Genomic DNA, 183,498 nt, shown 5'->3' on the forward strand with positions numbered 1-183,498 from the left:
GCGGCGGGGGGGGGGGGGGGGGGGGCGCCCCCGCCCCCCCCCCCGCGCCCGCGGGGGGCGCCCCCCCCCCCCGGCCCCCCCCCCCCCCCGCCGCGTTCACTTCTTCTTCACGGTCAGCTTGATCGCTTCGAGCCAGGCCCCGTTGTCCAGGGTGCCGGCGAAGACGAACTGCTTGTGGCCTTCGGGATCGGAGCGGTCGTTGCCGCAGCTGTCCCCCCAGCTCCGGCCGCGGACGTGGCTGGACTGGCAGATCTGACCGTCACCGACGTTGATCGCGAAGCCCGACAGGTTGGCCGCGTCGTTCTTCGAGCTGCCGATGTAGTTGTCCTTGTTGTCGGTGATGACGGCCGTCCACTCCTGGTACTTGCCCTTGTCCGACTCGGGGTCGTTGACGAAGGCGTTGGCGGCCGAGCCGCCGACGCCTGACACCGCGAAGTTCAGGGCCTTGATCGGCAGTTTCTCCCCCACCGTGCCGGCCACCGCACCGTCACACACGGGTTCCTGCCAGCCCTTGCCACCGACGAAGGCGCGGTAGCAGATGTGCCGACCGGACGGATCCTCCTTGGCGAGTTGCCGCACGGCGGTGGCGGCGGTGACCTTCGGCGGCGGCTTCTTGGCCTTGTCGCCGCCCCCTCCTCCGCCGTCTCCGCCGCCGCCCGGCTTCTCCTCCTTCTCGCTCGGCTCGGGTTCTTCCTTGCTGGGCTCGGGGGCCGGTGGGGGCGCCGAGGCCGGCGGGCTCGGTGCGATGACGTTGCCGGCGTCGGCGAGCTGCTCGGTGGCCTTGGACTTCACCGCCGGCTTGTACGCGATCCACAGCATCACGAAGACGATGGCGAGGGTGAGGGCAAGCCCGAGCGCCGTGGCGAGCCAGCGGGGCAGGAAGCCGCGCTGGTCGTACGTCCCCTCCACCGGGAGGGGGTCGGTCCCGGAGCGGTGCAGGGACAGCGTGTACGGCCGCTGCTCGGCGGCCCCGAACCAGATGATGTCCCGCGGCTTGAGGGTGGCCGCGACGAACACGGCCCGCCCGGGCTCGATCTGGACGTTGCTCGGATGGATGTCGTACGACAGCTGGTCGCCGTTGTCGCTGCCGCTGACGGAGGCGGTCACCTTGGTGTTGCCGAGGTTGTCGATGGCGAGTCGGGGCCGACCGCGCAACCGTCCCTTGACGATGGGCGGCACCAGGTCCGCCCGCACCTCCGTGAAGGGGGTGATCGTCAGGTTGCCCTCGGGGACCGTGGTGGCCTCGGGGTGTTCCGTCGGCGTGATCCGTACGGCGTAGGGATGCGGTCCGGCGGTGGCGTCGGGGCTGCGCGGTGGCGCGAACGTCAGCTCGACGGTGCCCGTCGTGCCCGGATACAGGCGCAGCGTCGACGGTTCGACCGTCGTCCAGGGCGCGACGGTGCCCACCGGTTCGAAGCGGTATTCGTCGACGATGTCGCCGGTGTTGCGCAGCCTTAGCCGCACGCGTGTACTGCCACCCGGGTCGACGGTGGCGGAGGCGGGTTCCAGGGATGTCCACAAGCTCACGCGACGACGTTACGGAGGGGGCGCCGCGCTGTCGCAGGACTGCGGGCAGAGTCCTCGTGCCCGAAGAGGCAGCACCGACGGAGGGCCGGACGGACCGGCCGACCGGGGTGCCCGTACAGGCACCGCCGAGGGCAGGGGCACTGCCCCCGGTGGAGCACCCATGGGCGTTTCGCCCGGGGCCCCCGCGCGTGAGGCTGTTGGGCGGTCCAGTTCGTGCACCCCCTAGGAGAGCTGAGCATGCCGTCCTATCTGTCGCCCGGCGTCTATGTCGAGGAGGTCGCCAGCGGATCCCGCCCCATCGAGGGCGTGGGCACGTCCGTCGCGGCCTTCGTGGGGCTCGCGCCGTCCGGCCCGCTCAACGAGCCGACCCTGGTGACCAACTGGACGCAGTACGTGGCGGCCTTCGGTGAGTTCACCGACGGTTATTACCTCGCGCACTCCGTCTACGGCTTCTTCAACAACGGCGGTTCGGCCGCCTATGTGATCCGGGTCGGTGGCACCGCCGGTGGCGCCGACGCGCAGGGCGCGGCGCCGGCCGCGGTGGCCGGTGGCGACGCCAGGGCCGCGCTGCCGTCGGGGGAGCCCCAGCAGCTCGGTACGTTCACGGTGACCGCGATCGCGCCGGGCGCCTCCGGCCCGCTGAGCGTCGAGGTCGCGGACGCGGACGGCGAGGGCCCGGCCGATCGGTTCAAGCTGATCGTGAAGGACGGCGACAAGGCCGCCGAGCAGTTCGACGTCACGGCGAAGAAGAGCAGCCGCGCCTACGTCGTCACCCAGGTCAAGGAGCGCTCCCGGCTCATCGCCGTGACCGAGGCGGCGCCGGCCGGGCAGCTGGCCCGACCCGACAACCAGACGGTGGCGCTCGCGGCTCCCGCGCCGTCCCCCGTCGCGTCGGGCGGTCGGGCCGCCGGGCCCGGCGAGGCGCACCCCGGCCCGGCCCAGTACCTCGGCGACTCGGCGGACCGCACCGGCTTCGGCGGTCTGGAGGCCGTCGACGAGATCTCCATGGTCGCGGTGCCGGACCTGATGGCCGCCTACCAGCGCGGGGCGATCGACCTCGAAGCCGTGAAGGCCGTGCAGCTGGGGCTGATCGCGCACTGCGAGCTGATGGGCGACCGCGTCGCGATCATCGACCCGCCGCCCGGCCTGAATGCCCGTCAGATCCGGGTCTGGCGGCAGGAGACCGCCGGGTACGACTCCCGGTACGCGGCGCTGTACTACCCGTGGATCAAGTCGTTCGACCCGGCGAGCGGGCAGGGCCTGATGATTCCGCCGAGCGGTCACGTCGCCGGCATCTGGGCCCGCAACGACTTCGAGCGCGGGGTCCACAAGGCGCCCGCCAACGAGGTGGTGCGCGGTGCGGTGGACCTGGAGCTCCAGATCACCCGCGGCGAACAGGACCTGCTCAACCCGATCGGCGTCAACTGCATCCGCGCCTTCCCCGGCCGCGGCATCCGCGTGTGGGGTGCCCGCACCCTGTCCTCCGACCCGGCCTGGCGCTACCTGAACATCCGCCGGTACTTCAACTACCTGGAGGAGTCGATCCTGATCGGCACCCAGTGGGTGGTGTTCGAGCCGAACGACCACGCCCTGTGGGCCCGGATCCGGCGCAACATCTCGGCGTTCCTGGTCAACGAGTGGCGCAGCGGCGCTCTCTTCGGCCAGCGCCCCGAGGAGGCGTACTACGTCAAGTGCGACGAGGAGACCAACCCGCCGGAGTCGGTCGACGTCGGCCGGGTCGTCTGCGAGATCGGCATCGCGCCGGTGAAGCCGGCCGAGTTCGTGATCTTCCGGCTGGCCCAGTTCTCCAGTGGCGGCGGCGAGTTGGAGGAGTAGGCCGGGTGCCGACTCCGCACCAGCTTCCCACCGCGCCACCGTCCGTACCCACCTCCCAGATCGTCACGAGGACAGCGAGTAGATGAGCCTTCAGCCGGGCGACGCCCTCACTTCACACAATTTCGGCCTCCAGATCGACGGCGTCATGGTCGAGTACCTGGCCGAGGTCAGCGGCCTCAGCATGGAGCAGGACGTCATCACGTACCAGCAGAACTCTCCGAACGGCAAGAACGTCGTGAAGAACCTGCCGGGCGTGAAGAAGAACGGGACCTGCACGGTCGTGCGCGGCATGACCCAGTCGGCCGCCTTCACCCAGTGGATCAACCAGTCGATCTCCGGCCAGATGACCACGGCCCGCAAGAACGCCTCCATCATCATGATGGACTTCGAGAACAACCCGGTGAAGCGCTACAACCTGCGCAACGCCTGGTGCCACAAGATCGACGCCAGCACGGTGAAGGCGGGCGAGGCCGCCGCGCTCACCGAGACCGTGACGATCGCGTTCGAAGAACTGGTCATCGAGTAATGCGGCGTACGGCTGCCAGGGCCGGGAGCGCGGTCACGTACGGCGGTGCGGACGCGCCGGGCGCGGCTGCGGAGGCGGGTGCGGGTCCGGCGCAGGACGGCTCCGTCCCCGGCCCCGCGCGGTCGGCGCCCGAGCCGGTGCACCAGGAGGCGCTGCGCACCGAGTTCCCCTTCCAACTGCCCCGCGGGTACGTCGACGAGTCGGGCACCGTCCACCGGGACGGCGTGATGCGGCTGTCGACGGCGCGGGACGAACTCGTGCCGCTGCGCGACGTGCGGGTCCAGGAGAACCCGGCGTTCCTGTCGGTGGTGCTGCTGGGCCGGGTGATCACCCGGCTCGGCACGCTGCCGCTGGTGCACGACGGGGTCGTGGAGCAGATGTTCGCCTCGGACCTGGCCTTCCTCCAGGACTTCTACCGTCAGATCAACGCCGAGGGCCACACCCGCGCGGCCGTTCAGTGCCCGCACTGCTCGGAGCCCTTCGAGGTGGAACTCGGCGGGAGCCGCCTGGGGGAATCGTGACGTACGCGACCGACCGGCTGCACGAGGAGATCGCGTACGTGGCCTACCACTTCCACTGGAGCCTGGAGGAGATCCTGGACCTCGAACACGGCGACCGCCGGCGCTACGCGGGCGAGATCGCGGCTCTGGTGACGCGGGCCGGGGCGGAGGACTGATCGGTGGGCTTCCGGGACATCCTGCGAAGGCGGCGCAACGAGCCGGAGCCGGGCAGCGGTGACGCGTCCGGCTCCGGCGCCGCCGGTGCGCCGGCGGACGATTCCGCCGCACGGGGCCGTGGCACGGTGACGGCGTCGTGGCTCGGGCTGGCGCCGATCCAGCGCGTGACGGGGCCGGGGCGGGCCGCGGTCGCCGACGCCGGGTTCGGTGGGCGGCTGCCGACCTGGCAGAACCCGTCGTTCCTGACGACGGCCTCGCACGCGGTTCTCGACGGCACGTCGAGCGCGGTGCTCGGCGAGGGGCTGCGCTCGTCCACCGCCGGGCCCGTGTCCGGGCTCGAAGGCCGAACGGGCGCCCTGCCGTTGGCTGGGCAGGCGCCGCCGGTGCAGCGGCCCCCTGCGGTGCGGATGCGGGCGCTCCCGCCGAGGGGGCCGGGGTCGCACGCGCAGGGGACGGCGGCCGTCCAGCGCGCCGCGCGGGCGCAGGGCGGGCCCGTGGTGACGGCGGTGCCGTCGCCGTCCGCCGGAAGCGGTTCGCGCTCCTCCGGTACGACGGGGAGTGCGGCGGTCTCCAGGAGTGCGGGTGCTGTGCGTGCCGTGGCTCGTACGGCTGCGGCGAGCGCCGACGCGGCACGCCCGGCGGGCAGCACGCCGGCTGCGGGGGTGCCCATCGCCCGTGCGGTCGGGCGTACGGCTCCGGCCGGCGCGAACACCGTGCATACGGCTCCGGGCAGTGCGAGCGTTGTCCGTACGACGGGCGGCACGGGTGCCGTACCGTCGGTCGGGGCGCTTCCCAACGGGCCCACGGCTACGCCTTCTTCGGCAGGAGCGGGCGATGTGCCCGGTCCTGCCCCTGCGGTCCAGCGGGCGCGGGCGAACGGGCAGGTGCCGGCGACTTCCGTGGGGGCGCCGTCCGGGCACGGGTCGGCTTCCGCACCCGCGTCTGCGGCGCCGCTCCCGGCGCCCACGACGAACGTGGACTCGGCTCCGACGCACGCGTCCTCCGGGTCCGCTGCGTCGGCGGTCCCTCCGCTGACGCGGCCCCTGCCGGGGCCGCGGTCTTTGGTCACGGCCAAGCCGGTGCAGCGTCGGACGCTGCCGGTGGCCCGCAGGGCTGCCACTCCCCCGCGCGGCGGGGCGGCCAGGACGCCTTCGGCCGGCGGCCGGCGCAGCGGGACGGGCTCGTCGCCGGCACCGGCGACGCCTGCGGGGAAGGACACACCAGACCTTCCCTCCGCCTCCGCCAGTGGCGGGGTCGCGGCTCAGCACCTGCCGCAGGACGTACGGACCGTCGCCAGCAGCACCCCGGGCACCGATGGTTCTGGCGACCGTGGCGTTTCGACACCGCGTCCGACGAACACCCCCAGCCCCGCCGGTCCGGTTGATCGGATGGGCGATGCGCGGACGACCAGCGCTGCGGCCAACAACTCCCCGACGCCCACCGCCGGCTCTTCCACCCCTTCGGCCGCTGGCTCGGGAGCTGGCGGCGACATCCGTGTGCAACGAGCGGTCACCGGGCCCGGCAAGGGCTCTGGTTCCGGCGTCAAGGCCGGCAAGGACGGCACGGGTGCGCCTCGTGTCGATGCCGGTCCCCCTGCTCACGTCCGTACGACGAAGGCAGCGGAGCACGGCACGGGTGCGCCCCGAAAGGGCCTGAGCGCCCCGAGCACACCCACGTCGTCGCGTGACGTCCCGCCCTCCCCCGCTTCTGAGACGAGCGCGGCGGCACCACGGCACGGCAGTGCCGACAGCGGGGCGAGCAGCCACCAGGCGGCTGCGCCTTCCGCCGCTGCGTCCCGCCCGGCGCCCGCGGCAACGCCGCAGCAGCCCGTCCAGCGGCGTACGGCTCCCGGCGCTCATGCCCAGCACCCGCCTGCCGCCCCCGCCACGCCCGCTTCCGCTCCGGGAGTGCCAGCATCGCGCCCCGCGCCGGTGACTGCCCCTTCCGCCGACACTCCCCGTACGACGAACGCCGCGCCCCACCACCCCGTCCAGCGCCACGCCGCGCCGGACACTGCCGCCCAACAGCCGCCTGCCGCCCCGGCGAACCACCCGCCCGCGCCCCCCGTCCCCGCTTCGGAATCACCGACGACGCGTGCTGCCGAGGCATCCGGCGGTGACGCCGTGACGACCGGACGGGTGCGGGCCGGCGGACAGCCCAACACCGCTCCACAGGCGCCGCGTTCCACCGCACGGTCCGACCGGCCGGCACAGCCCGTCCAGCGGAAGGCGGTCGGCGCGTCCGCCGCGCCGACGTCCGCGGCCGAGCCCGTGGAGCAACGGTCGACCGCCTCCACGTCCGGGTCCGGTTCCGCGCCCGTGCAGCCGTCGCGTCCGCCGCAGTCGTCGGGACCCACGGCCCGAGGGAACGACGCGCCTGCCGCGCCGGTCCGTGGCCTCTCCGGTGCGCCGTCTCCGGCGCCCGCGCGTCGTCCGGGACTGGGCGCCCCGCTGGCATCACGGCCCGCCGACGCCGCACGCCCGCCGTCCCGGCCGGGCGCCTCGGCCGAGCAGTCCGGTACGCCCTCGATCCCGACTCCGCAGGCCGCCGCACCCGTACGGCCCGCGCCCGCCCCGGCCGCTCCGGCCGCTCCGAGCCAGAGCACCGTGCAGCGTCGCGCCGTTCTCGGCGCTCCCTTCGCGGGAGGCCCCGCGGCCCCCAACGTGCCGTCCGCGCCGGCAACACCCGGTGCCCAGCCGGTCCCCGCAATCCCAGCGGTGACCAGTCCCGCCTCGTCGCAGGTGCCCGCTCCCGTACGGCCCGTCTCGTCCGCGCCGCCGTGGGAAGCCCCCGTACGGCCCTCAGCGCCAGCAGCCAAGGCGCCGGGCGCTCGTCCCGTGACGCCCGCCTCGCCCGTGCTCCTGCGGCGTGCGATGCCGTCGGCCGCCGCGCCGACGGCCCCGTCCCGCCTCCCGGTGGCGCCGCTCGTGCCGCCGCGGGCTCCCGAGTCGGCGCCTGCTGCCGCCCCCACCGGGCCCGTCGTCCAGCGCTACCGGAAGAGGCTCCCGGCGCCCGACCAGGCCCCGGCGACGAGTACGCCGGCCCGTGTCGCGCCCCCGTCGCCGCCCCCACCCCCGGCGCCGATACCCGCGTCGACGAGCCAACCGCCGCCGCCCACTCGTTCCGCGTCGGCCGTGTCCACCGCATCGGCCGGACCGCCGCCGCCCGAGTACACGGAGGTCCCGGCCCACACCTGCGACCCCCGGCAGCTCACCGACTTCCAACTCGACGAGCTGGTGCACCGGATCATCGGTCGGGTGACGCGACTGGTCCGCACCGAGTTGCGGATGGACCGCGAACGCGTCGGCAGGCTCCGCGACTTCCGCGACTGACCGACCCCCGCCAGCCACCGACCGGCCGTTCACGCGGCCCCGCCCGACCCGTTCGACCCGCCGCCCCGGCACGACAGAAAGGCCCGCACGATGTCCCGCAAGGACCCGGGCTCCACCATCTGGTTCTCCCTCAGCATCGACGGCGAGAGCCTCGGCGCCTTCAACGGGTGCGAGGGCCTCGCGTCGCAGGTGGAGATCGAGCACCGCCAAGAGGGCGGCAACAACGGCTTCGTGTGGGCGCTGCCCACCCGCGTCACCTTCTCCACCATCCGGCTGACCCGCCCGCTCACCCCGGACACCGCCAAGGTGGCCCGTTGGATCTCGTCCCTCCAGACCGGCATCAAGCGGCCCACCGCGCAGATCGCGGCGCTGCGCGCGGACGGCTCCGAGGTGGCCCGCTGGGGACTCATCGACGTGCTGCCGGTCAGCTGGACCGGGCCCACCCTGGACCCGGCGAGCCCGGCCGTCGCGACGGAGGTCCTGGAGATCGCCCACCACGGATTCACGGACTGAAAGGCGTTCGGCAGACATGGCGAAAGGCGCCAAGGGCGCGGGCAAGAGCCTTGTGCGCGCCTCGCTCGCGATCCACGAGCCCCCCACCGGCGAGAGCACCTCGCCCGGCGGGGTCATCAAGACGTTCAACTTCGACTTCAACCCGGCGCAGCTGTCGCTGTCCCGGCGCGCCGAGTGGAAGACCACGCCCACGCAGATCGAGCGGACGGGCCCGCTGCCGGAGTTCATGGGCGCGCTGCCGCGCGAGATGAACGTGGAGATCTTCCTGGACTCCTCCCAGAAGCCGACCGGCAACACGGTGCTGAAGAAGGTGGAGTCGCTGCTCAGCTGCTGCGAGGTGACGCCCAGGAGCATCGCCGCCAAGCAGCCGTCACCGCCGTGGGTGGTCTTCCAGTGGGGGTCGTTCTCGACGGCGCGGTTCGTCGCGTACGTCGGTTCCGTGGACGTCGACTACTCCCTCTTCGGGACGACGGGCGTCCCCATCCGCGCCACGTGCCGGCTCCAGCTGCACGAGATCCCGAGCGCGACCGCGGGGCAGAACCCGACGTCGGGCGCGCTCACCGCGCAGCGGGTGCACCGGGTGGTGGCGGGCGACTCGCTGCTGTCGCTGGCGTGGCGGGAGTACGGCGACCCCGGCGCGTGGCGCTCGATCGCCGAGGCCAACGGCATCGACGACCCCGCGCGGCTGCCGACCGGCGCGGAGTTGGTGCTGCCCGCCACCGAGGAGGTGCGCGGCTGATGGTGCGCTCCGCGTTCTCCACCGTCGTCGACGTGAAGATCGGCGGCGCCAAGCTGCCGCCCACGTACTCCCGGGCCCTCGTGGACAGTTGGGTCGACCAGGGCGCCGGCGTGCCGGCCGCGTTCCGGCTCACCTTCCGCGACCCGCACCGGCTGATGCTCGGCAAGTTGGGCGTCACCTTCGGCACGAAGGTGGTGATCGCGCCGGTCGCCGACGGGCGGGGCGCCACCGATCCGCTGCTGACGGGCGAGGTCACCGGGCTGGAGGCCGACTACGACGGCACCGGCACGTTCACCGTGATCCGCGGGTACGACGCCGGGCACCGGCTGCTGCGCCAGCGCCGGGTGACCGCCTACCGCAACCAGAGTGCGTCGGACATCGCCCGCAAGCTCGCCGGGCAGGCCGGGGTGCCGGTCGGGAAGGTGGAGTCGACGAAGACCGTGTACGACTTCATCAGCCAGTCCAACGTCTCCGACTGGGACTTCCTCGGCCGGCTCGCCGACGAGAACGAAATGGTGATGTCGGTCGATGCGAAGGGCCGGTTCCAGTTCGTCCGGCCGAAGCCGTCGTCCGGTGCGCCGTCGCCGCAGACCGACGGCGACAAGAGCCCCTTCGTGCTCCAGGGCGGGCACGACATCCTGCGGCTGCGGGCCGCGGTGACCGCCGCCGACCAGGTCGGCACGGTCGAGGCGCGCGGCTGGGACGTCACGGCGAAGCGGAAGCTGACGGCGACCGCGCGCGCCGCCTCCCATCCGGGGATCTCGATCGGCTCGACTCCGGGCGAGGCCGCCGGCAAGTTCAAGAAGGGCAAGCTGGTCGGCACCGGCACGCCGTACGACCGGCAGACCGAGGTGCGGTTCGCCGCCAGTGCCCTCGCCGACGACGTCACGTCCTCCTTCGCCGAGTTGGAGGTCGTGGCCCGCGGGAATCCGAAGCTGCGGCCGGGCGTCCCGGTCGCGCTCGCCGACGTGGGCAAGCCGTTCGAGGGCAAGTACACCGTGACCTCCGTCCGGCACGTCTTCGGCGACGGCAAGCACTACGAGGCGTGGGTGACGGTCAGCGGCCGGCAGTGGCGTTCGCTGTACGGGCTGGCTTCCGGGGGCGGGGAGGCGGTTCCGCGGCTGCCGAGCGTCGCCAACGCGCTCGTCACCGACGTCCAGGACCCGCTGCGGCAGGGCCGGGTGAAGCTCCAGTTCCCGTGGCTGGACGACACGTACGTCAGTGACTGGACGCGGACGGTGCAGTTGGGCGGCAAGGCCGGCGGCGGGATCTTCCCGCTGGACGTCGGCGACGAGGTCCTGGTCGGCTTCGACCGGGGCGCGCTGGACCATCCGTTCGTCATCGGCGGGCTGTACAACGGCAAGGACGTGCCGACCCCGGTGCGCGACGTGCCCCTGCACGACGGGCTGCGCAAGCAGGCGTCCCGGCACACGGTCTCCGACCGGCAGGGCAACCGCTTGGACCTGCTCAGCCAGCGGACCGGCGCCCGCAAGCAGGGGGTGCGGCTCGCGAGCGGCAACGACCGACTCGTCGTGAACCTGGACCGCACCAAGACCGAGATCACCGTGGACAGCAAGGGCAAGGTCACCATCAAGGGCGGCACCTCGGTCTCGGTGGAGGCGGGGCGCGACCTCACGCTGAGCGCGGGGCGCCGGCTGACCATCAAGAGCGGTGGCGTCCTCGACATCCAGGGGCGGGGCCTGGTGAACGTCACCTCGCTCGCGGGCCCGGTGATGGTGGACGCCAAGGGCGCCCTGAGCATGAAGGCGATCGGCGCCGCGACGCTGAGCGCCGGCGGCAGCGTGCAGGTGAACGCCATCGCCAACGTGACCATCACGGCCGTCACCGTGCCCATCACGGGCGTGGTGACCGTCAACCGCCGGCCCATCGTGTGAACGGGCGGCACCACCCATCGGGAAGGCAGGTACGCGGCTGATGGCCGAGCAGTTCGTCGGGTCCGGCTGGTCGTTCCCGCTGCGCATCGGACCGACCGGCGGGATCGCGCTGGTCAGCGGGGAACGGGAGATCGAGGAGGCGATCCGGCTGGTCCTGTCGACCGCGCCGGGCGAGCGGCCCATGCGGCCCGACTTCGGCTGCGCGATCCACGACCTGGTGTTCGCCCCGGTCAACGAGCAGACCGCGGGTCGCATCCAGCACGAGGTGCACCGCAGCCTCGACCGCTGGGAGCCGCGCATCGAGGTCGACGACGTCTCGGTGACGGCGGGATCCGAGCACAGCGTCCTCTACATCGACGTGCGGTACATGATCCGCGGCACCAACAACCCGCGCAGTCTCGTCTTCCCCTTCTACGTCATTCCGTCCCACGACGAGCCGGACGGCCCCGGTGCGGCTGGTGCGCCCGGCCCCGCTCACGAAAGCGACCGCTGATGGCCCTGCCCTCCCCGAACCTCGACGACCGTCGTTTCCAGCAGTTCGTCGACGACGCCAAGCGCTACATCCAACAGCGGGCCCCCGAGTGGACCGACCACAACGTGTCCGACCCGGGCGTGACGCTCGTCGAGACGGTCGCCCACATGGCCGACCAGATCGTGTACCGGCTCAACCGGGTGCCGGAGAAGAACCACCTGGCGTTCCTTGACCTGGTGGGGATCACCCTGTTCCCGGCGTCCGCCGCCCGTACGGACGTGACCTTCTGGCTGTCGGCGCCCCAGGAGGACCCGGTGGCGGTGCCGGTGGGCACCGAGGTCGCCACCGTGCGCACCGAGACCGAGGAGGCGGTCGTCTTCGCCACGGAGCGCGCGCTGACCGTGGTGCCGAGCCAGTTGCACCACCTGATGGTGCAGCGGCGGGGCGAGCCGGTGGCGGACCGCACGTCCGACCTCGTCGAGGCGGGCAAGGACGTGCCGTGCTTCGCCGAGCCGCCCGCCGTCGGCGACTGCCTGCTGTTCGGTCTGTCGGCGGCCGTTCCGGACTGCGCCGTCGTCCTGGAGTTGGACAGCACCGTGGACGGCGTGGGCGTGGACCCGCGGCAGCCGCCGCTGGTGTGGGAGGCGTGGACCGCGGACGGCTGGCGCGCCTGCGAGGTGGACCGGGACGGCACGGGCGGGTTGAACCGGCCCGGCGAGGTGGTGCTGCACGTGCCCGGCGGGCACGTGCTGTCCCGCAACGCCGGCCGGGAGGCCGGCTGGCTGCGGTGCCGCGTCACCGAGCCCCTGGCCGGCCAGCCGTTCTACACCACCTCGCCCACGGTCCGCGCCGTGGAGGCGTTCACCATCGGCGGCACCACCCGGGTGGTGCACGCCGAGACGGTCCGCGACGAGGCGCTCGGCGAGTCCACCGGGCTGCCGGGGCAGCGGCTGCGGCTGGCGAACGCGCCCGTGGTCGGCGACGACCCGCCCGTGCTGCTCCAGACCGCCGACCACGACGGCTGGCAGGACTGGCGGGTCGTGCCGCACTTCGCGGCGTCGGGCCCCGACGACCGGCACGTCACGCTCGACGCCACGACCGGTGAGATCGCCTTCGGCCCCGCGGTGCGCGAGCCGGACGGTTCGCTGCGCCAGTACGGCTCGGTCGCCCCCAAGGGCGCGCCGGTGCGCGCCCGTCGCTACCGCACCGGCGGCGGCCGGGCCGGCAACGTGGCCCGCGGCGCGGTGCGGATCCTGCGCACCTCCCTCCCGTACGTCTCCGAGGTCGTCAACCGGGAGGCCGCGCGCGGCGGCGTGGACGGGGAGACCGTCGAGGAGGCGAAGGTCCGGGCGCCGATCACGCTGCGCGCCCAGGAGCGGGCGGTGACGCTGCGCGACTACGAGGAGTTGGCGCGGCGCGCCGCACCCGAGACGGCGCGCATCACCTGTCTTCCGGGCGACGAGGGCGAGCACGGGGCGCACGCCGTGCGGGTCCTGGTGGTGCCGCAGGCGGTGCCGGACCCCGGTGGGCGGCTGCGGTTCGAGCAGCTGGTCCCCGGGGACGCGCTGCTGGACCGCGTCACCCGCTTCCTGGACGAGCGCCGGCTGATCGGCACGAGGTTGGCCGTGGGGCCGCCGTACTACCAGGGCGTCACCGTGGTGGCCACCGTGCACGCGTTCAAGGGCGTCGACGTCGACCGGGTGCGCCGACAGGCCCATGACGCGCTCTACCGGCACCTGGACCCGCTGGTCGGGGGTGCCGGTAGCGAGGGGTGGCCGTTCGGGCGGCCCGTGCAGGCCGGTGAGGTGTTCGCGGTCCTCCAGCGCGTGCCGGGCGTGGAGTTGGTCGACCAGGTGGTCCTGCACCCCGCGGACCCGCTGACCGGCAAGCGCGGCGAGGCGACGGACCGCATCGACCTGTCGCCGCCGTCGCTGGTGTTCTCCTTCGACCACCGGGTGCGCGTGATCGGGGACGGTGCCTGATGAGGTCGTACCACCCGGCGGGAGGCCCGGCATGAGAGGTTCGATCGACGGCCTCGGCTCCCCGTCGCCGATCGGCACGATGCTGCCCGCGGTCTTCGCCGACGACGAGCTCGCCCAGCGGTTCGTCGGCGGGCTCGACGAGGTGATCGCGCCGATCCACTGCGTCCTCGACTGTCTCGACGCGTACTTCCGGCCGTCGCTCGCGCCGCCCGACTTCGCCCGGTGGCTGAGCGACTGGGTCGGCGCGGAGACCGACGGCACCGAACCCGAGCCGATGCTGCGCGCCGCCGTGGCTGCCGCCGCGCACCTGCACCGGATCCGCGGCACCCGGCGCGGGCTGGCCGAAGCGATACGGCTCGTGTTCGGCACCGAACCCGAGATCACCGAGAGCGGGGCGGCGAGTTGGAGCGCCCGCCCGCTCGGTCCCGTACCCGGTGAACCGGTACCGCGGCTGCACGTGCACCTGCGACTGCCCAACCCCACGACGGCGGACCACCACCGCTTGGAGGCCCTGGTGTCCGCCGCCCGTCCCGCCCACATGCCGTACACGGTCCAGGTGACCGCCGGCGAAGTCGTCGAAAGGACTTCCACGACATGACGACCCCTCGGAACTGCCCTGCGTGCGAGACCCGCGTGGAGGTGGGCCAGTCGTTCTGCGACGCCTGTGGGGCCGTGCTGAGTTGGACGGACCGCAGCACGCCGACGACGACGTCCGAGGCCCGATCCGGCTCCGCTTCCGCTTCCGGCGCGGGTGCGGGCTCCAGTCCCGCTTCCGGTTCCGGATCCGACGGCAACTGGGACGCTTTCGCCCGGCCGGGCGGCGGCGCGGGCACCGGCCGCGCGCGGTGGGACCGGCAGACGGCCGGTGCGGCGGCGCACGGCGGCCACGCCGACGACGCGGCAGCGACGCCGGCGAACCGGGCGCAGCCCCCGTCCGAGCAGGCCACCTTCCCGGACGCCGGGCTCGCCCCGACGGACGACCACAACCCGCAGGCCACCGACGCCCTCCGGGACGCCACCCCGCAGGCTCCGCCCGTGGACGGGATCACTCCGACGGTGCCGAACCAGGCCGCGGTGCCGCCTGCGGCCGAGTCGCCGGACGCCGACCGCGCCCGCCAGCTCCTCGTTCCGCTCTCCGAGCCGGAGCGCGGCCCCGCGCCGGATCCCGTCGCCGCCCCGGTCCTGCCTGCCCGGCCGCCCGCGCACCGCCCGCAGGACGTCCGCGCCCCCGGCGAGCAGCGGGGCCAGGACGGCGGGACGCCGTGTCCCTGGTGCGCCACGCCCAACCGGCCCGACCGGCAGTACTGCACCCGGTGTGCGATGCCGATGGCCGGCGCCGAGCACACCCCGGGGCCCCTGCCGTGGTGGCGCCGGCTGACGCGTCCCGGTGAGCGCGAGGCGCCGTGGGCGGGCGACCGCCCCCGGCCCCGGCGCACCTTCGACCGGGTGTTGTCGTGGCTGGGTGCGGCGGTCGTGCTGGGGCTGCTGATCGTGCTGGTCGTCAAGCTCCCCGACGGGATCCAGGCGACCCGCGACCACTTCGCGAAGCGCGCTCCGCTGACCCCGGACCGGATGAAGGCGTCGCTTTCCTTCCCGGACCACGGGCCGGAGTTGCTCATCGACAAGGTGAACAACACCTGGTGGGCGACCGGGCGCGACGGATCCAACAAGGGGGAGTGGATCGAGGCGCAGTTCGACCGGCCCACCCGGCTGCTGGACGTGGTCATCACGCCGGGCATGTCCACCCGCCAGAACGAGATCTCCAAGGCGGCGCTCCCCCATCGCGTGGAGGCCCGCATCACCACGGCCGACGGAAAGACCACGTCCCGTTCCCTCGTCCTCGACCAGGGTGCGGGCCCGCAGTCCCGGAAGTTCCGGGTGGGCGAGGTCACCGCGGTGCGGTTCATCATCGAGTCCGCTCACCACCCGGGGGCGAAGAAGCACCTGGCCATCGCCGAGGTCGAGTTCTTCGGCCCGTCGCAGTCGGGTTCGCGCTAGGGAGAGTTCCGGGCCCCGGCACCAGTTCTCACGGTGTCGGGGCCTCGGTCATGAAGTCGGCGATCAGCGCTGCCGGGTTGGCGTCCGAGGTCAGCGCGAACATCGCGTCCGGGTCGAACATGTCGTACAGGACTACGGGGACCGGGCGGCCCAGCGCCGCCACGATCCGCCCGCTGTCGTGGAGGTGCCGGGCGGCCCCGACGCACACCTCGTGGAACCAGGCGCCGAGCGCTGTCGACGCGGAACGTCACCGCGTGGATCCCGACGTCCGCCGGAAACCCCGCGACGACCTCGCCGGCGGCCTGTTCCACGTGTTCCCGGAACGTCGTCCGCACCGTCATGCGCCCCTCCTCGATCAGGGCCGCGAGCCCAGGGCCTGTCTTATGGATCTTGCTATGCGGGTGCCGCCCCGCTCTGGGCGGCCTTGAGGTGGCGCGCGGTCAGCCGGGAGCCGGACTCGCGGCGGGCGGCGCGGCGCAGGAGGGGGATCGCGAGGAGGAACCCGAGGACGGCCCAGGCGGTGAGCACCAGGGCGACCGCGGGCAGCTCCCAGGAGCCGGCCGCTTCGGCGGCGCGTGCGGAGTCCGGCAGCAGCGCCGAACGCAGGCCCTGCGACATCCACTTGAGCGGGAAGACGGAGACGACCTGCTGCACCGGCGTCGGCAGCGAGGAGAACGGGAACACCGCTCCGGAGGTGAACAGCAGCGCCATCACCGGCAGCATGATCAGCGCCAGCGCCTCGCGCGGGTTGGGCAGCACGGCGCCGATGGCGGCGCCCAGCGGGACGACGGCGAGCAGCCCGAGCGTGGTGACCCACAGCAGCGTCAGCCAGCCCGCCGGGTCCCTCGGCAGCGGTCCGTCGGCGATCAGGGCGGTGGCCGCCAGGAGCAGGGCGAGGGTGCCGACCGCCATCGCGACCACGAGCAGACACTTGGCGACGAGGTAGGCGGGGATGCCGCCGGGCGTGGCGCGCATCCGCAGCAGGACGCCCTCCTCCCGTTCGGTGACGAGGATCTGGGGGAGGTTGATCAGCCCGATCTGGAACAGGAGGTACGCGGCGAAGCCCGCGAGCACCAGGTGGGACATCGGGGTGCTGGTGCCGGACACGTCGCCGTCGACGACGGCGGCGATCACCACCGCGACGACCACGTTGCTCAGATGGCCGAAGACCTCCTTCGGATTGCGCAGCAGGTGTCCGAGTTCGATGCCGCCGCGGTTGGCGCCGATGTGCCAGAAGCTGCGTCGTGGCGCCTTGGTCCCGTCGATCTGCCGCGCCTCATCCGCCCCGCTGGTCACGTGCGTTCCCCTCATTCGGCTCGTGCCTCCTCGTCCCCTGCCCCGGCCCCGGCCCCGGCATTGCTTTCGTCCTCGCGGTGCACCATGTGCAGATAGGTGTCCTCCAAGGTCGGACGACGGACCTCCAGATCGGGGATCGGGCCGTCCGTCTCCCGGTGGAGTTCCCAGACCAGTTGGGAAGGGTCCTCGGTGCGTTCGCGGCGGGACGTGCCGTCGCCGGCCGTCCAGCGGACCTCGGCCCGGGCAGCGGCCCGCCGGGCCAGCTCCGCCGGGGTGCCGCAGGCCCTGATCCGTCCGTTGACCAGCATCGCGATGGTGTCGGCGAGTCGTTCGGCCTCCACCAGGTCGTGCGTGGTGAGCAGGACGGTGACGCCTTCGAACCGGGCCAGCCGTTCGACCAGGAGGTGGAACTCGTGCCGGGCCTGCGGATCGAAGCCGGTGGTCGGCTCGTCCAGGAAGAGGAGTTCGGGGCGGCCGACGATGCCGAGGGCGACGTCCAGCCGTCGGCGCTGGCCGCCCGACAGCAGCTCCACCCGCTGGTCGGCCCGGTCGGCGAGGCCGACCATGGCCAGCAGTTGGGCCGGGTCGCGCGGATCGGGGTAGTACGTGGCGAAGTGCTTCAGCAGCTCGGCGACCCGCCAGCGGCGGTGGTCGCGCCAGGACTGGAGGACCAGTCCGATGCGACCGCGCCAGGCGTCGTCGCCGCGCTCGGGGTCGACCCCGAGGACCTCGACCTCGCCGGCGGAGCGGCGCCGGAAGCCCTCCAGGATCTCGACGGTGGTGGTCTTGCCGGCGCCGTTGGGGCCGAGCAGGGCGAAGACCTCGCCGCGGTGGATGTCCAGGTCGATGCCGTGCAGGACGTCGCGGTCGCCGTACGCCATGGTCACGCCGCGCGCCCGGACGACGTGGCTGCCGGTTCCGGTGGACGCGGCCGGTATGGATCCGTTGCCGAGCGCGGGCGCCGTCATCGGACTTTCTCCGCGTGCGGTTGGGGCGGCACCGGGGTCGCCGTCGGCACTCCGGCGCCCTCGACGATGGTCTTCAGCGCGGCGACGTGTCCTGCGAAGGCGGTGCGACCGCGGTCCGTCAGCCGCACCTTGGTGCGCCGCTGGCGACCGCCGCCCTCCTTGTGGATCTCCAGGTACGCGGCCTCCTCCAAGGTGTGCAGCTGCTTGGAGAGCGCGGAGTCGCTGAGCGAGAGGCTGTCGCGGATGAAGGCGAAGTCCGCCCACTCGGTGGCGGCGAGCAGGGCGACGACCGACAGCCGGGTGGCGGGGTGGATCAGTTCGTCGAAACCGGTGGGGGTGCTCATCGGCCCGCTCCCTCGTGGCTCGTCCACCCGGCGCTGCGGCGCACCGAGCCGATCGCCCAGCGGCTCGCCGGCCGGACGAACAGCAGGAACACGACCGCCGAGACGGTGGCCTGGATCAGGCTGGCGGCCATCGGCTCCAGGGACTCGACGAGCCGGCCGGAGCCCACGACCGTCCCGCCGGTGACCACGGCCGCGGCGACGAAGGTGACACCCAGGCGCCAGTTGCCGTGGGAGCGGTACAGCTGCATCCGGCTCCTGCGGAAGTGCAGCACGGCCAGTCCGCCCAACAGCGCGACGTACGTGGCGAGGACCAGCCCGGCGCCCCACGGGGGCAGGTCCAGGCCCAGGCTGGCCAGGAAGGCCCACATGATCGCGGCCGTGGCGTACGTCGCACGGGGTCCGCCGGACGACGTCCGCTCGAACTCGTCGTACACCCGCTCCTGCGGCACCCTGATGCGCTGTAGCGCGCGCCATGCCTGCTCGGCGTCCACCGATGTGCTCACGTTCGTCGCCTCCCCTGGATCTTCGACTTTCCCATCAGGAAAGCTACCTTTGACTTTCCCAGTGGGCAAGTCGGGGGGCGGTTTGCCGTCAGGGAGCGGCCCGGCGGGAGGTGACGTGGAGGGAGCCGAGCAGGTCGAGCGCGTGCGCGCTGGAGCTGTCGGGTTCGGCCTGGTACACGACGAGCTGCTGGCCGGGAGCGTCCCGTACGTCGAAGGTCTGGTACGTGAGGGCCAGCGGGCCGACGTCCGGGTGGTGGAGGTGCTTGGCGTCCTGTCTCTTGCCCAGGACTTCGTGGCTGTGCCACAGGCGGGCGAAGTCGGGGCTGCGCTCGGTGAGGTCGTCGACGACGTCCCGCAGCCGCGGATCGTCCGCGGTGCTGCCGGCCGCCTGGCGCAGATGGCCCACGGCGCCGTGCGCCGCATCGCTCCAGCGGGTGTAGAACCATCGGCCCTCCGGGGCGAGGAAGATCATGCGGGCCAGGTTGTCCGCCTTCTCGAAGGGCGAGTGCAGGGCCTTCGCCAGGGCGTTGGCCGCCAGCAGGTCCAGGGCCGGGCCGATGACGAACGCCACGGTCCGCGGGGAGCTGTCCACGAGTTGCCGCAGCGCGGGGCTGACCCGGTCGGCGGTGGGGGCGCAGCCGCGGCTCGGCGCGACCCCGGCCAGCCGGAACAGATGTGCGTGGGCGTCGTCGTTCAGCCGTAGGGCCCGGCCGAGGGCATCGAGGACCTGGGCCGAGGGGTGGCGTTCGCGCCCCTGTTCCAGGCGGGCGTAGTAGTCCCCGTTCACCCCGGCCAGGACGGCGACCTCCTCGCGGCGCAGCCCGGCGACCCGGCGTGCGCCGTGGCTCGCGATGCCGACGTCCTGCGGGCCCACGGCCGCCCTGCGCGCGCGGAGGAACTCTCCCAGTCTGTTGTCGTCCGTCATGCCGTGAAGGCTAGGGGCGTACGGGCCGGTCTGCCTGGACGCAGCGCACCCAGGCACGACACGGCCTTGGGCGGCCCGCCCGCTTCCTCCGAGACTCGGTGCGCCGGCGCCTCCTGGGCCTCCGGCACCCTTCTCCCCCTCCCGAGAGGAAGACCCGACATGACATCGGCAGCCAAAGTCGTCGCCGTCACCGGAGCGAGCAGCGGCATCGGAGCGGCGACCGCCCGCCGGCTCGCCACCGACGGCCACCGCCTCTTCCTCGGCGCGCGGCGCACCGATCGGCTCGACGCGCTCACCGGGGAGATCACCGCCGCGGGCGGCAGCGCGGCCTTCCAGCGGCTCGACGTCACCGACGCCGCCGACGTCCGGGGCTTCGTCGCCGCGGCGCGCGACCGCTTCGGCCGGGTGGACGTGGTGGTCAACAACGCGGGTGTGATGCCGCTGTCGCCGTTGGCGGCGCTGCGGGTGGACGAGTGGGACCGGACGATCGACGTGAACGTGCGGGGCGTGCTGTACGGCATCGCCGCCGCCCTGCCCGTGATGCGCGCCCAGGGCGGCGGGCACGTCGTGAACGTCGCCTCCGTCGGTGCGTACGAGGTCTCGCCCACCGCCGCGGTGTACTGCGCCACCAAGTTCGCCGTGCGGGCGATCTCCGAGGGGCTGCGCCAGGAGTCCGGCGGGGACGTCCGGGTCACCCTGGTGTCCCCGGGCGTGACCGAGTCCGAACTCGCCGACGGCATCGCCGACCCCGACGCCAAGGCGGCCATGGCGGCCTACCGCGCGGTGGCGATCCCCGCGACGGCGATCGCGGACGCCATCGCGTACGCCGTGGCCCAGCCGCCGGAGGTCGACGTCAACGAGATCGTGGTCCGCCCCTCCGCGAGCGTCGCCTGACGACTCCGCCCCTGCTGTGCCGGGGTCACTCGGGCCCATCGGCCGGGGGGCGGCGCGCGTCGCGTCGGAAGCGGGCCGGTGGCGCGCCCCTGTTGCGGCTGAACGCCCGGTTGAAGGCGTACACCGAGGTGTAGCCGACGGAGCGGGCGACGGTCTCGACCGTGTCGTCGGTGTCCCGCAGCCGGCGCGCGGCGAGGTCCATCCGCCACTGCGTCAGATACGCGCCCGGCGACTGCCCGGCCGCGTCCTGGAAGCGCCGGGTGAGCGTGGAGCGCGACACCGTCAGCGCACGGGCGAGCGAATCGGTGGACCAGGGCCGTTCGGGCTCCTGGTGCATGCGGGACATCGCGTCCGTGACGAGCGGATCGGCGAGGGCGCCGAGCCAGGTGCCCCGGGTCAGCTCGGGGTGCCGGCCCAGCCAGCAGCGCAGCAGGTGCACGAGGACGACGTCGACCAGCCGGTCGAGGACGACCGCGGTGGCGAGTTGGGGGTCGGCCGTCTCCTGGGTGAGCAGCCGCACGGTGCCGTCGAGCGCGGTGCTCGCCCGGCTGCCGCGGATGTGCACGATCGACGGCAGCAGGGTGAAGACGTGCAGCGACACCACGCGGTCGTGCCGGTAGGAGGCGCCCAGCAGATGGGTGCGCGGCTCGCCGGCGCCCAGGCGCAGGGCTCCTCCGGTGCGCCGCAGTTGGTCGGCGAGGGCGACGTCGCAGAGCTTCGGGGTGCGGCCGGGGTCGCTGGCGATGTTGTGCGCCACGCCCGTGGGCAGCAGGACGACGTCGCCGGCCAGCAGTTCCACGGGCGCGACGGCGCGGCCGTCGGCGCCCGCCACGGTGAGCCAGGCGCTGCCGGCGGTGACGGCGTACAGCACCGCGTCGGCGTTCTGCGCCCAGGAGACGGCCCAGTCCTGACGGCCGTCGATCCGGAGCGCGACGGTGCCGCGCACTCCGGCCACGGAGAGGGCATCAGCCAGTACGTCCATCCCACGAAGCCTAACGGCCCTGATGACCGCCCAGTCTCCATTGGATGACACAAACAGACAAAGATGTGGACAGCATGGGCATCGAGATGAGCACCGTCGGCTCCCTACGGTGAGTACCCGGACGCCAGTAGCGCTACCCGGGCCTCACCTTCGGACGGCGCGTCCGAGCGGTCCGTCCAACGGACCCGCACGACCTCGAACGAAGTCGAACGACCTCGTATGAACTGCATGAACTCCAAGAACTCCATGAAGGGGAACACCATGCCGCTCGCTGAAACCGGCTTCACCGCGCTGCGCGTCTCCCGGCACGGCGCCGTCGCCACCGTGACGCTGGACCGCCCTCCCGTCAACGTCCTCGACGCGGCGATGGTGCGGGACCTGTTCCGGGTGACCCGCACGGCCGCGGACGACCAGGACCTGCGCGTGCTGGTCCTGGAGTCGGCCGATCCGGAGTTCTTCTCCGCCCACGCGGACCTGCGGTGGATGTTCGAACCCGAAGAGCTGGTGGCACTCGCCGACGACGAGGGCGACCCGGGACTCAACCCGTTGCAGCAACTGCACGAACGCTTCCGTACGCTGCCGCAGATCACCGTGGCGAAGCTGCGCGGGCGACTGCGCGCCGGCGGCGTCGAGCTCGCCATGGCCGCCGACATGCGCTTCGCGGCCCGCGACGAGACGTGGCTCGCCCAGCCGGAGACCCGCATGGGCATCTTCCCCGGCGGCGGGGGCACCCAATACCTCACCCGGCTCGTCGGGCGCGCCCGGGCGTTGGAGATCGTCCTCGGCGCCGAACTGTTCGACACCGACCGGGCCGAGCAGTACGGCTGGATCAACCGGGCCGTCGAGGCCGGCGAGCTGGACGCCTTCGTGGACGCGCTGGCGCACCGGATCGCCGCGCTGCCGCCGGGTGTCGCGGAGGCGGCGAAGGAGGCCGTCGACGCCGCCGAAGCCAGCGGCCCCGTACCGGACCTGACCGAAGAGGCCCGTGCGCACGCGAGGGTCTATCCCGCGCCGCGCGCCGTCGTCGAACGCATGGAGCGGGCCCTGGCCGCCGGTGCCCAGACCCGGGACGGCGAACTCGCCCTGGAGGACCTCCTCGACCGGGTCCCCTACCGCGGGTTGTGATCCGCCCCGGTGGCCGGCCCGCTGGAACGGCCCACGGGCCGAACGGACGCCCGGGCGCGCGCCGACGGACACCCCGGGCGTCGGACCCGGCCCGGCTTGCGACCGGCCCCAGGGCGCGGGAGATTGGCCTCAGGGCGCGGCAGGAGGAGATCCACGTGCTCGGAGCAGACGTCGACACGGACGTGCTGGTCGTCGGCGGCGGGCCGGTCGGGCTGACCGCCCGGGCGCTGCTGGAGCGCTGGGGCGTACGGGTGTCGTCGGTGGAGCGGCACGGCGGCCTGTCGCCGTTCCCGCGGTCCCGGCTGATCAACGTGCGCTCGATGGAGATCTACCGGCAGCTCGGGCTCGCCACCGAGATCGCCGCGGGCGCCTTCGCCCCCGAGTTCGGCCGGATCCGCTTCCGCGACACCATCGCCGAGCCCGACTTCGCGACGGCGGCGATGGTCGGCATCAACGCGCCCGTGCCCGAGAGCCCCGCGGTCGGCGTGGTCACCTCGCAGGACCGGCTGGAGCCCGTGCTGCTCGCGGCGGCCGAGGCGCCCGTACGGTTCGGGGTCGAGCTGCTCGACCTCGCGGAGGACGGCGACGGCGTCGTGGCGCTGCTGGTCGACCACGGCAGCGGTGCGCAGCTGCGCGTACGGGCCCGGTACGTGCTCGCCGCCGACGGCGCGGACTCCACCGTCCGGCACCTGTTGGGCATCGGCACCACCGGCCCGGGCTCCCTGGGGTCCTTCACCACGGTCGTGTTCCGCGCCGAACTCGACCGGTGGTGCGCCCGTCACCCGGCCGGCGTCTACTTCACCGCACGGGGACTGTTCGCGCCGCTGTACCCGGAGGGCGGGTGGGCCTGGTTCGTGCCCACCCCCGACGACGCCGGGGACGCCGACTGGTCCGACGTCGTCGCGCACGCCCTCGGGCCCGGCGCCGGCGTGCCGGCCGAGGTCGTCCGCGTCCAGCACTGGGTGATGAACGCGTTCGTCGCCGAGGGCTTTCGGCGGGGCCGGGTCGTCCTGGCCGGGGACGCGGTGCACGCGGTGCCGATCGTCGGCGGGCTGGGCATGAACGCCGGCATCGCCGACGTGCACAACCTGTGCTGGAAGCTCGCGGGCGTCCTGCGCGGCTGGGCCGAGCCGCACCTGCTGGACTCCTACGAGATGGAGCGGCGCCCCGTCGCCCGGCGGACCCTCGACCAGGCGGTGGCCAACACCCGTCTCCTGCTGGACGCCCAGGAGCGGCGCCGCGAGCAGCTCGCCGCCCGGGCCGCGGCGCCCAGCACGGTGGAACTTCCCTGGTCGGAGCGGTACTTCGCCCAACTCGGGCTGGTGCTCGGCGTCGCTTACCGCTCCGACGCCGTCCTCCTCGACGACGACGCCCCACCCGCGCCCGCGGGCACGGACTACGTGCCGTCGGCCGCACCGGGCCACCGCATGCCGCACTTCTGGCTCGCCCGCGACCGCTCCACGCTGGACGCCGTCGGCACGTGGTTCACCGTCTTCACACCGGATCCGACGCTCTGGGCGCAGTACGCCACGGAGCCCTGGCCGCTGCGCGTCGAACCGCTGCCCGCGGAGCTCGAAGCCCCCTGTGGCATCGGCCCGCACGGCGCGCTGCTCGTGCGCCCCGACGGCCACGTCGGCGCCCGCTGGCGCGATCGCCCGCTCGACGGCGCGGCGCTGCGCGGCGCCCTGGCTGCGATCACCGGCGCGACGGACCACGGCGGGCGACCGCTGTGAACGGCCGGTCGGTGGGCGCACCGGTCCCGGGTATCACCGACGCGCTGCCCGCGTGCAGGGCAACCATGTGCCGGCGAGAAGAGTCCCCACCACCATGAGCGCTCCCGACCCACACGTCACTGCCTTCGCCGAGATCTTCGGCACACCACCGGCCGGCTTCGCCGTCCCCGTCGACTGGGACGCGGTCGAGCACTGGCTGGGCACGCGGCTGCCCGCGGACTACAAGGCCGTCGCCTCCGCGTACGGACCTCTCGACATCGGCGAGCGCCTGTGGCTGCACGTGCCGTGCGCCCGGCCGGGGTGGTTCGACTACGGAACCTGGGTGCAGCAGAACCGTCGCGCCGCCCCGGGCGTGCTGCCCTTCGGCGAAACCCGCACCGCCGACACCCTGTACTGGGACACCACCGCGTCGAGCGACCCCGACCGGTGGCCCGTCGTGATGCACTGCCAGGACGACGCGAACGCGGGCCGTGACCCCTGGCGGCGCTTCGACGGGCCGCTCGTCGCGACGCTGGCAAGGTTCGTCGCCGACGGGCTGCGGCCGGTCGTCGCGCGTAGTGCGATGCTCGCCGAACTCGAAGGGACCGCGTGGACGCCGCCGCCCCGGCGGCCGGAGCCGACGCCGCAGCAGCGGGCCGCGCTCGACGCCGGCAGCGGCCTTGCCGCGCTGACCGCCCTCGTCCCCCCGCCGGCGGCGCCCGAGCTCGGGGAGCGCAGTTGGGACTGGCTGTACGAACGGCTCGGCACTCGGCTGCCGGGCGAGTACGTGCAGCTGATGGAGACGTACGGGGCGGGCTGCTGGGCCGGCTGGCTGCGCGTCAGCGACCCGCTCGCCGAGGACGAGTACGCGCTCGCGCCGTGGGCCGAGTGGAACGCCAAGGCGTACGCGGAGCTGCGCGCCGATCACCCCGAGTACCACCCGTTGGCGGTCTGGCCCGAGCCGGGAGGGTTCCTGCCCTTCGCCGACTCCATCGACGGCGACCAGCTCTGCTGGCTCACCGAGGGCGCCGACCCGGACGCCTGGCCGCTGATCGTCGTGCCCCGGCACGCCGACCAGGGTCCGCCGCTGCCGGACGGCGGCCTCGTCGACACCCTGTTGGAGTGGCTGCGGGGCCGGCTCGTGACCGACGGGCTGCCGCCGCTGCGGCATCCGCACGAGGACCCGCTCGACCACATCGGCTTCGAGCCGTTCAAGGAGGATCCGGACGAGGACGGCTCCTGATCCGACGGGGGACGTACGAGGTCAGGTGCCGAGCCCGCGCTCCCAGCGGACCTCACCGTCGTGCCACTGGTCGGTGGGTGCCAGTCCGGCGGCACGGGCCACCGCCGCGGAGGCGTGGTGCCCGGGGTGGATGTGCGCGATCAGCGTCTCCACGGGCCCTTGCGCAAGGCTGTCGGCGAGGGCCCGGGCCGCTTCCTGGGCGATGCCCCGGCCCTGCCACGGGACCCCGACGAGCCAGGCGACCTCGGCGGTCCGGTCGACCACCGTGGCCTGCACGGTGCCCACCAGGCGGGCCTCGTCCTCCAGCCGGACGACCCAGTTCAGCCACACCTCGGCCGGCCGGGGCGATCCGGCCGTCATCCGCCCGTAGCGGGCCCGCAGTCGCTCCGGGCTGTCGGGCTCGCCCCCGATGAACTCGTGCAGGCGCCGGTCGGCCAGCACGTCGGCCATGCCGTCGGCGTGCGCCACCCGCAGCGGCCAGAACGTCAGCCGGGCCGTCGGCGGGATGGCCGGTCCGGTGCTGCGCCAGTCGACGGTGTCCACGGTGGTTGCCTCCCCAGGTCGCGGTGAATCCGCGTCATCAGCGTGCCTCAGCTCCCGGGGTCGCAACCGCCCTTGTGGCCGTGCTCACCCCCGGGCGGCACACGGCCCTCGCCAGCACCGCGCCGCACGCCACCGGCGGCGATCGCCACGTAAGCACCCCGGTGCCCCACCCTTCGCCGGGTCGGACGGCGGCTGCGGCGAACCGTCGGATTCCGGTCCCGGCCCGGCAGGGGGCGGTCCGCTGGCGAGAAGTGGACGTACCCATGTCCGTGGTCGCGTGGAAGACTTCCCGTCTGTGTCGTCCGGCGCCGGCGCACAACAGACCTGGGAAATCCCCCAACGAACCGCTGTCGACCTCGGTGGGTCCCACCGTTCCCCGGCGGTCTCGGCCGTGCGACGTGTGCATCCTTGCGACGCCCCGCCTCCAGGGCGTCGTACGACGAAACAGCGGGGACGTGCTGCCGGTGAGCCCGCGGGCAGTCGGTGGAAGGGCCCTTCGGAATCCGTCTCGCGCTCCGGATGAAGCCCTGCCCGGCGGCTCTGCCGCTCCCCGTGACGATCCTTCGCCGACGCGAGCGGCGCACTGAACTCCAGGTGGCCCGACGACTCGACGGGTGGGGCCGCGCGAAGGGACAGACGCCCATGGATCTGAGACGAGTGGCGGCCGGTCGACTCCCCACCCGCCGGCTCGACCGCCGCACGTGCCGGGTGGCCGGGCGGCTGAGTGCCGACGGCGTCGGGTCCGGCGAGCCCGCGGGCGAAGACCTGCAACTGGTCGAGCGGGCGCGCAGGGGGACGTGGTGAGCGGCGTACGACCGCCGTTGCCACTGCCGTCGCCGGAGGCGAGCTGCCGGCAGTACCTCCGGGCCGTCCGCCCGTTGCAGAGCGAGGAGCAGCACCGCACCACGAGCACCCTGGTGGAGAAGTTCCTCGCCGGGGATGCGCCGCTGGTGCACGAGGCGCTGGCGACGTGGGGGCGGACCACGGGGTCCGGCTGGCTGGCGCCGCTGTGGGCCGAGGCGTATCTGGAGGACCGTCGTCCGCTGCCGGCGCACCAGAACGCGGCGGGCGTGACCGAGCAGGCCCTGCGACCGACGGGGGTCGACCACGCCCGGTGGGTCGCGGCAGTGGCGCTCGCCGCGGTCGAGTACGCGGAGCGGGAGGTGGCCGGCGCCGGTACCGAGCCGGCGCTGACCCGAGCGGCCCGGCTGCCGGGAATCAAACGCGACACGGTCGTCGACCACCCCGGATCCGACCACTTCGTGGTGTTGCGCGGCGGCCGGGTGCACCGCGTGCAAGGCGGCGGCCTCGGGGCGCTGGCCGAGGTGATGCGGAGGATCCTGGCGCTGCCGCCGGCCGCTGGCGCGCCGATCGCCGCGCTGACGTCGGCCCGGCGGGCGCAGTGGGCGCTGTGGCGGAAGGTGCTGATCGACGAGGGCGGCCCGGGCGCGTACGCCCTCGACGCGGTGGAGAGCGCCGTGTTCGTGCTCTGTCTGGACGACGCGCGGGGGCAGAGCGCCGCTCGGGCCGCGCACCGCGTCATGGTCGGCCGCCCCGCCGATCGATGGCACGACAAGTCCTGGCAGATCGTGCTCGACGACGACGGGCGCATCGGCTTCACCGCCGAGCACTCCCGCGGTGACAACGCCAGCTTCCACCGCTTCGCCGCCCACATCCGGGACAGGTCCCCGACGATCGCGGTCTCGGCGGACCTCGGCCGGTCGGCCGTTCACCACAGGGAACTGCGCTGGGACGTAGGCCCCGGGCTCCAGCGGGCGGCGCACCGGGCGCAACGGTTCGCCGTCGCGCAGGGCGACGCGTTGACGACGGTCGCCGAACACGTGCCGGGCACGGGCAGGACCGTCAGCGGGTACGCGAGCGACCTCGTGGTGCACGTGGCGGCGCAGCTCGCCCACGTCGCGCTGCGGGGCAGGCCGGGTGGGGCGTACCAGCCGGTGGACATGGGGCGCTACACGGGCGGACGCACCGAGGCGATGCGTCCGGTGTCGCCGCAGCTGGTGGAGTTCGTCCGTCTGAAGGGCGAGAAGGCGCCCGACGACGTGCTGCGCGCGGCCCTGCGGCGCACCGCCCGCGAGCACCACCGCCGGCAGCTTGAGTGTCTGCGGGGCGCGGCTTCGGAGCGGCACCTGTTCGCCCTGGAGGTGTTCTGCGTCCACCTGCTCGGGCACCGTGCCGAGTTGTTCGACGACGCCGCCTGGCGGCAGCTGCACTCCGGCCTCGACGTGTCGACGACGTCGGTGCCGACGATGGGGGTCGTTCCCTTCAGCCCCGGCTCGGCCTCCGGCTACGGCCTGGCGTACGACATCGGGGCGAACGACGTCCTGTGCACCGTAACCACGCAGAGCAGCAGTGCCACGGACTTCGTGTCCGCACTGGCCGAGGAGATCGGCACCGTCACGGCGCTGGTGCGCAACCGGAGGTGACGAGCTTGTTCACCGAGCACGACACGGAGAAGTACTACGACCACCAGGACGATCTGTACCGATCGGTCTGGGATCCGGAGGGAGCACTGCACTACGGGTACTTCCCCGACCTCGGTGCCGCCCCGGCGGGGGGCCCGGCCGAGCAGCTCGTCGCCGCGTTCCGCGACTGGGACGAGGAGTTGCTCGCGCGCAGCGGGATCGACGAGGGTTCCGCCGTGCTGGACGTGGGGTGCGGGAACGGCACCACGTCGGTGTGGTTGGCGCGGCGGACCGGCTGCCGGGTGACCGGTGTCGACCTGAGCCTGGTCCGGGTGACCAACGCCGAGCGGCTGCGGGCGGCGCACCCCGAGGCGCGGGTGGCGTTCCACAAGGCGTCCGCACTGCACCTGCCGTTCCCCGATGCGTCGTTCTCGCACGTGTGGAGCCAGTCCACCCTGTACCACGTGCACGACCGGCCGCGGGCGCTCGCCCAGGTGCACCGTGTGCTCCGCAACCGCGGCGCGTTCGTCTTCGACGACCTCGTCACCCCGCGGACGCCCGTCAGCCCGGCGGCGCGCCGGCACGTCTACGACCGGTTGCTGTGCGAGCCGTCGTTCAGTGCGCACGGCTACGTGGAGCACCTGTCGGCCGCCGGGTTCGAGGTGGTGGAGGCGCGTGACCTGAGCGCGCACCTGCGGCGTACGTACGAGTTGTTGGTGAGCCGGGTGGCCGCGTTGGCGCCCGAGCTGACGGTCCCCTACCAGGCCATGATCGACGCGGTCGACGCGGGCGACGTCGGGTGGTCCTGCTTCACCTGTCGAAAGGCGGCCTGACGTGGCGAAGAACGTGGACGACTTGCTGTCGTGGATCTACGAGCCGGTGGAGCGCGGCGTCCTCGCGCGCAAGTACGACGCCTGGGCGGCAACGTACGACGACGACCTCGGGGCCGGGTACCGCGTCTCGCCGGTCGCGGCGGCCCGCGCGCTCGCCCGGGCGCTGCCCGACCCCGCGAGCCGGGTACTGGACGCGGGCGCGGGCACGGGCCTGTGCGGTGCGGAGCTGTACGAGCTGGGGTGGCGCAACGTCGAAGCGGTGGACCTGTCCGCGCGGATGCTCCAGGAGGCGCGCCGCAAGGGGGTCTACCGTGCGCACCACCGCTGTGACTTGGAGGAGGACGCCGCGTTCTTCCCCGCCGGGAGCTTCGACGGGGTCGTGACGGCGGGCGTGGTGACGCGAAGCCACGCCGGGCACCGGGCGGTGCGCACGCTCGACGGCTGGTTGCGGCCGGGCGGGGTGGCGGTGGTGGCGATCCGACGGGACTACCTGGAGTCGCAGGCGGAGTTGCGGGAGGTGTTCGCGGCGGTGCCGTGGGACCTCGAAGCGGTCGACACCGTCACGATCTTCGACGCCACGGAGATCGACGTCCGCACCTACCGCAAGCGGGAGTCGGCGCAGGCCGGCGCACGGGCGGCGGGCTGAACTGCACCGAGGCGCAACGGGTCCTCCCCTCCGGCGTCCCCCGCGCCGCTCCTCCGCCGCTGCGCAGGGGTGCCAGAGTGGGTGGCCGTCTCCCGTCCGATGTTCAGACACGTCCGTGGGAGGACCGCATGTCCCAGTCCAGCAGCGGAGCCGACGCAGGGCCTCGTACCGGTCGCCCGACGTTCGTCCTGGTCCACGGTGGGCACGCCAACGTTTCGGTCCGGTCGTCCTCGTCGGCTCCGGCGCCGGCGCCGGCGCCGGCGCCGGCGGGGCGACGATCAGCGGGGTGGGCAACGAGGTGCCCGAACTGCTGCACAACATCGTGTACGCGTCCGCCTGGTGCTGTGTGGAGCTGCCGAGCATGTCCGCGTACCTGAAGGCCACGGGCCATCCGGGCGACCCGCTCCCGATGATCAACTGGCGGACGGCCGATCCCGCCGTCCTCGCCGAACTGAAGCACGGCCTCATGGGCAGTTCATTGGATCAGGTCGGTGTGCGGATGTTCGGAGGAGGTCGGGCAGACGTAGATCTGCATGTTGTCCGTGCTGCCCACTTCCACCCCTGTCGGCTGCGCGGGGTCCTGTCCCGCGTAGTGAGGGGCAGCCGCGGCGGCCTGGTCTTCCTGCGGTGCCCAGCCGGGGCTTTGGTCGCCGTCCCACTCCCGGGAGGCGATCGTCAGCAGCGGGACCATCTGCGCCTCGCACACGGCGCAGTAGCGACGGTTCGGGTCGGTGCGGCCCCACGGGGGCCAGCCACCGACCTTCCAACCGGGTGCGTTGCCCAGATGGGTGGAATAGAACTCGCGCGGATACTCCGCGTAGGAGCTGTCGACTTCGGCCGCCTGCCACCTGTTCCAGTCATCCAGGATCAGCTGCAGCTCCGGGCTCAGGTCCAGGCTGTTGGGATAATCGGTGATCGTTTCTGGTGCCAGCACGCAGGGCTCCGGCACGTACCCCGGATGGTCTGCCTCGTAGGGTTCCGGTGGTGAGGCAAGTATGTCGCCGACTTCTGCGGCCGACCGCCAAAACAGCGCGGTCGCCGGTTTGCAGTCCGGTTCGTGCTCGTACGGGCACCAGAGGATCTGCAGCAGATCAGCCTGCCCAGGCGGCTGCAACAAGGGTATGTCACGCAGGAAGAGCTGGGCGACCGGCAACATCGGAACCGGGCATTCGGCGGGCCCGGGAGGTCCGGCGTCGAAGCGTTCAGCCAACCACGCGGCATTGCGCTCCTGGAGCACCTCCTCCTCGGACGTGAACACGGGAGGCCGGCCTTCAGGGCGCCACCGGGACTGCAGACGCCTCCGCAGCCGCACTTCGGTCGGGGACTGGCGGAATCCCGTGTCCACGTGCAGGTGCGCATCCTCGCAGTGCGGCCATGGCTCCTGTGCCGGCCACAGCAACGGGCCGCCGATCGAGCTGTCCCTGACCGAAGGCGACCCCGGCCGTGGGTGGAGCCGCATCGCAGGCCGCGCCAGGGGAGCCAGCTCGGGAAAGACCGCAGTCACATCCACAGGCCGCGGCGGAGTGGTACGCAGGAGAGCCATGCCGGTGATCCTGCCACCCGTCACCGACAGTCCCTGTCGCCTCGACCCGCGCCACCGCGCAACTGACGGCAACGCCCACCAACCCGTCCCCGATGACAGCAGGCAGACCAGGCCAGACCGAGCGGACCGACGAACGGACCAGCTGCGGACGGTCGTCACGTCTCGACGCGCTGCGCCAAGCCGTCCATGAGGAGGGCCAGCCCTGTCTCGAAAGCCGACTCCTGGTCGATCGCCGGGATGACCGGGTGGTCCGTGTCGGCGCCGAGGCCGGCGTCCGCCTGCTCCTCCAGGACGCACCCGACCGTGTAGCGGCTGGCGGCGAGCATCGCCATCTGGGCGTCCCGCTCGGGCAGACCGGATGCGAGCAGGAAGTCCATCTTGCGGGCGATCCGGTCGAGGTCTGCCCCGCCAGGCGTGCTTCCGGCATGCAGCCGCGCGCCGTCGCGACGCATCAGCAGGGTCCTCCGGAAGCTGCGCGTGTTCTCAAGGAACCAGTCCCGCCAGTGATCAGCGGGCTGCGGTAGCGGAGCCGCCGCATGGGGCGCCATGGCAGCGTCCGCCATGGCGCTGAGCAGCTCTTTCTTGCTCCGGAAGTGGTAGTAGAGCGACGGCTGCTCAACACCGAGGCGCTTCGCCAGCTGCCGGGTGCTGACAGCGTCCAGGCCGACCTCGTCGAGCAGGTCCAGCGCTGCTGCGACGACGGCTTCGCGGTTCATCTTCACTTTGACAACCTATCGGTGATAGGTGACGCTGCAAAGCGTGTCTATCGTCGATAGAAAAAGTGTGCGCCGTGGCGCACTGGCCGGCGAGATCAACGAGCGTCCCCGTGGCCTGCCCAAGAGCAGGCGGGCCGTCGACGCCGCTCTCTCACGACACTGGCCCGCCTTCCGCGCATCCCCGACCCGGGTGCTCCGTGAGGCGCAGTCCCCGCCCCGCTCGTACTGCCGTTTCAGTACGCCGCAGTGTCAGCAGGTGCGGGACGACGAGGACGCCCCCGGTCACGAACGCTGGAGGCATGGCTCCGGCCCCTGCGTTCACGCAGCTCACACGGCCGGTGCACAGCTCTTACCGCCGCACCTTCCTAGCCTCTCGACTGGAGCACCTCCTCATGGCTTCGTTGCTCTACCGACTCGGTCGGTTGTCCTTCCGCAGGCGCCGCTACTTCGCTTTGTTGTGGGTGGCGCTCCTGGCGGCGTGCGCCTTCGCCGCGGTGTCGGCGCCAGCAGCCGAGGACAAGGGTTTCTCGGTGCCGGGCACCGAGTCGCAGAAGGCCTTCGACCTGCTCGATGAACGCTTTCCCGGCCAGAACTCCGAGGGCGCCGACGCGCGGATCGTCTTCGCCGCCCCCGACGGGCAGAAGGTGACTGCCGGCGACACCAGGGCCGCGGTGGACAAGGTCGTCGACGAAGTCGCCGGCGGTCCTCAGGTGAAAGAGGCCCTGAGCCCCTTCAAGGACGACGCCGTCAGCAAGGACGGCACCACCGCATACGCGTCCGTCACCTACGACGCTCCGAGTGAGAAGCTGACCGAGGGCACGAAGAAGGCCCTCATGGACGCCGTCGAGAACGGCCGGAACGCGGGTCTGACCGTGGAGGTCGGCGGGTCGGCCGTGGATGCGGGCCCCGAGTTCGGTGGCATCACGGAGCTGATCGGCCTCGGTGTCGCAGCGGTGGTGCTGCTCATCACCTTCCGTGCGCTGGTCGCCGCCGGTCTGCCGCTGGTCACCGCGCTCGTCGGGCTCGGCGCAGGCATCTGCGCGATCATGGCCCTCGGCCTGCCCACCACGACGATCACCCTGGCGCTCATGCTGGGGCTGGCCGTCGGTATCGATTACGCCCTGTTCATCGTCTCGCGCTACCGGGCGGAACGAGCCGAGGGGCACCCGGCTGAGGAGGCCGTCGGCCGTGCGGTGGGCACCGCGGGATCCGCCGTCGTCTTCGCCGGAGCCACGGTCGTGATCGCTCTGGCCGGACTGTCGGTGGCCGGCGTGCCGATGCTGACCGAGATGGGGCTGGCCGCCGCCGGGACCGTCGTGATCGCCGTGTTGGTCGCGCTGACGCTGCTGCCCGCGCTGCTGGGCTTCTTCCCCAAGGCCGTCCTGCCCCGCGCACACCGCGCAGCACGGCAGCCGGCCGCCGCGGCGAAGGCGAAGGAGGCCGCGGGCAGCCGGTGGGCCCGCTTCGTCATCCGCCGCCCGGTGGCATCACTGCTGCTGAGCGTCGTGGGCCTGGGCGCCGTCGCCGTCCCGGCCATGGATCTGCAGCTCAGCCTGCCCGGCGACGAAGCACAGCCCACCTCGACCACCCAGCGCCGCGCCTATGACGCCCTCGCCGACGGATTCGGCCCCGGCTTCAACGGGCCCCTGACCGTGGTCATCGACGCCAGGAAGGCCGACAACCCGAAGGCCGCCGTTGCGCAGGCCGTCAAGGCCCTGAAAGCCACCGACGGCGTGGTGGAGGTCTCCCCGGCCGTGTTCAACAAGGCCGGCGACACCGCCATGGTCTCCGCCGTGCCCAGCACCGGCCCCAGCGCCACCGCAACCAAGGACCTGGTCAGGACCATCCGCGCCGAAGCGGACGGGGTGGCGGCCGACACGGGCGCATCCATGCTGGTGACCAGTCAAACGGCGATGAACATCGACGTCTCGAACAAGGTCACCGCCGCGCTCGCCCCCTACCTCGCGGTGGTGGTGGGTCTGGCCGTCCTGCTGCTGATGGTCGTGTTCCGTTCGGTGCTCGTACCACTCAAGGCAGCGCTGGGCTTCCTGCTCTCGGTCGCCGCAGCATTCGGCGTGATCGTCGCGGTGTTCCAGTGGGGATGGCTGGCGGACCTGCTCGGTGTCGCACACACCGGACCCGTGATGAGCATGATGCCGATCTTCCTGATCGGCGTGGTCTTCGGACTGGCCATGGACTACGAGGTCTTCCTCGTGACCCGCATCCGGGAAGCCTTCGTTCACGGCGAACGGCCCTCCCGGGCCGTCGTCACCGGATTCCGGCACAGCGCCCGCGTCGTCGTGGCCGCCGCCGTCATCATGATCGCGGTGTTCGCCGGCTTCATCGGCATGACCGACTCCATGATCAAAATGATGGGTCTCGGCCTGGCCTCCGCCGTCTTCTTCGACGCCTTCGTCGTCCGGATGACCATCGTCCCCGCGGTCCTCGCCCTGCTGGGCCGCACGGCATGGTGGCTGCCGCGCTGGCTGGACAAGGTGCTCCCGGACGTGGACGTCGAGGGCGCGAAGCTCACCCGGCGCCTCGAAGCCGATCCCGTCCTGCCGGCCCAGACCGCACACCGGGAGCAGTCAGCGCACGTATAGCCCTCATCGCGCCGCCGGGCTCCCTGTGCCGTCACGGGCAGCCCGGCGGCGCCCCGCGGCGGGGCCGGCCGTCGACACCCGAGCCACAACGAAGCAACGAACGCCCAAGGAGCCCGCGTGATCGCCGAACTGCGGCTGTGGACCCGCGGCCGTCCCCGGAGGGCCGATGCCACCCTCGCCGTGGCCCTGTTCACCATCACGGCAGTCACCACCGCCATGGACCCGCCACCCCACTTCGCGCACTGGCCGCCGCTGCCCGCGGCGGTCCTCGCCGCGGTCTCGGCCACCGTCTTCCTTGCGCACCGCAGGTTCCCGCGCCTGACGGTCACCGCAACCACCGCATGCAGCGCCGCCCTGGGCGCGATGGGCCCCTGGCTGGGCTACGAGTTCGGCTCCACCATCGCCGCCACACCCATGGCGGCGCTGTATTCCCTTGCCATGCGCACCGACCGACGCACCGCTGGCCGCGCCACCGGCGCCTGCGTCCTTGCCCTACTGACCGCCTCCGTCATCTGGGCACCGGACGACACACGCGTCCAGCCCGAGCAGGTCGGACTCGTCGGCTTCACACTCCTGGCCAGCGCCGTGGCCGACTCCACCCGCAGCCGACGCGACTACGTCACCGCCGTGGAAGCACGCGCCGAACTGGCCGAACGCACCCGCGAGGACGAGGCCCGGCTGCGGGTCAGCGCCGAGCGGATGCGTATCGCCCGGGAACTCCACGACGTTGTCGCCCACCACATCACCCTCGCCCACGCCCAGGCCGCAACCGCCGACTACCTGCTGGCCGCCAAGCCCGACCACGCGCGGCACGTGATGAGCAACCTCACCCCCACCCTGGTCTCCGCGCTCAGCGAACTCCGGGCAACCGTGGGGCTGCTGCGCCAAACCGGCGATGCCAACGCCCCGGCGGACCCCGCACCCGGCCTGGCCCAGCTCCCCGCGCTCCTCACCTCCTTCGAGCACGCCGGCCTGACCGTCCACCTCACCCGCGACGGCACTCAGCAGCCGCTGTCACCGGGCGTCGACCTCACCGCCCACCGCATCGTCCAGGAGGCCCTGACCAACGTCACCAAGCACGCCCTGACCACGACCGCCTCGGTCCACCTCGCCTACGCCGGCCGCCTCCTGACCCTCACCGTCAGCGACGACGGGCAAGGACAGCCCCAGACACGCGCAGCGGGTTACGGCCTGATCGGCATGCGTGAGCGGGCCCAGGCCGTCGGCGGACGCCTGCTGGCCCATCCGAAGCGCGGCGCCGGATTCGAGGTCATCGCGGAGCTTCCGACCGACGCTCCCCATCCCGCGAGTCTTCCGCCCACCGACCACGAGGACAAAGAGGACCACGAATGACCATCCGGGTGCTTCTCGCCGACGACCAGGCACTGCTGGCCGGTACCTTTCAGATCCTCATTGACGCCAGCGACGACATGGACGTCGTCGGCGTCGCGGGAGACGGCGTCCAGGCTGTTGCACTGGCCCGCGCCACCACACCGGACGTCGTGGTCATGGACATCAGAATGCCGGGCCAAGACGGCCTGGCCGCCGCAGAAGAGATCACGGGCGACCAGGCCCTCACCGACACCCGCGTCCTCGTTCTCACCACCTTCGAGACGGACGAGTACGTGACCAGAGCGCTGCGTGCCGGCGTGAGCGGCTTCCTGGGCAAGGGCGTCGGACCCGGTGAGCTCCTCAGCGCCATCCGCACCGTAGCGGCCGGGGACATGGTCCTGTCTCCCGTCGCGACCCACGCCGTGGTCACCCGCTACCTAGCGAGCCCCGACCCTCTGGCCGCAACGCCCCACGCGTTCGAGACCCTCACCCCCCGCGAACGCGAAGTCCTGGCACAGGCCGCCACAGGTCTCACCAACGAAGAGATCGCGGAACGCCTGTACGTCAGCCCGCTGACCGTACGCACCTTCATCCAGCGCATCATGACCAAACTCAGCGCCCGCCATCGCGCCCAACTCGTCGCCATCGCCTACCAAACCGGCTTCGTGCGCGTGCACCAGCCGCCTCAACCGGGTACGAGCACATGCCCCTCCAGCGATGAGTGGCCCCATGCGACGCCGCTGGTCCACGAAGCACCGGGGCACGCGGGGAGGCCGGGCGGCTGGTGGCCCCGGGCCTCATACCGGCGGCGGGAACCGCGTCGCGAGCACGGCCGCCTGGATGCGGCGCTCCACGCCGAGGGTCGCCAGCAGCCGGGAGACGCGGTTCTTGACCGTCTTCTCCGACAGGTGCAGCCGGCGCCCTATCTCACGGTTGGTCAAGCCGTCGCCGATCAGCGCCAGCAGTTCCCAGTCGCGCTCCGTCAGGCCCTGCGGCCGGCCGTCGTCGGCCGGGGCGGCGGGCGCGCGCAGGCTGTCCATCAGCCGGGCCGTGGTCGCCGGGTCCAGCGTCGACTGGCCCGAGGCCACCGTCCGTACGGCCGCCAGCAGGTCCGACCCCTTGATCTGCTTGAGGACGTACCCGGCGGCGCCCGCCATGATGGCGTCGAGCAGCGCGTCGTCGTCGTCGAACGAGGTCAGCATCAGACAGGCGATGCCCGGGACCTGCGACCGCAGCTCCCGGCAGACCGTGACCCCGTCGCCGTCGGGGAGCCGGATGTCGAGGACGGCGACGTCGGGACGGAGCGCCCGGCCGCGCGCCAGGGCCTGCCCGCCGGTGGCGGCCTCGCCGACGACCTCGATGTCGGGCTCGGCGTCGAGGAGGTCGGTCACCCCGCGCCGGACGACTTCGTGGTCGTCGAGGAGCAGGACCCGGATGGGGCGCTCGGCGGAGAAGGCTCTGACAGCGGTCACGGCGGTGGCTCCTGGGGAAAGAACGGTGTCGCTCCACGAGCCTGCCGTGCGCGGGCCCGTGGCGACAGGGGCCGAACGGCCCCCGTGGCGGCTGGCGGTGGCGAATCAGTGGGCGCGGCTGGAGCCGTACAGGTCCAGCAGTCGGCCGCGCGCCGCCTGGAGGCGGTGGGCCAGCACCGCGCCGACCCACATCGCGACCTCGTGGCCGAACCAGGGGTCGGCCTCGCACATCCGCCGCACCCGTACGGCGTCGAACTCCAGCGCCCGCACCGGGGTCATCGCCTCCGCTCCCAGGTGCCACACGGCGGGCGGGAACATCCACGACCAGCCGACGAGTTCGCCGTGGGACAGCGACTCCAGGACGGGCGAGCGGCGGCGGCCTGGCACCTTGATGTCGAGGGTGACCAGTCCGGTGCGCACCACCCAGAAGCGGTCCGCGCGGTCCCCTTCGTCGAAGAGGCGCTCGCCCTGCGCGAACTGAACCTCGTAAGAGGCGTCCGTCAGTTGGGAGCGGTGCTCCGTCGACAGGGCGCTCATCGTGGTCGTCGGCGTGCTCATCGGGGGTCCTCCTCGGTGGCGGTGCCAAAGCGGCCCCTTCAGGATCTCCGCGGGCCACCGGGTGCCGCAGGGGCCGAGCGGGCAGCGACCGGGGCCGAACGGCCCTGCCGCGTACGCTCGTTCGGATGGACGATACGGTGCACGTGCCCCGCGACCGGGGGCGGCGGGCGGCGGGAGAGGTGCGGGGCGGCATGGGCGACCACGACGGCGAGGGCCCCCGGCGGCCCCGGCTGCGCCTCGACGAGCTGCTGGACGAACTCCAGTCGCGCATCGACGAGGTCCGCGGGTCGCGCGACCGCCTCGACGGGCTGCTCGACGCGGTCATGTCGGTGGGGCGGGGGCTGGACCTGACGCAGGTCCTGCACGGCATCGTCGAGGCCGCGGTCACCCTGGTGGACGCCGAGTACGGCGCGCTCGGCGTGATCGGGCCCGGCACGGGCGGTCAGCGACTGTCCCAGTTCCTCACCGTGGGCGTCGACGAGGAGACCGTCGCAGCGATCGGCGCCCCGCCGCAGGGGCACGGCCTGCTCGGGGAGCTGATCCGCCGTCCCCAGCCGCTGCGGTTGGAGGACCTGTCGACCCATCGGGCGTCCGCCGGCTTCCCGCCCGGGCATCCGCCGATGCGGTCCTTCCTCGGCGTCCCGGTCCGGGTGCGCGACGAGGTCTTCGGCAATCTGTACCTGGCGTGCAAGCGCGGAGGCGCCGCCTTCGACGCGGAGGACGAGGCCGTGCTGTCGACGCTGGCCGTCGCCGCCGGGTTCGCGGTGGAGAACGCGCGGCTGTACGAGGAGGTGCGGCTGCGGGAGCGGTGGCTGGCGGCCGGGTCGGAGGTCACCAGCGCGCTGCTGTCGGGCGCGCCCGAGGCGGAGGTCCTGGAGGCGATGACCGGGCACGCCCGCGAGATCACCGGCAGCGCGTTGGCGGTGCTCCAGCTGACCGGCGAAGGCGGGGCGCCCAGGACGGCCGTCGTGCTCGGCGAGGGGGCCCGCGCCCACCGGGACCGGGTGCCGCCGCGGACGGGGACGCTGGCCGCCGCGGCACTCGCAGCCCGGGCCGCCCTCACCACGCCCGACCTCACCGACGATCCGCGGGAGAGCGCCGGGGCGCAGCGGTGGCGGGGCTACGGACCGGCCGTCGCCGTCCCCGTCGGTACCGACGGCGGCGAGTTGGGGGTGCTGTTGCTGGTCCGCCGGGCCGGTCGGCCGCCGTTCACGGACGCCGAGACCGCCCCGCTCTCCGGTTACGCCGGGCAGGCCGCGCTGGCGCTGGAGCTGGCGGCGCGGCGGCGCGACGCCGAACGGATGGCGCTGCTCGCCGACCGCGACCGCATCGCGCGCGACCTGCACGACCTGGCGATCCAACGGCTGTTCGCCACCGGGATGACCCTCCAGAGCACCCGCCGCTTCGTGGACCGCCCGGAGGGGGTCCAGCGGCTCACCCGGGCCGTGGACGACCTCGACGACACCATCCGGATCATCCGCTCCACGATCTTCGGGCTGCGCGAGCGCGAGTCGCCGCAGGGCGCGCAGGGCCTGCGGCGGCGTGCCGTGCACACCCTCGAACAGTCCGCCCGCACCCTCGGGTTCGCGCCGGCGCTGCGGATGGAGGGCCTGATCGACACCGACGTGCCGACCACGGTCGCCGACGAGGTGCCCGCCGTCCTCACCGAGGCCCTGGCCAACGTCGCCCGGCACGCGCGGGCCTCGCGCGCGGAGGCCGCGCTGATCGTCCGCGACCGGGCCCTGACGGTCGAGGTCACCGACGACGGTGTGGGCATCGCGCCGCCGACGGGCCGCCGACGCAGCGGCCTGGGCAATCTCACCGAGCGTGCGGAACGCCTCGGTGGCACGCTGACGGTGGGGCAGCGCACCTCGGGCGGCACCCGGCTGATCTGGCGCGTACCGCTGCCGGCGCATCGCTGACGGGCCGTTACGGCGACACCCGGGCCGTAAGGGGTCGCGGCCGGCCGCGACCATCGCCGATGGTGGTTCCCACGTCCGCTGGTCCGCGTCATCCGTCGGTGAGGAGCCCCATGCGCGCAGACGACTCGATCCCCCTCGGCCGGACCGGTCTGACGGTCAGCAGGCTCGGCCTCGGACTGGCCTCCATCGGGGGGCTGTTCCGGGCGGTGCCGCACGAGCGGGCCGTGGAGACCGTGCGCCGCTCCCGGGAACTCGGCATACGGCTCTTCGACACCGCCCCCGTGTACGGCTACGGGCTCTCCGAGACCCGTACCGGTGCGGCGCTCGGCAGCGAGCGGCGCGACGCCTACGTGCTGTGCACCAAGGTGGGGCGACTCATCGAGCCGGGCGGCCCGGACACCCAGCCGATCTGGGCCGGCGCGCCCGCGGGCCTCGGGGCGCGCCTGGACTATTCGTACGGCGGCGTCGTCCGGTCGCTGCACCAGAGCCTGGAGCGGCTGGGGCTGGACCGCGTCGACGTGCTCCACGTCCACGATCCCGAACAGGACTTCCCGCGCGCCGTCGGCGACGCCTACCGCGCCCTGGACGACCTGCGGCGCGCCGGGGTCATCGGGGCGGTCTCCCTCGGGGTGAACCACGCCGACGTGGCCGTGCGCTTCCTGCGCGAGGCGTCGGCGCCCGGGCCGGACTGCGTGATGTTGGCCGGCCGGTGGAGCCTGCTCGACCAGTCCGGGCTCGACGCGCTGCTACCGCTGTGCCAGGAGCGCGGCGTGGCGGTCCTGGCCGCCGGCGTGCTCCAGTCCGGGCTGCTGCTCGATCCGCGGCCGGGCGCGCCGCACGGGCACGAGCACGTTCCGCCCGCGTTGGCCGCCCGGGTGCAGGCCGTGCACGAGGCGTGTGCGCGCCACGGCGTACCGCCGACTGCCGCGGCGCTCCAGTTCCCCTTCACGCACCCCGCCGTGGCGGCCGTCGTCGTCGGGGCGCGCTCACCGGAGGAGATCGAGGATTCGGCCGCTTCGCTCGCCCGCCCCGTTCCCGACCGGCTGTGGTCGGACCTGCGGGACGCCGGCGTCATCCCGTGCGGCTCGGGGTGAGGGACCGGGCGTCAGGTGCGTCGGTGCGCCAGTAGGTCGTCCACTTCGGCCGCGTAGAGCAGGGCCGGATCGAAGCGCATCCCGGTGAAGTGGCCGGCGAGTTCCAGGGACAGCAGGCCGTGCAGCCGGGTCCAGAAGGTCAGGGCCCGATGGACGGTCGCGGCGGGGGCGGGGTGGTCGTCGGCCCACTCGCGGTGCCTTTCGAGGTGGACGGCGAACGGCGCCCCGTCGCCGTCCCACTCGTGCGCGGCGCACGCGTCGAGCAGGGTCGCCATGGTCTCGGACGCGACACCGGTCAGCTCTTCGGGCGCGCGGTAGCCGGGGACCGGGGTGCCGTAGATGAGGAGGTAGCGCTGGGGATCGGCCAGGGCCCACTCCCTGAGCTCGTACGCCAGTCGGGCCAGGTCGGCGCCGGCGGACCGGGCCGCGCGCAGGGTGCCGGCGAGGCTTCCGTACGCCTCCCGGATGAGTTCGGTGATCAACTCGTCGCGGCTGGCGAAGTAGCGGTAGAGCGCGGGCCCGCTCATGCCCATCTGTTTGGCGATCGCGTTGAGGGAGAGCGCGGACGCACCCGCCGTGGCGATCTGCTGCCAGGCGCGTTCCTTGACTTCCGCGCGCACCTGGGCCCGGTAGCGCTCCCGCGGGGTCTTCGTTCCCGGCTCCGTCATGGACCGCCCCACCCTCTCAGCTAGAGCTCAAAAGTTTCGCTAGAGGGTATCACTCAGCCACTTGCCTCACCGCGCGACATCACGTTATAACTTCTAACGTACCGAAGAGCTTCTAACGCAATGGGCTGACGAGCCCTCAATGCCCGCCCTTCGTCCATCACTTGACCAGGAGACCGTCATGTCCTTCGTCCGCAGCCGCAGCGCCCGCGCCGCCCTCCTCACCGTCCCCTTCGTTGCCGCCGGCCTCCTCGGCACGGCCGTCGCACCTGCCGCAGCCACCCCCGCCCAGCCCGCCGGGTCCCTCACCTGCCGCGGGGAGGGCGTCGATCCCGAGGCCCCGGTGCGCTACCGCACGGAGACCGTGATCGACGCCCCGTTGCACGTCGTCTGGAAGCTCCAGACCGACGTGGAGCGCTGGCCTTCCTGGCAGCAGCACGTCACTTCCATGGACCGCCTCGACGACGGCCCGTTCCGGAAGGGAACGGCGTTCCGGTGGACGACCCCGGTGCCGCCCAATCCGGTGACGCCCGCCCCCAGCCTGGACATCACCTCGACCGTGGAGCAGATCAAGCGGAACTCCTGCATCCGCTGGACCGGTCCCGCGGTCGGCGAGGGGCTGCGCATCGACGGCGTGCACGTGTGGACCTTCACCAAGGTCCAGGGCGGCATCCGGGTCAGCACCGAGGAGACCCATGCCGGCCCCTTGGTCGAGCAGAACGTCTCCTTCGCGACGGAGGTCCTGCGACAGGGCCTCGAAGGATGGTTGCGCGATCTGAAGACCGCCGCCGAGTCCCGCCCCGGCTGCCCCCGCCGCTGACCCGCTGAACTCGGCCCCGCTGCCCGGAATCCGCCGTTCCCTGGGGGACGCCCGTGGGATCCGGGCATGATGGGGAGATCCGGATTCGAGGAGGCAAGAGTGGCCGACGGTGTCCAGGGGACAAGCCCGACGATGCGCCCCACGGTGCATGAGACGTACGGGCCAGCCGATCTCAGCCGTGAACCGATCTTCGGCGGCGGTTTCATCAACTTCGGCTACTGGCGGGCCGTGGACCTGACCCGGCCGCTCGGCGAGCAGGAGCGTGTGCGCAGCCAACAGGACCTGTACCGACACGTCTTGGACACCGTTGCGCTCACCGAGCACAGCAGCGTGCTGGAGGTGGGCTGCGGGCTCGGGATGGGCTCCGCCCTGGCTCTGGAGGAGTACGGTCCCGCCGCGGTGACCGCCGTGGACATCCACCCCCAGCAGCTCCAGCGCGCCCGTGAGACGCACGTGGACCTGCTGCGGCGGGAGCCGGGACGGCTGCGGTTCGTCCAAGGGGCCGCGGAGGAGATCCCGTTGGAGGACGGCGGGTTCGACGCCGTCGTCAGCGTGGAGGCCGCTCAGCACTTCCCCGACCTGGACGCCTTCGCACGGGAGACCTCGCGGGTGCTGCGTCCCGGCGGGCGAACGGCCGTGACCAGCTTCTTCACCGTGGACGACGCGCCCGCCCGCCCGGAGGAACTCGCGGGCCTCCTCGACACGTTCGCCAACGGCCTGGACATCGCCCGCCCGGTGTCCGCCCTGGCGGACGCGTTCTCGGCGGCCGGGCTCACCGATGTGCGCGTCGAGTCGATCGGGGCGCAGGTGTGGCCGGGGTGGGACCTGTGGCTCAGCCGCTGGTGGGCCCCGGACACCTGGCCGCGGAACTTCCTGCGCGCCTTCGAGCGGGGGATCCTCGACTATCACGTGGTGACGGCCACCCGCTGACCCCGCGTGCGTTCGTCAGCCGGGGATGGCCCCGACCAGTCCCCCGTCGACCACCAGGTCCTGGCCGTTGACGTAGGACGCGTCCGACGAGGCGAGGAAGGCCACGGCCGCCGCGACCTCCTCCGGCCGACCGAACCTGCCCGTGACGACCCGTCCCGTGATGACCTCGGCCTCGGCCGGACTCAGCGCGTCGGCCGGGTACATGGGCGTCTCGATGTACCCGGGGCTGACGGAGTTCACCCGGATCCCCCGCGGAGCGAGCGAGGCGGCCAGGGTCCTGGCCAGGTTGTGCACGGCCGCCTTGGTCGCCGAGTACACCGTGAGGGCGCTGTTCCCACGGTGCAGGGTCCAGGACGCGTTGATGACGACCGAGCCGCCGTCCACCAGCAGCGGCAGCGCCCTTTGGACCGTGAAGAAGACCCCCTTGAGGTTGACGTCGACGGCCTGGTCGAAGTCCTCCTCCGTGATGTCCTCGAACGCACGGATCGTGCCGGTGCCGGCGTTGGCGAAGAGGCTGTCCACCCGGCCGTGCCGATCCCGGACGAGGTCCATCAGCGCCGCGATCGCACCCAGGTCACCGGTGTCGGCGACGGCGCCGGTGGCGTTCGGGCCGAGTTCCTCGACGGCGGCGTCCACGCGGTCCCGGGCCCGGCCCGTGATCACGACGCGGGCGCCCTCCGCGATCAGCCGGTGCCCCGTCGCCAGGCCCATCCCGCTGGTGCCGCCGGTGATGAGGACGGTCTTCCCACTGAAACGGTCCATGCCCCTGCCCCTTGTCGCCGTCTGCCCGGTGCCGCGGATGACGTGGCGCGCCCGGCGCCAGTCGGACGGCATGCTACTGATCGCTTGATCATCACGCCGTGAATCGACCGCGGTTGCGGTAGCGGCCCACATGAACGGCAAGGCGGCCGGGCAGGGTTCCCTGGTGCTCCTGACACCCGAGACGACGCGAACCTCCGAGCACGTCTGGTCCCGCGACTTCACCCTCTTCTTCGTGGCGCGGACGGTGTCCGTCCTCGGCGACCACATGCTCATACCGACGACGATGACGGTCGCCATGCTCCAGGCGGGGCACGGCGTCAACGGCGTCGGGTACGCCCTCGCCTCCCACACGGCGCCGCTGGCCCTCTTCGTCATCTACGGCGGCGTCCTCGTGGACCGGTTCACACCGGTGCGCGTCATGATCGTCGCGGACGTGCTCCGGCTGGTCCTCCACGCAGCCCTGGCGCTCGCCTTCGCCACCGGCGACCCCCCGCTGTGGCTGGTCCTCGGTCTGCTGGCGCTGAGCGGGGTGAGCACCGCGGCCTTCCAACCCGGCTACGCGAGCGTCATCCCGCAGATCGCCAGCGACGTCCAGAAGGCCAACGGGGCGATCCGCGTGGCGGAGTCGCTGATGACCGTGGCGGGCCCCGCCACCGCGGGGCTGCTGCTCGCCTTCGCCTCCGTCCCGGTCGTCCTCGCGATCGACGCCGCGACGTTCGCGATCAGCGCGGTCTGCCTCCTCGCCCTGCGGTTGAAGATCCCGCGCTCGCCCCGACGCACCACCATCCACCGCGACCTCGCCGAGGGCTGGCGGGAGTTCCGGGCCCGCACCTGGCTCTGGGGCGTCATCGTGATCTGGATGTTCTACCAGGTGACGGTGAACGGCCCCTTCCTCGCCCTGGGACCGAGCCTGATCACCACCTGGCACGGCGAGGGCACCCTCGGCCTCGTCCTCGCGATGTTCGGCCTGGGCAGCGTCTTCGGCGGGCTCGTCGCCATGCGGTTCAAACCGGTCCGCCCGCTGCGGGCGGGCGCCGTCGCGCTGCTCGGCACGGTCTTCAGCCTGCTCGCGGTGGCCCTGCAACTGCCCCCTGCGCTCATTGCGACCGGCTACGTCGTCCAGGGGGCGGGGGCGGCGTTCTGGATCGTCATGTTCCACACCAGCGTCCAAACGAAGATCCCGCCCGACGTGCTCGGCCGGGTGCACGCCTACGACGTCGCCGGTTCGCTCGTGATGAGACCGGTGGGGCAGGTCGCGGTCGGGCCGGTGTCCACGGGGGTCGGTGCCGAGCCGGTGCTGTTCTTCTCCTCGGCGATGCTCGTGGTCACCGTCGGCCTGCTGCTCGCCGTACCGGCCATCCGCGGCCTGCGAAGAGCCGACGCGACCTAGGAACCGGCGACGGCACAGAGGTACGACCGGTGGCTCCCGGGCCGCGCGGTCCCGCTCGCGGTCGCGACGCTCGTACCGTGCAGTCGGACCGGCCCCGTGCCGGTCCCCCGGCTCTGCCATTCTTGCCGGGTGCAGACTCCAGCGCCCATCACCCCCGACGCCCCGGCCCCGGTGTCCACCCCGCTCCTCACCCAGCAGTGGCTCGACCTGTGCTTCGTGCACTGGGCAGTGCCGCCGGACGCGGTGGCGCCGCTGCTCCCCCGCGGCACCGTCCCCGACACGTACGACGGCGTGACGTACGTGGGCCTCGTCGCGTTCCGCATGCACAAGGTGGGGTGGCTCAGGCTGCCCGGCGTGCCGTACCTGGGGTCCTTCCCGGAGACCAACGTCCGGCTGTACTCGGTGGACGGGCACGGCCGGCGCGGCGTCGTCTTCCGGTCCATGGACGCCTCCCGGCTGATACCGGTGGTGATGGGGCGCGTGGGGTTCCGGCTGCCGTACGTGTGGTCGCGGATGGCGGTCCGGGCCGTCGGCGACACCGTCACGTACACCAGCTCGCGCCGCTGGCCCGGGCCGCGCGAGGCAGCCAGCCGACTGCGGGTGCGTCGGGGTGAACGCATCGAGGAGCCGACCGAGTTGGAGCACTTCCTCACCGCGCGGTGGGGAATGCACAACGGGTTCTTCGGCGGGGCGTCCTATCTGGCGAACCACCACCCGCGCTGGCCCCTGTACCGCGCCGATCTGCTCCACTGTGAGGAGAGCCTGGTCACGGCCGCGGGGCTGCCCGCGCCCCGCGAGGCCCCCGTCAGCGTCCTCTACTCCCCCGGCGTGCCCGTTCGGCTCGGCGTTCCCGATCGCCGGCGGGCCACGCCCGCGGCGTGAGGGGACGTTCCGTCAGCCGAGGACGAGCGGGACCCGCAGACCCGCCTCGGCCAGTGCTGCCCCCTCCTCTGGTGTCGCAGTGCGCCGGCCGGTGCCGACGAGCAGGGCGTCCTCGTCGGCCCAAGACGTCGGGAAGGCCGCCCCGGCGATCTCCTCCAGCAGCGCGCGGGCGCCGGCCAGCGCATCGGCGGGCGGCCGGGGCGCCTTCGGCAGGTGCGCGACCAGGTCCAGGTGGTGCAGCGTCCACTCCATCACGTACGCGTGGAGGTAGTCGCCCGCCGTCAGCACCACGTCACGGGTGCTCACCCGTAGGGCGGGGTCGGCGAGTTCGGCGGCGCGGCCGGCCGCCGAGCCGACGTCGTCGAGGTGGAACTTCAGCAGCCAGGACTCCCCGTACGCGGCGGCCAGCCGTACGGTGAGCGCGTCGAGCGGGTCGTCACCGCTCGGCGACTCCCCGGCGACCTCCCAGTACGTCGCCGCGTTGCGTGTCACCGCGGCGTCGGTCGGGGTCACCAGGGTGATCAGGACGTCCTGGGCGTCGACGACCAGGTGGCACACCAGGTCCCGCACGAGCCATCCGGTGCAGCCGGACGGGCGGGCGAGGTCCTCGTCGGCGAGCTCGGCGACGGCCGTCCGCAACGCCGCCCACGAGCGTAGGAAGAGATCCACGCCCGCACGCTAGCAGCGGCGACGGCCGCCGACCGAGAGGCGGTGCGCTACTCTCCGCTGCCCGGACGGACGCGGGCCAGCACCTGGTCGACCAGGTCACCGGTGGGCGCTTCGCCGTCCAGGAACACGGTGTCACCGGGCAGGGCGTCGACCGCGGCGACGCACGACGCGATCTGCTCCTTGCACCAGCTGCGGACCTTCGCCTCCTGCTCCGGGTCGCCCGGAGCGTGGATCCGGTTGTCGATCCGCGCTTCGAGGACCTGCGGGGAGACCTTCAGGAAGAAGTGGTGGGCGGCGATGCCGCGGTCCCGCAGCCCGTCGAAGATCTCCGCGTGATACCCCGGGTCGACCAGGGTCATCGGGACCAGCAGGGGACGGCGGTACTCCGCCACCAGCCCCGCGGCCAGTTCGACGACCTGTCGTCGCCACAGCCGCAGGTCCTGGAAGTTGCCGGTCGGCACCGGCACGATCTCCCGCAGCAGATAGCCGACCTGTTCCGGGTCGTACACGAGGGCTTCGGGCCAGTGCGGTCGCAGCGCGTCCACCAAGGTGGTCTTCCCGCTGCCGAACGCGCCGTTCACCCAGACGATCACGTCGCTGCCTCCCATGTTCCTGCCTCCCTCTTCCGCGGCGGACTCCCCCGTTCCGCGGTGGCGTCCGTCCGCGCCCCAGCATGCCGGACCGGTGTGCCGGGGCGCGCATCAACTCGTCCGGCGTTGGATCCGCCAGAGGCCGAAGGCGGTCAGCAGCGCGCTGAGCACCAGGTAGATCGCGCTCTCCAGCCCTTGGAAGATCCAGTAGCGGCTGCCCGGGTGATAGCGGACCTCGACGTGCAGGTCGTGCTTGGCCAGGCACACGGCGGTGTCACCGAAGGTGCCGTCCGCACCGGTCTTGGGCGGGCTGTCGAGGCAGTCGCCGAACGTGGCTTCGTCGAGCGTCGCGCCGTTCGCGGTGCGCAGCGGGCTGGTGTCGGCGATCCACGCGTCGGGGGCGTTCGGGATCCGCACCCCGTTGATGACGGCTCCGCCGGCGATGCTGCCCAGGTTCTTCGCCCCGTTGATGGCCTGGACCGTCATGGGGAGTTGGGCGGTTTGCGGCGGCATGAGGTCGGGCCGTACGACGTTGGGGAAGAAGAACTGGAAGGCGATGAAGCCGACGAGGGTCACGGCCATCGCGGGCAGGGTGCGCCGCAGGAGCAGTCCGCTCACCGTGCCGACGGTGAAGGCCAGCGCGGCGTAGCCGAACGGGACGACGTCGCGGGCACCGAACTCCACGGCGCCGAAGCGGTTCTCGGCGATCTCGTCGAACGGGTGGGCGGCCCAGGTCAGCAGGGCGGCGGCGGTTCCCGTGAACACCACGGCCGCGAGGCCCACGACGAGGACCTTGGTGAGCAGCCAGCGCCGTCGGGTGACGCTCTGGTTCCACACCAGTCGATGGGTGCCCGTCTCCAACTCCCGTGCGATCAGCGGCGCGCCCCAGAACGTGCCGATGACGGCGGGGACGAGGCCGAGTCCGGCCGCGACGAACAGCAGGGGGTTCTTGTGGGCGCTCTCGAACTGGTCCCTCGCCCGGGCGCAGTCGCCCCCGTCGTCGCAGGTGGCGCGGTAGGCGTCGAAGCCGTCGCGGATGTCGGCACCCAGGTAGGTGAGGAACGCGGCGATGACGAGCAGCGCGCCGAGACCGAAGAGCGCTTGGGCGCGGAACTGCCGCCAGGTCAGCCAGATCATCGCCGGCCCTCCCCTGCGTCGGCGGTGACGGACCGGGCGGCGAGCGCGCCGGTCGCCCGGGTCAGGTATCCGAGGACGAGTTCTTCGAGGGGGACGGGTTCGACCGGGTGCGCCGCCCACTGGGGCCGGCCCGTGGCCCGCACCAGGGCGGTGGTGTGGGTGGTGCGGTGTTCCGCCGAGATGACCTCGATCCCGGCGGGCAGCCGGTCGAACCGGTGGCGCGGCGCCACCAGCCGGGCGTGCCGGGCCAGCAGGTCGCGGGTGTCGCCGGCGAGTTGGACCCGTGCGTCGCAGAGCACGACGAGGTGGTCGCAGACCTGGGCGATGTCGCCGAGGAGGTGCGAGGACAGGATGGCGCTGGCGCCGAGTTCCTGGACGAACTCCATGAGGTGGTGCAGGAACCCCTTGCGGGCCAGTGGGTCGAGGGCCGCCGCCGGCTCGTCGAGGATGAGCAGTTCGGGGCGCTTGGCCGCGGCGACGGTCAGCGCGAGCTGTGCCCGCTGGCCGCCGGAGAGCTGTCCGGCCCGCTTCTTCATGTCCAGCCCGACCTGGCGGATGCGGCGCTCGGCGAGTGCGGCGTCCCACGCCGGGTTCGTCTTGGCGCCCAGCTCAAGGTGTTCTTCGACGGTGAAGGAGCCGTACACGGGGGTGTTCTGGGCGACGAAGCCGACCCTGGCGAGGTGGGCGGCGCCTGCGCCCGGGCGCGCGCCGAGGACGGTCAGCGAGCCCGCCGTGGGCTCGATCAGTCCGCAGGCAAGGTGCAGCAGCGTCGACTTGCCGGCGCCGTTCGGTCCGACCAGGCCGATGACGCGGCCGGCGGGGACGGTGAGGTGCACATCGTTCAGGGCCGGTGTGCCGCGGCGGCCGTACGACTTCGTCAAGCCGTCGGCGTGCAGCGTGGGCGGGTGTTCTGGGTGTGACATGCCCTGAATCCTCAGGGTTCGTCCCGGTGGTCGGCACCGGCCTCACGGACGGTTCCGGCGCTCGGGGACCGTACTTTCGACCGGTTCGCGACGCGGTGCGCCGCGTCAGGCGGGGTCCGTGTCGACAAAGCGGTTCTCCCAGGCCCAGGCCGCCACCTCGACCCGGTTGCGCAGCCCGAGCTTGGCCTGGATGCCGGACACGTGCCCCTTCACCGTGCTCAGCGAGATGAACAGTTCGGAGCCGATCTCCTGATTGGTGCGCCCCCGTGCGACGGCCCGGACGACTTCCATCTCCCGGCCGGTCAGGGGCGGCGGCTGCCGGCTGCCCGAGCGGGGCCTGGGAGCGTCGTCGTTGAGGTGGCGCAGCAGTCTGAGGGTGATCGACGGCGAGACCAGCGCCTCCCCGTTGTGGGCGGCGCGGACGGCTTCGATCAACAGGGCGGGCCCGGCGTCCTTGAGGACGAAGCCCACCGCGCCGCCGCGCAGCGCCCCGTACACGTACTCGTCGAGGTCGAAGGTGGTGACGACGATGACCCGCAGCGGGTCGACCGCCTCCGGGCCGGCGAGCGCCCGGGTGACCTCGATGCCGTCGAGCGCGGGCATTCTGATGTCGACGAGGCAGACGTCGGGGCGCAGCCGTCTGGCCAGCGCGATCGCGTCGGCCCCGTCCGCCGCTTCCCCGACGACGGTGATGTCGGGCTGGTCCTCCAGGATGAGGCGCAGCCCGCGGCGGATCATCGCCTGGTCGTCGGCGATGAGGACCGTGATGGTCATGGGGCGGGCTCCCTGGTGGGGACGGGCAGGGTGGCCCGTACGGACCAGCCGGGGCCGGGTCGGGGGCCGGCGTGCAGCGAGCCGCCGAGCGTCTCGACGCGTTCGCGCATGCCGACCAGTCCGTAGCCGCCGCGCGGGCGGGGGCGGGCGGGGTGCGGCGGGGCGTCGTCGACGACCTCGACGGCGACGCCTTCCCGGGAGCGGGCGACGTCGACCTCGACCGTACGGGCGCCGGGTGCGTGGCGCAGGACGTTGGTGAGCGCTTCCTGGACGATGCGGTACACGGTGCTGGTCACTTCGGGCGGCCAGTCGGCGGCGCCCTCGGGCGTGCGCAGGCGCACCTGCGGGCCCTGTCGGGCGAACCGTTCCACCAGCGCGCTCAGCTCCTCCGGGCCGGGCGAGGCGGGCGCCGCGTCGTCGGTGTCGCGCAGCAGCCCCACGACGCGGCGCATCGCGACCAGCGCTTCCGAGCCGGCGGCTTCGATCTCGGCCAGCGAGTCCGGGACCTTCCCCGGGTCCCGTCGGGCCACGACCTGGGCGGCCTGGGCCTCGATCAGCATGCCGGTGATGTGGTGGGCGACGACGTCGTGGAGTTCCCGGGCGAGTTCGAGCCGCTCCGCCCGGCGCACGCCGTCGGCGGTGGCCCGTGTTCGGTCGTCGTGGGCGCGGGCCCACAGGCCCACCGCGACGGCCGTCAGCCAGCCCACGGCGGTGATGGCCGCCACCGAGGACGACGGTCGGGCCGCGAGTTGTCCGGCGATCAGCGGCAGCCCGGCGGCGGCGAGGACGGCTGCCCGCGGCGCGGACAGGGTCCTGACGGCGGATCCGACGAGCACCGCGAGCCCCAGGGTCATCGCGGGCCCGGGTTCGGCGGGCAGTCGGACGTCGGGCAGGAGTCCGACGAGTACGGTCACGGCCGCTACGCCGACGCCCGCGACCGCCGTCCGCATCAAGGCGCGGTGGCGCAGCAGCGCGAGGGCGCACACGACCACGGAGGCGACGGTGCCGAGGAGCCAGTACGCGGCTCCCCAGCTCTCTTCCACGGCGAGTGCTTGGAGGGCGATCGCCGCCAGGAACAGGGCGCCGAGCGCGACGGCGGGGGCCTTCGCGGCCCACCGGTCCACAGCGGTCACGCCGATCAGGCTAGCGAACGCAGGGCTGCGGCCAGCTTGGTGCCGGGTTCGCCGCCGGGCGTCGCCGCTGGCGGTCGGGGTGGCCGTTGCGCGTTCGTCATGGTGATCAGGTTAGGGAGCGGGGCCCGGTGGCGGACCGGCCGAAAGTACGGAATCGGCCGCCGACCGCCCTGGCTGACGGCGGCCGGTCGGGGTTCACCAGCGGATGGCCGTGAAGTCGATCGGGCGGGGCTGGAGCAGTTGTGTGCGGTGCGCCAGCGCCCGCAGCCGACGGGACATCTCGTCGGCCGGCAGGCGCCGTCGGTCGCCGTGGCCCGGCAGCACCCACTCGAACCGCAGCTGCGGCGCCACCCTCGCCAGGGAGGCGGCCAGTTCTTCGATGGAGTACCAGGTCACGCTCTCCGCGACGGCCAGGTCGTCGGTCGTGCGCGACCAGTAGAAGCTGTCGCCGCTGAAGCAGTACCGGCCGTCGGCGACGTACAGCACGCTGCCCTCGGTGTGGCCGGGCAGCGGATGGACGGTGACGCCTTCGGCGATCTCCTTCGGCTCGGTGCCGTCGAGGACGCGGTCCGCGTCCGGCGCGGCGTCGATGTCGCCTTGGTGGATCCACAGGCGGGCACCGTAGTGGTCGGCGTAGCGACGGCCGTGTGCGGCGTGGTCGCGGTGGGTCAGCAGCACGTCGGTGACCGGGCCCCTGACCGCGTACCGTTCGGCGAGCGACGTGCTCCACCGCGGCGTGTCGATCATCATCTGCGTGCCGTCCGGGCGCCGGAGCAGGTACGCGTTGGCGCCCGCGGTCTGCGGGGAGTTGTGCCCGCACAGCAGCACGTCGTCGTCCAGGGCCAGCGGGAAGGGGTCGTCGGCCGGGTCCAGCCGACCGGAGGCGGGGCGGATCGAGCGGGTGTGGCAGGCGAAGGCCGCGGCGTGCAGGAGCCGGGTCTCCGCCTCGTCCACCGGTAAGCGCCGCACCTGCGACTTCCCGTCGACCTCGACGAGCACTTCGGGTGCGAGCTGCCGGGCGACGTCACAGTTCGTACAGCGGTCGTCCACGTACCAGCCGTCCACGGGGGCCTCCTCACGAGTGGTGGGCGCCCCCGGGCGGGGCACCCAGCCACCCATATCCCACGTGCGGGCGACCGCGGTAGTCCCCGGTGCCCCGTCGGCCCTCAGCTCTGGAGCAGTTTCAGCGTCTGCGCCCAACTGTCCGAGCGCGCCTGTTCGTTCGCGACCCGGGTGCCGCCCATGTTCATGAGCGCGCCATGCACCGGGTGCTTGAAGCGCAGGCCCTTAGGGAGGTTCGGCGGCATGCCGAGGGAGTGCCCGGCGTCGTCGTAGGTCAGGGATCGGTGCTGCTGGCCCGACGCGCCGCGCTGCTCGGCGATCCTCTTCACGGAATCCGCCGTCGGCCACAGTCCGTCCTCACCGCCGGCGACGGCGAGCACCGTACCGCGCACCCGGTCGAGGGGGATCGTGATGTGCTCGATCGCCTTGCCGTCCTTCGTCCAGGCCGGCTCTCTCCCGATAGGGAACCCGGGGTTGGTGTTCTCGCTCGGCGAGAAGAGGACGACGTCGTGGACCAGCTCAGGGTGGTACTGCGCGAGGAGCTGCGCGGCCTCGCTGCCGCGCGAGGAGCCGATGACGGTCGGCCGCCGTACCGGAGCGCCGGCTTCCTTGTGCAGCAGCCGGGCCGCGGAGGCGAAGTAGCCCAGCTCGATCCGCCCCAGGTTCTCCGGGCGCTCGGGGCAGCCGAAGTAGCACAGGGCGAGCACGGGGTGCCCTCGGGAGGCCCACACGGCGGCGGAGTACGGGTCGCTGGGGCCGCCTTCCGAGCCGCCGAGGTTCAACACCGGCGTTCGGCGCTCCTGCCCGGGTGCCGGCAGGTACAGCGTGCCGACCACCCCGTCCTTCGCCGCGGTCAGCGACCGGTGGGTTACGCCCTCGCGCAGCCAGGTGCGGGTCAGCCGCTCGACCGCGACCTGTTCCCCGTCGGTCTCGACGGCCAGGTCCACCTCGTACGAGGACTGGTCCTGCGGCCATTTGGGGGCGAAGAACGACTCGTCGGGGTCGCCCTTCGCGGGCTCCATCGACCAGAACAGGCCCATGCCGTCGGCCTTCTCGTACGTGCCCGAGCGCGGCCGGGCGCGGTTCAGGTCCACCGTCCCCTTCTTGTCCGCGGCGAACTCGGCCCGACCGGTCCACTTCATCCCTTTGTAGTCCGTGGCCTGCGAGGTCACCCTCACCTTCTGGCCCGCTTCCAGACCGGTGACCTGGATCCGCACGGACTCGTCGGCGAGGGCCGCCTTCTTGTCGACCCGGAGCTGTACGTCGCTGTTGTCCCGGTCGCCGTCTCCGCTGCTGCACCCGGCGGCGAACAGCAGCGCGAGCCCGGCGGTGGCGGCAACAGCCCGTAACCTTGGTGTCGTCATCTCTGCTTCTCCCCCTGCGTGCGTCGCACCGTCTTCCGTTCCTCGCACGAGCATGCGTGACGGCGACGGCGGGTTCATGGGGCGTTTCCGGCAATGTCCGGCCTCGGAGACTGCCGCACACCGGTGAGTTCCGTGGTCCGCAGCGGTCTTCATACGTGGAGGGTCCCGCTTCGGCCGCCCGGGGTGGCGGGCCCGTTGACCGCGCGCACAGCGCGCCCGAACGCCAGGAGAGTGCAATGCCCCGGATCATTCCGAACCTGTGGTTCGACACGCAGGGCAAGGAAGCCGCCGAGTTCTACTGTTCGATCTTCCCCCGCTCCCGGATCACCCGGGTCATGCACTACGGCGAGGCCGGGCCGCGGCCCGCGGGCACCGTGCTGACCGTGGACTTCGAGCTCGACGGCCAGCGGTACACGGCGATCAACGGCGGCCCCGAGTTCACCTTCACCGAGGCGGTGTCGCTGCTGGTCGAGTGCGCGGACCAGGAGGAGGTGGACCGCTACTGGCGGGCACTGACCGCGGACGGCGGCGAGCCGGGGCAATGCGGCTGGCTCAAGGACAAGTACGGACTGTCCTGGCAGGTGGTGCCGCACGGTCTGGACGAGGTGCTGAGCGACCCCGATCCGGCTCGCGCGGACCGCGCGATGCGGGCCATGTTCACCATGAGCAAGCTCGACCTCGCGGCGATCGAGGCAGCGGCGGACGCTCCTTAGGCGTCTCCCCTGGATGGGACGGGCCCTAGCCCCAGGTCAGCGGGTCGAGGTGGAGGTAGAAGCGCTGGCGTTCAGCGTCGAGCGCGATGCCGTAGTGCTCGGCGAACGCCTCGTCCGCGGCCCGTGCTTGCCGTTCGTCCGGCCAGGTGTCCCGGGAGTTGGCGAGCAGCAGGGAGATGTCGGCGTAACGGTCGGCCCGGCCGAGGCGGCCGAGGTCGATGAAGCCGGAGACGCGCAGGGTCGCGGGGTCGAGGACGATGTTGGGCAGGCACAGGTCGCCGTGGCAGACGACCGTCTCGGCCGCTTCCTGGGCGAGGCGCTCGTCCAGTTGGGGCGCGAGTCGGGCGAGCAGCTCCGTGCCGGGGGTGTCCCGCTGCTCCTGAGGGAGGAAGTCGGGGTTGACGGCGCCGCGGGCGACGACGTCGCGGGCGGTGGCGAACACGGCGGTGAGGTCGCGGGCGAAGGGGCACCGCTCCGCGGGCAGGTCGTGCACCTGGCGTACGGCTTCGGCGATCGACCGCCAGGCCGTCCACAGGTCCGCTGCCGGCACCCGGTCCGCGGGCACTCCGGGGACCGCGCTGGTCACCAGTACGGCCGCGGTTTCGTTCGCGCGCCAGTCGAGCACCCGTGGGCCGGGGATGCCCTGTTCGGCGAGCCAGGCGACGCGGTCGCGTTCGGCCGTCAGCTCGGCCGTGTCGGAGGCGGGGACGCACTTGGCGTACCGCGCGTCGTCCGACGAGCGCAGGACGACGGCTCCGGACTCGCCGCCCGTCACGGGCTCCCAGCCTCCGTCGGACTCCGGCAACTCCCCCACCAGCGACGTGGAATCGATCATGCGGAGAGCCTAACCGAGTGGGTCAGAACGGGGCCTGTCACGGGACGTCGCCGGCCCAGTCCCATCGACCGGGACAGCCGGGGCGGGGACGGTACAGGGTCCTGCCGCCCGCTCCGTAACGGCCTATCTCGGTGGTGAGTGCGGCGCCGGTCTCCCGCTGGTCTGGCGTCCAGTCCGTGAGGTCCAGCAGCAGGCCGTCGAGCGGCCCAGCGACCAACTGGGCGTAGTCCCGGCCGGGTCGGGGGCCGGGGTGGTCGTGGTCGGCGCCGTACACCCGGCCCCGCATGAAGCTCTCCGCATCCATGCCACCAGCCTGGCATCCACCACTGACAACGCACGGGGGCGCCGCAGGGCGGGGCGGTCCACGGTTCGTGGTGCGTCACGTCCGTTCACAGAGCAGGAAGAGGTGAGGCTCGGCGGGCCGGTTCGGGTCCGGCAGTTCCAGCGTGGCCTGGTGCGACCACCGGACCGTGAAGCCCGCCGCGGTCACCACGGCGGTGAAGGCTTCGGAGTCGAAGCTGGTGACCCGCACCGTCTGCCCCATGAACTCGACGGTCACGCCGTCGACGTCCAGCGGGACGGTGGCGATGGCCAGCCGCCCGCCGGGGACGAGCGCCCGGGCGATGCGGTGGAGCGTTCGGGACTGCTCGTCGCGGGACATCTGGAGGAGGGAGAAGTACACGCACACGGCGTCGTAGGAGCCGGCCGCGAGGTCGAGGGTGCGCACGTCGGCGCAGATGAAGGAGCCGCCGGGCACCTGGCGGGAGGCGAGGTCCACCATGACGGGCGAGATGTCGACGCCCAGGACGCGGTGGCCGGCGTCCACGAGGGTCTGGGCGGTGGGTCGTCCCGTGCCGCACCCCAGGTCGAGGACGCGGCTGCCGGGGGCCAGTTCGGCCAGGAGGCGGCGCAGGGACGCGTGGTGTCCCGGGGAGTGGGCGAAGGAACGCTCGTAGTCGGCGCCCAGGGCGTCGAACACCTCGGCGGGACCGGCGATGTGCTCGTCGGTGGCGGGCTCGTCGACCGTGTCCGTCGGGGGCTGCGCGGGGCGGGCGCGGGAGAGTTCGAAGAAGCCGGGGACACTGCCCAGCAGCAGGAAGCCGTCCCACAGGCGTCCGGCCGCCTCACCGGTGGGCACCGGGGCGACGACCGGGCCGAAGAACCCTACGCGCTCACCGTCCGGCGCGGTGACCGCGAGGACGGGGGTGCCGACGTCGTCCCCGACGAGCGCGACGGCCTCGGCGTGCGAGGTGCGGATCGCGTCGTCGTACGCGGTGGACTCGGCCGCTCCCGCGAGTTCCGGCGGCAGGCCGGCGTCCGTGAGGACCCCGGTGAGGTTCCCCCAGTCCCCGTCGCGGTGGAAGCGGTTGCCCATCGCCGTCAGCAGGTCCCCGAGCGCCTGCTGTCCGTACCGGGCCTCCACCGCGGCGCACAGCCGCACCGGGGCCCACATGTACTCCTCCCAGTCGCCCTCGGGGTTCTCGTCCCGGTGTTCGTTGAGGACGGACAGGCTCATCACCCGCCAGTGCACGGCCAGGGGGCGTACGGCCGCCGCCTCCACCAACCACCGGGACGTGAGCCAGGTGTACGGGCACACCGGGTCGAACCAGAAGTCCACCGTCTGCGGCTTGGTCATCGGCCCCACCTCCTGGGCCCAGGTATACCCCTCGGCCGGGCCGGGCGGGACGTACCGGCCGGTCTGGGACCATGGACACATGACCGAACGCAAACCGCCGGGTGTCAGTCAAGAGTCCTGGGTGGACCACCAGATCCGCGATGCCGAGGCACGGGGCGAATTCGCCTCCCTGCCGGGCGCCGGAAAGCCCCTCCCCGCCGACGTGGAGGCCCCCTACGACGAGCTGTGGTGGATCAAGCGGAAGATGGCCAGGGAGGGGATGAGCGTCCTGCCGCCCGCCCTCGCCCTGCGCAAGGAGGCCGAGGACGCCCTGGAGGCGGCGTGGGCCGCGCCCTCCGCGGAGGCGGCCCGGCGCATCGTGGCCGAGGTGAACCCGCGGATCATGGAGATGATGCTGCGGCCCCCGCCGGGTCCTGCGCTGGGCCTGAAGCCCTACGACCTGGACGAGATCGCCCGCGAGTGGCACGCGCGGCGGACCGCGGGCGGAGCGTCCGCGGCCACCGACTGATCCGTCCCGGGCGGGAACGTCAGCGCGGCGCCGACCCGAAGGCCGACGCCGCGCCGTCAAGCGCTCAGTGACACGGTGACCGCGCGCAGCGGTCCGCCGGTGTCAGTGCGTGGTCATGCGCACCGGGTCGGTGTCGGCCGCGCTGTGGCGCTCCGCCCAGGTCTCCAGTGCCGTGCGACACGCGTGGTCCAGGTGGTGCAGTCCCGTGAGGTCCAGCTCCACCGGGCGGTCCTTCGGCAGGGCCTCCAGGCTGTCCAGTATCTTCGGCAACCGCAGGAAGGTCGCATTGCCCGACAGGTACGCCTGAACGGGTCCGGCGCCCTTGTCTATGACCTCCAGGCGGACGTGGGACGCCTCCCACGCCGTCTTCGCGATGGCGAGTGCAAGGCCGATGAGGACGCCCTCGAACATGCTGATCACGACGATGGACACGGCGGTGACCACCAGGACCACGGCCTCGCCCCGGTGCTGGCGCCACAGGCTGACCAACCCCCGCACGGGGACCAGCTTGCAGCCGGCGTGCACCAGGATGCCCGCCAGTGCCGGGATCGGGATGTACGCCAGGACGGACGGCAGCAGCGCCGCGAACAGCAGCAGCCACACGCCGTGCAGCACACGGGACGCCTTGGTCCGGGCGCCCGCCTGCACGTTCGCCGCGCTGCGCACGATCACCGCGGTCATGGGCAGGGCGCCAAGCGCTCCGCACACCGCGTTGCCCGTGCCCTGGGCGATGAGTTCCTTGTCGTAGTCCGTGCGCCGGCCGTCGTGCAGCCGGTCGACCGCGGCTGCTCCGAACAGGGACTCGGCGGAGGCGATCAGGGTGAACGCCACGACCGTGCCGATCGCGCCCACGGTGGCCAGGGTGCCGAAGGCGTCGGCCGACGGGGGCTGGATCGAGTCGAGCAGGCCGTTCACCTCGACCGTGGCGACGGGCAGCCCGCCGACCGCGGCCACCAGTGTGGCCAGGCCCACCGCGGCCAGCGGCGCGGGGACCGTGCGCATCCGACGCGGTGCGTGCCGCCACAGGACGAGGACGGCGATGGTGCCCGCGCCGATCGTGACGGATGCGATCGCGTCGGTGGACTCCAGGGCCCGCACGAGCGCCCCGGGCAGTTCGGCGATCTTGTTCAGGCCCGAAGCGGGGGCTTCGAAGCCGGCGATCGAGTAGAGCTGTCCGGCGATCAGCACCAGGCCGATGCCGGCGAGCATGCCCTCCACCACCGAGACCGACACGGCCCGGAAGTAGCGCCCCGTGCGCAGGAAGCCCATGAGGACCTGGAGGAGGCCGGCGGCGAGCACGATCGCACCGAGCACCGGCAGTCCGAACTCCCGGACGGCCTCGAAGACCAGCACGGTCAGTCCGGCTGCCGGGCCGGACACCTGAAGGCTGCTGCCGCGCATCAGGCCGGTGACGATGCCGCCCACGATGCCGGTGATCAGGCCGAGTTCGGCCGGTACTCCGGAGGCGACGGCCACGCCCACGCACAGCGGGAGCGCGACGAGGAAGACGACGAGGGATGCGGCGAAGTCCTGCCGCAAATGAGGGAACCTGGTCATCGGGCCACTCACAGAGCCACGAAGGCGTCGGTGTCGGCGCGGTGGGTCTGCACGGAGCCGGTGTGCACTTCGTAGTACCAGCCGTGCACGCGGAGCTGGCCGCTCGCGAGCCGTTGTTCGATGCACGGGTAGGACCGCAGGCGCAGCAGCTGCGCGAGGACGTGGCTCTGCACCGCGTCCGCTACGGCCGGGTCGTCCGCGCCACCGGAGGTGGCGGTGGGCGCGGCGTGCGCGAGCCAGTCACGCACGGCGGGGACGCCGGTCAGGTCGTCGCCGCGGACCAGGGCGCCGACGGCGCCGCAGTGGGAGTGGCCGCAGACCACGACGTCTTGGACGCCGAGGATCTCCACGGCGTACTCGATGGTGGCTGCCTCGCTGGTGGGGTGTACGGAGGCGTAGGGCGGGACGATGTTGCCCGCGGTGCGCAGTTCGAAGAGCTGCCCGGGGCGCGCGCCGGTGATGAGCGCGGGAACGACCCGGGAGTCGGAACAGGTGATGAACAGGACCTGGGGGGACTGGCCGGCGGCCAGCCGCGCGAACTCCTCAGGCTGCCGTCCGAACGCACGGGCGTTGTCGATGAGGGGCTGCATGGTGTGGTGAATCCTCCTGGCGCGCCCCTGGGGCGCGTCGGGCTGTCAAGGCACAGGTGGGGGGAAGGACTCTGGTCTCAGCAGCGGAAGACCTGGAGTGCGGCCGGGGTGTGAGCGGTGAGGGATCTCGCCGTGCGCTGGTGGTGCTCGGCGGGGACGTACGGCTCGTACGCCGCAGCCGGATCCTTCGTCGCCCGTGGGGGGCGGGGTGTCGCCGGTGCGACGTCAACGCTTCGGTGCCGGTCGCGGGCGCGTAACGGACTGGCCGCTTCGCCCGGCTGCTCGCAGGTCCTGCCCCGGGGCTCCTTCCCGGGCTCGGTCTTGGTGGGGCCGTAGCTGAGGACGGGAGCGGACGCAGCGGTCACGGCGGGGGCGAGGAAGGGCAGGGCGAACAGGACGATCACGAGAAGCGGTAAGAGGCTTCGGGCTGCCGTGTGACGCACTGACTTCCTCCCTCCGGGCATGTGGTGGCGCTGTCGTTCGCACGTCAAGGATTGACCAACTTGGTCAACAGAAGGTCAAGGAACACGTTAACGCCTGGTGATCCTTTCTGGGATGTCCTAAGTGGTCCGCGTGGCTGACGGCGTAGCCGGGACGGCCGATCGGCCCGGCCGCCCCGCTGCACATCGCCGCACGCCCGCCCGGGCCCGCGAGCAGGTCGGCGGCAAGGTTCGCGGCTAGGCCGATGGAGCTTTCCGCGGAGGTCGGTCCGCCCGATGGCGAACGCGTCGCACCGCTCGGAACCGGCCGCGCTGCGACGGACGGGTGACACGCGTCATCCGGCAGCGTCGGGCAGGGGTGCGGGACACGTGCCTCCGGGCTCGGTCAGCAGCTCGAAATGCCACATCTCATTGGCGTACTTCTGGCAGAGGCCGAATGCGGCGCCTTTCCGTATGAGCCAGTCGTCCGCGTCCGTCGGGCCGATGTCGACGGCCTTTCCCGTCACGTGTGCGGACTTGTCGGGAGTGCTGACGAACTTGCGCGCCTTTTCCAGACTTCCGTGGCGCGCGATCCCCCGCTGGAGAAGCTCGCGCTGGTACTCCTTGCTGCGCCAGCCGGAGGTGACGAAGAGATCCACGCCGTCTTCCTTCGCCGCTGTGGCGGCGGCCCGAAGAGCCGTGAGCAGAGCGGGGTCCAATCGGGTCACGGCGGGGTGGTCGGTATCGAAGGGGGTGACTTGGCGACCCGATCCAATGGCCCCGCTCCTCCCGTCCGCGCCCTTCCCCTCCGATGCGCTGCGACCTGTCGCCGAGGCCCCGCTGCTGCCCACCCCGAGCCGGCCTCCGTCCGTCGACACCACCGCCCACCAGGCCATGCCCAGCAACACAAGGGAGGCGATGGCCCCGCTGACGAGTGCGCGCCGCCCCCGCCGGCCACCCGTGGTGCGACCGGGTCGAGCGCCCTGGTCGGTGTGCTGCACCGAATCGGCCTGCTGCGGCTCCGTCATCTGCTTCGGGTACTTTCCACCCATCGCGATCGCCCTCCGACGTCGTTCTCGGTCGTTGTGCCACCAGTGAACGAGAAGGCCCATACCGTCGGCGTCTCAGCTTTTCGATACGTTCGCGATATGGCCTGCGTGATGTCATGGGGGTCGATGGTGCGGGAAATGTACTGGGGACGGGAAAGGGATCGCATGCGGGTGCTCATTGTCGAGGACGAGCCATATCTCGCCGAGGCGGTGCAGTCGGGACTGCGGCTCGCGGCCATCGCCGCGGATATCGCCGAGGACGGCGACCAGGCGTTGGAAATGCTCGACGTCCACGCGTATGACGTCGTCGTCCTGGACCGCGACATTCCCGGGACGCACGGGGACGACGTGTGCCGTTCCATCGTCGAGCGGCAGCTCGGCTGTCGCGTGCTGATGCTCACGGCCGCGAGCCGCCTCCAGGAGAAGGTCGCCGGATTCGAGCTCGGCGCGGACGACTACCTCACCAAACCCTTCGACCTGGAGGAGTTGGTGGTCCGGCTGCGCTCGCTCGCCCGCCGGCCTCGGGAGAGCACTCCACCTGTCCTGGAACACGCCGGGATTCGGCTTGATCTGTTCCGTCGAGAGGTGTTCCGGGACGGGCGCTACATCAGTCTGACGCGCAAGCAGTTCGCCGTGCTGGAGGTGTTGATGACGGCGCGGGGCGGGGTCGTCAGCGCGGAGACGCTGCTGGAGCGCGCCTGGGACGAGCACACCGACCCCTTCACCAACGCGGTGCGGATCACCATCTCCACCTTGCGCAAGCGCCTGGGCGACCCGCCCGCCATCCACACCGTGCCCGGCGTCGGCTACCGCATGGAGGAGCCCGGCCAGGAGGCGCACCAGTGAGCACAGCGCTGGATCCGACCACGAGCGAGGCGCTGGTCAAGGGGCGCCCGCGGCGGCTGACCGCGCGCCTGCGCCTGACCCTCAGCTACGCCCTCTTCGTCGTCATCACGGCCGCGACCACGCTCTTCGTCGTCTACGTCGTGATGCGGTTCGTGCCCAACTATCCGCTGACCGCGGCCAATCCCCGTGACAACGACCGGGTGCCGTCCCGCGAGGAGATCCTCGATGCGCTCCTGCGGATCTCCGGTTTCGCGCTGTTCTCGCTCGCCGTCGTCGGACTCGTGGGCGGTTGGTTCATCGCCGGACGCGTGCTGCAACCGCTCCAGGACATCACGGACGCCGCGCTCCAGGCGGCCGAGGGTTCGCTGGACCACCGCGTCGGACTCGCCGGCCCCCGAGATGAGTTCACCCATCTGTCCGACGCGTTCGACCACATGCTCGACCGCCTCCAGCAGTCCTTCGAGGCGCAACAACGCTTCGCCGCCAACGCCTCCCACGAACTCCGCACGCCACTCGCCGTCAACCGGGCCCTACTCGACGTCGCCCGAGCGGACCCCGACGGCCAGGACTACCCCCAGTTGGTGTCCCGGCTGTACGAGACCAACCAGCGCGGCATCGAGATCGTGAACGCCCTGTTGCAGCTCTCCGCGCTGGGACACACCCCGCCCGAGTTGGCCCCGTTGGACCTGTCCGAGACCGTCACCGAAGCACTCGATGTCGTCCGCCCCGAGGCCGCCGCCCGCTCCATCGCCGTGCACGCCACCGTCCACCCGGTCTCCGTGACCGCCAATGACGTCCTGTTGCAGCAGCTCACGGTGAATCTGCTGCACAACGCCATCCGGCACAACCTCCCGAACGACGGCCGCCTGGAGCTCACGGCGGGCCCCTCCCCCACCGCACCAGGACACGTCGACATCACCGTCAGCAACACGGGTTCGGTGCTGCGCCCCGAAGCCGTTGCCACCTTCACCGAGCCCTTCCTCCGCGGCGAGGGCCGCACGTCCGGCACGGGGCCCAGCGCCGGCAGGCGGGGGCACGGCCTCGGGCTGGCCATCGTGGCCGCCATCACCACGGCGCACCACGGCGAACTCATCCTCACGCCCCATCCCGAAGGGGGGCTGACGGCGACGGTCCGACTCCCCGCCGCGGCCGACTGATCCGGGCGGCCGGGAGCCTCGACCATCGCGGACCATCGCGCCGAACCCCCGCCGTCGCCTCCGGCGCCGCCGTCGTAACGGTCGTGCTCCGCACCCGTGCACACCACAACAGAAAAGGACCATATGCTCGGGCCATGCAACACGATGTGATCGACGGGGTGCCCGTCCTGTGGTCAGCGGCGCCCGGGCCGCTCGAAGCCGCCCTGGTCTTCGGGCACGGCGCGCGCGACGAGTCGTTCCGCACCATCGGGGTCACCCACCTCGTCGAACACCTCGCGATGAGCACGCTGCCGAGGCTGCACCACGAACACAACGCCTCCGTCTCGCTCAACCTCACCGACTTCACCGTCTCCGGCACCGACGAGCAGGTCGCCGACTTCCTCGCCGCGGTCTGCAAGGCCCTCGGCGCGCTTCCCGTCGATCGGATCGAGCGCGAAGCGGGAGTGTTGGCCGCCGAAGCCAGCGGGGTGACCGACCCGGTCACCGCGGAGTTGCTGTCCGCGCGTTACGGCACGGTGGGTGCGGGGCTCGTCTCGTGGGACGGACCCGGTCCGGACCGCATCCCCGTCGAGGCCGTACGCGAGACCGTCGCCCGGTCCTTCCACGCGGGCAACGCCGTCCTCCTGCTCACCGGACCGCCGCCGCCCGCCCTGCGGTTGCCCCTGCCGCAGGGCAAGCGGCCCGAGCGCGGTGACGCCCAACCGGTGATGTCGTCCGGTCCCCACTGGCTCTCGGCGAACGTGCCCGGTCCGGGTCTGGGACTGCACGCGGACCTGGACGACGCGGCGCTGACCGCGGCGCACGCCGTGCTCCAGGAGCGGCTGAGGCAGGTGCTGCGCCACCAGGAGGGGCTGTCGTACGACGTCGACGGTGCGCGCATGCACAGCGGGGGCGGTCGGGGCGAGTTCACCGTGGTCGTCGACGCCCGCGCCGGACAGCAGCGACGGGTCGCGGAGATCCTGTGGCGCGAGGCCCTGCGGCTGGCTTCCGAAGGGGTCACCGATGCGGAGCTCTCCGAGGAGATCGCCGGATTCCGCGAGGCGTGGCTCGACCCCCGGGCGACCCCGGCGGAGCTCGGCCAAGCGGGCGCGTGCCTGCTCTCCGACATCCCGTACGAGGACGCGGCGACGCGTCTCGCCGCGCTCGCCGAGGTGACCCCGGACAGCGCGCGGCAGGCGTTCGCGGCGGCGCTGGCCACGGCGCTGTTGGTCGTTCCCGAGGACGTCGAGGTGGAGTTGGCGCAGCTCGACGGGGCCCCGCTCACCGAGGGCGGCTGCGCCCACCCCCGCGGCGGGGAACTCCCCGCCGGAGGCAAGCACTTCAGGCCGTCGATGTTCGACCGGCTGCGCTTTCCGGAGGCCCGTACGGCCCGGTTGGTGCTCACCGGCGACGCGGTGTGGAGCCGCGACGGTCGCGGGCACGTGCACCACCTGCCCTTCGCCGACGTGGTGGGCATGGAGGTGGACGGCCCCGGGCGGGTGCTGTTCGGGCGCGGCAATTGCCTGGTCCCGGTGGTGCCGGAGCTGTTCGCCGGCATCGGCGAGGCGGTCGAAGCGATCGACGCCGGCGTGCCGAAGGCGCTGCACTACGAGCCTTCCGCCTTCGCCGATCGCGACGACGCCTGCGCACCGCCGCCCGCGACGAAGGCGCCCCGAGGCTAGGGCCTGCTCAGGGGTGCGGTGCGTCGACCGGGTCGATCGGGGTGAGCACCCCCGCGCGGTCCTCGATCGCCTGGGCCGCGGCCAGACACAGGTCTTCCCGGAAGGCTCGTCCCACGATCTGCACCCCGGTGGGGAGCCCGTCGGCCACCCCCGTCGGCACGGCCACGGCCGGTACGCCCACGAAGCTGGTGGCCGTGCACAGGCGCATCCCCGAGGCGACCCGTTCGCGGCCCGCCCGGTCGCGCGACTCCAGGCCCGGTTCGAACGGGGGCTCCGTGAAGACCGGGCCGAGCACGAGCGGATACGTGTCGAGGAACTCGGCCCAGGAGCGCCGGATGCCCAGCCAGGTGCCCATGAGCGCCACCAGTTCGTCGCCGCTCGCGGGTGGTGTGCGCTCCATCGCGTAGGAGAGGTAGCGGTCACCGCCCGCGCCGAGCAGGGTGCGCACCGCGGGCCACGCGGGGGCGAACTCGGTGACGGTGATGCGGCCGTACGCGTCGAGCGCCTCGTCGAGCCGCGGCACGTCCGGCACGTCGCACACGGCGTACCCCGCGTCCTGTAGGGCCTCGGCGGCCCGCTCCACCGCCGCCCGCACGGACGGGTGCACGCCGTGACCGCCGGGGTCCGGTACGACCGCGACGCGGACGGGTCCGGGCAGCGGTTCGCCGTAGCGCGGCACGGGCACCGCCCGTGGGTCCCGGGGGTCGGTCCCGGCCAGGACGTCGTACGCGAGCTTCAGGTCGCCGACGCGGCGCGCCAGCGGGCCGTCGGTGACGAGCAGTTGCGACGCGGGACCGACGTCGTCGGAGCTGAGTACGCGCTGGTCGGCCGGGAAACGGCCGGTGGACGGCTTCAGCGCGGCCACCCCGCAGAACTGGGCGGGGATGCGCACCGACCCCCCGGCGTCGCTGCCGAGCCCGAGCGCCGCCATGCCGGTGGCCACGGCGACCCCGTCGCCCCCGCTGCTGCCGCCGGGGGTGCGCCGGCCGTCCCAGGGGTTCCGGGTGTCGCCGAACAGTTCGCTGCGGGAGTGCACGCCCGCCAGGACCAGGGTGGGCATGTTGCTGTGCCCGATCGGGACGGCGCCGGCCGCGCGCAGCCGCGCCACGGGCAGGGCGTCCGCCGCCGCCACCAGATCGCGAAAGCGCGGGACCCCGAAGGTGGTCGGAACGCCCTCGACGGGCGTCGACTCCTTCACCGTGAAGGGCACGCCCGCCAGGGGGCCCAACTCCTCGCCCGCGGTGCGGCGTCGATCGGTTGCCGCCGCGGCCTCGCGGGCACGTTCGGCGAGGAGCTGGGTGACCGCGTTCATCCGCGGGTTGACCTCCGCGATCCGCGCCAGATGGCTGTCGACGAGTTCGACGGCGCTCACCTCTCCCCGGCGTACGGCCTGCGCCTGGGCGGCGGCGGACAGCTTCCACGGGGCGTCCTGCATCTGCTCGGTCATGTACTCGACCCACTCCCACGTTCCGATGCGTTTGCATCGAAACTGTAGTCCACGTATCGATGCAGCCGCATCGAATAAAGTGCCCGTAGGCACGGCGGGGGTCCGCGTGCACGCGTACGACCGGTGAGGAAGGTGGCGACATGCCCCGGCAGGTGGACCACGAGGGCCGACGTCGACTGATTGCGGAGGCCGTCTGCCGGCTCGCCGACGAGCGCGGCCTGGAGGGCGTGACCCTGCGGGACGTCGCGGCGCGCGCCCGGGTGTCGATGGGGGCCGTCCAGCGCTGCTTCAGCACCAAGGACGAGATGCTGGCCTTCACCCTCGACCACGTCGGCGAGCGGATCGGGGAACGCGTGCGCGCGCGGGTGGTGCGCGCGCCCGCTCAGTCGGCGGCGAGCGCACTCGGGCATGCGGCGACGGAGGTGTCCCTGCTCGACCCGGTGCACCGCGCCGAGGCACGGGTGTGGCTGGCCTTCGTCGCCCAGGCGGCCGTCAGTCCGGAGCTGACCCGCACGCTGCGGACGAACTACGCAGCGCTGGAGGAGGTGTTCACCCATCTCATCGCCGAGGGCGGCGCGGACGCCGGCGGCGGTGCGGACGTCGATGCGCAGCGCGAGGCCCGCACCCTGTTGGCCCTCGCGGACGGCCTCACCGCCCACGTCCTCATCGACCACCTCACCCACGACGAAGCGCTCGGGGTGCTCGACGCACACCTCAGCGCCCTGTGGCAGCGGCTGACCGGTTCGCCGTCCTAGCGGGCCCGGGGTGGAGCCGGCTCCACCGCAGATGGGGGAGGTAGCCGGCGCGCCTGGCGGCGGCGCCGCTCCTAGCCTTTCGGTCATGCCCTCCGCACTGCTCCTCGCCTTCGCCGCCCTCCTCGCCTCCACGGCCCCCACCTCCGACCCGTCGACGCGCACGGAGAGCAGCCGCACCTCGCTCCAGCGCAGCCTGGACGAGCTGACCGGGCGTCACGACCTCGCGGGAGCGGCAGCCCTGGTGACAGACCCGCACGGCAAGCGGTGGTCGGCGGCCAGTGGGCAGGCCGACCTGCGGACTGGCCGGGCGATGAACGCCACCGACCGGTACCGCATCGGCAGCATCACCAAGACGTTCACCGCGGCGACCGCCCTCCAGTTGACCGACGAAGGGCTGCTGTCGCTCGACGCGTCCGTGGAGCGATACCTGCCGGGCCTGGTGCGCGGCCACGGGTACGACGGGCGCGCCATCACCGTACGGCAGCTGCTCCAGCACACCAGCGGACTGCCGGACCACAGTGACGCCCTTGCCGACGCCGCCGTCTCCTGGCTGCGCCGCCACCACTTCGCCCCGCGGGAGTTGGTGGAACTGGCGCTGCGCGAGCCGCGTCCGACATCGCCGTGGCACTACTCGACCACCAACTACGTCCTGGTCGGCCTGGTCATCGAGGAGGTCACCGGCCGCCCCGCGGAGGCGGAGGTCACCCGTAGGGTCATCGAGCCGCTGAGGTTGGACGACACCTATTGGCCGGGCTCCTCCCCCACCATCCGGGGTCCGCACTCGCGCAGTTACTTCACGGTCCGAGAGGGCGGCGCCGACGGCGCATCGGTCCGGGTGGACGGCACGACGTGGAACACGTCGGCGGGCGGTGCCGGCGGTGCGCTCGTCTCCACGGCGGCCGATGTGAACGCCTTCTTCGCCGCCCTGTTCGGCGGCCGGCTGCTGAGTCCCGAACGGCTGGCCGAGATGCGGACGACCGTCGCCGGAGACCCGAACCGACTCGGCCCCGAAGGCCGGTACGGACTCGGCCTGATCACCGGCCCGCTGCCGTGCGGCGGCCGTTTCACCGGGCACACCGGAGGCACCCGCGCCGGCCACCACACCATCAGCGCCGCGGCACCGGACGGACGGCAGGTGACGGTCGTCGTCAATGAGACCCCGCGCACCGAAGGGGCCACCAACGCCCTGCTCGCCGTCGTGAACACGGCGCTCTGCCCCTGACGGTCCCCGAGCAGCTGGACCCTAGGGGGCGTGCCCCTCGGCGTACTGCTCGGCGTACTCCTCGGTCGCCGGGACGACCGTGATGACGTCGATCATCACCCCGTCCGGCCCGGCGACGATGAAGTGGCGCTGCCCGAACTCCTCGGTCCGCAGCGGCAGCAGCTCCGGCCATTGCGCCGCGCCGACCAGGCGCCGGTGCTCCGCGTCCACGTCGTCGACCTCGAAGTTCAGCAGGAGCCCGCCCTGGATCGGGGTGCGGTGCCCTTCCGGGACGCTGGCGTGGGTGGGGTCGAGCAGGGCGAGTTCGTACTGCGGGGCGTCTGGACGGCGCAGGCTCACGTACCAGTCGGCTTCGAAGGTGACCTCGAAGCCGAAGTGGCGGGTGTAGAAGTCGCGCGATGCGGCGACGTCGCTGGCGCAGATCACCGGGTAGAAGCCACCGAGCTTGCTGGTCATGACGGGTCCCTTCGTCGTGATGGAGGGGACGCTGGCGCACCCCTTTCACATACCCAAGGTATGTGAAGCATGGGGTTAGCATACCCGGGGTATGCGAAAAGGGAAGGGCGGTACGGACATGGCGACCAGCCGGGCTGACCAGCGGGCGGCTACGCGACGGGCGCTGCTCACGGAAGGGCGGCGCCGCTTCGCCGCCGACGGGTATCACGACGTCGTGCTCGCCGACGTGGCGGCGGCCGTCGGCGTCACCAAGGGCGCCGCGTACCACCACTTCGCCAGCAAGGCAGGGCTCTTCCGGGCCGTGGTCGCCGAGGTACAGAGCGAGTTGGGCGAGCGGGTCGCGGCGGCGGCCGATGCGCACGCCGATCCCTGGGAGCAGCTGCGGGCCGGCTGCCGCGCCTTCCTCGCGGCGGGTGCCGATCCGGCCGTCCGCCGCATCGTGCTGGTGGACGCGCCCACGGTGCTGGGCTGGGACGAGTGGCGCGCCATGGACGACGACGCGTCGGCCCGGCATCTGGCGGAGGCGCTGGAGTCCCTGGTGGCCGCGGGCGTCATCACGGAGCAGCCGGTGGCGCCGCTGGCCAGACTGCTGTCCGGGGCGATGAACGAGACGGCGATCTGGCTGGCGCGCTCGACCGCCCCGAGCGCGCTCACCGACGCCGAACGGGCCTTGGACCGCCTGCTGTCCGGACTGCGGACATGAGCATCCGGAAATCAGGGCGCACCCCCTGCCGCCGGCGGGCGGAAGGCGGCACACTCTCGGGCATGCCCACGACGACCGAGCGTTGGACCCCCACCCACGGCGAGCCCTACCGCCCCGTCCCCTATCGGCCCGAGCGCATGCCCCAGGACGAGTCCCTGGCACGCGCGGCCGAGCTGCGGGCCCGGATGGACGAGCGGCGCACGGTGCGCCAGTTCGCCCCCGACCCCGTACCGCTCCAGGTGGTCAGGGACGCCATCGCCTGTGCCGCGACCGCGCCGTCCGGCGCCCACCAACAGCCCTGGACCTTCGTCCTGGTCCGGGACGCCGACATCCGGCGGCGCATCCGTCAGGCGGCGGAGGAGGAAGAGCAGATCTCCTACGACGGGCGGCTCGGCGACGAGTGGCTGGCGGCGCTGCGCCCGCTCGGCACCGACGAGGTCAAGCCGCACCTCACGGACGCCCCGGCGCTCATCGTCGTCTTCCAGCAGCGTTACTGGCTCGGCGGTGACGGCAGCAAGCGCAAGCACTACTACGTGGACGAGTCGGTCGGCATAGCGGTCGGCATGCTCCTGAGCGCCCTCCACCTCGCCGGGCTCGCCGCCCTCATCCACACCCCGAGCCCGATGCGCTTCCTCTCCGAGGTCCTCGGCCGGCCGGCGAACGAGAAGGCGTTCGCGGTGATCCCGGTCGGCTACCCGGCGCCGGACTGCCAGGTGCCCGATCTGGTGCGCAAGTCGCTGGACCAGGTGATGGTCGAGGTCTGAACCACGGCGGGCCGCATCCAGCGGCCCCGGCACTCTCGATCAAGGCATGGGCATGACAGTACAGTCGGGCGCACCAACTCAGTCGGTGCGCAGCCACCGAGGCGGTACGCGCACCCCGTGACAAGGAGCGCCCCATGCCCAGCAGTCGCACCCCGGCCTGGATCCTGCCCTCGCTGCTCGCGGTCACGGTGACCGCCGCCCTCGTCGCCGTACCGGGCGCGGGTGGTGCGGCGGCGCCGTCCTCGGCGGTGCCGGTCGCTGCCGAGCAGGATGGGCCTGGGCCCGACACGGCCGAGCAGTCCAAGACGGCGCAGGGCCGAGCCGTGCAGGGCGAGCCCGGCACCACCAAGCCCCGGCCGGACGCCCGTGACGTCGTGCTCGCCGTGCACGGCGGCGCGGGCGCCGCCCTGGACCGGGAGACGACCACGCCCGCGCGCGAGAAGGCGTACCGCGACGGGCTCGCCCGTGCCCTGCGCGCCGGGCAGAAGGTCCTCGACCGCCGCGGCACGAGCCTGGACGCGGTGGAGGCCGCGGTGAAGGTGTTGGAGGACGATCCCTTGTTCAACGCGGGCAAGGGCGCGGTGTTCACCGCCGACGCCTCCCACGAGTTGGACGCCTCCGTCATGCGCGGCTCGGACCTCGCGGCGGGGGCCGTCGCCGGGGTGCGCAACCTGCGCAATCCGGTCGAGGGCGCCCGGCTGGTGATGGAGAAGTCCCGGCACGTCATGCTCTCCGGCGAGGGCGCGGACGACTTCGGCCAACAGCACGGCCTGGCGACCGTCACCCAGGACTACTACTGGACCCAGGCCCGCTGGGACGCCCTGATCCGCGCGAAGGAAACGGCCAGCGGCTCCAAGACGGCCGCCAAGACGCCCGAGGCCCTGGCCGACGAGCAGTCCAAGGGCACGGTGGGCGCCGTGGCCCTCGACGGCCGGGGCGACCTCGCTGCGGCCACCTCGACCGGCGGCCTCACCAACAAGCTGCCCGGCAGGATCGGCGACTCCCCCGTCATCGGCGCCGGTACGTACGCGAAGAACGGCACGCTCGCCGCGAGCGCCACCGGTGCGGGCGAGGTCTTCATCCGGGGCGCGGCGACCTCGACGATCTCCAACCTCATGGAGTTCGCCCGACTGCCACTGGCGTCCGCGGCCTACGAGGTGCTCGTCAAGCGCCTGCCGGCGCTCGGCGGGGACGGCGGGGTGATCGCGCTCGGCCCGAACGGCGACTTCGATGCCCCGCACAGCAGCCCGGGCATGCTGCACGGCTATCTGACCGAGGACGGCGCGGTCGTCACCAAGGTCTTCCCCGACGAGTCGCCCGCGAACACCTGACGCGCCCGGCGGCAGCCCACCGAGCGCACCTGGCCGGTCACCGACGGCCATCAGGGCAGTTCGGCCCGCCGATCATGGCCGTTCGACCCATGGCGGGCCCCGGGCGGCGGGCTGAGACTGGAGGCAGACAGTGCTGCGCGAGCACGTAGATGGGAGTGCTGTGATGAACGGTCCGGTCGTGGTCGGAGTGGACGGCTCGGAGTCGAGCCTCACGGCTGTGGAGGTGGCGGCGCGCGAGGCGCGGCTGCGCGGTGTGGGGCTCCGTGTGGTGCATGCGTTCATCTGGCCGAAGATGCACGTGAACCTGGAGCCGTCGCCGGTGGGCCCCCGCGAGGGCGGGCTGCGCAATCTGGCCGAGCGCTATCTGCGGGACGCCGTGGAGCGGGCGCGGCAGAGCGAGCCGGACGTCGAGGTCACCCAGGACCTGGTGACCGGTGAGTCGCTGACCGTGCTGGAGGCCCTGTCGCGCGAGGCGTCGCTCGTGGTCGTCGGCAGCCGCGGCATGGGCGGGTTCGTCGGCCTGCTGGTGGGCTCCACCGCGGTACACCTGGCCGCCCACGGCCGCTGTCCGGTGCTGGTGGTGCGCGGCGAGGCGGAGCCCACCGGTCCGGTGCTGATCGCGGTGGACGGCTCGCCGGAGGCGGACGAGGCGGTCGGGTTCGCCTTCGTGGAAGCGTCGCTGCGGGGCGCCGAACTCGTCGCGCTGCACGCGTGGAACACCTGGACCGAGCGCGGCGGCGACGACCCGGGGCATCCCAGCAACCTGGTCGACGGCATCGACCGGCTCCGGGACACGGAGGAGCGGCTGCTGTCCGAGGCGCTCTCGGGCTGGCAGGACAAGTACCCGGACGTCACGGTGCACCGGCGGCTGGTGCACGACCGGGTCCGGCAGGCGCTGATCGAGGCCAGCGAGGACGCCCAGTTGGTGGTCATGGGTGCGCGGGGCCGCGGCGGATTCGCGGGCCTGCTGCTGGGCTCGGTCAGCCAGGCGCTGCTGCACCACTCGCACTGCCCGGTCGCGGTGGTGCGCGGAGGTCGCCCCTGACACGGCGGGCCGTCGTAGCGGAAGGACCGTGACCTGAGGGTCACCGCGTGGGGCGTGGACCGTACACCGGTCCACGCCCTTTCGCCGTGGGACCGCCCGGGAATCGCTGCGAGGGCGCGGGGGAAACGCCGTGGGAACCACGGTGCGTACCGCGTCGGACCCGGACACTCCGGGCGAACACTTCGCGCCGCGAGTGGCGCAGTCCTTACGATGCTTGCGGAACCACGGCACCGACGGCCCATCGGGGGGTACACCTTGCCGCAGCACATTCGACCGGACCGTCCACATCGACCAGCCGACCGCGCACGGGCCGGGTGGTCCGACTTCTGCGCCGTCGCCGCGAGCCCCGCGCTGCGCCGACGGCTCGTCGCCGAACAGGAGGGCCCCGGCGACCGGGTGCAGACGCTGGCGGCCCAGCCCTCGGTCGCACCGGGCACCCGACCGCCCGGCTACGACGACGGCACGATCATCCCGGCCGACGACTTCCCGCCCGGCACCCCGCAGTTCACCGTGATGACGGCGGCCGGCGACCGCAAGCCGCTGCGCGGCGAGGTGCGGGTGGCCGTGGTCCTGGCGGACTTCTCCGACAAGCCGATGGAGGCCACGAAGCAGCGCTTCGAGGAACTGTTCTTCTCCCTCGGCGTGCTGCCGAACGGCAGCGTCCGCGAGTACTTCCGCGAGGTGACGCACGGTCTGGTCGACATCGTCGGCGAGGTCGTCGGCCCGCTGCGGCTGCCGCAGCCGCTCGCCTGGTACGCCAACGACAACTGCGGCGTGGGCACGCCGAGCGGCACCGCGCGCGCCCCGGTCATGGCGCGCGACGCCGCGCTCGCTGCGGACGGGGCCATCGACTTCGGCCCGTACGACAACGACGGCAACGGCTTCGTCGACGCCTTCATCGTGGTGCACGCCGGCACCGGCGGCGAGACCAGCGGCAGCCGTAGCGACCTGTGGTCACACAAGTGGGTGCTGCCGAAGGCACACGTCACCGACGGCACGAAGGTGTACGCGTACCTGACGATCCCGGAGGACGCGAGGATCGGCGTGTGCGCGCACGAGTTGGGTCATCTGCTGTTCGGCTTCCCCGACCTGTACGACACCGACGGCTCGTCGGAGGGCGTGGGCGAATGGTGCCTGATGTCCGGCGGTTCGTGGGGCGGCGACGGGGACGTGCCCGTCCACCCCTCCGCTTGGTGCAAGGTGCAGCAGGGGTGGGCGGAGGCCACCCTGGTGGCCGGCAGCGGCAGCGTCACCTTCGACGACGTCAAGTCCAGCCGCACCGTCCACCGCCTCTGGAAGGAGGGGTGCGAGGGCGGCGAGTACTTCCTGGTGGAGAACCGGCAGCGCAGCGGGTACGACATGTCCCTGCCCGCGGCCGGGCTGCTGGTGTGGCACATCAACGAGGGCCGCGACGGCAACGCCGACGAGAAGAGCGGCTACAAGGTGGCGCTCCTCCAGGCGGACGCCCTGCGCGACCTGGAGGGCGACCGCAACGGCGGCGACGCCGGCGACCCCTTCCCGGGCAGCTCCAGCAACACCGCGCTCACCGAGGCCACGTCGCCCAGCTCGCTCTCGCACGCCGGTACGGACAGCGGGGTGCGGCTCATCGACATCTCCGAGTCGGACGGGAGCGTGACCGCAGTGGTCACCATCCTCTGACGCCCGCGCCGTCGGCCTCGACCGGGACCCACAGCTCCGCCTCCGCCTGCCGCCCGTCGTCGGACAGCTCGACGCGCAGCAGCTCCGGGCCGGGCCTGGTGCGGTACGGATTGGCGGGGAACCACTGCGTGAAGACGTCCCGCCACAGGTACTGGAGCGCCTCCGGGAACGCCCCGGAGTACGCGAACACGGCCCAGGTTCCGGCAGGGACGGTGAGCCGGTCCAGGTCGTCGGGCGGCGAGGCCGAGGTCACCACCCCGTGGTAGTAGGTGAATGCGGTGCCCTCGGCCCTGCTGGGGTCGAGGTCGTCGGTCACCCCGACCACCCCCGCCGGCTCCTGGTCGCCCAGCTCGGCGATGCGGTCGAGCACGCCCCGGTCGATCCCCCGGACGAACGTCGCCAGGGCCGGGTTCACGCCCACGTGGACCAAGGGGGCCCGGGTCTTCTTGCCGACGACCGCGAAGGCGCCCTTCTCGACGACGCGGTACCGCATGGTGCTGCTCCCTTCCACGGTGAGGCGGAAGGAGAGCCGTGACTGGGAGCACAGGGCGGCGCCGGTGCGCCGGGCCTCGCCCGGTCCCACCCCGTGGAAGGCCCGGAACGCCCGGGCGAAGCTCTCGCCCGAGCCGTATCCGTGGTCCGTCGCGATGTCCAGCAGCGTCCGGCGCCCGGTGACCACCTCGGCGCCGGCGACCGTGAGCCGGCGGCGTCGTACGTACTCCGACAGCGGCATCCCGGCCAATGCGGAGAACAGCCGTCGGAAGTGGTGCTCCGAGGTCATCGCGACGGCCGCGAGTTCGGCCGCGTCGACGGTCCCGGCCAGGCGCTCCTCGATGCGCTCCATGGCTTCGTTCAGCCGGTCCAGCACCCCGGTCCCCTTCCTCTTCGCCCACCACCGTAGGAAGGAACCACTGTGCCGGACCCGACATCCCGTGCCCGATCCGGTGGGGTCGACGACGCCTCAGCCGCCCGGGGGCGCGGAGGGGGCGGGCATCCGCTCGCCGTCGAAGACGCCCGGGGAGGTGGCGGGCGCGGAGTTCAGCACCCACAGGCCCGCGAGGGTCGCCAGCGCGAAGACCACGGCGATCAAGGCGCCCAGGACCAGCCGTCGGCGCCGCTCGCGGCGGCGCCACTCCCCCCGCGCGGTGCGGTACGCGTCGGGTGCCGGGTGGACGTGGCCCGCGAGGGCGGCCATCGCCTCGCGCAGCCGCTCCTCGGTCTGCACCGGTGCGGACGCCGGGCCGGTGGCCCCGGCGTTGTCGGAACTCATCGGCGGCCCTCCATCATCTGGGTCAGAGCGGCGAGACCGCGCGCGGTGTGGGTCTTGACGCTACCGGCCGAGATCCCCATGGCCTTGGCTATCTCACCCTCCTTCAGACCCATCCAGTGTCGCAGGACGAGCGCTTCGCGCTGACGGGCGGGCAGGCGTTGGAGCGCGTGGATCAGGGCCTGCTGGTCGTCGTGGAGCAGCGCCGTGTACTCGGCGGAGGCGGCGGGCTCCACGGAGGGCGCCTCGGCGTGCTTGCGGACGATCTGGAGATGGCGTATCCGCATCCGGGTGAGGTTGCAGACCACCGAGCGCAGGTACGCCTCCGCCCGGTCGACGTCGCGCAGCTTGCGCCACTTGCGGTAGATCTCGTAGTACGCCTCGGCGACGATGTTCTCCGGGTCGTCCGCACCGAGGAGCGCGGCGAGGCGGAGCATCGAGGTGTAGTGGGCTTCGAAGAGGCGGGCGAGGGCGGCCTCGCGCTCGCCGTCCGCGCCCTCGACACCGCTGTCGACGATGTGGTCGACCGCAGGCCGCTCCTCGTCACCGGCGGCGTCGGTCGCGGCTGCGGCTGCGGTGCGGTGGTGTCGGAGCGTCACGACCGGGGAGCGCAGGGCGCGCGGGCTGCGTCTCATGGCGTACTCGTTCCGGTTTCGGGGCGGGGCCTGGGTCCGGGGCGGTGGTGCGGTGCGCCGGCGCCGCGGCCCCGCGACGCGCCCCTGCGGCGCAGCAGGGCCGTGCCCGCTCCGGCCACGGCGAGGTTGAGCAGCAGCGCCACGAGTCCCGCGTACACCTCCGGGCCCTGGCCGCCCGCCCCGACGGGAACGAAGGACACCACGGGCGAGAAGCCCTCCCTGACGACCACGACCGTACCGAACGCCATGCCCGCGGCCCATCCCCCGAGCAGGGCGCGCGGGTGCAGCAGCCGGGTGTAGAGGCCGATGGCCACGGCGGGCAGGATCTGGAGGATCCAGACGCCGCCGAGCAGTTGGAGGTTGACGGCCGCCTGGTCGCGCAGCCCGAAGACGAAGGCGATCGCGCCCAGCTTCGCCGTCAGCGAGACGACCTTGGCGATGCGGACCTGTCGTTTGGGCGTCGCCGTGGGGTGCACGTACTCCACGTACACGTTGCGGACGAACGAGGTGGCCGCCGCCACCGACATCACCGCGGCCGGCACCAGGGCGCCCACCGTGATCGCCCCGAAGACGAGTCCCGCCAGCGGGGCGCTCATCAACTGGTCGACCAGCAGCGGTACGGCGGACTCGGCGCCCTGGGGCGCGGTGCGGACGCCCACGGCGATCGCGGCGATGCCGAGCAGCCCGAAGAGTGCGAGCACGGCCGTCCAGGCGGGCAGCGCCACGGACGCCTTGCGCAGTGCGGTGCGCCCCGACGCGGCGAAGGCGACCGTGAGCACGTGCGGGTACATCAGCAGGGCGAGCGCCGAGCCGACGGCCAGCGAGGCGAAGGCCGGCTGCTGGTCCGCTTCGAGGACCAGGGGGTGGGCCCCCCGGTGGTCGTGGGCGCTCAGTCTGGCCGCCGCCGCGTCGAAGACCCCGCCGGGACCGCCGAAGACGTCCAGCACCAGCCAGACGAGGGCGAACACGGAGGCGAAGACCGCGACGCCCTTGAAGGCGGAGATCACGGCCGGGGCGCGCAGCCCGTGCCGGTAGGTGGCGATCGCCAGGCCGGCGAAGAGGGCGACCATCGCGAGGTCGGCGACGACCGGCGAGGCGTCGATGACGCCGACGGCCTCCAGGACGGCGCGGATGCCGAGGAGTTGCAGCGCGAGGTACGGCATGGTGGCGAGGATGCCGGTGAGGGCGACGGCGAGCGCCAGGCCCGGGGAGTCGTACCGCTCCCGGACGTAGTCGGCGACGGTGACGTGGCCGCCCGCGGTGACCGCCGACCACAGCCGGGGCAGCAGCACGAAGGCCATCGGGCAGACGATCACGGTGTACGGCACGGCGAAGAAGGCGAGCGCGCCGTTGCCGTAGGCGAGGCCGGGGACGGCGGTGAAGGTGTACGCGGTGAAGACCGTGCCGCCGAGCAGCAGCCAGATCCAGCCGGCGCCCAGGCTCCGGTCGGCGAGCGCCCAGCCCTCCAGCGACGGCAGCCTGTCGGTGCTGCGGAAGCGTCGGGCGGACGCCGCCAGCAGGGACGCGGCGCCGATGACGGCGAGGAACGCCGTGGCTACGGCCCCATCGGGCATCGGTCACCATCCGCGGTGCGGTCTTCGGCGGTGCCGGTCGGCACGCGCGGTCCGTCATCGGTGGGGCCTTCGGCGCACCGGGCGCCGACGGTCCGTCCCGCGCCCTGACGACCTGAGGAAATCCACCCGACGTCCCGTGTCAACCAAACCGCGGCGACCGGCAACTCTTCCACAGACCGGCGACAACACCGAGTGTTCGCCGGGAGGTCGGGGGGCGATCGTCCGGCCGGGATCGGACATGTGCGGAGGTTCTGTGACAGCAAGCGTGCGGGGTACGGGGCAGGACGGTCCGGTGGCCGTGTCGCGCACCCGTCGGGTGGCGGCCGGAGTCCTCCTGCTCGCGCCGCTCGTCGCGCTGTTGTGGGTGCCCTGGTACGCGACGGAGCGCCCGCGGCTCGCGGGAGTGCCGTTCTTCTACTGGTACCAGTTGGCCTGGGTGCCCGGGTGCAGCCTGGCCCTGTTCGTCGCCTACCGGCTGACCCGTCCGCGCCGCCCCGAGTCCTGACGCCGTCGCGCCGTCCGGCACCGGGCCGTCCCCTTGCGCACGTTCATCCGTCGAAAGCCCCGAAGGTCCGAATCCGCTCCACGACACCACCAGTCGTCCGTTCATCCGTCGAAACGTCAGACCGCTCAAGGAGTTTGTGTGTCCCGGTCCCCCGTATCCGCATTGCGGGCCAATCCCAAGTCGATCCTCCTGTGGTCCGCCGTCGCGCTCGTCGGCGCGATCTGTTGGGGGGTGTTGGCGCTCGCCCGCGGCGAGGAGATCTCCGCCGTCTGGCTGGTCGCCGCAGCCCTCGGTTCGTACGCCATCGCCTACCGCTTCTACGCGCGCTTCATCGTCACCCGGGTGCTCAAGCCCGACGACACCCGGGCCACTCCGGCGGAGCGGCTGGAGGACGGCGTCGACTACCAGCCGACGGACCGCCGGGTGCTGCTCGGGCACCACTTCGCCGCGATCGCCGGCGCCGGCCCGCTGGTGGGACCGGTGCTGGCGATGCAGATGGGCTATCTGCCCGGCACGCTCTGGATCGTCTTCGGCGTGATCTTCGCCGGCGCGGTGCAGGACATGGTGGTGCTGTTCCTGTCCATGCGGCGCAACGGCAAGAGCCTCGGTCAGATGGCCCGTGAGGAGATCGGGAAGGTCGGCGGGACCGCCGCCCTGATCGCCGTCTTCGCCATCATGATCATTTTGCTGGCGGTGCTGGCGCTGGTCGTCGTCAACGCCCTCGCCGAGTCGCCCTGGGGCACCTTCTCCGTGGCGATGACGATCCCGATCGCCCTCTTCATGGGCTTCTACCTGCACATCCTGCGTCCCGGCCGGGTGTTGGAGACCAGTCTCATCGGTGTCGCGCTGCTGTTGCTGGCGATCGTCGGCGGCGGCTGGATCCAGGAGTCCTCGCTGGCCGGCGCCTTCACGCTGAGCCCGAAGACCCTGGTGTTCTGTCTGGTGGCGTACGGCTTCGTCGCCTCGGTGCTGCCGGTGTGGATGCTGCTCGCGCCCCGCGACTACCTCTCCACCTTCATGAAGATCGGCACGATCGCGCTGCTCGCGCTCGGCGTGGTGTTCGCGACGCCCGTGCTCAAGGCCGACGCGGTCACCTCGTTCGCCTCCAGCGGCTCGGGCCCGGTGTTCGCGGGGTCGCTCTTCCCGTTCCTCTTCATCACCATCGCCTGCGGCGCCCTCTCCGGCTTCCACTCCCTCGTCTCCTCCGGGACCACCCCGAAGCTGATCGAGAAGGAGTCGCAGGTGCGGATGATCGGCTACGGGGCGATGCTCATGGAGTCGTTCGTCGCCGTGATGGCCCTGATCGCCGCCGCCGTGCTCGACCCCGGGCTGTACTACGCGATGAACGCCCCGGCCGGCGTCCTCGGCAACACGGTCGAATCGGCGTCGGCCGCCGTCGCCAACCTCGGGTTCACGATCTCCCCCGAGGACCTGGCCGCCGCGGCGAAGGACGTCGAGGAGAGCACGCTCGTCGCCCGCACCGGAGGGGCGCCGACGCTCGCCGTCGGCATGTCGCAGATCTTCTCCGACGTCATCGGCGGCGACGGCATGAAGGCGTTCTGGTACCACTTCGCCATCATGTTCGAGGCGCTGTTCATCCTGACGACCGTGGACGCCGGCACCCGGGTGGGACGGTTCATGCTCCAGGACATGCTGGGCAACGTGTGGAAGCCGATGGGCCGGGTGCAGTGGAAGCCGGGCATCTGGCTGGCGAGCGCCCTGGTCGTCGCCGGCTGGGGGTACTTCCTGTACGCGGGGGCGACCGATCCGCTCGGCGGGATCAACCAGCTCTTCCCGCTCTTCGGCATCGCCAACCAGCTGCTCGCCGCGGTGGCGCTGACCGTGGCCACCACCTTGTTGATCAAGTCCGGGCGACTGCGGTGGGCGTGGGTGACCGGGGTGCCGCTGGCGTTCACGGTCGCGGTGACCTTCACCGCGAGTTGGCAGAAGGTCTTCTCCGACGACCCCCGGGTGGGCTTCTTCGCCCAGCGGGAACGCTTCGCCGACGCCATCGACGCGGGCAAGGTGCTGGCGCCCGCGAAGAACATGGACGACATGGACACCATCGTCCTCAACTCCACCGTGGACGGCGTGCTGATCGTGCTCTTCGTGCTCCTCGTCGCCACGGTGATCGTCAATGCGGCCGTGGTGTGCGTCCGGGCGGTCCGCTCGCCCACTCCGCCGCCGACGACCGAGACGCCCTACGTGGCCTCACGGATCAGCACCACGAAGGAGAAGGAACTCGTCGAGGTCCGCGAGTGACGGGCTCGGCCGTGACGTCCGGGGCCGCCGCCGCGGCGCGGGCCGTCGCCCGCGGCGCCCGCACGGTGCTCTGGTACCTGCGCGAGGTCAGCGGTGAGACGGCGTACGAACGGCACTGCGTACACCACCGCAGGAACCATCCGGAACTGCCGGCGCCCACCCGGCGCGAGTTCCAACGGCAGCGGGCACGGAAGTTGGAACAGGAGCCGCAGTCCCGCTGCTGCTGACCGCACGGCCCGAGGGGCGCGCTACTCCGAGCGCCCCTCGGGCTCGGTGCTCTCGGTGCGCGGACCGCTTGGGTACGGCACCGGCCCGCGCACGTCCCCTTCCTGGTGGTGGATCTGTGGTGGGCGCACCGCAGGCGCGGCACCGGGCGGGAAGACCTCTGCGGAACCGAGGTACCCCTGGGCGGAGACTTCGACGACGCTGGGCAGGATCTGTCCGAACGCCTCCATGCTCGGAACCCCGCGCGCGGCGGCCCTGGTGGACCTGTGGTTGGCAGGACTCATGTGGTACGGCATGGTGCGCTCCAAACGCTCGGCCAACTCGGCTTCGGAGAGCCTGCTTTGGGGGTCGTCGCGGTTCCACGGCACGACCAGGGCCGTCCAGGGCTGGGCCCGGGCGTCGAACTCGGCGAGTCTGGCGCAGCGCGCGTCGTCGGCGAGGGCCCAGCGGTCGATGATCAGCATCTCGGGCCGGGTGGGCCGCTGTCCGGGCGAAGGCAGGGTCACCTGGTCGAACGAGGACAGGGTGGGCTGGTAGTCCAGGGAGCGCACCAGATCCTGGGCGACCTGGGCCAGGGGTCGCGCGGAGTTCGGGTAGTAGGGGTTCCAATCCAGGGACTCCCGCCCGTAGTACTCGGGGGCGCGGCCCGCGGGGAGGTCGTGACGGGTGGGTGCGGCAACCATCAGGTGCATCGAACGCGGACCGCTGCTCGCCTTTCCGAAGGCGCTGGGTGCGTGCCGGTAGTCGACCGGGGAGCCGGGAGACAGGCGTGTGGCGTCCGCGACCGAGACGATCCGTTTCGCCAGTTCGTAGACCGCGGTGTCGTACTCCTCCGCGAATATGCGGAGTTTGATCAGGCCGTAGAGCCCGTCGGTGACGTAGCGGTCGCCGAAGGCCCGGTGGTTGAACTGGAGTCTTTCGGCGGGTCCGGGCAGTTGCTCCGGGGGTATCGGCACCCAGAGTGCGGGCACGATCGCCTCGGCGGGGCGGTTGCTCTTCGCCTGGTGGTAGATCGCCCGCTGGGCGAAGGCGTACCACTCCTTTCCGCACATCTCGCTGGCGAAGTACCGGGGCGAGAACAGCGGGACGAAGACGCGGCAGTTCGCCAACACCTCGCCCAACCGCTCGGACCAGCCCTCGCCCGATCGGATCTCCCGGTCCATGAATCCGGCCGGAGCACCGGCCGGCAGGTCCGTCATGGCCATCACATGGCTGCAGAGGTCGCGGAAGAGCCGCTCCACCCACATGTCCGGGTCCCTGCCCGCGGCCCCGTACCGCGGCGTGTGCGCGTAGCTCAAGAAGAAGTACGGCTGGTGCGTCCGTTCCGGCCCCGCATGGGCGACCGCCGGGAACGGGGGCGGGGGCGGCTGCGTCGGCACCCCGCCGAACCCGGCCGCCACGGACGCGAACGGCGTGGAGTCCGCGGCGATGTCGTGCTCGCCACCGGGGTCCGACACCAGGGCGCGGAACCCCTCGCCCGCGACGGGGTGGGTGGCGATGTAGCGGCTCACCGACTCCCTGGTGCGGTGCTCGTCCCGTACGCCGAGGCGGCGCGACAGCCGTTCCCGTACGCCGGGCCGGAACGCCAGCACGGGACCGGCGCCGCCGTCGGAGCCGTCGACGACCGACATCAGCCCGCCGGTGAGGACTTCGGCCACGTCCGCCGTCGTGGCCTGCGGCACCACTTCCTGCCGCACCAGGTGCAGCAGGGCGGGGCTGAGCCGTGCGAAGGAGGAGCAGAGCACGGCGAGGGAGAGCGCCGGGTCGGAGGCGCGGTGGACGAAGGACTCCACGGCGCGCACCCCGTCGACGGGCGGCACGGGCGGGCGGGGGAAGACGCCGGGTGCGGGCACGAGGACCGCCTGACAGCCCGTCGGGTCGCCCCGCATCACGGTGCGTGCCCAGCGCTGGATGACGCGCGGGGACAGTCCGACGACCGGCACCGGCAGCCAGTCGTGCGGCACGGGCGGGCGCTCGACGTGCGGCAGGGCGTCCAGTACCGCGGGGCGGGTGAAGCGCAGCCGGCTGTTGCGGGCTCCGGGGGCGGACGGCGCGGTGACGCGCACGGCGGGCAGGTCGAGGCCGGCGCGCCGCCACTTCTCCTGCGGCAGGGGGTTGACCAGCAGGGTGGGTACGGTGCTCGCCCACTGGTGGACCTGGTCCCACAGGTGCTGCTCCCCCGCCCTGCCGGGCACGCAGTCGGAGATCACCAGCACCAGGCTGCGGGAGCCCGGGGTGCGGGTGAGGAGCCGGGCGCCGGGGGCGGGCGGGCCGTCCCCGCCGGTGTCGATCTCCGTCACCCGCATGGTCCGGAAGACCCCGGAGCGCGCCAGCACCCGCAGCAGTTCGGTGACGGTGTCGTCCCACGCCCGCATGGTGGGCGAGCGGTCGACCACGGCGGTCAGGTCGAACCAGCGCTCCGGGGCGGGGGCGAAGGCGGGGACCAGTTCGCCGCCGCGGGCGTAGTCGGCGACGGTGGCCTCGACGTCGAGGCGCGTCCTGCGGCCGGTGGGCCAGGGGCGGGCCAGCGGCCTCAGGGCGGTGGCGATCTGGCGTGCCCTGGGCAGTGCGGAGGCCCGGGGGACGACGACCTCCCGGGCCGTGCCGGCGGCCTCGGCTTCCCCGTCGCCCTCGACCGCGGGCGGGTGGACGGGGAGCTGCGGGCGGTCGGGGGCGGCCGGTGGTTCGCTGTGCTCCTCGGCCTCGCCCGTCCGCGGCTCGTGGCGGTCGGCGGCGTCCGCCGCTTGCACGGACCGCACCGATTGGCTCGCCAGCCACAGCAGGTCGGCGACCGCGACGCCGTCGAGGTCGTGACCCAGGCCGTCGAGCGCCGCGACGACCCGGCCGAGGGCGTCGTCGTGTTCCGCGGGCGGGCCCGGCTCAGGCACTCGACAGGTCCTTCAGCAACAGCTCCACGACGCGTTGTTGTTCGTCGTGGCCGCGGACCGTGCCGTTCAGCAGGTGCAGGGCGTTGAGGAGCTGGTCGACGGCGACGCTGCCGCCGGCGGCGACGCGTCGTACGAAGTCGTCCACCACGGCGGCGGCCGGCCCTTCGTCGCCGACGTCGAGGTCGAGGTGGGCCCGGACCACCCGGCGCACCAGCTCCGCGTCCGGCTGCGGCATGGTGAACCGCACGCAGCGGCGCAGCAGGGGTGCGGGCATGTCCTGTTCGCCGTTGCTGGTCATCACGATGAACGGGAACTCGCTGCACTGGACGCGCCCGTCGCGCACCAGATGGCGCTCCGCGGTATCCCACATCCGTACTTGTGCCGCGTCCTGCCCCTCCCTCAACAGTTCGGGGATGTGGAACTCGCCGCGCTCCAGGACGTCGAGGAGGTCTCCCGGCAGGTCGAGGTCGGCCTTGTCGATCTCGTCGATCAGCAGGGCCCGCGGGCGCGGGGCGGGCAGCAGTGCGGTGCCGAGCTGTCCGAGGGTGAGGAAGTCCTCGACGGCGTCGGCTCCGCCCTCCTGACCGGGCCTGGCCCCGGCCTGTTGCAGCCGGTGGGCGTGGATGCGGCCGAGGGCGTCGTAGCGGTAGAGGGCGTCGCCGAGGGTGCTGCGCGAGGTGATGTGCCAGCGCAGCACGGGGCCGAGGTCGAGTTCGGTGGCGACCTGTTCGACGACGGTGGACTTGCCCGTGCCGGGACCTCCGGTGATCAGCAGCGGGCGGCGCAGGGCGAGGGCGGCGTTCACGGCTTCGGTGAGGCCCGCGGGCGGTTGGAAGGCGGTGGCCCGGGTGGTCCGGGGGAAGGTGCGCCAGGGCGGGGGCGCCGGCAGCCGGATGTCGGGCCGGGCCACGCCGTCTCCGCGGTAGTACGTCATCGGGCGCTCTCCTCGTCCGTGGTCCGAGCCGTGGGCACGGACCGGTAGTTCCAACAGAAGCGGAGCCATTCCTCGTCGTCCCAGACGGCGCGCAGATCGGCGAGGGCGTCGAGGTCGGCGAAGGTTGCGGCGGAGCCGGGGTCGGCGCCCGCGCGGGTGCTCGACTCGTCCCAGCGTCCCCGGTAGGCGCGGTCGAGGGCGCCGGGCATGGCCCACCAGCCGGCGTCCAGGCAGGCGTGCCGCTCCTTGGGGAAGCCGGCCGGCCCCCGGGGCCAGAGCAGGACCGGGGTGTAGGCGAGCAGCGTCTCCAGCAGGCCGGCGTCGCCCCCGGGGTGGTGGACCAGGCCGATGCCGCGGGTGTAGCGGCCGTTGCGCAGCCGGCCGCGGAGCCCTTGGCGGTCGTGGACGTCGTCCTGGGCGAGCCAGTCGACGGGGGCGCCGGTGTCGCAGCGGGAGATGGTCTCCCACCGTTCGGTGAAGGTGCCCTCGATGCTGCGCAGCACGGCGTCGGGGGTGAGCCGGTCGCTCCAGTGGAGGCGTACGTCGAAGCGCACGCCCAGGCGCAGGCCGATGCCGGCGGCTTCGGGGCGCCAGCCCAGCAGCAGGGAGCCGGGGACGGCGACGTCGAGTCGTTTCAGGGGCAGGGCGAACTGCCGCGCGAGGTCCTGAGCCCACAGCGCCGCCGCCTCCAGTGCGGCCTCGGCGCCGTCCCGGTCGGCGCTGTCGCTCGGGAACTGCTCCTGGGCCACGGTCGAGCCGTCCCGCAGCAGCCAGGCGTCGAGGACTTCCGGCCAGTCGCCGACGAGGGAGGAGTGCAGGCTGACGACGAGGCTGAGACGGTGGCGGGTGACGAGGTCGCGCACGTGGTCGACGGCGTCGTTGACGACGGTCGGCGGGATGTGCACCTCGCGCGCCCAGGTGTGGAGTTCGGTGCTGGCGAGGTCCTTGCCGCAGGCGTGGGCGAGGAGGGCGACGAAGCGGGTGAGGCCGCGGGTGCCGTCGGGCTGTGCGGTGGGGTGGTTGAAGGTGAGGTCGTCGACGATCGCGACGTCGGTCACGGCGGCGTCGGGGGTGTGGGGCCGGCGCTCGTCGGCGAAGAGGGTGTGCAGGGCGTAGCGCAGGGTCGAGGTGGTGACGTCGGCGCCGAGCCAGTCGCGGATGAACGTCACCGTGCGCACGGCCGCTTCCAGCCGGTCGAGGGCGCTTTCGGCGCACTCCTTGGCTTCGGAGGGCGGGCGGGTGCGCAGTTCGGCGCGGCAGGCGTGGACGAACGGGAGGTCGGTGCCGGTCGCGGCGAGCGGCGGGTCCAGTGCGCCGAGGGCTTCGGCGAGCACGTCGTGGGCGTGGCGGCCCGCGAGGCCGGCGGGGCCGGCGTCGTCGTGCCGGACGTTGCGGGCGAGCCACAGGGGGTCGTTCGGGGTGCCGTCGTAGTCGAAGCCGGTGACGCTCTGGCCGATGACGGTCGCGCCGAGGTGGTCGCGCAGCCGCCGGGGGGTGAGCACCCGCCCGGCGCCCGGTATGCCGGCGCGCAGTGCGCCGGCGAGGGCGCGGGAGAAGGCGAGGTCGACGGCGGCTTCGGTGAGGGAGGAGCCCATGAGCAGGCTGATCCGGCTGGTGCCGTGCCGGGTGCCGGCGGTGAGGTCCGCGGCGGTGGGGAGGGCGCCGGCCGCGTGGCAGGTGTCGACGATGCCGAGGACGCCGGGAATGCCGGGGTGGTCGAGGGCGTCGGTGAGCAGTTCGGGGACGTTCACCGAGCAGAGGCGGACGTCTTCGGTGGAGTCCGCGCCCATCAGGCGCAGGCCGGTGGCGCTGCCGGGGAGGAAGCCGTGGCCCAGGAGCGCCAGCACCAGGACCGCGCCGCGGCGCGCCGCGTGGGCGGTGGCCTCCTGGACGGCGGCGGTGACGGCGGCGCTGGTCAGTTCGGTGCCGTGGACGAGGCCGCCGCCCGACGGGAGTCCGGGTGCGCAACCGCCGACGCAGGGGTCCGTCAGGGTTTCGTACAGGGCGGTGGCAGCGTCCGCCAGCCGGGCCAGCGGGGGCATGGAGGTGCAGTGCGGGGCGACGACCAGGGCGTGGCGGGCGGGTACGGGCGTCCTCATGCGCCCGCCAGGTCCTGGAGCGCTTCGGCGACGGGGCCCGCGACGTCCGGGTGGGCGAGGTAGGTCTCGGCGGAGTGCACCCAAAAGCCGTCGGAGTCGACGCGGCGGGAGCGCGGCAGGACGCCCGTCGGGCTCGGAAGGAGGTCGTCCTCCAGCAGGGGGCGGGCGGCGACGATGTCGTCGCGGTCCCAGTGGTTGTGCCAGCGCGTGACGCAGGCGGGCACGGACGGCGGTTGGGGATGCAGCCGGGGTCGTACGACGGTGCGCAGGGCGATGGGTGAGCCGAGGGTGACCAGGAGCGGGGTCGGCGAGGGCGTTTCGTGCAGGGTCTCCAGCGCCACGACCGTGCCGAGCGAGTGGGCGACGACGACCGCGGGCCGACCGTCGATCGCCTCCGCGATGCGGGCCCGGATCCGCCGGTCGAGGCTCTGCCCCGCGGCGTCCTGCTCGCCGCGCGCCAGGTATCGGGCCACCTGCGCGAGGTGGTGGACCATCAGTTTGGGGGTGATCCAGCCGGCGGCGGCCGACCAGGGTCGTAGGGACAGCATCGTGGTCGCCACGTTGATGGCCCGGCGCACCACGTCCAGGGCGCCCTGGCTCTGGTCGCGTACGTCCGCCTCGGCGCGGGCGCGGGCCAGCAGCAGCCGGGCCCGTTCCGTTGCGGCGTCCGCGTCGGCGTGCTGCCCGACCCAGGCGACCATCAACTCGGCGAGGAGGTCCGCCTCGTCGCTCGCCGCGGCCGGGGTGCGTGCGGCGCCCTGGGCCTGGTCGGTCCGGAAGAGGTCGGCGTAGTGGGCGAAGACGCAGTCGGTCCGACGGGGCAGGGCGTCGGCGAACCGGGTGTGCCCGGCGTCGGCCATCCCCTTGGCGAGCGCGGCGCACCAGCCCTCCCGGTCACGGGCCGGGTCGCGGGGGCCGCCGATCCCGTGGACGAACACCAGCCGTGGGACCATCGCCGCCTCCCCGTGCTCCCCTGCCTGCGATGCGGTGCAGCGTAGCAACGGGCGATCAACGTCGGTACGCGTTCGGCGGCTTCCTGCCCGACCATCGCGTTCCGGACGCATGACTGCGGCGTGGAATGGCTGGATCAAAGCCCTCCGTGAAGGGGCTTGTGCACGTGTGCGAGCATGGACGACGCACGGGGTCCGCCCTGCCGAGCACCGCAGCGAGGCCCCTGACGCACAGCGACGTCGGCAGCGCTCGTGGACGTTCGGACCGCCTCGTACCAGCCGGTCCGGTGTCGAGCCCGACAGGGAGGGAGGCGGACATGGACGGCAGTAGTCCGGGCCACGATCGGCCCCTTTCCGGTTCGCGCACGGCTCCCTGCCCGGTCCGCCGCTGAGCGTCGGCCCTCGTGCCGGCGGCAGTTGAGCCGCCGCCCCGCGACGGCGCGCCGTGCGCCGTTCCCCGCCCTTCCCGCCTTTCCCTCCCGCGCGCCGCCCTGGTCCGACCGGCCCGGGGGCGTCACCACCGTTCGTCCCGTGGCGTGCCCGGCCGGGCAGCGCGGGTCCGCCCGTCCACCACCGTGGGGGTCTGTGATGGTCACGCTCAACTCGTCCGCACCGAACCGCTCCAAGCGCCCGAACCTCGAACGGCAGGCGCTCGCCTTCACCATCGGGCTGTACCTCTTCATCTGCGCCGCCCTGCTGGTCGTGCACTACGGCGCGCCCGAACCGCCGCCGAGCCGGTCCGACTCCTCCTCCACTTCGCCCTACAACCCGTGACGGGAGGAACCGACATGCCGAACAACGGACGACTGACGGGGACCTACGAGGTGGCGAGCCTGCGCAGGCACTGGGTGCAGGTGCCGGCCGGTGACGCGGCGGCGCTGACGAAGGCGGAGCGGACGACCGGCGCCGACTTCGCCACCGCCGGCGACCGGGTGTGGGAGGGCGACACCTTCGTCTACCTGCCGATCACGATCAACGTGCGCAGCGGTGCGACGGTGCGCCGGGAACGGCTCGTCTTCGCCCTCGGTGACGACGTCCTGGTCACCCTGCAACCCGGGGTGCCCTTCCCGCCCTTCGACAAGGCGCTCGCCCGGCTGCGCCGACTGCCCCACCTCGCGCAGAGCGCGCACGGCGTGATGTACGCGCTGCTGTACGCGCTCAACGAGGCGCAGGAGCGGGTCATCGACTACGCCAGCGACGCGCTGGAGGCTATGAGCGACGAGATCACGCTGGCGACGGACGGCTACGACGACCGGGGCAGGGAGATCGGCGTCGGCAACATGCAGGACACGATCGCCCGGATGAACTCGGCCGAGGAGATCGTCTCCCGGTCCCAGGAGTCCCAGCTCCTGCTCGCCCGCGCGGCCCGGCACCTGCGGGCGGAGGCCGAGGGCCGCACCCCGGCGCTCGCACCGCTGATCGACGTGCTGATCGACGACATCAACGGGGTGAAGGAGCACGCGAGCTACGAGCACGACAAGGTCCGCTACCTCCAGCAGTCGATCATGACCTCGCTCGACGTGAAGCAGAACCAGATCGTCAAGGTGTTCACGATCATCACGGCGGTCTTCCTGCCGCCGACGCTGATCGCCACCTTCTACGGGATGAACTTCACGAGCATGCCGGAGCTGACGTGGAAGCACGGCTTCCTGGTGACGACGCTCCTGACGTTCGTCGCCGCGCTGATCCCCCTGTGGTACATCCGCCGGCGCGGCTGGCTGCGGTAGGGGCCGGCCGGGGGGTGACCGCCGGGGCGGGTGGTGCGGCCCCGCCCCGGCCGTCAGTCCTGGGGACAGCTCAGCCACCGCGCCACCGCGTCGGCGACCGGCTGTTCCGTCTCCAGCTCGACGAAGCCGAACTGGCCGCCCTGGTTGCACTCCAGGAACCACCAGGTGCCCTCGGTGTCCTCGGCGAAGTCGAAGGCGCCGTAGGCGAGCTGGGCGGACTCCTTGTACTTCAGCACGGCGCGCCGCACGCGCTCGGGCGTCTCGACGGCGTGCCAGTGGTGTCCGGTCTCCCCGTAGCGACCGTCGACCTGGCCCGGCTCGGCGAGCTTGCGCGCGGCGAAGAGTTCGTCGCCCACGCTGGTGAGCCGGACGTCCGCCCGCTTCGCGATGTACCGCTGGAGCAGGGTGGGGCCCGCGGCCACGTTGGTGAAGTCCGCGTCCGCGGGGACGAGCGTGGTGGGCAGTGCCATCGGGGGGTCGTTCGGCGGTTTGCCCGACACCGCCTTCACCACGACGTGCCGGTACTGGTCGGCGAACTGCCGCGCGACCTGGGGGTACGTCGTGATCACGGTCGCGGGCACCGGGAACCCGCTGTCGTGCGCGATGCGCAGCTGCCACGGCTTCAACCGCGCCCGGGCAGCCGCGCCCGGTTCGTTCATCCAGCGGGCCCTGGTGCTGTGCAGCATGCCGTACAGCGCCTGTCCGCTCTCCGCGGTCAGCCACGCGGACGGCTCGGCCGCGTGCGCCGCCGGCTCGCCGGGCCTGCGCACCCAGATGGCGCGCAGGCTGTCCATGCTGACCACACGCCCGCCGGTGGACAGATAGCCGCGGAACTCGCCCCGTACGTACTCGGCGGAGAGCGCGCCCTCCTGCGGAAGGTCCGCCGGGTCGAACCGGACGAGCGGAACGCCCCTCCTGTGGAGTTGCGCCACCACCATGTCCGCGGTCACGTCCTGCTCGCTGGTGAGGATCAGCACCGTCATCTGTGGGGGATCAGTCGTCGAAGTGGGTCGCGGAACCTGCTGTCGAGGTGGTGGTGCCGACCGCCGCCAGCAGCGCCCGGTCCATGATGGCGGGACGGCCGTCCGGGAGGACGTTCAGCTGAAGGGTGGAGTCGTACGAGTACTGGTCGACGACTGGTGACAGCTCGGCCGGACGTGCGTAGTTCCACGCGAACGGTTTCATGCTTTTCTCCCTGCCCCGCACGGGACTGTTCTCGGGCCACTACGTGACCGCGTAAGGAGCAATACGTGGTGGTGATGTAGCCAGTTCATCACATAACGTCATATTGCTGAAAACGCTTGCCGTGGGACGCCCTTCCGACTCCACGGTCACCCACTGGACGACGAACGTGACCGCGCGAACGAGCCGTTGGTGTTTCCCCGGCACCTATCAAGACGCTTGAAGCAGCAATTCCGTGCACCGGAAAGGAGAGTGACCTCCGTCACCATCTGCCCCTCTGGCGCCACTGACCACGATCACCCCGGTAATCACTTGTGCACCTCCCTCGATGGTGAACACAGTGTGATGGAGCGTTTCTCTTCGGTGAGTTCCACCGTTCCGCGACTTCATGCCCGCGCAATGATGGAGCGCCGCCGTCGCCCGACGGACGGCTGGGTCGTAGGGAAGGGCTGTGAACGCTGTGACGGACGACCGTTGCACGGTCGCGGGCGTGCGCGTACCAGACACCAGGCTCGCACAGGAGGCGACGGAACTCGTACGGGAGACGGCCAGTTCCTCGTCTACGACCATTCTCGCCCTGTCCACTTCTTCGGCGTCCTCCCGGGACGCCACCGGGGGCTCTCCTTCGACCCGGAACAGCTCTCCACATCGGCGCGATGTTCCACGATCTCGGGCCGGGAGAGCGCTTACGGCCGCCCTGCACACCGCTCCCGGCATTCCCGAGTTCATGGGGCCGCAGGTGGCGCTCGTGACGGCGGGCGTCGAGTACGACGCACTCGGGATCGGTTTCTCCGACATCTCCGCCACTGATCGTGCCGAGGTCGTCACTCTCCATCCACGTCCGGACTTCAAACGGCGGATCCCCAAGGCGTTCACGGACGGCATCGACCCCAAACCCGAGACGGCTTCCGAAAATGTGAAGGCGGACGTCCTGGAGCACTTCGTGCCCGGTTTCGAGCGGGGGGATTTCGTCCGGACGATCCTGGACTCCCCGTGGCCGGAGTGATCCGGCCACCGGGCCCGGTGCGGACTCAGGCCACGAGCCGCCGCACGGTGTCGAGGAACCCGTCCCACGCCTGCTCCAGGTCGGGCGTGGCGCCGTGCGGGGAGCGGAACCAGCCGAGGAACGCGTCGACGTCCTCCAGGTCCCACCGCAGCCGGTAGAGCGCCAGCGCCGATACATCGGGCGCATGCCCCGTCAGTTCCTCGTAGCGGGCCAGGTCGTCCGGCCCGTCGGCCACCAGCCACAGATCGCGCTCGGGCACGGCGAGCCCCACCGTGTCCCAGTCCAGCAGCAGTTGGCGACCCTCGTGCCACAGGAGGTTCCCGGGGTGCGGCTCCCCGTGCGTGACCACCAGCGCGGCGCCCCGGCCGCTCGCTTCGGCCCTGAGCGCGTCGAAATCGTCGAGCCGGCCGCGCAGCCCCGCGGCGTGACGGAGCACCCATTCCCGGGCCGGCTCGGACCAGGGGCCGCCGCTCCACGGCCGGTCCACCGCGGCCAGGTTCGCCTCCAGCCGCTCCCGCGCCGACAGCTGCGGCGGGATGACGCGGGTGACGGCCGGGGGCGGCACGGCGTGCAGGGCGGCCAGCGTCTGAAGGGTGCTCGCCCGCTCCGTCGGGGCGAGCCGCTGCCCGAAGTCGCCGCTGGTGCCGCTCGCGTACGGGAAGACGCTCAGCGCGTACCGCTCCCCCAGACGGCGCACGCTCTCGCCCTCGGGGGTGCTCTCGGGTGCGAGCACGAAGCCGCCGTCCTGGAAGCCGAGGCCGTCGCGGTCCCTGAGCTGGGCCGCGGTGTCCATGGCGCGGCGCAGCCCCTGCCAGGCCGCGTCCGCCCCCATCCCGCAGTGATTCTTGTCCGAGAGGTCCGAGAGCGTGACGAACCACCGTCCGCCGGTGGTGTCCGCGGCCGTCCAGTGGTAGTCGCCGAAGCCCACGGGTGCGTACGCGAGGTCCGCGACGTCGATCCCCCACGTCAGCAGGGCCTGCCGCACACCGGACGCGTCGATTCCTTCCGGCTGATCCTTCATGGCCGGACGCTAACCCAGACCGACCCGACGGGGCACGTCGATATCGGGGCGGCGGGCGGGTGCTCCGACGGCGCCGGATCAGGGCGCGCCGAGGTGGTGGAACCGGGGTTTGGGGTGCATCAGGAAGTCGTGGTGGGAGATGTTCCAGGCGTAGGCGCCCGCAAGGGCGAAGAGGACCCGGTCCCCCGCGCGCAGGCCGGGCGCGGACACCCGCCGTGCCAGGACGTCCTTCGGGGTGCACAACTGCCCGACGAGGGTGACGGGTTCACCGCTCTCGGCGGTGGGCCGCGGCCAGGGGTGGGGCCAGTCGTCGACGGCGAGCACGGTGCACGGCTGGTCGTGGCCCTTGGTGGCGGGCGTGCGCAGATGGTGCGTACCGCCGCGCAGCACGGCGAAGGTCTCGCCGTGGCTGCGCTTGACGTCCAGGACGTCGGTGGCGTACCAGCCGCTGTAAGCGGTCACGGCCCGGCCGGGCTCGATCTTCAGCACGGTCCCGGGGTGGGCGTCGGCGAGGTCCGCGATGCCGGCTCCGAACGCGACCCAGTCGAAGTGCTCGTTCGGGCGCGCGTAGTCGACGGCCATCCCGCCGCCGACGGTGACCTCCGGCAGGGGCAGGCGGTGGCGGGCGGCGAGCGCGGCCGACCAGGTGACGATCTGCCGTGCCAGGTCCAGCTGTTGGGGGGCCGTCAGCCCGCTGGCGAGGTGGGCGTGGACGCCGCGCCACCGCAGGCCGGGGTGGCTGCCGTCGGTGAGCTGCCGCAGCAGGGCGTCGGCGTCGCCGGGGTCGATCCCGAACGGCGAGGGGCGTCCGCCCATCACGAGGGCGGTGGTGGCGGGCAGTCCTTCGGCGACCGGCAGATTGACCCGCAGCAGCACCCCGACGGGGGGTGCGGCGCGGTGGTGCGCGAGTGATGCGAGGACGCGCAGTTCGTGAGCGCTTTCGACGTGGAAGCGCGCCACCTTCCAGCGCAGCGCCGTCGCGATCTCCGCAGGTGTCTTGCCGGGTCCGCCGAAGGCCAGCGGCACGTCCGGCACGGCCTCGCTGACGTGGTCGACCTCGCCGCCCGAGGAGACCTCGAAGCCGTCGACGTACGGCGCGAGCGCGGTGAGGACGCGGGCGTCGGGGTTGGCCTTGACCGCGTACTGGAACGCGGCCCGACCGCCGAGGCAGGCGCGGATGTGCGCCGCGTGCGCGCGCAGGGCGTCGAGGTCGTGGACGTACGCGGGCAGTTGCTCGGTCGGCAGAGTGCGGACGAACTCGGGCACGGCGGTCATCGGGGGCTCCGGTCGGCGTGGGCGGGGAGGGATGCGCGACCGGTGGACGAGATGTCCTGCGCCAGCGGTGAGGGCAGTCGGACGTATCCGGCGTCGCGGTCGGCCGAGCGCTCCCAGCGGGTCAGCAGGTTGGCCTTGGCCGGCAGCGGGACGCCGGCCAGCAGGGCGCGCAGCCGAGGCGGGCAGCCGTGTTCGTCGGCGTACCGGCGGATCGTGTGCCGCACCTGGGACCACAGCGCCGCCTCGTTGTGCGGGTGCAGGTCGGCGAGGGCCGCCAGCACTTCGGCGACGTGGTTGACCAGCAGGCAGTACACGACCCGGTCCCAGCCGTGCCCGGCGTCGTACGTCATGGGCCTGGCGACGTCGGGCGGCAGGGCGGCGAGGGCTTCCGCGTGGTGCTCCGGCAGGAGCTTGGTGCCCTCCAGGTCGCGGAAGAGGATCTGGGCGGGGTTGCCGTCGGCTCCGACGCCGACGACGACGTTCTGGAGGTGGGGTTCGAGGACCAGTCCGTGGTCGAAGTAGGCGGCGAGGACGGGCGGGATCAGCAGGGTGAGGTAGGCGCGCCACCACGTCAGGGCCGCGGCGGGGTCGGCGGCGGGTCCGAGCCGGGAGACGTGGCCGGGGCCGGTCGGGTACTCGTCGGCGACGGAGGCGGCGAGCAGGGGCGTGACGCCGGGCCGCAGCCGGGCGGCGAGCCCTTCGCGCACGATCACGCCGAGCCCTTCCAGCAGGGAGGTGTCCGTACGGCCTTCGGGGCCGGGGACGCGCAGGCTGCGGTAGGCCGGCTCGCGCAGCACCGCGGCGTCCGGGAAGCGGGCGGCCAGATCGGAGAGGGCGGGGGCGAGGATGCGGGTGAGGGCGACGGCGCCGGAGAGTTCGTAGAAGGCGTTCTTCCGCAGGCAGTTGGTGATGCGGACGTTGAGGCTGAACTTGAGGAAGGTGTCGCCGTCGTAGAGGGTGCGGACGGACGCGGTGGGGGTGAAGCGCCGGTGGCCGGTCCCGAGGTCGATCACGTCGCCGCGCTCCAGCAGGGGCCCGAGGGCGGTGCGCAGATGGCCGTACTGCCAGGGGTGGACCGGCAGGATCCGGTGGCCGGGGGGCGCGGTGGCGAGGCGGTCGAGGGCGGCGGTGGCACCGGGCTCGACGGACTCTTCGGCGATGAGGTGGGTGCGCACGGCGAGCAGGCGCAGCGGGAAGGACACGCCGGCGGCGGGGGCGTACGCGGACCAGGCGGCGGGGTCGCCGGTGTGGGCCTTGGGCGTGGGGTGGAAGCGGTGGCCGAGGGCGAGTGACTGTTCCGACGCGAGGTAGGAGGCGAGCCAGTCGCCGGGGGCGGCCGGCTGGTCCGCGCCGCGCGCCACGGCGTCCAGTGCGGCGCTCACCCCGCGGTGGCTGGCGGTGATCTGGGCGAGGAACTCTTCGTTGCGGGTGCCGGTGCGCAGGGTCAGCTCGGCGTGGGTGTGTTCGGCGAGCCGTCGCCACCCCACTTCGGACCAGCCGTCGTCGCGTTGTTCGGTGACGGGGCCGGTGAAGCGGTGGGCGCCCAGCAGGGAGGTGCGGCGCAGCGCCACCCGCAGCAGTACGCCGAGGCGCGGCAGCCGCAGCAGCAGGTGTCCGTCGACGACGGCGGTCTGGCGCTCGGGTCCGCACACCTCGCGCAGCAGGCAGTTCAGCAGGGTGTGGGCGACGGCGTCCGCGGCCGTGGGCGGTCTGGTCGGCGGGCCGGCGAAGGGAGCGGTCCGGTCGGTGGTGGTGCTGGTCATCGCTGCTCACTCCCCCCGCGGCAGGTAGTTGGGGCCCGTGGTGTAGTGCTTGTTGATGTCCAAAGCGCCTGATCTTTCCTTGGCGAGCAGGGTGCCCGCGGTGACCATCGCCTTGACGGGCAGGTGGGCGGCGTCCAGGACGTGGGTGCGCAGCGCCGTGCGGGGCCCGGCGTCGAGGCGGGCCACGGCGTCGGCGAGCCGGTCGCGGACGAGGGCGAGCAGGGTGTTCAGCGGCGCGTGGCCGCTCTTGGCGAGCGCGAAGGCGTAGGCGCCCGCGCAGAGGTGGACGGTGATGGTGGTGAACAGGTCGATCAGGGCGCGGTCGTCGTCGACGGCGATGCGCCGGTCGGCGAAGTCGGGCAGCGGTGCGCCGAGGGCGGTGCGCGCCCGGCCGGCGTGGATGCGGGGGCCGTCGTTGTCCTTGAAGAGCAGGCGCGGTGCGGGGCCGCCGAGGAGCAGGGTGACGTTCTGCTGGTGGGACTCCAGGGCGATGCCGTAGCCGAAGAGGGTCGTCTGCCAGTCGAAGAGCAGAGTGAGGACGGCGTCGAGGAGGGCGAGGGCGTCGCCCCCGTGGTGGCGGTCGGCGAGGCGGTCGATGACGAGCCCGCCGCCGGGGGCGCGGCCGAGCAGGGCCGCGAGGGGGACCGCGGTCGTCGTGGCGTCGAGTGCGGCGGGCTGGCGGCGCACCAGGGCGGCGAGGAGTTCGTGGTCGGCGTGGGCGTGGTGGGTCTCGTCGGCGTGCAGGACGGTGCCGTGGAAGCGGGGTTCGCGGGCCACGACGGCTTGAAGGAGCCGTTGGACTGCGGCGCCGTCGGCGAGGGTGCCGGGTTTGATGGTGCGTCGGTTGAGCCGACCGAGGGTGGCGGTCGCCAGCGGCAGCTTGAGGTGGACGGCGGGGTGGTCGGCCAGCGCGACGGTCCGCAGCGACAGGGTGGGGACGACGTCGAGGTGGGGCCGCTCGGCGAGGTGGGCGCGGCCTGTGAGGCCGGTGGTGCGCAGCGCCTCGACCAGGGGGCCGGCCGCGGTGAGCGGGTGGACGGGCAGGGCGAGGTGGCTGGCGTCCAGGCGGGCGGGCAGGCCGACCTCGGACGGCTCGGGCCACCAGGCGTCGGGCCGCTGCTCGTCCGGGGTGCCGCTGAGGGTGACCGCCTCCCGGGGCAGGGCGAGCCATCTCAGGCGGAAGCGGGGGTGGAACTCGGGCGCGTACGCCCGTAGGTCGTCGTCCGTGAGGCCGGCGCGTCCGCGGGCCGTGGGATAGACCGGGTGGTCCAGCCGGGCGGCGAGGGCGTCGAAGGCGAGGCTGGCTGCGGGGCCGCTCCAGTGGGCCGGGTCGGCTCCGTACCGGGCGGCCAGGTCACGGTGCACGGCGCCGGTGGTCACTCGTTGCAGTCGGGCGGCGGCGATCGCCTCGCGGCACTCCTGGGCGAAGGCGTCGAAGCCGGGCCGGTCGCGGGGGTCGGCGAGCGCCCGCAGGGCGTGCAGCACCTCGTCGGGGCCCGTCAGTCGTGTGCCGTCGGACTCGCGGCGCAGCAGCGGCAGCCGGGCCTCGGCGTGGTGCTGGAAGCCGGGTTCGGTGCGGCGCACGGGCAGCAGCAGGGCGTCGCCGTCGGTGGGCAGCCGCAGCCAGGTCCCGTCGGGCAGGTCCACCGCGGTGGTGCGGCTGCGCAGTCCGACGGCGTCCTCGCGCAGCAGGGTGCTGAGCGCGTTGCACATGACGGTGTCGTCGGTCACGGGGTGATCTCCCAGCTCTGCCGGGTGAGGAAGTCCGTCACGGCGCGGTCCACGGACCCCTGGTCCCGTCCCGTGGCCCGGAGGATGCCGAGGAAGTCGCGGTTGGTGCGGTACAGGTCGTGGCGCTCGCCGACGGCGCGCGTCGGACGGTACGTCAGCGTCACGTCGCCCACGGTCAGGTCGGCCGGGCCCGGGGCGGCGGTGAGGGTGCCGGCGCGGTCGGCCAGCGGGTAGTCCAGCCGGGCGGCGCCGTCGGTGCGTGCGCCGAGGTCCGCGGGGAGCGGTTCGCCGAGGTGGGTGGCGAGGACGAGGTCGAAGAGGGGTACGGCGAGGAGGTCGGCGAGCAGCAGGTCGCACTGGTCGCCTATGGCCCGGTAGTTGACCTCGATGATGCGGGCCTCGCCCCGGTGCACCACGAACTCGGTGTGGCAGGCCCCGAAGCCGACGCCGAGGGCGCGCAGCGCCGGCAGGACCTGGGCGACCACGGACTCGGGGTGCGCCGGCACGTAGGTGAGCCGTTCCTCGATGAAGTACGGCAGCGGTGACAGGTCGGTGCGGAAGCCGCCGAGCACGTGCAGGCGGCGGCCGTCGCCGAGGGTCTCCAGGGTGTGGAGTTCGCCGGGCAGGTACTCCTCGGCGACGAGGGCGGCGCCGGGGCGGCGGGCCCGGATCTCGGCGGTGCGGCGCACCAGTTCCGCCCGGTCGCGGACGTGGACGACGTCTTCGCTGGCGACGCCCTCGCGCGGCTTGAGCACGGCGGGTGCCGGGACCCGGGCGAGGGTGGCGGGGTCCCGGTCGGGCGGGATTTCCAGGCTGCGTACGGTCGGGCTCCCGGCGGCGGCGAGTCGGCGGCGCATCTCCGCCTTGTCCTTGGTGCGCAGCGCGGCCCGCCAGTCCTTGCCCGGCAGGTCGAAGTACGCGGCGGCCAGCGCGGTCGTCGTCTGGAGGTGGTCGCTGTTGCTGAAGACGGCGGCGGGGGCCAGATGGGTGGAGATGCGGCTGATGACGGCGTGCGGGTCGCGGACGTCGCACTCCAGGACCTCCAGGTCCGGGTGGCGTTCGCGGTGCGCGCCCGGCTGGTCGGTGAGGAGCGTCGTTCGCAGGCCCAGCCGTTCGGCGGCGGGGAGGAAGCCCTCGGACACCGAGTCGGTGGGGTTGAGGGCGAGGACGTACAGCTGTCCGGCGGGGGCCGGTTGCGTACTCTGCATCGTCTGCATGGGTGAATTACTTCCGCGCGCACATTCACTGGGCATGGGGGTCGACCGGTGTCGGCCCGGTGGCCGGGAGGTCCGGCGCCGTGCCGCTTCGGGTCCGGCAGCGGTGGGTGGGGCGGCCTTCGACGAGGACACGCCGGGGATCGATCCGGTCGCGGTGGATCATCACGGCGGAGCTTAGGTTAGGCATGCCTAAACACGCCAATTGGGCTCGCCGCACCCCGAGTTCGCGCACGATAGGACGATGTGGTTAAGGTGAGCCTTACCTTCTCCCTCGCGTTCCGTACCGCCGTTCGGGCGCGTTCGTCACGTCGCGCCGCCACCCCGTCGCGCCGTCACCGTGCGGCCACGTCACCGCGCCGCCGCATCGAACCCGCCGCCCCGACGGCTCCCCCTGGCACCACCCCGAGGAGTACCCGTGCTTCTGGCCCCGGCGCCCGCACCTGCCGGAGCTGCCCTCAGCTGCTCCACCCTGCTCACCGCGTCGTACCGGCGACTCGCCGCACACCTGACGACCCGACACATCGAGGTCGCACCACCCCGCTCCCCCGTCGGCCGGGGCTGGACGAGCGGCGCCGAACTGGCGTACCACCCGGCCCTGCTGGACGCCTTCCTGGCGGCGGAGGCCGCGCGCATCGAGGAGCGGTACACGCATGCGGCCCGCCCCGACGTGGTCGCCTCCCGAGCCCTGCACACCTGCCTGTGGGCGGCGTGCCTGCTGATCAGCGGGCCGTGGTACCTGGACGGACGGGTGCCGCTGCTGCGCCCCGAGGACATCCGCTTCGGCCACCGGCCCGGCGACCTCGCCGTGGTGCCGGGCGGCTTCACCTGCCTGCCGGACGATCCCGCGGCGGGCCTGCCGGGCGTGCGGGTGGTCCCCGACCAACAGGCGCTCGACCACGAACTGCGGGAGGCGGTCGCCACGCACGTCCGCCCCCTGTTGGCGGCGATGGGCCCGCACCTGCGGCGCGGGCCACGCGCCCTGTGGGGCATGGTCGGGGACGACCTCGTCTCCGCCGTCTGGTACGCGGGCAAGGCGCTGGGCGAGGAGGAGCGCGCGGTGGCCGCGACGGGTCGACTGCTGCCGGGGCCGATCGCGCCCTTCCTGGGCGGCGCGAACGCCCGCCGGTTGACGGGCCGCGACGGCCGCTCGTACCCGACGCGCACCCGCATGAGCTGCTGCCTCTTCTACACGATCCGTCAGGAGGACACGTGCAGCACGTGCCCGCGGACCAGCGACGCGGAGCGGCTGCGACGACTGGAGGCCGACGCCTCCTGAACCCTCGAAGCACACTCGGCCGCATATGACCTCATTGCACCTTTTGGGTGCTTACCATCGTGGCCATGCACCCGGGAACGCTCATCCTCATCATGGCCGCCGCCGTGCTCGCGCCCGTGCTGGCCCAGGCGGCGGGCCGTTGGATCCGCGTCCCCCTGGTGATCTTCGAGATCCTGCTGGGCATCCTCGTCGGACCCGCCGTCTTCGGCTGGGCCCACCCGGACGCCGTCGTCGACACGCTGTCGGACCTCGGCCTCGCGATGCTCATCTTCCTCGCCGGCTACGAGATCGAGTGGGGCGCCGTACGCGGTGACACCCTGCGCCGCGCCCTGTGGGCGTGGCTGATCGCCCTGGTGCTCGGGCTCGGGGTCGCCATGGCGCTGACGGCGGGCGACACCGGTCGCAGCGTGGTCATCGGGACCGCGCTCACCAGCACCGCCCTCGGCACGGTGCTGCCGGTGCTGCGCGACAGCGGTGATCTGAAGGGCCGCTTCGGAACGGTGATGCTGGCCTTCGGCGCGGTCGGCGAGTTCGGCCCGATCATCGCCATGGCGCTGCTGCTCAGCGGGCGACGGCCGGCCGAGTCCGTCGCGCTGCTGGCGGGGTTCGCCGCGATCACCGCGGCGGCGGTCTTCTGGGCGCTACGACCGCGACCTCCGTGGTTCTCCCGCATCGTGGCGAACACCCTGCACAGCAGCGGACAGTTCGCCGTGCGGTTCGTGATGCTGCTGCTGGTGTCGATGCTCGCGCTGGCGGCGGTGTTCGGACTGGACACCCTCCTCGGGGCGTTCGCGGCGGGCGTGCTCACCCGGATCGTCCTGGACGGCGCGGCGCCGGAGGGCGGCAAGGAGGTCCTCGGCCGCATCGAAGCGCTGGGCTTCGGCTTCCTGGTGCCGCTGTTCTTCGTGGTCACGGGGATCGAGTTCGATCTGGACGCGCTGCTCGACGGCGGCCGGCCGCTGGCGCTCCTCCCCCTCTTCCTGCTGTTGTTCCTCGTCGTACGGGGCCTTCCCGTGTACGCGCTCGCGCCGCGCGACCTCGGGCGCACCGACCGCTGGGCGCTCACCCTGTACTCGGCGACCTGTCTGCCGCTCGTCGTCGCCATCACCACCATCGGCGTGGACCGACGGGTCATCCCGTCCGGCGAGGCGGCCGCGCTGGTGGGGGCGGCCATGGTGTCGGTGCTGGTCTTCCCGTTGCTGGCGCTGAAACTGCGGGCCGGCGAGGGCCGGGCGTCGCCGACTGCGGCGAAGGGCACCGGCTCGGAAGCCTGGTGACGACGGGTCGGCGCGAGCGGCCCTGCCGGGCGGCAGGTCGGACATCCGGAGCCACCGTGCGATTCAGCGCCTGAGCACCGATCCCTTTTGTCAGTCCCCACCGTCATGATGTCGATCGAACGACATGAGGAGAGCAAGTGAGCGACATCCAGCAGCAGGTCCAGCAGACGGTCGACCGCCTCGTGGCCTCGGACGCGGAACGGGGCGTGCAGGTCGCCGTGTACCACCGCGGTGACCTCGTGGTCGACGTGGCATCCGGTGTCGCCGACCCCGCGACCGCCCGGCAGGTCACCGCGGAGACCGTCTTCTACAACTATTCGATCGGCAAGGCCGCCACGGCCACGGTCGTGCACGTGCTGGTGGAGCGCGGACTGTTCGACTACGACACCCCGGTGGCCGCGTTGTGGCCCGAGTTCGCCGCGCACGGCAAGGACGGCGTGACCGTACGGCACGTCCTGAACCACACCGCGGGAGTGCCCGGGCTGCCCGGCGACACGACCGTGGCGGACGTCTGCGACTGGGACCGCATCAGCGCCGTCATCGCCGATGAGAAGCCCTGGTGGGAGCCGGGCACCTCGACCGGGTACCACGCGTACACCTTCGGTTACGTGCTGGGCGAGGTGGCGCGCAGGGCCACCGGCAAGCCCGTCTCCCAGCTGCTGGCGGAGGAGGTCGCGGCGCCGCTGGGTGTCGACGGGGAACTGTACTTCGGCGTGCCGGCCGCCGAGCAGGGCCGGCTGGCCGTCCTGGAGGACGCGCCGGGCTCCGCGGAGATGCTGGCCCAGCTGCCGGACGATCTGCCGATGTTCAAGGCCGGCCCGAAGTCGCTGTTCCCGACGGCCGCACTGGGCAACCGGCCCGACGTGCTCGCCGCGGACATCCCCGCGGGCGCGAAGACCTCGGCCCGCGCGATCGCCCGGATGTACGCTGCGCTGCTCGGCCAGCTGCCGGACGTCCGGCTGCTCACGCCCGAGCGCCTGCGCGAGGTCACGGCCGTCTCCTTCGCCGGGCCCGACCAGGTCTTCGGCAACGAGGCGTCGTGGGGCCTGGGGTACGCCCTGGGCCTGCCCGAGCGCGCCGACACCGTCGACAGCACCTTCGGCATGGCCGGCGCCGGCGGCAGCTACGCCTTCGGCGACACGGCCAACGGGATCGCCTTCGCCCTGACGAAGAACCGGCTGACGATGGACTTCACGGCCTTCGACGAGATCGCCTCGATCGTGTACGACGCGCTGGCGCCCGGGGTGCGCGCCGCCTGACGCCCGGACCCGGTGGGGGTGTGCTGCACTCCGCCCCCACCTGCGCGACCATGGAAGCGGGCGACCCCGTACCAAGGAGGCGCCATGGAGTCCGCAGAGGTCGCGGAGGTCTACGAACTCGTGTTCCGCGGGTCCGCCGTCGAGGACGACGTCGTGGTCGTCCACCGCACGGAGCGGGCCGGAGCCGGCGGCCACCCCGTGTACGAGGACGACACCGGCATCGTGCGCGCCGAGATCAGCGCGCAGGGCGAGGTGCGCATGCTGGCGAGCGGCGGCCACCAGGCCCCCGGAATGCCCGTGACGGTCCGTCCGCTGGTGGCCTGAGCCGCACGCGGGGTTGGCGACACACCACCTGACAGATTAGGTTAGGCAAACCTAACCTCTCGATGGTGTGGAGTTCCACATGCGCCTGTTCACCCCTCCCCTCGCCGCGCCGAGCAGCGCCGAGCGGATCAGGACGATCCTGACGGCCGCCGATTCGATGACCGTCGTCACCGACGAAGGCCGCACGGACGTCTCGCGCCTCCAGGGCGCCGGCGGAGCGGAACGGATCCACCTCCACCCGACCGACGACTGGGACGCGGACCCCGAGCGCAGCGGCGACGAGCCCTGCCCGGCGGGTGCACAGGCCGTACGGGCCACGCTGGAGTTCACCGACGTCGCACCCACGCCCGTACGGGACCGGGTGCGGGCCCGGGTCGTGCTCGCCGGCTGGCTGCTGCCCGAATCGGCCCACCAGGGTCCGGCGGGCAGCCGCTGCATGGAGTTCGGCCACGCCATGCTCGACCAGGGAGGCGAGCGCACCTCGGTGGGCCTGCCGGAGCTGATGGCGGCCCAGGCGGATCCGCTGGCCACCTGCGAGGCAGGGATGCTCACGCACATGGCCGCCGACCACGCCGACCTCGTCGAGGTGCTGCTGCGCCTGGTCAAGCCGCGTCGGCTGCTCGGCGTACGGCGGGCGCTGCCGCTGGCCGTCGACCGCTACGGGATCACCCTCCGCCTCGAACACGCCCGTTCCCACGAGGACGTACGACTCCCCTTCCCCTCGCCGCTGTGGGAACCCGACGAGGCGGGGCCGCGCATCCACGCACTGCTCGACTCGGCGCGCCGTCGCGCACCGCGGAGCAAGCTGCCCGAGTAGGAACTCCCCCGCGGATCAGAGCGCGGGCCGTGGACGTGAGCGCACGGGCCGGTCCGCCGTCGACGGACCGGCCCGCACCCTTCGCGGGTCCCCTCGCGGGCGCGAACAGCCCGGCAGGGGTGCGCGATCGGGCGTCACTCGACGTCAGGTGCGCTCCCTCCTGCCGGTCTTCACGGCCGCCGCCGTGCAGGCCAGCCCCAACAGGAAGGTGAGGGCGCCCAGTACGGCGTTGGTCCAGATGACCCCCTTGTCGGGGTTCGTACCCACGACCCACGGCGCGATGATCATCCACGCGCCCATGACGCACATGGCCCAGCTGAGGCCGTACATCCGCTGCGGCATGACCGTGAACCCGAGCGCGAGCACCACGATCGCGACGCCCATGATCAGGTTGTGCGTCGCCAGGGCGGGCTGGCTGCTGGAGAAGTGGACTATCCACGGGGAAACCGCGCACGCCAGGCCGACCAGGAACACCGGGCCGTCCACGAGGGCGACATCGCGCCCTCCGAGCACGCGGGCATAGCGGTCCCTCATCTCTCCGATGTCGGGATGCCCCGCCAGATCTCCCCTGTGTGAGACGTCGGCCATACGACTCGCCTCCTCACTGTGCGCTGCACGTCTGACCGAACTGCGCGTCTTTGATCCGCGCATTTCCATTTTGCCCTTATCTGTTCCTTATGGGTAGGGATCCAACCGAGAAGCTTCTGCGACTTCCGGCCCGCGGACACGCCGGGGCTCACCCGTCTGCCGTACCTCGCACCACCTTCTGGAGCTCTTCGACTCACTCGGGAAAACGGCTGGTCAGCGCCGGGAGCGTGAAGGCGGGTCACTCATGTGGCGCAGCGTCCAGCGGTTGCGTTGCGTATACGCCCTTCCCACGGTGAGCGAGAGAACGTCCCCCTCTGGAAGGAAGCCCCGCATGCGCCTCGCACCGGTGACCCGCGTGCTCGTGCCGTCAGCACTGTGCGCCGCCCTCGCCCTCACGACGGTCGGCACCGCCGCCGCGCTCGAAGCCCCCACGTCCGGGGCCCCCGCCGCTTCGTCCGCGGCGTCGACGCCCGCCCAGGACGCGACTCAGGACATCGTCCGTGCGAACACGGTGGACGACTTCCTCGCCTCGCTCCAGAGCTCCCTCAACGACCTGGCCGCGCCGTCCCAGGCCGACGCCGATGCCGTCGTCGCCGATGTGAACGCCGCCGTCGCCGATCTGCTCAGTAAGATCAACACTTCGTTGGCGGACGTCAACCTCCCGTCGTCGACCGCCACCCCGACCGTCGGCGACGCGCCCGCCGAGACCTCGGTGCCCGCGCTGCCGGCAGTACCCTCGGTGACCGTGCCGAGCGTTCCGTAGCTGCCGCAGGTGCCGTGATTCCGTCACGGCGCCCCACCGCCGGACCTCGCTGATCGTGCGGAGGCCGGGCCCGCGAAACCGGGCCCGGCCTCCGCACGAGCAGCGGTGGACCGCCGTGACGCGGCAGCGGCCGGAACCGTGCGCACCCGGTCGACAGGCAGTCGATTTCCCGCCGCATTCGGCAATTCGACGGGTCCGTGGATGGGCCAAGGGGGTACGAAGTGCGCAACAATGACCCCGTGTTGGGCAACCTTCCCGAGGAATCGACAAGTTTCGTCGGACGGAACTGGGAACTGTTCCGGCTGGACCGGGCGTTGCGGAAGCACCGTCTCGTCGCCCTCGTCGGCCCCGGTGGCGTGGGCAAGTCGCGGCTCGCGCTGCGCGCCGCGCACATGGCGGTCGAGGGATTCCCCGACGGGGTGGCCTGGGCGGAGCTCTCGCCGCTGTACGGCGACCGGCTGCTGCTGGCCACCGTCTCCGACGCCTGTGACCTCTCCGACCACACCCCCCGGATGCCGGTCGACGCGCTGTGCGAGTGGCTCGCCCCCAAGCACCTGCTCCTGGTGCTCGACTCCTGCGAGCACCTGGTCGACGCGTGTCGCGTACTGGTCGGCGACCTGCTCACGGCGGCCCCCGGGCTGACCGTGCTCGCCACCTCCCGGCAGCCGCTGGGCCTGGAGGACGAGCGGGTGGTCCCCGTCGACCCCCTGCCCGTGAAGGGTCCCGACGCCCTGGAGCTGTTCGCCCAGCGCGTCGCGGCGGCCGGCGGTGTCGTGCCGCCGGCGCCGGGCCCGATCGCGGAGCTGGCCGAACTGCCCGCGGACGGCTTCAAGACGGGCGACGCGTACCAGGCCGCGCGGTGGATCTGCCAGCGGCTCGACGGCATTCCGCTCGCGCTGGAGCTGGCCGCGGCGCAGGCCGGCAAGTCCGGCATCGAGGAGGTCGCGGCGCGGCTCACCTCCCGCTTCGACGTCCTCGAAGCGACGGAGGACGCCACCGTACGACCCGAGCGGCACCGGACCATGCGTACCGCGATCGGGTGGAGCCACGAGCTGTGCGCACCACTCGAAAGGCTGTTGTGGGCCCGGCTCACGGTCTTCCGGGGCGACTTCGACGAGGCGTCCGCGCTGGCGGTGTGCTCGGGCGGGCCGTTGCCGTCCACCTCGATCGGGCCGCTGCTCGAACGGCTGGTGGAGATGTGCGTCCTGAGGGTGATCAAGACCCCTGAGGGCGACGGCATCCGCTACCGGATGCTGGACACCATCCGGGAGTACGGCGCGATGTGGCTGCGGGCCCTGGAGGAGGAAGCGGTCACGGCGCAGCGCCACGCCGAGCACTTCTTACGCTTCGCCGAGCGCGCCGACCGCGAGTGGCTCGGTCCGGAGCAGGCCCACTGGTACCGCAGGATCAGCGCCGTGCACACGGAACTGTGCGCGGCGCTCGACCATTTCCTCCGCACCGCCCCCGCACGGGCGCTGCGGCTGGCCGGAGTGGTCGGGTTCTTCTGGAGTTGCTGCGGTCATCTGCACGAGGCCCGGGACTATCTGGACCAGACCCTGAAGGCGCATCCGGAGCCGGGGCCCGACCGCACCCGGGGGTTGTGGGCGCTCGGGGTCACCATCACGCTCCAGGGTGACTACGGCGCCGCGCAGGTCGTGAGTGACAAGTGCACGCTCTCCGCCCGCGACGACGGGGCCCCGGAGGGCATCTTGGAGGCGGCCTATCTCTCCGGGCTGATCGCGCTGCTGACGGGGCGCCCGCAGACGGCGGGCGAGATGGCGGCGCACGCCGTGGGCCGGGCGATCGGCCGGCCCTTCGACTCCCCCGGCCGGCTGCGCTGCCACCTCGTCCAGGTCTTCGCCCTCACCGGCCTGCACCGTCTGGAGGAGGCGCGGGAGCTGGCGCTGTCGCTGCGCGAGGGCTGTGTGGACCGCGGGGAGTCGTGGACCCGTGCCTATCTGGACTACCAGCTCAGCCTGATCGCCCTCTTCTGCGGCCATCCGCGCGACGCGGCGACCCACGCGCGCGCCATGCTCGAAGGCAAGCAGGGGATAGGGGACAACTTCGGCATCGCACTGGGGCTCGACGCCCTCGCGGCGGCGATCGCCGCGGCGGGGGACGCCGAACGCGTCGGCCAGGTGTACGGAACGGGGCAGGCGTTCTGGAGCACGGTCGGCCACCCCCAGCGGGGCACCCCCGAACTCCGCGCCGTCCGGGAGCAGTGCGAGCGCGCCGCCCGTGAGGGCGTCGGCGACGCGGCCTACGAGCGCGCCTTCCAGCAGGGCGCCAACTCCGATCTGGCCGAGGGGCTCGCGCGGGCCCTGGTCCCGCCGTCGGGGTGACCCCGCCGCGCGGGCGACGGGGTCCGGCGGGGCGGCCTCTCAGCCCACGACGAGGTCGGCCGCCGCTTTGGCGAGCGCGTCCAGGACCGGGCTGAGCAGGGGGTGCCGCTCGGCACCCCGCCGTACCGCGGCGAAGACCCGACGGGTCGCGGCAGGCCCGGCCACGGGGCGCACGACGGCGGCGCGCAGTTCCATGCCGCGCAGGGCGGAGCGCGGGACGAGCGCCACCCCCGCAGCCGCGGAGGCCAGGGCCACAATGGCGCGGAAGTCGTCCGAGGTGTGCACCACACGGGGCTGGAAGCCGACCCGCTCGCAGGCCCGCACGACCATGTCGTGGCAGGGGTTCCCCGGGTAGGGGCTGATCCAGTCGCTGTCGGCGAGGGCGGCGAGTTCGACGTGGTCCCGGTCGGCGAGGGGATGGCCGACGGGCAGGACGGCGTCGAAGGGCTCGGCGTGCAGCCGTACGCGGGAGAGCCGTGGGTCGTCCACGCCCGGCGCGCCCCGGTACTCGACGGCCACGGCGAGATCGGCCGCTCCGTCGAGCACCAGCGGCAGGCTCTCGTCGCCCTCCGCGTCCCGCACCCGGACCCGGATGCCGGGGTGGTCCGTGGCGAGGAGTCCGATCGCGGGGGCCACGACCTCGGCGATCCCGGTGGCGAAGGCCACCACGGAAACCTCGCCGGACGCCCCGCCCGCGTACGCCGCGAGCTCCGCCTCCGCCCGCTCCAGCTGGGCCAGCACCGCGTGGGTGTGGGTGAGCAGGATCTCCCCGGCCGGGGTGAGGCGCACGCCCTTGCCACCGCGGATCAGTAGGGCGTGCCCGGTCTCCTGCTCCAGGGCGCTCAGCTGTTGCGAGACGGCGGACGGGGTCAGGTAGAGGGCGGCAGCCGCGGCGGTCACCGTCCGGTGGTCCGCCACGGCCCGCAGGATGCGCAGCCGTCGGGGGTCGATCACACCGCCATCCTGCCAGCAGCTCAGGACTCCAGCGCGCGCCGTGCGTCGACGAAGGCGGTGACGGCCCGCCGGACGTCCTCGGTGGAGTGCGCGGCGGACAGCTGGACCCGGATCCGGGCCTGCCCCAGGGGGACGACCGGGTAGGAGAAGCCGATGACGTACACCCCGCGCTCCAGGAGGAGTTCCGCCATCCGGCCGGCCGCCGCGGCATCGCCGATCATCACGGGGACGATGGCGTGGTCGCCGGGCAGGATCTCGAAACCGGCTTCGGTCATCGAGGTGCGGAACAGCGCGGTGTTCTCCCGCAGCCGCTCGCGCAGGTCGCCGGCGGACTCCAGGAGGTCGAGGACGGTCAGCGAGGCGGCGGCGATGACGGGCGCCAGGGAGTTCGAGAAGAGGTACGGGCGGGAGCGCTGGCGCAGCAGGGCGACGATCTCGGCGCGGGCGGCCACGTATCCGCCGGAGGCGCCGCCGAGGGCCTTGCCGAGGGTGCCGGTGATGATGTCCACCCGGTCCATGACGCCGGCGAGCTCGGGGGTGCCGCGGCCCCCGGGGCCCACGAAGCCCACGGCGTGCGAGTCGTCGACCATGACCAGGGCGTCGTAGCGGTCCGCGAGGTCGCAGATCTCGGCGAGCGGCGCGACGTAGCCGTCCATGGAGAACACGCCGTCGGTGACGATCAGCCGGCGTCGGGCGTCCTGGGTCTCCTTGAGCCGCTGCTCCAGTTCGGCGAGGTCGCGGTTGGCGTAGCGGTGGCGGGCGGCCTTGCTCAGCCGGATGCCGTCGATGATGGAGGCGTGGTTGAGGGCGTCGGAGATCACCGCGTCCTCGGGGCCGAGCAGGGTCTCGAAGACGCCTCCGTTGGCGTCGAAGCAGGAGGAGTAGAGGATGGTGTCCTCCTGGCCGAGGAAGGCGGAGAGCCGGGCCTCCAACTCCTTGTGGACGTCCTGGGTGCCGCAGATGAAGCGCACGGACGCCATGCCGTAGCCCCAGCGGTCCAGGGCCTCCTTCGCGGCGGCGACCACCTGGGGGTGGTCGGCGAGGCCGAGGTAGTTGTTGGCGCAGAAGTTCAGCACCTCGCCGGAGGCGACGGACACCCGGGCGCTCTGCGGGGTGCCGATGACGCGCTCGGGCTTGTGCAGGCCGGCTGCGCGGATCTCGTCGAGGGTGGTGCGGAGTTCGTCGCGCACGGACGCGTACATGCGGGGTGCTCCCTTGGGTGCGATGCGGGGTGGGCGGTGCGGTCGGGCCGGTGCCCGCCGCGATGCCGGAGGGCGCGGGCGGGGTGCGGGTCAGCCGGTCCAGTCGAGGATGATCTTGCCGCTACGGGCCGTGGCCGCCTCGTCGAACGCCTTGTCGAAGTCCTGGTAGCCGTAGCTCCCCGTGATCACGGGGCTGAGGTCGAGTCCGCCCTCCAGCAGGACCGTCATCGCGTACCACGTCTCGAACATCTCACGGCCGTAGATCCCCTTGACGGTGATCATGGAGGTGACGATCTTCGCCCAGTCGACGGCGAACTCCTCGGCGGGCAGGCCGAGCATGGCGATCCGGCCGCCGTGGGTCATGTTGTCGACCATGTCGCGCATGGCCTCCGCACGCCCCGACATCTCCAGGCCGATGTCGAAGCCCTCCTTCAGTCCGAGTTGCCGCTGGGCCTCGGCGATGGGGTGGTCGGCGACGTTGAGCGCGAGCGTGGCCCCGGCCTTGCGGGCGATCTCCAGCCGGGCCTCGCTGACGTCGGTGATCACGACGTTGCGGGCGCCCGCGTGCCGGGCGACCGCGGCGGCCATGATGCCGATCGGTCCGGCGCCGGTGATCAACACGTCTTCGCCCACCAAGGGGAAGGACAGGGCGGTGTGCACGGCGTTTCCGAAGGGATCGAAGATCGCGGCGACGTCCAGGTCCACCGTGGTGCGGTGCACCCAGACGTTGGACGCGGGCAGCACCACGTACTGCGCGAAGGCGCCGTCCCGGCCCACCCCGAGCCCCACCGTGTTCCGACACAGATGGCGCCGGCCGGCAAGGCAGTTCCGACACTTGCCGCAGACCAGATGGCCCTCGCCGCTGACCACGTCACCCACGGCGATGTCCTCGACGTCCGGTCCCAGCGCGGCGACCTCGCCCACGAACTCGTGGCCGAGCACCCTCGGCGTGCTGATCGTCTGCTGTGCCCAAGCGTCCCAGTTGCGGATGTGCAGATCGGTCCCGCAGATCCCGGTGCGCAGCACCTTGATCAACACGTCGCCGTGGCCCGGCTGTGGCTCCGGCACGTCCATGAGCCAGAGACCGGGCTCGGCGTGCTGTTTGACGAGTGCCTTCATCGGGACGACTCCAGGGGGGACGAACGATCAGGGACGGCGAGGGATGACGAGGGATGACGAGGGACGTCGGTGCATCGCTCACGGTGAACGGCAGGCGATGAACCACAAGCAGTAAGCGGCTAATGCGAACAAATAGGGCAAAGATGGATGGCTAGGGTCAGGCTGCGGCAGCCGACGGGACCACCGCAAACGGTGAGGGATCCAGTCGGTGGCAGCTACCGGAGGGGGCGAGGACCAATCTGCCGAGCGGCGCCGCGGGAGTCCATCGAGGATTTCTTAAGCGTGCCCACAGGAGAGCTTCACGGAGGGTGCGGGGTCGGTCGCCCGGGGGCGCGTCGCACCGGCACGAGGGCGGGCGAAGCGTACGCCCGAATCGACGGGAGTGCGCCCGGGCGGGGGCTTCAGTCGCGCAAATGGACCAGCGGTGCGAACCTGGGAGGATGAGCTGGGCATCGTGGACGACGACCGGGGTGTATTCCGGTCGCGGAGGAGTGCTCACCGACGAAGTCGGCGTATTGACCGGGGATCTCACTGTGCACACCACCTGGGCCGGTGGTGAGGTGCGCGTCGCAGTGCAGTACAGCGGCGCATCCGACTGGTTCACCATGTCGGGCAGCCCCACGCCCTGCCAGTCCGAGGACGACAGCCGGGCCCTGCACCAGGCGGTGGTGCAGGCCGTGCAGGAAGGCGGTGGCGCCACGGTGCCATCGGTGGCCCGTGAGCCACACAGCACCACTCAATACTGACACCAGCCAACCGACACGAAGGCTCCGGGGCTCCGGAAACGAGACTCCCGAGGCCATGGATGCGTGTGCCATCGCCGTCACACCAGGGGCCTCACGCGCCGCCTGCGGAGCCGGTTCCACAGACTCCGCCCCGGCGACGAGGCCCGCTTGCGCAGGGGCCGCTCACAGGGAGCCGCCACCTCGTCCGGGCCCGCCGCCCCCGCGACGTGGGGCGAAAGCAGGAGGTCATCCGCAGGCGCGCCCTCCGGTACCCCCGCTGGCTGCATGACTGTCGGCGTGTCCCTCGCAGGCCGGGGCGCGGGCCTCACCTCTCGGGCCGCGATCAGCTCCCGGGCCAGACTGGCCCGGTACCACCCGATCTCGTCGGGGTGATCCGCCCTCAGGATGCGCCGCACCAGATCGTGGGCCGCCGCGGAGGCAGGGCGCAGGGGCGCCAGGTTGGGCCGCAGGACCCCCAGGTAGGAACGCTCGTACGGATCGGGCACCACGTCGGCGACGCTCAGGGGGTCGAGCAGCGAGGCGATGCCCGCGGCCCGCTGCCACGCGTCCTGCGCCGTCCGCAGATGCAGCCCCATCCTCTTGCTGCGCCAGGTGCGCGGGCGCAGGTCCTCTCCCCCGTCGACCAGGGGGCGCAGCCCTCGCGGCATCCGACCGGTCAACAATTCCGGATGGCCCAGGGCGAAGTCCTCGACCTCTTCGGCGAGATAGAGCCACACCACCGCCCGGTACCGGTTCAGATAGAAGCGGACCGGTACGAGATGGCCCGTGCGCGCGAGGCGGGTGAACCGCTCGGAGCTGATCGAGAGCAGCTCGGCACCGCTTTGGGTCCCCACGGTGCGCAGCCGGCGACGCAGGACGTCCGGGAAGCCCTCGTGCTGCCGCCAGCGCTCGATTTCACCCGGGGCGACCCTCACCGGGCCGCCCGCATCACCGCCCGTCCTACGGATGTGCCCCAGCTCGACCGCGAGCTCGAACTCGCTCCGCTGGAGCTCCAGGGCCCTGGCCGCACGACCGGGCGTCACGCCGACCTCGAAGCGCCCCCGGCCCGCCTGCGCCTCCCGTGCCGCGGACGGCGCCGCACCCTTCGAACCCGAGGCGCCCACGACGTCCACACCGTCCACGTCGCCCGCGCCCGGCGCGCTCAGCGCCCTCAACACTTCTCGACCTGCCATGACCATCGGCCTCCCCCGTGAGATGACGAACACTCTGGGTAATGACCGTAGCCCGGGGTGCCCCCATCCCGCTGAGCCTGTGGATAACCTGGCGACGTCCTGCCGTCACCCCGCAGGCTGCGCAGAATCACCGCAGGTCAGACGGCTCTCCTTCGCGCTGCCTCGCGGCGACGCCCAGATGCTCGCCGACCCGGTTGACCATCAGCGTCATCTCGTACGCGATCTGGCCCACGTCCGCCTCGGCCTCACTGAGCACGCACAGACAGCTCCCCTCCCCGGCGGCCGTGACGAACAGCAGCGCCTCGTCGAACTCCACCATGGTCTGGCGCGCCCTGCCCGCCCGGAAGTGTCGACCGGAGCCCCTGGCCAGCGAATGCAGTCCCGAGGAGACTGCGGCGAGGTGCTCCGCGTCCTCCCGCGCCAAGCCTGCGCTCGCTCCCGTCACCAACCCGTCGTTGGAGAGCACCAAGGCGTGCCTAATGTGCTCGATCCGCTGTGTGAGGTCGTCGAGCAGCCAGTCAAGTCCCTTGTCCAGCGGCATGGTTGTTCCCCTCCCGCGCACGCGTTCCCCGTGTCACACGACAGCCTTTCGCACACCAGAGCGCAGAGCAAGGTGTTCCGAGTCCGTCGAATCCCGGTGTCGGCCGGCGTGTATCCGCCCGGCATATTCCATCCGCCGCAGCCGTCCCGCTCCGTCGAAAACCACCGCGCGAGGGCAGGACATGAGGCCACAAAGACCGTTTCCTCCACCATCACCTGACGGCGGCAGCGCCTGGCGAATCGCTCCATCATCACGGACGCCGGGGCAGTGAATTTGCCCGCACGGACGAGAGGAATTCCCCTCGCGGCGGCCGTTGAAATCGCTCACGCCGACCGCCACGCCCGTCTCCGGGAAGCCCGCGGCGATTCGGCGGGGGATTCCCCTGCGCCCGGTCGCGCATTTCACTCGCCTTGCTGCGCACGCCGCGGCACCGAACTCCACGCGACACCGCTCGCCGCACCGGGACCGCCCCGCAACCGGCTCGCCACCACCACCGCCGTACGCCGACGCCCACCACTCCCCCACCGTCGGAGCGCGGCCCGTAGTCGACCGACTTCCTTCACCGATTCTCGACTGCGCCGACCCTCGACGCCCGGGTTACTCACTAGTTAAGGTGCGCCGACGGGCGACGTGACGAGGGCGATCGAGCGGGGATGACGCCATGGCCGGGCCGGAGCACATCGACGAGGACGATGCGCTGTACGTACTGACCGCCGTCCTGCTGACACCGGCTCAGTTCCCGAGCGTGCTCGGTGACGACTACTCCGCGGCCTGCGCTGCGTTGGAACTGGCGCCACGCCCCGACGGCTACGGGCTGGTGCTGGGACAGGACGCGGGCGGGGCACGGTGGACGGTCGTGGTCGACGACGCGTCACGCGCGGCCGTCGCCATCGCAACGTGGGACTGCGGCATGGCGTACGGCCTCTCCCCCGAGGAACGCGCCGTCGTCGTCACGCTCCCGGGGTGGCCGCTGGCCCTGGCCGTCGCCGCCCCCGGGGTCCCCGATCCGCATGACCCCACCCCCTCGGACGCGGGCGGACGCTCCGCGCTCGCCCCGCCCGACACCGACGTCTGGGGCCCGGCCCAGCGCCGCCTGGGGGCGGACGAGGTGGCCCTCCAGTGGTCCCGGTGGCGGAAACAACTCGACGACAAGGCGGACTTCGCTCCCCCGTACAGCGCCGCGGACCGGCATCAGGGGCCGTCCGGCCCCCTCATGTCGAAGGCGACCGATCCGCCCGAGGCGGCAGCCGCTGCGACCACCGATGCGATCAGGGCGGCGAGCACGCATCCCGGGCTGCGGCGGGCGCTGGCCGCAGCCCACGGCTACCTGAGCGCCCCGCCTCCGGTCGGCCGCGTCCGCTCCGGCTCCGCACCCGGTGGCGCCCGGACGCTGCGCGCCGACGGCCCCGGCTGGTCCATGGTGGCCAGGACCGATGACATCGCCTTCTTCCTGCTGGACGACGTGCCCGGTGAGGTGCTGCCCGTGGGCCGGGGCAAGGCGCTGCCGGCGCTCTTGTCGGCGCTCGACGAGATGGCCGTACGCCCCGTGTGACACCGCGGACCGCGGGCGACGTGCAACCGGGCCGTACCGACCGCGCTCTCGACGACGCGGCCGGAACAGCCCCCTACGACAGGTGGGACAGGTGCGACGGGTGGATCAGCGGCCTATCTCCTTGCGCGTGACCCGGCGCAGCCTGCGGCGCTGACTGGGGTCGAGCATCAGATACGCCACCGCCGGCACACCCAGGACCACCAGCAGCGACAGCCAGAAACCGATCACCGGCATCAGGAGCAGGCCGACGGCCACTCCACCTATGACGATCTTGGTACGTGTCGACATCTCGATGCCTCCTCGCGCGGCCCGTCGCCGCTCCTGTCGGTGGAACGTACCGGCCCGTCCCACAGTTCCACTATGCGCCCGGACGCAGTGGTTCACCGACCTCGCGCATGTGCGCCAGCGCCTGCCGGTAGGACTCCACCAGCCCCGTCTCGACGTACGGCAGCGACAGCCGTCGGCAGTGCGCCCGCACCAAGGGCTGCGCCAGCCTCAGGTGGGGCCGGGGCATGCTCGGGAAGAGGTGGTGCTCGACCTGGTAGTTCAATCCGCCCAGCAGCCAGTCGGTGACCCGTCCGCCGCGGATGTTGCGGGAGGTGAGCACCTGGCGCCGCAGATGGCCCCAGCCCTTGCCGGTCTCGGCGTCGACCATCTCCATCCCCTTGTGGTTCGGAGCGAAGGCCATGCCCAGGTGGAGGCCGAAGAGCATCTGGTGGACGAGGCCGAACACCAGCGCCTGCCCCACCGGCATCGCGGTCAGCAGCAGGGCGGCGTAGCCGAGGACGTGGACGGCGAGCAGCAGGCCCTCGACGACGCGGGCGCGCACGCTCCTGCCCGGCCCGTTCGGGTCGAACACCGACTGGAATCCGTAGACCTTCAGTGCGATGCCCTCCAGCGTGGTCAGCGGGAAGAACAGCAGCGCCTGGTGGCGGGTGAGCCAGCGCCGGAAGCCGATGCGGCCGACGGCCTGCTTCTGTGTGAAGACGAGGACGTCCGCGACGACGTCGGGATCCTTGTCGATGTGGTTCGGGTTGGCGTGGTGGCGGTTGTGCTTGTCGTTCCACCACTCCTGGCTCATGCCGAGCAGGACGTTGCCGTGGACGAGTTGGATGATGCGGCTGGTCCGCCGGTCGGCGGTGATCTGGGCGTGCCCGGCGTCGTGGCCGATGAAGGCGGTGCGCGCGGAGAGGACCGCCAGCACCGGCGCCAGCAGGAGCACCCACCAGGAGCCCCCGAGGGCGACCATGCCGGCGACCACGCCGGCCAGACAGAGCAGGTTGACCGCGATCACGCGGGCGTACCAGCCCTTGCGGTACGCCAGCAGGCCCTGTTCTTTGACCGTGCGCAGCAGGGGCGCGAACTCACTTCCGGACGCGCGCCCGGAGCCCACCGCGGTCCGCTGCGCGCCCCTTGACCGGTCCCCCGGATCCTCCGCGATGGCGGTCGCACCCGAGGGGGCGGCCGTCGCCGACGGCGGTCGCTGCTGGGGGGCGGCGCTGGTCTGGGGCATGGCTGTCTCCGGTCTCTGGGCCGTACGGGGTGCTGCGCGCAGCGCTGACCTCAGAAAACGTAGATTCAGGACGGCTGTTGGGCCATGGAGCCACCACCCGGGCCGACCGGGGCCAACCCGCCGGCCGGGGTGTCGCTGGGTACACCCCCCGCCATCCCGGAAGCCCCACGTGAGGGGAATCACAAGGGAGAACGATGCACACCACAGACACATCGGGTACCCTCGGCGATTCCTTGAGCACCCCAGTAGTCAAATTTGAGGAATCTGGTCATCACTGTGCTAAGACCTTCCGCGGCAACACCCTCGCCGGCCGACGGACCCCGCCTCGCCCCTTCTCCCGGAGTTTCCCTGCTGACTGCTCTCGCCGCCTGCCACGTCACCTTCCTGCCGGGCGACCCGGCCCGCACCGGCCGCCTCGCCTTCTGGCGGCCGGACGGTGACGCCCCGCCGACCTGGCCGGCCGGCTCCGTCGAACCGCTGACCGTGGTCGGGGACGACGTCCGCCCGTGGACGGTCCCCGCGCTGCTCCTGCCGGTGCGGGACGCGTTGCCGCTGCTCACCCGGCTCCGCAGCTCCGCCGGAGGCTCGTCTTCGGCCGCCTTCTGGGGCGGTGCCGCGCTGCTCGCCCTCCACCTCGTCGCCCGCGGACTGGTGTTGCCCGGACTCAGCCGGGGCGATCACGACGCCTGGCGCGTCGGTCCGCTGACCCCTGCGGACCTGGAACAGCTGCGCACGCTCACCGCGTCGATACCCCCGACCGCCCATGCGGCCCCCACCGGGGCACCGCAGCCGGTGGACCCGGACGACCTGCTGCTACCGGAGCCGGAGGCGCTGGTGCGGGCGTTCCTCGACGCGGTCGCCGACGTCCTGCCCCGTACGCCCGCGGCCACGACCGTCACCGACGCGCCGGCGTACGCCGCGGATGCGCCCCAGCACCTCCCGCAGGCACGCGCCTGGGCCGCGGACATCGCCGCAGGCCACGACGCGGGCGTACGCCTCTCCCTGCGCATTGAACTCACCGCCCCCGCCGCCGCGGCCACGGACGTGGACACGCCCGAGCCCGGCTTCCGGGCCGTCCTCCAGATGCACAGCGTGAGCGACCCCGGCGTGGTCATGGACGCGGCGGACGTGTGGACCGGCGGCTCCCCGCAGGCCCACGGCGCGCACGGCTCCGCCGCCCCCTTCGGCTCGCGCGCGCGGATGGACGCGCTGCTCGCGCTGCGCCGAGCGGCCCGCGCCTGGAGCCCGCTCACCCCGCTGTTGCAGGCGGCCGTGCCCGACACGATCGACCTCGTGGACGAGGACGTCGCCGAACTGCTCGGTGACGCCGCCCGCGCGCTGGCCGCCTGCGGGGTGCAGGTGCACTGGCCGAGGGAGATGGCGCACCGGCTGACCGCGCGCGCCGTCATCGGTCCCCCGGAGTCCGCGGAAGGACCGCGGGGCGACTTCGGCGACTTGGGACTGCCGTCGTTCCTGTCCGCCGACGCGCTGCTCACCTTCAACTGGCGTTTCACCCTGGGCGGGAACCAGCTGACGCGCGAGGAGCTGGAACGGCTCGCCGAGGCCAACCGGCCCCTGGTGCGGCTGCGCGACCAGTGGGTGCTGGTCGACCCGGAGGAACTGCGGCGCGCCCGGTCGAGCCAGGACCGGAAGGTGACGCCGGTGGACGCGCTGGGTGCCGTCCTCACCGGCTCCGCCGAGGTCGACGGCCGGCGGGTGGACGTCGACGCGTCGGGGTGGGTGGCCCGGCTGCGGGACCGGCTCGCCGACCCTGAGGGCGGGGCCCAGGAGGTCGAGGCGCCCGCGGCGCTCGCGGCGACCCTGCGCGACTACCAGCTGCGCGGCTTGAACTGGCTGCACCGGATGACCTCGCTCGGCCTCGGCGGCTGCCTCGCCGACGACATGGGCCTCGGCAAGACCATCACGCTCATCTCGCTCCACCTCCACCGACAGGGCGACCCGGCCGCCGCCGGCCCCACCCTGGTGGTCTGCCCCGCCTCCCTGATGGGCAACTGGCAGCGCGAGATCGCCAGGTTCGCACCGGGCACCCCCGTGCGCCGCTTCCACGGCGCCCTGCGCGACCTGGACGGCGTCGACGAGGCCGGCGGATTCGTCCTCACCACGTACGGCACCATGCGGCTGGACGCCGACCGGCTGGGCGAGGTGCCCTGGGGCATGGTCGTCGCGGACGAGGCGCAGCACGTCAAGAACCCGTACTCGGCGACGGCGCGCCGGCTTCGGACGATCGGGGCGAGGGCCCGGGTCGCCCTGACCGGCACTCCGGTGGAGAACAACCTGACCGAGCTGTGGGCGATCCTCGACTGGACCACCCCGGGGCTCCTCGGCCGGCTCGGCACCTTCCGCACCCGCTACGCGCAGTCGGTGGAGGGCGGCGCCGACCCCGCCGCGGCCCAGCGCCTGGGCGCGCTCGTGCGCCCGTTCCTGCTGCGCCGGCGCAAGTCCGACCCCGGCATCGCGCCGGAGCTGCCGCCGAAGACGGAGACCGACCGGGCCGTGGCGCTCACCCCGGAGCAGACCGGGCTGTACGAGGCGGTGGTACGCGAGACGCTGGCCGCGATCTCGGAGGCCGGCGGCATGGAGCGGCGCGGTCTGGTGGTCAAGCTCCTCACCGCCCTCAAGCAGATCTGCAACCACCCGGCGCAGTACCTGAAGGAGGAGCAGCCGACGATCCTGGGCCGCTCCGGAAAGCTGGAGCTGCTCGACGAACTCCTCGACACGATCCTCGCCGAGGGCGCGAGCGTGCTGGTGTTCACCCAGTACGTGCAGATGGCCCGGCTGTTGGAGCAGCACCTCGCGGCCCGCGGGGTGCGGACCCAGCTGCTGCACGGCGGCACCCCGGTGGCGCAGCGCGAGGTGATGGTGGACCGGTTCCAGCGGGGTGAGGCGCCGGTGTTCCTGCTGTCCCTCAAGGCGGCCGGCACCGGGCTCAACCTGACCCGGGCCGAGCACGTGGTGCACTACGACCGCTGGTGGAACCCCGCGGTCGAGTCGCAGGCCACCGACCGGGCGTACCGCATCGGCCAGACCCAGCCGGTGCAGGTCCACCGGCTCATCGCGGAGGGCACGATCGAGGACCGGATCGCCGACATGCTGGCGCGCAAGCGGGAGTTGGCCGACGCGGTGCTGGGCGCCGGCGAGTCGGCGCTGACCGAGCTGACGGACGCCGAGCTGGCGGACCTGGTGGAGTTGCGAGGGGGGACGGCGCGATGAGCGACCACGACGCGTACGCCGGAGGTTCGGCCGGCGAGGAGAAGACCTTCGACGCCCTGCCGCCGGCCGGGGGCCGCGGCTTCGCGAGCAGTTGGTGGGGCCGGTCCTGGATCAAGGCCCTGGAGGACACCGCGCTCGACTTGGGGCAGTTGAAGAAGGGACGCAAGCAGGCCCGGGAGGGCGGGGTCGGCGCCGTGTCGGTGCGGCCGGGGCGGATCACCGCGGTGGTCCGCGACCGGGACGGCACCCGACAGCGCAGCGACGTGCTGTTGCAGGAGCTGACGGACGACGCCTGGGACCGCTTCCTGGACATGGCGGTCGACCGGGCGGGCCACATCGCGGCCCTGCTCGACCGGGAGATGCCGCCGCACCTCGTCGAGGACGCGGCGACGGCCGGGGTGGACCTGCTGCCCGGCATCGGCGACCTGGAGCCCCAGTGCGACTGCGGCGCCTGGGACCTGTGCCCGCACGCGGCGGCCCTCGCGTACGAGGTGGCCCGGCTGCTGGACCAGGACCCCTTCATCCTGCTGCTGATGCGGGGGCGGGGCGAGCGCCGGTTGCTGGACGAACTCCAGGCGCGCAGCGTGGCGCGGGCGTCCGCGGAGGCGAGCGCTGCCGCGGACGGCTCCGGTGCCGGGGCGCACGCCGGGGACGGATCGGGTCCGGCGGGAGTGCCGGCCGTCGAGGCGTTCGCGGCGCGCGACATCCTGCCGCCGTTGCCGCCACCGCCGCTCGTGCCCGACGAGCCGGGGCTGCCGCCGTCGCTGGACACCGAGTCCGACCCGGTGTCCGGCGTCGACCCGGACGCGTTGGAGTTCCTCGCCTCGGACGCGGCCGTACGGGCGCACCGGATGCTGGCGGAGGCGCTGGCCGTGGGGCACGGATCGCACCCGGTCGAGGCGGAGTTGACGCCTGATCAGGACGCGGTGCGGCTGGCCGCGGCCGTGCCGGGCCCGGTGATCGCGGCCCGGCTCGCCAACGGCACCGGCCGTACCCGGGCCGAGCTGGACCTGGCCGTACGGGCGTGGCGGGACGGGGGGCCGGCGGCGCTCGCGGTCCTCGGTGACGACTGGACGCCGGGGTCCGAGGACCTTCAGCGGGCGGCAGCGGCGCTGGACGCCGCGTGGGAGAAGGCGGACCGGCCCGCCCTGCGCGCGGCGGGCCCCGGGCGCTGGACGGTGGTCGGCGCGGAGGCGCAGGTGCGGTACGGCCCGGACGGGCGCTGGTGGCCGTACCGCAAGGAGCGGTCGCGCTGGTGCCCGGCGGGTCCCGGGGACCTCGACCCGGCCGCGGCGGTGGCGGGCGTCCTCAGCGGTACGAGCAGCTGAGCGGCTGATGGGACTCGGGTGACGGACGGCCCGGGCGGTGCGGCACCCGGCGTGCCCGCTGCCCGGGCCGTTTCCGTGGAGCGTCGGGAAGTCCGCGCTACCCCATGACCTCGCGGGCCGCGTCGAGGAAGGCCGACCGGCGGTGTTCCAGGTGGTCCCGGACGCTCTCGCCGTCCGGGAGTCCGTGCCACACGGTCCGGTTGAGGTCGAGGAAGTGCGCGTGCGCCGCGTCGTGCACGGAGTGCGGGAACTGTACGCGCACAAGCCGGTCCGCGACCCAGAACCGGTACATCACGTCCCGGGTCGTCAGGTACCAGTCGTCGGTGTCCTCCCACGCGGCTGGCCGGGTGTAGGCGCAGCGCTCCGCCTCCGCCGACACTTCGATGAACCGTTCCAGCAGCGCCAGGCGTTCGGCCCGTCGGGTCTCCGCGAGGGCGCTCCTGTGCCGTAGCTCCTCGGCCCGTTCGGCGGAGAGCTGTGTCCGGTGCTGCACGAGGTAGGAGAGCACACCGCCGAGGACGACGCCCGCGACCGATATGAGGGACACCCACACCTGACCTGACATGGCGCCCATCGTCCCACGCCGGTGATCTTCGACGGGGAGCAGTGCGCCGCTCCTCAGCGGGCTCTTGGGGTCCGGTACCACCAACCAGAAGGTAAGTAACCCACTTTGTTGTGCGTACTTGTCCGGCGTGCGCCCCGAGGTGAGGGTGGTGGGCGGCAGCAAAGGAACGTGCACGACGGGAGTGTGGAATGGTGAGCGACGGACGCGTGAGTGTGATCGGCCTCGGGGACATGGGGCGGGCGCTCGCGTCGGCCCTGCTCGACCAGGGGTGGGAGGTGACGGTCTGGAACCGTACGCAGGCACGGGCCGACGCGCTGGTGGAACGCGGCGCCGTCCGGGCCGCCTCGGCGCAGGAGGCGGTCAGCGCCGGCTCCCTCGTCCTGGTCTGTCTGCTGGACTACGACACCGTGCGGGACGTGTTGGAGCCCGGGGCCGGTGCGCTGCGGGGCCGGGCGTTGGTCAACCTGACGAACGGGTCCCCGGAGCAGGCGGCGGAGTGCGCCCGGTGGGTGGGCGGGCACGGCGCCGCGTACCTGGACGGCGGGATCATGGCGATCCCGGCGACGATCGCCACCGAGGAGGCGTTCGTCCTCTACAGCGGTGAGGAGGCCGTCCTCACCGAGCACCGGGCGGCCCTGGAGGTCCTGGGCGTCCCGCACTACCTCGGTTCGGACGTGGGGTTGGCCGCGCTCTACGACCTCGCGCTGCTGACCGCCACGGACATGATGTACGACGGCTTCCACCACGCTGTCGCGCTCGCGGTCTCCCGCCGGGGCGGCAGCGCCGCAGGGGTCACGGAGCACCTCGTGCCCTGGTTGAACAGCATGTGCCGGATCATGCCCGCCTTCGCGGCCGAGATCGACGCCCACCGCGGCAGCGGTGCGGCTCCGCAGATCACCCAGGGGCTGGACATCCACCGGGCGGCCCTGGACAACAAGCTCGCCGCGGCGAAGGAAGCCGGAGTCTCCACGGAGCAGTTGGACCACGCCAGCGCCGAACTCGACGCGCTCACGGCCGCCGGGATCGAGCGGTGGAACTCTCCGCTCGCGGTGCGGCGGGTGCGGTCGGAGCCGCTGACCTGATCTGATCGTCCGTCGCCTGCTCCGGCGCGCCCGTCGCGCGCTGCCGGGCGCGGATCAGGGCGCCGGCCGTCAGGGCCGCGGTGGTGGCGGCGGAGCCGGCGAGGGCGGGGTTGAACCAGTTCGGGACGACCTGGCTGTTGAACACGCGGCCGTCCGTGGTCCGGCACATGATGTGCAGCGGAATGACGCGCACGTCGTGCCCGACGACCGTGGTGCCCGCCGGCCGGTTCGAGGTGTAGCGGCACTCGGCCATCGGTGTGGAGTCCGCTCCCGACCCCACCTCGCTGACGGTGAATCCGACCAGCAACAGGCCGAGGAGGTAGTGGGAGACCGTGACAGCGGCGGCGAACCCGGCCAGATCGGCCAGGCGCCTTCCCCGGCCACCGCTGTCACGTCGCGTCATGACCGCAGCTTGGGCGCCTCGCGGACGAACCGTCGATCGGGCGGGCCCTTGCTGCGCCGTACGCGGCTACCAGGTGTGCGCGACGTCCACGATCACCTGGTCGCCCGACTGCTGGACCCTGAAGGGCAGTTTGGCGCGCAGGCCGAGGCCCACCTGGGTCTGGCCCTCGAAGCTCGCGCCGAACTTGGTGTCCTTGAAGGTCCGGTAGCCGGTGATGTTCACGCCCGGCAGGCTCTGCCCCGGCGTGCCGGGGTAGACGGCCTGGCCGGTCGTCGGGTTGTAGCTCGGGGCGTTCACGTAGAGTTGGAGGATCGCGCCGCCCGTGACGGGGATCAGGTCTCCGGTGCCGTCCTGGTGGAACGCGTCCACGTAGCCGACGTGGTAGCCGACCTTCCCCGGGGCGCCGGTGACGTCGAAGACGATGCGGTCGTAGCAGGCGTGCTGGCCGGTTCTGATGTTCTTCAGCGGCTCGGCGACCGATTCGGTGGCCGATTTGGTACCGCTGCCCCATCCGGTGGCGCAGGCGGAGGCCGATGCGGCCTTCGCGTCCACCTGGCCGCAGGAGGCCCAGGCCGCCCCCGCCGAGCCCACGAGTGTGGCGCCGGCCAGCGCCAGGGCCGACGCGCTCTTTCCTAACCATCGCATGACACGCCTCCAGGAGGTCGAGTTGGCTCCGTACGCGCACGGGCGGTGCCCCTGCGCGCCCCCACCTTGTCGTCACGGGAGCCCGACGGCATCCGTGCTCGTACTCAAGTACCCAACCGGGCACGGCGGGCACCATCACCGCGTGACTCGTCGTGCTGAGCCGTGACGACGCGTGGTGACCGTGCCCGGGCGTACGAGACGTGGTGACGTCCCGTCAGCCCTGCTGCTCCTCGGCGACGGCGGCCTCGTGCCCGAGGAGGGTGTCGACGAACGTCCGGTGCTGCTCTGGCGTCGGAGGGGGTGAGCACGTGGGACGGGAGGCCCGCCTCAGCACTTCGCGCCGTGGGCCTTCATCCAGTGGAACTCGCGTCCCGTGAGCGCGCCGGCCCTGCCGTCGGGCACCTGGACGGGATCGCCCTCCCGCCACTGCCCGGCACGGCCCGGAGGCTGCCGTCCGCCGCCCGGGCCCGCGGGCGATCCGTGTGTCGGGCGGTCACAACTCGCCCAGCGAGTGACGCGCGGCGAACTCGTCGGCGAGGAGCCCCATCATGATCACGTCGCAGTACCGGCCGGCCAGGAACTCGTTGTCCCGCAGCCGTCCCTCCTCCACGAAGCCCAGTCGGCGGTGGAGCTCCAACGACGCCTCGTTGTATGCGTAGACCTGCACTTCGCACTTGTGGTAACGCCGCTCGGCGAACATGAAGCGCATCAGCAGCACCGCGGCCTCGCTCGCGTAGCCCTTGCGGTGGTGCTCCGCGCCGATCGCGATGCCGTAGGCGAAGCGGCCGGCGCGCGCGTCGGTCTCGTGGGTGTTGAGGGTGCCGACCAACTCGCCCGTCGAAACGGCTTCGACGGCCAGTCGGAACACGTCCCCCTCGGGGCCGGCCGTCGCCGCTTCCTTCGCCCAGGCGCGGTAGCCCTCGGCGGAGCGGGGCGGATGCAGGGCGTCCGCGGTCCGCTGGTGACCGGAGTGCGCGTCGAAGCGCATGAAGTCGGCCCAGTCCTCGGGCTCGACGCCGCGCAGACGCACCCGCTCGCCCGTCCAAAACGATGTCATGGCGCCATCCGACCAAGCCGCGAACGGGGCTGTCCAGGCGATTTCGGCGGCCCGGCGGGCCGGCGATCGGCCGGCGCGCGGGGTTGGAACGGTCCGGCGGGCCGCTGCGCGCAGCGGCCCGCCGACAGCGCTCCGGCTACTTCTTCTTGCCGAAGAGACCGCCCTCGAACTTGGCCCAGTCGTACATCTGGTGCACGGCCTGCCCGAAGATCGGGATGCTGATGTGCTCGAAGACGTCTTCCAGCAGGTCGATGTCCCCGGTGTTGTAGATCAGCGGAGCGTTGATGTTGATCAGGCCCCCGGAGCGGGGGGCCGGCTGCTGCTCCTGGGCGTGAGCAGTGCCGCTCGACAGGGTCAGGGCAACACCAGCCGCCACAGTCGTCACAAAAGCCGCACAGCGGGCACGACGGTTCATTCGCACTCCGATCCAGGTTCAATGATTCCGATGAAATCAGCCCAGGAGTCAACTCCCCCATGAGCAGGGGGTGTTGAGAAGGTTTCTCCCGTGGGGGGCCGAGGTGACGGACAGCTTGCCACCGGGTCAAGGGCAAGTAAAGCGCCTGGCGACAACCGAATGATCATGGCTGATTACCGACGGTGTCCGGTTTTCGGTACACCGCGGGCGGGCGGTCGCTCGCCGCTCCTTTAGAGTGCTTCCGTCCCCTGCACACCCCCGTGGCAGCCCTCCGACGGCACGGAGCGTCCCCGCCCACGGACACGACCGAGGAGCAACCGTGACCGAGCTGGCGCCCATATCCCTACAGCGGGACATCGCACGGGAACTCCAGGTGAGCCCGTCCTTCGACGCGCAGCAGGAGATCGAGCGCCGGGTGGCCTTCCTCGCCGACCGGCTGGCCTCGGCGGGGCTGCGCTCCCTCGTGCTCGGCATCAGCGGGGGCGTGGACTCCACGACCGCGGGCCGGCTGTGCCAGCTCGCGGTCGAGCGCGTCCGGGCGACCGGCCGGGAGGCGACGTTCTTCGCCATGCGCCTGCCGTACGGCGTCCAGGCGGACGAGAAGGACGCGCAGCTGGCGCTGGAGTTCATCCGCGCCGACCAGGTGCTGACCGTCGACGTCCGCCCCGCGAGCGACGCCGCACTGGAGGCCGCGCTGGCCGGTGGCACCGTCTTCCGCGACGCGCACCACCAGGACTTCGTGCACGGCAACATCAAGGCGCGCCAGCGCATGATCGCCCAGTACGCGGTCGCCGGCGCGCACGACGGCCTGGTGGTGGGGACCGACCACGCCGCCGAGGCCGTCTCCGGCTTCTTCACCAAGTTCGGCGACGGCGCGGCCGACGTCGTACCGCTCACCGGGCTCACCAAGCGGCGCGTACGGGCCGTGGCGCAGGCCCTGGGCGCGCCGGACGAGCTGGTGGGCAAGGTCCCGACCGCGGACCTGGAGACGCTGAGTCCGGGCAAGCCGGACGAGGACGCGCTCGGGGTCACCTACGACCACATCGACGACTTCCTCGAAGGCCGGCCGGTCGACGAGGCCGCGCACGCGGCCATCGTCCGCCGCTACCGGCTCACCGAGCACAAGCGACAGCTGCCGATCGCCCCCTGACCGGCGCGCCGCCCCGCGCGGCACGGCCCGTCAACCGCCGGCGTCAGCCCTCCTCGTCGTCACCCTGCGGACGTCAGACGTCACCGGGCACGATCAGTCGTCGTCCTCGTCCACGGGGCTGATTCTGATGCGGTTGCCGTCGGGGTCGGTGAGCTCCAACTCCCGCCCCCAGGGCTGGTCCTGCGGCTGGACGCCGAACTCGGCGGCGACGGCGTCGAGGTCGGCGACCTTGAGGTAGATCAGGGTGTTCGGACGGGCGTCGCCCTCGTGCTCCGAGAGGAACAGCCGGACCGGGCCCCGGGCCACCGCGAGGAACAGCGGGAAGCCCGGCTCGAAGCGGTGCTCCCACTGCCGGGCGAACCGCAGGCGCTCGTACCACTCGGCGGCGACCCCGCCGTCCGCCACCCGCAGGATCGGAATCACTTCTTCTTTCATGGGCCCATCCTGCCCTGCGCCTGTGACAGTCGCGGTCAGCGGCGCAGGGCCCAGCGCTGCACGGACTCCAGCGGGCCCGCCTTGAAGTGCCGCAGCCACCACGTCGAACCGACCATCAGCACCGCGCACACCGTCGCCCACAGGCCGATCACCCACCAGGGGTGCCAGTCGTCCCCGAGCCGTTCGGCCAGCCCGAGCCCGATGCCGTACGCCACGAACATGCACAGCACGTTCTGGAGGACGTAGCCGGACAGTGCGGTGCGGCCGACGGCGCTCAGGCCGTTCGTCAGCGGGCCGAACCGCTTGAGGCGGTCGACCAGCACCCCGATCAGACCGATGTAGCCGAGCGCGGTCAGCGGGCCGCCGACATAACGGTCCAGCATGATCAGCTCGGAGCCGACGAGCGATGCGCCGACGCTCAGCGGCAGACCGATGCCCAGCCCCCACACCAGCAGCCGTGCGCGGATGCGCCGTCCGGTCGCGTCGTCGCCGAAGGCACCGGCCCTGAAGAGCCGTACGCCCAGCAAGAAGAGGCAGACGAGCAACGGGAAGGTCAGCAGCGGCTCCAGCCTGAGCGCCAGGGCGTTCTCCCACCTGAAGGCGATCTGCTCGCCGTAGCTGCCGTGCGCGTACAGGTCCCGCACCTCGTCGGAGAGGGTGGCCTCCTCCTCCATCGCCACCAGGGCGACGCTCAGCAGCGCCATGGAGGCCAGGTGCACCCCGGCCGCCCACCACAGGACCCGGTTCTGGGCGCGCTCGGAGCGGGTCAGCAACCAGGCCACGAGCAGCGCGGTGACGGCGTACCCCATCAGCACGTCCCAGGCGAAGACCAGCAGGAAGTGCACCGTGCCCTCCGCGAACAGGAACAGCGCCCGCCACCGGTAGCGGCCGGGCCAGGGCTCGCCGCGCCGGGCGGCGGACGCGTACTGGATGGCCAGCCCCACTCCGAAGAGCACCGTCAGCAGGGCCAGGAACTTGCCGTTGGCCAGCAGCCGCAGCACGGTGCCGACGGCGTCGGGGAAGGTGGCGAAGGAAGGCGTCCCGGTGGTGCCCGCGAGGACGCTCCACTCCGCACCGGGGCTCGCGAAGATCCAGACGTTGGTCATCAACGTGCCGAGGATCGCGGCGCCGCGCAACACGTCGAGCAGCGGCAGCCGACCGGGCGAGCGGCCCGGGGTCGGGTGGAGGGCCTGAGGCAGGGTCTGAGTCACCCCTTCATCGTCCAATCGCTCCCGGCGCTTTTCGTCATGGCCGAGAACGACGTCGGGCTACATAGAAAGATGCACCCCTCGCCCTTCCCAAGGACGAGGGGTGCCCGCGCGCGGCCGGCTACGAGCCGTCGCGGGCGCCCTTTCGGGCACCGTCCTTGGTGGTGCGCACCGCGGTGACCAGCCCCAGCGCGGTGATCACGGCGATCCCCAGCGTCATGTAGCGGGCGGAGTCGAGCAGGGAGTGGCCACCGAGGTTGACGAGGGTGCCGGCGAGGGCCGAGCACACGGCGTAGGCGATCAGCTGGGTGGTGTTGAGCGCCGCTGCCGCCTTGCTGCCCTCGCTCTCGTCGGTGCTGCTGCGCATCGCCGCCACGCTCAGATGGGGGAAGGCGAGTCCGATGCCGGTGCCGGCGACGAAGAGCAGCACGGCCCAGACCGCCACCAGCGCGGCCGACGCGGACGATGTCTGGAGCAGCCCGTAGGCGACGAGTCCCGCGGTGAGCAGGACGGGGCCGGTGCGGACGGCCCGGCCGCGCGCCGAGGGCGTCGCGAGGCCGACGCTGAAGAGCTGGGCGACCACCCAGCCGACGGACAGCGCGGCGCCGAGCAGTCCGGCGGCGAGCGGGGTGAGGCCGCCGAGTTCCTGTCCGAAAAGCGGGATGAAGGTCTCGGCCATCACGCCGGCGCACAGCACGGCGACGGTGAGATAGACCCACTTCAGCGGGTTGCCGCGCCGGTAGGCCAGGGTCGGCAGGACGGTCGTGGCGCCGCGCCGCTCCACCTGGACGAAGGCGGCCAGCAGCAGGGCGCCGACCGCGATGCTCGCGCCGGTCGCCCAGCCGCGCGGGACCGCGGAGCTGACGCCGAAGGCCGCGGCGGCCAGGGTGAGCAGGGCGAGCGAGGCCAGCGGGACCGGGGTCCGGACCTGGCCCGTACCGCTGTGGCGGGGCAGCGCGCGGTGCGCGAGGAGGGCGAGGAGCAGTGCGGCCACCAGCAGCAGCGCGTACGCCCAGCGCCACGCCCCGAGTTGGGCGAAGAGTCCGCCGAGCGCCGGCCCGACGAGGGTGCCCACGCCCCACATCGCGGAGATCAGGCCGGCGGCCCGGGCCCACAGCCGGTCGGGCAGCGCGCCGCGGATCACCGCGTATCCGAGGCCGGCCAGCAGTCCGCCGCCGAGGCCCTGGACGACCCGTCCCAGGATCAGGACCTCCATCGAGGGGCTGAGGGAGTTGAGCACCGCACCGGCGCCGAAGACGAGGAAGCCGACGACGTACGCCCGCGCGGCGCCCAGGCTCGCCAGACACCTGCTGACCAGCATCGAGGCGATGACCGCCGCCATCAGGAAGCCGGTGGCGACCCAGGCGTAGTACCGGGCGCCGCCGATGTCGGACACGATCGAGGGCATGAGCGCGGCCGTGAAGTACAGGTTCATGGCGTACAGCGCGACGCCCCCGGCGAGGACCAGCACGGTCGCGAGGTACTGCCGCGAGAGCAGCTCGGACCAGCCGCCCGCGGGTGCGGCGGGGGTCGGTGGAGCGGTCGTGGATGCGCCGTGATCAGGCGCGGACGTGGTTTCCGGCGTGGATGATGCAGTCACGGCACGCTACGCTAAAACTTCAACCTCACTTGAAGTCAAGGGGACCGCTGTGAGCCGTCGGCCGAGTGATCTGATGACCGTGGGCGAAGTCGCGCGCCGGGCCGGCGTCGCGACCTCCGCGGTGCGCTTCTACGAGGAGCAGGGGCTGATCTCCTCGGAGCGCACCACGGGCAACCAGCGCCGCTTTCGACGCCACGTGCTGCGCCGGCTCTCGCTGATCCTGGCCGCCAAGCGGCTGGGCATCCCGCTGGCGGAGCTGGCGGAGGTCTTCGCGACGCTGCCGGAGCACCGGATGCCGGGCAAGCGCGACTGGGAGCGGATCTCCCTGCGGTGGGCGGCGCACTTGGAGGCGCGCCGGCAGGAGATCGAGCGCCTGGAGCAGGAGCTCACCGGCTGCATCGGCTGCGGCTGTCTGTCGTTGCAGCGGTGCCGGGTGCTCAATCCGGGGGACGAGTTGGCGGCCCAGGGAGCGGGTCCGCGCCGGCTGATCCCGGACGAGTGACCCTCGGATCGGCTCCGTTATCACCGGCTTTCGGGGAACCCCACGAGCCCGACGCACGCTCCTTGAGAGGGACCGAACTTCCTCATCTCCACTCTCCCTCTGTAGCGTGTTGCAGCACGGAAGAAACGGAAGAAGAGCACTCGTCGCGTTTGCCATGGCTACGGCGACCTCGGCGGCCGGGTTCACCGGCCCGGTCGTCGCGGCCACACCCGAGGCCCGCGCCGCCGCCCCGACGCAGCAGACCGCCCGGCCGACGACCGAAGGGCGCCCCACCGAGGTCGTCCTGATCACCGGTGACACGGTGGCGGTGGACGGCTCGGGCCAGGTGGTCCGGATCGAGCAGGGACCCGGCCGCAAGGGGATCCCCGTCCACGTCACCCAGCGCGGCGACCGGACCTTGGCCATCCCGATGGATGCTCAATGACTGATCTCCGAAGGCAGGTTGGACGAGCGGTTGTTCGACGTCACGGAGCTGTCCCGGCCCGAGTACCGGACACCGGGCGGGCTCGGCCTGATCGTGCGGTACCGGGGCGCCGCGAAAGCGCCGAGGGCGGCGGTCAAGGAAACCGTCGCCGCCTTGGCCAAGGCCGGAAAGGTCAAGCGCGAGCTGCCGGTGCTCAACGCCCGGGCGGTGTGGGTGAAGGACGCGGGCGGCGCGGCGAAGGTGTGGGAGACGCTCACCAGCGCCGTTGCGAAGGCAAAGATGGACCGCACCTCGACCCCGGGTGTGGAGAAGGTCTGGCTGGACGCCCAGTACCGTTCTACGCTGGAGCACAGCGCGGTGCAGATCGGTGCGCCCGCGGCGTGGCAGGCGGGGTACGGCGGCCGGGCGTGAAGATCGCCGTCCTGGACACCGGGATGGACGAGACCCACCCCGATCTGACGGGTCGTCAATTTGCCGAGTGCAACTTCTCGACCGTGGGCGCGGTCGACGGGCTCGACAACATCGCGAGGTTTTCCGGGGCCGGCCCGACCGTCTCAGACGGGGGCATGAAGCCGGACGTCACCGCACCAGGAGTGAGCATCACGGCCGCCGTGCCAGGAGGCGGCTACGCGCCCAAGTCCGGTACGTCGATGGCGACGCCACACGCGGCCGGTGCTGCGGCGGCACTGAAACAGAAGCACCCCACGTGGCGGGCCGAGGCGCTGAAGGGCGCCCTCGCCGGCTCGGCGAAGCCCGGGCGGTGGTCGGTCTTCCAGCAGGGCCACGGACGGATCGACGTGTCCGCCGCACTCGCCCGGACCGTACTCGTGGAGAGCCCGACCCTGTCCTTCGGCCGGCAGGGTCGACGTCACCGCCGACACCCGCGCGGGCACCGTCGACGGCCTGTACACCGCCGATCTGACGGCGACGGGCGGCGGGCAGACGATCCGCTCGCTCGGGGTGGTGGACCGCGAGATCGAGTCGTACGACCTGACCATCAAGCACATCGGACGGGACGGGCAGCCCGCGCCTGGCTTCGTCACGCTCCTGGCGGGGATGACCGGCCTGGGGCACGACAAGACCTACGACCTGAACCATTACCAGTACTCCCCCACCCACACGCTGCCCGTGCCCGCGGGAAGCTACTTCCTGACCTCCTTGATGTATGACCAGTCGGTCCAGTCGCCGGTCGACGTGGTCAACCGGCCGTATGTGAACGTCGACCGGGACACCACGGTGACCCTGGACTCCCGGATCACCAAACCGATCCGGATCACCGTCCCCGACCCCACAGCCACCAGCATCTGGACCAAGGGGCCCGCTGAGAGCTACCAACTGGCCCATCTCGTGAAGGGCCGTACGCTGCCCACGGGCTTCGAGAAGGACGTCACGAAGGACGAGCTGGCGACGATCACCGCGGAGTTGGGCAGCCCCGTCGCAGGCAGCACCGGTGTTCTGGAGGCCACGGCCCGGTTCTACAACGGGTGGAGCACCTTCGGGCAGACCGCGGCGACCGTTGCGCTACCGGGCAAGACGACCATGCACGTCAACACCGCCGGGGTGCGCTGGCACCTGGCGATGCAGGAGCAGCGACCGGCGGGCTCCGGGGCTGAGCGCCACGTACACCCACGACCGGAACGCCGTGGTGTCGACCAGGGTCAGCGCCGAGTGGACCTTTGAACCAGACGATCCGCAACGCCTACCGGGGCCGCTGACCCGCGGGCGACGCACACCGGGGCCCCGCGCCAGCGCGCGGGGCCCTCCTCGCTCCCCCGCCCGACGACGCACCGGGGCGCGGTTCACTCCACAGAAGGCTCAGAAGGCTTCTCGGCCCCCGATGCGGTCACGGCCGCGGGTGGGCGCCCCGCGTGGTCCACCGGGCACCATTTGAGGCCGGGCACCGGGAAGGTGCCCAGGTCGGCGAGGCGATAGCCCTGCCGATACCCCTTGATCTCACGGTTCTGACGACCGAAGCGGGGGACGCGCCGGGGCGGCATGAGGCGGACGAGCCGGCCGCGCAGCCGCAGTGCGCCGTCGACCGCAGCGCGCAGGGCGAAAGCCGGCTCCGGGTAGCGGAAGGCGCGGCGCAGCGGTTCGTCGAGCAGGGCCGTGCTGGCGGCGCGGACGGCAGGGCGGAGGGCGCGCGGGTACCAGGACGCCATCAGCGCCAGGGTGGACTCGGCGACCTCGTGGCCTCCCTCGTCCCAGCCGAAGTGCTCGGCCTCGTAGGAGTCCAGGCACTCCTCGAACTCCTCGAAGGTGACGGGGATCTGCTGGATGCCCATGTGGCGGCCGAGGTGGCGGTAGTACCCGACGCAGGCCCGCAGTTCCACGTCGGTGAGCCGGCGCCAGCCGTACCGGTCGATCCACCGCTTCGGCATCACGACGAAGGTGCACAGGACGTAGCGCATGTCGTCGTTGCTGATGGCGTAGCTGCGGTGCATCTGGTTGATGCGCCGGATCGCGGTGCGGCCCCGCTCGTCGTCGAAGCCGTGCTCGACAACAGCGTCCAGGAGCAGGGCGGTGTCGTCGTACCGCTTCTGGGCCCGCGTGCCGAACTCGGCGGTACGGGCCAGCAGGGCGCCGATGCTGGGGACGGCGTAGGTGCGGAAGAGGGCCAGTTCGAGCGACCGGCTGAAGTCCCAGGGGAACTCGTGGGTCGCTATGAGCTGGTACATGCGGTGGAAGTCCCGCTCGGGGTCCATTCGCTGGATCTGCTTGAGCCGGTCGTAGCGCTCCACCGCGCGGTCCCCTCGTTCGTCATCAACGGGTCCTCCCACCCTAGTCGTTCACCGATCACCGGGCGATACGGCCCGCGCCGCAACGATCGACCGGCGCGCGGGTTGAAGGGCCCCACTCCCACCATTCATGATCGTTTGAGCAGGCACCCCCGGCGCCACCCGTGACCTAATCAAGTTTGACTAGCGCGCAACGAGGGGATACTCTCGCAGTAGTCAAGTTTGATCAACCCTGATGAGGAGAGCGCGTGCCCCAGCTTCCCGACGCCGGATACACCCCGACTGCCGACGAACTCGCCAGCATCGACGCCTGGTTCACGGAGTACGACGCGGCTGCCGCGCGGCGCGACATCGAGGAGATGGCCGACGTCGCGGTCTTCCCGCTCAACCTCGTCAGCGACAACACCGCCGGCGAGGGCGCCTCGGCCCAGTGGGACCGCAAGCAGTTCGTCGAGACCATGACCCATGTGATGGGCGAGGGCTCCGAGGACATCACCTTCGAGTCGGTCCGCACCCCCGTCTTCCTGAGCTCCGCGATGGTCGTCGTCTTCACCGACTCGACGATGACGGCGGGCGAGGCCACCCAGCAGCTCCGGTACGCCGACATCCTGATCAAGCAGAACGGGAAGTGGGCGTTCCAGACCATGGCGCAGGGCGGCTGGGGAGACAACCTCTGACAGCCCTCTGCCGATGGAGGTTCATCGACGGACCTCCATCGATCGGGCCTTCACTGGCCGACCTCCGCTGACGGACCTCTGCCAACGGTCCGCGAACACCGAAGAACCGGGCCCCGGACGCTGTCGTCCGGGGCCCGGCCCTTTGTCCTGCCGCTGCGGATCACCGCTTCATCACCGCGTCCGCCACCTCCTGCGCCGTGGTGTCGCACAGGCTCTGGTCCATCAGAAGCCAGCGGGTGATGCCGATGGACCGCAGGAACGGCAGGTCGTGGCTGGCCACGACGAGCGCTCCCTCGTACGACTTCAGCGCCGAGGTCAGCTGCTGCACGCTGGCCATGTCGAGGTTGTTGGTCGGCTCGTCCAGCAACAGCAGTTGCGGGGCGGGCTCGGCCAGCATCAGCGCGGCCAGGGCCGCCCGGAAGCGTTCGCCGCCGGACAGCGTCCCGGCCCGCTGATCCGCCCGCGCCCCCTTGAACAGGAAGCGGGCCAGCCTCGCGCGGACGTGGTTGTTCGTCGCCTGCGGGGCGAACCGTGCCACGTTCTCGGCCACCGTCAGCCCGTCGTCGAGGACGTCGAGCCGCTGGGGCAGGAAGCGGTGCGGCACCTGGACGACGGCCTCGCCGGCCACCGGCGCCAGCTCGCCGACGAGGGTGCGCAGGAGCGTGGTCTTGCCCGCTCCGTTGCGTCCCACCAGCGCGATCCGCTCGGGCCCGCGCAGGGTGAACTCCCCCGCCACGCGCGCTCCGTGCGCCAGGTGCAGCTCGCGGAGGGTGAAGACGGTGCGCCCCGCGGGGACGGCCGTCCCCGGCAGGTCGACGCGGATCTCGTCGTCGTCGCGCACCGCCTCCACCGCCTCGTCGAGGCGACCCTTCGCATCGGCGAGTCGCTCCTCGTGCATGATGCGGTGCTTGGCCGCGGAGACCTGGGCCTGCCGCTTGCGCTCGCCCATCACGACCTTCGGCTCGCGCTTGGTGTCCCACATCTTCTGGCCGTAGCGCCTGCGTCGGGCCAGCTTGACCTGGGCGTCGGCCAGTTCGCGCTGCTGCTTGCGCAGATCGGACTCCGCCACGCGGACCATCCGCTCGGCCGCCTCCTGTTCGGCGGCGAGCGCCTCCTCGTACGCGGAGAACGTGCCCCCGTACCAGGTGATGCCGCCGCCGCGCAGGTCGGCGATCTGATCGACGCGCTCCAGCAGCTCCCGGTCGTGGCTGACCACCACCAGCACCGACGACCACCCCGCCACGGCGTCGTACAGACGCCGCCGGGCGTGCAGGTCGAGGTTGTTCGTCGGCTCGTCCAGCAGCAGTACGTCGGGCCTGCGCAGCAGCAGTGCGGCCAGCCGCAGCAGCACGGACTCGCCGCCGGAGACCTCGCCGACGGTGCGGTCCAGGCCGATGTCGGCGAGCCCGAGGCCGCCGAGGGTGGCGAGCGCCCGCTCCTCGACGTCCCAGTCGTCGCCGACGGCCGTGAAGTGCTCCTCCCGGACGTCGCCCGCCTCGATGGCGTGCAGCGCGGCCCGGGTGTCGGCGATGCCGAGGACCTCGTCGACCCGTAGGGCGGTGTCGAAGGTGACGTCCTGCGGCAGGTAGCCGACCTCGCCCGTCACCTTGACGGCGCCCGCGGCCGGCCGCAGCCGGCCCGCGATCAGCTTCAACAGGGTCGACTTTCCCGATCCGTTGAGGCCGACGAGGCCGGTGCGACCGCCTCCGAAGGCGGTCTGGAGCCCGTCGAAGACGGGGGTGCCGTCCGGCCAGGCGTACGTCAGGTCGGTGACGGCGATGGAGGCGGTGGAGGGGGAGGCGGAAGGAAGGGAGGTGCGGGAAGTGGGCTGAAGAGACATGGGCGGCCTCGCGGTTGCTTGGTCGTGGGTGGGGGCAACGCGTGGGCGATACCGCTCGGCGTGGCGACCTGGGCTCCCGAAGGGCCGGGCGAAGAGGCCCGAGAAGGACCTGCTGCGGCGGGGAGGACGGCTGTGGCGTCGAGGTCGCGTACGGCGAGGATCCGTGCGGCGCTGCGCACGGGCACACGAGGTGCGGTATCGCGAGACCTCAGACGAGCAACGTCCAACTCCGATCGACGGCAACAAGTTCGCTATACACCGTAGAAGACCGTGGGGAGGGCGTCAACACTTTTCCGGAAGAAGCTCGGAAGAGGCCCGAAAGAGCCTGGCTGAAGCCCGGAAGGAGGCGGCGGACGGAAACCGGGTGGACGCACCCGGCGTCTCGTCCCTAGGGTGACCCCGTGAGCAGCCCCGAGGCATCAAGACGCTAGCCACCGGTCTTCCGGTGGCCTCTTGCCGTACCGCGTGACGTGCCGCCCGCACTCTGTGTGCCGGGCCTCGCGTCCTGACGCCGTACCCGCCGCCGAAGCACCGTCGCATGGGCCGCCCTTCTCCAGGACGTCGCGCACCGTCTGATGTCGCGTGCCGCAGTCCCGGCCCGCGGCCCTCCTCTCCCCCTTATCTTCTTGCGCGGTCGAGCCGTGCCCGTCGTGCGGCGACGCCCTGCGTCGCGCCGACGGGCACGGCCCTCGCCGCCCTGTCACCACCGTGGAGTGCTTCGTGCCACCCGCCGTCTATCTGCTCGCCCTGGCCGTCTTCGCCCAGGGCACCTCCGAATTCATGCTCTCCGGCATCGCACCGGACATCGCCGGGGACCTCGGGGTGTCCATGGCCAGTACCGGCGCCCTGACCAGCGCCTTCGCCATCGGTATGGTGATCGGTGCGCCGCTGATGGCGACGCTCAGCCTGCGCTGGCCCCGCCGCCGGGCGCTGCTCGCCTTCCTGACGGTCTTCATGGCCGTGCACGTCGTCGGCGCGGTCACCGACAGCTTCGCCGTCCTGCTGGCCACCCGGGTCGTCGGCGCCCTCGCCAACGCCGGCTTCCTCGCCGTGGGCATGGCGACCGCGACGTCCCTGGTGCGGCCCGACGCCAAGGGGCGGGCGATCTCCGTGCTGATCTCCGGCGTCACGCTCGCCTGCATCGCGGGCGTCCCGGCCGGCGCGGTCCTCGGTCACGTCTGGTCCTGGCGCGCGGCGTTCTGGGCCGTGGCGCTGGTCTGCGTACCGGTCGTGATCGCGATCCTGCGCTCGGTGCCCACGTCCGCGCCCGTGGACGAGCCCCGCAACGCGGACGCGGCCGCATCCGCTCGGGCCGAAGCACCGAGCGCTCGGCGGGAGTTGCGGGAGCTGCGCCGGCCCCGGCTGCTGGTGACCCTCGCCCTGGCTGCCCTGGTCAACGCGGCGACGTTCGGCACCTTCGCCTTCCTGGCCCCGGTGATGACGGACGTCGCCGGTCTCGGGGAGGGCGCGGTGCCCGTGGTGCTGGCGCTCTTCGGCATCGGGTCGTTCGTCGGCGTCACCCTCAGCGGCCGGATGGCGGACACCCGGCCGATGCGACTGCTGGTGCCCGGCGGCGCAGCTCTGTTGGTCGGCTGGGTGCTGTTCGCGCTGACGGCGAGCAGCCTTACGGTCGCGCTGTTCCTGGTGTTCGTGCAGGGTGCGCTGTCGTTCGCGGTCGGTGCCACGCTGATCACGCTGTCGGTGTACGAGGCACCCGGCGCGCCCACGCTGGGCGGTGCGTACGCGACGGCGGCGATGAACGTCGGGGCCGCGCTGGGTCCTGGCGTGGCGGGAGCCGCGATCGGTGCCGGCCTCGGCTACCGCGCGCCGCTGTGGTCGAGCGCGGCGCTCGTGGCGTCGGCCGTCGTGCTGGCGGGTGCGGCCCGGGTCGTCGGTCGGTCGCGTGCCGCCGCCCGAACCACCGGGGCCGCGGCGCCGACGCCGTAGGGGCTGCGCGGGCCGGGTGATCCGACGGGGCCGTTGGGACGAGCCGGCGACGACGTCGCGCGGGGCGCCCGGCACGGCGACCTAGCGTTCGCCGCATGAAGACCCGGAGCCCTCGCACCCGCCGCCCGTCCCGTCCGTTGCGCGCCGTCGGTTGGACGGCCGCGGTCGCCGCCTCGCTGCTCTGCCTCGCTTCCGTCCCGTCGTCGGCCGCCGTGGACGGGGACTGGCTGCCGGCGGGGCTCGGCATCACCTCCGGCATCAGCGGCCTCGCGGTCGCGGGCGCCACCGGCACCGGAGACCTGCTCGCCGTCCACGACAACAAGCACGCCGGTCAGCGCCGGCTGTCCCGGATCCAGGTGGCGGGGAACGAGGCGCAGGTGTGGGAGGTGCGGTGGGACGGGGAGCGGCTGCCCGTGGACCTGGAGGCGCTTTCCGACGTACCGGGCCGCCCCGGAGAGTTCGTCGCCCTGGAGAGTTCCGGGCGTGCGTACCACCTCCGGTGGGCGTCCGGCGCGGCGCGGGTGCTCAGGGAGTTCACCGTCCCCGACGTCGCACCGGGCGACAACTACGAGGGCTTCGCCCTCACCAGCAGCGGCGGACGTCTGGTGGCGGTGTGGGCGCACCGGGGTCAGGACGAGGACCCCGGTGTCCTCGCCACGGCCCGGCTCGACTGGGCGACGCTGGCCTTCGGCCCGCGCGTCTCCACACCGGTCACGGTCCCCTACCCCGGGCAGGACGTACGGCACGTCAGCGATGTGGACGTCACCTCGTCGGGGCAGGTGGTGACCACGGCCGCGTCCGACCCCGGTGACGACGGCCCCTTCGACAGCGCGGTGTACGACCTCGGTCGGGTCACCATTCCCGCGGGTGGCGAGCCCGTGCTGGAGTTGCGCGCCCAGCCGCTGCGGCTCGGGACGTTCGCGGGCCACAAGGTCGAAGGGGTGGTCTGCGCCCCCGGCGCACCGTCCACCGCCCTGGGTTCGGACGACGAGAACCTGGGCGCCGCCGTCCGCCGCGACGACCTGTGTCCGTCCGTCATCGCGCCCTGACGTCGTTCGGGAGGGGCCGACGGCCCCTGGCAGCACCGCTCTTGCGAGGATGCGGTGCATGAACGTGACCGTAGACGGGGCGACCACGGACGACTTCCACCGCGTGCTCGCCGACCACCACCGCTATTGGGGCGAGCGCGACATGCGCTCCCTGCACCTGCTCGCGATGGTGCAGGAGTTCGGGCCGACGTGTCTGGTGGCGCGTCGGGGGGAGGCGGTGATCGGCTACGTCTTCGGCTTCACCACGCCCGCCGGCACCGGGTACGTCCATCTGGTCGCCACCCGTGACGACGTGCGCGGAACGGGCCTCGGGCGGCGGTTGTACGGGGCGTTCGCCGAGGCCGCGCAGGCGCAGGGGGCGACCGCGCTGAAGGCGATCACCTCCCCCGCCAACTCCGGGTCGATCGCCTTCCACCACTCCCTCGGGTTCGCCTCGTCCCCGGTGGCCGACTACGACGGGCGGGGCCGGACGATGGTCGTCTTCACCCGCGCCCTGCCCCTGGTCGGCTGACCCGGCGGCGGGCCGCCGGCGTGGCTGCTCAGCCCGCTTCGTCGAGCCGGGTGCGCTGCTCCTGCGTCAGCTCCAGGTCGACCGCGGCCAGGCTCTCGTCGAGCTGGGCCACCGAGGAGGCGCCCACCAGCGGGATCATCGGGATCTCGCCGCCGATCAGCCAGGACAGCACGACCTGGTTGACGGTGGCGCCGGTCTCCTTCGCCACCGCCGCGAGCGCGGCCAGCCGCGGTGCGGTGCCCCCGTGGTCGAAGTCCGGCCCGAGCGGGCGGTCGTCGCGGGTGTAGGCGCCGCTGAGCAGCGGGGTGTAGGCGACCATCGTGAGCGCGGGGTCCTGGCGCAGTTGGCTCAGCAGGTCGCCGGAGACCACGCCGAAGGGGCCGTCGGGGGCGTGGGGGTCGGGCCGGTCGACGCGGCGGCGCAGATAGCTGTGGTGGTACTGGAGGACCTGGAAGCCGGGCAGTGCGCCGGCCTCCGCGATCGCCCGGGCGCGCTCCACCTCCCACGCCCAGTGGTTGCTGACCCCGAGCAGGCCCACGGTGCCCTCGGCAACGAGGGCTGCGAAGCCCTCGACGGTCTCGCGCAGCGGTGTCTTCGGGTCCCGGATGTGGGCGTACAGCAGCGGCAGCCGGTCCATGCCGAGGCGCTCGCGGCTGGCTTCGGCGGAGGCGCGGACGGTGTCGGCGGACAGCCCTTCGGGGTTGTCCAGGTATCCGGTGCCGGGGGCGAGGGGGCGGGCGCCGAGCTTGGTCGCGATGGTGACCTCGTCGTCGATGCCGCGGCTGGCGCGCCAGCGCCCGAGCACCCGCTCGCTCTCGCCGCCCTGGGTGTCGCGGAACCAGTACGCGTAGGTGTTGGACGTGTCGATGAAGGTGCCGCCCGCCTCGACGTAGCGGTCCAGGAGTGCGAAGGCGGTCGCCTCGTCGGTGCGGGTGCCGAACAGCATCGCGCCGAGGCTGAGCACGCTGACCTCGCGGCGGGTGGCCGGGTCGGTGCCGATCTGGCGGTACTTCATGGGTGTCCCCTCGTCCGCGCCCGCGGTGTTCACGGGCTACGGACGGGAGCTTGTCCGCTGGAGCGCACTCCAAGTCAAGTGCCGCCGCGTCGACGGGGCCAACGGCTCCGGCTCAGGGCTCGGGCGACTCGGCGCGCGCGGCCATGATGTCGGTCTCGTACTGGTCGACGACCTGCTCGGCGCTGCGGCCGGAGTACCGGGCGACCTCGTCGACCGTGGCCACCGCCCAGTTGGCCAGGGACAGGGCGAAGGCGATCAGCGCGTCCTCGCCCTGGGTGCGGCGCACGCCGAGGAGGTACGCGAGGTTCAGATACGGCACCAGTTCCGGGGACTGCTCGGTGTTCTGTCTGACCAGGGCGATCGTCGTCCGTGTGGCCTCCGCCCGCAGCGGCAGCAGCCGCTCCCGTTCGGCCTGGACCTCGACGAGCATGCGCCGGCGTGCTTCCTCGTCCACGCGCCCCTCCCGGTGACGACGCCTTCCACCCCGTCCACCGTACGGAAACAGCGCGGCCCGGGAGGGGGAAACGGTCCACCGCCCGCCCCGTGAGCGAGCGGTGGCGGTGTGCTCACCCGTACGGGCGAACGCACGGCCGACACTGCACGCGCGTTCGCCCCTGGCCGGGCGTCAGAGGCGGACCTTCCAGTTGACGGCCGACTTCATGGTGGCGGCGACCTTGGGGTCCCGCACCGAGGCGGTGCGGTCCTCGGCGGTGACGGTCAGGGTGTGGGTGCGGCGGTCCACCAGGTAGCGGGCGACCTCCGCGACCCGGATCTGGGTACGGCCCGCGAGCCGGCGCACCTCCTTGCCGTCCAGGTACCAACGGACCGTGAGCTGCTTGGTGCCCTGGCCCGCGAGCTTGACGACGTCCGCCTTCGCGGTGTTCCGCACGCGCAGCGTGGAGTCGGCGGGCGTCACGGCGGTCAGCGGCTGAGCATGGCGGTAGAAGCCGGCGATCATCGCCTCGACGCCGGGCAGGTTGAACGGCTTGTCGACGGACCGCATCATCGAGTTGTCGGTGGGGCGGTTGAGGCCCTTGACGAAGTACCCGCCGCCTTCGTACGCGCCGACCGCGCCCCCGTCGGGCGAGGTCTCGCCGAGCCAGCGGTGCCACTTGACGCGCTGGGCGGCGATGTCGGCGGCGGAGAGGGTGGAGATGTTGCTGTCGCCCGGCTCGGGGCCGGTGTACTGCTCGTAGCCCGGGTAGCCGGGGTAGAAGTACTCGTCGGCGAGCTTGCCGAGCGAGTGGCCGGTCTCGTGGATGGCGACCTGGCCGGACTTGGCGTTGCCCGCGGAGGCGGTGGCGATGCCCTCGTAACCGAGGGTCGGGCTCGGCTCGTTGTAGCCGGCGCCGCCGTACTTGGTGCTGTTGGCGAGGACGATCACGAGGTCGGCCTCGGGCGCCTTGGCCACGTAGCGGTCCAGCTTGACCTGGTCGACGCAGAGCAACCGCTCGATCTCGCCGCACCAGAAGTAGGAGCCCACGGCGGTGTCGCGGACGGTGGCCCGGTCCGGGTCGCCGCTGACGCCGGACTCGTTGGACACGGCGTCGACCGCCCATATGTTGAACATGCCCTCGTACGTCGTGTACGGCTCGACGGCGGAGGTCTGGGCCCAGATCTCCTTGGCGTCGGTGTGGAACTGCGGGAGTTCCGCGGCGGTGTAGCCGTCGCCGACCACGACGATGTCGAGTCGGTCGTCGGTGGCGCCGTTGTCGACGAGCTTGGTGACCCGGCCGTCCTCGGCGTTCTCGGCCGCGGACAGCCTGGCCTGCGGCCGGTCCCGGCCGTTCTGCGGGACGACGACGTGGCCGGATCCCGCCGCTGATCCGCGCTCGGGGCCGGGGACCTCGACCTCCACCATCGGCCGGTCGGGGGGCGAGGCGGCGACGGCCGCGCCACCGGGTGCAACGGCGACGACGGCGGTGACGACGGCGGCCACGGCGGTCGCCGCGGTGCTCCTGCGCACGGCTCGGCGCATGGGATCCCCTCCCCGGGAAGAGTTAAGCATCTTGTTAACCTCCATGAAATGCGTGCTTAAGTTAGGGGTCGGGGCCCCGTCGGCGCAATGGTCGGACCGACCCGAAGTCACAGCGGCGGCCCGCGATACTGAGCCCGGCACACGGAGGCATCCGAGCGGATTGGGGCCCGATGAAGGAACAGGCCGAGCAGGCCGAGCACACCGACCAGGCCGGGCGGTCGGCGCACGCCGAACCGGCGGCGCCGACGGCACGGGCCGAGCCGACGGCGCAGGCCGACATCGGCCGCCGGGTGCGCCAGCTGCGCAAGCAACGGGGGATGACCCAGCGTCAGCTCTCGGAGCCGGCGTACACCCCGGCGTACGTCTCCACGGTCGAGGCCGGCAAGGTCCGCCCCTCCGAGACCGCGCTCCGCTTCTTCGCGGAACGCCTCGACACCTCGGTGGAGGAGCTGACCACCGGCCGCCCCGCCCGGCTGGCGACCGAGCTGCGGTACGCCCTCACCGACGCCCAACGGGAACTGGCCACCGGCTCCGCCGCCGAGGCCGCCGTCCGCTTCGAGCAGCTGCTGGCACAGGCGGTGGAGCTGGACCTGGCCCCCGAGCAGGCGGAGTCGCTGCTCGGGCTCGGCGACTGCGCCCTGGAGACCGGGGAGCTGGACGTGGCACGCGACCGCTTCGAGGAGGCGGAGCGGCTGCTCGCGGACGCCCCGCTGCCCAAGCGCGCCCGGGCGGTCCGCGGCCGGGCGGTGGCACACCTCCTCGCCGGCGAACTGCGGTACGCCTGCTATCTGTTGGAGTCGGCGATCGACGGGCTCAGCACCAGCGGCCTGGCCGACCCGGAGGCGCTCGTCCTGTTGTACGCGGCGGTCATCGGCCCGTACATCGACATGGGTGCGCACGCACGGGCCGCGCACGCCGCCGAGGTCGCCCTGGCGCTGACGCCCCGGGTCAGCGATCCGGCGCTGGTCGCGGGGATGCACCGCCAAGTGGCCCGTACCTTCCTCGCCGAAGGACGCATCGCGGACGCGGACGCCTCACTCGCCGAGGCCCAGACGATCTACCGTCAGCTGCGCCTCGGCACGGATCTGGCACACTGCCACTGGATGCGCGGCTACGTCCACGCCCAGAACGGTGAACTGGACCTGGCGGAAAGGGAGTTGCGCACGGCGCGGGAGATGCTGACCGCCCGCCGGGCCACCTTGTACACGGCACAGGTGGAGGTGGAGTTGGCGGACGTGCTGCGCCGACTGGGCCGCTTCGACCAGGCGGCCGAGGTCGCGACGACGCTGCTGCGGCTGGGCGACCGGCACGGCGCGGTGCACGCGGGCGGTGCGCACCGGCTGCTCGGCCTGATCGCCGAGGAGCGCGGTGACGCCGAGGAGGCCGAGAAGCACTACGTCCAGGCGCTGGCGTTCCTGGAGCGCAGCGGCGCCAGCGGGGACCTGGCCGACCTCTGTCGGCTGCTGGGCGATCTGCTGCGCCGCGCGGGGCGGACGGAGGCGGCGATGGACGCGTACCGCACGGGGTTGGGCCACCAGGCCGCCCCGGGGACGACCACGCTGGGGCCGCCCCCGGCCGCTCCCCCGCGCCCGGACCACTGACGTACGGGCCGGCTGTCGCCCGCCGCCGTGGCCGTCAGCGCGCGGCGGCGGTGCGGCGGCCGGCGAGGGCCGGCATCAGGCGCAGCGCGTTCTCCCGGTTGACGCGCCGTCGCTGCAAGGTGGTCAGTCCGCTCTCGCGGTCCAGGGCGGGCGCGGCGACGTCGCTGATGGTGCCGGCGGGGCTGGCCGGCCAGTCGCTGCCGTACAGGATGCGGCCGGGGTCGGCGGTGGCGAACAGCGCCGCGGCGGACGCCGCGCCCATCGGCGCCGCCGTGTCGAAGTAGAAGCGGTGCAGGTAGTCCCGTACGCGTGCGGGCTCGATCTCGGGGGTGAGGAAGCCGGCGAACGCCGCCATGCGGTCGGCGATGAAGGGCAGGAAGCCCCCGCCGTGCGGCAGGATGAAGGACAGGTCGGGGTACCGGTCCAGGGTGCCGTTGAGGATCAGGTTCACCGCGGCGCGCGTGGTGTCCAGGGGAAAGTCGCAGAAGAAGCTCGGCACGCCCGGCACGGCGTGCTGCGCGGGATCGCTGCCGGGCAGTTCGTGCGGATGGGTGTTGATCACGGCGGAGCGTTCGTTCAGCTCCGCCAGGAGCTTGTCGTGGGAGGCGTCGCCGAGGTAGACGCCGCGGGTGTTCGCCCGCATCTGGACGCCGACGGCGCCGAGTTCGTCCAGCCCGCGGGCGAACGACCAGCGGGAGGTCTCCAGGTCGTCGGGGAAGAGCGGGGCGAAGAAGGCGAACCGGTCGGGGTGGGCGCGCGTCAGTTCGGTGACGGCCTCCTGGGCGACCGTGATGCTCTCGCGCAGTTGGGCCCGGTCGCGGAAGCCGCGGACGGGCATGGCGAGGCTGACGACGGCGGTGGCGATGCCGGCCTGGTCCATCACGGCCAGGGTGTCGTCCAGCTCCCACTCGGTCCACCAGGGCAGTTGCGCCGGGTTGACGAGTTCCTGGGCGGTCGCCCAGGTGCGCCAGGCGGGTGCGGTGTAGTGGTGGTGGACGTCGATCCGGGCGTTGCTGGCGTCCGCTCCGGCCCGGCCGTCGGGGGCGGGCCGGCGGGCGTCGGCCCGTACGGTGTCGGCGACGGTCGCCGCCGCGACGGCCGGGGCCATCAACAGCACGCTGCGGCGGCCGACGGCCGGGCTCACTTCTGGCATGTCGCTACCCTGCCTGGTCAGTGGGGGTGGAGGTCGGTCCCACTGTGCGGTGGGGCGGGGCGATTCCCCGGGCGACACACGCCGGCGACCGGCCGTGATCGCTCGAATGCAGGGGCGGGCCCGTCGGGGCGGGCGCGGCGGCCCTTCAGGAGGACGGCAGGTCGAAGACGTGGTCGGGGGTGACGATCCGGGTGACGGCCTGTCCGAAGAGGGTGCTGGGCTCGGTCTGGTCGTGGGTGACGTCCGTGTTGAGCAGGACGACCAACGTCGCCCTCTCCTCGGGGAGGTACAGCGTCAGCGACTCGTAGCCGGGCAGCGAGCCGTTGTGGCCGATCCACCCCTGGACGTTGAAGATGCCCAGGCCGTAGCCGGCGCCGGGGATCGTCGTCGGACCGGTCTTCAGCCGCTCGGCCTGGGTGGCGGGGGTCAGCAGGGTGCCGGTGGCCAGCGTCTTGGCCCAGCTGCGCAGGTCCTCCAGGGTGGAGATCATCGCACCGGCGGCCCAACCCCAGGAGGGGTTCCAGTCGGTGGCGTCCTCGATCTGGCCCGATGCGGTCTGGTCGGTGTAGCCGTGGGCGTGCGGGCTCGGGAACCGGGCGTCCGTGGGGAAGAGGGTGTCGTCGAGGTGGGCCGGGTCCAGCACGTTCTTCTGCACGTAGCGGTCCAGCGGCAGGCCGGTGACCTCCTCCACCACCAGTCCCAGCAGGATGAGGTTGGTGTTGGAGTAGTCGAACTCGGCGCCGGGCGGGAACTGGACGGGGTGCTTGAAGGAGTAGCCGAGCAGTTCGCGCGGGGTGAAGGGGCGGTACGGGTCGGAGGTCAGGGCCTTGAAGAAGCCGTCGTCCTCCGAGTAGTTGAACAGCCCGCTGCGCATGCCGGCGAGGTCGCGCAGGGTGATCCGGTCTCCGTCGGGCACGCCGTCGACGTACTTCCCGATCGGATCGTCGAGGCCCACCTTCCCCAGGTCGACGAGTTCGAGCAGGGCGGTGACGGTGAACGTCTTGGTCTCGCTGCCGATCCGCATGAACAGATCGGGCTCCATGGGTGCACCGGTGGCCTTGTCGGCCACGCCGAAGGTCCGTACGTAACTGCCCTTGCCCTCGACCCACAGCCCGACCGTCACCCCGGGCACCGAAGCCTCCCGCATGACCTGCTGGACCGCTGCGTCCAGCAGGTCATGCGGGAGGCGTCGTCGGGCGTCGAGTTCGGGGAAGGCGGTGTCGGAGGGGGAGGGCGGGGTGGTGACGCCCGGGGACACGGCCCGGGCGGGGTCCGGTGCGGCGACGGTGTGCACGGCCCGCGCCGCTGGCGCACCGTGCACGAGCCCGGTCGACGCGGGTACGAAGAGCGCCCCGACCAAGGCCGCGACGATGCCCGTCCTGCGCCAACGCGGAGTTGCACTGCTCACGGCGGTCCTCCCTGTCAAACGGAGGGGACGGCGGTCCCACCAGCCTAGGTCGGCGCGCCACCGGCCGCACGGCGAGCCCGGTCCGTACGCCATCGGGGCCCACTCCCCCGTCGCCGCAGCCCAGCTCAGGCGCCCCGGGGCCGGCCGTGGACCACGATGGGGGCGATCCAGCACCCGAGGAGGAACCGTGACCCCCACGACCATGCGCGCCGTCGTCCTCGATCGCCCCGGCGGCGTGGAGGAACTGCACCTGCGGACGCTGCCCCTGCCCGAGCCGCGGCCGGGGTGGGTGCGGATCGCGGTGGAGGCGTTCGGCTTGAACCGCTCCGAACTCCACACCCGGCTGGGACTCGCCGAGGGCGTGAGCTTCCCCCGGGTGCTGGGCATCGAGGCGGTGGGGACCGTCGACCTCGACCCCGACGGCGTCCTCGCACCGGGCGGGCGCGTCGCGACGATGATGGGCGGGATGGGGCGCACGTACGACGGCGGGTACGCCGAGTACGTGGTCGTCCCGCGCGCCCAGGTGATCCCGTTCGAGTCGTCGCTGCCGTGGGAGACGCTGGGGGCGCTGCCGGAGACCCTCCAGACCGCCTACGGCTCGCTGACCGTCGGGCTCGATCTGCAAGCGGGGCAGACGCTGTTGATCCGGGGCGGGACCTCAGCGCTCGGGCTCACCGCCACGACGCTCGCGAAGGACGTGGGCGCCACCGTCCTCGCCACCACCCGCAACCCCGATCGCCTCACGGGCCTCACCGAGCACGGCGTCGACCATCCGCTCGTCGACGACGGCCGGGTGGCCCGGCAGGTCAGGGAGGTCTTCCCGGACGGCGTGGACGCGGGGCTGGAGCTCGTCGGCACCCCGACGCTGCCGGACACCCTGGCCGCGACGCGGGTGCACGGCACGGTCTGCTTCACCGGAATGCTCTCCAACGAGTGGCTCGTGCACGACTTCTACCCGATCTCCTATCTGCCGCGCGGCGTTCGACTGGCCGCGTACGGGGGCGAGGCGGACGACCTGCCGGCCGCGGTGTTCCAGCGGCACGTGGACCGGATCGCGTCGGGCGACCTCGCGCCGGGCCCCGTCCATGTGTACGCCCTCGACGACATCAGGACCGCGCACGACGACCTGGAGCACAACCGGCGCCCCGGCAAGCTCGTCGTCCGCACCCGATGACGCTCGACTCCCCCACCCGTAACTCACCCGGCACGTAGCACAGTTGACGACGCCGTGAAGGACTTCGGGGTCTCCACGGCCTGAAGAGCACCCTGTTGGGCGTTTTCTGGACAACGATCGGCGTTCCGCCCCTCACAGACAACCCACAGACTCGCGATCCTCTCTGGAGGGGTGGCCACGGGATTCGCCGTCGGGCTCGACCACCCGAGGGAAGCGGCCCGTGTGCCGATCGACCGACCTGCCGTGGTCGGTGACACTCGTCCGAACGAGGGGCAATGACCAGACATCACCGCGCACGACTGTGGCGCTCCGGGCTCGCCTCAGCGGCGGCCCTGACGGTGGCCGCGGGCATCACGGGGGCCACGCCCGTGTCCCGGGCCACCCCGGCGCAGCCCAAGCTGAGCCTGATCGCCGCGTCCGACTCCGTGGTCCTCGACCGCTACGTGGGGGAACCCGGCGAGCCGTCCGGCGTCTATCTCGACCTCGGCACGTATCTCGCCGTCGAGGGGCCGGCGTTGGAGTTCCGGGTGACGCGGGCTTCGTACAAGGATCCCGTGGTCGCCCGCCAGATCATCCGCAACGGGACCAAGACGGTCACCAAGACCCTGCCGAAGGGGCTCGTCAAGGACTTCTCGGGGCTGCCCGACTTCCTCCAGATCACCCTCGCCGACTCGACGGGCAAGGTGGTCGCCTCGCAGAAGGAGAACTTCTGCCCGAACAACGCCGCCAGCCGGATCCGTCCCGACGGCCCGGCGAAGGCCAAGTTCCCGGAGAGCTGCCCCACCAACCCCTTCACCCTGGGCTCGGTCTGGGGGATCCAGCACGGTTGGGCCGCCAATGTGTACGCGCCCTTCTACGGTGCGCCGCTGGACGTGCCGGACGGCCAGTACGCGGCGACGGTGTCGGTCGCCAAGAAGTACCGGGACCTGTTCGGCATGCCCAACAAGCCCCAGAAGCTCAAGGTCACCGTGCGGACGCCACCGTCGGCCCCGTCGGGTGAGGGCGCACGCGCGTCGGCAGCCGGCGGGCACGGGTCCCACGGAAGCGGGCACGGCGGGCACGGAGCGCCGAAGTCCACCCCGGGTCTCGGCCGCGCCCACCTCCAGGGGTACGGCGTCGACACCCCGGCGCCCCCGGCGCTGCCCTGGGCGCTGAAGAAGGAGGGCCTGAAGGCCGCGGCGGCCGGTGACGGACCCGGGCGCACGGACGGTTCGCGCATCGCGCCGCCGCGCCAGCCGGCGGCGAAGCGGCCGACCTCGCGCGCATCGGTGCCGGCGAACGTCCCCAAGCCCGACCTGCGGGCGCTGCCGGCCTGGGACATCTTCATCTCCGCCGGCCCGGAGGGGGAGGCGCCCGGTCGCGACCACCTCGCCTTCAGCAGCACCACCTGGAACGCCGGGCCCTCGCCGCTGGTCGTGGACGGCTTCCGCCAGGCCAACAAGGGCCTGATGGACGCGTACCAGTACTTCTACGACGCGAAGGGCAAGCAGGTCGGCTACGCCCCCACCGGCACCATGGAGTGGGACCCGCGCGAGGGCCACGTGCACTGGCACTTCACGGACTTCGCCGCGTACCGGCTGCTCAAGGCGGACCAGAAGGAGGTCGTGCGCAGCGACAAGGAGGCGTTCTGCCTGGTGAACACGGACGCCGTGGACTACACGGTGAAGAACGCCAACTGGCATCCGTTCAGCACCGACCTCGGCAGCGCGTGCGGCGAGGAGAACTCGATGTCGGTGCGGCAGTCGCTGGACGTCGGTTCGGGTGACACCTACGCCGGCTACCTGCCCGGTCAGACCTTCGACATCACGGACGTGCCCAACGGCACGTACTGGATCCAGATCGTCGCCAACCCCGACAAGCGGCTGAAGGAGACCGATCTGACGAACAACACCTCGCTGCGGAAGGTCGTCCTCGGCGGCAAGCCGGGCGCCCGCACGGTGACCGTGCCGCCGCACGATCTGATCACGTCCCGCTGACGCCGCGCGGGGCCGGCGCTGCCGAGCCCCGCTCCCGTCGCCACCAGGGCCCGGTCGCGCCGTCCGCGCGGCCGGGCCCCGCCGCGTCCGGGGCGGCGGGCGAGTAGCTGGCGGATCTTGCAAAATGGTTACGGCAGAAAGGTCAAGGAAGTCCGGCGGGCAGCGGCAGGGCCGCCCAGACGGTCTTGCCGCGCGGCGGGGTCAGCTCCCAGGACCAGGACGTGCTCAGCGCTTCGATGAGCGCCAGGCCACGCCCGCCGAGCGCGCAGTCGTCCGGGGCGCGCAGGCACGGGGGGCGGGAGCTGGGGTCGGTGACGGCGCAGACCAGGTCGCCGGGGTTCAGGAAGATGCCGAGCCAGACCGGGTAGTCCCCCGTCTCCCACGCCGTGGGGTCCAGGGCGTGCTGAACGGCGTTGGTGACGAGTTCGCTCACGACCAACTCCGCGTCGGGCACGAGTCTGTCGAGCGCCCAGCCGCTCAGGGTCGAGGCGACGAAGCGGCGCGCCTGGGGCGCGTTCCGCAGCCGTCCGTCGAGTCCGCACGCGGCGAAGCCGGAGGGAGCGGGACCGGAGGGCGTCGGGCCGGTCGGGACGCCCTCGCGCCGCCCCCAGGAGGGGCCGCCCGACGGGGTCGCCCCCGAGGCCCGTGCCGATCCGGTCCCGGCTTCGTCGGTCAGGCCCGGGGTGCGGGCGCTCCTGGCCGATGAGACTGACGCATGGGTCGTCACAGATCATGTCCCCCTGGACATCAGGCACGTTGACACTCTGTCAGCAGCCACCGTCTGAGTATGTCGAGTGCTCCCGGCGAATGCAATTGCATCTGGGATTGCATTCGAGATTGCATTCGGTGGAGAGTGGAGGGGGAAGAACCCGCCGCAGGAAAGGGGCTGTTGCAGTGGCACAGGTCTACAACGGCATCTCGGCGACCGCACTGGACGCCGTGACTTGGACGAAGAGCAGTCACAGCAATGCGACCGGGAACTGCGTGGAGCTCGCCGGGCTCCCCGACGGCTCCGTCGCGATCCGCAACTCCCGGGATCCGCAGGGCCCCGCACTGATCTACACCCGCGATGAGGTGGTCGCGTTCCTCGCCGGGGCCAGGGGTGGCGAATTCGACGCTGTCGTCGGCTGAAAACCATCTTCCGAACACCCGCACCCTGCCCGCCGGGCCGGCCTTGGTGAATACTGGCGTTTTCCCCGCTTCCGCAGGAGCGCCTGATGGCTGCAGTCGAGCCGCACCAATCGTTGTTCGCCCGACCACTGGGGGCGGTGGAGAAGAACCCCACCGCCCTGAAGTTGATCCTCGGCGGCAAGCTGCGTGAGCTGCGCACGACCGCCGGGCTCGACCCGGCCGACGTGGACCGTCGCCTCGGGTTCTCGCGTTCGAAGACGAGTCGGATCGAACTGGGCAGGCACGGCTGCAAGCGCGCCGACGCCCTGGCGTTCCTCCAGCTCTACGGGGTGGCGGACGAGGGTGTCGTCGACGAGTTCATCCGGCTGGTCGAGCAGTCGCACCGGCCCGACTGGTGGCACTCGTTCAGCGACGTGCTGTCGGGGTTCTTCCAGCCGCTGGTCGCCCTGGAGGGCGCTGCCGAGCGCATCCGCACGTACGAACCGTTCTACGTGCCCGGGTTGCTCCAGGTCCCCCAGTACACGCACGCAGTGATCAAGGCCGGGCCGGGGCGGCTGCTGTCCCACGAGGCGGTGCGGCGGGTGGAGTTGCGCCAGGAGCGCCAGCACCAGCTCGACCAGCCGGACGCGCCGCGACTCTGGGCGATCATCGACGAGTCGGTGCTGTTGCGCACGGTCGGCGGCCCGGAGGTCATGCGGACGCAGTTGCGGCACCTGCTGGCGATGATGGAGCGCCCGCGGATCACGTTGCAGATCGCCCCGCTGGACGTGTCGGCGGCGGTCGGCGTGGGCACGGGCGTGACGTTCCTCAGGTTCGCCCTCGGCGACCTCAAGGACGCCGTCTACATCGAGCACCTGATGGACTCCACCTTCAGCCAGAAGCCGTCGATGGTGGAGGAGTACCGGAACATGCTGGACCGGCTGGGTGCCTGTGCGCTGACCCCGGTGGAGTCGGCGAAGGTGCTGCGCAAGCACCTCGAAGCGCTGGGCGGGCCGCAGTCGTCGTGACCGCGGCCCGCGGGTGCAGGTGACGCCGGCCCGTCAGGCCGGCGTCGATCGGGGCGGGCGTCAGCCGATGCGGGCCACGCCGCCCCACTCCAGCCACTCGTCGGTCGCCTGCACGGGCGCGAGGTCGTTGTCCGGACGCCAGGTCGAGACCTCCACGAGTCCCGGCTCCAGGATTTCGAGGCCGTCGAGGTAGGCGGCGACCTCTTCCTGTTCGCGCACCCGGCCCCAGTGCCCGCCGGTGGCCTGGTCCATGAAGTCGGTGACGTACTTGCGGATCTCGGGGCGGTCGCTGACCAGTTGGCACACGACCAGGAAGCTGCCGGGGACCAGCCGCTCCGCCACCCGTCGGACCAGGGCCGCCGGGTCGCTCTCGTCCGGGATGCAGTGCAGCACCGAGACGAAAAGGGCCGCTACGGGTTGGCTGAAATCAATCAGCCGCGTCGTCTCCTCGTGGCTGAAGATCTCGTCGGTGTCACGCATGTCGGCCTGGATGACGGCGGTGCGCTCGTTCTCGTCGAGCAGGGCGCGGCCGTACGCGAGCACGATCGGGTCGTTGTCGACGTAGACGACCCTGGAAGTGGGGTCGACGGCCTGGGCCACCTGGTGGACGTTGTCCTGGGTGGGCAGACCGGAGCCGTGGTCGACGAACTGACGGATGCCGTAGTCCTGGGCGAGCACGCGCACCACGCGCTGGAGGAAGCGGCGGTTGTTGACCGCGAGCACCTTGGTGCTGGGGACCTGCTTGAGCAGCTCCTCGCTGGCGATGCGGTCGGACTCGTAGTTGTCACTGCCCCCCAGGTAGTAGTCGTACATCCGTGCCACGCTCGGCACCGTCGTGTCGATGGCGTCCGGGCGCCACGACTCCTCTTGCATCCAGTACTCACCCGTGTCAGTCGAGAGCGTCAGCGGTAGGGCGCCCATGCTAAGGAGCGTGACGACGCCGGTACAGGCCGTTGACGAAGCAACTGCCGTGCTAGCGCGCTTTTCAGCCAGATCGTCAGATGTTCTGCCCGGCGCCGCGGACGGCTCCGCCGCCGCACGCCGGACTCGACCACGGCACCCCTCCCCCTCCCCCGCGGTCGTGGATCAAGGATTGACCTGCGACCTCCCAGCAAGGGGGCAGTGCATCACCACGACGGGGGCGCCGCGACCGCGACACGGAGCGCGCCGGATCAGGCCGCCGGATCCAAGCATGGGATCAGGCCATACGCTCTCCGCGATCATGCACGGCGCATACGAGGGCACGGAGCGGCCGAGAGTCGATCACTCGATCGTGGCGATCCCGCCGCAAACCAACATCAGACAGGCTTTGCCGGATCTAAATCCGGCCACAGTTGAACATCAAGACAGCATTAGCTTAGGCTTGCCTAACTCGATCGGGGGCTTGACATCGGCCTCGGTCGCGCTCTTGCCACACCACACTCTTGAGGAACATCCATGCTCGGGTTCACCCGCACGCGTCGGCGCGTGCTCGCTGCCGCGGCCACCGCAGTCGCCGTCGTCCTCACCGTCGGCGGCTGCTCGTCGGAGGGCGACAGCGACAAGGAGTCCTCCGGTTCCGCCGGCAAGGGCGGCGGCGCGTTCCCGGTCTCCCTCAAGAGCGCCCTGGGGACCGCGGAGATCAAGAAGGAGCCGAAGCGGATCGTCACCCTCGGCCAGGGCTCGGCCGAGACCGCGATCGCCCTCGGCACGACCCCCGTCGGCGTCGAGAGCTACCCCTGGGGCAGCGACAAGACCGGCTACCTGCCGTGGATCCACGAGGCCGTGACGAAGAAGGGCGACAAGCTCCCCAAGCAGTTCACCGGCGGCGAGGAGCTGGACACCGAGGCCATCCTCGAACTCGACCCGGACCTGATCCTCGCCCCCTGGTCGGGCATCACGCAGAAGCAGTACGACGTCCTCAAGGACATCGCCCCCACGGTCGCCTACCCCGACCTGCCGTGGAGCACCAACTGGGACCAGCAGATCGACATCATCGCCAAGGCGATGGGCAAGCCCTCCGAGTCGAAGAAGCTGGTCTCCACCATCGAGAAGCAGCTGGCCGACGCCGCCGCGACCCGTCCCGCCTACAAGAACCTGAAGTTCTCGTACGTCTACAACACCGGCCCCGGCACCCTCGGCGTCTTCAAGCCCGAGGAGCAGCGGGTGAAGATGGTCTCCTCGCTCGGCCTGACCGTCGACCCGGTCGTCAACCAGTTCCCGGAGACCAAGGGCACCGACTCGGCGCTCATCGGCCTGGAGAACGCGGGCAAGCTCAAGGACAGCGACCTGGTCTTCACGTTCTACACCGACGAGAAGAACCGCAAGGAGATCGAGTCGCAGCCGCTGTACGCCGGCATCCCCGCGGTCGAGAAGGGCGCCGTGGTCGTCGGCGACAACAACTCCTTCGTGACCGCCTCCTCGATCATCAACCCGCTGACCGTGCCGTGGACGATCGACCGGTACCTGCCGCTGATCGACAAGGCCGTCGCCGCTGCCGGCAAGTAGGACGCCGCAGCCAGATGGTCACCATCACCAAGGCTCCGCCGAGCGGCGCCTCCCGTCAGGGGGGCGCCGCCCGGCGCGTTCTCGGCGTCTGCGGCGGACTCGTCCTCCTCGCGCTCGCCCTGTTCGCCAGTGTCATGTTCGGCAGTCGTACGACGTCCTTCGGCGACGTGGTCGACGTGCTGTCGGGGACGGCCGACGCCCAGCTCACCGCGGTCGTCGAGAGCCGCTACCCACGGACCGCGCTCGGCGCGCTCGCGGGGCTCGCCCTCGCCGTCGCCGGCACGCTGATGCAGGGGGTGACCCGCAATCCGCTCGCCGAGCCCGGACTGCTCGGCATCAACGCGGGCGCGTCGGCCAGCATCGTCACCGCGACCGCCTTCTGGGGCGCGAGCGGAAGCACCGCCGCCATGTGGTGGGCGCTGCCGGGCGCGCTGCTCGCCGGTGTGCTCGTCCAGGCGATCGGGGCCACCCGCTCCGGCCGCAGCCAGGTCCGCCTGGTGCTGGCCGGTGCGGTGCTCTCGGCCGTGCTGATGGCGTTCATCCAGGCCGTCACCCTCACCAAGCCGCAGGTCTTCGACAGCTACCGGTACTGGGTCGTGGGCGCGCTCGGCGGACGGGACATGGACGTCTTCTGGTCGATGGTCCCCTTCGCCGGTGCCGGGCTGCTGCTCGCGCTGCTGCTGGGCCACAGCCTGAACGCGCTGGCGCTCGGCGACGCCACGGCCGCCTCCCTCGGGGCCAACCCCTGGGTGGTGCGCGGCGGTGGACTCCTCGCGGCCACCCTGCTCAGCGCATCGGCGACCGCGGCCGTGGGCCCGATCGCCTTCGTCGGCCTCGCCGTGCCGCACGTGGTGCGTGCCGTGGTCGGGGTGGACTTCCGGTGGCAGATCGCCTTCGCCTGCGTCGCCGGGCCGGCGCTGCTGCTGATCGCGGACGTCGTGGGACGGGTGGTGATGCGACCGCAGGAGCTGATGGTCGGTGTGGTCACCGCGTTCGTCGGCGCCCCCGCCCTGCTGGTTGCGGTCCGCCGGATGAGGGGGAACGCATGAGTGTCACCCGTGACGAGCAGCGGGCGGCCGAGCGCCCGGCCGCCGTGGAGCGCACCGGGCGGGCGCCGGTCGTACGGACCGGTTCGCCGAAGGTCGTCCTGCGGCTGGGGTCCGCGGTGGCCGTGCCCGTGCGGCGCGCCTCGCTGCTGGCCGCCCTCGCCCTGCTGGTGCTGATCGTCGCCGCGTCGGCGGCGACGCTGTCGCTGGGCCGGCTCGGAATCCCGCTCGCGGAGTTGGGGAGCGCGCTCACCGGCGGGGCCGAGGGCCGCGACGCGTTCGTGCTGGAGCGGCTGCGCGGCCCCCGGTTGGTGGTGGCGCTCGGCACCGGCTGTGCGCTGGGGCTGTCCGGGGCGCTGTTCCAGTCGGCCACCCGCAATCCGCTGGGCAGCCCCGACGTCATCGGGGTCGCCGCCGGGGCCGGCGCCGGCGCGGCGATGTCCGCGCTGTTCCTGCCCGGGACGGTGCCGGTGGCGCTCGGTGCGCTCCTCGGCGCCGTGCTGGCGATGGTGCTCGTGTACGTCTCGACGGGCACCGGGTTCCGCAATCCGGCGCGGCTGGTGGTCGCTGGCATCGGCGTGGCGGCGATCTGCCAGGCGATGACGCAGTACGTGGTGTATGCCATGGAGCGCGACAACGCCTCCGCGCTGACCGCGTACGTCAACGGCAGCCTGTCGTCGCGGTCGTGGCAGGACGCCACCACCATCGGACTGGTGCTGCTGGTCGCGGTGCCACTGACGGTGCTGCTGGGGCGCCGGCTGAACGTCGGCGAGATGGGCGACGACATCGCGCAGGGGCTCGGGTCCGAGCCGAAGCGCACCAAGTCCCTGGCCGTGTTGTTGGCGATCGTGCTGTCGGCGGGGGCGGTGGCGGTCGCGGGCCCGATCGCCTTCGTCGCGCTGACCGCGCCGCAGATCGCGAAGCGGCTCACCGGTGTGACGGGCCCGCACCTGCTGCTGTCGGGGCTCACCGGCGCGCTGCTACTGGTCCTCGCGGATCTGGCCGCCCAGCAGTTGCCGCTGTTCGAGAACCTGCCCGTCGGCATCTACACGATGGCGATCGGCGGGGTGTACCTCGGGGTGCTGCTGTTGCAGGAGCGCCGTCGCGGCAGGCTGTGACACCGAGGACTGCTGGATACGACCGGGTACGACCGCGAGGGGCCGCAGCTGCCGGTGCAGCTGCGGCCCCTGGTGCGTGCGTGCCAACCGGACGCGTCAGATGCTGAAGCGCTCCTTGGCCAGCAGCGGCTTGACGCGGGCGGCGAACCCGCCCGTGCGGAAGGGCCGCTGGAGCAGCCCGGGCCGCAGCTCCTGCGCGAGCGCCGCCGCGATCATGCCCTGGTCGAGGGCGAGGACGAAGTCGCTGACGCGGCCCGTGCGGACGTTCACCGAGTCCCGGAAGCCGTATCCGTCGTGGTAGGCGCCGAAGTCACGGGCGAGGGCCCTGAGGTTGGCGACGGCTTCGGAGCGGGCGTACGGAAGGGCGAGCATCGCCGCGTGCGGGGTGACGACCCCGCTGGACTGGTAGCCCTCGACCTGCATGCCGATCGCGTCGACGCCGTACTCGCGGTAGCCGCCCTCGGGGACGTTGGACGGCGAGAACCCCCAGTACCCGTACTTCTCCTCCACCATCCCGTGCTCGATGTGGGAGCGCACGTACCGCTGGTGGGTCAGCCCCCAGGACCGGCGGGCCCACTCGGGCTCCGGGACGAAGAGGGGCACCATCAGCGCCTCGAACATGGAGCCGCCCCAGGAGGGGACGAGCTTGCGCCCGCGGTGGGTGTAGTGGCCGTTGAAGACGCGGACGCCGTCGACGGTGGTGTACGAGCCCCCGGGCGCCTGCTCCTGGCCGTGCTCGGGGAGCATGGTGCGCAGCAGGTGCCAGTAGTGGTCGCCGGGGAGCGAGCCGTCGGCGATGCCGAGGTAGCTCGCCATCCGCGGTTCGGTGTTCAGGGCGCCGTAGTGGTGGCCGGTCGGCTCGCCGGTGTCGGTCCAGAAGCCGCCGCGGAGCTGACCGGGGCCCTTGACCGGGTCCGCCGGGTCGTAGGGGGTGTAGTAGTACGACCAGTCCGCGGTGGCGAGGATCCGCCGCACCCGGTTGCCGAGCCGCGGTGAGGCGTCGGCGGCGATGCGCAGTCCGGCGACGAGCCAGGCGTTGTCGACGGAGGAGAGGAAGGGGCGGACCGGTGCACCCGTCTCCGGCCAGGTGGTGAGGACGGAACCGTCGTAGGAGTCGTACCAGTTCACCCAGAAGCCGTGGAAGCGCTCCAGTTTCTCGACCGCGGTGACCATGTGGTCGAGCCGACGGTGCATGGTCGGACGGTCGATGACGCCGAGGCCGCCCGCGGCGGCGGTGGACCACAGGCCGCAGCCGATGTTGGTGGGCGAGGTGTTGCGGGAGGGCACGGGGCGGCCGGGGCGGCTGAGGTCGGCCTTGTCGGCGGTGAGGCCGAAGTCCGTGGTCAGGGCTTCGATCGAGCGGTAGGTGTCGCGGAACCAGGTGTGCAGCAGCCCGGTGTCGCTGCCCCGGGCTCCGCGGGCGCCGGCGATGTCGGCGGCGGCAGCGGTCGGTGCGGTCACCGCGGGCAGGGCCAGGGCGGCGGCCCCGCCTCCCGCGACGGTCAGCAGCGTACGACGGTCGAGACGTGCCATGGGTATCCAGCTCCCGGTGGTGGATGCGGGGGTGTGGAGGTGACGCGGTGGAGCGGGGGGTGGCATGGGGCGCGGGGGGGCCGTCGGCAGGGAGAATACGGCGGCCCCCGCGCGGCGGGGAGGACGGCGGCGGACCCGGGCCCGCCGCCGTCGGTGCGGCGTCCGGTCAGGCGCGGGCGACGCGCAGGTGCCGGATGCCCGGGTTCGGCAGCTCGACGGTGAGGGCGAGACGGCCGTCGGCGTCGGCGGTGTGGGTGCCGAGGTCCTCCTCGGGCAGTCGGTCGGCCGCGCGCAGCGCCGCCCACTGCTCGGCGTCGGGCCAGTCGCCGCCGCCCATCTCGTTCCACACGGCCTGGATGTTGCCGTGCTGCTCGTCGACCCGGTGCGAGGTCACGGTGTGGGCGCTGCCGGGCCGAAGGCCGGTGAGGGTGACCGTCGCCCGGCGGTCCAGCGCGGACGCCCCGGCGATCTTCGACTGGTCGAGGGTGCCGTTCCACAGCAGGACGTCGAGCGAGGAGGAGTCCTCCGTACGCGTCGCGAGGCACTCGACGAGGGCGTCCGCGCCGTCGCCGGTGACCTCGGCCGTGATGCGCCCGCCGGCGAGGAGGGTGAGCAGCCGCAGCGCCCAGAAGCGCGGCTTGCGCAGATTGCCGACGGTCAGCAGGCCGAAGCCGCCGTGGAAGAGACGGGGCGCCCAGCCCAGCTCCTCGAACTGGTCGGAGGCGACCCAGTAAGCGAGGCAGTCGGTGGAGGACAAGGCGCTCTTCATGCCGCGCAGGACGAAGGGGGCGGCGAAGACGGAGTCGCTGACCGGGTGGAAGTGGGTGGGGGTGACGCCCCACTCGGTCCACAGGATCTCCGGCTCCGGCTGGCCGGTGGCCTCGGCGAACGCCCGCGTCATGGGGCGGAAGTCCAGCGGGGCGTTGCCGTAGGTGTGGGTGGAGACGAAGTCGACGGGCACGTCGTGCTTGCGGCAGTGTTCGAGCAGGGCGCCGACCCAGCCGGCCGCCGCGGAGGACGGTCCGCCGACCCGGATGCGGTCGTCGACGCCCTTCACGGCCGCGACCGCGATCTCGTACAGGCGGTGGTAGTCCTCCTGGGTGCCGTTCCAGAAGACCTCCAGGTTGGCCTCGTTCCAGACCTCGAACTCCCAGCCGGCGACCTCGTCGCGGCCGTAGCGCTCCTGGAGGTGGACGGTCAGCGCCCGGCACAGCTCGCCCCAGCGGTCCCAGTCGCGGGGGACGGAGACCTGCGCCTTGTAGTCGAAGACGGTGTAGTCGGGGTCGGCGGTGAGTTCCTTCGGCATGAAGGAGAGCTCGACCACGGGCTTGAGGCCGGTGTCGAGGAAGCGGTCGTAGACGGCGTCGAGCCCGGAGAAGTCGAAGGAGCCGTCGTCGTTGACGGTGACGGTCTCCGGCAGGAAGGTGCCGTGGGCGCGGACGGTGCGCACCTCCAGCTCGTCCCGGACGATGCCGAGGGCTTCGGCGTACTCGGCGGCGACGTCGGAGCCGCCGGGGCCGGGCCGGTCCCACACGAGGAGCGAGAAGTGCTCGGCGCCGATCATGCGGTTCCAGACCCGGGGCAGCTCCGTGGTCGGCGCGGACGCGTCGACGGCGACGGAGACCGCGGCGGGCTCCTCGCCGGCGGGCAGGGCGCGGGCGCCGGCGACGTCGGACAGCGCGCCCGCGCCGTCGTCGGACCAGGTGGCGACCGCGTAGTGGTAGTCGCGGCCGGGCTCGGCGAGGGTGTCGGCGTACGGGGGGTGGGGCACGGCCAGCACGTCGCCGCCGAGGTGGTCGAGCGGTTCGAAGGGGCCGCTGGGGTCCTCGGCACGGTGGACGAGGTAGCCGAGGGCGCCGTCCACGGGCGCCCAGTCGAGCAGGACGAGCCCCGTGCCGCTGGTGGCGACGAGCCCGCCCGGCGGGGGCAGTTCCCCGGCGCCGGTGAGCCGGGCGTCGCTGGGCTTGCCGATGCGGGAGTCCCAGTCGGCGTGGGCGGCGGACTTTTCGGTCATCACAGTGCAGACCTCTTCATCAGGGGCATGGCGGCGGGCGCCGCCGTGAGGGGGGTGGACGTCGGGTGCCCGGTGGGGCGGGGCGGACCGGCCGGATCGCTCCGGACCGGCCGGGCGGTCTACTTCAGACCGGCCGTGGCGATGCCCTGGGTGAAGTGCCGCTGGAGCACGGCGAAGACCAGCAGGACGGGCAGGACCACCAGGAAGGAGCCGGCCATCAGGACGCCGTTGGCGCCGTTGGCCCGGTTGGGGTCGGTGGCGAAGGTCGCCAGCGCCACCGGCAGGGTGTACTTGTCGGGGTCGTTGGTGGCGATCAGCGGCCACACGAAGTTGTTCCACGACTGGAGGAAGGTGAGGATCGCCAGGGTCGCCAGCGCCGGCTTCACCAGCGGCATCACGATCCGCCAGAAGATGTACCACTCGCCGGCGCCGTCCAGCCGGGCCGCCTCCAGCAGCTCGTCCGGGACGGAGAGCATGAACTGGCGCATCAGGAAGACCCCGAAGGCCCCGGCGGCGAACGGCAGCACGAGACTCGCGTACGAGTCGATCAGCTGCATCTTGCTCATCAGGACGAACAGGGGCAGCAGCATCAGGTTGCCGGGCACCATCAGTGCGCCCAGCACCAGGCCGAAGACCTTGTTGCGGCCCGCGAACTCCAGCTTCGCCAGGGCGTAGCCGAGCATCGAGCAGAACACCAGGTTCGAGACGGTGACCAGGGTGGCGACGACGATGGAGTTGAGGAAGTACTTCGGCAGGTCGAGCAGGTCCAGCAGGTCGCGGAAGTTCGACAGGGTCCACTCGGTGGGGATCCACACCGGCGGGCTGGCGGCCAGCTCCGGCTTGGTCTTGAAGGCGGAGAGCGCCATCCACAGGAAGGGGGCGGCCATCAGGACCAGTCCCACGCCCAGCAGCAGATAGGCGGCGGGCTTCTTCAGCCGGCCCCCCGAGCGCTGCCGGGCCTGCTCCGAGCGCCGCCGCGCCGGCGGCGTCGGCTGCTTCGCGGGCGTCTTCATCGGTGCGGTGCCGCTCATTTCGTGTTGTCCTTCAGCAGACGCAGCTGGAGCACCGTGACCCCCATGATGATCACGAACAGCACGTACGCCATGGCGCTCGCGTAACCCATGTGGAAGAAGCTGAAGCCCTCCCGGTACATGTTCAGGGAGACGGTGAGGGTGCTGTTGGAGGGCCCTCCGTTGGTCATCACGAACGGCTCCTCGAAGACGTTGAGGTAGCCGATGGTGGTGATGACGGTGGCGTACAGCAGCGTGGGACGCAGCAGGGGCACCGTGATGGAGCGGAACTCGTGCCACGCTCCGGCGCCGTCCAGCCGGGCCGCCTCCCGCACCTCGGTGGGGATGGACTGGAGGCCGGCGATGAAGAGCACCATGACGGTGCCGAGGTTGCGCCAGATCGCCATGGTGATCAGGGAGGGCATCGCCAGGGACTCGGACCCGAGGAAGTCGGGCGCGCTCGCGCCGAACTCGGCGAAGACGCCGGCGATCAGGCCGTCGGCCGGGTCCAGGACGAAGCGCCAGACGACCGCGATCGCCACGATGCTGGTGACGACGGGCGCGTAGAAGCCGATCCGGAAGAAGGTGCGCATCCGGTCGATGCCGCTGTTCAGCAGGACAGCGACGAGCAGTCCGGCGCCGATGGTCAGCGGCACGCCGACGACGACGAAGTACGCCGTGTTGAAGAGCGACTTGAGGAACTTCTCGTCGTCCAGGAGCTTCGTGTAGTTCTCGAAGCCGACGAACTTCGCGGAGAACGGATCGGTGACGTTGCGCAGTCCGAAGTCGGTGAAGCTCATCACCAGGGTGGCGATGATCGGCATCGCCATGAAGACGGCGAACAGCACCAGGAAGGGCGTGGAGAACAGCCAGCCCGCCAGGTGGTGCACGCCCGCGCGGCGCCGCTTCCTGCCCGGCCGGGGCGCGGCGGTGCGCGCCGCGCCCGGCGGGGTCTCGGCGACCGTTTCGGTGACCGTGCCCATGCCCTATCCCACCAGCGGGGCGGTCTCGGACTGCATCTTCTTCGCGGCCTGCTCGGGCGTGGCCTTGCCCTGGGTGACCGACTCGATCGCCTCGTCGATCTTCGAGCCGATCTCGGCCCACTTGGCGAGCGCCGGGATCGCCTTGGCGCTCTCCAACTGGGTGCGGAAGACCTTGGCCATCGGGTCGGTGGCGAGCTTGCCCTGGTCCCAGGCGGCCTTGTTGGCCGGCAGGTCGGTGGTGCGCTCGTACCAGTCGGCCTGGGTCGCCGGCTCGCTGAGGTGGGCGATGAAGTCGGCGGCTGCGGCCTTGTGCCTGCTGTCCTTGGAGACCACCAGGCTGGAGCCGCCCGCCCAGGAGGTGGAGGAGGCGCCGGCCGGCAGCGGGGCCGCGGCCCACTTGCCCTTCAGCTGGGGCTGGTTCTCGGCGATGTTGGTGGACTGCCAGGGGCCGGAGAGGAACATCGGGACGCTGCCGTTGCCGAAGTCCTTCACCACGTCGTAGCCGGGCTGGACGCTCTTCTTCGCCAGGCCCTTGTCGAAGTAGGAGCCGTACTCCTTCAGGGCGGTGACCGCGGCCGCGCTGTCGAGCGCGGGCTTGCCGTCCTTCGTCAGCTCGCCGCCCGCCGAGTAGAAGAACGGCAGCCAGTTCTGCCAGGCGTCGAGGTTGTACGGCTGGAGCGAGATGCCCCAGGTGGTGTCGGCCTGCTTCTGGTACGCGGTGGCGAGCGCGGACAGCTCGGCCCAGGTCGCCGGGGGCTTGGTGATGCCGGCCTGCTGCGCGAGGTCGGTGCGGTAGTACAGGACGCGGGCCTCGGTGTACCAGGGGACGCCGTACGCCTTGCCGTCGACGACGTTGCCGTCCCAGGCCGCGGCGAAGAAGTCGTCCTTCTTGAACTTCGCGGTGTCCACGGGCTCCAGGACGCCGAGTTCGGCGAACTCGCCCATGAAGGTGCTGCCCATCTGCGTCACGTCCGGCAGCTTGCCGGCCGCGGCGGCGGAGACCAGCTTCTGGTGGGCGACGTCCCAGCCGACCGGGGTCACCTTCACGGTGATGTTCGGGTTCTCCTTCTGGTACGCGGCGGCGACCGCGCCCAGCTTCTCGCCCTCGGTGCCCATGGCCCAGACGGTCAGTGTCTGTTTCTCGTCGGCCGCCACGTCGGAGCCGCCCGATCCACCGCACGCCGAGAGGGAGAGCACGGCCGCGAGTACGAGGGCGGCCGAGGCTTTTCCAGTGGTGCGGTGCATGGGGCTCCTCCTTGAGCGTCCGGCGACGTCGCCGGTATGTATGCGCTGCCTGTAAGCGCATACATCACCCTGCGCCAGCCCTTGGACATACGCAAGAACCCTTGGGATAACGCTTGCGTAACGGCACCGTCATCTCGACGCCCCCTCTCCGCACGCTAGGCCGGGACGTTTGCGAACCGAAAGCAAATGTGTCCAATTCCGCTTTCTTCGACCCGTCGCACGGATGACGGCCAGCGTGAAAAAACCTCCTGCCCCGGCTCGACGGAGCCGGGGCAGGAGGCGGAGGGGACGGAAGTGGTTCGCAGGGCGCCCTCAGTCAGGGCACGTCACATCAGGCGGAGTCCGGGGCGGGGCACCCGCAACTGGCGCGGCGCACCAGCGAGACGGGCAGCATCAGCGAGACGGGGTCCCGGTCGCGCTCCCCCAGCCGCCGTACGAGCAGGTCCACCGCTTCCTCCCCCAGCCGTCGCATGGGCTGGCGCACCGTGGTCAGCGCCGGGCGGACGATCCGCCCCAGCGGGATCCCGTCGAACCCCACGACCGCGACGTCCTCCGGCACCCGCACCCCGCGCCGCTCCAGCGCGTGCAGGGCGCCGATGGCCATCTGGTCGTTGGCGAACAGCAGCGCCTGCGGGCGCTCCCCGGCCCGGTCGAGCAGCGATTCCGCGGCCCGCGCGCCCTCGGCCTGGGTCATCATCGTCACCCGTACGGCCGGCTCGTTCGGCACCGGCAGCCCGGACTCCCGGCACGCCTCGCGGAAGCCGGCGAAGCGCGCTTCGGCGTCCGGCGAGTCCTGTTCCCCGCCGACGAAGGCGAGCCGGCGCAGCCGGTGGTCGCGCACCAGGTGGCGGGCGAGTTCGCGTTCGCCGTCGAAGTTGGCCACCTCGATGTGGTCCAGGTGGTCGATCTCGCGCGGCCCGGCCAGCATCACCACCGGCAGCCGGCGCGAGATGACCTCCAGGTCCTCGGTGGGGACGGTGCGGGCGAGCACGGCGAAGGCGTCGACGCGCCCGGCGACCTGTTCCACCAGGCTGCGCGGCCCGCCTTCCAGGGAGGCGGCGATCAGCAGTGCGTAGCCGTGGCGGCGCGCCGCGCGCTCCATGCCGCGGATGATCTGGTCCGAGTAGAGGACGGCCGCGTCGTCGTCGACGGCGTCCGCCTCCGCGTCCGGGTCGGCGTAGTCGGGGAAGCACAGGCCGAGGACGCCGGTCGACCGGCTGGCGAGCCCGCGGGCGCTGCCGCTCGGCACGTACCCCAGCTCCCGGGCGGCCTCCAGGACCCGGTCCCGGGTCTGGTCGCGCACGGAGTCGGGGTTCCGATAGACCCGCGACACCGTCGCGATGGAGACGCCCGACTTCTCGGCGACGTCGTACACAGTGGGGGCGCTCACCCGACCGACCGTCCGCTTCTTCTGTCTCGTGATGCGTTTGCTGATGCACTATGAAAGCGCATTCACCCTAGGTCGACCGGCCGTGCCAGAGCAAGGGCCGCCCTGGTCGGCGCCGTGTATCGGCCCATGGGTACGGCGTTTTTTGGCCATCCTGATGTCGCGTACGGTCTGGTCCGACGGTCGCCGACACCCCGATGCACCGCTCGGGGGCACGCCCTTCGGCGGGCGCGAAACGCCCGTGGCCAGGCAGCACGCCCGTACGGCAGCTCCGGCAGCGACCGTGCGGGGCGTCCGGATCCCGCGCCCCCGCGATCTCCGGGCGCCGTCCGCTGCGCCATCAGCCTGCCCTCCCGGCCGGCGCACCATAGAGTGGGCGGCCACGGCGAGGGCCGCATCTCAGCCGTCCCCGGCTCGCCCCTTGCCCTGAACCACTGCGCACGGCCACGGCTTCTTGGGGGCGATTCGGGCCTTGACCAGGCAACACTTCGCGTTCTGCGGAACAGATTTCGCAGGCGTGTACCTCTTAGGCGAACACGGTGACCGGCTTGAGCTGGCCGAGACCGTCGACGGCCCCGACGCCGAGTACGACATGCCTCCCGCCGTTCACCTCGCCAGCCGCTCCCCCGTTGCTGAATCGTTCCGCACGGGCCGGGCCCGCTGGCTCGACCCCACCTCCCTGCTCGACGTGACCGCGCGACTCGACCCCGACGGCCCGTCGGACCACGGCGCGGAAGAGGAGCACCACCCCGCCGCGGACACCGAGCTGCGGGACCTGGTCAAGAGCTGGCCGCCCGGGTCGTCGCTGGCGGTCCTCCCGCTCGGCGGGCACGCCAGCCGACGCGGCGCCCTGGTGGTCGCGGGCGTGGCGCCCGAGGGCTTCGACGTGGACCGCCGCCATCTGCTGGAGCTGTACGCGGACCAGGTGGCCGCCGGCATCGAGGCGTACGAGGTCACCCGGCGCCGCACGCCCCGGCCGGACCGCGACAGCGGTCTGTCCGGTCTGGTGCCGCTGCGCAGCGGCGCGTTCACCCTGGACCTGGCGACCGGCGCGATGACGGCGGACGACCGGGTGCTGGACCTGCTCGGGCTGCCGCCCGGCGAGTTCGACGGCCGGGCCGCGACCCTGGTCGCCTGTGCCGTCCCGGACGACGTCCCGGCCCTGATGTCCGTGGTGGAGCCGGGCCTTTGGACCTCCTGCGAGCACCAGCTCGCGTTCCGCATCCGCTGCCTCAACGGCGAGCTGCGCTGGCTCGGACTGCGCTGTCGGATCCTGCCCGCCGTCGACGGCACCCCCCGCCGGATGCTCGGCGTCCTCGCCGACGCCTCCTACCTGCGGCCCAGCGCCGACGAGGTGTCGCGGGTGCAGTGGCTCTCGGCCGAGCTGGCCGGGGCGACGACCGTGCGCGACGTCAGCGAGGTGGTGGTGGCGGCGCTGCGCGAACCGCTGAACGCCAGCCGGGTGGCGGTCGCGGAGGTCGAGGCGGAGCGGCTGTTCGTGACGATCCTCGACCCGTCGGACCCGGACGCCTGGCCGGCCCTGTGGCGGTCCGAATGGCACTCGGAGTGGCCGGACGCCGCCCGCAGCGCCCTGCCCACCCTCGCGCGCGCCCTGCGGGACGGCACGGTCACGGTCTGGCTGCCGGGCGCGGACCTGGAGCCGGACCTGACCCACATCGGGCCGGGCGGGCTCGCGATACTTCCGCTCCAGGCCGACGGCCGGATGGTGGGCGTCTGTCTGGTCGGCTGGGACGAGGAGCACCGGTTCGAGCCGGAGGAGCGGTCCTTGCTGACGGCGACGGCGAGCCTGGTGGGGCAGGCGCTGATGCGCGCGCACGCCCTGGACGCCCGGCACGAGTTGGCCCGCACCCTCCAGCGGAGCCTGTTGCCGCGCAAGTTGCCGCGGCTGCCCGGGGGCCAGGCCGTGGCCCGCTACCTGCCCGCGACGGTGGGCCTGGAGGTCGGCGGCGACTGGTACGACGTGATTCCGCTGTCGGACAGCCATGTGGCACTGGTCATCGGCGACGTGCAGGGGCACAGCGCGGAGGCGGCCACCATCATGGGGCAGATGCGCACGGCCATCAGGGCGTACGCGGTCGAGGGCCACCCGCCCGACGTGGTGGTGAGCCTCGCCAACCGGCTGCTGACCGGCATGGAGACCGATCTCTTCGCGACCTGTTGCTATGTCGACCTGGACATGGAGGAGGGCGCGGCCCTCCTGGTCCGGGCCGGCCACATAGCGCCGTTGGTCAGACGCCCCGGGGGCGTCACCGAGGAGATAGCCGTGCGCGGCGGGCCCCCGCTGGGCGTCCTGCCGGACGCCCGCTTCCCCATGACGGAGGCCCGGCTGGCGCCCGGGGGCGTCCTCGCGCTGCTGACGGACGGGCTGGTGGAGGCGTCCGGCCTGCCGTTGGACGACGGGGTGCAGCGGCTGCGGACCCTGTTCTCCGCCGCCGATCCGACGGACATCGGGCGGATGGCCGACGACCTGCTCGGGAACGTGGACCGCCGCGACGACGACGTGGCGCTGCTGTTGTTGCGGTACGACGGGACGGCCTCCCGTCCGCTGCGGGCCCAATGGGCCGTGTGGCGGCTGCCGGACGCCATCGTGCACGCCCGACGGTTCACGGCGCGCACGCTGCGCTCCTGGGGCGCGGGGGCGGACGTGTCCGTGGACGTGGCCACCGCGCAGCTCATCGTCTCCGAACTGGTCACCAATGCGGTCGCCCACACCCGCGGCCAGGTGCGGCTCGATCTGACGCTGACCGGGCAGCGACTGCGGATCGCGGTCAACGACTCGTCCCCCAGGGCCCCGGTCCGGTCGACGGCGCTGGATCTGGAGGCGACCGGGGGCCGCGGCCTGGTGATCGTGCAGGCGCTGGCGACGGCGTACGGCTCGGTGCCGTTCGCGGGCGGGAAGCAGGTGTGGGCGGAACTGCCCGCCGCCCGCGCGGACGCGGCTTCCTGACGTCTTCGCCCCCGTACGACCAGAACTACTCGCCCCCGCGTTCGACTCCGTACGCCTACACTGATCGCCATGCGACAACGACCATGATCGTGCACTGAAGACCCGTCCGGACCGGAGGGAATCAGCGGAGCTGCCGGCGCACGCGCCCGGGCTCCGCCGGCAGGGTGCTCCCCCGCCCCCTGCCCGCTTCCCTTCCGGAGGACTTCGTCGTGCCCACCCGTCGTACCGCCCTGCCCCCGCGCCCGCCCGTGAGCGAACGCGACCGCTCCCTGGGGCGCTTGCAGCGCCGGCTGCTCGTCCACTGCGGGCTGCGGGACCTCGTCCTGCTCTACCCCGTCTACGCACTGCTCTTCGCCGAGCACGGGCTGAGCACCGCCGAGATCTCCTCGCTCTTCGTCATCTGGTCCCTCACCTCCCTACTCGCCGAGGTGCCGTCGGGCGTCTGGGCGGACGCCGTGTCGCGGCGCTCGGCGCTGGTCACCGGTCCGCTGCTGACGGGCGCCGGCTTCGCCCTGTGGGTGACCGTGCCCTCGTACCCGTCCTTCGCCGCCGGTTTCGTGCTGTGGGGCCTCGGCGGGGCGCTGGCCTCGGGTGCGCTGGAGGCGCTGGTGTACGAGGAGTTGGCACGGCTGGACGCCACCGACCGGTACGCCCGGCTGATGGGCCGTTCGGCCGCGCTCGCCACCCTGGCGACGGCCGCCGCCACCGCCGCGGCTGCACCGGTGTTCGCCGCGGGGGGTTTCCCGGCCCTCGGGGTCGCGAGCGTGGCGGCGTGCCTGCTGTGCGCCCTGGTTGCGGCGTCCCTGCCGGAAAACCGCGACGCCCGGGCCGCGGACGCCGACGCACAGGAACCGGGGTACGGCGCGGTGCTGCGGTCCGGCCTCGCCGAGGTGCGGCGCAGCGCCGCGGTGCGCCGGGCCCTGGTGACGGTGGTGGTGCTGTCGACGGTGTGGGGTTCGCTGGACGAGTACGTGCCGCTGCTGGCCGCGGCGACGGGCGTGGCGACGCCGGACGTGCCGCTGCTGGTGCTGGTGGTGTACGTGGGCGTGGCGCTCGGCGGGGTGCTCGCGGCCCGCGCGCAGGGCATGTCCGCGCGCCGCACCGCCGCCCTGCTGACGGTCTCGGCGGGGCTGATGGCGGTGGGCGCGCTCACCGGCTCGCCCTGGGGGTTCGTCCTGCTGGCGGTGGCGTTCTGCGTCTTCCAACTGGCCGACGTCGTCGCCGACGCCCGGCTCCAGGACGCGCTGTCCGGCCCGAGCCGGGCCACGGTGACGTCGCTCGCGGGCCTGGGGACGGAGGTGACGACGCTGCTGGTGTACGCGGTGTACGGGGCGGCCTCCGGGCAGGTGGCGCACGGCGCGCTGTTCGCCCTGTTCGCGCTGCCCTACCTGGTGGTGGCCGGGGCGCTGGCGGGCGCCGCCGCACGGCCGCGTCCGGCCCCGTAGCGCTTCGACGGTGCCGTGCCGGCGACTTGTAGCATGACGCCCACCGAACTGAAGGGCGACGATGCGAGCCGGCGAGGACACGGACTCCCTGGAGCGGGCGGCGCAGGAGTTCGTCGCCGTCCGCCCCCGGCTCTTCGGCATCGCGTACCGCGTGCTCGGCAGCGCCGTGGAGGCCGAGGACGTCGTCCAGGAAGCGTGGTTGCGGTGGCAGGGAACCGACCGCACCGAGGTCCGCGAGCCCGCCGCGTTCCTCACCACCGTCACCGCACGCCTCGCGATCAACGTCGCCCAGTCGGCCCGGGTCCGGCGGGAGTCGTACGTCGGGCCGTGGCTGCCGGAGCCGGTCGACACCAGCACGGACCCGCAGGTGGGCGCGGAGCGGGCGGAGGCGCTCACCCTGGCCGTGCTGCACCTCCTGGAGCGGCTGAACCCGGTCGAGCGGGCCGCGTACGTCCTGCGGGAAGCCTTCGACTACCCGTACGGGCGGATCGCGCAGATCCTTGAGACGAGCGAGGCCAACGCGCGCCAGTTGGTGAGCCGGGCCCGTCGGCACCTGTCCGCGCCGCGCGGGGAGCCGGTGGGCCGGGCGGCGCACCGCCGACTGCTGGAGGTGTTCCTCGCCGCCGCGCGGACCGGTGACCTGTCGGTGCTCGAAGAGGTCCTCGCCGAGGACGTGGTCAGCTACTCCGACGGCGGCGGGACGCGCGGCGCGTCCAAGGTCCCCGTCGTCGGGCGGTCGCGGGTGTCCCGCTACCTCGCGGCGTTCGCCCCGCGCTTCTGGTCCGGTGCGGACGTCCGCCGGGTGGAGGCCAACGGCCTGCCCGCGGTCCTCGTCTCGAACGGCGGTCGGGCCGTGGCCCTGTTGTCCGTCGACGCGTCGCAGCGGGGCATCGAACGCATCATGTGGATCATCAACCCGGCGAAGCTGGAGCCGTACGTCACCGGGCTGGGGCACGAAGCGTGAACCGCTGTCCCGGGAGGGTCAGTTGGGCCCCCGCCCGGGGGTGACCAACCCCCACTCGTACGCGGTGATGACCAGGTGCACCCGGTCGCGGGCGGACAGCTTCGTCAGGAGCCGGCTGACGTGGGCCTAGGCGGTGGCCGGGCTGATGTGCAGCCGGGCGGCGATCTCCCCGTTGGACAGGCCGCCGCCGACCAGGGTGAGCACTTCCCGTTCACGGGCGGTGACGCCCTCCACCGGGGCCGGGCGGGGTGCGGCGGTCCCGGGGCGGGCCGCGAACTCCGCGATCAGCCGGCCGGTCACCTTCGGCGCGAGGAGGCCGTCGCCGGCGGCGACCACCTCGACCGCGGTGAGGATCTGGTCCATGTCCATGTCCTTGACGAGGAAGCCGCTCGCGCCGGCGCGCAGCGCCCCGTAGACGTACTCGTCGTCGTCGAACGTGGTGAGGATCAGCACCTTGGGGGGTGCGGTGGCGGCGGCGATCCTTCGGGTGGCCTCGATGCCGTCCATGCCCGGCATCCGGATGTCCATCACGACGACGTCCGGGGCCAGGTGGGCGGCGAGCCGCACGGCCTCCTCGCCGTCGGCGGCCTCCCCCGCCACCTCCAGCCCGGGGCGGTCGGCGATCAGGACCCGCAGCCCGTGCCGGACCAGCGGTTGGTCATCGGTGAGCAGGACGCGGATCATGCCACCGCCATCGGCAGCGGAAGGCGTACGGCCACGCGGAAGCCGCCTTCGGGACGCGGTCCGGCCGTGAACTCGCCGTGCAGCAGCGCCGCCCGCTCCCGCATGCCCGTCAGTCCGTATCCGGCGGCGCCGGGCAGCACCGTCGAGCCGCGGCCCTCGTCGGTGACCTCGATGGACAGGTCGTCCTCGCCGCGCTCGACGGTCACCCGGCAGGCGTCCGCTCCCGAGTGGCGGACCACATTGGTGATCGCCTCCTGGATGATGCGGTAGCCGGACAGTTCGAACTCCGCCGGCAGCGCCCGGTGCTCGCCGCGCCACTCGACGTCCACCCGCAGGCCCGCGTCCCTGCCGCGCGCCACCAGCCGTTCGACGTCGGCCAACACCGGGGCCGGTCCGAGCGGCGCGTCCCCGGCCCCGTCCGACCGGTCCGCCTGCCGCAGCGCGCCGAGCATGCGGCGCAGGCCCGCCAGGGTCTCCCGGCTGGTGTCCTCGATGGTGGCGAGCGCGCCCTCGCCCACGACGCCTCCGTGCACATGCCCCGCATCGGCTGCGGTCTCGCCGGCGGCACGTGGGACCGCATCGAGCCGATCGTCACCGAAACCCTGAGTGCTCGCGGCATCGCCACCACGGTCCACGACGTCGCGTGAGACGGCCGCGCCTGCGCGGGGTGCACGGGGGCCTGGGGGAACACCGCGCTGCCGCCGACGCCACGGCACAGTTCTTCGTGCGTCATCTGACATGAGGCCGGGCCGTCAAGCCACCGGCGGACGGTGGCAGTGCGGGTCCCCGCCAACGCGGCGGGGCCCGCACGGCCCCCGGTCCTGGGCCCGCATCAGCCGTGTCGCGTCTCCCTCTCAAGGACGGCGCGGAAGGTGTGCGGGGGCCGACCGGTGAGGCGTCGGACGGTGTCGGTGACGCGGTCCTCCGCCCCTTCGGCGATGGCACGGTCCAAGCCGGCCAGCATGGCGGCGAACTCCACCGGCACCTGTGCCGTGAGGCGGTCGCGCATCTGCTCGTAGGACAGACGGCGGTGGGCGACGGGCCGACCGGTGACCTCGGTGATGGTCGCGGCGATCTCGTCGTGGCTGAGCACTTCGGGTCCGGTGAGGACGAGATCGGTGTCGGGGGCTTGCTCGTCGGTCAGAGCGCGTACGGCGACGGCCGCGATGTCCTCGGCGTCGACGAAGCCGACCCGGCCGCCTTCGGTGGCGGTGCGGATGACGCCCTCGGCGCGGATGCTGTGAGCGTGCGCGTGCGCGCCGGTGAAGTTCTGCATGAACCACGAGGGCCGCAGTACCGCCCACTGTTCGAACAGATCGGGCAGGGCCTGGTGCACCGTTCCCACCGCCGGTCCGCCCTCGGGGACGGCCGAGGAACTCAGCAGCACCGCGCGGTGCACGCCGGCGCTGCGGGCCAGACGCAGGAACGGCAGCATGATCGCCGCGGGGTCGGGGTCGCCCACGGGCGGTACGAGATAGACGCGGTCGACGCCGTCGAGGGCGGCTGTGTGCGTGGCGGGGTCGTACCAGTCGAAGAGGACCGGCTCGGCGCCGTCCACCACGGTGGCCTGACGGCTGGCTGCTCTGACGCGGTGGCCTGCGGCCGTCAGTTGCGCGGCGGTGCGGCTGCCGGTGGTACCGGTGGCGCCGATGACCAGGGTGGCGTCGGCGGTCGTCATCGGCTGCTCCCGGTGAAGTCGGTGCCGGGTTCGAGGACGGCGAGGGGGTTCCAGTAGTCGCGGTAGGAGGTGAAGCGCCCTTCTCGTACGGTCACGACGGCGATGTAGGTCATGTCGAAGGGGGCGTCGGTCTGCACCAGTCGGCCGACGCCCCGCATCTCGACCACGATGGTCTGCGGATCGGTGGTCTGGTGGATCCGCAGGTCGGTGAAGTCGTGCAGGTCGATGCGGTCGGGGTAGTGGCGCAGGTAGTCGGCGACGGCCTCCTTGCCCTCCAGGCGCCGGGGCCAGCCCGCGGGGGCGAAGGGGAACTCCATGAGGCCGTCCTCGGCCCACAGGGCGACCCACGCGGGGATGTCCTTGTCGAGGAGCAGTTGCAGGCCGTGGCGGTACAGCTCCGCCGCAGACGTCGGTGCGGACACGGGTATCCTCCAGTCACAGAATCCGGACCCTGGGTCCGCTTGACGATACGGACCCGCGGTCCGGTTTGTAAATGGAGGACGTCAGGATGGACGAGCCCAGGTCCCGCAAAGACGCCGCCCGCAATCGCGAAGCCGTGCTCGCAGCCGCCGACGCCCTCTTCGCCCGCGGCGAAAGCCCCGCCGACATCACCATGGCCGACATCGCGGCAGCCGCAGGCGTCGGCAAGGGCACGCTCTTCCGGGCCTTCGGCGATCGCGCCGGGCTGCTGCGGGCGCTGTACGAGTCGCGGCTCGAACCGATCAGAAAGGCCATCGAAGCCGGCCCGCCACCCCTGGGGCCCGCGACCCCGCCGCGCGAACGCGTACCCGCCCTGCTCGACGCCGCCCTCTGCCTCAAGCTCGACAACCGGAGCCTCGCGCTGGCCCTGGAGGAGGGCGGGAGCAGCACCAGTCCGTACCGGACGGAGCACTACGAGCGGTGGCACCGCATGCTCCAAGGCGCACTGGAGCAGATCCCCGGCCTGACCGACGGCGGCTTCACCGCCCACGCCCTGCTCGCCGCCACGCGGGCCGACCTCGTCGAGCACCTGGCCGCGGGAGAGGACGTACCGCGGGAGAGGATGCGGGCCCAGTTGGCGGACTTCGTCGCCAAGGTCCTGACCTCGCACCCACCGCACGGCCGGGCCGCCGGGGAGTGACCGCGGACCGGACGAGCCCCTGATCGCCCCGGCGGTCAGTCCTTGCGTCCGGTCACGGCCACGGTGACGCCGAGGCCGATCATGGCCAGTCCGCCGACGCCGCCGACGAGGGAGAGCCGCTCGGGCGAGCGGGCGAACCAGCTACGCGCCGTGGCGGCGCCGAGCCCCCACACGGAGTCGGAGACGAGCGCGATCACGTTGAAGACCAGGCCGAGCACCAGCATTTGGAGCACGACGTCACCTCGGCCGCGGTCGACGAACTGCGGGAGCACGGCGGCGAAGAACACGATCGTCTTGGGGTTCGACACCCCGACGAGGAACCCCTCCCAGAACACGCGTCGACCACCGTGCGCGGTGTCGCCCCCGGCACCCTGACCGTCCGCTTCGGTCGCGGCCCGCAGCTGGCCGCGCCCCTGCCACGCCTTGACGCCGAGGTACACCAGGTACGCGGCGCCCGCCAGTTTCAGCACGGTGAAGAGGAGGACCGAACGCTCCACGAGGGAGCCGACGCCCAGCGCGACGGCGACGATCAGCGCGTAGGCCCCCGCGGTGTTCCCGATCACGGAGGTCAGCGCGGCGCGGCGGCCCTGGGCCAGCGCCCGGCCGATCACGAACAGCACGCTCGGGCCCGGGACCACGATCAACAGGAAGGACATCACGGCGAAGGCGAGCAGACGGTCAGCAGACACCATGTCACCCATGCAAGCACGGGGCGACTGCGCCCTTCCACGCCTTTAGCGGATCCTCTCGACGCGAAGGTACGCGCCGGCGCGCGCCGCAGCCGCGGCGGCGTGCGCGGCCCGGTCCGCGGCAGCTTCGTCGAGGCGGTCACCGCTGGCCAGCAGACGATAGTAGAGCGGGGCCGAGACGGCGCGGATCACCTCGTGGGCGTCGGTGCCCTCGGGCACCTCGCCCCGTGCCACCGCCTGTTGCACGCAGGGCGCCCACTCGGCGATGCGCGTCGCATAGAAGCGGTGCAGGGCCTCGGCGGTCTTCGCGTCACAGGTGGCCGCGGCGATGACGGCCTTGAACAGCGGCCCCTGTCGCGGGTCCGTCAACGTCCGCTGCACCAGGCGGGCGTGGGCCACGAGGTCGTCGACGAGCGCGCCGGTTTCCGTACGGGGCAGCGACTGCTCGGCCATGTCCTGGAGCAGGTCGGCGACGAGGCCGGTGACCGTGCCCCAGCGCCGGTAGACCGTCGTCTTGCCCACGTCCGCCCGGCGCGCCACGTCGGCGAGGTCCAGGTGGGCGAAGCCGCGCTCCGCGAGGGCGTCGCCGGCCGCCCGCAGCACGGCCGTCCGTACGCGCGCCGTCCGTCCACCGGGGCGAACGCTCCCCGGTTCCGCTTCAGTCGAACTCATAACGGGACTCCCGTTCCGTTAGCTTCTCCGCTACGCTACCGATCCTAACGGAACTCCAGATCCGTTAGGAGCCTTGTGGGCCGTTCCGCGAGCGGCCTTGGCGCGTTGGTCAGTGGTGAGCACGTTGGACACATCGGGCATCCGAGGAGCAGACATGGAACACAGGCGATTGGGCACGTCCGGACTCATGGTCCCCGTCCTGAGCTTCGGCGCCGGGACCTTCGGTGGACGCGGACCGCTCTTCAGCGGCTGGGGCAACACCGATGCGCGCGAGGCCCGTCGACTCGTCGACATCTGCATCGAAGCCGGGGTCACGATGTTCGACACCGCCGACGTCTACTCGCAGGGCGCCTCCGAGGAGGTCCTGGGCGAGGCGATCCGGGGCCGGCGGGACCGCGTGATCGTCTCCACCAAGGCCGGGCTGCCGATGGGCGACGGGCCGGGCGACGCGGGCACCTCGCGCGCCCGGCTGATCACCGCGGTCGACGACGCCCTGCGCCGGCTCGGCACGGACCACATCGACCTGTTCCAGTTGCACGCCTTCGACGCCGGCACTCCGGTCGAGGAGGTCCTGGCGGCCCTCGACGACCTCGTCCGGGCGGGGAAGGTCCGCTACCTCGGGATCTCCAACTTCTCCGGCTGGCAGGCGATGAAGTCGCTGGCCCTCGCGGAGCGGCACGGCCGTACGCGCTACGTGGCGCACCAGGTGTACTACTCGCTCATCGGCCGCGACTACGAGTGGGAACTGATGCCGCTCGGGCTGGACCAGGGGCTCGGCGCGCTGGTGTGGAGCCCGCTGGGCTGGGGACGGCTGACCGGGGCGGTCCGCCGCGGCCGACCGCTGCCGGAGGGCAGCCGGCTGCACAGCACGGCCGGCTTCGGTCCGCCGGTGGAGGACGAGTACCTGTACGACGTCGTCGACGCGCTGCACGAGGTGGCACTGGAGACCGGCAAGGCGATCCCGCAGGTCGCCATCGCCTGGCTGCTCCAGCGGCCGACGGTGTCGTCCGTGATCATCGGCGCGCGCACCGAGGAGCAGCTCCGGCAGAACCTGGGCTCCGTCGGCTGGTCGCTCACCCCCGACCAGGTGGCGCGGCTCGACGCGGCGAGCCACCGGACGGCGCCCTACCCGTACTTCCCCTACCAGCGCCAGGAGGGCTTCGCCCGGCTGAGCCCGCCGGCCGTCGCTCCGCCCGCACTGCCCCGGGAGGCGTAGCCGGCAGGGCCCGTGTGCGCCGGGCGGCGGCGCGCACGGGCCCTGCCGGGTTTCGGATCGGTCGTCGAGCCGGCGGATCAGCCGTCGATCATGGGGATCAACTGCGCTTCCTCGTAGTCCAGATGGGCGTTCAGCTCGGCGGCGAGCCGGTCGACCTCCGCAAGGACCGTCGCCTGCTCGACGTCCCGGGCGCTGACGACCTGCTGGAGTTCGTCGAGGAGCGCGGCGATCTTCCGGTGCTCCTCGTCCAGGCGTTCAAGGACGGCGGCGGCTTCGGGGCGCTGCTCGGCGATCGCGGGGAACATGCCCTGGTCCTCGGCGGTGTGGTGGGCGCGCACCCCCTGACACAGGGTCAGGCAGTTGACCCGCAGCTGCGCCCCGAGGCCAGGGCCGCCGGCGGCGACTTCGGCGCGGATCAGTTCGATCTCCCGGCGCATTCCGCCGTGGATGCTGGTGAGCATCGTGCCGAAGGACGTGGCTCCGTTGACGTTCGGCGGGCCCGTTTCGATGCCGCGCAGGGCGACGACCGGAATCACCCGGTCCGTCTTGGCCTGGTAGGCGGCCCAGCCGTCGGAGGTCTCGACGGCGCGGGCGTAGGCCCGGTCGCGTTCCTCGCCGGCGAGGACGGTCGCCTCGGCCTCGTAGGTGAAGACGCCGTCCTCGACGGTGACCCGGGGGTTGGCCACGAGGTTGTGGTACCAGGCGGGGTGCCGGGGCGCGCCGGCCGCCGAGGCGATGACGAGCACGCGCTCGCCGCCGTCGGGCAGATACGCGACGGGCGTGGTGTGTCGGGTTCCGCTGCGGGCTCCGGTGGTGGTCAACAGGAGCAGCCGGCTCCCTTCGAACGGGCCGCCCACCTTCCCGGCGTTGGCCCGGAACTCCTCGATGACCTGCTGGTTGAAGTCGTTCGGCATTCTCTGCTTTCTCGGTCCGTGGGTCTGCGTCGGCGCGCACTGCGCCGCTGACGTCCTGCGTCCGCGCAGGGCGGGGCGCCGCTTCGGCGCGCGCGTGCCTACGGCACGCGACGGACGACCGAAGCGGTGGAGGTGAAAAGGGAACAAAAAGAAGGGAGAGCGGTGTGGTTGCGGCGCTGCGCGACGATCACACCGCATCCGGCGCACGGAGAAAGGGCGCACGGCACATGGCGTCCACTTGTCTCACGGGGAGCACGACGCCATCAAGGGGCGGGCCTCGCGCCCGCGCCCGCCTCACTCAGAGGCCGGGCGTTCCTGGTGTTGTTGGCCTACGGCCGACCCGGCAGTCACCTCGTGATCCTATCCGTCCGGTCCGCGGCGGGACAACCGGATATCCCGGTGCCGCAAAGGCGCCGGCACGGGCCGCCCCGTCCCGGCGCCACGGCCGCGGTGCGACCACGTTCGGTGCGGCTCAGCGCTCCAGGACGAGGGCCAGTCCCTGCCCGACGCCGATGCAGAGGCTCGCCACCGCGGTGCCGGTGCCCGCCGCGGCGAGCTGGTGGGCGACGGCTCCGGTGATCCTGGCGCCGGACGCTCCGAGGGGGTGCCCGACGGCGATCGCGCCGCCGCGCGGGTTGACCACGTCGGGGTCGAGCCCGGGCCACTGGCCGAGGCAGGCGAGCGCCTGGGCCGCGAACGCCTCGTTGAGTTCGAGGGCCGTCACCTCGTCGAGGCGACGGCCGGCCTTCTTCAGCGCCCGGTGGACCGCCTCCACGGGTCCGGCGCCGAAGTACTGCGGCTCGATGCCGGTGACGGCCGAGGCCGCGATCCGGGCGAGGGGTTCGCGGCCGGTGGCGCGCAGCCCGGCCTCGTCGGTGAGGAGCAGGGCGGCTGCGCCGTCGTTCAGCGGTGAGGAGTTGCCCGCGGTGACGGTGCCGTCGGTCCGGAAGACGGGGCGCAGCGCGGCGAGCGCCCCGGCGGAGGTGGTGTCGCGGATGCACTCGTCCCGCGGCAGGTCCACTCCGTCGACGGCGACGACCTCCGCGTCGTACAGTCCGGCCTCCCAGGCGCGGGCGGCCTTGCGGTGGCTCTCCAGGGCGAAGGCGTCCTGCGCCGCGCGGTCGATGCCGTAGCGGTCGGCGACGAGTTCGGCGCCCTCGCCGAGCGTCACGGTCCACTCCTTCGGCATCGCGGGGTTGACCATCCGCCAGCCGAGGGTGGTGGAGTGCATCTCCTGGTGAGTGGCGGGGAAGGCGCGGTCGGGCTTGGGCACGACCCAGGGCGCCCGGCTCATCGATTCGACGCCGCCCGCGACGGCCACGGAGGCGTCGCCGACGGCGATCGCGCGGGCGGCCTGGATGACCGCCTCCATGCCGGAGCCGCAGAGCCGGTTGACGGTGACGCCGGGGACGGTGACGGGGAGCCCGGCGAGGAGCACGGCCATCCGGGCCACGTCGCGGTTCTCCTCCCCCGCGCCGTTGGCGTTGCCGAAGTGGACGTCGTCGATGCGGGCCGGGTCGAGGTCGGGCGTACGGGAGACGAGCGCCCCGAGCACGCCGGCGGCCAGGTCGTCGGGGCGCACGCCGCTCAGCGCGCCGCCGTGCTTGCCGATCGGGGTGCGGACGGCGTCGACCACGTAGACGTCGCGGAGGCGGTCGGTCATCTCGGGCTCCTTGGGCGAGGGGATCGGGCGCGGCCTCGACGCGTACCGGGCGACCCGCGGTCGATCCGACGCGCCCGGCCGGCCGTGCGCCGGGTGAACCATCGTTCACCACCCGCCGACGAGTTTCGTTTCAGGGCCCATTCATGTCAATGATCAAAGGGGAGGCGGGGTTCGGACGTACGCCCACGGGGTGCTGCGGCAAACATCGATATCCGGACAGGGATCTCCGGTCGACAAACCACCACCCTTCACCCAACGCCCGCCCCGCGGCCGTGCCGGCCGATCGCACGCGCACCGCCGGACCGTTCCGCGCACCCCCGGGAGGGCGATCCGGCACCCGCACCCCCGACGACTTCGACGCGACGGCCCGAGCCGGCGGAACGACCCCGACTCCGTACCGAAAACCCCGTACCGCACCGGGCGTCGCTCCGCGCCGGCGAGCTCGATCGCCGTCGCCGCACTGAACAGCGAGGACGCACTTCGAGCCCGGCGCCGCGGCGACGGGCACCCGTCCGCACCCAACCGGCCACTACTGACTAGCGGTTCAGTGCGCCGCGAGTCACCATCACCCCCGTCCGCCGTCTCCGCGACACCACCGCCCCCACCGCGCCATGCAGCAGCGATCAACCCAAGCGGTCTACACCACTGCTGAACGCGCGTAGAGCGACCGAAAGACGTCCTTGCCCCGAATCCATCCGGAGTCCAGGCTTCCAACCACGTCGATTGACAGGCACATGACCGAAACGAGTTCGGTCCGCCGCACCTCACCACCTCGATCGGCGTCCGTTGCGGACCCGCCCCCCAACGGGTCCCGAACCCCACCGGAGGACGAGTAGTGAAGAAGCGCACTTCCCCCCACGGCGGCGTTTCCCGGCGCGTACGACTGCTGGCCGTCGCCGCGGGCCTGGTCACCGCCACGGCGCTCGCCGCTCCCGCCGCCGTGGCCGAGTCGGGCAGCAGCAGCGCCCGCGCCACCACCGCGCAGCTGGCCCAGGCCAGCGAGGCCGTGCTCGACGCCGACGTGGCCGGCACCGCCTGGTACACCGACGCCGCGTCCGGCAAGGTCGTGGTCACCGCGGACGAGAGCGTCTCGACCGCCGAGCTGGCCACGCTCAAGAAGGCGGTCGGCAAGCAGTCCGGCGCCGTGGAGGTCAAGCGCACCGACGGCACGTTCAACAAGCTGATCGCGGGCGGCCAGGCCATCTACGCCGGCGGCAGCCGCTGCTCGCTGGGCTTCAACGTCCGCAGCGGGAGCACCTACTACGCCCTGACCGCTGGCCACTGCACCAACATCGCCAGCACCTGGTACACCAACTCGTCCGGTACGAGCACGCTGGGCACCCGCACCGGGTCGAGCTTCCCCAACAACGACTACGGCATCATCCGCCACAACAACGCGTCCGCCGCCGACGGCCGCGTCTCCCTCTACAACGGGAGCTACCGCGACATCACCTCCGCCGGCAACGCGCGCGTCGGCCAGTCCGTGCAGCGCAGCGGCTCCACCACGGGGCTGCACAGCGGCTCGGTGACCGGTCTGAACGCCACGGTCAACTACGGCGGCGGCGACGTCGTCTACGGCATGATCCAGACCAACGTCTGCGCCGAGCCCGGCGACAGCGGCGGCGCCCTGTTCTCCGGCTCCACCGCGCTCGGCCTCACCTCCGGCGGCAGCGGGAACTGCCGCTCCGGCGGGGTCACGTTCTACCAGCCCGTCACCGAGGCGCTCAGCGCCTACGGGGTCAGCATCATCTGACCCGGGCACCCGGTCGACGACCGGCGCGGGCCGGTGGTCCCTCCCTCCGCGGAGGACCACCGGCCCGCGCCGCTTCGGCCCGTCCGCACCGCCGCCCACGGAGCGCGCTCCCCCGCACCCCCTTTCGTCGCCTACGCTGTGCCACGACGACAGGACCGAGCAGGAAGGGGGACGACGTGCAGCAGCGCGCACGCACGAGCGGCTTCCTCAGGCTCCCGGCCCTGCTCCTCGGGCTCTGCGCGGCCCTGCTGGTGCTGCTCGGCGCCGCTCCGAGCGCCCGGGCGGCCGTCGCCGCCGGTGCGACCCTGACCACTCCGGTCGGCGCGAACCCCGCCACTCCGGACCGGGCGGGCAATGCACAGCGCACCACGGTGCTGCGTCCGGAGAGCCGGCGTGCCACCAACACCGCCGTCGACCGGGTCGTGGCCTCCGACACGGGCAGCCGCCCGCCGACCGCACCGCCCGCGTCCGCGCATCCGCTCACCGCCCTCCCCCAGCCGCCGCTGCTGCGCGGCGAGCCGGTGGGGCCCCGGCAGGAGCGCGGCCCGCCGCAGCGCCACCAGGACTCCCCCAGCACCCGAGCACCGCCCGCCACCCGTTCCTGAGCCGTGTCCCGGGCGCCCCGTGCGCACCACGGCCCAGCAGATGGCGCTTCGGCGTCCGCCCCGCCGTACCCTCGGCCCGAGCCGTGTTGCTCGCCGACCGCGGCACCGGTGACGGACGTCGACCCGGCGCGTACCAGGAACCACCGCACCGCCACCCCGCGGCCCGGTCCGGCCTTCCCGTACGCGCCCCGCGGCGCACGGAGCCCGGGGTTCGTTCCCCGACGGCTCCCGTGCTCCGGTCCTTGACCGTCCGCAGACGCCCGGCGTCTGCGTGCTGCCCGTGGAGTCCCCCTTGTCGCCCCGTGGAACGTCGTCCCGTGCCACGTTCTGGCGCGCGCTCGCCGCGCTCGCCGTCGTCGCCGTATCCCTCTACGTCGCCCTGACCGTGTCGCCCCGCCTCGGGCTCGACCTGCGCGGCGGCACCCGGATCGTCCTGGAGGCCCAGGACTCGCCGACCGTGAAGGCCGATGCCGCCGCCACCGACCGCGCCCTGGAGGTGCTGCGGCAGCGGGTGGACGCCCTCGGGGTGTCCGAGCCCTCGCTCGCGCGCTCCGGCGACCAGCGCATCGAGGTCGAGCTGCCCGGGGTGCAGGACCCGAAGGAGGCGGCCGAGGTCATCGGCCGCACCGCGCAGCTCACCTTCCACCCGGTCACGGCGGCCTCGCCCGGACCGGCCGGGGCACCCGCGGCCGACGGCTCCCGCGTGCTGCCCGACCCCGACGTGCCGGGCGGCTTCCTCGCGCTCGCACCGCCCGCGCTCACCGGCGACGGCGTCAAGGACGCCGAAGCGATCCTCGACGCCCAGTCGGGCCGCGGCTGGACCGTCGACCTGTCCTTCAAGGGGAAGGCGGGCAACGACTGGGAACGGATCACCGGCGAAGCGGCCTGCGCCGCGCCGGGCGACCCCTCGCGGCGGGTCGCGATCGTGCTCGACGACCGGATCGTCTCGGCGCCCGGCATGGAGCAGAGCGTCTCGTGCGGCGCCGGCATCGCCGGTGGCTCGGCCCAGATCACCGGGGGCTTCGACGGCGACGAGGCCCGGGAGCTGGCCGCGCTGGTCAAGGGCGGCGCCCTGCCGGTGCCGGTCACGGTCATCGAGCAGAGCACCGTCGGCCCCACGCTCGGCGCGGACGCCATCGAGGCCAGCGCCTGGGCAGCGGTCATCGGCCTGGCCGGAACCGGGCTGTTCATCATCGCCGTCTACCGGCTGCTCGGACTGCTCGCCACGATCGCCCTCGGCCTGTACGGGCTGATCTCGTACGCCGCCGTGGTCGCGCTCGGCGCCACGCTCACCCTGCCCGGTCTCGCCGGCTTCGTGCTCGCCATCGGCATCGCCGTGGACGCGAACGTCCTGGTGTTCGAGCGGGCCCGGGAGGAGTATCTGAAGCCGACCCGGAAGCTCAAGCCCGATCTGCGCCGACCGTTGCAGATCGGCTTCAACAAGGCGTGGAGCGCGGTCGCCGACTCCCACATCACCACGCTGCTCGCCGCGGGCCTGCTGTTCGCCTTCGCCATCGGCCCGGTCAAGGGCTTCGGCGTGACGCTCGCGATCGGCGTCCTGGCCTCGCTGGTGTCGGCGATGGTCATCACCCGGCTGTTCGCCCAGTGGGCGCTCGAACGCTCCTGGGTGCGCGAGCGGCCCAAGCTGACCGGCATCGCCTCCCGGGGCCGGCTGCGCACCCGTCTGGAGGCTCGCCCGCCGCGGCTGATGCAGCACCGCAAGCGCCTGCTCATCGGCTGCGGCACCCTGCTGCTGGTGGCCCTCGCCGGCATCGGCGTCCGCGGACTGGAGTTCGGTGTCGAGTTCACCGGGGGGCGGGTGGTGGAGTACGCCACCGAGCGGCCCGTCGACGCCGACACCGCGCGCCAGGCCGTCGCGGACGCCGGCTTCCCGCGGGCCGTCGTGCAGGCGTCGGGCGACAGCGGCATCTCCGTGCGCACGGGCGAACTGTCCAACGAGGAGCAGCAGGAGATCCGCACCGCCATCGCCGACGTGGCGGGCGGGGCGACCGTCGAACGGGACGACATGATCGGGCCCAGCCTGGGGAGCGAACTGCGCACCCAGGCGCTGATCGCCCTGGCGGTGGCCGTCGCCGCTCAGCTGCTCTATCTCACGATCCGGTTCCGCTGGACGTTCGCCGCGTCGGCGGTCGCGGCGATGGTGCAGGACGTGCTGCTGGTGGTGGGGCTGTTCGCCTGGCTCGGCAAGCCCGTCGACAGCGTCTTCCTCGCCGCGCTGCTGACCGTCGTCGGCTACTCGGTCAACGACACCGTCGTGGTCCTCGACCGGCTGCGGGAGCTGCGCCGCGCCTCGCCGAAGGCCGCCTGGCCGGACCTCGCGGACAAGGCGGTGGCACAGACCCTGCCGCGTACGGTCAACACCGGCATGGGCGCGCTGTTCGTCCTGATCGCGCTCGCGGTGCTCGGCGGGGACTCGCTCACCGACTTCTCCGTCGCGCTGCTCGCCGGCGTCGTGGTGGGGGTGGCGTCCACGGTGTTCACGGCGATGCCGCTGGCGGTGATCCTCCAGGGGCGCCGCCCCGAGAAGGACCGCACCCGGCCCGCGCGGGCCAAGGAACGCGACGCGTCGGGCGCCGTGGTGTGACGCCTCGACCTGCCGGGGGGGGGCGGGGCGGGGGGGGCGCGCGCGGGAGGGGGGGGCGGGCGCCGGGGGTGGTGGATGGTGTTTTGGTGCGGCGGCTGCCCCCCCCCCGCGGGCG

General features: G+C 72.6%; 167 protein-coding genes and 6 pseudogenes. 86 read left to right on the plus strand and 87 right to left on the minus strand.

The features are described 5' to 3' along the window. Positions 1-96 precede the first annotated feature (96 nt). Positions 97-1,527, minus strand: coding sequence for a hydrolase (locus AB0E05_RS22395; protein ID WP_361966149.1), 1,431 nt, complete (start codon positions 1,525-1,527; stop codon positions 97-99). A gap of 237 nt (positions 1,528-1,764) precedes the next feature. On the opposite strand from AB0E05_RS22395, the gene AB0E05_RS22400 reads away from it, so the two are divergent. The 4 genes from AB0E05_RS22400 to AB0E05_RS22415 all read left to right on the plus strand — a co-directional run bounded on the left by AB0E05_RS22400 (position 1,765) and on the right by AB0E05_RS22415 (position 4,565). Continuing rightward, on the plus strand, positions 1,765-3,363 hold the full coding sequence (locus tag AB0E05_RS22400) for a phage tail sheath subtilisin-like domain-containing protein (RefSeq protein ID WP_361966152.1): 1,599 nt from the start codon (positions 1,765-1,767) through the stop codon (positions 3,361-3,363). 82 nt (positions 3,364-3,445) lie between these two features. Then, the gene (locus AB0E05_RS22405) at positions 3,446-3,889 is read left to right on the plus strand and encodes a phage tail protein (RefSeq protein WP_361966154.1); all 444 of its coding nucleotides are present in this window, start codon (positions 3,446-3,448) and stop codon (positions 3,887-3,889) included. Next, positions 3,889-4,410, plus strand: a complete 522-nt coding sequence (locus AB0E05_RS22410; RefSeq protein WP_361966156.1) for a hypothetical protein — start codon at positions 3,889-3,891, stop codon at positions 4,408-4,410. The genes AB0E05_RS22405 and AB0E05_RS22410 overlap by 1 nt, the downstream gene beginning before the upstream one ends. Beyond that, positions 4,407-4,565 carry a DUF6760 family protein gene (locus AB0E05_RS22415; RefSeq protein WP_361966158.1) on the plus strand — a complete coding sequence of 53 codons (159 nt, stop codon included), beginning with the start codon at positions 4,407-4,409 and terminating at the stop codon, positions 4,563-4,565. The genes AB0E05_RS22410 and AB0E05_RS22415 overlap by 4 nt, the downstream gene beginning before the upstream one ends. Here AB0E05_RS22415 and AB0E05_RS22420 read toward each other — a convergent pair. Further along, complete coding sequence (locus AB0E05_RS22420) at positions 4,514-5,785, minus strand: hypothetical protein (protein WP_361966160.1); 1,272 nt, start codon at positions 5,783-5,785, stop codon at positions 4,514-4,516. The two genes, AB0E05_RS22415 and AB0E05_RS22420, sit on opposite strands and share 52 nt — an antisense overlap. Positions 5,786-7,700: 1,915 nt before the next feature. Here AB0E05_RS22420 and AB0E05_RS22425 point away from each other — a divergent pair. The 8 genes from AB0E05_RS22425 to AB0E05_RS22460 all read left to right on the plus strand — a co-directional run bounded on the left by AB0E05_RS22425 (position 7,701) and on the right by AB0E05_RS22460 (position 15,497). Then, positions 7,701-7,898 (plus strand): hypothetical protein, encoded by a 198-nt coding sequence (locus tag AB0E05_RS22425; protein ID WP_361966162.1) that lies wholly within the window; start codon positions 7,701-7,703, stop codon positions 7,896-7,898. A gap of 90 nt (positions 7,899-7,988) precedes the next feature. Next, positions 7,989-8,411, plus strand: a complete 423-nt coding sequence (locus tag AB0E05_RS22430; RefSeq protein WP_361966164.1) for a phage tail protein — start codon at positions 7,989-7,991, stop codon at positions 8,409-8,411. 16 nt (positions 8,412-8,427) lie between these two features. Then, positions 8,428-9,150, plus strand: coding sequence for a peptidase M23 (locus AB0E05_RS22435; RefSeq protein ID WP_361966167.1), 723 nt, complete (start codon positions 8,428-8,430; stop codon positions 9,148-9,150). Then, entirely contained in the window at positions 9,150-11,045 is a 1,896-nt protein-coding gene (locus AB0E05_RS22440) for a VgrG-related protein (RefSeq protein ID WP_361966169.1), read from the plus strand. The genes AB0E05_RS22435 and AB0E05_RS22440 overlap by 1 nt, the downstream gene beginning before the upstream one ends. A 40-nt stretch (positions 11,046-11,085) precedes the next feature. Further along, positions 11,086-11,538 (plus strand): GPW/gp25 family protein, encoded by a 453-nt coding sequence (locus AB0E05_RS22445; RefSeq protein WP_361966172.1) that lies wholly within the window; start codon positions 11,086-11,088, stop codon positions 11,536-11,538. Continuing rightward, the gene (locus AB0E05_RS22450) at positions 11,538-13,499 is read left to right on the plus strand and encodes a putative baseplate assembly protein (protein WP_361966175.1); all 1,962 of its coding nucleotides are present in this window, start codon (positions 11,538-11,540) and stop codon (positions 13,497-13,499) included. The genes AB0E05_RS22445 and AB0E05_RS22450 overlap by 1 nt, the downstream gene beginning before the upstream one ends. Before the next feature lie 31 nt (positions 13,500-13,530). Further along, a complete protein-coding gene (locus AB0E05_RS22455; protein WP_361966177.1) occupies positions 13,531-14,097 on the plus strand; it encodes a phage tail protein in 567 nt (188 codons plus the stop codon). Continuing rightward, positions 14,094-15,497 (plus strand): zinc ribbon domain-containing protein, encoded by a 1,404-nt coding sequence (locus AB0E05_RS22460; protein WP_361966179.1) that lies wholly within the window; start codon positions 14,094-14,096, stop codon positions 15,495-15,497. Before AB0E05_RS22455 ends, AB0E05_RS22460 begins: the two co-directional genes overlap by 4 nt. Before the next feature lie 28 nt (positions 15,498-15,525). Here the strand turns inward: AB0E05_RS22460 and AB0E05_RS22465 are convergent, their stop codons facing one another. The 6 genes from AB0E05_RS22465 to AB0E05_RS22490 all read right to left on the minus strand — a co-directional run bounded on the left by AB0E05_RS22465 (position 15,526) and on the right by AB0E05_RS22490 (position 19,533). After that, positions 15,526-15,705, minus strand: coding sequence for a hypothetical protein (locus AB0E05_RS22465; RefSeq protein WP_361966181.1), 180 nt, complete (start codon positions 15,703-15,705; stop codon positions 15,526-15,528). Positions 15,706-15,890: 185 nt separating this feature from the next. Next, entirely contained in the window at positions 15,891-16,808 is a 918-nt protein-coding gene (locus AB0E05_RS22470; protein WP_361966183.1) for an ABC transporter permease, read from the minus strand. Further along, positions 16,805-17,674 (minus strand): ABC transporter ATP-binding protein, encoded by an 870-nt coding sequence (locus AB0E05_RS22475; RefSeq protein WP_361966472.1) that lies wholly within the window; start codon positions 17,672-17,674, stop codon positions 16,805-16,807. The genes AB0E05_RS22470 and AB0E05_RS22475 overlap by 4 nt, the downstream gene beginning before the upstream one ends. A gap of 83 nt (positions 17,675-17,757) precedes the next feature. Further along, positions 17,758-18,105 carry a transcriptional regulator gene (locus AB0E05_RS22480; protein WP_361966185.1) on the minus strand — a complete coding sequence of 116 codons (348 nt, stop codon included), beginning with the start codon at positions 18,103-18,105 and terminating at the stop codon, positions 17,758-17,760. After that, positions 18,102-18,608: a hypothetical protein gene (locus AB0E05_RS22485; protein WP_361966187.1), complete on the minus strand. Its 507-nt coding sequence runs from the start codon at positions 18,606-18,608 to the stop codon at positions 18,102-18,104. Before AB0E05_RS22485 ends, AB0E05_RS22480 begins: the two co-directional genes overlap by 4 nt. An 88-nt stretch (positions 18,609-18,696) precedes the next feature. Continuing rightward, positions 18,697-19,533, minus strand: coding sequence for a helix-turn-helix transcriptional regulator (locus AB0E05_RS22490; protein WP_361966189.1), 837 nt, complete (start codon positions 19,531-19,533; stop codon positions 18,697-18,699). 159 nt (positions 19,534-19,692) lie between these two features. Between AB0E05_RS22490 and AB0E05_RS22495 the strand changes: the two genes are divergently transcribed. After that, positions 19,693-20,427, plus strand: coding sequence for an SDR family oxidoreductase (locus tag AB0E05_RS22495; protein WP_361966191.1), 735 nt, complete (start codon positions 19,693-19,695; stop codon positions 20,425-20,427). Positions 20,428-20,452: 25 nt separating this feature from the next. On the opposite strand, the gene AB0E05_RS22500 is transcribed toward AB0E05_RS22495, so the two are convergent. Further along, positions 20,453-21,409, minus strand: coding sequence for an AraC family transcriptional regulator (locus tag AB0E05_RS22500; RefSeq protein WP_361966193.1), 957 nt, complete (start codon positions 21,407-21,409; stop codon positions 20,453-20,455). 228 nt (positions 21,410-21,637) lie between these two features. Between AB0E05_RS22500 and AB0E05_RS22505 the strand changes: the two genes are divergently transcribed. The 3 genes from AB0E05_RS22505 (at position 21,638) to AB0E05_RS22515 (ending at position 25,489) form a co-directional block, all read left to right on the plus strand. Then, complete coding sequence (locus AB0E05_RS22505) at positions 21,638-22,534, plus strand: enoyl-CoA hydratase/isomerase family protein (protein ID WP_361966195.1); 897 nt, start codon at positions 21,638-21,640, stop codon at positions 22,532-22,534. A 155-nt stretch (positions 22,535-22,689) separates the two neighbouring features. After that, positions 22,690-24,267: an FAD-dependent monooxygenase gene (locus tag AB0E05_RS22510; protein ID WP_361966198.1), complete on the plus strand. Its 1,578-nt coding sequence runs from the start codon at positions 22,690-22,692 to the stop codon at positions 24,265-24,267. Between the two features lie 94 nt (positions 24,268-24,361). Beyond that, positions 24,362-25,489, plus strand: a complete 1,128-nt coding sequence (locus tag AB0E05_RS22515; protein ID WP_361966200.1) for an SMI1/KNR4 family protein — start codon at positions 24,362-24,364, stop codon at positions 25,487-25,489. Between the two features lie 21 nt (positions 25,490-25,510). On the opposite strand, the gene AB0E05_RS22520 is transcribed toward AB0E05_RS22515, so the two are convergent. Then, entirely contained in the window at positions 25,511-25,996 is a 486-nt protein-coding gene (locus AB0E05_RS22520; protein WP_361966474.1) for a GNAT family N-acetyltransferase, read from the minus strand. A gap of 678 nt (positions 25,997-26,674) precedes the next feature. On the opposite strand from AB0E05_RS22520, the gene AB0E05_RS22525 reads away from it, so the two are divergent. From AB0E05_RS22525 to AB0E05_RS22540, 4 genes are read left to right on the plus strand one after another with little or no spacing between them, the layout of a single operon-like run. Further along, positions 26,675-26,836 carry a hypothetical protein gene (locus AB0E05_RS22525; protein WP_361966202.1) on the plus strand — a complete coding sequence of 54 codons (162 nt, stop codon included), beginning with the start codon at positions 26,675-26,677 and terminating at the stop codon, positions 26,834-26,836. Continuing rightward, positions 26,833-28,476 (plus strand): choline/carnitine O-acyltransferase, encoded by a 1,644-nt coding sequence (locus AB0E05_RS22530; protein WP_361966204.1) that lies wholly within the window; start codon positions 26,833-26,835, stop codon positions 28,474-28,476. Before AB0E05_RS22525 ends, AB0E05_RS22530 begins: the two co-directional genes overlap by 4 nt. A 5-nt stretch (positions 28,477-28,481) precedes the next feature. Then, the gene (locus AB0E05_RS22535) at positions 28,482-29,288 is read left to right on the plus strand and encodes a methyltransferase domain-containing protein (protein ID WP_361966206.1); all 807 of its coding nucleotides are present in this window, start codon (positions 28,482-28,484) and stop codon (positions 29,286-29,288) included. Position 29,289: 1 nt separating this feature from the next. Beyond that, positions 29,290-29,934: a class I SAM-dependent methyltransferase gene (locus tag AB0E05_RS22540; RefSeq protein ID WP_361966208.1), complete on the plus strand. Its 645-nt coding sequence runs from the start codon at positions 29,290-29,292 to the stop codon at positions 29,932-29,934. Between the two features lie 475 nt (positions 29,935-30,409). On the opposite strand, the gene AB0E05_RS22545 is transcribed toward AB0E05_RS22540, so the two are convergent. Next, positions 30,410-31,477 (minus strand): hypothetical protein, encoded by a 1,068-nt coding sequence (locus tag AB0E05_RS22545; RefSeq protein WP_361966210.1) that lies wholly within the window; start codon positions 31,475-31,477, stop codon positions 30,410-30,412. A gap of 155 nt (positions 31,478-31,632) precedes the next feature. Beyond that, entirely contained in the window at positions 31,633-32,193 is a 561-nt protein-coding gene (locus tag AB0E05_RS22550) for a TetR/AcrR family transcriptional regulator C-terminal domain-containing protein (RefSeq protein ID WP_361966477.1), read from the minus strand. 392 nt (positions 32,194-32,585) lie between these two features. Here AB0E05_RS22550 and AB0E05_RS22555 point away from each other — a divergent pair, with 392 nt between their 5' ends. From AB0E05_RS22555 to AB0E05_RS22565, 3 genes and pseudogenes are all read left to right on the plus strand, one after another. Continuing rightward, entirely contained in the window at positions 32,586-34,796 is a 2,211-nt protein-coding gene (locus AB0E05_RS22555) for an MMPL family transporter (RefSeq protein ID WP_361966212.1), read from the plus strand. A 117-nt stretch (positions 34,797-34,913) separates the two neighbouring features. Further along, on the plus strand, positions 34,914-36,149 hold the full coding sequence (locus AB0E05_RS22560) for a sensor histidine kinase (RefSeq protein WP_361966214.1): 1,236 nt from the start codon (positions 34,914-34,916) through the stop codon (positions 36,147-36,149). Next, positions 36,146-36,799, plus strand: a pseudogene (locus AB0E05_RS22565) (response regulator transcription factor); the annotation flags it as partial. The gene AB0E05_RS22560 and the pseudogene AB0E05_RS22565, both read left to right, overlap by 4 nt. Before the next feature lie 126 nt (positions 36,800-36,925). Here AB0E05_RS22565 and AB0E05_RS22570 read toward each other — a convergent pair. Both AB0E05_RS22570 and AB0E05_RS22575 read right to left on the minus strand, forming a co-directional pair. After that, positions 36,926-37,600 carry a response regulator transcription factor gene (locus tag AB0E05_RS22570; RefSeq protein WP_361966216.1) on the minus strand — a complete coding sequence of 225 codons (675 nt, stop codon included), beginning with the start codon at positions 37,598-37,600 and terminating at the stop codon, positions 36,926-36,928. A gap of 105 nt (positions 37,601-37,705) precedes the next feature. After that, complete coding sequence (locus AB0E05_RS22575; protein WP_361966218.1) at positions 37,706-38,158, minus strand: cyclic nucleotide-binding domain-containing protein; 453 nt, start codon at positions 38,156-38,158, stop codon at positions 37,706-37,708. 191 nt (positions 38,159-38,349) lie between these two features. On the opposite strand from AB0E05_RS22575, the gene AB0E05_RS22580 reads away from it, so the two are divergent. Together AB0E05_RS22580 and AB0E05_RS22585 are read left to right on the plus strand one after the other, a co-directional pair. Continuing rightward, positions 38,350-40,080, plus strand: coding sequence for a GAF domain-containing protein (locus AB0E05_RS22580; protein WP_361966479.1), 1,731 nt, complete (start codon positions 38,350-38,352; stop codon positions 40,078-40,080). A gap of 110 nt (positions 40,081-40,190) precedes the next feature. After that, positions 40,191-41,174, plus strand: coding sequence for an aldo/keto reductase (locus AB0E05_RS22585; RefSeq protein ID WP_361966220.1), 984 nt, complete (start codon positions 40,191-40,193; stop codon positions 41,172-41,174). An 11-nt stretch (positions 41,175-41,185) separates the two neighbouring features. On the opposite strand, the gene AB0E05_RS22590 is transcribed toward AB0E05_RS22585, so the two are convergent. Further along, on the minus strand, positions 41,186-41,842 hold the full coding sequence (locus AB0E05_RS22590; protein ID WP_361966222.1) for a TetR/AcrR family transcriptional regulator: 657 nt from the start codon (positions 41,840-41,842) through the stop codon (positions 41,186-41,188). Positions 41,843-42,020: 178 nt separating this feature from the next. Here AB0E05_RS22590 and AB0E05_RS22595 point away from each other — a divergent pair, with 178 nt between their 5' ends. Both AB0E05_RS22595 and AB0E05_RS22600 read left to right on the plus strand, forming a co-directional pair. Beyond that, positions 42,021-42,659, plus strand: a complete 639-nt coding sequence (locus AB0E05_RS22595) for an SRPBCC family protein (RefSeq protein ID WP_361966224.1) — start codon at positions 42,021-42,023, stop codon at positions 42,657-42,659. A gap of 99 nt (positions 42,660-42,758) precedes the next feature. Next, the gene (locus tag AB0E05_RS22600; protein WP_361966226.1) at positions 42,759-43,589 is read left to right on the plus strand and encodes a methyltransferase domain-containing protein; all 831 of its coding nucleotides are present in this window, start codon (positions 42,759-42,761) and stop codon (positions 43,587-43,589) included. Positions 43,590-43,604: 15 nt separating this feature from the next. Here the strand turns inward: AB0E05_RS22600 and AB0E05_RS22605 are convergent, their stop codons facing one another. After that, entirely contained in the window at positions 43,605-44,351 is a 747-nt protein-coding gene (locus tag AB0E05_RS22605) for an SDR family oxidoreductase (protein ID WP_361966228.1), read from the minus strand. A 163-nt stretch (positions 44,352-44,514) separates the two neighbouring features. Here AB0E05_RS22605 and AB0E05_RS22610 point away from each other — a divergent pair, with 163 nt between their 5' ends. Further along, entirely contained in the window at positions 44,515-45,741 is a 1,227-nt protein-coding gene (locus AB0E05_RS22610; protein WP_361966230.1) for an MFS transporter, read from the plus strand. A gap of 129 nt (positions 45,742-45,870) precedes the next feature. Further along, positions 45,871-46,623 carry a DUF2071 domain-containing protein gene (locus AB0E05_RS22615; RefSeq protein WP_361966232.1) on the plus strand — a complete coding sequence of 251 codons (753 nt, stop codon included), beginning with the start codon at positions 45,871-45,873 and terminating at the stop codon, positions 46,621-46,623. Positions 46,624-46,635: 12 nt separating this feature from the next. Here the strand turns inward: AB0E05_RS22615 and AB0E05_RS22620 are convergent, their stop codons facing one another. The 8 genes from AB0E05_RS22620 to AB0E05_RS22655 form a co-directional block, all read right to left on the minus strand. After that, a complete protein-coding gene (locus AB0E05_RS22620) occupies positions 46,636-47,292 on the minus strand; it encodes a maleylpyruvate isomerase N-terminal domain-containing protein (RefSeq protein WP_361966234.1) in 657 nt (218 codons plus the stop codon). 47 nt (positions 47,293-47,339) lie between these two features. Continuing rightward, positions 47,340-47,885: an AAA family ATPase gene (locus AB0E05_RS22625; protein ID WP_361966481.1), complete on the minus strand. Its 546-nt coding sequence runs from the start codon at positions 47,883-47,885 to the stop codon at positions 47,340-47,342. A gap of 108 nt (positions 47,886-47,993) precedes the next feature. Continuing rightward, the gene (locus AB0E05_RS22630) at positions 47,994-49,019 is read right to left on the minus strand and encodes an ABC transporter permease subunit (protein ID WP_361966236.1); all 1,026 of its coding nucleotides are present in this window, start codon (positions 49,017-49,019) and stop codon (positions 47,994-47,996) included. Further along, a complete protein-coding gene (locus AB0E05_RS22635) occupies positions 49,016-49,942 on the minus strand; it encodes an ABC transporter ATP-binding protein (RefSeq protein WP_361966238.1) in 927 nt (308 codons plus the stop codon). Before AB0E05_RS22635 ends, AB0E05_RS22630 begins: the two co-directional genes overlap by 4 nt. A 105-nt stretch (positions 49,943-50,047) precedes the next feature. Further along, on the minus strand, positions 50,048-50,716 hold the full coding sequence (locus AB0E05_RS22640; RefSeq protein ID WP_361966240.1) for a response regulator transcription factor: 669 nt from the start codon (positions 50,714-50,716) through the stop codon (positions 50,048-50,050). Further along, on the minus strand, positions 50,713-51,849 hold the full coding sequence (locus tag AB0E05_RS22645) for a histidine kinase (RefSeq protein ID WP_361966242.1): 1,137 nt from the start codon (positions 51,847-51,849) through the stop codon (positions 50,713-50,715). The genes AB0E05_RS22640 and AB0E05_RS22645 overlap by 4 nt, the downstream gene beginning before the upstream one ends. Positions 51,850-52,044: 195 nt before the next feature. Further along, complete coding sequence (locus AB0E05_RS22650) at positions 52,045-52,914, minus strand: MBL fold metallo-hydrolase (protein ID WP_361966244.1); 870 nt, start codon at positions 52,912-52,914, stop codon at positions 52,045-52,047. A gap of 101 nt (positions 52,915-53,015) precedes the next feature. After that, positions 53,016-54,275 carry an acyl-CoA thioesterase/bile acid-CoA:amino acid N-acyltransferase family protein gene (locus tag AB0E05_RS22655; RefSeq protein ID WP_361966246.1) on the minus strand — a complete coding sequence of 420 codons (1,260 nt, stop codon included), beginning with the start codon at positions 54,273-54,275 and terminating at the stop codon, positions 53,016-53,018. A gap of 236 nt (positions 54,276-54,511) precedes the next feature. Between AB0E05_RS22655 and AB0E05_RS22660 the strand changes: the two genes are divergently transcribed. After that, positions 54,512-54,988, plus strand: coding sequence for a VOC family protein (locus tag AB0E05_RS22660; RefSeq protein WP_361966248.1), 477 nt, complete (start codon positions 54,512-54,514; stop codon positions 54,986-54,988). A 25-nt stretch (positions 54,989-55,013) separates the two neighbouring features. Here AB0E05_RS22660 and AB0E05_RS22665 read toward each other — a convergent pair whose 3' ends face one another. From AB0E05_RS22665 to AB0E05_RS22675, 3 genes are all read right to left on the minus strand, one after another. After that, positions 55,014-55,823: an APH(3'') family aminoglycoside O-phosphotransferase gene (locus AB0E05_RS22665; protein ID WP_361966251.1), complete on the minus strand. Its 810-nt coding sequence runs from the start codon at positions 55,821-55,823 to the stop codon at positions 55,014-55,016. 37 nt (positions 55,824-55,860) lie between these two features. Further along, positions 55,861-56,127: a hypothetical protein gene (locus AB0E05_RS22670; protein WP_361966253.1), complete on the minus strand. Its 267-nt coding sequence runs from the start codon at positions 56,125-56,127 to the stop codon at positions 55,861-55,863. A 75-nt stretch (positions 56,128-56,202) separates the two neighbouring features. Continuing rightward, on the minus strand, positions 56,203-56,820 hold the full coding sequence (locus AB0E05_RS22675; RefSeq protein WP_361966483.1) for a class I SAM-dependent methyltransferase: 618 nt from the start codon (positions 56,818-56,820) through the stop codon (positions 56,203-56,205). A gap of 718 nt (positions 56,821-57,538) precedes the next feature. Between AB0E05_RS22675 and AB0E05_RS22680 the strand changes: the two genes are divergently transcribed. After that, positions 57,539-57,967 (plus strand): DUF1992 domain-containing protein, encoded by a 429-nt coding sequence (locus AB0E05_RS22680; protein ID WP_361966255.1) that lies wholly within the window; start codon positions 57,539-57,541, stop codon positions 57,965-57,967. Positions 57,968-58,069: 102 nt separating this feature from the next. Here the strand turns inward: AB0E05_RS22680 and AB0E05_RS22685 are convergent, their stop codons facing one another. The 4 genes from AB0E05_RS22685 to AB0E05_RS22700 all read right to left on the minus strand — a co-directional run bounded on the left by AB0E05_RS22685 (position 58,070) and on the right by AB0E05_RS22700 (position 61,645). Beyond that, complete coding sequence (locus tag AB0E05_RS22685; protein WP_361966257.1) at positions 58,070-59,524, minus strand: SulP family inorganic anion transporter; 1,455 nt, start codon at positions 59,522-59,524, stop codon at positions 58,070-58,072. A gap of 8 nt (positions 59,525-59,532) precedes the next feature. Next, positions 59,533-60,114, minus strand: a complete 582-nt coding sequence (locus AB0E05_RS22690; RefSeq protein WP_361966259.1) for a carbonic anhydrase — start codon at positions 60,112-60,114, stop codon at positions 59,533-59,535. Positions 60,115-60,191: 77 nt separating this feature from the next. Then, positions 60,192-60,518, minus strand: coding sequence for a hypothetical protein (locus tag AB0E05_RS22695; RefSeq protein ID WP_361966261.1), 327 nt, complete (start codon positions 60,516-60,518; stop codon positions 60,192-60,194). 371 nt (positions 60,519-60,889) lie between these two features. Next, complete coding sequence (locus AB0E05_RS22700) at positions 60,890-61,645, minus strand: M15 family metallopeptidase (protein ID WP_361966263.1); 756 nt, start codon at positions 61,643-61,645, stop codon at positions 60,890-60,892. Positions 61,646-61,747: 102 nt separating this feature from the next. Between AB0E05_RS22700 and AB0E05_RS22705 the strand changes: the two genes are divergently transcribed. The 3 genes from AB0E05_RS22705 (at position 61,748) to AB0E05_RS22715 (ending at position 65,246) form a co-directional block, all read left to right on the plus strand. After that, positions 61,748-62,428, plus strand: coding sequence for a response regulator transcription factor (locus tag AB0E05_RS22705; protein WP_361966265.1), 681 nt, complete (start codon positions 61,748-61,750; stop codon positions 62,426-62,428). Continuing rightward, positions 62,425-63,585 (plus strand): HAMP domain-containing sensor histidine kinase, encoded by a 1,161-nt coding sequence (locus AB0E05_RS22710; RefSeq protein ID WP_361966268.1) that lies wholly within the window; start codon positions 62,425-62,427, stop codon positions 63,583-63,585. Before AB0E05_RS22705 ends, AB0E05_RS22710 begins: the two co-directional genes overlap by 4 nt. Before the next feature lie 134 nt (positions 63,586-63,719). Next, positions 63,720-65,246, plus strand: a complete 1,527-nt coding sequence (locus AB0E05_RS22715; RefSeq protein ID WP_361966270.1) for an insulinase family protein — start codon at positions 63,720-63,722, stop codon at positions 65,244-65,246. 7 nt (positions 65,247-65,253) lie between these two features. Here AB0E05_RS22715 and AB0E05_RS22720 read toward each other — a convergent pair whose 3' ends face one another. Beyond that, a complete protein-coding gene (locus AB0E05_RS22720; protein WP_361966485.1) occupies positions 65,254-66,681 on the minus strand; it encodes an amidase in 1,428 nt (475 codons plus the stop codon). Positions 66,682-66,833: 152 nt separating this feature from the next. On the opposite strand from AB0E05_RS22720, the gene AB0E05_RS22725 reads away from it, so the two are divergent. Both AB0E05_RS22725 and AB0E05_RS22730 read left to right on the plus strand, forming a co-directional pair. Further along, entirely contained in the window at positions 66,834-67,448 is a 615-nt protein-coding gene (locus AB0E05_RS22725; RefSeq protein ID WP_361966273.1) for a TetR/AcrR family transcriptional regulator, read from the plus strand. An 85-nt stretch (positions 67,449-67,533) separates the two neighbouring features. Continuing rightward, positions 67,534-68,670 carry a serine hydrolase domain-containing protein gene (locus AB0E05_RS22730; RefSeq protein WP_361966275.1) on the plus strand — a complete coding sequence of 379 codons (1,137 nt, stop codon included), beginning with the start codon at positions 67,534-67,536 and terminating at the stop codon, positions 68,668-68,670. A 21-nt stretch (positions 68,671-68,691) separates the two neighbouring features. On the opposite strand, the gene AB0E05_RS22735 is transcribed toward AB0E05_RS22730, so the two are convergent. Continuing rightward, positions 68,692-69,126 (minus strand): VOC family protein, encoded by a 435-nt coding sequence (locus tag AB0E05_RS22735; RefSeq protein WP_361966277.1) that lies wholly within the window; start codon positions 69,124-69,126, stop codon positions 68,692-68,694. A gap of 91 nt (positions 69,127-69,217) precedes the next feature. On the opposite strand from AB0E05_RS22735, the gene AB0E05_RS22740 reads away from it, so the two are divergent. The 5 genes from AB0E05_RS22740 (at position 69,218) to AB0E05_RS22760 (ending at position 74,628) form a co-directional block, all read left to right on the plus strand. Continuing rightward, the gene (locus AB0E05_RS22740; RefSeq protein ID WP_361966279.1) at positions 69,218-69,829 is read left to right on the plus strand and encodes a TetR/AcrR family transcriptional regulator; all 612 of its coding nucleotides are present in this window, start codon (positions 69,218-69,220) and stop codon (positions 69,827-69,829) included. 62 nt (positions 69,830-69,891) lie between these two features. Beyond that, positions 69,892-70,593, plus strand: a complete 702-nt coding sequence (locus tag AB0E05_RS22745) for a nitroreductase family protein (protein ID WP_361966281.1) — start codon at positions 69,892-69,894, stop codon at positions 70,591-70,593. Positions 70,594-70,727: 134 nt separating this feature from the next. Next, entirely contained in the window at positions 70,728-71,924 is a 1,197-nt protein-coding gene (locus tag AB0E05_RS22750) for an isoaspartyl peptidase/L-asparaginase (RefSeq protein ID WP_361966283.1), read from the plus strand. A 163-nt stretch (positions 71,925-72,087) separates the two neighbouring features. After that, positions 72,088-72,969 carry a universal stress protein gene (locus AB0E05_RS22755; RefSeq protein ID WP_361966285.1) on the plus strand — a complete coding sequence of 294 codons (882 nt, stop codon included), beginning with the start codon at positions 72,088-72,090 and terminating at the stop codon, positions 72,967-72,969. Positions 72,970-73,224: 255 nt separating this feature from the next. Continuing rightward, a complete protein-coding gene (locus tag AB0E05_RS22760; RefSeq protein ID WP_361966287.1) occupies positions 73,225-74,628 on the plus strand; it encodes a M6 family metalloprotease domain-containing protein in 1,404 nt (467 codons plus the stop codon). On the opposite strand, the gene AB0E05_RS22765 is transcribed toward AB0E05_RS22760, so the two are convergent. The 4 genes from AB0E05_RS22765 to AB0E05_RS22780 all read right to left on the minus strand — a co-directional run bounded on the left by AB0E05_RS22765 (position 74,615) and on the right by AB0E05_RS22780 (position 78,104). Further along, entirely contained in the window at positions 74,615-75,496 is an 882-nt protein-coding gene (locus tag AB0E05_RS22765; protein WP_361966289.1) for an AraC family transcriptional regulator, read from the minus strand. The genes AB0E05_RS22760 and AB0E05_RS22765 overlap by 14 nt on opposite strands. Before the next feature lie 93 nt (positions 75,497-75,589). Continuing rightward, on the minus strand, positions 75,590-75,898 hold the full coding sequence (locus AB0E05_RS22770) for a hypothetical protein (protein WP_361966291.1): 309 nt from the start codon (positions 75,896-75,898) through the stop codon (positions 75,590-75,592). Next, positions 75,895-76,530, minus strand: coding sequence for a sigma-70 family RNA polymerase sigma factor (locus tag AB0E05_RS22775; RefSeq protein WP_361966293.1), 636 nt, complete (start codon positions 76,528-76,530; stop codon positions 75,895-75,897). The genes AB0E05_RS22770 and AB0E05_RS22775 overlap by 4 nt, the downstream gene beginning before the upstream one ends. Further along, positions 76,527-78,104, minus strand: coding sequence for a sodium:solute symporter family protein (locus AB0E05_RS22780; RefSeq protein ID WP_361966295.1), 1,578 nt, complete (start codon positions 78,102-78,104; stop codon positions 76,527-76,529). The genes AB0E05_RS22775 and AB0E05_RS22780 overlap by 4 nt, the downstream gene beginning before the upstream one ends. A gap of 253 nt (positions 78,105-78,357) precedes the next feature. On the opposite strand from AB0E05_RS22780, the gene AB0E05_RS22785 reads away from it, so the two are divergent. The 3 genes from AB0E05_RS22785 (at position 78,358) to AB0E05_RS22795 (ending at position 81,098) form a co-directional block, all read left to right on the plus strand. Further along, on the plus strand, positions 78,358-78,609 hold the full coding sequence (locus tag AB0E05_RS22785) for a DUF3311 domain-containing protein (protein ID WP_361966297.1): 252 nt from the start codon (positions 78,358-78,360) through the stop codon (positions 78,607-78,609). Between the two features lie 138 nt (positions 78,610-78,747). Beyond that, positions 78,748-80,871: a carbon starvation CstA family protein gene (locus AB0E05_RS22790; protein ID WP_361966299.1), complete on the plus strand. Its 2,124-nt coding sequence runs from the start codon at positions 78,748-78,750 to the stop codon at positions 80,869-80,871. Further along, positions 80,868-81,098, plus strand: coding sequence for a YbdD/YjiX family protein (locus AB0E05_RS22795; protein ID WP_361966301.1), 231 nt, complete (start codon positions 80,868-80,870; stop codon positions 81,096-81,098). Before AB0E05_RS22790 ends, AB0E05_RS22795 begins: the two co-directional genes overlap by 4 nt. 21 nt (positions 81,099-81,119) lie before the next feature. Here the strand turns inward: AB0E05_RS22795 and AB0E05_RS22800 are convergent, their stop codons facing one another. Genes AB0E05_RS22800 through AB0E05_RS22815 form a run of 4 tightly spaced genes read right to left on the minus strand, consistent with a single transcriptional unit; the run spans position 81,120 to position 87,970 of the window. After that, the gene (locus AB0E05_RS22800; RefSeq protein WP_361966303.1) at positions 81,120-83,984 is read right to left on the minus strand and encodes a TIR-like protein FxsC; all 2,865 of its coding nucleotides are present in this window, start codon (positions 83,982-83,984) and stop codon (positions 81,120-81,122) included. Further along, complete coding sequence (locus AB0E05_RS22805; RefSeq protein WP_361966305.1) at positions 83,977-84,918, minus strand: MoxR family ATPase; 942 nt, start codon at positions 84,916-84,918, stop codon at positions 83,977-83,979. The genes AB0E05_RS22800 and AB0E05_RS22805 overlap by 8 nt, the downstream gene beginning before the upstream one ends. Continuing rightward, positions 84,915-87,017 (minus strand): hypothetical protein, encoded by a 2,103-nt coding sequence (locus AB0E05_RS22810; RefSeq protein ID WP_361966307.1) that lies wholly within the window; start codon positions 87,015-87,017, stop codon positions 84,915-84,917. Before AB0E05_RS22810 ends, AB0E05_RS22805 begins: the two co-directional genes overlap by 4 nt. Further along, positions 87,014-87,970 carry a hypothetical protein gene (locus tag AB0E05_RS22815; RefSeq protein ID WP_361966309.1) on the minus strand — a complete coding sequence of 319 codons (957 nt, stop codon included), beginning with the start codon at positions 87,968-87,970 and terminating at the stop codon, positions 87,014-87,016. The genes AB0E05_RS22810 and AB0E05_RS22815 overlap by 4 nt, the downstream gene beginning before the upstream one ends. A gap of 585 nt (positions 87,971-88,555) precedes the next feature. Here AB0E05_RS22815 and AB0E05_RS22820 point away from each other — a divergent pair. Then, the gene (locus AB0E05_RS22820) at positions 88,556-88,741 is read left to right on the plus strand and encodes a hypothetical protein (RefSeq protein WP_361966311.1); all 186 of its coding nucleotides are present in this window, start codon (positions 88,556-88,558) and stop codon (positions 88,739-88,741) included. 14 nt (positions 88,742-88,755) lie between these two features. Beyond that, positions 88,756-89,694, plus strand: coding sequence for a CorA family divalent cation transporter (locus AB0E05_RS22825; RefSeq protein ID WP_361966313.1), 939 nt, complete (start codon positions 88,756-88,758; stop codon positions 89,692-89,694). A 53-nt stretch (positions 89,695-89,747) separates the two neighbouring features. Here the strand turns inward: AB0E05_RS22825 and tgmB are convergent, their stop codons facing one another. After that, a complete protein-coding gene (gene tgmB / locus AB0E05_RS22830; RefSeq protein WP_361966315.1) occupies positions 89,748-90,677 on the minus strand; it encodes an ATP-grasp ribosomal peptide maturase in 930 nt (309 codons plus the stop codon). Positions 90,678-90,687: 10 nt separating this feature from the next. After that, a complete protein-coding gene (gene tgmA, locus AB0E05_RS22835; protein ID WP_361966317.1) occupies positions 90,688-90,879 on the minus strand; it encodes a putative ATP-grasp-modified RiPP in 192 nt (63 codons plus the stop codon). Between the two features lie 457 nt (positions 90,880-91,336). Here tgmA and AB0E05_RS22840 point away from each other — a divergent pair. Continuing rightward, positions 91,337-91,882: pseudogene (locus tag AB0E05_RS22840) on the plus strand (diguanylate cyclase). A gap of 25 nt (positions 91,883-91,907) precedes the next feature. Here AB0E05_RS22840 and AB0E05_RS22845 read toward each other — a convergent pair. The 5 genes from AB0E05_RS22845 to AB0E05_RS22865 form a co-directional block, all read right to left on the minus strand. Then, positions 91,908-92,903: a phosphotransferase gene (locus AB0E05_RS22845; protein WP_361966320.1), complete on the minus strand. Its 996-nt coding sequence runs from the start codon at positions 92,901-92,903 to the stop codon at positions 91,908-91,910. 78 nt (positions 92,904-92,981) lie between these two features. After that, entirely contained in the window at positions 92,982-94,178 is a 1,197-nt protein-coding gene (locus tag AB0E05_RS22850) for a type III PLP-dependent enzyme (protein ID WP_361966322.1), read from the minus strand. Continuing rightward, a complete protein-coding gene (locus tag AB0E05_RS22855; protein WP_361966324.1) occupies positions 94,175-95,941 on the minus strand; it encodes an IucA/IucC family protein in 1,767 nt (588 codons plus the stop codon). Before AB0E05_RS22855 ends, AB0E05_RS22850 begins: the two co-directional genes overlap by 4 nt. Before the next feature lie 6 nt (positions 95,942-95,947). Beyond that, entirely contained in the window at positions 95,948-97,654 is a 1,707-nt protein-coding gene (locus AB0E05_RS22860; RefSeq protein ID WP_361966487.1) for an IucA/IucC family protein, read from the minus strand. Between the two features lie 14 nt (positions 97,655-97,668). Beyond that, positions 97,669-98,880: an ATP-grasp domain-containing protein gene (locus tag AB0E05_RS22865; RefSeq protein WP_361966326.1), complete on the minus strand. Its 1,212-nt coding sequence runs from the start codon at positions 98,878-98,880 to the stop codon at positions 97,669-97,671. A 424-nt stretch (positions 98,881-99,304) separates the two neighbouring features. Here AB0E05_RS22865 and AB0E05_RS22870 point away from each other — a divergent pair, with 424 nt between their 5' ends. The 5 genes from AB0E05_RS22870 to AB0E05_RS22890 all read left to right on the plus strand — a co-directional run bounded on the left by AB0E05_RS22870 (position 99,305) and on the right by AB0E05_RS22890 (position 103,842). Next, on the plus strand, positions 99,305-100,165 hold the full coding sequence (locus tag AB0E05_RS22870) for a (2Fe-2S)-binding protein (protein ID WP_361966328.1): 861 nt from the start codon (positions 99,305-99,307) through the stop codon (positions 100,163-100,165). 65 nt (positions 100,166-100,230) lie between these two features. Then, positions 100,231-101,442 carry a cation:proton antiporter gene (locus AB0E05_RS22875; RefSeq protein ID WP_361966331.1) on the plus strand — a complete coding sequence of 404 codons (1,212 nt, stop codon included), beginning with the start codon at positions 100,231-100,233 and terminating at the stop codon, positions 101,440-101,442. A gap of 137 nt (positions 101,443-101,579) precedes the next feature. Then, the gene (locus tag AB0E05_RS22880) at positions 101,580-102,701 is read left to right on the plus strand and encodes a serine hydrolase domain-containing protein (RefSeq protein WP_361966334.1); all 1,122 of its coding nucleotides are present in this window, start codon (positions 101,580-101,582) and stop codon (positions 102,699-102,701) included. Positions 102,702-102,785: 84 nt separating this feature from the next. Then, a complete protein-coding gene (locus tag AB0E05_RS22885) occupies positions 102,786-103,025 on the plus strand; it encodes a DUF6296 family protein (protein ID WP_361966336.1) in 240 nt (79 codons plus the stop codon). Between the two features lie 79 nt (positions 103,026-103,104). Continuing rightward, positions 103,105-103,842 (plus strand): DUF2470 domain-containing protein, encoded by a 738-nt coding sequence (locus tag AB0E05_RS22890; protein ID WP_361966339.1) that lies wholly within the window; start codon positions 103,105-103,107, stop codon positions 103,840-103,842. A 144-nt stretch (positions 103,843-103,986) separates the two neighbouring features. Here AB0E05_RS22890 and AB0E05_RS22895 read toward each other — a convergent pair whose 3' ends face one another. Then, entirely contained in the window at positions 103,987-104,430 is a 444-nt protein-coding gene (locus AB0E05_RS22895) for an SPW repeat protein (RefSeq protein ID WP_361966341.1), read from the minus strand. 331 nt (positions 104,431-104,761) lie between these two features. Here AB0E05_RS22895 and AB0E05_RS22900 point away from each other — a divergent pair, with 331 nt between their 5' ends. Both AB0E05_RS22900 and AB0E05_RS22905 read left to right on the plus strand, forming a co-directional pair. Continuing rightward, entirely contained in the window at positions 104,762-105,193 is a 432-nt protein-coding gene (locus tag AB0E05_RS22900; RefSeq protein WP_361966343.1) for a hypothetical protein, read from the plus strand. A gap of 239 nt (positions 105,194-105,432) precedes the next feature. Continuing rightward, positions 105,433-107,535 (plus strand): NB-ARC domain-containing protein, encoded by a 2,103-nt coding sequence (locus AB0E05_RS22905; protein WP_361966489.1) that lies wholly within the window; start codon positions 105,433-105,435, stop codon positions 107,533-107,535. A gap of 39 nt (positions 107,536-107,574) precedes the next feature. Here the strand turns inward: AB0E05_RS22905 and AB0E05_RS22910 are convergent, their stop codons facing one another. The 3 genes from AB0E05_RS22910 to tdh all read right to left on the minus strand — a co-directional run bounded on the left by AB0E05_RS22910 (position 107,575) and on the right by tdh (position 110,810). Continuing rightward, positions 107,575-108,489 carry a LysR family transcriptional regulator gene (locus AB0E05_RS22910; RefSeq protein WP_361966345.1) on the minus strand — a complete coding sequence of 305 codons (915 nt, stop codon included), beginning with the start codon at positions 108,487-108,489 and terminating at the stop codon, positions 107,575-107,577. 20 nt (positions 108,490-108,509) lie between these two features. Then, the gene (locus AB0E05_RS22915; protein ID WP_361966347.1) at positions 108,510-109,691 is read right to left on the minus strand and encodes a glycine C-acetyltransferase; all 1,182 of its coding nucleotides are present in this window, start codon (positions 109,689-109,691) and stop codon (positions 108,510-108,512) included. A gap of 90 nt (positions 109,692-109,781) precedes the next feature. Next, the gene (gene tdh, locus AB0E05_RS22920) at positions 109,782-110,810 is read right to left on the minus strand and encodes an L-threonine 3-dehydrogenase (protein ID WP_361966349.1); all 1,029 of its coding nucleotides are present in this window, start codon (positions 110,808-110,810) and stop codon (positions 109,782-109,784) included. A 440-nt stretch (positions 110,811-111,250) separates the two neighbouring features. On the opposite strand from tdh, the gene AB0E05_RS22925 reads away from it, so the two are divergent. Further along, positions 111,251-111,556: a hypothetical protein gene (locus AB0E05_RS22925; protein WP_361966351.1), complete on the plus strand. Its 306-nt coding sequence runs from the start codon at positions 111,251-111,253 to the stop codon at positions 111,554-111,556. 77 nt (positions 111,557-111,633) lie between these two features. On the opposite strand, the gene AB0E05_RS22930 is transcribed toward AB0E05_RS22925, so the two are convergent. Beyond that, on the minus strand, positions 111,634-112,728 hold the full coding sequence (locus AB0E05_RS22930) for a DUF6397 family protein (protein ID WP_361966353.1): 1,095 nt from the start codon (positions 112,726-112,728) through the stop codon (positions 111,634-111,636). Between the two features lie 127 nt (positions 112,729-112,855). Further along, on the minus strand, positions 112,856-113,269 hold the full coding sequence (locus tag AB0E05_RS22935; protein ID WP_361966355.1) for a roadblock/LC7 domain-containing protein: 414 nt from the start codon (positions 113,267-113,269) through the stop codon (positions 112,856-112,858). 661 nt (positions 113,270-113,930) lie between these two features. Between AB0E05_RS22935 and AB0E05_RS22940 the strand changes: the two genes are divergently transcribed. Next, positions 113,931-114,821 (plus strand): hypothetical protein, encoded by an 891-nt coding sequence (locus AB0E05_RS22940; RefSeq protein ID WP_361966357.1) that lies wholly within the window; start codon positions 113,931-113,933, stop codon positions 114,819-114,821. Between the two features lie 105 nt (positions 114,822-114,926). Here AB0E05_RS22940 and AB0E05_RS22945 read toward each other — a convergent pair whose 3' ends face one another. Together AB0E05_RS22945 and AB0E05_RS22950 are read right to left on the minus strand one after the other, a co-directional pair. Further along, entirely contained in the window at positions 114,927-115,109 is a 183-nt protein-coding gene (locus AB0E05_RS22945) for a hypothetical protein (protein WP_361966359.1), read from the minus strand. 70 nt (positions 115,110-115,179) lie between these two features. After that, positions 115,180-116,334: an acyl-CoA desaturase gene (locus AB0E05_RS22950; protein WP_361966361.1), complete on the minus strand. Its 1,155-nt coding sequence runs from the start codon at positions 116,332-116,334 to the stop codon at positions 115,180-115,182. Positions 116,335-116,685: 351 nt separating this feature from the next. On the opposite strand from AB0E05_RS22950, the gene AB0E05_RS22955 reads away from it, so the two are divergent. Together AB0E05_RS22955 and AB0E05_RS22960 are read left to right on the plus strand one after the other, a co-directional pair. Then, positions 116,686-119,565, plus strand: a complete 2,880-nt coding sequence (locus AB0E05_RS22955; RefSeq protein ID WP_361966491.1) for a DEAD/DEAH box helicase — start codon at positions 116,686-116,688, stop codon at positions 119,563-119,565. Continuing rightward, positions 119,562-120,893: an SWF or SNF family helicase gene (locus AB0E05_RS22960; RefSeq protein WP_361966363.1), complete on the plus strand. Its 1,332-nt coding sequence runs from the start codon at positions 119,562-119,564 to the stop codon at positions 120,891-120,893. Before AB0E05_RS22955 ends, AB0E05_RS22960 begins: the two co-directional genes overlap by 4 nt. Before the next feature lie 97 nt (positions 120,894-120,990). On the opposite strand, the gene AB0E05_RS22965 is transcribed toward AB0E05_RS22960, so the two are convergent. Continuing rightward, on the minus strand, positions 120,991-121,467 hold the full coding sequence (locus AB0E05_RS22965) for a hypothetical protein (RefSeq protein ID WP_361966365.1): 477 nt from the start codon (positions 121,465-121,467) through the stop codon (positions 120,991-120,993). A 170-nt stretch (positions 121,468-121,637) separates the two neighbouring features. Here AB0E05_RS22965 and AB0E05_RS22970 point away from each other — a divergent pair. Continuing rightward, positions 121,638-122,540 (plus strand): annotated as a pseudogene (locus AB0E05_RS22970) (NAD(P)-binding domain-containing protein); the annotation flags it as partial. Here AB0E05_RS22970 and AB0E05_RS22975 read toward each other — a convergent pair. From AB0E05_RS22975 to AB0E05_RS22990, 4 genes are all read right to left on the minus strand, one after another. After that, on the minus strand, positions 122,467-122,943 hold the full coding sequence (locus tag AB0E05_RS22975; protein WP_361966367.1) for a hypothetical protein: 477 nt from the start codon (positions 122,941-122,943) through the stop codon (positions 122,467-122,469). The pseudogene AB0E05_RS22970 and the gene AB0E05_RS22975 overlap by 74 nt on opposite strands. Positions 122,944-123,009: 66 nt before the next feature. Continuing rightward, on the minus strand, positions 123,010-123,588 hold the full coding sequence (locus AB0E05_RS22980) for a hypothetical protein (RefSeq protein ID WP_361966369.1): 579 nt from the start codon (positions 123,586-123,588) through the stop codon (positions 123,010-123,012). 493 nt (positions 123,589-124,081) lie between these two features. After that, positions 124,082-124,645: a GNAT family protein gene (locus tag AB0E05_RS22985; protein ID WP_361966371.1), complete on the minus strand. Its 564-nt coding sequence runs from the start codon at positions 124,643-124,645 to the stop codon at positions 124,082-124,084. Between the two features lie 136 nt (positions 124,646-124,781). Then, positions 124,782-125,021, minus strand: coding sequence for a hypothetical protein (locus tag AB0E05_RS22990; protein WP_361966373.1), 240 nt, complete (start codon positions 125,019-125,021; stop codon positions 124,782-124,784). Positions 125,022-125,379: 358 nt separating this feature from the next. On the opposite strand from AB0E05_RS22990, the gene nadE reads away from it, so the two are divergent. After that, a complete protein-coding gene (gene nadE, locus AB0E05_RS22995; RefSeq protein WP_361966375.1) occupies positions 125,380-126,210 on the plus strand; it encodes an ammonia-dependent NAD(+) synthetase in 831 nt (276 codons plus the stop codon). 93 nt (positions 126,211-126,303) lie between these two features. Here the strand turns inward: nadE and AB0E05_RS23000 are convergent, their stop codons facing one another. From AB0E05_RS23000 to AB0E05_RS23010, 3 genes are all read right to left on the minus strand, one after another. After that, on the minus strand, positions 126,304-126,645 hold the full coding sequence (locus tag AB0E05_RS23000; RefSeq protein ID WP_361966377.1) for a glyoxalase superfamily protein: 342 nt from the start codon (positions 126,643-126,645) through the stop codon (positions 126,304-126,306). Positions 126,646-126,680: 35 nt separating this feature from the next. After that, entirely contained in the window at positions 126,681-127,856 is a 1,176-nt protein-coding gene (locus tag AB0E05_RS23005; protein ID WP_361966379.1) for a DUF418 domain-containing protein, read from the minus strand. 118 nt (positions 127,857-127,974) lie between these two features. Continuing rightward, the gene (locus AB0E05_RS23010; RefSeq protein ID WP_361966381.1) at positions 127,975-129,453 is read right to left on the minus strand and encodes an MFS transporter; all 1,479 of its coding nucleotides are present in this window, start codon (positions 129,451-129,453) and stop codon (positions 127,975-127,977) included. 73 nt (positions 129,454-129,526) lie between these two features. Here AB0E05_RS23010 and soxR point away from each other — a divergent pair, with 73 nt between their 5' ends. The 5 genes and pseudogenes from soxR to AB0E05_RS23035 all read left to right on the plus strand — a co-directional run bounded on the left by soxR (position 129,527) and on the right by AB0E05_RS23035 (position 132,059). After that, positions 129,527-129,955 carry a redox-sensitive transcriptional activator SoxR gene (soxR, locus tag AB0E05_RS23015; protein WP_361966383.1) on the plus strand — a complete coding sequence of 143 codons (429 nt, stop codon included), beginning with the start codon at positions 129,527-129,529 and terminating at the stop codon, positions 129,953-129,955. Between the two features lie 154 nt (positions 129,956-130,109). Continuing rightward, positions 130,110-130,379, plus strand: coding sequence for a hypothetical protein (locus AB0E05_RS23020; RefSeq protein ID WP_361966386.1), 270 nt, complete (start codon positions 130,110-130,112; stop codon positions 130,377-130,379). An 18-nt stretch (positions 130,380-130,397) separates the two neighbouring features. Beyond that, a complete protein-coding gene (locus AB0E05_RS23025; RefSeq protein ID WP_361966388.1) occupies positions 130,398-130,790 on the plus strand; it encodes a hypothetical protein in 393 nt (130 codons plus the stop codon). A 23-nt stretch (positions 130,791-130,813) separates the two neighbouring features. Then, positions 130,814-131,155 (plus strand): annotated as a pseudogene (locus tag AB0E05_RS23030) (S8 family serine peptidase); the annotation flags it as partial. A 187-nt stretch (positions 131,156-131,342) separates the two neighbouring features. Then, entirely contained in the window at positions 131,343-132,059 is a 717-nt protein-coding gene (locus AB0E05_RS23035; RefSeq protein WP_361966497.1) for a hypothetical protein, read from the plus strand. Between the two features lie 119 nt (positions 132,060-132,178). Here the strand turns inward: AB0E05_RS23035 and AB0E05_RS23040 are convergent, their stop codons facing one another. Then, on the minus strand, positions 132,179-133,120 hold the full coding sequence (locus AB0E05_RS23040) for an oxygenase MpaB family protein (RefSeq protein ID WP_361966390.1): 942 nt from the start codon (positions 133,118-133,120) through the stop codon (positions 132,179-132,181). Positions 133,121-133,365: 245 nt separating this feature from the next. Between AB0E05_RS23040 and AB0E05_RS23045 the strand changes: the two genes are divergently transcribed. Continuing rightward, positions 133,366-133,794, plus strand: a complete 429-nt coding sequence (locus tag AB0E05_RS23045; protein WP_361966392.1) for a nuclear transport factor 2 family protein — start codon at positions 133,366-133,368, stop codon at positions 133,792-133,794. Positions 133,795-133,954: 160 nt separating this feature from the next. On the opposite strand, the gene AB0E05_RS23050 is transcribed toward AB0E05_RS23045, so the two are convergent. After that, on the minus strand, positions 133,955-135,634 hold the full coding sequence (locus AB0E05_RS23050; RefSeq protein ID WP_361966394.1) for an ATP-binding cassette domain-containing protein: 1,680 nt from the start codon (positions 135,632-135,634) through the stop codon (positions 133,955-133,957). 720 nt (positions 135,635-136,354) lie between these two features. Between AB0E05_RS23050 and AB0E05_RS23055 the strand changes: the two genes are divergently transcribed. The 3 genes from AB0E05_RS23055 (at position 136,355) to AB0E05_RS23065 (ending at position 139,141) form a co-directional block, all read left to right on the plus strand. Further along, the gene (locus tag AB0E05_RS23055; RefSeq protein WP_361966396.1) at positions 136,355-137,581 is read left to right on the plus strand and encodes a Cmx/CmrA family chloramphenicol efflux MFS transporter; all 1,227 of its coding nucleotides are present in this window, start codon (positions 136,355-136,357) and stop codon (positions 137,579-137,581) included. Between the two features lie 95 nt (positions 137,582-137,676). Next, positions 137,677-138,630, plus strand: coding sequence for a hypothetical protein (locus tag AB0E05_RS23060; RefSeq protein WP_361966398.1), 954 nt, complete (start codon positions 137,677-137,679; stop codon positions 138,628-138,630). A gap of 58 nt (positions 138,631-138,688) precedes the next feature. Continuing rightward, a complete protein-coding gene (locus AB0E05_RS23065; RefSeq protein WP_361966401.1) occupies positions 138,689-139,141 on the plus strand; it encodes a GNAT family N-acetyltransferase in 453 nt (150 codons plus the stop codon). A 28-nt stretch (positions 139,142-139,169) separates the two neighbouring features. On the opposite strand, the gene AB0E05_RS23070 is transcribed toward AB0E05_RS23065, so the two are convergent. From AB0E05_RS23070 to AB0E05_RS23080, 3 genes are all read right to left on the minus strand, one after another. Then, on the minus strand, positions 139,170-140,156 hold the full coding sequence (locus AB0E05_RS23070) for an aldo/keto reductase (protein WP_361966403.1): 987 nt from the start codon (positions 140,154-140,156) through the stop codon (positions 139,170-139,172). Positions 140,157-140,268: 112 nt separating this feature from the next. Next, positions 140,269-140,610, minus strand: coding sequence for a hypothetical protein (locus AB0E05_RS23075; protein WP_361966405.1), 342 nt, complete (start codon positions 140,608-140,610; stop codon positions 140,269-140,271). A 171-nt stretch (positions 140,611-140,781) separates the two neighbouring features. After that, positions 140,782-142,134, minus strand: coding sequence for a M64 family metallopeptidase (locus AB0E05_RS23080; protein ID WP_361966407.1), 1,353 nt, complete (start codon positions 142,132-142,134; stop codon positions 140,782-140,784). A 170-nt stretch (positions 142,135-142,304) separates the two neighbouring features. On the opposite strand from AB0E05_RS23080, the gene AB0E05_RS23085 reads away from it, so the two are divergent. Next, positions 142,305-143,735, plus strand: coding sequence for a tetratricopeptide repeat protein (locus tag AB0E05_RS23085; protein ID WP_361966409.1), 1,431 nt, complete (start codon positions 142,305-142,307; stop codon positions 143,733-143,735). A gap of 34 nt (positions 143,736-143,769) precedes the next feature. Here the strand turns inward: AB0E05_RS23085 and AB0E05_RS23090 are convergent, their stop codons facing one another. Both AB0E05_RS23090 and AB0E05_RS23095 read right to left on the minus strand, forming a co-directional pair. Further along, entirely contained in the window at positions 143,770-144,888 is a 1,119-nt protein-coding gene (locus tag AB0E05_RS23090) for an amidohydrolase family protein (RefSeq protein ID WP_361966411.1), read from the minus strand. Between the two features lie 145 nt (positions 144,889-145,033). Then, positions 145,034-146,296, minus strand: a complete 1,263-nt coding sequence (locus AB0E05_RS23095) for a serine hydrolase domain-containing protein (protein ID WP_361966413.1) — start codon at positions 146,294-146,296, stop codon at positions 145,034-145,036. A gap of 202 nt (positions 146,297-146,498) precedes the next feature. Between AB0E05_RS23095 and AB0E05_RS23100 the strand changes: the two genes are divergently transcribed. Both AB0E05_RS23100 and AB0E05_RS23105 read left to right on the plus strand, forming a co-directional pair. Beyond that, positions 146,499-147,470: a zinc-binding dehydrogenase gene (locus tag AB0E05_RS23100; RefSeq protein ID WP_361966493.1), complete on the plus strand. Its 972-nt coding sequence runs from the start codon at positions 146,499-146,501 to the stop codon at positions 147,468-147,470. 275 nt (positions 147,471-147,745) lie between these two features. Then, entirely contained in the window at positions 147,746-149,446 is a 1,701-nt protein-coding gene (locus tag AB0E05_RS23105; protein ID WP_361966415.1) for a lysyl oxidase family protein, read from the plus strand. A 142-nt stretch (positions 149,447-149,588) separates the two neighbouring features. Here the strand turns inward: AB0E05_RS23105 and AB0E05_RS23110 are convergent, their stop codons facing one another. Further along, positions 149,589-150,173, minus strand: a complete 585-nt coding sequence (locus tag AB0E05_RS23110) for an ATP-binding protein (RefSeq protein WP_361966417.1) — start codon at positions 150,171-150,173, stop codon at positions 149,589-149,591. Between the two features lie 167 nt (positions 150,174-150,340). Here AB0E05_RS23110 and AB0E05_RS23115 point away from each other — a divergent pair, with 167 nt between their 5' ends. Both AB0E05_RS23115 and AB0E05_RS23120 read left to right on the plus strand, forming a co-directional pair. After that, positions 150,341-150,577, plus strand: coding sequence for a DUF397 domain-containing protein (locus tag AB0E05_RS23115; protein WP_361966419.1), 237 nt, complete (start codon positions 150,341-150,343; stop codon positions 150,575-150,577). 86 nt (positions 150,578-150,663) lie between these two features. Next, entirely contained in the window at positions 150,664-151,584 is a 921-nt protein-coding gene (locus AB0E05_RS23120; protein ID WP_361966421.1) for a helix-turn-helix transcriptional regulator, read from the plus strand. 60 nt (positions 151,585-151,644) lie between these two features. Here AB0E05_RS23120 and AB0E05_RS23125 read toward each other — a convergent pair whose 3' ends face one another. Next, complete coding sequence (locus AB0E05_RS23125) at positions 151,645-152,457, minus strand: SAM-dependent methyltransferase (protein ID WP_361966495.1); 813 nt, start codon at positions 152,455-152,457, stop codon at positions 151,645-151,647. A gap of 564 nt (positions 152,458-153,021) precedes the next feature. Between AB0E05_RS23125 and AB0E05_RS23130 the strand changes: the two genes are divergently transcribed. From AB0E05_RS23130 to AB0E05_RS23140, 3 genes are read left to right on the plus strand one after another with little or no spacing between them, the layout of a single operon-like run. Then, on the plus strand, positions 153,022-154,071 hold the full coding sequence (locus AB0E05_RS23130) for an iron-siderophore ABC transporter substrate-binding protein (protein ID WP_361966423.1): 1,050 nt from the start codon (positions 153,022-153,024) through the stop codon (positions 154,069-154,071). 14 nt (positions 154,072-154,085) lie between these two features. Beyond that, positions 154,086-155,120 carry an iron chelate uptake ABC transporter family permease subunit gene (locus tag AB0E05_RS23135; RefSeq protein WP_361966425.1) on the plus strand — a complete coding sequence of 345 codons (1,035 nt, stop codon included), beginning with the start codon at positions 154,086-154,088 and terminating at the stop codon, positions 155,118-155,120. Next, a complete protein-coding gene (locus AB0E05_RS23140) occupies positions 155,117-156,235 on the plus strand; it encodes an iron chelate uptake ABC transporter family permease subunit (protein ID WP_361966427.1) in 1,119 nt (372 codons plus the stop codon). Before AB0E05_RS23135 ends, AB0E05_RS23140 begins: the two co-directional genes overlap by 4 nt. Before the next feature lie 96 nt (positions 156,236-156,331). Here AB0E05_RS23140 and AB0E05_RS23145 read toward each other — a convergent pair whose 3' ends face one another. The 6 genes from AB0E05_RS23145 to AB0E05_RS23170 form a co-directional block, all read right to left on the minus strand. Continuing rightward, positions 156,332-157,768 (minus strand): glucoamylase family protein, encoded by a 1,437-nt coding sequence (locus tag AB0E05_RS23145; protein WP_361966429.1) that lies wholly within the window; start codon positions 157,766-157,768, stop codon positions 156,332-156,334. A gap of 166 nt (positions 157,769-157,934) precedes the next feature. Continuing rightward, positions 157,935-159,782, minus strand: coding sequence for a glycoside hydrolase (locus AB0E05_RS23150; protein WP_361966431.1), 1,848 nt, complete (start codon positions 159,780-159,782; stop codon positions 157,935-157,937). 119 nt (positions 159,783-159,901) lie between these two features. Beyond that, entirely contained in the window at positions 159,902-160,813 is a 912-nt protein-coding gene (locus tag AB0E05_RS23155) for a carbohydrate ABC transporter permease (protein ID WP_361966433.1), read from the minus strand. After that, positions 160,810-161,775 carry a sugar ABC transporter permease gene (locus AB0E05_RS23160; RefSeq protein WP_361966436.1) on the minus strand — a complete coding sequence of 322 codons (966 nt, stop codon included), beginning with the start codon at positions 161,773-161,775 and terminating at the stop codon, positions 160,810-160,812. Before AB0E05_RS23160 ends, AB0E05_RS23155 begins: the two co-directional genes overlap by 4 nt. A 3-nt stretch (positions 161,776-161,778) precedes the next feature. Continuing rightward, positions 161,779-163,020, minus strand: a complete 1,242-nt coding sequence (locus tag AB0E05_RS23165) for a sugar ABC transporter substrate-binding protein (protein WP_361966438.1) — start codon at positions 163,018-163,020, stop codon at positions 161,779-161,781. Between the two features lie 331 nt (positions 163,021-163,351). Then, on the minus strand, positions 163,352-164,410 hold the full coding sequence (locus AB0E05_RS23170) for a LacI family DNA-binding transcriptional regulator (RefSeq protein ID WP_361966440.1): 1,059 nt from the start codon (positions 164,408-164,410) through the stop codon (positions 163,352-163,354). 514 nt (positions 164,411-164,924) lie between these two features. On the opposite strand from AB0E05_RS23170, the gene AB0E05_RS23175 reads away from it, so the two are divergent. The 3 genes from AB0E05_RS23175 (at position 164,925) to AB0E05_RS23185 (ending at position 169,784) form a co-directional block, all read left to right on the plus strand. Continuing rightward, entirely contained in the window at positions 164,925-167,375 is a 2,451-nt protein-coding gene (locus AB0E05_RS23175) for a SpoIIE family protein phosphatase (RefSeq protein WP_361966442.1), read from the plus strand. 209 nt (positions 167,376-167,584) lie between these two features. Next, positions 167,585-168,820: an MFS transporter gene (locus AB0E05_RS23180; RefSeq protein ID WP_361966444.1), complete on the plus strand. Its 1,236-nt coding sequence runs from the start codon at positions 167,585-167,587 to the stop codon at positions 168,818-168,820. Positions 168,821-168,881: 61 nt separating this feature from the next. Then, the gene (locus AB0E05_RS23185) at positions 168,882-169,784 is read left to right on the plus strand and encodes an RNA polymerase sigma-70 factor (RefSeq protein WP_361966446.1); all 903 of its coding nucleotides are present in this window, start codon (positions 168,882-168,884) and stop codon (positions 169,782-169,784) included. An 18-nt stretch (positions 169,785-169,802) separates the two neighbouring features. On the opposite strand, the pseudogene AB0E05_RS23190 reads toward AB0E05_RS23185, so the two are convergent. Continuing rightward, positions 169,803-170,468, minus strand: a pseudogene (locus AB0E05_RS23190) (response regulator transcription factor). After that, positions 170,465-170,920 carry an ATP-binding protein gene (locus AB0E05_RS23195; RefSeq protein ID WP_361966448.1) on the minus strand — a complete coding sequence of 152 codons (456 nt, stop codon included), beginning with the start codon at positions 170,918-170,920 and terminating at the stop codon, positions 170,465-170,467. Before AB0E05_RS23195 ends, AB0E05_RS23190 begins: the two are co-directional and overlap by 4 nt. Positions 170,921-170,974: 54 nt before the next feature. Here AB0E05_RS23195 and AB0E05_RS23200 point away from each other — a divergent pair. After that, positions 170,975-171,115, plus strand: a pseudogene (locus AB0E05_RS23200) (Appr-1-p processing protein); the annotation flags it as partial. 185 nt (positions 171,116-171,300) lie between these two features. On the opposite strand, the gene AB0E05_RS23205 reads toward AB0E05_RS23200, so the two are convergent. Both AB0E05_RS23205 and AB0E05_RS23210 read right to left on the minus strand, forming a co-directional pair. Beyond that, positions 171,301-172,146, minus strand: a complete 846-nt coding sequence (locus AB0E05_RS23205) for an NmrA family NAD(P)-binding protein (protein WP_361966450.1) — start codon at positions 172,144-172,146, stop codon at positions 171,301-171,303. Beyond that, positions 172,143-172,568 (minus strand): nuclear transport factor 2 family protein, encoded by a 426-nt coding sequence (locus tag AB0E05_RS23210; RefSeq protein WP_361966452.1) that lies wholly within the window; start codon positions 172,566-172,568, stop codon positions 172,143-172,145. Before AB0E05_RS23210 ends, AB0E05_RS23205 begins: the two co-directional genes overlap by 4 nt. An 86-nt stretch (positions 172,569-172,654) precedes the next feature. Between AB0E05_RS23210 and AB0E05_RS23215 the strand changes: the two genes are divergently transcribed. Beyond that, entirely contained in the window at positions 172,655-173,266 is a 612-nt protein-coding gene (locus tag AB0E05_RS23215) for a TetR/AcrR family transcriptional regulator (RefSeq protein ID WP_361966454.1), read from the plus strand. 35 nt (positions 173,267-173,301) lie between these two features. Here the strand turns inward: AB0E05_RS23215 and AB0E05_RS23220 are convergent, their stop codons facing one another. Both AB0E05_RS23220 and AB0E05_RS23225 read right to left on the minus strand, forming a co-directional pair. Beyond that, positions 173,302-173,958, minus strand: a complete 657-nt coding sequence (locus tag AB0E05_RS23220) for a LysE family translocator (protein ID WP_361966456.1) — start codon at positions 173,956-173,958, stop codon at positions 173,302-173,304. 42 nt (positions 173,959-174,000) lie between these two features. Further along, complete coding sequence (locus AB0E05_RS23225) at positions 174,001-174,627, minus strand: TetR/AcrR family transcriptional regulator (RefSeq protein ID WP_361966458.1); 627 nt, start codon at positions 174,625-174,627, stop codon at positions 174,001-174,003. Positions 174,628-174,781: 154 nt separating this feature from the next. Between AB0E05_RS23225 and AB0E05_RS23230 the strand changes: the two genes are divergently transcribed. Next, positions 174,782-175,843, plus strand: a complete 1,062-nt coding sequence (locus AB0E05_RS23230; protein WP_361966460.1) for an aldo/keto reductase — start codon at positions 174,782-174,784, stop codon at positions 175,841-175,843. Positions 175,844-175,920: 77 nt separating this feature from the next. On the opposite strand, the gene AB0E05_RS23235 is transcribed toward AB0E05_RS23230, so the two are convergent. Both AB0E05_RS23235 and AB0E05_RS23240 read right to left on the minus strand, forming a co-directional pair. Beyond that, on the minus strand, positions 175,921-176,757 hold the full coding sequence (locus AB0E05_RS23235; protein WP_361966462.1) for a nitroreductase/quinone reductase family protein: 837 nt from the start codon (positions 176,755-176,757) through the stop codon (positions 175,921-175,923). 472 nt (positions 176,758-177,229) lie between these two features. After that, a complete protein-coding gene (locus tag AB0E05_RS23240) occupies positions 177,230-178,420 on the minus strand; it encodes an acetyl-CoA C-acyltransferase (protein ID WP_361966464.1) in 1,191 nt (396 codons plus the stop codon). 835 nt (positions 178,421-179,255) lie between these two features. On the opposite strand from AB0E05_RS23240, the gene AB0E05_RS23245 reads away from it, so the two are divergent. The 3 genes from AB0E05_RS23245 to secD all read left to right on the plus strand — a co-directional run bounded on the left by AB0E05_RS23245 (position 179,256) and on the right by secD (position 183,383). Continuing rightward, positions 179,256-180,173 carry a S1 family peptidase gene (locus tag AB0E05_RS23245; protein WP_361966466.1) on the plus strand — a complete coding sequence of 306 codons (918 nt, stop codon included), beginning with the start codon at positions 179,256-179,258 and terminating at the stop codon, positions 180,171-180,173. 176 nt (positions 180,174-180,349) lie between these two features. Continuing rightward, positions 180,350-180,778: a hypothetical protein gene (locus AB0E05_RS23250; protein ID WP_361966468.1), complete on the plus strand. Its 429-nt coding sequence runs from the start codon at positions 180,350-180,352 to the stop codon at positions 180,776-180,778. 292 nt (positions 180,779-181,070) lie between these two features. Then, positions 181,071-183,383, plus strand: a complete 2,313-nt coding sequence (gene secD, locus AB0E05_RS23255; RefSeq protein ID WP_361966470.1) for a protein translocase subunit SecD — start codon at positions 181,071-181,073, stop codon at positions 183,381-183,383. Positions 183,384-183,498 lie beyond the last annotated feature (115 nt).

Origin of the sequence: Streptomyces sp. NPDC048057 (assembly GCF_040653095.1) — a bacterium.
Taxonomy (GTDB): domain Bacteria; phylum Actinomycetota; class Actinomycetes; order Streptomycetales; family Streptomycetaceae; genus Streptomyces.

Bases quoted from the DNA above. Each gene is read 5' to 3' on its own strand.
- AB0E05_RS22400 (WP_361966152.1), top strand. From the start codon at position 1,765: ATGCCGTCCTATCTGTCGCCCGGCGTCTATGTCGAGGAGGTCGCCAGC.
- AB0E05_RS22405 (WP_361966154.1), top strand. From the start codon at position 3,446: ATGAGCCTTCAGCCGGGCGACGCCCTCACTTCACACAATTTCGGCCTC.
- AB0E05_RS22410 (WP_361966156.1), top strand. From the start codon at position 3,889: ATGCGGCGTACGGCTGCCAGGGCCGGGAGCGCGGTCACGTACGGCGGT.
- AB0E05_RS22430 (WP_361966164.1), top strand. From the start codon at position 7,989: ATGTCCCGCAAGGACCCGGGCTCCACCATCTGGTTCTCCCTCAGCATC.
- AB0E05_RS22435 (WP_361966167.1), top strand. From the start codon at position 8,428: ATGGCGAAAGGCGCCAAGGGCGCGGGCAAGAGCCTTGTGCGCGCCTCG.
- AB0E05_RS22440 (WP_361966169.1), top strand. From the start codon at position 9,150: ATGGTGCGCTCCGCGTTCTCCACCGTCGTCGACGTGAAGATCGGCGGC.
- AB0E05_RS22445 (WP_361966172.1), top strand. From the start codon at position 11,086: ATGGCCGAGCAGTTCGTCGGGTCCGGCTGGTCGTTCCCGCTGCGCATC.
- AB0E05_RS22450 (WP_361966175.1), top strand. From the start codon at position 11,538: ATGGCCCTGCCCTCCCCGAACCTCGACGACCGTCGTTTCCAGCAGTTC.
- AB0E05_RS22455 (WP_361966177.1), top strand. From the start codon at position 13,531: ATGAGAGGTTCGATCGACGGCCTCGGCTCCCCGTCGCCGATCGGCACG.
- AB0E05_RS22460 (WP_361966179.1), top strand. From the start codon at position 14,094: ATGACGACCCCTCGGAACTGCCCTGCGTGCGAGACCCGCGTGGAGGTG.
- AB0E05_RS22470 (WP_361966183.1), bottom strand. From the start codon at position 16,808: ATGAGGGGAACGCACGTGACCAGCGGGGCGGATGAGGCGCGGCAGATC.
- AB0E05_RS22475 (WP_361966472.1), bottom strand. From the start codon at position 17,674: ATGGCGTACGGCGACCGCGACGTCCTGCACGGCATCGACCTGGACATC.
- AB0E05_RS22480 (WP_361966185.1), bottom strand. From the start codon at position 18,105: ATGAGCACCCCCACCGGTTTCGACGAACTGATCCACCCCGCCACCCGG.
- AB0E05_RS22490 (WP_361966189.1), bottom strand. From the start codon at position 19,533: ATGACGGACGACAACAGACTGGGAGAGTTCCTCCGCGCGCGCAGGGCG.
- AB0E05_RS22495 (WP_361966191.1), top strand. From the start codon at position 19,693: ATGACATCGGCAGCCAAAGTCGTCGCCGTCACCGGAGCGAGCAGCGGC.
- AB0E05_RS22500 (WP_361966193.1), bottom strand. From the start codon at position 21,409: ATGGACGTACTGGCTGATGCCCTCTCCGTGGCCGGAGTGCGCGGCACC.
- AB0E05_RS22505 (WP_361966195.1), top strand. From the start codon at position 21,638: ATGAACTCCAAGAACTCCATGAAGGGGAACACCATGCCGCTCGCTGAA.
- AB0E05_RS22515 (WP_361966200.1), top strand. From the start codon at position 24,362: ATGAGCGCTCCCGACCCACACGTCACTGCCTTCGCCGAGATCTTCGGC.
- AB0E05_RS22525 (WP_361966202.1), top strand. From the start codon at position 26,675: ATGGATCTGAGACGAGTGGCGGCCGGTCGACTCCCCACCCGCCGGCTC.
- AB0E05_RS22545 (WP_361966210.1), bottom strand. From the start codon at position 31,477: ATGGCTCTCCTGCGTACCACTCCGCCGCGGCCTGTGGATGTGACTGCG.
- AB0E05_RS22550 (WP_361966477.1), bottom strand. From the start codon at position 32,193: ATGAACCGCGAAGCCGTCGTCGCAGCAGCGCTGGACCTGCTCGACGAG.
- AB0E05_RS22555 (WP_361966212.1), top strand. From the start codon at position 32,586: ATGGCTTCGTTGCTCTACCGACTCGGTCGGTTGTCCTTCCGCAGGCGC.
- AB0E05_RS22575 (WP_361966218.1), bottom strand. From the start codon at position 38,158: ATGAGCACGCCGACGACCACGATGAGCGCCCTGTCGACGGAGCACCGC.
- AB0E05_RS22580 (WP_361966479.1), top strand. From the start codon at position 38,350: ATGGGCGACCACGACGGCGAGGGCCCCCGGCGGCCCCGGCTGCGCCTC.
- AB0E05_RS22585 (WP_361966220.1), top strand. From the start codon at position 40,191: ATGCGCGCAGACGACTCGATCCCCCTCGGCCGGACCGGTCTGACGGTC.
- AB0E05_RS22590 (WP_361966222.1), bottom strand. From the start codon at position 41,842: ATGACGGAGCCGGGAACGAAGACCCCGCGGGAGCGCTACCGGGCCCAG.
- AB0E05_RS22595 (WP_361966224.1), top strand. From the start codon at position 42,021: ATGTCCTTCGTCCGCAGCCGCAGCGCCCGCGCCGCCCTCCTCACCGTC.
- AB0E05_RS22605 (WP_361966228.1), bottom strand. From the start codon at position 44,351: ATGGACCGTTTCAGTGGGAAGACCGTCCTCATCACCGGCGGCACCAGC.
- AB0E05_RS22630 (WP_361966236.1), bottom strand. From the start codon at position 49,019: ATGATCTGGCTGACCTGGCGGCAGTTCCGCGCCCAAGCGCTCTTCGGT.
- AB0E05_RS22635 (WP_361966238.1), bottom strand. From the start codon at position 49,942: ATGTCACACCCAGAACACCCGCCCACGCTGCACGCCGACGGCTTGACG.
- AB0E05_RS22640 (WP_361966240.1), bottom strand. From the start codon at position 50,716: ATGACCATCACGGTCCTCATCGCCGACGACCAGGCGATGATCCGCCGC.
- AB0E05_RS22655 (WP_361966246.1), bottom strand. From the start codon at position 54,275: ATGACGACACCAAGGTTACGGGCTGTTGCCGCCACCGCCGGGCTCGCG.
- AB0E05_RS22660 (WP_361966248.1), top strand. From the start codon at position 54,512: ATGCCCCGGATCATTCCGAACCTGTGGTTCGACACGCAGGGCAAGGAA.
- AB0E05_RS22665 (WP_361966251.1), bottom strand. From the start codon at position 55,823: ATGATCGATTCCACGTCGCTGGTGGGGGAGTTGCCGGAGTCCGACGGA.
- AB0E05_RS22670 (WP_361966253.1), bottom strand. From the start codon at position 56,127: ATGGATGCGGAGAGCTTCATGCGGGGCCGGGTGTACGGCGCCGACCAC.
- AB0E05_RS22680 (WP_361966255.1), top strand. From the start codon at position 57,539: ATGACCGAACGCAAACCGCCGGGTGTCAGTCAAGAGTCCTGGGTGGAC.
- AB0E05_RS22685 (WP_361966257.1), bottom strand. From the start codon at position 59,524: ATGACCAGGTTCCCTCATTTGCGGCAGGACTTCGCCGCATCCCTCGTC.
- AB0E05_RS22690 (WP_361966259.1), bottom strand. From the start codon at position 60,114: ATGCAGCCCCTCATCGACAACGCCCGTGCGTTCGGACGGCAGCCTGAG.
- AB0E05_RS22700 (WP_361966263.1), bottom strand. From the start codon at position 61,645: ATGGGCCTTCTCGTTCACTGGTGGCACAACGACCGAGAACGACGTCGG.
- AB0E05_RS22705 (WP_361966265.1), top strand. From the start codon at position 61,748: ATGCGGGTGCTCATTGTCGAGGACGAGCCATATCTCGCCGAGGCGGTG.
- AB0E05_RS22715 (WP_361966270.1), top strand. From the start codon at position 63,720: ATGCAACACGATGTGATCGACGGGGTGCCCGTCCTGTGGTCAGCGGCG.
- AB0E05_RS22720 (WP_361966485.1), bottom strand. From the start codon at position 66,681: ATGCAGGACGCCCCGTGGAAGCTGTCCGCCGCCGCCCAGGCGCAGGCC.
- AB0E05_RS22725 (WP_361966273.1), top strand. From the start codon at position 66,834: ATGCCCCGGCAGGTGGACCACGAGGGCCGACGTCGACTGATTGCGGAG.
- AB0E05_RS22730 (WP_361966275.1), top strand. From the start codon at position 67,534: ATGCCCTCCGCACTGCTCCTCGCCTTCGCCGCCCTCCTCGCCTCCACG.
- AB0E05_RS22735 (WP_361966277.1), bottom strand. From the start codon at position 69,126: ATGACCAGCAAGCTCGGTGGCTTCTACCCGGTGATCTGCGCCAGCGAC.
- AB0E05_RS22740 (WP_361966279.1), top strand. From the start codon at position 69,218: ATGCGAAAAGGGAAGGGCGGTACGGACATGGCGACCAGCCGGGCTGAC.
- AB0E05_RS22745 (WP_361966281.1), top strand. From the start codon at position 69,892: ATGCCCACGACGACCGAGCGTTGGACCCCCACCCACGGCGAGCCCTAC.
- AB0E05_RS22750 (WP_361966283.1), top strand. From the start codon at position 70,728: ATGCCCAGCAGTCGCACCCCGGCCTGGATCCTGCCCTCGCTGCTCGCG.
- AB0E05_RS22755 (WP_361966285.1), top strand. From the start codon at position 72,088: ATGAACGGTCCGGTCGTGGTCGGAGTGGACGGCTCGGAGTCGAGCCTC.
- AB0E05_RS22770 (WP_361966291.1), bottom strand. From the start codon at position 75,898: ATGAGTTCCGACAACGCCGGGGCCACCGGCCCGGCGTCCGCACCGGTG.
- AB0E05_RS22775 (WP_361966293.1), bottom strand. From the start codon at position 76,530: ATGAGACGCAGCCCGCGCGCCCTGCGCTCCCCGGTCGTGACGCTCCGA.
- AB0E05_RS22780 (WP_361966295.1), bottom strand. From the start codon at position 78,104: ATGCCCGATGGGGCCGTAGCCACGGCGTTCCTCGCCGTCATCGGCGCC.
- AB0E05_RS22805 (WP_361966305.1), bottom strand. From the start codon at position 84,918: ATGACGTACTACCGCGGAGACGGCGTGGCCCGGCCCGACATCCGGCTG.
- AB0E05_RS22810 (WP_361966307.1), bottom strand. From the start codon at position 87,017: ATGAGGACGCCCGTACCCGCCCGCCACGCCCTGGTCGTCGCCCCGCAC.
- AB0E05_RS22815 (WP_361966309.1), bottom strand. From the start codon at position 87,970: ATGGTCCCACGGCTGGTGTTCGTCCACGGGATCGGCGGCCCCCGCGAC.
- AB0E05_RS22820 (WP_361966311.1), top strand. From the start codon at position 88,556: ATGGTCACGCTCAACTCGTCCGCACCGAACCGCTCCAAGCGCCCGAAC.
- AB0E05_RS22825 (WP_361966313.1), top strand. From the start codon at position 88,756: ATGCCGAACAACGGACGACTGACGGGGACCTACGAGGTGGCGAGCCTG.
- tgmB (WP_361966315.1), bottom strand. From the start codon at position 90,677: ATGACGGTGCTGATCCTCACCAGCGAGCAGGACGTGACCGCGGACATG.
- tgmA (WP_361966317.1), bottom strand. From the start codon at position 90,879: ATGAAACCGTTCGCGTGGAACTACGCACGTCCGGCCGAGCTGTCACCA.
- AB0E05_RS22845 (WP_361966320.1), bottom strand. From the start codon at position 92,903: ATGAAGGATCAGCCGGAAGGAATCGACGCGTCCGGTGTGCGGCAGGCC.
- AB0E05_RS22850 (WP_361966322.1), bottom strand. From the start codon at position 94,178: ATGACCGCCGTGCCCGAGTTCGTCCGCACTCTGCCGACCGAGCAACTG.
- AB0E05_RS22855 (WP_361966324.1), bottom strand. From the start codon at position 95,941: ATGACCAGCACCACCACCGACCGGACCGCTCCCTTCGCCGGCCCGCCG.
- AB0E05_RS22860 (WP_361966487.1), bottom strand. From the start codon at position 97,654: ATGTGCAACGCGCTCAGCACCCTGCTGCGCGAGGACGCCGTCGGACTG.
- AB0E05_RS22865 (WP_361966326.1), bottom strand. From the start codon at position 98,880: ATGCAGAGTACGCAACCGGCCCCCGCCGGACAGCTGTACGTCCTCGCC.
- AB0E05_RS22875 (WP_361966331.1), top strand. From the start codon at position 100,231: ATGCACCCGGGAACGCTCATCCTCATCATGGCCGCCGCCGTGCTCGCG.
- AB0E05_RS22885 (WP_361966336.1), top strand. From the start codon at position 102,786: ATGGAGTCCGCAGAGGTCGCGGAGGTCTACGAACTCGTGTTCCGCGGG.
- AB0E05_RS22890 (WP_361966339.1), top strand. From the start codon at position 103,105: ATGCGCCTGTTCACCCCTCCCCTCGCCGCGCCGAGCAGCGCCGAGCGG.
- AB0E05_RS22895 (WP_361966341.1), bottom strand. From the start codon at position 104,430: ATGGCCGACGTCTCACACAGGGGAGATCTGGCGGGGCATCCCGACATC.
- AB0E05_RS22900 (WP_361966343.1), top strand. From the start codon at position 104,762: ATGCGCCTCGCACCGGTGACCCGCGTGCTCGTGCCGTCAGCACTGTGC.
- AB0E05_RS22915 (WP_361966347.1), bottom strand. From the start codon at position 109,691: ATGTACGCGTCCGTGCGCGACGAACTCCGCACCACCCTCGACGAGATC.
- tdh (WP_361966349.1), bottom strand. From the start codon at position 110,810: ATGAAGGCACTCGTCAAACAGCACGCCGAGCCCGGTCTCTGGCTCATG.
- AB0E05_RS22925 (WP_361966351.1), top strand. From the start codon at position 111,251: ATGAGCTGGGCATCGTGGACGACGACCGGGGTGTATTCCGGTCGCGGA.
- AB0E05_RS22930 (WP_361966353.1), bottom strand. From the start codon at position 112,728: ATGGCAGGTCGAGAAGTGTTGAGGGCGCTGAGCGCGCCGGGCGCGGGC.
- AB0E05_RS22935 (WP_361966355.1), bottom strand. From the start codon at position 113,269: ATGCCGCTGGACAAGGGACTTGACTGGCTGCTCGACGACCTCACACAG.
- AB0E05_RS22940 (WP_361966357.1), top strand. From the start codon at position 113,931: ATGGCCGGGCCGGAGCACATCGACGAGGACGATGCGCTGTACGTACTG.
- AB0E05_RS22945 (WP_361966359.1), bottom strand. From the start codon at position 115,109: ATGTCGACACGTACCAAGATCGTCATAGGTGGAGTGGCCGTCGGCCTG.
- AB0E05_RS22950 (WP_361966361.1), bottom strand. From the start codon at position 116,334: ATGCCCCAGACCAGCGCCGCCCCCCAGCAGCGACCGCCGTCGGCGACG.
- AB0E05_RS22960 (WP_361966363.1), top strand. From the start codon at position 119,562: ATGAGCGACCACGACGCGTACGCCGGAGGTTCGGCCGGCGAGGAGAAG.
- AB0E05_RS22965 (WP_361966365.1), bottom strand. From the start codon at position 121,467: ATGGGCGCCATGTCAGGTCAGGTGTGGGTGTCCCTCATATCGGTCGCG.
- AB0E05_RS22975 (WP_361966367.1), bottom strand. From the start codon at position 122,943: ATGACGCGACGTGACAGCGGTGGCCGGGGAAGGCGCCTGGCCGATCTG.
- AB0E05_RS22980 (WP_361966369.1), bottom strand. From the start codon at position 123,588: ATGCGATGGTTAGGAAAGAGCGCGTCGGCCCTGGCGCTGGCCGGCGCC.
- AB0E05_RS22985 (WP_361966371.1), bottom strand. From the start codon at position 124,645: ATGACATCGTTTTGGACGGGCGAGCGGGTGCGTCTGCGCGGCGTCGAG.
- AB0E05_RS23000 (WP_361966377.1), bottom strand. From the start codon at position 126,645: ATGAAAGAAGAAGTGATTCCGATCCTGCGGGTGGCGGACGGCGGGGTC.
- soxR (WP_361966383.1), top strand. From the start codon at position 129,527: ATGACCGTGGGCGAAGTCGCGCGCCGGGCCGGCGTCGCGACCTCCGCG.
- AB0E05_RS23020 (WP_361966386.1), top strand. From the start codon at position 130,110: ATGGCTACGGCGACCTCGGCGGCCGGGTTCACCGGCCCGGTCGTCGCG.
- AB0E05_RS23050 (WP_361966394.1), bottom strand. From the start codon at position 135,634: ATGTCTCTTCAGCCCACTTCCCGCACCTCCCTTCCTTCCGCCTCCCCC.
- AB0E05_RS23060 (WP_361966398.1), top strand. From the start codon at position 137,677: ATGAAGACCCGGAGCCCTCGCACCCGCCGCCCGTCCCGTCCGTTGCGC.
- AB0E05_RS23065 (WP_361966401.1), top strand. From the start codon at position 138,689: ATGAACGTGACCGTAGACGGGGCGACCACGGACGACTTCCACCGCGTG.
- AB0E05_RS23070 (WP_361966403.1), bottom strand. From the start codon at position 140,156: ATGAAGTACCGCCAGATCGGCACCGACCCGGCCACCCGCCGCGAGGTC.
- AB0E05_RS23080 (WP_361966407.1), bottom strand. From the start codon at position 142,134: ATGCGCCGAGCCGTGCGCAGGAGCACCGCGGCGACCGCCGTGGCCGCC.
- AB0E05_RS23085 (WP_361966409.1), top strand. From the start codon at position 142,305: ATGAAGGAACAGGCCGAGCAGGCCGAGCACACCGACCAGGCCGGGCGG.
- AB0E05_RS23090 (WP_361966411.1), bottom strand. From the start codon at position 144,888: ATGCCAGAAGTGAGCCCGGCCGTCGGCCGCCGCAGCGTGCTGTTGATG.
- AB0E05_RS23100 (WP_361966493.1), top strand. From the start codon at position 146,499: ATGCGCGCCGTCGTCCTCGATCGCCCCGGCGGCGTGGAGGAACTGCAC.
- AB0E05_RS23105 (WP_361966415.1), top strand. From the start codon at position 147,746: ATGACCAGACATCACCGCGCACGACTGTGGCGCTCCGGGCTCGCCTCA.
- AB0E05_RS23120 (WP_361966421.1), top strand. From the start codon at position 150,664: ATGGCTGCAGTCGAGCCGCACCAATCGTTGTTCGCCCGACCACTGGGG.
- AB0E05_RS23125 (WP_361966495.1), bottom strand. From the start codon at position 152,457: ATGCAAGAGGAGTCGTGGCGCCCGGACGCCATCGACACGACGGTGCCG.
- AB0E05_RS23130 (WP_361966423.1), top strand. From the start codon at position 153,022: ATGCTCGGGTTCACCCGCACGCGTCGGCGCGTGCTCGCTGCCGCGGCC.
- AB0E05_RS23135 (WP_361966425.1), top strand. From the start codon at position 154,086: ATGGTCACCATCACCAAGGCTCCGCCGAGCGGCGCCTCCCGTCAGGGG.
- AB0E05_RS23140 (WP_361966427.1), top strand. From the start codon at position 155,117: ATGAGTGTCACCCGTGACGAGCAGCGGGCGGCCGAGCGCCCGGCCGCC.
- AB0E05_RS23145 (WP_361966429.1), bottom strand. From the start codon at position 157,768: ATGGCACGTCTCGACCGTCGTACGCTGCTGACCGTCGCGGGAGGCGGG.
- AB0E05_RS23150 (WP_361966431.1), bottom strand. From the start codon at position 159,782: ATGACCGAAAAGTCCGCCGCCCACGCCGACTGGGACTCCCGCATCGGC.
- AB0E05_RS23155 (WP_361966433.1), bottom strand. From the start codon at position 160,813: ATGAGCGGCACCGCACCGATGAAGACGCCCGCGAAGCAGCCGACGCCG.
- AB0E05_RS23160 (WP_361966436.1), bottom strand. From the start codon at position 161,775: ATGGGCACGGTCACCGAAACGGTCGCCGAGACCCCGCCGGGCGCGGCG.
- AB0E05_RS23165 (WP_361966438.1), bottom strand. From the start codon at position 163,020: ATGCACCGCACCACTGGAAAAGCCTCGGCCGCCCTCGTACTCGCGGCC.
- AB0E05_RS23185 (WP_361966446.1), top strand. From the start codon at position 168,882: ATGCGAGCCGGCGAGGACACGGACTCCCTGGAGCGGGCGGCGCAGGAG.
- AB0E05_RS23195 (WP_361966448.1), bottom strand. From the start codon at position 170,920: ATGCTCGGCGCGCTGCGGCAGGCGGACCGGTCGGACGGGGCCGGGGAC.
- AB0E05_RS23205 (WP_361966450.1), bottom strand. From the start codon at position 172,146: ATGACGACCGCCGACGCCACCCTGGTCATCGGCGCCACCGGTACCACC.
- AB0E05_RS23215 (WP_361966454.1), top strand. From the start codon at position 172,655: ATGGACGAGCCCAGGTCCCGCAAAGACGCCGCCCGCAATCGCGAAGCC.
- AB0E05_RS23220 (WP_361966456.1), bottom strand. From the start codon at position 173,958: ATGGTGTCTGCTGACCGTCTGCTCGCCTTCGCCGTGATGTCCTTCCTG.
- AB0E05_RS23225 (WP_361966458.1), bottom strand. From the start codon at position 174,627: ATGAGTTCGACTGAAGCGGAACCGGGGAGCGTTCGCCCCGGTGGACGG.
- AB0E05_RS23230 (WP_361966460.1), top strand. From the start codon at position 174,782: ATGGAACACAGGCGATTGGGCACGTCCGGACTCATGGTCCCCGTCCTG.
- AB0E05_RS23235 (WP_361966462.1), bottom strand. From the start codon at position 176,757: ATGCCGAACGACTTCAACCAGCAGGTCATCGAGGAGTTCCGGGCCAAC.
- AB0E05_RS23240 (WP_361966464.1), bottom strand. From the start codon at position 178,420: ATGACCGACCGCCTCCGCGACGTCTACGTGGTCGACGCCGTCCGCACC.